The sequence below is a fragment of the Methylobacterium aquaticum genome (assembly GCF_016804325.1).
In the GTDB taxonomy this organism is placed as follows: domain Bacteria; phylum Pseudomonadota; class Alphaproteobacteria; order Rhizobiales; family Beijerinckiaceae; genus Methylobacterium; species Methylobacterium aquaticum_C.
In genome coordinates this window covers 6355001-6580347 of sequence record NZ_CP043627.1, presented here as the reverse complement: position 1 = coordinate 6580347, position 225347 = coordinate 6355001, and the positions used below count along the sequence as shown (strand labels likewise).

At 69.5% G+C, this 225347-nt stretch carries 213 protein-coding genes, 1 tRNA gene, 16 pseudogenes and 1 other annotated feature (2 of these 231 running past the window's edge); of the genes and pseudogenes, 125 read left to right on the top strand and 105 right to left on the bottom strand.

Features of this window, described 5'->3' with window-relative positions:
- Window positions 1-105: pseudogene (locus tag F1D61_RS30410) on the bottom strand (IS3 family transposase); it reaches 1186 nt to the left of the window's first position.
- Between the two features lie 49 nt (window positions 106-154).
- Here F1D61_RS30410 and F1D61_RS30405 point away from each other — a divergent pair.
- Both F1D61_RS30405 and F1D61_RS30400 read left to right on the top strand, forming a co-directional pair.
- Window positions 155-433: pseudogene (locus F1D61_RS30405) on the top strand (acetyl-CoA C-acyltransferase); the annotation flags it as partial.
- A gap of 461 nt (window positions 434-894) precedes the next feature.
- Window positions 895-1992: an NtaA/DmoA family FMN-dependent monooxygenase gene (locus F1D61_RS30400; RefSeq protein ID WP_246775615.1), complete on the top strand. Its 1098-nt coding sequence runs from the start codon at window positions 895-897 to the stop codon at window positions 1990-1992.
- A gap of 337 nt (window positions 1993-2329) precedes the next feature.
- Here F1D61_RS30400 and F1D61_RS30395 read toward each other — a convergent pair whose 3' ends face one another.
- From F1D61_RS30395 to F1D61_RS30380, 4 genes are read right to left on the bottom strand one after another with little or no spacing between them, the layout of a single operon-like run.
- Entirely contained in the window at window positions 2330-2881 is a 552-nt protein-coding gene (locus F1D61_RS30395) for a c-type cytochrome (RefSeq protein ID WP_203155653.1), read from the bottom strand.
- Complete coding sequence (soxC, locus tag F1D61_RS30390) at window positions 2871-4094, bottom strand: sulfite dehydrogenase (protein ID WP_203155652.1); 1224 nt, start codon at window positions 4092-4094, stop codon at window positions 2871-2873. Before soxC ends, F1D61_RS30395 begins: the two co-directional genes overlap by 11 nt.
- Window positions 4095-4107: 13 nt before the next feature.
- Window positions 4108-4569 carry an ABC transporter permease gene (locus F1D61_RS30385; protein ID WP_203155651.1) on the bottom strand — a complete coding sequence of 154 codons (462 nt, stop codon included), beginning with the start codon at window positions 4567-4569 and terminating at the stop codon, window positions 4108-4110.
- Window positions 4566-5354: an alpha/beta fold hydrolase gene (locus F1D61_RS30380; RefSeq protein ID WP_203155650.1), complete on the bottom strand. Its 789-nt coding sequence runs from the start codon at window positions 5352-5354 to the stop codon at window positions 4566-4568. The genes F1D61_RS30385 and F1D61_RS30380 overlap by 4 nt, the downstream gene beginning before the upstream one ends.
- 76 nt (window positions 5355-5430) lie before the next feature.
- On the opposite strand from F1D61_RS30380, the gene F1D61_RS30375 reads away from it, so the two are divergent.
- The 5 genes from F1D61_RS30375 (at window position 5431) to F1D61_RS30355 (ending at window position 9799) form a co-directional block, all read left to right on the top strand.
- Window positions 5431-6036: a TetR/AcrR family transcriptional regulator gene (locus tag F1D61_RS30375; protein WP_203159349.1), complete on the top strand. Its 606-nt coding sequence runs from the start codon at window positions 5431-5433 to the stop codon at window positions 6034-6036.
- A gap of 310 nt (window positions 6037-6346) precedes the next feature.
- Window positions 6347-6895: an OsmC family protein gene (locus F1D61_RS30370; protein WP_203155649.1), complete on the top strand. Its 549-nt coding sequence runs from the start codon at window positions 6347-6349 to the stop codon at window positions 6893-6895.
- Between the two features lie 42 nt (window positions 6896-6937).
- Window positions 6938-8014: an ABC transporter substrate-binding protein gene (locus tag F1D61_RS30365; RefSeq protein ID WP_203155648.1), complete on the top strand. Its 1077-nt coding sequence runs from the start codon at window positions 6938-6940 to the stop codon at window positions 8012-8014.
- Between the two features lie 10 nt (window positions 8015-8024).
- Entirely contained in the window at window positions 8025-9020 is a 996-nt protein-coding gene (locus tag F1D61_RS30360; RefSeq protein WP_203155647.1) for an ABC transporter permease subunit, read from the top strand.
- A complete protein-coding gene (locus F1D61_RS30355; protein ID WP_203155646.1) occupies window positions 9014-9799 on the top strand; it encodes an ABC transporter ATP-binding protein in 786 nt (261 codons plus the stop codon). Before F1D61_RS30360 ends, F1D61_RS30355 begins: the two co-directional genes overlap by 7 nt.
- Window positions 9800-10024: 225 nt before the next feature.
- On the opposite strand, the gene F1D61_RS30350 is transcribed toward F1D61_RS30355, so the two are convergent.
- Complete coding sequence (locus F1D61_RS30350) at window positions 10025-10594, bottom strand: hypothetical protein (RefSeq protein WP_203155645.1); 570 nt, start codon at window positions 10592-10594, stop codon at window positions 10025-10027.
- A gap of 987 nt (window positions 10595-11581) precedes the next feature.
- Between F1D61_RS30350 and F1D61_RS30345 the strand changes: the two genes are divergently transcribed.
- A complete protein-coding gene (locus F1D61_RS30345) occupies window positions 11582-12631 on the top strand; it encodes a hypothetical protein (RefSeq protein WP_203155644.1) in 1050 nt (349 codons plus the stop codon).
- A 4-nt stretch (window positions 12632-12635) separates the two neighbouring features.
- Window positions 12636-13229 carry a metallophosphoesterase gene (locus tag F1D61_RS30340; protein WP_348649406.1) on the top strand — a complete coding sequence of 198 codons (594 nt, stop codon included), beginning with the start codon at window positions 12636-12638 and terminating at the stop codon, window positions 13227-13229.
- A 335-nt stretch (window positions 13230-13564) separates the two neighbouring features.
- On the opposite strand, the gene F1D61_RS30335 is transcribed toward F1D61_RS30340, so the two are convergent.
- The 4 genes from F1D61_RS30335 to F1D61_RS30320 form a co-directional block, all read right to left on the bottom strand.
- Window positions 13565-13888, bottom strand: a complete 324-nt coding sequence (locus tag F1D61_RS30335) for a hypothetical protein (RefSeq protein ID WP_203155643.1) — start codon at window positions 13886-13888, stop codon at window positions 13565-13567.
- Window positions 13889-13931: 43 nt separating this feature from the next.
- Window positions 13932-14393: a hypothetical protein gene (locus F1D61_RS30330; RefSeq protein WP_203155642.1), complete on the bottom strand. Its 462-nt coding sequence runs from the start codon at window positions 14391-14393 to the stop codon at window positions 13932-13934.
- A 470-nt stretch (window positions 14394-14863) separates the two neighbouring features.
- The gene (locus F1D61_RS30325) at window positions 14864-15196 is read right to left on the bottom strand and encodes a hypothetical protein (RefSeq protein ID WP_203155641.1); all 333 of its coding nucleotides are present in this window, start codon (window positions 15194-15196) and stop codon (window positions 14864-14866) included.
- Window positions 15180-15389: a hypothetical protein gene (locus F1D61_RS30320; RefSeq protein ID WP_203155640.1), complete on the bottom strand. Its 210-nt coding sequence runs from the start codon at window positions 15387-15389 to the stop codon at window positions 15180-15182. Before F1D61_RS30320 ends, F1D61_RS30325 begins: the two co-directional genes overlap by 17 nt.
- Window positions 15390-15456: 67 nt before the next feature.
- Between F1D61_RS30320 and F1D61_RS30315 the strand changes: the two are divergent.
- Window positions 15457-16747 (top strand): annotated as a pseudogene (locus F1D61_RS30315) (IS3 family transposase).
- Window positions 15738-15876 (top strand) — a sequence feature (AL1L pseudoknot). Its footprint overlaps the pseudogene before it by 139 nt.
- 36 nt (window positions 16748-16783) lie before the next feature.
- On the opposite strand, the gene F1D61_RS34600 reads toward F1D61_RS30315, so the two are convergent.
- From F1D61_RS34600 to F1D61_RS30290, 5 genes are all read right to left on the bottom strand, one after another.
- On the bottom strand, window positions 16784-17107 hold the full coding sequence (locus F1D61_RS34600; protein ID WP_246775613.1) for a toll/interleukin-1 receptor domain-containing protein: 324 nt from the start codon (window positions 17105-17107) through the stop codon (window positions 16784-16786).
- 375 nt (window positions 17108-17482) lie between these two features.
- Window positions 17483-17884 carry a hypothetical protein gene (locus tag F1D61_RS30305; RefSeq protein ID WP_203155639.1) on the bottom strand — a complete coding sequence of 134 codons (402 nt, stop codon included), beginning with the start codon at window positions 17882-17884 and terminating at the stop codon, window positions 17483-17485.
- A 354-nt stretch (window positions 17885-18238) separates the two neighbouring features.
- On the bottom strand, window positions 18239-19096 hold the full coding sequence (locus F1D61_RS30300) for an outer membrane protein (RefSeq protein ID WP_203155638.1): 858 nt from the start codon (window positions 19094-19096) through the stop codon (window positions 18239-18241).
- 721 nt (window positions 19097-19817) lie between these two features.
- On the bottom strand, window positions 19818-20183 hold the full coding sequence (locus F1D61_RS30295) for a hypothetical protein (protein ID WP_203155637.1): 366 nt from the start codon (window positions 20181-20183) through the stop codon (window positions 19818-19820).
- A 70-nt stretch (window positions 20184-20253) separates the two neighbouring features.
- Entirely contained in the window at window positions 20254-20490 is a 237-nt protein-coding gene (locus F1D61_RS30290; protein WP_203155636.1) for a hypothetical protein, read from the bottom strand.
- Between the two features lie 540 nt (window positions 20491-21030).
- Here F1D61_RS30290 and F1D61_RS30285 point away from each other — a divergent pair.
- From F1D61_RS30285 to F1D61_RS30275, 3 genes and pseudogenes are all read left to right on the top strand, one after another.
- Window positions 21031-22548, top strand: a complete 1518-nt coding sequence (locus tag F1D61_RS30285; protein ID WP_145984650.1) for a hypothetical protein — start codon at window positions 21031-21033, stop codon at window positions 22546-22548.
- A 93-nt stretch (window positions 22549-22641) separates the two neighbouring features.
- Window positions 22642-22812 (top strand): hypothetical protein, encoded by a 171-nt coding sequence (locus tag F1D61_RS30280; protein ID WP_346013392.1) that lies wholly within the window; start codon window positions 22642-22644, stop codon window positions 22810-22812.
- A gap of 34 nt (window positions 22813-22846) precedes the next feature.
- A pseudogene (locus F1D61_RS30275) lies at window positions 22847-23293 on the top strand (substrate binding domain-containing protein); the annotation flags it as partial.
- Here F1D61_RS30275 and F1D61_RS30270 read toward each other — a convergent pair.
- The 3 genes and pseudogenes from F1D61_RS30270 to F1D61_RS30260 form a co-directional block, all read right to left on the bottom strand.
- Window positions 23290-24006 (bottom strand): SDR family oxidoreductase, encoded by a 717-nt coding sequence (locus tag F1D61_RS30270; RefSeq protein WP_060847210.1) that lies wholly within the window; start codon window positions 24004-24006, stop codon window positions 23290-23292. The pseudogene F1D61_RS30275 and the gene F1D61_RS30270 sit on opposite strands and share 4 nt — an antisense overlap.
- Before the next feature lie 55 nt (window positions 24007-24061).
- Window positions 24062-24735, bottom strand: a pseudogene (locus tag F1D61_RS30265) (peroxiredoxin-like family protein).
- Window positions 24736-24816: 81 nt separating this feature from the next.
- A complete protein-coding gene (locus F1D61_RS30260) occupies window positions 24817-25452 on the bottom strand; it encodes a glutathione S-transferase family protein (protein WP_060847208.1) in 636 nt (211 codons plus the stop codon).
- A gap of 122 nt (window positions 25453-25574) precedes the next feature.
- Here F1D61_RS30260 and F1D61_RS30255 point away from each other — a divergent pair, with 122 nt between their 5' ends.
- From F1D61_RS30255 to F1D61_RS34580, 7 genes and pseudogenes are all read left to right on the top strand, one after another.
- Window positions 25575-26480, top strand: a complete 906-nt coding sequence (locus F1D61_RS30255; RefSeq protein WP_060847207.1) for a LysR family transcriptional regulator — start codon at window positions 25575-25577, stop codon at window positions 26478-26480.
- A 95-nt stretch (window positions 26481-26575) separates the two neighbouring features.
- A complete protein-coding gene (locus tag F1D61_RS34595) occupies window positions 26576-26899 on the top strand; it encodes a hypothetical protein (protein WP_246775612.1) in 324 nt (107 codons plus the stop codon).
- Window positions 26863-27345 (top strand): enoyl-CoA hydratase/isomerase family protein, encoded by a 483-nt coding sequence (locus tag F1D61_RS34590; RefSeq protein ID WP_246775611.1) that lies wholly within the window; start codon window positions 26863-26865, stop codon window positions 27343-27345. Before F1D61_RS34595 ends, F1D61_RS34590 begins: the two co-directional genes overlap by 37 nt.
- A gap of 32 nt (window positions 27346-27377) precedes the next feature.
- Window positions 27378-27602 (top strand): annotated as a pseudogene (locus tag F1D61_RS30245) (transcriptional regulator); the annotation flags it as partial.
- 216 nt (window positions 27603-27818) lie between these two features.
- Window positions 27819-29135, top strand: a complete 1317-nt coding sequence (locus tag F1D61_RS30240) for a glycosyltransferase 87 family protein (RefSeq protein WP_246775610.1) — start codon at window positions 27819-27821, stop codon at window positions 29133-29135.
- Window positions 29132-29473, top strand: a pseudogene (locus tag F1D61_RS34585) (glycosyltransferase); the annotation flags it as partial. The gene F1D61_RS30240 and the pseudogene F1D61_RS34585, both read left to right, overlap by 4 nt.
- Before the next feature lie 47 nt (window positions 29474-29520).
- Window positions 29521-29856 (top strand): hypothetical protein, encoded by a 336-nt coding sequence (locus F1D61_RS34580; RefSeq protein ID WP_246776028.1) that lies wholly within the window; start codon window positions 29521-29523, stop codon window positions 29854-29856.
- Window positions 29857-29880: 24 nt separating this feature from the next.
- Here F1D61_RS34580 and F1D61_RS30230 read toward each other — a convergent pair whose 3' ends face one another.
- Window positions 29881-30765 (bottom strand): helix-turn-helix domain-containing protein, encoded by an 885-nt coding sequence (locus F1D61_RS30230; protein WP_060847204.1) that lies wholly within the window; start codon window positions 30763-30765, stop codon window positions 29881-29883.
- Window positions 30766-31099: 334 nt separating this feature from the next.
- Between F1D61_RS30230 and F1D61_RS30225 the strand changes: the two genes are divergently transcribed.
- The 4 genes from F1D61_RS30225 (at window position 31100) to F1D61_RS30210 (ending at window position 34180) form a co-directional block, all read left to right on the top strand.
- Window positions 31100-31354 (top strand): hypothetical protein, encoded by a 255-nt coding sequence (locus F1D61_RS30225; RefSeq protein WP_203155634.1) that lies wholly within the window; start codon window positions 31100-31102, stop codon window positions 31352-31354.
- Window positions 31333-31875, top strand: a complete 543-nt coding sequence (locus tag F1D61_RS30220) for a TIGR04282 family arsenosugar biosynthesis glycosyltransferase (RefSeq protein WP_246776019.1) — start codon at window positions 31333-31335, stop codon at window positions 31873-31875. The genes F1D61_RS30225 and F1D61_RS30220 overlap by 22 nt, the downstream gene beginning before the upstream one ends.
- Window positions 31876-31957: 82 nt before the next feature.
- Window positions 31958-33022 (top strand): radical SAM/SPASM domain-containing protein, encoded by a 1065-nt coding sequence (locus F1D61_RS30215; protein ID WP_060847203.1) that lies wholly within the window; start codon window positions 31958-31960, stop codon window positions 33020-33022.
- A gap of 18 nt (window positions 33023-33040) precedes the next feature.
- On the top strand, window positions 33041-34180 hold the full coding sequence (locus F1D61_RS30210; protein ID WP_060847202.1) for a pyridoxal phosphate-dependent aminotransferase: 1140 nt from the start codon (window positions 33041-33043) through the stop codon (window positions 34178-34180).
- 7 nt (window positions 34181-34187) lie between these two features.
- On the opposite strand, the gene F1D61_RS30205 is transcribed toward F1D61_RS30210, so the two are convergent.
- Window positions 34188-34607 carry a hypothetical protein gene (locus F1D61_RS30205; protein WP_145984647.1) on the bottom strand — a complete coding sequence of 140 codons (420 nt, stop codon included), beginning with the start codon at window positions 34605-34607 and terminating at the stop codon, window positions 34188-34190.
- 121 nt (window positions 34608-34728) lie between these two features.
- Here F1D61_RS30205 and F1D61_RS30200 point away from each other — a divergent pair, with 121 nt between their 5' ends.
- The 3 genes from F1D61_RS30200 (at window position 34729) to F1D61_RS30190 (ending at window position 36762) form a co-directional block, all read left to right on the top strand.
- Window positions 34729-35340 carry a cytochrome b/b6 domain-containing protein gene (locus F1D61_RS30200; protein WP_244533527.1) on the top strand — a complete coding sequence of 204 codons (612 nt, stop codon included), beginning with the start codon at window positions 34729-34731 and terminating at the stop codon, window positions 35338-35340.
- 3 nt (window positions 35341-35343) lie between these two features.
- Window positions 35344-36117, top strand: a complete 774-nt coding sequence (locus tag F1D61_RS30195; RefSeq protein ID WP_060847199.1) for a molybdopterin-dependent oxidoreductase — start codon at window positions 35344-35346, stop codon at window positions 36115-36117.
- Window positions 36118-36180: 63 nt separating this feature from the next.
- Complete coding sequence (locus F1D61_RS30190; protein WP_060847198.1) at window positions 36181-36762, top strand: chlorite dismutase family protein; 582 nt, start codon at window positions 36181-36183, stop codon at window positions 36760-36762.
- 206 nt (window positions 36763-36968) lie between these two features.
- On the opposite strand, the pseudogene F1D61_RS30185 reads toward F1D61_RS30190, so the two are convergent.
- Both F1D61_RS30185 and F1D61_RS30180 read right to left on the bottom strand, forming a co-directional pair.
- A pseudogene (locus F1D61_RS30185) lies at window positions 36969-38128 on the bottom strand (patatin-like phospholipase family protein).
- Between the two features lie 24 nt (window positions 38129-38152).
- A complete protein-coding gene (locus F1D61_RS30180) occupies window positions 38153-38581 on the bottom strand; it encodes a hypothetical protein (protein ID WP_244533526.1) in 429 nt (142 codons plus the stop codon).
- Between the two features lie 279 nt (window positions 38582-38860).
- Between F1D61_RS30180 and F1D61_RS30175 the strand changes: the two genes are divergently transcribed.
- The 3 genes and pseudogenes from F1D61_RS30175 to F1D61_RS30165 all read left to right on the top strand — a co-directional run bounded on the left by F1D61_RS30175 (window position 38861) and on the right by F1D61_RS30165 (window position 42086).
- The gene (locus F1D61_RS30175; protein ID WP_244533524.1) at window positions 38861-39775 is read left to right on the top strand and encodes a LysR family transcriptional regulator; all 915 of its coding nucleotides are present in this window, start codon (window positions 38861-38863) and stop codon (window positions 39773-39775) included.
- Window positions 39776-40143: 368 nt separating this feature from the next.
- Window positions 40144-41258 (top strand): annotated as a pseudogene (locus F1D61_RS30170) (FdhF/YdeP family oxidoreductase); the annotation flags it as partial.
- 111 nt (window positions 41259-41369) lie between these two features.
- Window positions 41370-42086: pseudogene (locus F1D61_RS30165) on the top strand (DUF4396 domain-containing protein).
- Between the two features lie 211 nt (window positions 42087-42297).
- Here the strand turns inward: F1D61_RS30165 and F1D61_RS30160 are convergent.
- Window positions 42298-43116 carry a universal stress protein gene (locus F1D61_RS30160; protein ID WP_060847195.1) on the bottom strand — a complete coding sequence of 273 codons (819 nt, stop codon included), beginning with the start codon at window positions 43114-43116 and terminating at the stop codon, window positions 42298-42300.
- A gap of 293 nt (window positions 43117-43409) precedes the next feature.
- Between F1D61_RS30160 and F1D61_RS30155 the strand changes: the two genes are divergently transcribed.
- The 8 genes from F1D61_RS30155 (at window position 43410) to F1D61_RS30125 (ending at window position 50748) form a co-directional block, all read left to right on the top strand.
- The gene (locus F1D61_RS30155) at window positions 43410-44429 is read left to right on the top strand and encodes an AI-2E family transporter (RefSeq protein ID WP_060847194.1); all 1020 of its coding nucleotides are present in this window, start codon (window positions 43410-43412) and stop codon (window positions 44427-44429) included.
- 967 nt (window positions 44430-45396) lie between these two features.
- A complete protein-coding gene (locus tag F1D61_RS30150; RefSeq protein WP_048446946.1) occupies window positions 45397-45825 on the top strand; it encodes a hypothetical protein in 429 nt (142 codons plus the stop codon).
- Window positions 45826-45959: 134 nt separating this feature from the next.
- Window positions 45960-46478, top strand: a complete 519-nt coding sequence (locus F1D61_RS30145) for a PRC-barrel domain-containing protein (protein WP_060847193.1) — start codon at window positions 45960-45962, stop codon at window positions 46476-46478.
- A gap of 257 nt (window positions 46479-46735) precedes the next feature.
- Window positions 46736-47044 carry a ribosome modulation factor gene (locus F1D61_RS35155; RefSeq protein WP_348273548.1) on the top strand — a complete coding sequence of 103 codons (309 nt, stop codon included), beginning with the start codon at window positions 46736-46738 and terminating at the stop codon, window positions 47042-47044.
- A gap of 200 nt (window positions 47045-47244) precedes the next feature.
- Window positions 47245-47565, top strand: coding sequence for a hypothetical protein (locus F1D61_RS30140; protein ID WP_060847191.1), 321 nt, complete (start codon window positions 47245-47247; stop codon window positions 47563-47565).
- A 133-nt stretch (window positions 47566-47698) separates the two neighbouring features.
- A complete protein-coding gene (locus tag F1D61_RS30135) occupies window positions 47699-49771 on the top strand; it encodes a sensor histidine kinase (RefSeq protein WP_060847190.1) in 2073 nt (690 codons plus the stop codon).
- Window positions 49772-49789: 18 nt separating this feature from the next.
- Entirely contained in the window at window positions 49790-50455 is a 666-nt protein-coding gene (locus tag F1D61_RS30130; protein WP_060847189.1) for a response regulator, read from the top strand.
- Between the two features lie 65 nt (window positions 50456-50520).
- The gene (locus F1D61_RS30125; RefSeq protein ID WP_145984646.1) at window positions 50521-50748 is read left to right on the top strand and encodes a hypothetical protein; all 228 of its coding nucleotides are present in this window, start codon (window positions 50521-50523) and stop codon (window positions 50746-50748) included.
- A gap of 190 nt (window positions 50749-50938) precedes the next feature.
- Here F1D61_RS30125 and F1D61_RS30120 read toward each other — a convergent pair whose 3' ends face one another.
- From F1D61_RS30120 to F1D61_RS30105, 4 genes are all read right to left on the bottom strand, one after another.
- Window positions 50939-52258 (bottom strand): DUF2254 domain-containing protein, encoded by a 1320-nt coding sequence (locus F1D61_RS30120; RefSeq protein ID WP_060847188.1) that lies wholly within the window; start codon window positions 52256-52258, stop codon window positions 50939-50941.
- Entirely contained in the window at window positions 52255-53214 is a 960-nt protein-coding gene (locus F1D61_RS30115) for a mechanosensitive ion channel family protein (RefSeq protein ID WP_060847187.1), read from the bottom strand. The genes F1D61_RS30120 and F1D61_RS30115 overlap by 4 nt, the downstream gene beginning before the upstream one ends.
- 102 nt (window positions 53215-53316) lie before the next feature.
- Window positions 53317-53580, bottom strand: a complete 264-nt coding sequence (locus F1D61_RS30110; protein WP_145984645.1) for a hypothetical protein — start codon at window positions 53578-53580, stop codon at window positions 53317-53319.
- Window positions 53581-53607: 27 nt separating this feature from the next.
- Window positions 53608-53943: a PRC-barrel domain-containing protein gene (locus F1D61_RS30105; RefSeq protein WP_060847186.1), complete on the bottom strand. Its 336-nt coding sequence runs from the start codon at window positions 53941-53943 to the stop codon at window positions 53608-53610.
- 544 nt (window positions 53944-54487) lie between these two features.
- On the opposite strand from F1D61_RS30105, the gene F1D61_RS30100 reads away from it, so the two are divergent.
- Complete coding sequence (locus F1D61_RS30100; RefSeq protein WP_060847185.1) at window positions 54488-55024, top strand: DUF421 domain-containing protein; 537 nt, start codon at window positions 54488-54490, stop codon at window positions 55022-55024.
- 43 nt (window positions 55025-55067) lie between these two features.
- Complete coding sequence (locus tag F1D61_RS30095; RefSeq protein WP_060847184.1) at window positions 55068-56345, top strand: cation:proton antiporter; 1278 nt, start codon at window positions 55068-55070, stop codon at window positions 56343-56345.
- Window positions 56346-56376: 31 nt separating this feature from the next.
- Here F1D61_RS30095 and F1D61_RS30090 read toward each other — a convergent pair whose 3' ends face one another.
- A complete protein-coding gene (locus F1D61_RS30090; RefSeq protein ID WP_060847183.1) occupies window positions 56377-57174 on the bottom strand; it encodes a potassium channel family protein in 798 nt (265 codons plus the stop codon).
- A gap of 27 nt (window positions 57175-57201) precedes the next feature.
- Window positions 57202-58404: a Na+/H+ antiporter NhaA gene (nhaA, locus tag F1D61_RS30085; protein ID WP_060847182.1), complete on the bottom strand. Its 1203-nt coding sequence runs from the start codon at window positions 58402-58404 to the stop codon at window positions 57202-57204.
- A gap of 658 nt (window positions 58405-59062) precedes the next feature.
- On the opposite strand from nhaA, the gene F1D61_RS30080 reads away from it, so the two are divergent.
- The 4 genes from F1D61_RS30080 to F1D61_RS30065 all read left to right on the top strand — a co-directional run bounded on the left by F1D61_RS30080 (window position 59063) and on the right by F1D61_RS30065 (window position 64939).
- Complete coding sequence (locus tag F1D61_RS30080) at window positions 59063-61450, top strand: bifunctional diguanylate cyclase/phosphodiesterase (protein WP_060847181.1); 2388 nt, start codon at window positions 59063-59065, stop codon at window positions 61448-61450.
- A 130-nt stretch (window positions 61451-61580) separates the two neighbouring features.
- Window positions 61581-63635: an ATP-binding protein gene (locus tag F1D61_RS30075; protein ID WP_060849358.1), complete on the top strand. Its 2055-nt coding sequence runs from the start codon at window positions 61581-61583 to the stop codon at window positions 63633-63635.
- A 146-nt stretch (window positions 63636-63781) separates the two neighbouring features.
- A complete protein-coding gene (locus F1D61_RS30070) occupies window positions 63782-64579 on the top strand; it encodes a class I SAM-dependent methyltransferase (protein ID WP_099053399.1) in 798 nt (265 codons plus the stop codon).
- A gap of 24 nt (window positions 64580-64603) precedes the next feature.
- The gene (locus F1D61_RS30065; protein ID WP_060847179.1) at window positions 64604-64939 is read left to right on the top strand and encodes a TfoX/Sxy family protein; all 336 of its coding nucleotides are present in this window, start codon (window positions 64604-64606) and stop codon (window positions 64937-64939) included.
- 68 nt (window positions 64940-65007) lie between these two features.
- Here F1D61_RS30065 and F1D61_RS34575 read toward each other — a convergent pair whose 3' ends face one another.
- From F1D61_RS34575 to F1D61_RS30050, 4 genes are all read right to left on the bottom strand, one after another.
- Window positions 65008-65229, bottom strand: coding sequence for an EAL domain-containing protein (locus tag F1D61_RS34575; RefSeq protein WP_060847178.1), 222 nt, complete (start codon window positions 65227-65229; stop codon window positions 65008-65010).
- Between the two features lie 152 nt (window positions 65230-65381).
- Window positions 65382-65561: a hypothetical protein gene (locus tag F1D61_RS34570; protein ID WP_060847177.1), complete on the bottom strand. Its 180-nt coding sequence runs from the start codon at window positions 65559-65561 to the stop codon at window positions 65382-65384.
- Window positions 65558-65863, bottom strand: a complete 306-nt coding sequence (locus F1D61_RS30055) for a hypothetical protein (RefSeq protein WP_060847176.1) — start codon at window positions 65861-65863, stop codon at window positions 65558-65560. The genes F1D61_RS34570 and F1D61_RS30055 overlap by 4 nt, the downstream gene beginning before the upstream one ends.
- Window positions 65864-66983: 1120 nt before the next feature.
- Entirely contained in the window at window positions 66984-67406 is a 423-nt protein-coding gene (locus F1D61_RS30050; protein WP_060847175.1) for a hypothetical protein, read from the bottom strand.
- Between the two features lie 549 nt (window positions 67407-67955).
- Between F1D61_RS30050 and F1D61_RS30045 the strand changes: the two genes are divergently transcribed.
- Window positions 67956-68390 (top strand): hypothetical protein, encoded by a 435-nt coding sequence (locus F1D61_RS30045; protein ID WP_060847174.1) that lies wholly within the window; start codon window positions 67956-67958, stop codon window positions 68388-68390.
- A 239-nt stretch (window positions 68391-68629) separates the two neighbouring features.
- On the opposite strand, the gene F1D61_RS30040 is transcribed toward F1D61_RS30045, so the two are convergent.
- The 5 genes from F1D61_RS30040 to F1D61_RS30020 all read right to left on the bottom strand — a co-directional run bounded on the left by F1D61_RS30040 (window position 68630) and on the right by F1D61_RS30020 (window position 71620).
- A complete protein-coding gene (locus tag F1D61_RS30040; protein ID WP_203155632.1) occupies window positions 68630-69763 on the bottom strand; it encodes a hypothetical protein in 1134 nt (377 codons plus the stop codon).
- A gap of 405 nt (window positions 69764-70168) precedes the next feature.
- Entirely contained in the window at window positions 70169-70549 is a 381-nt protein-coding gene (locus tag F1D61_RS30035; RefSeq protein WP_203155631.1) for a hypothetical protein, read from the bottom strand.
- Window positions 70546-70845 (bottom strand): hypothetical protein, encoded by a 300-nt coding sequence (locus F1D61_RS30030; protein WP_060847169.1) that lies wholly within the window; start codon window positions 70843-70845, stop codon window positions 70546-70548. The genes F1D61_RS30035 and F1D61_RS30030 overlap by 4 nt, the downstream gene beginning before the upstream one ends.
- A gap of 3 nt (window positions 70846-70848) precedes the next feature.
- A complete protein-coding gene (locus tag F1D61_RS30025; protein WP_060847168.1) occupies window positions 70849-71253 on the bottom strand; it encodes a hypothetical protein in 405 nt (134 codons plus the stop codon).
- Between the two features lie 61 nt (window positions 71254-71314).
- Entirely contained in the window at window positions 71315-71620 is a 306-nt protein-coding gene (locus F1D61_RS30020) for a helix-turn-helix domain-containing protein (protein WP_060847167.1), read from the bottom strand.
- 160 nt (window positions 71621-71780) lie between these two features.
- Here F1D61_RS30020 and F1D61_RS30015 point away from each other — a divergent pair, with 160 nt between their 5' ends.
- The 8 genes from F1D61_RS30015 to F1D61_RS29980 all read left to right on the top strand — a co-directional run bounded on the left by F1D61_RS30015 (window position 71781) and on the right by F1D61_RS29980 (window position 78928).
- Entirely contained in the window at window positions 71781-72308 is a 528-nt protein-coding gene (locus tag F1D61_RS30015) for a hypothetical protein (RefSeq protein WP_145984643.1), read from the top strand.
- Between the two features lie 97 nt (window positions 72309-72405).
- The gene (locus F1D61_RS30010) at window positions 72406-74949 is read left to right on the top strand and encodes an AAA family ATPase (protein WP_060847165.1); all 2544 of its coding nucleotides are present in this window, start codon (window positions 72406-72408) and stop codon (window positions 74947-74949) included.
- A 10-nt stretch (window positions 74950-74959) separates the two neighbouring features.
- Window positions 74960-75220 (top strand): hypothetical protein, encoded by a 261-nt coding sequence (locus F1D61_RS30005; RefSeq protein WP_060847164.1) that lies wholly within the window; start codon window positions 74960-74962, stop codon window positions 75218-75220.
- Entirely contained in the window at window positions 75186-75470 is a 285-nt protein-coding gene (locus F1D61_RS30000; RefSeq protein ID WP_145984642.1) for a hypothetical protein, read from the top strand. The genes F1D61_RS30005 and F1D61_RS30000 overlap by 35 nt, the downstream gene beginning before the upstream one ends.
- A 292-nt stretch (window positions 75471-75762) precedes the next feature.
- Complete coding sequence (locus F1D61_RS29995; RefSeq protein WP_060847162.1) at window positions 75763-76086, top strand: hypothetical protein; 324 nt, start codon at window positions 75763-75765, stop codon at window positions 76084-76086.
- Window positions 76087-76272: 186 nt separating this feature from the next.
- Complete coding sequence (locus F1D61_RS29990) at window positions 76273-77523, top strand: IS701 family transposase (RefSeq protein WP_203155630.1); 1251 nt, start codon at window positions 76273-76275, stop codon at window positions 77521-77523.
- Window positions 77520-78137 (top strand): hypothetical protein, encoded by a 618-nt coding sequence (locus tag F1D61_RS29985; RefSeq protein WP_203155629.1) that lies wholly within the window; start codon window positions 77520-77522, stop codon window positions 78135-78137. The genes F1D61_RS29990 and F1D61_RS29985 overlap by 4 nt, the downstream gene beginning before the upstream one ends.
- Before the next feature lie 350 nt (window positions 78138-78487).
- Window positions 78488-78928, top strand: a complete 441-nt coding sequence (locus F1D61_RS29980; RefSeq protein WP_060847160.1) for a hypothetical protein — start codon at window positions 78488-78490, stop codon at window positions 78926-78928.
- Between the two features lie 341 nt (window positions 78929-79269).
- On the opposite strand, the gene F1D61_RS29975 is transcribed toward F1D61_RS29980, so the two are convergent.
- Genes F1D61_RS29975 through F1D61_RS29960 form a run of 4 tightly spaced genes read right to left on the bottom strand, consistent with a single transcriptional unit; the run spans window position 79270 to window position 80139 of the window.
- On the bottom strand, window positions 79270-79521 hold the full coding sequence (locus tag F1D61_RS29975) for a dATP/dGTP diphosphohydrolase domain-containing protein (RefSeq protein ID WP_060847159.1): 252 nt from the start codon (window positions 79519-79521) through the stop codon (window positions 79270-79272).
- A 17-nt stretch (window positions 79522-79538) separates the two neighbouring features.
- Window positions 79539-79730, bottom strand: coding sequence for a hypothetical protein (locus F1D61_RS29970; RefSeq protein ID WP_060847158.1), 192 nt, complete (start codon window positions 79728-79730; stop codon window positions 79539-79541).
- The gene (locus F1D61_RS29965) at window positions 79730-79945 is read right to left on the bottom strand and encodes a DUF7220 family protein (protein ID WP_060847157.1); all 216 of its coding nucleotides are present in this window, start codon (window positions 79943-79945) and stop codon (window positions 79730-79732) included. The genes F1D61_RS29970 and F1D61_RS29965 overlap by 1 nt, the downstream gene beginning before the upstream one ends.
- Complete coding sequence (locus tag F1D61_RS29960; RefSeq protein ID WP_060847156.1) at window positions 79942-80139, bottom strand: hypothetical protein; 198 nt, start codon at window positions 80137-80139, stop codon at window positions 79942-79944. The genes F1D61_RS29965 and F1D61_RS29960 overlap by 4 nt, the downstream gene beginning before the upstream one ends.
- Before the next feature lie 786 nt (window positions 80140-80925).
- Here F1D61_RS29960 and F1D61_RS29955 point away from each other — a divergent pair.
- Window positions 80926-83094 carry a hypothetical protein gene (locus F1D61_RS29955; RefSeq protein ID WP_060847155.1) on the top strand — a complete coding sequence of 723 codons (2169 nt, stop codon included), beginning with the start codon at window positions 80926-80928 and terminating at the stop codon, window positions 83092-83094.
- 40 nt (window positions 83095-83134) lie between these two features.
- Window positions 83135-83647 (top strand): hypothetical protein, encoded by a 513-nt coding sequence (locus tag F1D61_RS29950; protein WP_145984640.1) that lies wholly within the window; start codon window positions 83135-83137, stop codon window positions 83645-83647.
- Window positions 83648-83756: 109 nt separating this feature from the next.
- On the opposite strand, the gene F1D61_RS29945 is transcribed toward F1D61_RS29950, so the two are convergent.
- Window positions 83757-83945 (bottom strand): hypothetical protein, encoded by a 189-nt coding sequence (locus F1D61_RS29945; protein ID WP_060847153.1) that lies wholly within the window; start codon window positions 83943-83945, stop codon window positions 83757-83759.
- Window positions 83946-84576: 631 nt separating this feature from the next.
- Complete coding sequence (locus F1D61_RS29940) at window positions 84577-84822, bottom strand: hypothetical protein (protein WP_060847152.1); 246 nt, start codon at window positions 84820-84822, stop codon at window positions 84577-84579.
- Between the two features lie 504 nt (window positions 84823-85326).
- Here F1D61_RS29940 and F1D61_RS29935 point away from each other — a divergent pair.
- From F1D61_RS29935 to F1D61_RS29905, 7 genes are all read left to right on the top strand, one after another.
- Complete coding sequence (locus tag F1D61_RS29935) at window positions 85327-88479, top strand: PAS domain S-box protein (protein ID WP_428833410.1); 3153 nt, start codon at window positions 85327-85329, stop codon at window positions 88477-88479.
- A complete protein-coding gene (locus F1D61_RS29930) occupies window positions 88472-90649 on the top strand; it encodes an ATP-binding protein (protein ID WP_082742503.1) in 2178 nt (725 codons plus the stop codon). The genes F1D61_RS29935 and F1D61_RS29930 overlap by 8 nt, the downstream gene beginning before the upstream one ends.
- A gap of 335 nt (window positions 90650-90984) precedes the next feature.
- Window positions 90985-93390 carry a hybrid sensor histidine kinase/response regulator gene (locus F1D61_RS29925; RefSeq protein ID WP_060847150.1) on the top strand — a complete coding sequence of 802 codons (2406 nt, stop codon included), beginning with the start codon at window positions 90985-90987 and terminating at the stop codon, window positions 93388-93390.
- Between the two features lie 88 nt (window positions 93391-93478).
- Window positions 93479-95101 (top strand): sensor histidine kinase, encoded by a 1623-nt coding sequence (locus F1D61_RS29920; protein WP_060847149.1) that lies wholly within the window; start codon window positions 93479-93481, stop codon window positions 95099-95101.
- A 169-nt stretch (window positions 95102-95270) separates the two neighbouring features.
- Complete coding sequence (locus tag F1D61_RS29915; protein WP_428833409.1) at window positions 95271-97373, top strand: ATP-binding protein; 2103 nt, start codon at window positions 95271-95273, stop codon at window positions 97371-97373.
- Between the two features lie 218 nt (window positions 97374-97591).
- Window positions 97592-98581 carry an HWE histidine kinase domain-containing protein gene (locus tag F1D61_RS29910; protein ID WP_244533522.1) on the top strand — a complete coding sequence of 330 codons (990 nt, stop codon included), beginning with the start codon at window positions 97592-97594 and terminating at the stop codon, window positions 98579-98581.
- A 611-nt stretch (window positions 98582-99192) separates the two neighbouring features.
- Window positions 99193-99534, top strand: coding sequence for a hypothetical protein (locus F1D61_RS29905; RefSeq protein ID WP_060847148.1), 342 nt, complete (start codon window positions 99193-99195; stop codon window positions 99532-99534).
- 173 nt (window positions 99535-99707) lie between these two features.
- On the opposite strand, the gene F1D61_RS29900 is transcribed toward F1D61_RS29905, so the two are convergent.
- Together F1D61_RS29900 and F1D61_RS29895 are read right to left on the bottom strand one after the other, a co-directional pair.
- Window positions 99708-100259, bottom strand: coding sequence for a hypothetical protein (locus F1D61_RS29900; RefSeq protein ID WP_203155628.1), 552 nt, complete (start codon window positions 100257-100259; stop codon window positions 99708-99710).
- Between the two features lie 73 nt (window positions 100260-100332).
- A complete protein-coding gene (locus F1D61_RS29895; RefSeq protein ID WP_060847146.1) occupies window positions 100333-100794 on the bottom strand; it encodes a hypothetical protein in 462 nt (153 codons plus the stop codon).
- Window positions 100795-101036: 242 nt separating this feature from the next.
- On the opposite strand from F1D61_RS29895, the gene F1D61_RS29890 reads away from it, so the two are divergent.
- The 14 genes from F1D61_RS29890 (at window position 101037) to F1D61_RS29825 (ending at window position 107956) form a co-directional block, all read left to right on the top strand.
- Window positions 101037-101249, top strand: a complete 213-nt coding sequence (locus tag F1D61_RS29890) for a hypothetical protein (RefSeq protein WP_060847145.1) — start codon at window positions 101037-101039, stop codon at window positions 101247-101249.
- Window positions 101242-101679, top strand: a complete 438-nt coding sequence (locus tag F1D61_RS29885) for a hypothetical protein (protein ID WP_060847144.1) — start codon at window positions 101242-101244, stop codon at window positions 101677-101679. Before F1D61_RS29890 ends, F1D61_RS29885 begins: the two co-directional genes overlap by 8 nt.
- Entirely contained in the window at window positions 101676-101996 is a 321-nt protein-coding gene (locus tag F1D61_RS29880; protein ID WP_060847143.1) for a hypothetical protein, read from the top strand. Before F1D61_RS29885 ends, F1D61_RS29880 begins: the two co-directional genes overlap by 4 nt.
- A complete protein-coding gene (locus tag F1D61_RS29875) occupies window positions 101993-102337 on the top strand; it encodes a hypothetical protein (protein ID WP_060847142.1) in 345 nt (114 codons plus the stop codon). The genes F1D61_RS29880 and F1D61_RS29875 overlap by 4 nt, the downstream gene beginning before the upstream one ends.
- A gap of 40 nt (window positions 102338-102377) precedes the next feature.
- Window positions 102378-103130 carry a hypothetical protein gene (locus F1D61_RS29870; RefSeq protein ID WP_060847141.1) on the top strand — a complete coding sequence of 251 codons (753 nt, stop codon included), beginning with the start codon at window positions 102378-102380 and terminating at the stop codon, window positions 103128-103130.
- A 75-nt stretch (window positions 103131-103205) separates the two neighbouring features.
- Window positions 103206-104414 carry a hypothetical protein gene (locus F1D61_RS29865; protein WP_060847140.1) on the top strand — a complete coding sequence of 403 codons (1209 nt, stop codon included), beginning with the start codon at window positions 103206-103208 and terminating at the stop codon, window positions 104412-104414.
- A gap of 85 nt (window positions 104415-104499) precedes the next feature.
- A complete protein-coding gene (locus F1D61_RS29860) occupies window positions 104500-105255 on the top strand; it encodes a hypothetical protein (RefSeq protein WP_060847139.1) in 756 nt (251 codons plus the stop codon).
- Window positions 105255-105488: a hypothetical protein gene (locus F1D61_RS29855; RefSeq protein ID WP_060847138.1), complete on the top strand. Its 234-nt coding sequence runs from the start codon at window positions 105255-105257 to the stop codon at window positions 105486-105488. The genes F1D61_RS29860 and F1D61_RS29855 overlap by 1 nt, the downstream gene beginning before the upstream one ends.
- Window positions 105481-105888 carry a hypothetical protein gene (locus F1D61_RS29850; RefSeq protein ID WP_060847137.1) on the top strand — a complete coding sequence of 136 codons (408 nt, stop codon included), beginning with the start codon at window positions 105481-105483 and terminating at the stop codon, window positions 105886-105888. Before F1D61_RS29855 ends, F1D61_RS29850 begins: the two co-directional genes overlap by 8 nt.
- The gene (locus F1D61_RS29845) at window positions 105881-106162 is read left to right on the top strand and encodes a hypothetical protein (RefSeq protein ID WP_060847136.1); all 282 of its coding nucleotides are present in this window, start codon (window positions 105881-105883) and stop codon (window positions 106160-106162) included. Before F1D61_RS29850 ends, F1D61_RS29845 begins: the two co-directional genes overlap by 8 nt.
- Window positions 106163-106305: 143 nt before the next feature.
- Complete coding sequence (locus tag F1D61_RS29840) at window positions 106306-106776, top strand: hypothetical protein (RefSeq protein ID WP_060847135.1); 471 nt, start codon at window positions 106306-106308, stop codon at window positions 106774-106776.
- Window positions 106777-106904: 128 nt separating this feature from the next.
- Entirely contained in the window at window positions 106905-107324 is a 420-nt protein-coding gene (locus F1D61_RS29835) for a hypothetical protein (RefSeq protein ID WP_060847134.1), read from the top strand.
- A gap of 12 nt (window positions 107325-107336) precedes the next feature.
- Window positions 107337-107636: a hypothetical protein gene (locus F1D61_RS29830; protein WP_060847133.1), complete on the top strand. Its 300-nt coding sequence runs from the start codon at window positions 107337-107339 to the stop codon at window positions 107634-107636.
- Complete coding sequence (locus tag F1D61_RS29825; RefSeq protein WP_203155627.1) at window positions 107636-107956, top strand: hypothetical protein; 321 nt, start codon at window positions 107636-107638, stop codon at window positions 107954-107956. The genes F1D61_RS29830 and F1D61_RS29825 overlap by 1 nt, the downstream gene beginning before the upstream one ends.
- A 59-nt stretch (window positions 107957-108015) precedes the next feature.
- On the opposite strand, the gene F1D61_RS29820 is transcribed toward F1D61_RS29825, so the two are convergent.
- Window positions 108016-108615 (bottom strand): metallophosphoesterase family protein, encoded by a 600-nt coding sequence (locus F1D61_RS29820; protein ID WP_082742501.1) that lies wholly within the window; start codon window positions 108613-108615, stop codon window positions 108016-108018.
- Window positions 108616-108972: 357 nt separating this feature from the next.
- The gene (locus tag F1D61_RS29815; protein ID WP_060847132.1) at window positions 108973-109224 is read right to left on the bottom strand and encodes a DUF768 domain-containing protein; all 252 of its coding nucleotides are present in this window, start codon (window positions 109222-109224) and stop codon (window positions 108973-108975) included.
- 118 nt (window positions 109225-109342) lie between these two features.
- Here F1D61_RS29815 and F1D61_RS29810 point away from each other — a divergent pair, with 118 nt between their 5' ends.
- On the top strand, window positions 109343-110245 hold the full coding sequence (locus F1D61_RS29810; RefSeq protein ID WP_145984635.1) for a hypothetical protein: 903 nt from the start codon (window positions 109343-109345) through the stop codon (window positions 110243-110245).
- A 174-nt stretch (window positions 110246-110419) separates the two neighbouring features.
- Here the strand turns inward: F1D61_RS29810 and F1D61_RS29805 are convergent, their stop codons facing one another.
- On the bottom strand, window positions 110420-110653 hold the full coding sequence (locus tag F1D61_RS29805; protein WP_082742776.1) for a DUF6471 domain-containing protein: 234 nt from the start codon (window positions 110651-110653) through the stop codon (window positions 110420-110422).
- Between the two features lie 107 nt (window positions 110654-110760).
- On the opposite strand from F1D61_RS29805, the gene F1D61_RS29800 reads away from it, so the two are divergent.
- The 3 genes from F1D61_RS29800 (at window position 110761) to F1D61_RS29790 (ending at window position 112732) form a co-directional block, all read left to right on the top strand.
- Window positions 110761-111741, top strand: coding sequence for an IS1595 family transposase (locus F1D61_RS29800; RefSeq protein WP_060847131.1), 981 nt, complete (start codon window positions 110761-110763; stop codon window positions 111739-111741).
- The gene (locus tag F1D61_RS29795; RefSeq protein ID WP_145984634.1) at window positions 111741-112178 is read left to right on the top strand and encodes a hypothetical protein; all 438 of its coding nucleotides are present in this window, start codon (window positions 111741-111743) and stop codon (window positions 112176-112178) included. Before F1D61_RS29800 ends, F1D61_RS29795 begins: the two co-directional genes overlap by 1 nt.
- A gap of 353 nt (window positions 112179-112531) precedes the next feature.
- Window positions 112532-112732, top strand: a complete 201-nt coding sequence (locus F1D61_RS29790) for a hypothetical protein (protein WP_060847130.1) — start codon at window positions 112532-112534, stop codon at window positions 112730-112732.
- 218 nt (window positions 112733-112950) lie between these two features.
- Here the strand turns inward: F1D61_RS29790 and F1D61_RS29785 are convergent, their stop codons facing one another.
- Window positions 112951-114021, bottom strand: a complete 1071-nt coding sequence (locus F1D61_RS29785; protein ID WP_082742500.1) for an NUDIX domain-containing protein — start codon at window positions 114019-114021, stop codon at window positions 112951-112953.
- A gap of 175 nt (window positions 114022-114196) precedes the next feature.
- Complete coding sequence (locus tag F1D61_RS29780; protein ID WP_060847129.1) at window positions 114197-114475, bottom strand: hypothetical protein; 279 nt, start codon at window positions 114473-114475, stop codon at window positions 114197-114199.
- A gap of 83 nt (window positions 114476-114558) precedes the next feature.
- Between F1D61_RS29780 and F1D61_RS29775 the strand changes: the two genes are divergently transcribed.
- The gene (locus F1D61_RS29775) at window positions 114559-114798 is read left to right on the top strand and encodes a hypothetical protein (protein ID WP_060847128.1); all 240 of its coding nucleotides are present in this window, start codon (window positions 114559-114561) and stop codon (window positions 114796-114798) included.
- A gap of 185 nt (window positions 114799-114983) precedes the next feature.
- Here F1D61_RS29775 and F1D61_RS29770 read toward each other — a convergent pair whose 3' ends face one another.
- From F1D61_RS29770 to F1D61_RS29760, 3 genes are all read right to left on the bottom strand, one after another.
- A complete protein-coding gene (locus F1D61_RS29770) occupies window positions 114984-115373 on the bottom strand; it encodes a hypothetical protein (RefSeq protein ID WP_145984633.1) in 390 nt (129 codons plus the stop codon).
- A gap of 91 nt (window positions 115374-115464) precedes the next feature.
- Window positions 115465-115539 (bottom strand) — tRNA-Gly (locus F1D61_RS29765).
- A 95-nt stretch (window positions 115540-115634) separates the two neighbouring features.
- The gene (locus tag F1D61_RS29760) at window positions 115635-118988 is read right to left on the bottom strand and encodes a DUF3971 domain-containing protein (protein WP_246775609.1); all 3354 of its coding nucleotides are present in this window, start codon (window positions 118986-118988) and stop codon (window positions 115635-115637) included.
- 348 nt (window positions 118989-119336) lie between these two features.
- Between F1D61_RS29760 and F1D61_RS29755 the strand changes: the two genes are divergently transcribed.
- Both F1D61_RS29755 and F1D61_RS34880 read left to right on the top strand, forming a co-directional pair.
- Entirely contained in the window at window positions 119337-119801 is a 465-nt protein-coding gene (locus F1D61_RS29755; RefSeq protein WP_203155626.1) for a peroxiredoxin, read from the top strand.
- Window positions 119802-120188: 387 nt separating this feature from the next.
- Window positions 120189-121454, top strand: coding sequence for a M23 family metallopeptidase (locus tag F1D61_RS34880; protein WP_203155625.1), 1266 nt, complete (start codon window positions 120189-120191; stop codon window positions 121452-121454).
- A gap of 741 nt (window positions 121455-122195) precedes the next feature.
- Here the strand turns inward: F1D61_RS34880 and F1D61_RS29745 are convergent.
- From F1D61_RS29745 to F1D61_RS29730, 4 genes are all read right to left on the bottom strand, one after another.
- Entirely contained in the window at window positions 122196-122405 is a 210-nt protein-coding gene (locus tag F1D61_RS29745; RefSeq protein ID WP_203155624.1) for a DUF2934 domain-containing protein, read from the bottom strand.
- Between the two features lie 155 nt (window positions 122406-122560).
- Window positions 122561-124189, bottom strand: coding sequence for a CTP synthase (locus F1D61_RS29740; RefSeq protein WP_203155623.1), 1629 nt, complete (start codon window positions 124187-124189; stop codon window positions 122561-122563).
- A 142-nt stretch (window positions 124190-124331) separates the two neighbouring features.
- Complete coding sequence (secG, locus tag F1D61_RS29735) at window positions 124332-124730, bottom strand: preprotein translocase subunit SecG (protein WP_203155622.1); 399 nt, start codon at window positions 124728-124730, stop codon at window positions 124332-124334.
- Between the two features lie 204 nt (window positions 124731-124934).
- Window positions 124935-126275, bottom strand: coding sequence for a dihydroorotase (locus F1D61_RS29730; protein ID WP_203155621.1), 1341 nt, complete (start codon window positions 126273-126275; stop codon window positions 124935-124937).
- Window positions 126276-126370: 95 nt separating this feature from the next.
- On the opposite strand from F1D61_RS29730, the gene F1D61_RS29725 reads away from it, so the two are divergent.
- On the top strand, window positions 126371-127192 hold the full coding sequence (locus F1D61_RS29725) for a YgfZ/GcvT domain-containing protein (RefSeq protein WP_203155620.1): 822 nt from the start codon (window positions 126371-126373) through the stop codon (window positions 127190-127192).
- A 367-nt stretch (window positions 127193-127559) separates the two neighbouring features.
- On the top strand, window positions 127560-128051 hold the full coding sequence (locus tag F1D61_RS29720) for a hypothetical protein (protein WP_203155619.1): 492 nt from the start codon (window positions 127560-127562) through the stop codon (window positions 128049-128051).
- Window positions 128052-128053: 2 nt separating this feature from the next.
- On the opposite strand, the gene F1D61_RS29715 is transcribed toward F1D61_RS29720, so the two are convergent.
- The 3 genes from F1D61_RS29715 to fumC all read right to left on the bottom strand — a co-directional run bounded on the left by F1D61_RS29715 (window position 128054) and on the right by fumC (window position 130019).
- On the bottom strand, window positions 128054-128341 hold the full coding sequence (locus tag F1D61_RS29715; protein ID WP_203155618.1) for a ribbon-helix-helix domain-containing protein: 288 nt from the start codon (window positions 128339-128341) through the stop codon (window positions 128054-128056).
- The gene (locus F1D61_RS29710) at window positions 128338-128529 is read right to left on the bottom strand and encodes a DUF4169 family protein (protein WP_203155617.1); all 192 of its coding nucleotides are present in this window, start codon (window positions 128527-128529) and stop codon (window positions 128338-128340) included. Before F1D61_RS29710 ends, F1D61_RS29715 begins: the two co-directional genes overlap by 4 nt.
- 80 nt (window positions 128530-128609) lie before the next feature.
- Window positions 128610-130019, bottom strand: coding sequence for a class II fumarate hydratase (fumC, locus tag F1D61_RS29705; RefSeq protein WP_203155616.1), 1410 nt, complete (start codon window positions 130017-130019; stop codon window positions 128610-128612).
- Window positions 130020-130122: 103 nt separating this feature from the next.
- Here fumC and F1D61_RS29700 point away from each other — a divergent pair, with 103 nt between their 5' ends.
- On the top strand, window positions 130123-131514 hold the full coding sequence (locus tag F1D61_RS29700; protein ID WP_203155615.1) for a cytochrome P450: 1392 nt from the start codon (window positions 130123-130125) through the stop codon (window positions 131512-131514).
- Between the two features lie 398 nt (window positions 131515-131912).
- Window positions 131913-132134 (top strand): hypothetical protein, encoded by a 222-nt coding sequence (locus F1D61_RS29695; RefSeq protein WP_203155614.1) that lies wholly within the window; start codon window positions 131913-131915, stop codon window positions 132132-132134.
- Window positions 132135-132446: 312 nt separating this feature from the next.
- On the opposite strand, the gene F1D61_RS29690 is transcribed toward F1D61_RS29695, so the two are convergent.
- From F1D61_RS29690 to F1D61_RS29665, 6 genes and pseudogenes are all read right to left on the bottom strand, one after another.
- A complete protein-coding gene (locus F1D61_RS29690; protein ID WP_203155613.1) occupies window positions 132447-132881 on the bottom strand; it encodes a GlcG/HbpS family heme-binding protein in 435 nt (144 codons plus the stop codon).
- A gap of 327 nt (window positions 132882-133208) precedes the next feature.
- Entirely contained in the window at window positions 133209-134273 is a 1065-nt protein-coding gene (locus F1D61_RS29685) for a glycosyltransferase (RefSeq protein WP_203155612.1), read from the bottom strand.
- Window positions 134270-135262, bottom strand: coding sequence for a galactosyltransferase-related protein (locus F1D61_RS29680; RefSeq protein WP_203155611.1), 993 nt, complete (start codon window positions 135260-135262; stop codon window positions 134270-134272). The genes F1D61_RS29685 and F1D61_RS29680 overlap by 4 nt, the downstream gene beginning before the upstream one ends.
- Before the next feature lie 44 nt (window positions 135263-135306).
- The gene (locus tag F1D61_RS29675) at window positions 135307-136476 is read right to left on the bottom strand and encodes a glycosyltransferase (protein ID WP_203155610.1); all 1170 of its coding nucleotides are present in this window, start codon (window positions 136474-136476) and stop codon (window positions 135307-135309) included.
- Between the two features lie 247 nt (window positions 136477-136723).
- Window positions 136724-137586, bottom strand: a pseudogene (locus tag F1D61_RS29670) (glycosyltransferase family 2 protein).
- The gene (locus tag F1D61_RS29665) at window positions 137576-139630 is read right to left on the bottom strand and encodes an HAD-IIB family hydrolase (protein WP_203155609.1); all 2055 of its coding nucleotides are present in this window, start codon (window positions 139628-139630) and stop codon (window positions 137576-137578) included. Before F1D61_RS29665 ends, F1D61_RS29670 begins: the two are co-directional and overlap by 11 nt.
- A gap of 170 nt (window positions 139631-139800) precedes the next feature.
- On the opposite strand from F1D61_RS29665, the gene F1D61_RS29660 reads away from it, so the two are divergent.
- On the top strand, window positions 139801-140730 hold the full coding sequence (locus tag F1D61_RS29660; protein ID WP_246775608.1) for a glycosyltransferase family 4 protein: 930 nt from the start codon (window positions 139801-139803) through the stop codon (window positions 140728-140730).
- Window positions 140730-141914, top strand: coding sequence for a glycosyltransferase family 4 protein (locus tag F1D61_RS29655; protein ID WP_203155608.1), 1185 nt, complete (start codon window positions 140730-140732; stop codon window positions 141912-141914). The genes F1D61_RS29660 and F1D61_RS29655 overlap by 1 nt, the downstream gene beginning before the upstream one ends.
- A 255-nt stretch (window positions 141915-142169) precedes the next feature.
- Here F1D61_RS29655 and F1D61_RS29650 read toward each other — a convergent pair whose 3' ends face one another.
- Complete coding sequence (locus tag F1D61_RS29650) at window positions 142170-143168, bottom strand: hypothetical protein (RefSeq protein ID WP_203155607.1); 999 nt, start codon at window positions 143166-143168, stop codon at window positions 142170-142172.
- 96 nt (window positions 143169-143264) lie between these two features.
- Between F1D61_RS29650 and F1D61_RS29645 the strand changes: the two genes are divergently transcribed.
- Both F1D61_RS29645 and F1D61_RS29640 read left to right on the top strand, forming a co-directional pair.
- Window positions 143265-143924 (top strand): hypothetical protein, encoded by a 660-nt coding sequence (locus F1D61_RS29645; protein WP_203155606.1) that lies wholly within the window; start codon window positions 143265-143267, stop codon window positions 143922-143924.
- Between the two features lie 10 nt (window positions 143925-143934).
- A complete protein-coding gene (locus tag F1D61_RS29640; RefSeq protein ID WP_203155605.1) occupies window positions 143935-144579 on the top strand; it encodes a hypothetical protein in 645 nt (214 codons plus the stop codon).
- Between the two features lie 210 nt (window positions 144580-144789).
- Here the strand turns inward: F1D61_RS29640 and F1D61_RS29635 are convergent, their stop codons facing one another.
- The 3 genes and pseudogenes from F1D61_RS29635 to F1D61_RS29625 all read right to left on the bottom strand — a co-directional run bounded on the left by F1D61_RS29635 (window position 144790) and on the right by F1D61_RS29625 (window position 147170).
- The gene (locus F1D61_RS29635; RefSeq protein WP_203155604.1) at window positions 144790-145623 is read right to left on the bottom strand and encodes a shikimate dehydrogenase family protein; all 834 of its coding nucleotides are present in this window, start codon (window positions 145621-145623) and stop codon (window positions 144790-144792) included.
- Window positions 145624-145857: 234 nt separating this feature from the next.
- Window positions 145858-146466, bottom strand: a pseudogene (locus F1D61_RS29630) (sugar phosphate isomerase/epimerase family protein); the annotation flags it as partial.
- A gap of 50 nt (window positions 146467-146516) precedes the next feature.
- Complete coding sequence (locus tag F1D61_RS29625) at window positions 146517-147170, bottom strand: GntR family transcriptional regulator (RefSeq protein WP_246776018.1); 654 nt, start codon at window positions 147168-147170, stop codon at window positions 146517-146519.
- A gap of 509 nt (window positions 147171-147679) precedes the next feature.
- Here F1D61_RS29625 and F1D61_RS29620 point away from each other — a divergent pair.
- From F1D61_RS29620 to F1D61_RS29600, 5 genes are all read left to right on the top strand, one after another.
- The gene (locus tag F1D61_RS29620; protein ID WP_203155603.1) at window positions 147680-148573 is read left to right on the top strand and encodes a dioxygenase; all 894 of its coding nucleotides are present in this window, start codon (window positions 147680-147682) and stop codon (window positions 148571-148573) included.
- Between the two features lie 20 nt (window positions 148574-148593).
- Window positions 148594-149376: a 2-oxo-hept-4-ene-1,7-dioate hydratase gene (gene hpaH / locus F1D61_RS29615; protein ID WP_203155602.1), complete on the top strand. Its 783-nt coding sequence runs from the start codon at window positions 148594-148596 to the stop codon at window positions 149374-149376.
- Window positions 149377-149383: 7 nt separating this feature from the next.
- The gene (gene hpaI, locus F1D61_RS29610; RefSeq protein WP_203155601.1) at window positions 149384-150145 is read left to right on the top strand and encodes a 4-hydroxy-2-oxoheptanedioate aldolase; all 762 of its coding nucleotides are present in this window, start codon (window positions 149384-149386) and stop codon (window positions 150143-150145) included.
- Window positions 150146-150240: 95 nt separating this feature from the next.
- A complete protein-coding gene (locus tag F1D61_RS29605; RefSeq protein WP_203155600.1) occupies window positions 150241-151740 on the top strand; it encodes a CoA-acylating methylmalonate-semialdehyde dehydrogenase in 1500 nt (499 codons plus the stop codon).
- A 103-nt stretch (window positions 151741-151843) separates the two neighbouring features.
- Window positions 151844-152539, top strand: coding sequence for a transporter substrate-binding domain-containing protein (locus F1D61_RS29600; protein ID WP_203155599.1), 696 nt, complete (start codon window positions 151844-151846; stop codon window positions 152537-152539).
- 746 nt (window positions 152540-153285) lie between these two features.
- Here F1D61_RS29600 and repB read toward each other — a convergent pair.
- From repB to F1D61_RS29550, 10 genes and pseudogenes are all read right to left on the bottom strand, one after another.
- Window positions 153286-154296, bottom strand: a complete 1011-nt coding sequence (gene repB, locus F1D61_RS29595; protein ID WP_203155598.1) for a plasmid partitioning protein RepB — start codon at window positions 154294-154296, stop codon at window positions 153286-153288.
- Window positions 154293-155543, bottom strand: coding sequence for a plasmid partitioning protein RepA (gene repA / locus F1D61_RS29590; RefSeq protein ID WP_348649405.1), 1251 nt, complete (start codon window positions 155541-155543; stop codon window positions 154293-154295). Before repA ends, repB begins: the two co-directional genes overlap by 4 nt.
- Window positions 155544-155777: 234 nt before the next feature.
- Window positions 155778-157565 carry an allophanate hydrolase gene (gene atzF, locus F1D61_RS29585; RefSeq protein WP_203155597.1) on the bottom strand — a complete coding sequence of 596 codons (1788 nt, stop codon included), beginning with the start codon at window positions 157563-157565 and terminating at the stop codon, window positions 155778-155780.
- Window positions 157562-157950: pseudogene (gene hpxZ / locus F1D61_RS29580) on the bottom strand (oxalurate catabolism protein HpxZ). Before hpxZ ends, atzF begins: the two are co-directional and overlap by 4 nt.
- 244 nt (window positions 157951-158194) lie before the next feature.
- Window positions 158195-159580, bottom strand: coding sequence for an AtzE family amidohydrolase (locus F1D61_RS29575; protein ID WP_203155596.1), 1386 nt, complete (start codon window positions 159578-159580; stop codon window positions 158195-158197).
- Window positions 159577-159792 (bottom strand): DUF4089 domain-containing protein, encoded by a 216-nt coding sequence (locus tag F1D61_RS29570; RefSeq protein WP_203155595.1) that lies wholly within the window; start codon window positions 159790-159792, stop codon window positions 159577-159579. The genes F1D61_RS29575 and F1D61_RS29570 overlap by 4 nt, the downstream gene beginning before the upstream one ends.
- Window positions 159793-160015: 223 nt before the next feature.
- On the bottom strand, window positions 160016-161680 hold the full coding sequence (locus tag F1D61_RS29565) for a dipeptide ABC transporter ATP-binding protein (protein ID WP_203159344.1): 1665 nt from the start codon (window positions 161678-161680) through the stop codon (window positions 160016-160018).
- Window positions 161677-162573 (bottom strand): ABC transporter permease, encoded by an 897-nt coding sequence (locus F1D61_RS29560; protein WP_203159343.1) that lies wholly within the window; start codon window positions 162571-162573, stop codon window positions 161677-161679. The genes F1D61_RS29565 and F1D61_RS29560 overlap by 4 nt, the downstream gene beginning before the upstream one ends.
- A gap of 7 nt (window positions 162574-162580) precedes the next feature.
- Window positions 162581-163582, bottom strand: a pseudogene (locus tag F1D61_RS29555) (ABC transporter permease); the annotation flags it as partial.
- Window positions 163583-163737: 155 nt separating this feature from the next.
- Complete coding sequence (locus F1D61_RS29550) at window positions 163738-165339, bottom strand: ABC transporter substrate-binding protein (protein ID WP_203155594.1); 1602 nt, start codon at window positions 165337-165339, stop codon at window positions 163738-163740.
- A 226-nt stretch (window positions 165340-165565) separates the two neighbouring features.
- On the opposite strand from F1D61_RS29550, the gene F1D61_RS29545 reads away from it, so the two are divergent.
- Entirely contained in the window at window positions 165566-166276 is a 711-nt protein-coding gene (locus F1D61_RS29545; protein ID WP_203155593.1) for a GntR family transcriptional regulator, read from the top strand.
- 532 nt (window positions 166277-166808) lie between these two features.
- On the opposite strand, the pseudogene F1D61_RS29540 reads toward F1D61_RS29545, so the two are convergent.
- A pseudogene (locus tag F1D61_RS29540) lies at window positions 166809-167876 on the bottom strand (tartrate dehydrogenase); the annotation flags it as partial.
- A 163-nt stretch (window positions 167877-168039) separates the two neighbouring features.
- Window positions 168040-169368: an NAD(P)/FAD-dependent oxidoreductase gene (locus F1D61_RS29535; protein WP_203155592.1), complete on the bottom strand. Its 1329-nt coding sequence runs from the start codon at window positions 169366-169368 to the stop codon at window positions 168040-168042.
- Between the two features lie 639 nt (window positions 169369-170007).
- Between F1D61_RS29535 and hutH the strand changes: the two genes are divergently transcribed.
- Both hutH and F1D61_RS29525 read left to right on the top strand, forming a co-directional pair.
- The gene (hutH, locus tag F1D61_RS29530; RefSeq protein ID WP_203155591.1) at window positions 170008-171546 is read left to right on the top strand and encodes a histidine ammonia-lyase; all 1539 of its coding nucleotides are present in this window, start codon (window positions 170008-170010) and stop codon (window positions 171544-171546) included.
- Between the two features lie 428 nt (window positions 171547-171974).
- Window positions 171975-172547 (top strand): HutD/Ves family protein, encoded by a 573-nt coding sequence (locus F1D61_RS29525; RefSeq protein WP_203155590.1) that lies wholly within the window; start codon window positions 171975-171977, stop codon window positions 172545-172547.
- Here F1D61_RS29525 and F1D61_RS29520 read toward each other — a convergent pair.
- On the bottom strand, window positions 172542-173453 hold the full coding sequence (locus tag F1D61_RS29520; protein ID WP_203155589.1) for a LysR substrate-binding domain-containing protein: 912 nt from the start codon (window positions 173451-173453) through the stop codon (window positions 172542-172544). The two genes, F1D61_RS29525 and F1D61_RS29520, sit on opposite strands and share 6 nt — an antisense overlap.
- 146 nt (window positions 173454-173599) lie before the next feature.
- Between F1D61_RS29520 and F1D61_RS29515 the strand changes: the two genes are divergently transcribed.
- Window positions 173600-174952: an LLM class flavin-dependent oxidoreductase gene (locus F1D61_RS29515; RefSeq protein ID WP_203155588.1), complete on the top strand. Its 1353-nt coding sequence runs from the start codon at window positions 173600-173602 to the stop codon at window positions 174950-174952.
- Window positions 174953-174954: 2 nt separating this feature from the next.
- Window positions 174955-175560 carry a flavin reductase family protein gene (locus tag F1D61_RS29510; RefSeq protein WP_203155587.1) on the top strand — a complete coding sequence of 202 codons (606 nt, stop codon included), beginning with the start codon at window positions 174955-174957 and terminating at the stop codon, window positions 175558-175560.
- A 373-nt stretch (window positions 175561-175933) separates the two neighbouring features.
- Here the strand turns inward: F1D61_RS29510 and F1D61_RS29505 are convergent, their stop codons facing one another.
- The 11 genes from F1D61_RS29505 to F1D61_RS29455 all read right to left on the bottom strand — a co-directional run bounded on the left by F1D61_RS29505 (window position 175934) and on the right by F1D61_RS29455 (window position 188633).
- Window positions 175934-176737: a UTRA domain-containing protein gene (locus tag F1D61_RS29505; RefSeq protein WP_203155586.1), complete on the bottom strand. Its 804-nt coding sequence runs from the start codon at window positions 176735-176737 to the stop codon at window positions 175934-175936.
- A complete protein-coding gene (locus F1D61_RS29500) occupies window positions 176734-177534 on the bottom strand; it encodes an amino acid ABC transporter ATP-binding protein (RefSeq protein WP_203155585.1) in 801 nt (266 codons plus the stop codon). The genes F1D61_RS29505 and F1D61_RS29500 overlap by 4 nt, the downstream gene beginning before the upstream one ends.
- Entirely contained in the window at window positions 177531-178193 is a 663-nt protein-coding gene (locus F1D61_RS29495) for an amino acid ABC transporter permease (RefSeq protein WP_203155584.1), read from the bottom strand. Before F1D61_RS29495 ends, F1D61_RS29500 begins: the two co-directional genes overlap by 4 nt.
- Window positions 178190-178834, bottom strand: coding sequence for an amino acid ABC transporter permease (locus F1D61_RS29490; protein WP_203155583.1), 645 nt, complete (start codon window positions 178832-178834; stop codon window positions 178190-178192). The genes F1D61_RS29495 and F1D61_RS29490 overlap by 4 nt, the downstream gene beginning before the upstream one ends.
- A gap of 26 nt (window positions 178835-178860) precedes the next feature.
- Window positions 178861-179691: a transporter substrate-binding domain-containing protein gene (locus tag F1D61_RS29485; protein WP_203155582.1), complete on the bottom strand. Its 831-nt coding sequence runs from the start codon at window positions 179689-179691 to the stop codon at window positions 178861-178863.
- 329 nt (window positions 179692-180020) lie between these two features.
- Window positions 180021-180377: a cell wall-binding protein gene (locus F1D61_RS29480; protein WP_246775606.1), complete on the bottom strand. Its 357-nt coding sequence runs from the start codon at window positions 180375-180377 to the stop codon at window positions 180021-180023.
- Between the two features lie 139 nt (window positions 180378-180516).
- The gene (locus tag F1D61_RS29475) at window positions 180517-183258 is read right to left on the bottom strand and encodes a PAS domain S-box protein (protein WP_246775605.1); all 2742 of its coding nucleotides are present in this window, start codon (window positions 183256-183258) and stop codon (window positions 180517-180519) included.
- Window positions 183259-183972: 714 nt separating this feature from the next.
- A complete protein-coding gene (locus tag F1D61_RS29470; protein WP_246775604.1) occupies window positions 183973-186045 on the bottom strand; it encodes an ATP-binding protein in 2073 nt (690 codons plus the stop codon).
- A gap of 8 nt (window positions 186046-186053) precedes the next feature.
- Window positions 186054-186959: a PAS domain-containing protein gene (locus F1D61_RS29465; RefSeq protein ID WP_203155581.1), complete on the bottom strand. Its 906-nt coding sequence runs from the start codon at window positions 186957-186959 to the stop codon at window positions 186054-186056.
- Between the two features lie 164 nt (window positions 186960-187123).
- A complete protein-coding gene (gene msrB, locus F1D61_RS29460) occupies window positions 187124-187570 on the bottom strand; it encodes a peptide-methionine (R)-S-oxide reductase MsrB (RefSeq protein WP_203155580.1) in 447 nt (148 codons plus the stop codon).
- A 115-nt stretch (window positions 187571-187685) separates the two neighbouring features.
- Complete coding sequence (locus F1D61_RS29455) at window positions 187686-188633, bottom strand: AEC family transporter (RefSeq protein ID WP_203155579.1); 948 nt, start codon at window positions 188631-188633, stop codon at window positions 187686-187688.
- 268 nt (window positions 188634-188901) lie between these two features.
- Between F1D61_RS29455 and F1D61_RS29450 the strand changes: the two genes are divergently transcribed.
- The gene (locus F1D61_RS29450) at window positions 188902-189219 is read left to right on the top strand and encodes a hypothetical protein (protein WP_203155578.1); all 318 of its coding nucleotides are present in this window, start codon (window positions 188902-188904) and stop codon (window positions 189217-189219) included.
- An 81-nt stretch (window positions 189220-189300) separates the two neighbouring features.
- On the opposite strand, the gene F1D61_RS29445 is transcribed toward F1D61_RS29450, so the two are convergent.
- The 5 genes from F1D61_RS29445 to F1D61_RS29425 form a co-directional block, all read right to left on the bottom strand.
- A complete protein-coding gene (locus tag F1D61_RS29445) occupies window positions 189301-190086 on the bottom strand; it encodes an amino acid ABC transporter ATP-binding protein (protein ID WP_281437026.1) in 786 nt (261 codons plus the stop codon).
- A 35-nt stretch (window positions 190087-190121) separates the two neighbouring features.
- Window positions 190122-190781: an amino acid ABC transporter permease gene (locus F1D61_RS29440; protein WP_203155576.1), complete on the bottom strand. Its 660-nt coding sequence runs from the start codon at window positions 190779-190781 to the stop codon at window positions 190122-190124.
- An 18-nt stretch (window positions 190782-190799) separates the two neighbouring features.
- Entirely contained in the window at window positions 190800-191492 is a 693-nt protein-coding gene (locus tag F1D61_RS29435; protein ID WP_203155575.1) for an aspartate/glutamate racemase family protein, read from the bottom strand.
- Between the two features lie 184 nt (window positions 191493-191676).
- Entirely contained in the window at window positions 191677-192528 is an 852-nt protein-coding gene (locus tag F1D61_RS29430; protein WP_203155574.1) for a transporter substrate-binding domain-containing protein, read from the bottom strand.
- Window positions 192529-192724: 196 nt separating this feature from the next.
- Entirely contained in the window at window positions 192725-194191 is a 1467-nt protein-coding gene (locus F1D61_RS29425) for an FAD-dependent monooxygenase (RefSeq protein WP_203155573.1), read from the bottom strand.
- 399 nt (window positions 194192-194590) lie between these two features.
- Between F1D61_RS29425 and F1D61_RS29420 the strand changes: the two genes are divergently transcribed.
- The 7 genes from F1D61_RS29420 to F1D61_RS29390 all read left to right on the top strand — a co-directional run bounded on the left by F1D61_RS29420 (window position 194591) and on the right by F1D61_RS29390 (window position 200659).
- The gene (locus F1D61_RS29420; RefSeq protein WP_203155572.1) at window positions 194591-195481 is read left to right on the top strand and encodes a PaaX family transcriptional regulator C-terminal domain-containing protein; all 891 of its coding nucleotides are present in this window, start codon (window positions 194591-194593) and stop codon (window positions 195479-195481) included.
- 201 nt (window positions 195482-195682) lie between these two features.
- Entirely contained in the window at window positions 195683-196684 is a 1002-nt protein-coding gene (paaA, locus tag F1D61_RS29415) for a 1,2-phenylacetyl-CoA epoxidase subunit PaaA (protein ID WP_203155571.1), read from the top strand.
- Window positions 196685-196922: 238 nt separating this feature from the next.
- Window positions 196923-197207, top strand: a complete 285-nt coding sequence (paaB, locus tag F1D61_RS29410; protein ID WP_203155570.1) for a 1,2-phenylacetyl-CoA epoxidase subunit PaaB — start codon at window positions 196923-196925, stop codon at window positions 197205-197207.
- A complete protein-coding gene (gene paaC, locus F1D61_RS29405; RefSeq protein WP_203155569.1) occupies window positions 197207-198064 on the top strand; it encodes a 1,2-phenylacetyl-CoA epoxidase subunit PaaC in 858 nt (285 codons plus the stop codon). The genes paaB and paaC overlap by 1 nt, the downstream gene beginning before the upstream one ends.
- A gap of 6 nt (window positions 198065-198070) precedes the next feature.
- Complete coding sequence (gene paaD / locus F1D61_RS29400) at window positions 198071-198595, top strand: 1,2-phenylacetyl-CoA epoxidase subunit PaaD (RefSeq protein WP_203155568.1); 525 nt, start codon at window positions 198071-198073, stop codon at window positions 198593-198595.
- 198 nt (window positions 198596-198793) lie between these two features.
- Complete coding sequence (gene paaE / locus F1D61_RS29395; RefSeq protein WP_203155567.1) at window positions 198794-199870, top strand: 1,2-phenylacetyl-CoA epoxidase subunit PaaE; 1077 nt, start codon at window positions 198794-198796, stop codon at window positions 199868-199870.
- A gap of 33 nt (window positions 199871-199903) precedes the next feature.
- A complete protein-coding gene (locus F1D61_RS29390; protein ID WP_203155566.1) occupies window positions 199904-200659 on the top strand; it encodes a Phenylacetic acid catabolic protein in 756 nt (251 codons plus the stop codon).
- A gap of 521 nt (window positions 200660-201180) precedes the next feature.
- On the opposite strand, the gene F1D61_RS29385 is transcribed toward F1D61_RS29390, so the two are convergent.
- Window positions 201181-201639, bottom strand: coding sequence for an Lrp/AsnC family transcriptional regulator (locus F1D61_RS29385; protein ID WP_203155565.1), 459 nt, complete (start codon window positions 201637-201639; stop codon window positions 201181-201183).
- Between the two features lie 145 nt (window positions 201640-201784).
- On the opposite strand from F1D61_RS29385, the gene F1D61_RS29380 reads away from it, so the two are divergent.
- A complete protein-coding gene (locus tag F1D61_RS29380) occupies window positions 201785-205246 on the top strand; it encodes an indolepyruvate ferredoxin oxidoreductase family protein (protein ID WP_246775603.1) in 3462 nt (1153 codons plus the stop codon).
- A gap of 187 nt (window positions 205247-205433) precedes the next feature.
- Here the strand turns inward: F1D61_RS29380 and F1D61_RS29375 are convergent, their stop codons facing one another.
- On the bottom strand, window positions 205434-206210 hold the full coding sequence (locus F1D61_RS29375; protein ID WP_246775602.1) for a GntR family transcriptional regulator: 777 nt from the start codon (window positions 206208-206210) through the stop codon (window positions 205434-205436).
- Window positions 206211-206388: 178 nt separating this feature from the next.
- On the opposite strand from F1D61_RS29375, the gene F1D61_RS29370 reads away from it, so the two are divergent.
- The 5 genes and pseudogenes from F1D61_RS29370 (at window position 206389) to F1D61_RS29350 (ending at window position 209828) form a co-directional block, all read left to right on the top strand.
- Complete coding sequence (locus F1D61_RS29370; RefSeq protein WP_203159338.1) at window positions 206389-207057, top strand: amino acid ABC transporter permease; 669 nt, start codon at window positions 206389-206391, stop codon at window positions 207055-207057.
- A 10-nt stretch (window positions 207058-207067) separates the two neighbouring features.
- On the top strand, window positions 207068-207709 hold the full coding sequence (locus tag F1D61_RS29365) for an amino acid ABC transporter permease (protein WP_203155564.1): 642 nt from the start codon (window positions 207068-207070) through the stop codon (window positions 207707-207709).
- Window positions 207710-207734: 25 nt separating this feature from the next.
- Window positions 207735-208567 (top strand): annotated as a pseudogene (locus F1D61_RS29360) (transporter substrate-binding domain-containing protein).
- 52 nt (window positions 208568-208619) lie between these two features.
- Window positions 208620-209342, top strand: coding sequence for an amino acid ABC transporter ATP-binding protein (locus F1D61_RS29355; protein ID WP_203159337.1), 723 nt, complete (start codon window positions 208620-208622; stop codon window positions 209340-209342).
- A 33-nt stretch (window positions 209343-209375) separates the two neighbouring features.
- Entirely contained in the window at window positions 209376-209828 is a 453-nt protein-coding gene (locus tag F1D61_RS29350; protein ID WP_203155563.1) for a type II 3-dehydroquinate dehydratase, read from the top strand.
- A 403-nt stretch (window positions 209829-210231) separates the two neighbouring features.
- Here F1D61_RS29350 and F1D61_RS29345 read toward each other — a convergent pair whose 3' ends face one another.
- A complete protein-coding gene (locus F1D61_RS29345; RefSeq protein WP_203155562.1) occupies window positions 210232-212370 on the bottom strand; it encodes a helicase-related protein in 2139 nt (712 codons plus the stop codon).
- A 384-nt stretch (window positions 212371-212754) separates the two neighbouring features.
- Between F1D61_RS29345 and F1D61_RS29340 the strand changes: the two genes are divergently transcribed.
- The 4 genes from F1D61_RS29340 (at window position 212755) to F1D61_RS29325 (ending at window position 217237) form a co-directional block, all read left to right on the top strand.
- Complete coding sequence (locus F1D61_RS29340; RefSeq protein WP_203155561.1) at window positions 212755-213969, top strand: replication initiator protein A; 1215 nt, start codon at window positions 212755-212757, stop codon at window positions 213967-213969.
- Between the two features lie 1017 nt (window positions 213970-214986).
- The gene (locus F1D61_RS29335) at window positions 214987-216273 is read left to right on the top strand and encodes an NAD(P)/FAD-dependent oxidoreductase (protein WP_203155560.1); all 1287 of its coding nucleotides are present in this window, start codon (window positions 214987-214989) and stop codon (window positions 216271-216273) included.
- Window positions 216274-216368: 95 nt separating this feature from the next.
- Window positions 216369-216764 (top strand): group III truncated hemoglobin, encoded by a 396-nt coding sequence (locus tag F1D61_RS29330; RefSeq protein ID WP_203155559.1) that lies wholly within the window; start codon window positions 216369-216371, stop codon window positions 216762-216764.
- Window positions 216752-217237 (top strand): hypothetical protein, encoded by a 486-nt coding sequence (locus F1D61_RS29325; RefSeq protein WP_203155558.1) that lies wholly within the window; start codon window positions 216752-216754, stop codon window positions 217235-217237. The genes F1D61_RS29330 and F1D61_RS29325 overlap by 13 nt, the downstream gene beginning before the upstream one ends.
- Here the strand turns inward: F1D61_RS29325 and F1D61_RS29320 are convergent.
- Window positions 217224-219701, bottom strand: coding sequence for a beta strand repeat-containing protein (locus F1D61_RS29320; RefSeq protein ID WP_203155557.1), 2478 nt, complete (start codon window positions 219699-219701; stop codon window positions 217224-217226). The two genes, F1D61_RS29325 and F1D61_RS29320, sit on opposite strands and share 14 nt — an antisense overlap.
- 511 nt (window positions 219702-220212) lie before the next feature.
- Between F1D61_RS29320 and F1D61_RS29315 the strand changes: the two genes are divergently transcribed.
- On the top strand, window positions 220213-220485 hold the full coding sequence (locus tag F1D61_RS29315; RefSeq protein WP_203155556.1) for a hypothetical protein: 273 nt from the start codon (window positions 220213-220215) through the stop codon (window positions 220483-220485).
- A 118-nt stretch (window positions 220486-220603) separates the two neighbouring features.
- Here F1D61_RS29315 and F1D61_RS29310 read toward each other — a convergent pair whose 3' ends face one another.
- Window positions 220604-221539 carry an acetamidase/formamidase family protein gene (locus tag F1D61_RS29310; protein WP_203155555.1) on the bottom strand — a complete coding sequence of 312 codons (936 nt, stop codon included), beginning with the start codon at window positions 221537-221539 and terminating at the stop codon, window positions 220604-220606.
- 192 nt (window positions 221540-221731) lie between these two features.
- Here F1D61_RS29310 and F1D61_RS29305 point away from each other — a divergent pair, with 192 nt between their 5' ends.
- The 5 genes from F1D61_RS29305 to F1D61_RS29290 form a co-directional block, all read left to right on the top strand.
- Window positions 221732-222001: a hypothetical protein gene (locus F1D61_RS29305; protein ID WP_203155554.1), complete on the top strand. Its 270-nt coding sequence runs from the start codon at window positions 221732-221734 to the stop codon at window positions 221999-222001.
- Window positions 222002-222209: 208 nt separating this feature from the next.
- Complete coding sequence (locus tag F1D61_RS29300) at window positions 222210-223331, top strand: PspA/IM30 family protein (RefSeq protein WP_246775601.1); 1122 nt, start codon at window positions 222210-222212, stop codon at window positions 223329-223331.
- Window positions 223328-223741: a hypothetical protein gene (locus tag F1D61_RS35485; protein WP_432443187.1), complete on the top strand. Its 414-nt coding sequence runs from the start codon at window positions 223328-223330 to the stop codon at window positions 223739-223741. Before F1D61_RS29300 ends, F1D61_RS35485 begins: the two co-directional genes overlap by 4 nt.
- On the top strand, window positions 223708-223989 hold the full coding sequence (locus F1D61_RS35480) for an OB-fold-containig protein (RefSeq protein ID WP_432443186.1): 282 nt from the start codon (window positions 223708-223710) through the stop codon (window positions 223987-223989). The genes F1D61_RS35485 and F1D61_RS35480 overlap by 34 nt, the downstream gene beginning before the upstream one ends.
- A gap of 139 nt (window positions 223990-224128) precedes the next feature.
- On the top strand, window positions 224129-225347 hold the 5' portion of the coding sequence (locus F1D61_RS29290; RefSeq protein WP_203155552.1) for a flotillin family protein. It continues 494 nt past the right edge of the window; the window shows 1219 of its 1713 coding nt (coding positions 1-1219); it begins with the start codon at window positions 224129-224131; its stop codon lies beyond the right edge, outside the window.

The following is a 225347-nucleotide window of genomic DNA, read 5'->3' as shown; positions in this document are numbered from 1 at the left end:
CTGGATCGCCGACCACTGCGAGCCATGCTCGCCCTCGTGCTCGCAGACCATCCGCACGGCGCGCTCACGCACCTCAGGGGAAAACGGCGTTGTTCGCTTCGTCATGGCTCCATCCTCTCAGAAGTTGGAGCCTCCGGGAAACCCGGAGCGGTTCAAGCGCGCCGGATGGTCGCTCGGCGACCTTGAGCGGGTCGAGATCAACGAGGCCCTCGCGGTCGTCCCGCTCGCTGTGGCCAAGGAGATCGGCCTGCCCGAGGACATCGTCAACGTCGAGGGCGGCGCCATCGCTCACGGCCACTCCATCGGCGCGACCGGCGCGGTGCTGACCACCCGCCTGCTCCATTCGATGCGTCGCGACGGCATCCGGCGCGGTCTGGTTACCCTCTGCATCGGCGGGGGACAGGGCATCGCGCTGGCTGTCGAGGCGACGTGACGGGAGCCTGCCCCGGGCTGCCCCTGGCCGTTCCCAACGGACGCAAACCAACCGGGCATTCCGTGAACGAAGAGGTCACGTCACGAGAGGCATCGAGACGGTCCGGACTGCGCTCAGGCCTTCGGCGCGATCGCTGACGATGTCCGGGGCGGCCTTGCCCGTGCCCGCCGTTGACAGCCCAACGGCAGTAAGGCTGCCGAATACCGGTCGCTTCCCGGAGAGCATGACGTCGCTCGCAGACGGCACGCTCGTCGTTAGCAGCATCGCCGATAGAGACCTCCTTGGGATCGAGGGCGAAGGTGCAGTCATGATGCCCTTCTTGAAACCCCGCGAACGTGGGACGCGCTCGACCTTCGGCCTCCTAGATGACGAGCACCTGGGCACTCTATGGGTCACCTCGAACGACGCGACGGCCGTCGGCGCACCCGGACTGACTGCCCCCGACGGCGGATGGATCCGCCATGGCGTCGGTGACGGAGCATCTCGGCTTCGGCGTCACCGCCTCGGTGTCCTACGAGCCGCCCTTCACCCTGGCGCGGCGCTTCTCGACCCTCGACCATCTGACGGACGGGCGCATCGCCTGGAACATCGTCACCGGCTACTCGGCGGCGGCCTCGCGGGCGGTGGGCCGCCCCGGGATCACCGCGCACGATACCCGCTACGACATCGCCGACGAGTTCCTCGACGTGGTCTACCGCCTTTGGGAGGAGAGCTGGGAGGACGGCGCGGTGTTGCGCGACCGGGAGCGCGGCCTGTTCGCCGATCCCTCAAAGATCCACCGCATCGAGCACACGGGCGAGCATTTCCGGATGGAGGGCATCCACCTCGTCGATCCCTCGCCGCAGCGCACGCCGTTCCTGTTCCAGGCCGGCGCGTCGAACCGCGGCCGCGACTTCGCCGCTGCCCATGCCGAGGCGGTGTTCCTGAGCGACCCATCGAAGGCCGCCATCAAGGCGACCGTGGCCGATACCCGCCGCCGCGCCGCAGCCCGCGGGCGCGATCCCGCCGGGATCCTGTTCTTCGCCCTGATGACGGTGATCGTCGGGCGCACCGAGGCGGAGGCGCACGACAAGCACCGCGACTACCTCGCCCACGTCGATCCGGAAGGCGCGCTCGCCCTGTTCTCGGGCTGGACCGGCATCGACCTCGCGCCCTACGACCTCGACGATCCGTTCCCGGTGATCCGCAAGGAGAACGCGATCGCGTCGCTGGTCGAGTCCTTCGCCCGGCCGGAAAAGGCCTGGACGATCCGCGAGATCGTCACCCACAACGCCATCGGCGGGCGTGGGCCCGTGCTGGTCGGCTCGGCCGCGCAGGTCGCCGACGCGCTCGAAGCCTGGATGGACGAGACCGATATCGACGGCTTCAACCTGAGCTACGCGGTGACGCCCGAGGGCTACGGCGACTTCATCGAGCTCGTCGTGCCGGAACTGCAAAGCCGCGGCCGCTACAAGACCGCCTACGCGCCGGGCCCCTTGCGGGAGAAGGTTGTCGGGCCGGGCCAGAGGCTGCTGCCGGCGAGCCATCCGGCGGCACGGTTCCGGCGGGGGAAGCAATGACGAACCCGCCGAACGCCTGCGCGTAACACGCCTCGCTCTTCATCAACACGAGTTCGCATTGACTGCGAGACCGTTTGTTTGCAGCCTACAGAGTTGACATCCTGCTTGTCATTCCGGGGCCGCGCAGCGGAGCCCGGAATCCAGAAACACAGGTCTTCCAGAACGGGGCGGGGAGTACTCCGCTTGATCCTGTACCGTTAGCGCGTCTGGATTCCGGGCTCCGCTGCGCGGCCCCGGAATGACCAGCAGAGTGTCAATTCCGTGGGACGGAACCAAGCAAGCTCTGAGCTGATGACGCGGAGGATGACAGGTGCCGTGGGGATAGGCCGGGCAGGACTCACGGTCCCTTCACGTCCGGCCGGGCATCCGGCACGAAGCCGGCCCGGTTCGGCATCGCCACGGCGGGCAGGCTCCTCGCGTCGAGGACGGCATCCGCCGGCACGATCCCGTTGAGGTGCAGCAGGTAGGCCGAGACCGCGTAGACCTCGTCATCGGTCAGGGATTGCGGCGCGTCGAACGGCATCGCCCGCCGGACGTAGTCGAACAATGTCGTGGCGTAGGGCCAGAAGCTGCCCACCGTGCGCACGGGCTTGGCTGTCGCAAGCGTGCCCTGCCCGCCGACCAACCGGTCGGCCGCTCCGCCCTGGCCGGTCTCGCCGTGGCAGGAGGCGCACCGGGCGGCGAAGACCGCGCGGCCCTCCGCGACGCTGCCGTGGCCGGGCGGCAGCCCGGCGCCGTCGGGGCGCACGTCGATGTTCCAGGCGGCAATGGCGTCCGGCGTCGCGGGCCGGCCAAGGCGGTGAGGGCCGAGGGAATCGGCCGCGGCCGGTCCTGCGAGGATCAAGCAAGCCGCGCCGACGGCGGCTCCCGAAACAATCTCACGCCACATGCCGCACGCTCCCGCCGGCCGCGACCTGCCAGCCGTAGATGCCGTTGAAGTGGTAGATCGAGTTCGTGCCGCGGGCCGCCACCAGCGCCTCGCGGGTCGGCTGGCGGTAGCCGGTCTCGTCGGTGGCGCGGCTCTGGATCAGGGCCGGACCGCCGTCCCAGGACCAGGGCAGGCGGAAGCGGGTGAGGCAGCGCGACAGCACCGGCTCCTGCAAAGTGGCCGGGCGCCAGGAGGCGCCGCCATCGACCGAGACCTCGACACCGGTGATGCGCCCGCGGCCCGACCAGGCGAGACCGGAGATCTCGTAGGCGCCCGGCTCATTGAGCTGATGCCCGCCGGACGGCGTGGTGACGACGGACTTCGCCTCCATGGTGAAGGTGAACTGGCGCGCCGTGCCGTCGGGCATCAGGTCGGTGTATTTCGAGGTCTCCTCCCGGGTCTGGAACGGCCGGTCGCCTAACTTCATCCGGCGCAGCCACTTGATGCTGAGGTTGCCCTCGAGGCCGGGGAGGAACAGCCGCAAGGGATAGCCCTGCTCCGGCCGCAAGGCCTCGCCATTCTGGGCGTAGGCCAGGATCGCGCCGTCGAGGGCCGAGAGCGGCAGGCTGCGTGTCATCGCGGCGGCATCCGCTCCTTCCGCCAGCAGCCAGGCGGCTTCCGGCCTGACGCCGACCTCGTCGAGGAGCGTCGCCAGTTCGACGCCGGTCCACTCGGCGCAGCTGAGGAGCCCATGGGTGTCCTGCACCGTCCAGGCCGGGTTGGTTTTCTGCCAGGCCGGCGTGTTGCCCGAGCATTCGAGAAAGTGCAGCCGCGACACGCTGGGGAAGCGGGCGAGGTCGTCCATGGTGAGGATCAGGGGCCGCGCGACGAGGCCGTGCACCACCAGGCGGTGCTGCTCGGGATCGATCGCCGGGACCCCGCCGTGGTGGCGCTCGAAATGCAGCCCGTTCGGGGTGATCGTGCCGTGGAGGTGCTGGAGTGGCGTGCCGGTCGAGGCGGCGCCCGGGAAGGCCGGGGTCGTGCGGGGCTTGCGGGCGAGGCGCTCGAAGGACGAGGGCACGCCGTAGCCGGGGCTCGCGACGCCCCTGCCCGGCTCGCGGGTCCAGGCTGGCACCTGCAACGGCCCCTCGGCGGCGAGCGCGCCGCCACTGACGCCGAGGGCGCCTGCGAGGAAGCTCCGGCGCCCGAAGAGCGGGACGGAGGATGGTGGCATGGGAAACGATCCTTCAGGCGGTGCGCCAGCGCAGCGCGCGGGCGGCGAGCGAGGCGGCGGTGGCATTGAGCAGGAAGCCGACGAGGCCGAGGATCACGACGCCGAGCATCACCAGATCCATCTGGAAGCGCTCGCGCCCGGCGATGATCAGGCCGCCGATACCGGGGCCGACCGCCATGAAGTATTCGGCCCCGACGGTGGCGAGCCAGGAATAGATCAGCGCCAGCTGGAGGCCGGTGGCGATCGAGGGCAGTGCGGAGGGCAGGAACACCCGCAGCAGCATCTGCCGGTGTGAGAAGCGGAGCGCCCGGCCGACCTCGACGAGCTGTGGCGAGGCACTGGCGACGCCTTCTTTCGTGTTCACCACCACCGGCACGAAGGCGGCGAGCGCGATGAACACCACCTTGGCACTCTCGGCGAAGCCGAACCAGATCGAGATGATCGGGATCCAGGCCAGGACCGCGATCTGCTTCACGGCATGGAACGTCGGACGGGGCCGTCATAGGCCGCGAAGACGGGCTCGAGATCGGGAACCGAGGTCTTCACGAAGCCCTCGTTCGCCGCACGCGCCGTCATGCCATTGACGACGAGCATCTGCTGAAACTCACGGTCGGACGGCAGGCGGTGGAAGCAGGCGGCGAGGAAGTCGGCTGTAGCGGCGGCGCGCGTCGCCAGGTCGTGCGAGGTCGCAGTCCCGCTGAAGTCGCCGGCGAGCGGCGTGAGCAGGTCCGGCGACAGCCTGGTCACGGCGTCGACGAGGTTGATGCCGGCGACACCCGCAGGACCGTGCTTGCGGAGATACGCGCCTGCGACGTAGCCGCCGAGCGACCAGCCGACGACCACGGGACGGCGCAGCCTGGCCGCGGCGATCACGGCCGCGACGTCGTCGGCCCACCGGTCGGGATCGGCATAGGCGGCGAGCGCGTCCGGCTTGTCGGAATCGCCGTGCCCGCGCAGGTCGAAGCGCACGAGTCGGAAGGCTGCCAACGCCGGATCGGCGAACTGCCTGTCCCAGCTCAGCCGGCTCTGTCGCAGGCCGTGGATGAAGAGGATCTCGGGCGCGTCCGGATCGCCCGCGGCCTCGCCCGCCAGTGCCGTTCCGTCGGCCGATCGAGCGGTGAACGCCGCGCGGCCATTCGTCCGGGGCCCATCGCCGGTGTCGGCCCGCGCGGGTGCGCCGGGCCATGCTGTCTGAAGCGGCAGGGCCGCAGCGCCGAGGGCGGCAAGGGTGGCCACGAGGCCGCGGCGGGTATGGTCCATGGCGCATATCCGTTTGTTTAGTGATCGCTATGCTATCGACTTGACCAACCTAGTCAAGCGCCGTTTAGTGATCGCTATGAAACAGGATGCGACAGGGCGCGGCGGCCGGCCGTGGAGCTTCGATCGGGACGCCGCGATCGACACCGCCATGCTGCTGTTCTGGCGTCATGGCTACGAGGGCGTGTCGATCGGGGATCTGACGAAGGCGATCGGGATCGCCCCTCCGAGCCTGTACGCCGCCTTCGGCAGCAAGGCGGGCCTCTATCGGCGGGCAATGGAGCGCTACGAGGAGACCCGAGGCGTCCTCGACGTGGCGGCGATCCGCTCGGCATCGTCGTTGCCGGATGCGGTGCGCGCGCTCCTCACCGGTGCCGTGACCGCCGTGACGCAGCGCCAGCACGAGAGAGGCTGCATGATCTCGAGCGGCCTCGTTGCCTGTCATCCCGATCACGCCGACCTGGCCCGCGACGCGGCGGCGCGGCGGGAGGCCCTGCGCGGGAGGATCGTGCAGGTTCTGTCTCCCTTCGCGCAGGGCGACCGACTGGAGAAGCTGGCCCGGCACTTGGCCGCCGTGATGCAAGGCATCTCGATCCAGGCGCGCGACGGCGTGGCACCGTTGGAACTCTCCGACATCGTCGAGGAGGTCGTTGCCGGCATTGCGGCACGCTTCTCCGAGGATTGAGGGCGATGCGCAGCGGGGAAGCGGTGCGTCCTCCAGCAGGATGGCCCATCTCGGATTGGCCGCAGGCGGTCGCGGCACGGCCTCGATTCAGCGAAGGCCATGGAGCACGAACCTGCCCACGTGGATGGCACAGGCGGCCCCGCGAGAAGAAATTGCCTACCCGCCTGCCGTATCTCGAAGGCTTGTTCCTAGAAATCGAAATATAAAGTAATCCCGTTTCGTTGACGGCCCGCATCGGCAACGACACAATTACCGCCTCACGACAGCTCAAGCGCGAACGGAAAACGCGCGCTGAACGCACGAGGTCGGCATGACGTCGCTCAACGAATACTTGGCGGAGAAGCGCGCGGCCGTGGCGGCCCGGGAGACGCGAATCGAGGCCGGGAGCCTGGGGACGGTGCCGCTCTCCGCAGAGGTCAGCGTTGAGGGCCGCAGCGGCGTGCGCCGGATCCGGATCCGCGACCATCAGGTCGTCACCGATTCCCCGCCGGACTTCGCCGGTTACAACCTCGGCCCCGGCTCGCCGGAGCTGCAGCTCGGCATCCTCGGCAGCTGCCTCGCCCATTCCTACCTGATCCAGGCCGCGCGTCTCGGCGTGCCCCTCGATGCCGTCGACGTCACGGTGAGCGGGCAGCTCGATGCCCGGGCCGGCCGGCCCGGCTTCGAGGCGGTGCCGGTGCACCCGTATGACCTGGCCTACACCGTACGGATCGTCTCGCCGGCCTCCCGCGAGGCGGTGGCCCGCCTTGAGGCCGAGGTCGATCGCGCCTGCCCGATCCTCAACCTCCTGCGCTCGCCGCAGACCGTGCGCGGCACCCTCGACCACCGCGCGCCCGACGCGCCTGCGCAAGCCGCCTGACGCCCTCACCCCCGCCGAAGCCTTCCCGACAGCCCCCGGACGATGACGCTCCCTCCCCTTCCCCACACCCGCCGCCGCTTCCTCGCCCGCGCCGGCACGCTCGGCCTCGCGGCACCGCTCGGCCTCATCGGCTCGCCCTCCTCGGCCGGGCTCCTGCCGGTGCCGGACCTTGCCGGCGCGCCGATATGCCGGGTGGCGGCCGAGGGGCCGTCGCCTGCAGGCGCCCTGCGCCCGATCAAGCTCGCCTGGAACGCCTCGGCGATCTGCACCGCCGCGGCGCCCGTCGCCAAGGAGAGCGGGGTGTTCGCCCGGCACGGGCTCGACGTCGAGTTCGTCAATTTCGGCGGCTCGACCGAGCAGCTGCTGGAGGCGATCGCCACCGGCAAGGCGGATGCCGGCATCGGCATGGCCCTGCGCTGGCTCAAACCCCTGGAGCAGGGCTTCGACGTCAAGGTCACGGCGGGCATCCACGGCGGCTGCATGCGGCTGCTTGGCGCCAAGTCGGCCGGGGCGACCAGCCTGGAGTCGCTGAAGGGCAAGGTGATCGCGGTGAGCGACCAGGCCTCGCCGGCCAAGAACTTCTTCAGCCTGCTGCTCGCCAAGCGCGGGATCGATCCCGAACGCGAGGTCGAGTGGCGGGTCTATCCCCTCGATCTCCTCAACCTCGCGGTCGAGAAGGGCGAGGCCCAGGCGCTCGCTGACGGCGATCCGCGCACCTTCCTGTGGGCCAAGGACACCCGCCTGACCGAGGTCGCCAACAATCTCTCGGCCGAGTACCACGACCGCACCTGCTGCATCCTGGCGCTGCGCGGCTCGCTGGTGCGCGACGAGCGCCCGGTGGCGGCGTCCCTCACCCGGGCGCTGCTCGAGGCCGGTACCCGGGTGGCACACGATCCCGACTACGCCGCCAAGGTCTATGCCGGCTACGGCGGCAAGGGCTCGGTGGACGAACTCGCCGCGATGCTGCGCAGCCACACCCACCATCACCACCCCCTCGGGGCCGAGCTCAAGCAGCAGATCGCGGCTTACGTCGACGAGTTGAAGACCGTGAAGGTGATCCGCGCCCGCACCGACGCGAAGCGATTCGCCGAGCGCGTCTATGCCGACGTCCTGAGCTGAGGCGGCGCCCGTGAGCGACATCGCGCTTCCCCAGGCGGCGGGCACCGTCCGGCGCCCCGCCTTCCTGCCCGCCCCTGCTTCGGTCGCTGCGGCCACCGCCTGGATCGGGCTCTCCGCCCTCGTCGCGCTGCCGCTCGACCTTGGGGATTTCGGTCTCACCCGCGAACTCGCCATCGGGCTTGCCGGGGTCGGGGCGGTGATCCTGGCGGCGGGCTTCCTTACCCCGGGCGAGACCGGCCTCGTCCGGCGGGTCCAGGGCTGGTCGCCCTGGCTGATCGTGCTCGCCGCCCTGCTGGGTCTATGGGAGGTCGCGACCGCCAAGCGTGCCTGGCTGCCGATGCCGTTCTTCCCGCCGCCCCAGGCGATCCTGGAGGTCTTCGTCGAGGATTACGCGCGGCTCGCCGACAGCGTCTGGCATTCCCTGCGGCTGCTGGCCGGCGGCTACGCCCTCGGCGCGCTCGCCGGCTTCACCCTCGGGGTCGCGGTCGGCTGGTCGCAGAGCGTCGGCTACTGGGTGCATCCGGTGCTGCGCTTCGTCGGCCCGCTGCCAGCCACCGCCTGGCTACCGCTCGCCTTCTTCGTCTTCCCGTCGAGCGGCTCGGCCTCGACCTTCCTTGTCGCGCTCGCCACCGGCTTTCCCGTCACGGTGCTGACCTGGTCGGGCATCGCCGGGGTCAACAAGGCCTATTACGACGTCGCCCGAACGCTCGGCGCCCGCGAGGGCTTCCTGATCCTCCGCGTCGCGATCCCGGCGGCCCTGCCGCACGTCTTCGTCGGGCTGTTCATGGGGCTCGGCAGCTCCTTCGCGGTGCTGGTGGTGGCCGAGATGCTGGGCGTGAAGGCCGGCCTCGGTTGGTACCTTCAATGGGCCCAGGGTTGGGCAGCCTATGCCAACATGTACGCGGCGCTCGCCGTGATGGCGCTCGCCTGCTCGGGCCTGATCACCCTGCTGTTCCGGCTGCGCGACCGTCTCCTCTCCTGGCAGAAGGGCCTCGTCCAATGGTAGCTGGCCTGATCGCACGATTCGAGGCGCCCGCCCGCGGCGCCGCCGTCTCGCTTCGCGACGTGCACCACGCCTTCGCGCTGAAGAAGGCGCCGCTCCCGGTGCTCGACGGCGTGTCGTTCGACGTCGCGCCGGGCGAGTTCGTAGCCCTGCTCGGGCCGTCGGGATGCGGGAAGTCGACCCTCCTGCGCCTCGTTGCCGGGCTCGAGCCGCCGAACGAGGGCCGAATCGACGTCGATAGCGCTCCCTTGCGCGGCCCGCACCCGTCCCGTGGCCTCGTGTTCCAGGACCCGACGCTCTATCCCTGGCGCAGCGTCCTCGGCAACGTCGCGATCGGCCCGGAGGCCCGCGGGCGCGGCCGGGCGGAACGCGGCCGGATCGAAGAGACCTTGGCCCTGGTCGGCCTGTCGGGCTTCGCCGACGCCTTCCCGCACCAGCTCTCGGGCGGCATGGCGCAGCGGGTGGCACTAGCCCGCGCTCTCGTCAACGCGCCGCCGCTGCTGCTGCTCGACGAGCCGCTGGGCAAGCTCGATTCACTGACCCGGCTGACGATGCAGGCCGAGCTGGTGCGGCTGTGGCAGGACAAGGGCTTCACCGCGCTTCTGGTGACCCACGACGTGGAGGAAGCCCTGATGCTGGCCCAGCGCATCCTGGTCTTCTCGGAGCGGCCGGCCCGCATCAGGGCCGACATACCTTGCAATCGATCCTATCCGCGCCACCGCGAGGACCCGGGCGTGGTGGCCGACCGGCGCGCGATCCTGGACCTTCTCGGAACCGCCTGAGGAGTTCATGTCAGTCCAACTTGTAGGTTGTTCGTTTTTCGACCGCGCCGCAGGGCCTCCCGGCGGGCAGCGCGATCCAGGCCACGTTTCCCGAGGGTGGCCACCACGGAGTGAACGTGGGCCCTGCAGAGCCCTGAGATCCGTGCTCTTGGCACGGGGTTGGACATCTAATCGGTGGAATCGCGCACAATGGTTTATCCGTGCCAAGGGCACGGTGTAAGTAAGCTACTCCCCCTCGATGTCGAGATCGAGTTGCGCGCTCCCGTTGTCTACAACCGGAATAGGACCGCCCTCCTCGGCCCACCGCGTAAGGGCTGGCCGCGCCGGCACTTCCGGGTCGAGATAGCCCAACCGCCGGAGCGCCCGGAGCCGGGCACACTGCCGCTGCCACTCCACGATGCGTTCCGACCGCTCCTCCTCGTCGAAGGCCTCCTCATCGTCGATGTCGGTGGCCAACGCGAACAGGCGCCCGATACGGTCTCGCGACCCCTCAGTCGGGGTCGCGAGACCGAGGATGTAGTACCATTCGCCCTCGTCAGTCGGGACGTCGATGAGGCGCGCAGACGACATGTATTCCAGCAGGAGGCGCAGGTCCCCATCCTCGACAGGCTCGCCCGGTTCGCCAGGCACGCTGAGGCCCGCGTTTCCCAGGGTGCAATATCCCTCGTCTTCCTCGTCACGCCCGTCTGCGTCACGCGCGAACCGGCGGAGATGGGCGCGCTCCGCCTCGCTCAGGTTAGTCCAGATGAAGTCGCCGACCGGGTACCGTTCCCGGCGCAATCCATGTTCCGACACGTCAAAGCTCCCACGCAGGGGCGACATGCCCCATACAAAGGAGACAAATCCGGCTGTAATCGTCAGTCCATCCTATCCCAGATGCCTTCGCATGTCATGGTAAACATCGGGACATCCACCGGGATGGTTAATAAGTGGTTAACCAGCAAAGGCGGCAGACTCGCCAAAGGGCGCCAGATATTCGTTAGCGTCTCCGTCGCCAGCGACGACATGAGAAGCGCCGAGAGGTGGCTGTGCCGGATCTCCGTCACACGCCTCCGCAGGCTCTCGCGCTCGACGAAATGCCGCTGCCCCCCGGGATCTTCTTGCAAATCCTGTGGTCCATCTGAGGCGTCGACGTGGTGACGATGCCTCGCTCTTCGTCGAAGGGCGCCATGGACAGGAGATGGTGGCGTGCCGGTAGCCCAAGGCGTGGGGCAAGCGGGGGCGAGCCAATACGTCCCCCAGGTGTCGGGCCCGGTACGCTGACCTTGGGAGCCGGCGCCCTCCGGACCGCGACGTGCCCGCCCCGTAAAAACGTCATCCACCCCCGGGGGTGGATGACAATTTCACGGAGCCGCCCCCGGCCCAGGCTTTCCGTTAAGCCGCCCTCGCGAAGATCTCTCTCAAGCGCGGTCGGGACCCCCGGCGCCAGGTTTCGGCCTTCGAGGCGTCGATGGGCCAGACGGCCGACGTGGCTGCGTCCGCCGAGGTCGCCGCGGCGGTGGACGACACCCCGGGGCAGACCGAGGCCGACCGGCGCGCCTACGGGCCCTGGCTCTGGCGCGGACCTCACGGAGGAGTTCCTCGCGGCCAAGGCGCCCGACCTCAAGCCGGGCTATGAACGCAAGTACGAGGCTTACCTGCGCCACCCCGCGTTCGACCGCATCCGGGACCGGCTCGTCTCCGATGTCCGCATCGCCGATCTGGAGGGCGTCCGGAACGCGGTCGTGAAGAGCAACGCGGTCTCTGCGGCGCGCCGGGTCGTCCAGCAGGGCCAAGGAAATGATGTCGTGGGCCTGGCAGTACAACGCCGGCATCAGCGGCCTCGACACCTGCGATTATGAATGGTGGAAGCGCTGGGCGATCCGGTACAAGCCCGGCACGCGCGACCACGTCCCGACCGTCGACGAACTCGCCCGGACGCTGGCCGTCGCCGAGCGGCACAGGTCGCTCGGGCAGACGGAGCATAGAACCGGGACGGGGGCGCTCGCCATGCTGTGGCTCGTCGTCCTTACGGGCCAGCGAACGTTCCCGGTGTCGGTTCTCCGGCGTGACCGCCTGTTCTCGTTGGACGGCATGCCGGGCTGGCTGAGCGCGAACTGGACCGGGGTCGAAATGAAGGGTGGGCGGTCCGGTGGCCGTCCCCATGCCCTTCCGCTGCCCCCGGCCGCGTTGGCGGTGCTGGAGCGAATCTGGGCGGAGCTTGACGAGCGTTCGCCCTGGGCATGCCCCTCCGCCCGCAGCGAGAGCCACGCCGACCAGGGCACGGTCAATAAGGTTCTGGGCCGGCTCCAGGGCCTCGACGCCGACGGGAACCCGAAGCCTGGGCGACAGGACTTCTTCGCACTGCACGGCATCGAGCGCTGGATCCCGCACGACGCCCGGCGCGGCCTCGGCACCTATCTCGGCGACCGCAGGCTGGGCGGCGCGGCGAGCGCCATGCTTGCGCACAAGCCCAGCAAGAACGAGGACGAGCGCGAGCGGACCGAGGCCGTGACGCGGCTGCACTACGACCGCTCGCAACGCATGGCGCTGAAGGCGGAGGGCATGACACTCTGGGTCGACGCCGTCCTGGAGGCCTACGAGCGGGAGCGCGCCGCGCTGGCCCTCATCCCCCTGCCAGAGCCCCCTCCCCGCCCTCCCCGCACGAAGCGCAAGCCCGCCGAGGAGCGGAAACCGACGGAGCCCAGGGATAACTCGCCGGAGGCGGCCGCCCCCGCTTGCCCGCCGAATCTCGAGTTGCGATCCACACAGTCTCGAAACGCCGGCCGACGGAGAGACGCCGTGAAACGCCCGATACGCCCCACCGCAACCAATAGACCATCCGGGGCGTGACCGCGTGGCGGCAGCCCCTGCTACGGAGGCTGCCCTCATGACCATTTTCGTAACCGCCGATACGCACTTCAACCACGTCGGCGTGCTCGCCATGTGCGGTCGCCCGTTCGCCGACGTCGCGGAGCACAACGAGTTCCTGGTGCAAGCCTGGAACTCGGTCGTCGGCCCGCGCGACGAGGTCTGGCACCTCGGCGACTTCGCGCTCGGGGGAACGCCGGAAGAGCTCGCGGCGCTATTTCGGCGCCTGCGCGGCCGCAAGATTCTATGCCGGGGCAACCACGACAAGACAAAGACGACCGGCTTGGGCTGGCACGCCGTCTACGACTTGGCGACGCCGAAGCTTGCCGGCGAAAGGTGGGTCTTTTCCCACTACCCGATGCGCGCCTGGGTCGGCGCATTCCGGGGCTCGCGCCACTGCTTCGGGCACACGCACGGGCTCCTGCCGGACACGGCGCGAAGCTGCGACGTCGGCGTCGACCGGTGGGGTTACCGGCCGGCCTCGCTTGAGGAGATCCGCGAGAGGATGGCGGCGACGCCCGAGGAGCCTGAGGAGCTCCGGCTCGGGCGCGCGATGGAGGCCGAAGGCGGGGACGACTAGCCCCGCCTCTCGGAATGCGGTTCGGTTTCGACCGCGCCGCAGGGCCTCCCGGCGGGCAGCGCGTTCATGGCCACTTTGACCCGTGTGTGGCCGCCACGGAGGTGGGCCTGCAGAGCCCTTTGAGTTATCCGTGCTCAGAGGCACGGGGAGTTCGCGGTAGTGGCCGCGCAAGTGAAGGAGGGGCAATCCGTGCTCGCAATGGCACGGGGTTGGACAACTGACCGGTGGAATCGCGCACGATGGGTAATCCGTGCTCATGTTGGCACGGGGGTTCACGGTGGTGGCCTCGGATGTGAAGGCTGGTTCATCCGTGCCCTTAGGCACGGCCTCTGGTGTTACAGGCAGTGCCCTGCCGCTATAGCTGCCTCAGCCTCCTCATCGGTGGCGCGGACCCAGCCCTCTGCGATGGTGTTCCAGTAGAAGCCGGAGGGACCCTCCGGCTCGTACTTTCCCCGCATGCACCACCGCTCCTCAGGATCGCGCCCCTCCACGTGGCGCACGATGAGGATGGAGCGGCTGCCGTCGAAAAGCTGGACGTCGGCGGCGAATCCGTCGTCCAGCGTCCTAGCCCGGGAGACGTGCGTGACCGGGCGAGGCAGCGACCCGAAGCGCTGGTAGAGGTACCGCTCCAGGCGCTCGATGGCCTCGTCGGTCGCCACCGGGACAGGCCGCGGGGCCAGGCGGGCCTTTCGGCGGGGGCGCTTAGCCATGGGCCGCCCCCTTCGCGCGCTTGGCATCCCGGCGCCGCCGGCGCTCCTCGGCCGCCGTCAGGAACTCCTCGTCGAACGCGCGGAACCGGCTCGTGGGCGGGATGTGCGAAGGCGTCAGCCTCGGGAGGTACCGGCGAGCATCGTCGTCGCCCAGGTCCATGCCGAGAATGATCGCCTCCTCAAACGAGGCTACGAAAAAGGCATCCGCCTTCGTGGCGGGCCCCACCGCGGCGAGCGCCCTATCCCCCTTCGCAGGAAGGAACGTGAACTCGTCAGCGTTGAGCCAGAAAACGAGGTAGACGACGTCATTGTCATCGAACAGGGCGCGAAGGAACGCCTCGCGCTCCGCCTCGCTGCCAAGGGCCAGGTAGGCCGTGGAGCTGGTGACGCCCATCGAGAGGATGGCGTGGCCGGTCTCTGCCAGAAGGCGGCTGCGGGACTTCGTGTCGGCCATGGATTCCTCGTGCGCAGGGCGGGTCGCCCCATGCGCACGAAACAAGGCCATGATGGCCGCGCAGTCGAGTCAAGGTTCGAGGTATGGTTACCGTCGAAACTGACCTTATGGATACCCCGGCAGGCGCCGGCCCGCAAGTCTTGAGCGGTCCGGCGACCGCCCGGTGCTTGAACACGGTTAACAAGTGGTTAACTCGCGAGGGCGACGTGCTCGTCGTAGACGTCGAGGAACTCGGTCGCGCCGCCGTCCCCGCAGACGACGTGGAGGTACGCGCTCAGCAGGCTGTGCCTGCTCTCCCTCACCCGGCCGGTGATGGACTCGCGAAGGACCAGGTGGTGCTCGTCCGGCGCAATCTCGCGGCCCCGCGCGGTCGAGACGCGCGATCATTGAGCGGGCGACTTGCATGGCGGGGCGGCCGCCGGAGGCAGCGACTTCCCCGGCGAGGGCGTGGAGGGCCTTTGTCGTGTCGATCATGGCGAGGTCCTGGGAGTGAGGCGGGGAAGGCGGGCGCCGCGAACCGGCGGCGGGCTCGTTTCCGCGACCGGGGTGTCCGGCGGCGGGCCGCGGTCGCGCTCGTGCATGGCGAGCTCCGTCGCGAGGACCTCGACGGCGCGCTGCGCGGCGTAGAGGAGGTCGGCGTCGACGCGGGCGAGCGCGGCATCGAACTCTTTGTCCCCGCCGGCCTCGATGGAGGCGGCGCGGCAGGCGGCCCGCACCAGGGCGAGGCGCCGCTTCGTCTCCGTAACGTCGAGGCGCCATAGAGCGTCGACAAAGATCCCGCGGGGCTCAGCGGGCGTAGGCATAGAACCCTCCCACATCGGTCTCGCGGTGGAAGGCACGGACCTGGATGTCGCGGGCGGGGATGCGCTCCGGCTTCCTCTTGGGTTTCCGCGCCCAGGCCTTCAGGGCGGCCTCGAACTCCGGCGTCACCGCGACGGCGTAGTCGAAGCGCCCGATCCGGATGCCGCACTTGGCCGCGATGCGCACGACGGTCAATTCGGAGCACCTGAGGATGAACCGCTCCGGGTTTCCCGGAGGCTCCAACTTCTGAGAGGATGGAGCCATGACGAAGCGAACAACGCCGTTTTCCCCTGAGGTGCGTGAGCGCGCCGTGCGGATGGTCTGCGAGCACGAGGGCGAGCATGGCTCGCAGTGGTCGGCGATCCAGTCGATCGCCGCCAAGATTGGCTGCTCGGGCGAGACACTGCGGAACTGGGTGCGCCAGTCCGAACGCGACCAGGGCGTGCGTCCTGGCCGGACGACGGACGAGCGCGAGCGGATCGAGGCGCTCGAACGGGAGAACCGTGAGCTACGCCAGGCCAACGAGATCCTGCGCAAGGCGAGCGCATATTTCGCGATGGCGGAGCTCGACCGCCGGTCTCGGCCATGATCAGCTTCATCGACGATCATCGGGCCGTCTACGGGGTCGTCCTTCGAGAGCCTCAGGATGAGGCCGATCTGCAGGGTGCTGCCGATCGCCCCGTCGACCTACTACCTGCACGCTGCCCGGCGTGCCGATCCCGAGAAGCAGCCGGTTCGCACTCGCAGCGACGCCGCGTTGATGATCGAGATCCAGCGCGTGTTCGAGGCGAACTTCTGTGTCTACGGCGTGCGTAAGATCTGGCGGCAGCTGGCCCGAGAGGGGATCGTGACCGCGCGATGCACGGTGGCGCGGCTGATGCGCAGGATGGGCTTGGCGGGGGTGGTGCGTGGCAGAACCGTTCGCACCACGATCCCTGACCCGGCCGCAGCTTGCCCCCTCGACCGCGTCAACCGTCAGTTCAAGGCGCCCCGGCCGAATGCTCTGTGGGTCAGCGACTTCACCTACGTGGCGACGTGGTCGGGCTTCGTCTATGTGGCCTTCGTCATCGATGTGTTCGCCCGACGCATCCCCCGGGTCCGGCTTCGCCGGCCCGAGGGCAGGCTCCGGCTGGCGAGCCTCGCGCAGTGCTCACGCGAGCTTCGTTCTGGATGCTCTGGAATAGGCGCTGTACGAGCGTCGTCCTGTCCAGGGCAGCGGCCTGGTTCATCATTCGGACCGCGGCTCGCAATACTTGGCTTTGCGCTACACTGAGCGCTTGGCCGGAGCGGGTATCGAGCCGTCCGTCGGCAGCGTCGGCGACTCATACGACAATGCCCTCGCGGAGACGATCAACGGCTTGTTCAAGGCAGAGGTGATCCACCGACGCGGCCCATGGCGCTCCTTCGAGGCGGTCGAGTACGCCACCCTGGAATGGGTCGACTGGTACAACCACCACCGCCTGCTCGCGCCGATCGGCAACATCCCTCCCGCCGAGGCCGAGGCCGAGGCGCACTATTATACCCACGTCAGCGACCAAGCCTTGGCCGCCTGACCCAACACAAACAGCCTCCGAGAAACCCGGAGCGGTTCACTCGGGGCTGAGCAGGGCCACGAGGATGTGGGCCTGCCTCAGGGCCCTGGAGATGCCGGCGTCGAGCGCGTCGCCCGGGTCCATGCGTCCGTCGAACCAGGTGCTGACCCCGTCCCTGATGAGAGGCGCGAGATGGGTTTCGAGCTTCGCCCGGGCGGCCGCGTCGACGTGGGAGTAGGACACGAAGATCCTGACCTCCGGCTTGCCCGTGGGGGTGCGCGCGTTGGCATTGGCCGCGGCCTGGGCATTCGGCGTCCGGGACTTCGCCGCCGCGGAGCCGGGGGGCGCCTTCGCGGTTCGAGTGCGGGTTCGTGCGGCCATGGTCCCTCCGGAGCGTGACTGCCAAGTCCAGGACAGGACTTTCGGGCCTGTTTTGTTCCCTGATTAGTTGTGGATGCTCAACGCGATAGCCGACGCCGACGCGCCTGGCCGCGCCTGGCCACGCCTGCGGGATCGCGCTGTTTGCCGGCTTGGGAACCCGCGTCCGTGGCCGGGTTGACTCAAGGCTTGTGGGCCGACGAATGCACGAGATGCGCGAGTCCCTCGTCAACGGTGGCCGGCCCGAGGGGTCTGCCTCGAAAACAGCGCCTGCCGGCACGCGAGGACTGGTGTACTCGACATGAGGAAACGCCGCGATGCGATGCCGATGTCCGACGGTCGTGACGTTCGCTGGGGGTCCCGCGGAACTTGCATACGTCAGGCCCGCTCGGCCTCGCGAAGGGGAGCGAAATCCATCTCGGCTCCATCGTGGAACATGACCGGGTCTGTCATCACGAGGTCGATCAGGTGCGGCGGGACGGCAGGCTCCGGTATGTCCAGCGTCTTACCGTCGTCGAGAAGGCCGATCACTTCGCCGTGGGTCTCGGCGGGATCTAGTGCCCCCGCCTCACTCTCGACGAGGAGGACGCCGTGGCGGAGGGCCGGGCCGGTCAGGTCTCGGCCACGAACGACCCGTATCGCCGGTGTCTGCCCGTCGTCCGACCAGGCTGCCCATACGACGTCGGCCCGCTCCAAGACTCCGAAGGTCCCCTGCCTCCCCTCGTCGTCGTCGTTGCGGGTAAGGACACCCATCTCGACGACCCGGCGCTTCCAATCCATGGCGAACCTCCAGCGAAACCGTCGGCAGCCTGGACGCACGCGATTTAGAAGGTTGGCGAGCGCCCCGCCTCGGGAGGCCGTCCGCGGCACCTTCCTTCGGGATGGTTTCCAGTTCGCCTCGTCCGGGAACACGCAGTCATGCAGTGGTTCGTCCCGCCCTCCCAAGCCGTGGGCAAAGCTGGTGCAGCGCAAGGGCGGCTGGTTTCCCTGGAGGGTCTCCGAACGTGCGTGGGGCCGCCCCCTTCCGGAGACGGCCCCACGATTCTTCAATCTAGCCCGGAGCGGAACTTAGGGCCCAAAATGAAACATTGGGCCTCTGTTCAGCATTGCCGGTCTTGAGCAGGTATTGAGCGACTAGAACGTACCAAACTTGTAATTCAGGCCTGCACGCACGAGATCGCCATCGTTACGCACTCGAGCGCTGTAATTGCCTGGCCCTCCATTGACACCAGGGATTGCGAAGCGCTCGCCGCCAAGGTTGTAGTGCAGGTACTCGGCCTTCAGCGTCACCGCGCTTGAGCGGAAGAAGTTGAAGAACGAGTCGGTGGGCAGCGCGTACTCGACGCCGCCGCCGTAGGCGTAGCCGGTCTGGATGTCGTTCTGCCGCCCGTCGAAGAACGGGATCGTGCCGTTCGGAGCGAAGAAGGTCACGCGGTTGTTGACGCCGCCATAGGCGAAGCCGCCCGTGCCATAAACCATGAAGGGGTCAAAGGCGTAGCCGACGCGCCCACGGACGGTGCCGAGGAAGTCGAGGCCGCCTTGGTAGGTGTTGACCCGTGTGGTGGCGACTGCGCCGGGCGTGACGAGTGGGCCGAAGTTCGTGGTGTTGCTCAGCGTGCGGGTACGGTCGAGGTCGGTGTAGGCGGCGTCCGCCTCGATACCGATCACGAAGCCCGAGCCCGGCGTGAACTGGTAGTTGTAGCCGATCTGGCCGCCGCCGGTGAACCCGTCGTTGCGCACGCGAGCTGCGGTTGGGCGCAGGCCAACGGCCAGCGCGGCATTGTTGTTGGCGAGGTCGCCGGTCGTGCGATCGAAGCGTGTGTCGCTGTCGAAGACGTAGCCGGCGTTGATGCCGAAGTAGGCGCCGGTCCAGGTGAATACCGGGGCAACCGGGGTAAACACCGGAGGTGCTGCGCGACGGGGCAGGTCAGCAGCCAATGCCGCGCCGGAGGTGGCGATGGTCGCACTGGCCAGAAGAAGCTTCCTCAACATCGGCACCACCTGAGTTCGGGCTGATCCCACCGCCGGTCTGAGCCGTGGCTGTGAGCATAACGCTGAGCTTAAGCACGATGGTCCAATCTTCTGGGCCAAAAACAGGTCGTGCATGACCCTTTGGGGCTTGGTGTGGCTTCCAAGCCGCACTTCGGTTTGGCGAGGCCTAAGCCTGGAAAATGCTAACCGCACGGGTGTCCAGAAAACGACCTGTTCCTGACAGCCAGAAGGACCGCTGGCGCTGACGCGTTTGACGCGAGAGCCGGCGATGCGGCGAATTTCAGGAAACCGTGTCATGAAATCAAATGTCCGGAAAGCTCTCGCGACCGGACATTCCTGACATCGCTCCTGAGGAACCACTTTGGGTCAAAAGCACGGGTCAAAACAGCACGCGGCAAACTCCCGAGCGATGTGGCAAGCTCCCCTCTGGGTTAGGATCGAGAGCCTCTCGGGAGAGCAGCTATCCTTAGATCGGGGTGTACGTGGCGTGGGCGTAAACTGGCATCACCGATGTCCGCCTGAATGTCCGGGGGTTCGCTGGGCAGGACGGAGGGGAATTGTGAGGCCGCTGCTCCGGCCGGTCGTCCCCTTAGCCCGCGGCTCGCCCACGCGTTGCGCCAGGCGCCCCCAGCCAGGAAAGGCTACCCCGCGATGCCGCTGCGGTGAGCGACCGCTACGCCCGGAGGGATGCCGAGCGGCGGGCAGGGAAGGCCCGCGCCGCTTAGGCCGCCTTGGGACGGTCGTCGCCCCACAACTGGGACATGGCTTCCGCCTCCGCCTGCTCCCGGCAGAGAACACGCAGAACGCGAAACTGCTCGACCTCCTTCCCTTCTACAATTTCCTTCAGGAGATTATCTCCTTTCAGGATGGCCCGCTCGATGCCGGTGTCATCCGGCCAGTAGCCGAACGCGAAGTCGGCTTCCTCGAAAGCGGTCTCCATCCAGGTGCTGGGGTTCACGCCGCTGGCGAGGCACTGCTCCTGGAAGCGCCGAGCCTCCTCGAGCTCAGCGCGAAGCTTGTCGGCGCTGATGGCGTTCTTCTTAAAAATTCGCATGATGTATTCCCCGAGTTTCGATGGTGTCACCATGCTTTGGCGCGAATCATATTTATCTGAATCAATTTCTTAAATGCGACGCAATGTTAAAAAAACGCGTTCACTACTTAGAAAGCTTAACGCCGTCTAGCACGGCGGCCTCGACGGCGGCCTCGACGGCGGCGCCGATGCCGTCCGCCTCCGCCCCGTGCGGGCGGACCTCGTGCAGGATGGCGGGCTCGCCGCCGCGGCAGACGACGACGGTGCTCCGATCCGCGCCGACCATGACGCGAGCGGTGACCACCACGATGCACCCGGCGCCGGGGCCGTCGTGGGAGGGGTAGAGGGGCGCCTCGCTCATGCCGGTGCCGTGTCAGCTCGCTCCCTATAGCGAAAGGGCCCGGGTTACCCCGAGCCCTTCGTAGACAGCACAGGAACGGAGAAATCGAACCTCCCGCCGCCTTTGGCCTCCTGCCGGACCATTTCGGACCACCTCGGCCACCAGCATGGTGAACGGTTAGGAATTGAACCCGCTCGGGTAACCACCGGCTTGCACCGCTGTCGAGGTGAGGATCACCCTCGAATCGGCGCGCCGCAAGGCCCGTGGATCTGGTCTGATGGTGGTACGCTGGTGGTACGCTCGGTTTCTGGCGTACCACGGCCCCCGGCTAAGTGCTTATGAGGATTGGAGCGGGCGATCGGGATCGAACCGACGACATTCAGCTTGGGAAGCTGAGAAGAGCGCATTCGCCCTCAGCCTCAGCCGCTTCCTGAACGCAGGAATGCCTTTACCAAACCCCTGCGATGCATGGCCTTTTCCCGCCCTGCGCAGTCGGGCACCCTTGAAAGGTGTCCAGAAAGCCATGCTGGTATCGCCTGGTATCGCATCCAGGAGGGGCTCTTGGCCATCCCCAACACGTGGACCCGAGAGCGCGTCCACCTCAAACAGGGACACCTGAACAAGGCGTCCGAGATGGTGGCCCGGGGAGCGTTTACGGGCCGTGGCCACGAATGGGCGGACACGAAGGTGCCCGGCCTGGTGCTGCGCGTCGGGCGCCAAGGGGGCGCGTGGTACCTGAAGACGGAATCGAAGACCGTCCGCCTCGCCGACATGTCGCTGCCGCTGAAGGCCGCGCGCGAGGCCGCCGAGCGTACGAAGGCCGACCTCAAGTCGGGGCTTGGCGTGCAGAAGATCAACCTTATGACGTGGGAGGCCGCGCACGAGCGCGGGTTCACGCTCGCCAACGCGCGGGACGCGGCGTTCCCCGAGACCGAGGAAGAGCCATCCGACGAGCACCGGCGCGAGTACGGGCCATGGGAGTACCAGGACCTCGTCGACCTCTACCTCGCCGAGAAGCTGCCGACCCTCTCGCCGAAGTGGGCTGCGCAGTTCGAACGGCACCTGCGGCGGACGGTCGATTCCGGCATGCTGAAGCGCAAGCTGGTTCGCGCCATCGAGGCGAAGGACCTGCTCCATGCCCGTGACCGCGTGCGGAAGGCGCACACGCTCAGCGCGGCCGCCGACAGCGTCGAGGCGATGAAGGCCGCGCTCGATTGGGCCCTCGGCGAGTACGCGCACTTGGCGGGGCTGGAGAAGCTCGAATACCCCTGGTGGCGGGTCAAGGTGAAGGTCAAGTACAAGCCAAACACGCGCGATCACACGCCACGCCTCGACGAGTTGGTTCGGACGCTCATCGTGGCGGAGCGGTACCGGGCGCTAGGCGGCACCGCCAAGGAAACGACGGACGCGGTGCTCGGGGCTCTATGGGCGACGGTCCTGACCGGTCAACGCGTCGGCGCCCTGACAGGCACGCGGCGCGCCGCGGTCATCCCCTGGGAGGACGGCCCCGCGGGATGGATGATCTGGACGTGGACTGGCGCCGAGATGAAGAAGGCCGGGGGGTCGCCACGCCCGCATGCCATCCCGATGCCGCCGCAAGCCCTTGCCGCTATCGCCCGGTTTGACGCGGACCCGACATCGCCCTTCCTGTTCCCCTCGACCGTGCCGGGACAGCCGCTCGTCGGGAACGCGTTGACGCAGCTATTCGCCCGTCTGCAGGGCAAGGAGAAGGCCGGCAAGAAGAGCGGGAAGACCGAACAGGCCGGGCTGACCGTCCGCCCCGAAGGCGACCTGTTCGAGCGCTACGGCATCCGGCCTTGGATCCGCCACGACGTCCGGCGGTCGATGCCGACCTATCTCGACATGCACCGGCTCGCCGGCAGCGGCTCCGCCATCCTCGCGCACCGGAAGGCGAAGGGGGGCTCCGATGGTTCGCAGGAGGCCGAGCTCGCCCAGGCCATGACGCTCAAGCACTACCTTCACGGTCAGCGCCTCGAACTAAAGCGACCCGGTATGGAGTGCTGGATCAAGGCGGTCCTGGAGGCCTACGAGGCGGAGAAGGCGCGCCTCGGGGCCTGAGCCCGTCGGTCCCGGCCGAGCGCCCTCGCCAGGTCGGACGGGCGCTCGGCCCGCACGAATCCGGGCCCTCCCCTACCGGACCGGAGGGCCTCGATGTCCTCCGCCATCGCCCGCCGGAGGGCGTACGAGCCGACCAACGTCGTGCACGGACGCCAAGCCATCTCGACGGTTGCCGGCAATCTGCTCGACCAGTTCAGACCGACGTTTCGGTTCACCCCGGTTGGTCGCGCGGTCGGGCACCATGGACTCGGTTCGTTAACCTGACAGGCGGGTCCAGAAGGCGGTCCCGTCGCGGTCCACGGTCCGCAAGCTGTTGGACACCCGCATTCTGACGGTGGCCTCCCCGGCATACCTGGCCGAGCACGGGCGGCCCGGGCATCCCTCGGACCTCCGGGACCATGAGTGCATCGACTACCAAGACCCGGTCACGGGCAGGCCGTTCGCTTGGGAGTTCCGACGCGGCCAAGAGGTCGTCCCGGTCGCCATGCCGTCGCGGCTCATGGTCTCCGACGTCGAAACCATGCTCCGCGCCTGCGTCGCCGGCGTGGGGATTGCGCAGGTGATGGTCCTGGGCAGCGCGGGCCTGAGACGCTCCGGCGAACTCGAAGTGCTCCTACCCGACTGGCCCGACGAACGCTTCCCGCTCCACGCCATCTACCCGACGCGCCGGCACAGGACCGCGAAAGTCCGGGCGTTCACCGACTTCTGCGTGGCGCTGCTCGCCGAGCACGAGGGCCAGGGCTAGACGGCCGCCCTGCCGATGGAGGCACCGCCGTCGACGTAGAGCGTCTGGCCCGTCATGAACGCCGCCCCGTCCGACATCAGGAACGCGATGGCCACGGCGATCTCGTCCGGCCGGCCGAAGCGTCCCATCGGCACCCCGGCGAGGTAGCGCCGCTCGCCCTCGCCGCCCGGCGGGTTGTTGGCGCGGAACAGCTCGGTCTCGGTCGGGCCTGGCGCCACAGCGTTCACGGTGATCCCGGTCGTGGCGAGTTCGAGCGCCCAGGAGCGGGTAAAGCTGACGAGTGCCGCCTTCGCCGCCGCGTAGGCTGTGCGCTCGACGCTGCCGAGCACGGTCAGGCTGGCGATGTTGACGACCCGGCCCCAACCACGCTGTTGCATTCCCGGCAGGATGGCCTGCACGGTCTGGACCGCCGGGTGAAGGTTGACGCGCAGGACCTCGTCCAGCGCGGGGATCTCGACCGCGCCGAGCCGCTGCGGCCGCACCAGGCCGACGTTGTTGACCACGCCGTCGAAGGCAAAGCGCCCGGTCAGGTCCGCGAGGACCGCGGCGGTGGCCTCGCCGTCGCCGAGGTCGACCGGCACGAGCGTGCCGGGGAAGCCGTCGAGGCCGCCGCGTGCGAGTCCGACGACGTGGTGGCCGTTGCCGGCGAGACGGTGGGCCAGCGCCAGTCCGATGCCCTTGCTGGCACCGGTCACGAGAAAGGTACGGGACATCCTGGATCTCCTTCAGACTTCGCGGCCGCCGACGCGGCAAGGGCGCGGTGTCCGGTCAGGCGGGAACGGAGGCGGCACGGCGGAGCGCCGGCAGCATGTCCTCGGGCTCGGGACGGCGGGTGTAGTCGGGGTTCACCTCGGCGTAGAGGATCACGCCGTCCTGCCCGACGACGAAGCGTCCGGGCATCGGCAGGGTCCAACTCGCATCGCCGTTGAACGCCGGCAGGTCGTTCCTCAGGCTCATGTAGAGATCGACCAGGTAGTCGGGCAGCGCGAAGCGCAGGCCGAAGGCGGCCGCGACGTCGTTGTGCGGGTCCGACAGGATCGGGAAGCCGAGGGTGTTATGGCGGACCGACTTCCGGCTGTTGGCCGCCGTCTGCGGCGAGATGGCGACGAGGCTCGCCCCGAGCCCCTCGAAGCTCGGCAGCGCCTCCTGGAGCGCCTGGAGCTCCATGTTGCAGTAGGGGCACCAGACGCCGCGGTAGAAGCTGATCACGAGCGGTCCGCGTGCCAGCAGGTCGGCGGACGAGACGGGCTGGGCGTCCGGGTCCCGCAGCGTGAATGCCGGGGCCCGGTCGCCGGCCCTCAGGGCGCGGGTCGCGGCCCCGGAGGCGATCAGCTCCGCGGTGGCCCGGCGCATCGTCGCGATGACCGAGGGCGGCACGTTGTAGGGGGCTTGCCGGCCTCGAAGTCGGCCTTGAACGCGTCGAGCTTGGATTGCAGGGTCATGGGTCCGCTCCTCGGTGAGTGGGGGTCGGAAAGGCATCGCGGTTGCCCGGCGCGCCTCGACGTCCGGCTCGGGCCGGTTCCTCAGGCTTGGGGTACGAGGGCGTTCACCCGCTCGATGGCGCGCCGGACGGCGGGGCGCGCGGCGACCGCTTCGTACCAGCGGGCGACGTGCGGCGTGGCCTCGAAACTCACGCCAGCGAACTCGCGCCGCCAGAGCCAGCCGAAATGCGCGATGTCGGCCACCGTGAACGCATCGCCGGCGACGTAGGGGCGCTCGGCCAGGACGCCGTCGAGCACGCCCAGCGTCCGGTTCGCCTCAGCCGAGAAGCGCGCGACGGCCAGCGGCTGCAGCTCGGCGGCCTGGCGCTGGAAGAAGCCCGCCTGCCCGAAGGCCGGGCCGAGCCCGGAGGCGTGGAAGAACAGTTGCTCGAACACGCGCGCCCGTCCCTCGCCGTCCGTCGGTAGAAGCCGGCCGCTCGTCTCGGCCAGGTAGACCAGGATCGCGGCCGACTCCGTCAGGACCAGCCGGCCGCCGGCAGCACCGGGGTCGACCAGGACCGGGACCTTCGCGCTGGGGTTCAGTGCCACGAACTCGGGGGCCTTCTGCTCGCCCTGACGCACGTTCACGCCGTGCAGGACGTATGGGAGGCCGAGCTCCTCCAGGGCGATGGGAACCTTGACGCTGTTGGGCGTGGCGAAGGCATAGACCTCGAACATGTCCGCTTTGCTCCAGATGGGCCGCCGCGACTGCGCGGTGGGGATGTCCGGATTGATGCCCCCTCCCTGATGGACAGGGCAGCCGGCCCAGGGCGATAACGCTCATTCCAGGGAGGAATGGCGTGGACCGGTATCAGGCGATGGCGACCTTCGTGAGGGTCGTGGAATCGGGCTCCTTCTCGGGGGCCGCCCGGCTCCTGAACGTGGGCCAGCCCGCCGTCTCCAAGACGGTCGCACAGTTGGAGAACCGGCTGCAGGTCAGCCTGCTCGTCCGCTCGACGCACGGCCTCAGTCCCACGGAGGCGGGCCTTCGCTTCTACGAGCGGGCGCGGGCGGCCATCGCCGAGGCCGACGAGGCCGAACTCGCCGCCCGCGGCGCGGGCGCAGGGCTATCAGGCCGGTTGCGCGTCTCGGCGGCGACCACCTTCGCGCGGCTGCACGTCGTGCCGCTGCTGCCGCGTTTCCTCGCCGAGCACCCGGACCTCGACATCGAGATCGTCCTCGACGACCGGGTGATCGACCTCGTCGGCGAGGGCATCGACCTGTCTCTGCGAATGGGGACTTTGCCGGACTCGGCCGCGGTCGCGCGCAAGCTTGCCACCGGGGCCCGTTCGGTGCTGGCCACGCCCGGCTATCTCGCCCGCGCGGGCGAGCCGCGCAGTCCCGCGGACCTCGCCGGGCACGAGGCGGTGGTCTACAGCCGGCAGGCCGATGCCTGGTCCTTCACCCGGGACGGCGCCGAGGTCTCGGTCGCGGTCCACGGCCGCGTGCGGGTCAGCGCGGCCGAGGGCCTAAGGGCGGCCGTGCTGGCCGACATCGGGCTTACCATCGCGTCGGACTGGATGTTCGCCCCGGAACTGGCGAGCGGCGCGGTGCAGCGGCTGCTGGAGCCCTGGGCGCTGCCCAATATCGACCTTTGGGCGGTCTTCCCCACCGGCCGCATGGCCAGCGCCAAGGCACGGCTCTTCGCCGGCTTCGTCCAGGCCGCCCTGGTCGGGGCCGGCGAACCCCATTCCGCCGCGGCATAAGCCTTATCGCCGCGCACCGTCGTCCGTCGCCGGCCGGAGCCGTCTATCTCGTCCTCATCCCGACGACGCAGTCGGCCAGCACGAGGACAGTACCGATGGCCCGTTTCGACACCTACCGCGACGCCTTCCCCAACGCCCGCCTGACACGCAAGCCGAACGGCGTGCTGGAGGTCATGCTCCACACCGACGGCGGCAAACTCGTCTTCAACGGTCATACCCACGAGCAGTTCGTCGACCTGTTCCACGCCATCGGCGAGGACCGCGACAACCGAGCGGTGATCCTCACCGGGGCGGGCGACGCGTTCATGGACGCGATCAGCCCCGAGGGCTTCGATTTCTTCACGCCCCAAGGCTACGACAAGATCCTCGGGAGGGCCGCAAGGTGCTCGGCAACATCCTCGACATCGAGGTGCCGATGATCACCGCACTGAACGGCCCGGTCCTGCTGCACAGCGAGTACGCGCTCCTCACCGACGTCGTGCTGGCGACGCCCGAGACCGTGTTTCAGGACAAGCCGCACTTTGAATTCGGCATCGTGCCGGGCGACGGTATGCACATCCTGTGGCCGGAGGTGATCGGCTCGATCCGCGGGAGGTACTTCCTGCTGACGCGGCAGGTGCTGGATGCCCAGACGGCCAAGGATTGGGGCGTGGTCAACGAGATCGTGCCGCAGGACCGGCTGCTGGCCAGGGCGCATGAGATCGCGGACGGCATCGCCGCCCTGCCGCCGCTCACCGGCCGCTACACCCGCATAGCGCTCACGCAGCGCCTGCGCCGGCTCGTCGAGGAGGGCGCCGGCTACGGCCTCGCCCTGGAGGGCATCAGCGCCGCCGACGTCGCCCGGAGCATAGCCGCCCAGGCCTGACCGCCTCACCCGATCCCAAGGAGAGTTCCACCGTGGGCTCGCCGGAGGTGTTCGCGATGGGGCACTGGAGAGAGGAGCCGACCTGCCTCGTCGAGCAGGCGGTCAACGCCGCCCTCGCTGACGCCTGCCGGGAGGCCGAGGCCCTGCTGCTCTCACGTCCGGGCGACGTCACGCTGGGCCGTCTCAATGCCGATTTCCACGCGCGCTTGGCCCGGCGCGGACCGTGCGGGCAGGAGGCCCCGTCCGATGACGCATAGCGCGCAGCCTGGATCGACCAACTTCGTGGCCGCCCCCTCGGACCTGACTCCGGCTGCACGATATGCTGACGGACTGCGCCGTTTCGTGCCGGGCTGTATTGTGGACACGCGACCCTGGGTGAGGCAGATCCCCGGGCGGGGTCGCCTCGGAGGTCGGAGCATGGTTGGACAATGGACCAGCGCTGTCGCCGAGGCGCCGCTCCCTTGATCGGCTCCTTGGCCTCTCCGCGAACCAGCCTCGCTCTCCTCGGGGCCGCCCTCACGGCGCTGACACTCGGCGCCCTCACGCTGCACGTGCCAGGCGCCGACACGGTGGGATCGCCGCTGCGGGCCAACCTCTTCGTCGGCGTGCTGGCGGTCTCGGTCGGTGTCTACCTGCTCGCCGTCCGTGTCGCGCTGCGGCACGACCTGCCTGCCTCGGCGACAAGGCTCGTCCTCGCACTGGCGGTGCTCCTGCGCCTCGCGCTCCTGCTCCAGCCGCCGTTCCTGTCGAGCGACATCTACCGCTACGTCTGGGACGGGCAGGTGCAGGCGGCGGGCATCAACCCCTACCTCTATGTCCCGGCCGATCCGGCGCTGGCTCCCTTGCGCGACCCGGACGTCTTTCCGCTCATCAACCGGGCCGACTACGCCCGCACGATCTATCCGCCGGCGGCGCAGGCCTTCTTCGCGATCGTCGGCCGCATAAGCGCGGGCGTGACCGGGATGAAGGCCGCGATGCTCCTGTGCGAGGGCGTCGCGGTGCTCTGCCTGCTCGCGCTCCTTGCGCGCGCCGGGCAGCCGCGGGTGCGGATCCTGATCTACGCCTGGAACCCTCTTGTGCTGTGGTCCTTCGCCCTCGACGGCCACGTCGACGCGCTCGCGGTCGGGCTGCTCGCGCTGGCCCTCCTCGCCCGTGCGCGCCACCGCGACGGGTTGGCTGGCGCGATCCTTGCCGGGGCGGTGCTGGTGAAGTTCCTGCCGGTCGTGGTGGCGCCGGCCTTCATACGGGGCGGGCGGCTGTGGCGCCCGGCGCTCGCGGGCCTTACGGTCATCGTCGCGCTCTACGCGCCCTACCTCTCGGCCGGCGCGGGCGTACTCGGCTTCCTGCCGGCCTACGGGGCGGAAGAAGGGTTCGACACCGGCCAGGGCTTCTGGCTGCTCGCCGGCCTCTCCCACCTCGTGACGCTTCCCGCGGCGGCGGCCCGGATCTACGCGCTCGCCGTCGCCGCAGGGTTCGCGGCCCTGTCCCTGTGGGTCGCGACCCGGAAGGCGTCGAAGGACGAGCCAGGGGAGGTCGTGCTGTGCCGCGACGCGGGGCTGCTGGCGGCGCTCGCCACGGCGGCCGCCAACCCGCACTATGCGTGGTACTATGCGTGGCTGGCGCTGCCCGCCTGCGTCGCCCCGAACCCGGCCGTGATCTGGCTGTCGGCCGCCCCGGTGCTGTTCTACGTCGATCCGTTCAACGAGCGCTTCGTCTGGCCGGGCCTCGTGTTCGGGCCGGCCCTGATCCTGGCGCTGCGCGCCCTCTTGCGACGGAGACGAGCCCTGTGACATCTCCCGATGCCACCCCGGCCTTCGAGCCCGTGAGCGTCGTCATCCCGACCCTGAACGAGGCCGAGACCATCGGCACCGTCCTCGCCGAGATCCCGCGCGCCTTCGCGGGCGATCTCATCGTGGCGGATGGCGGCAGCCGCGACGACACCCGAGAGGTCGCCGCCGCCGCGGGCGCCCGCGTGATCGAGGCGGGGCGCGGCTACGGGCGGGCCTGCGCGGCCGGTGCGGCGGCGGCGCGGCCGGAATGCCGCGTGGTCGTCTTCCTCGACGGCGACGGGGCCGACCGCGCCGACCTCATCGCGGCCGTGGCCGGTCCCGTGCTCGCCGGCGAGAAGAATTTCGTCCTCGCCTCCCGGACGCGGGGGAGCGCGAGCCCGGGTCGATGCTCTGGCACCAGGTGCTCGCCGGGCGCCTCGCGGGCCTCGGCATCGGCGCGCTCACCGGCGTGTCCTATTCCGACATGTGCGCCTTCCGGGCGATCGACCGGGCGGCGCTCGCCCGGCTGGAGTTGCGGGAGATGACATACGGCTGGAACATCGAGATGCAGATGCAGGCCGCCCGCGCACGCCTGCGCATCGCGGAAGTCCCCCTACCGTACAGGCGCCGGGCGGGCGGAACCTCGAAGGTCGCGGGCTCGCTCGGCGGCACATTCCGGGCGGGAAGCCGAATCGTGACAACATTCCTGCGCGTGGCGACGGGCCCGGCGCCGCGGCGGTGAGCCAGGCTGTCGGGGTGCAGGTGCTCAGCCCATCCGCTCCCGGCGCCAGGCTGCGGGCGTCATCCCGGTCGCCTGCCGGAACGCGGTCGTGAAGTGCGACTGGCTCGCGAAGCCGAGCGAGAGGGCGATCTCGGTGAGGGTCTCGCGGCCGAGCAGGCGCTCCTGCGCGTGGGCGCAGCGGCGGCGCAGCACGTAACGGTAGGGCGCCTCCCCGGTCGAGGTCCGAAAGGCGTGGGAGAAGTAGGGGATCGACAGGCCGACGAGATCGGCGAGTTCGCCGACAGACAGGTCTCGGTCGATATTCTCCTCGACATGGGCGCGCACGCGCCCGAGCGCGGCCGGCCGCAATCCGCCGCGCGGCGCCGCCTCCCGCGGCACGGCCTGCCGCAGCAGCCAGCACGCGACGAGCCCGACGGCGTGGTCGATTTCGGCCGCCGAAGCCGCGACCGTGCCGCGGCCGATGGCGGCGAGATGGAGCACGAGGCCCTCGATCAGGGGCTCGTGCCGGGGCTCTCGCGCGAGCGGCATCAGGTCCGGCAGGTCGGGAAGGCCGGCATCGTCCGCCGCGCGGGCGAGCAGCCGGTGAGGGATCACGAGGTTGACGTCGCGGATCAGGTCGCCCCAGGCCCAGTCACCCGGACTGCGCGCGGGCGTGACGCAGACCTCGCCCGGCCGGGCCAACGTGGTGCGGCGCCCGTCGCCGATGTCGCGCGACGCCTCGACCGGCGGGTGGCTCGGTGCGAGCACGTGGATGACCGTCTCGAGCGAGCCCGGGACGGACCCGCTCCACGCCGTCATCTCCGCTTCGACGACGGTCGCGCCCGACCGCCCGAGAGCGAACCGATCCCAGGCACGCCACCTCTGCGCCACGGCCGGGTTCAGGTAGGGGACATAGCCCACCCGGGACATTCGCGGCCTCCTCACCTCTCCTCGCGAGTGCATCGCAGCACAGGAAGCATTCCCCTGGGTTCGCATGCAAGCGTCCATAGGACGGATTCCCCAAGAGGAGCGCCTCCCCCGACTGCGGATCCCCGGTTCACGAAGTAGAGAGCCACCCGCCGGAGGGCGTGCCGGACGCGAGCATTTCGCAAGTGCAGCAGGATTCCGAAAGCGAAGCGCGACCGTGACCGGTAGTTTAGCAGCCATGGCCGGCGCAGGAGCTGCACGAGCGCGACCGTTGCGCCGGCACGAACGAGGGCGGGGACGAGCGGGCCGCACGGCCCGCGACGGGGACGCAGGATCAATGGGTGCACGACAGGCATCATGCGGCGTGGCGGTGATGGCGAAGGCCTCGGCTCCCGGACGGACCAAGACCCGTCTGGTGCCGCCCCTCACCTACGAGGAGGCCGCCGGCCTCAACACGGCGTTTCTGAGGGATGTGGCCGCCAATCTCGCGGCCGCCCGCGCGGCGGGGGCGCCGCTGGCGAGCTACATGGCCTACGGCCCCCCGGCAGCGAGAGCTTCTTTCACCATGCGCTGCCTCCGGGGATCGGGCTGATCGAGACGTGGCTGCCGGGCTTCGGCGCGTGCCTGTTCCACGCCGTGACCGCGCTGTTCGAGCGGGGCCACGAGGCCGCCTGCGTGCTGAACGCCGACAGCCCGACCCTGCCGACGGGCCTGCTGGTGGAGTTGGCGGACCGGCTGGCGCGCCCCGGCGACCGTGCGGTGCTGGGTCCGGCGGAGGATGGCGGGTACTGGGTGCTTGGCCTGAAGGCGCCCCATCGCCGGCTGTTCGAGGCGATCGACTGGTCGACGGAGCGCGTCGCGGCCCAGACCCTCGCGCGCGCCGCCGAGATCGGGCTGCCGGTCGAGATCCTGCCGACCTGGTACGACGTCGACGACCGCGCCAGCCTCCGCCGGCTCGTCGCCGAGGTTCTCCAAGGCTATCGTCCGGGCCCGGAGAGGCCCGCCCTACACCCGGCACCGGCCACCGCCGCCTTCCTGCGCGATACCTTCGCCCGCACCGACCTCGCCGACCGCCTGGACCTCGCCCGGCCGCGGGAACCGGAGGTCGCCTGATGCGACAGCGCCACCCCAGGAAGCCCGCCCCGCGCATGCCGCAGCGCGCGGATACGCCCCCGACCCTTTCCGGACGAGCCCCATGACGCATGCCGTCGCCCTCGCGACCGACCCGCGCCGCTACCACGACGCCGCTCCGGCCCGGGTCGGATCTCGCGCCGAGGCCCCGCCGGTCTGCCTCTACCTGGAGGTGACGAACCGCTGCAACCTGCTCTGCACCACCTGCCCGCGCACCTACGAGGAGCTCGAGCCGCCGGCCGACATGAGCTGGGAGCTGTTCACGCGCATCGTCGATCAGGTGCCGGGCGTGCAGCGCGCGGTCCTGCACGGGGTCGGCGAGCCGATGCTGGTCAAGGACCTGCCGCGCATGGTCCGCCACCTCAAGGAGCGGGGCGCCTACGTCCTGTTCAACACCAACGGCACGGTGCTCACCGAGAAGAGGGGCCGGGCCGTGATGGAGGCGGGCCTCGACGAGCTGCGGGTCTCCCTCGACGCCGCCAGCGCAGCCTCCTACCGGGCGATCCGGGGCAAGGACTATTTCGGCCGCATCCTGCGCAACGTCCGCGCCTTCCGCGAGCTGCAGGTGCGCGAGGGGCGGGAGCGCCCGCGCGTCTCGGCCTGGCTGACGGGGCTCAAGGAGACGATCCACGAGCTGCCCGCCTTCGTGCGGGTCGCGGCGGAGATCGGCGTCGGAGAGGTCCATCTCCAGCGCCTCGTCTTCTTCGAGGACGCGGCGACGGGCCTCGCCCGGCCCGACCAGGCGCTCTACGAGCGCATGACGCGGGAGGACGCGGCGATGCTAGAGGAGGCCGCGGCGCTCGCCGCCTCGCTCGGGCTCATCTTCTCGGCCTCCGGCGCCGCCTCCGAGCCGGGTCTGAGCGTCCGGCGGACGGAGGACAAGGCGTCCTGGTCGCTCTGCCGCCGGCCCTGGACGGTGATGTACGTCACCGCCAACGGCCGGGCCCTGCCCTGCTGCATCGCGCCCTTCTCGCAGCGCGGCTACGAGAACTACACGCTCGGCGACGCGACCCGCGACGAGCTGCGGGCAATCTGGAACGGGCCGGCCTACCGGGACTTCCGGGCGGCGCTGCTCTCCGACGAACCGCCCCGCGCCTGCGCCGGCTGCGGCCTGCGCTGGAGCCTCTGACGTGGCCGGAGGGGCGCCGTGACCGCGACCTTCGCCCTCGCCGCGTTCCTGGCCCGCTGGGCGCCGGGTATCCGCCACGACCTCGCGGCGAGCGAGTGCGAGCCCCTCGCCCTCGCCGACCTGCTCGCCCGCGCCGACCACGAGGACCGAGCGCGCTGGGAGCGCCTGGACCTTGGCTACCCGGACCCGTGGGGGGCGCCCTGGCTGCGGGCGGCTTTGGCGGCGCGCCACGCGACCCTGTCGGGGGACGACCTCGTGTGCTGCAGCGGCGCGCAGGAGGCCTTGTCCTGCACGGTGGCGTCGCTCGTGCAGCCGGGCGACCACGCGGTCGTCGTCCTGCCGATCTACCAGCCCGCCGAGCAGGCCGTGACCTCGCTCTGCGCGACGACCGGCGTGCCGCTTCGGGAGGAGGCCGGAGCTTGGCACCTCGACGCGGACCGGATCGCCGCCGCTCTCAGGCCCGAGACGCGCCTGGTGCTGATGAACCTGCCGAACTCGCCCACCGGGGCGCAGCTCGACTCTGATGGGCTCGAGGCCCTGGTGCGCCTCTGCCGTGCGCGCGGGATCTGGCTCGTCAACGACGAGGTCTACGGCCTGACCGCCACGGCGGGCGCCCCGCCGGTGGTGGCGGACCTCTACGAACGAGGTGTCAGCGTCAACGGCCTATCCAAGGGCTTCGGCCTACCGGGCCTGCGGGTCGGCTGGGCCGCGAGCCGGGACCGCGACCTGCTGGCCCGGATCGTCGTCGCCAAGAGCCGCTCGTCGAGCTGCCTCTCCGCAACGAGCGAGGTGCTCGCCCATGTCGCGCTGAAATCCGAGGCGACGATCCGCGGCCGCAACCGCGCCATCGGCACGCAAAATGCCTCGCGGCTGCAGCAGATCGCCGCCTGCTGCCCAGGCCTCCTGGAGATGGGCCCGGCCCAGAACCTCGCCTTCGCCTTCGTGCGATACCGCGGCGCGAACTCGAGCGAGGCCTTCGCCCGCGAGTTGGCGGGGAAGGCCGGCATCCTCGTGCTGCCCGGCTCGCTCTGGCGCTCGCCGCTGGCGCCGGTGGCGGAAGACGGCCTGCGGATTGGGCTCGGCCGGCGCACGAGCGAGGGCGCGCTTGGCGCGCTCGCCGCCCACCTGTCGCGCCGCGCCGCGGCGCCGGCGGCATGAGGAGGCCTCAATGAAACGGCTTCACCAGTCCGACCCGGATCGTCTCGTCCGGCGGAATCGCCGCGGCGGGGCCGGCCTCCGGCAGGGTTTGCAGCTGCTCGGGCGTCAAGTCGAGGAGCGCCACGTGCTCGCCGAGCAGCCCCACTGCCTCGGTCGGAACCAGCACGGCGCGGCCGGAGAACCAGCCGGTCTCGACGGTGAGGTCGACGCCGCCATCAGCCCGGCGCACCGCACCGCGCACGCGTCCGAGCACGGCCTGCCGCTCCTCCGGCTCGAGCAAGCGCCGGCCGACCAGATCTCCGGCCCGTATCGGTTGCGGGAAACGGCGTGCCGCCTTCGCGGCGAGAGCCGGCAGGTCGACAGGGAGCGCGACCGCCGCGGCCGGCACTGCGAGAGCGAGCAGAATCATCAAGGGGTAGGGTCGCATCCAGTCCTCCTTCGCACGAAGCCAGTCATATATATCAAAATATGAGGTCAGTAAACAAGATTATCTTGCTAATAGAAGGTCAGCCATGGATATTATCGCTATAAATTCTACTACCTCACAAATGCGGCGCCTGCATCCGCTCGCCATCCGGGTCATGCACTGGACCAACGCGGCTGCGATGATCGTGCTGATCGGATCGGGCTGGGGGATCTACAACGATTCCGTGATCTTCCACGGGCTCCACTTTCCGGTAAAGATTGGTTCCTGGGCGGCCGAGAGCCTGCTCTGGCACTTCGCGGCGATGTGGGTGCTGGCCCTCAACGGCACCGCCTACCTCATCTACGGCGTCGCGACCGGGCGCCTGCGCGAGCGCCTGCTGCCGATCCGCCTCGGAGAGGTCGTCGAGACGGTACGCGAGACGCTTAGGTTCAATCTCGCCCACGAAGACCTGACTATGTACAACGCGGTGCAGAAGATCCTCTACATCGTGGTGATCCTCGCTGGCATCGCGCAGGTTGTGTCCGGCCTGGCGATCTGGAAGCCCGTGCAGTTCTCAGGGCTCGTTGCGCTCCTCGGAGGCTTTCAGTCGGCCCGCCTGATCCACTTCCTCGGCATGGCGGTGATCGTCGGCTTCCTCGTCGTCCACGTCGCCCTCTCGCTGCTGGTGCCGCGCACGCTGTGGGCGATGCTGACCGGCGGCCCCGAACTCCCCGCGCGGCGCAAGGAGCCCTAGGCGATGCGGTCCCTCTTTCGTCCCTCCGTGCTGCCCAACCCGGGAATCCTCGACGATCACCGTCCGCTGATCCGATCGCTGGAAAGGCGAGGATTCCTGCGCGGCGGCCTGTCGCTCGGCGCGCTGACGATGCTCACCGGCTGCGACGTCGGCGATTCGACCTCGGTCGGACACGCGCTGCGCGCGATCTCGGCCTTCAACGATGGCGTCCAGGCGGCCTTGTTCGACCCGAACAAGCTCGCGCCCGAATACCCGCCGTCGGCGGTCCTGAAGCCGCCGCGCTTCAACGCCTACTACCCGGTCGAGGAGGTGAAGCCGGTGGACGGGGCTACCTGGAGGCTCGAACTCGCGGGCCTCATCCAGGACCGAAGGCCGTGGACGCGGGAGATGATCGCGGCCCTGCCGCAGCGCGAGACGATCATCCGGCACATCTGCGTCGAGGGCTGGGACTATATCGGGCAGTGGTCCGGCGTGCCGCTCCGGACCTTCCTGGAGCGGGTCGGTGCGGATCTGCGGGCGAAGTACGTCGCCTTCAAGACGGCCGACGACTACCCGAGCAGCATCGACATGGCGACGGCGCTGCATCCCCAGACGCTGCTCGCCACCACTTACGCGGGCGAGACGCTGCCCGACCCGTTCGGCTATCCGCTGCGGCTGCGCATGTCGACGAAGCTCGGGTTCAAGAACCCGAAATGGATCACCGCCATCGAGGTGACAAATACTTACCCGGGCGGGTACTGGGAGGATAAAGGTTTCAACTGGTTTAGCGGGCTCTAAATTGCGGTTTTCTGGTACGATTTTTGCTTATTTAGACAGCGCGGCAAAATTGAGGGACCCGCGATGACAAGTCTTGACTATTTCCGCAGCGGCCCCAGCGGGCCTTGGCGGATCGTAAGCATTGATGGATTTCGAGGCGAGGCGCTCCCTCGCGCCGAGCGCCTCGATATCGCAGCAGAAGCGGCACAACCTGCCGAGGCGCCATGTTGGACACTGAAGGGGGTTGCCGGCCACGCCCGCTACGCGACGCGACGGGAGCTCGATATGCTCGGTGCGACGCAGGCGTCACTTGGTCGCCGCGAAGCAACCTGCGCGGCCCTGATCCCGATCCGCAAGTCGCAGGCCTGGTGGAACCTCGCGCAGGACGAACGCAGGGTCATCTTCGAGGAAACCTCGCATCACACCGCAATCGGAACGGCCTATCTCCCTGCCGTGGCGCGCCGCCTTTACCATTGCCGCGATCTCGGGGAGCCATTCGATTTCCTCACGTGGTTCGAGTTCGCCCCGGAGCATGCCGCCGCTTTCGATGCATTGGTCGCCGCCCTGAGGGCGACGCCGGAATGGGGCTACGTGGAGCGGGAGGTCGATATCCGCCTCGTGTGGGATCCCGCCGCTTCGCATCAAGCAGCCTCACCGAAGAGCTGAGCGCGACTGCTCATGGAAACGGCATGCTTCCCGCGGCATTCGCATCCTCGGCACGCTCCGGCTCGTTAGTCGGAACCGCCTGCAACTGGGTGGACGCCTCCGATCGGCTCAGCGATGCCGCTACGCGAGTCCATGTGGCTGGAGGGGGAACGGACAGCCCTGGTCGTTGGTGGCACGGACGTGGTGAACCGCGCGTCGCTCGCGTTTCACCACGTCACCGCGGCGTGGCCCGCATCGGCCTCGTGCAGCACGAAACCTTCCAGGTCGTCGACGGCACGGGTCCAAGGCGCCTGGGTGAGGACGCCTCGCGCGTGCCGGTAGCCCGCCTCCTCGCGCGCGCGGATCCCAGCCGGGCTGAAATCGATGTCGCGCAGGTGATCCTCCGCCTCGAGGCGGGGTGCAAGGAGGCGCACCACGTGCATCCGGGTCACGCAGCCATAGGCAGCGAGCGCCTTGATCTCCGGATCGGCCGCGATGTCGTCCGGCAGGCGCCCGGCAAGTTCGGCGATCACGTGGCGCAGCCGGTGCATCTGCTTCTGCCGCGTGATCTGGCTGTGGGCGCGGCTGGCGTATTGCAGATCCTTCTGGCGGTTGATGACCTCCCAGAGCGTCTGTGGCTCGGCACCGGACGGGTTCCACATATGGACCGCGAACACGATACCGTCGCGGCGCGGGTTGTCGTCGAACACCGCCTCGACGGGCGTGTTCGACAGGATGCCGCCGTCCCAGTAGAGATCATCCCCGATGCGCACCGGCGGGAAAGCCGGGGCAGCGCCCCGGACGCCATGACGTGGCGCAGGTCGAGAACTTCGTCGCGGCTGTCGAAGTAGCGCATCCGGCCCGTGCGTACGTTGGCCGCGCCCACGGTCAGACGGCAGGTGCCGCCTTGCAGCACCGTGAGGTCAACCAGGTCTCGCAAGGTCTCGCGCAAGGGCGCCGTCGAGTAGTAGCCGACCGCTTCCGGACCGAGCGGCCAATGAGGATTCACGAGCGCGAAGGGATTGGGAGCGAAGAAGCCCGGCACGCCCTGCATCAGCGTCGTCCAATGGGCGGAGATCGCCCCGAGGCCGGGCCAGCCGGAGAGCCGGCCGCGCATTCCGACATGCGCGATCCGCTGCCAGAAGGCGGACAGGCGCTCCAGGCGGCGCTCGGGTGGGTTGCCGGCGATCAGGCTGCCGTTGATCGCCCCGATCGAAGTCCCGATCACCCAGTCGGGTTCGATCCCGGCCTCGTGCAGGGCGCGGTAGACGCCGACCTGGTAGGCGCCGAGGGCGCCGCCGCCCTGGAGCACGAGGACCACCTGACCGAACGCCCGGAGGTTCGGTCGCTCGCCGAGCGGTGCGACCCTCGGGTTCGTCGTGTCCATCATGCTCTCCCTCGGCCCGGCGGTTCAGCGGTTCAGCGTGCCACCCGCGCGCGACCCGGAACCGTAGCGGCGCAGGGCCGGATCCCGCTTCGCGATCGGGGCCGCACCGCCGGGTCCCGTCGAGGAGAGGCGGTTGTTGAGCGTTCCGCCAGCATGGCTTCCGGAGCCGAGCCGCTTCGGGTCGGGCGGGATCACGGGTTTCGGCGTGCCTCCGGTCGTGCTGAGTCGGTCCCGGCCAGGCCCGCCCGACTGCTGTCCGCTGCCGCTGTTCTGGGCAGACGCGGGGCCCGCGAGGCAGAGCGCGAGCCCGGCGACGAAGAGGCGGTTCATGGCGATCTCCGGTGTGCCGCCACCCGGCGACGTTCTCATGAGAGCACCGAGGGCGCTCCACGGGAATTCGCGAATGGTTATGGTTTCAATGCATGCCGCGTCGCGGCCGATGGCGAGCGCCATCACGGCGGGATCCACCCTCTCCTAGAGGAACCGGTTCAGCCTATCGGTCGGCTCCCAGCTGGCGCCGGTTCGGAGAGGGCGGCAGCGCCGACATTCCCTCAGCCGGTCCGATCCGCTCAGTCCTTGGATAGGTTCGCCGTGTGGCACGCGGTGACGTTTTCGGCGGGCAGTCAGCGGCCTGTGACAAGCGGGAGAGTGCAGCCCCCTTCCAGTCTCCGTGTTGATGAAGCCCGGCCGTGATTGGCGTGGATCGAGCCTGTAAAGGGGTTGGATGAATCCATGGAGATGCATCAGGTCCGCTACTTCCTCGCGGTGGCCGAGCACCTGAACTTCACCCGCGCGGCCGAGCGGCTGCACGTGGCGCAGCCGTCGCTGACCCGCGCGATCCAAAAGCTTGAGGACGAGCTCGGCGGTCCGCTCTTTCGCCGCGAGCGCGCCAACACGCATCTGACCGAGCTCGGGCGCCTCATGCGGCCGCATCTGCAGATGACCCTAGGGGCAGCCGAGGCCGCCAAGCGCCAGGCGCAGAGCTTCCGCAAGCGCGAGACGGGACAGCTCACCGTCGGAGCCTGCTCGTCCATCGCGGCGGAGACCGGAGTTCCGCTTCTCGCCCGCATCTCGGCGGAGATCGGCGAACTGGCCGTTCAGGTCGAGATCGGTCCGGCGGACCTCGTCGAGGAGAGGCTTATCGCCGGCGATATCGACGCAGCCCTGCTGGCCCCCGTCGAAGGAGCGGCCGATAACCGTCACCCGCGTTTCGACCTCCGCGCCATCGCGGAGGACATGTTCTGCGTCGCTTTCGCGCCCGGACACCGCTTCGAGGCATCGAGCGAGGTCGTGCTGGAGGATCTCGACGGCGAGCCGCTCATCGTGCGCCTCGGCTGCCGCCACGAGGAAGCGATTGCCGCCGCCATGAAGGCAAGGAGCATCAACCGGGTCACCCGTTATTCCAGCGGCGACGAGCGATGGCTCGCGGGCTTCGTTCAGGCAGGCCTCGGCTGCATCCTATGGCCGGAAACCACCGCCCGCGCCAGAGCACTGCCGTTTCGCCGGCTCGCCGACCTGCCACTTCGATACAGGGTGGTTCTCACGACGATGGCGGGCCGCTGTCGATCGCCGGCGCTTGCCACGCTGGTGCGGCAGGCGAAGGGTGCGGGTCTCGCGCGGCAAGCGGAAGCCGCCGGGGCAGCCTGACCGCGTCGGGCCGTGCCGGCCTCGGCGCAGAGCGACGCGACGATGTCGCCGGGGTCGAGGCGCTGGGTGAAGCCCCGGTCTGCGTGAGCAAGCACGATTGCACTGTTGGGGCGGATTTCTGAGCAGCGGGCTCGGCGAGATGCTGGAGAGCTTCCGGAAGGCCGAGTATGGGGCTGCCTGTGGACCGACTTCGAGCTGGGACCCAAGATCCGGCAAGCTCGAAGCCGTTGATGCGACATTGGAAATCGCCGTCAAGGTGCGGTCCCAATCGGCCCCGACTGGGACCCCGCCCAGGATATGTTTTCAAATTCTAGATCAAAGATTTATGAGAGTTTTGCGATGGGGGGCCACTTGGGTGCTCATACACAGTCCAGGGACAGCGCACGGTCGGCATCTCGGAAAAACCCGAGCTGGTGCCGCTCGACCGCTACGCGGCTCAGTTCGACTTCGACCCGCCGCGCGACAAGGGCATGAATACGGTCGAGGCCTGCGAGCGCATCCTGTCTGGCAAGGTCCAGAGTTTCTTCGGCCTCGGCGGCAACTTCGTGCGCGCCATTCCCGACCGCGACCGCATGGAGAAGGCATGGACGACGATGCGCCTTACCGTGCAGGTCGCCACTAAGCTCAACCGCTCCCACCTCGTGAACGGCGAGATCGCCTACTTGCTGCCCTGCCGCGGCCGCACCGAGGAGGACGTGCAGGCGAGCGGGCCGCAGGCCGTCAGCATGGAGGCACCTTCAGCTGCATCTACGGCTCGCTCGGACGCCGCACGCCCGCCAGCGAGCACCTCAAGTCCGAGGTCGACATCGTGGCGGGCTTCGCCAAGGCGACGCTCGCCCCCAACCCGAAGGTTCGCTGGGACGAGTGGGTCGGCGATCACGGGCTGATCCGCGACCTGATCGCCGAGACCTACCCCGAGCAGTTCCACGGCTTCAACGAGCGGATGTGGACGCCCGGCGGGTTCTACCGGGGCAACTCGGCCCGCGAGCGGATCTGGAAGACGCAGAGCGGCAAGGCCGAGTTCACGACGCCCGAGACGCTGTCGGCGACCGGCTGGCCGGACGCGCCCGGCCGCTACCGGCTGATCACGATGCGCTCGAACGACCAGTTCAACACCACCATCTACGGTTACAGCGACCGCATGCGGGGGATCGAGGGCACGCGCGACGTGCTCCTCATCAACCCCGACGAGATGCGGCGGGCGAACCTGCAGGAGGGTCAGGTCGTCTCGCTCGTCGGCGATGCCGAAGACGGGGTCGAGCGCGCCGTATGTGGCCTCAAGGTGGTGCCGTTCGCCCTGCCTGATGGCTGCCTCGGTGCCTACTACCCCGAGATGAACCCGCTGATGCCGCTCTCGCACCACGACGGGCCGTCGAAGACGCCGGCCGCCAAGTCGGTGCCGGTGCGGATCCGGGCATCGGGCGAGCGGGGGGATGTCACGGAAAGGCGCGAGCCGCCGGGGCACACGACGCATCCGGTGTGACGGGGAGTGGCGCGCCCTGACGTGACGAGCGGCGTCGGATAGGCTTGTCCGCCCTCTCGGAACAAGGCCAGCGCACTTCCGTTGCGCCCCTTTCCAGCGAAGGGGCCCCTCGTGTTTCCTGCCTGGCTCGACGCCCTCTCCCTCGCCGCCCTGCTGGTCGGCGCAGTCTGTGCGTTGATCGTCTCCATCGACGTGATCCGGCGCCCGCAGCACATGACGGTCATGAACGTGGTTTGGCCTGTCACGGCCCTGTTCGGCACTGTGGCGGTCGTCTGGGCGTACTTCCGCTATGGCCGGATGGCGAGCAGGGCGGCGCATCACGCCACGTCGACCCACAGAACCGAGGCACCCTTCCCGGTGATGGTCGGCAAGGGCGCGCTCCATTGTGGAAGCGGCTGCATGCTGGGCGACGTCGCCGCCGAGTGGCTGGCCTTCCTGGTGCCGGCGGTGGCGGTCTGGTTCGGCTGGCAGTTGCTGTTTTCCGAGAAGATGTACGCGGTCTGGATCCTCGACTTCCTGTTCGCCTTCGGGCTCGGCATCGTGTTCCAGTACTTCGCGATCGTGCCGATGCGCGGTCTCCCGCCGGGCGAAGGGATCGTCGCGGCCCTGAAGGCCGACACCGCCTCGCTGGTCGCCTGGCAGGTCGGCATGTACGGCTTCATGGCCTTCGTGCAATTCTACCTCTTCGGGCACCTGATCGGGCACCGCGCCGCGGTAGACACGGCCGAGTTCTGGTTCGCCATGTAGGGCGCCATGATCGCCGGCTTTCTCACGAGCTACCCGGTGAACTGGTGGCTGGTGCGGTCCGGCATCAAGGAACGGATGTAGGGCGACGATGCCGGAAGCAGGATGGAGTGATCATCTCTCCGCGGCGTCGATGGTGTCCTGGACAGGGCCGATGAACGGGCCGAGGCGTCCACTGCCTGAACATCCGGCCCTCCCGGGATGGTCCGCCCTCGGAGCCTGCAATCGGCTGGTCTCAAGGCTCGGCGGCCTCATGGGGAGCGATGACGAGGAGCCCTCGCCATACTCGCCCTCGTCAGTGGCTCATGAGACAGCAGATGGGCGACGCGGCGAGAAGCTCGCGGGTTACGCTCCCGAAAACCCGTTCGTGAAAGCGCGAGTGTCCGTAAGCCCCAGTCACGATCAGGTCCGCCTCGATCTGACGGGCGACGGCGAGAAGGCACGCCGCAACGCTGCGAGAGGCCGCGGATCGCACGATCGTCGTTTCTGCGACGCCACAGTGCGTCAGGTAGGCAGCGACGTCCTCGGCGCCGTCCGGCATCGTCTCCGCGCCGACGGTCGCGATGCAGACGCTATCTGCCCGGAGCAGGAGGGGCAGGCTGTCCCGCACGGCGCGCCGGGCTTCCCGAGAATCCTTCCAGCCGACGACGACGCGTGTCCCGGCGAGCGATGCGACGCCCGACGGTACGAGAAGGACCGGGCAGCCGAGCTGCAGGATCAGTTCGCCGGGCGCGAGTGCGGCACACCAGCCTTGGCCATCGTCGGGATCCGCGCTGCCGAGCACGACGAGGTCCGCCATGCGCGCCTGCTCCGCCAGAACCACCCGCAGGTCGCCCCGCCTGGCACGCCATGCCACGGATGGCAGGTCCTGAGTACGCGCCAGGAAGACCGCTTCGACCTGGGCCAGCTCGGCAGAGGCGCGGGCCGATCCGTGATCGATGATCCGTGCGTTGATGAGAGCGCCCTTGCCATAGAGGTGGGTCGGCAGCGCCTCGCACGCCGATACGCCGACGAGCTGCGCCGAGAGGCGCTCGGCAATCGACCGCGCGATGGTCAGCCGGTCCCACGACGCAGGCGCCAGGTCAAGCGGGACCATGATGTTTGCGATCGACATGGCGATCTCCACTATTCAGCGATGCGCAAGTCTCCGACGTTCGATTGGGGAGGACAGCATAAGCCTGATGACGTTTCAAGCCTTCATGGGTGACAAGGACGCGCATGAAAATCTCAGATCATCAAGATGCGATGATGGTCGCTCTCGAACATACCCCTGTCCGGATGCAAGGCGGGCCTTGCCGAGCACGGGTAGAACCTGATGCGCATGTCTTGGCGGGCACACGCCGCACCCGGTGCCGGACCAGCCTCGACGAGGTACACCGCGCGAACGGCTGACGGGAGATCGGCCCCTTGACCCGGAACGAGACCATCCGCAACCGCCTGCTCGGCATCATCACGGTGATCCTCGCGATAGGTGCTTTGCGAGCCAGCTATCCCGTGACGATGCCGTTGGCGGCGGCCTTCGTGGTGATCGCCGCCATATGGCCGATCAAGCCATGGCTCGACCGGTTTCTGACCCCCGGCCTCAGCTACGTCGCGACCATGCTGGTGCTCGCGGTCGTCGTCACGGGCTTCACCGTTGCGGTTTACTTCTCCGCCGCGCAGGTGGTCTCCGCCTTCGAACGCAGCTGGGACCGCCTTGATGTCCTGTACCGGCATGTGTCGGACTGGACCGCATCCTGGGGCTGGTCCCTCGACGGAGAGGAAGGATACCGGAGGTTGGTCGGTGTCGCGCGGGGGCTCCTGCAGAACATCTACACGATTCTCGGCTATCTCGGCTTCACCGCCCTCCTGGTCGTTTTCGGGCTGCCGGAGGTTCCAGCCTTGCGGCTCAAGCTCCGTGAGACCTTCACGCGCGACGAGCAGCAGGAGGTGCTCGCCTCGATCGAGGCGATCGCCGAGAAGATCCGCCAGTATCTCGGCATCAGCACCTTCACGAGCCTGCTCACGGGAGTGGCGACGGGCCTCTACGCGCTCGCCGTCGGCCTCGATCTGGCGCTCGTCTGGGGCGTTCTCAATTTTCTCCTGAACTACATCCCGGTGGTCGGCAACCTCGTCGGCATCGTGCCGCCGACCCTGTTCGCGTTCGTGCAGTTCCAGACCAAGACGGCCCCCGCTATCGTGTTCCTCGGATTGGCTGCGATCCAGCTCGCGATCAGCAACGTCGTTTACCCGATGCTCCAGGGACGCAGCCTGGCGCTCTCGCCGCTGGCCATCATCGTGGCATTGTCGTTCTGGAGCTGGGTGTGGGGCATCGCCGGAGCTGTGCTCGCCGTTCCGCTGACCGCCGCGATCGTTATCACCTGCGACGGCTTCCAGTCGACGCAGTGGATCGCACGGCTACTCTCGGAGCCGCGACGGCGCGGATGACGGCAGCGTCGTCGCGCACCCCGGGCATCCACGACGAGCAAGGCGACGCGTTAGTGAGACCGGCCACGAGCCACCAGGGCAGAGCGGCGATCAGGCACCGGATCAAGACGCGAGGGTGAGCAAGAGGCCCGACACGATGAGCGTGCCGAGGGCCGCACCGAGACCGAGCACCCAAGCCGATGTGCATCCGCCGTTGTCGTTCGCCGAGCCGGGACGTTCGCGCGGGCATCGCCGCCACTTGCGGCAGCTCGACGGTGCCTCTGCGAAGGAGGCAGCGGGGTCGACGTCAGGCTGACGGCGGCACGACATGGTCCGAGTATCGCGCGACTGCCCCACCTGGAGCAAGTTCGATCGGGCCGTCGTGGTCGGTCGTGTCCGAAGCGTCGAGTCCGCCACCGAACCGCGCCCAATGCTCCACGCAGCGTCCTCCGGTCGAGGAGCGAACCTGGTGTCCGGGCACAGCCGCCTCCCGTAGCGTCGAATGCCCTGTGCGCGGCCCGTGCCAGGCGCGAGCGAGCCCGGCCACACGTCGGAATGCCACCCTCATGCCGTTCTCCTGCATCGTTGCGATCCGGCGCCGCACAACCTCGACGACGGTCGTGCCGGTGGGCCGCAAGCTCGGAGGATCGTGCTTAAGCAATCGTCAATCGACAATCCCGGCGAGGTGACCGCCTGCAGGGCGGGTCTCGGATCTGTCAGGGTTATCCCGACAAGACTACGGTTTCCTCCGACTGCCGGGCCACGCCCCGCGCCACAGATGAGAGGTCGAGCGGGAAGGCGAGCCTCCGGGCTTGAGGCAACCTTCCCCGTTTCAGACGGCGCCGAGGACAACCAGAGCGTCATCGCCCCGAATGGGACGCCGTCACGTCGAGCCGGCCAAGCCGTCTCGCAGGCCGACATCCAGGCCACCGCGAGCGGACCTTGGTGCCTCGCACGACCCGTCCCGGCCATCATGGAGCCGATCGTCATGAAACATCTTGCTCTCGCCCTCGCGGCGGCATCGAGCCTCGTCCTATTCTCGGCACCGAGCGAAGCGCGTCCCTTCGGCAGGGGGCACGGCTTCGCCGGCCATCACGGCGGCTTCCACGGGATGCGCCACGGCTTCAGGGGGTATCGATCTGTCGGTGCTAGGCGCCACTACCGGGGCTTTGGCGGCTACCGCGGCACCGGCCTACGTGCGGCGCGCTTCGGATATGGCCGTCATTACGGCCGATATGGTTATCGGCGCGGCTATCGCGGGCTCGGGCTCGCGGCCGGCTTCGGCCTCGGACTGGCCGCGACCGCCGCCCGGCCCGCCTATTACGGCGGATACTACGGCTACGGGTCCCCATACGCCCCGGTCGGCTACGGCTACGGCTACGGTGCGGGCCGACCCGTCTGCACCTGCGGCTACTGAAGACGAGCCTCGACGCGCGTCGCGGCCGCACTAAGCCGGTGCGAGACGTCGCTCAAGAATAGACAATCCCGCGGGGCATCGGGACATGGACCGTCCCTGTGCCGCACTCTCTCACTCTAGGTTAGGTCTTGCACATGAAGAGCATCATCGTCACCGCCTTGATCGGCAGCGCCGTCCTCGCATCGCCCGCGCTCGCGCAGGACAAGTCCTCCACCCTGGCCCCTGGGGCTCAACCGAACCCGATGACGGCACAGCCCTCCACCACCGCGATGCCGGCAGCGCCGGGACAGGCGAGCCAGAACCATGCGGGCGGCATGACCATGGCCGACACGGCGACGGCCAAGATCAAGTTCGTCACTGCGAAGCCGGCCGAGGTCACCACCTCGAAGCTCGTCGGCAAGAATCTCTACAACAAGCAGAACGAGACGGTCGGCGAGATCGAGGACCTGGTCGTCGAGAACGGCAAGACGATCACCGGCGTCGTCGTCAGCGTCGGCGGCTTCCTCGGCCTGGGCGAACGCTATGTGCTGATCGACCCCTCGACGATCTTCCTGCATCGCACCGACGGGGGGCTCAAGGCGATGGTCGACGCCGACAAGGACGCGCTCAAGAATGCGCCGGAATTCAAGTATAACAAGATGACCCGCACCTAATCGAACCGCACCTCGCGCGTTGCCTGCTGCCCTGTCGGCTGCGGCTAGCGGCGACGGTGGTAAGGACGTTCGTGGCAAACATGAGCGCGAGGGATCGGTGCGGCCGATCCCTCGCCGCCACCGATTGGCTCACATGCGTGCCGCTTCGCGGGACCGGTTCCGGTCCTGTCAAGCTTCTCCGTAGTCGTCCCGTGTCGGGATTGTCCTGACAAGCGTCAGAGAGAACGGCATAGATCGAAAAATTTGCTTGTGATTCGATGTGGATTGCGTGCCAATCTCATGTCTCTGGAAATCTATCCGGAACAAATGAGAGACAAGCACAGATGCTCATGGACGTGATCAGGCAAGGTGCGCGTGCCAGGACGGGCGGCCGGCGGAGAGATGCGTGTCCCTATCCCCTGGACTCGCGCGAGCGCCGGGCCTGGTTCGAGGGGTACGATGGAGGCGCCTGGCACATGGTGCAACGGGCGCCCCACCCGGCCCTCACCCGACAGGCCGCGACACCGGTCGACGTCGCGGGACTCGTTGCGACGCCGTCGATCCCGCCGCTTTCCACGCAGGGCTGAGGGCGGACGCCGGTTCGCGAGTTGCAGCCATGCTCCGGCGTTCCTGCCGGTGAGCGTCGGACGATGCGTCGGCAGCGACGAGGACCGGTCCGGACAGCCGCGAATGGCGGCCCAGGTCAATCCCCGCCCCGGCATGAACCCGACTTCCCGGGGGCATGCCACCCGCGGGTGAGCATCCGGCCCGTCCGGGACGGAGCCGCATGGAGGGAGACGACACCGTGCGACGGACCTCTCTGCAATCTCTCAAGGATCACTCCTACGGACGTCTGGAGCGGGTCGTGACCGTTCTGGTCGAGGCCTACCTGACCGATCCTTCGGCGGCGCCGCCGGACCTCGTCGAGCGGCTGCGACGCCTGGAGCGAACCGTGCGGGAGGCGCGGGGCGACCGGCAGATCATTCAGGTCATCACCTCGGGGCGTCGCCTTCTCGGCGATGCGGGCGCGCTGGCCGAACCCGCACCCGAACCGGTGCCCGAGCTCCTCTATGCGCCCAAGCCTCGCTGCGCGCCGACGCGGAGCTAGCCGCTGCGGCGCTCCGGCCGTAAAATGCAAGGGTTCGCCCATCGCCCGGCGGCGGGCTCGTGCCGACCGCCGACCCGCGATGGACCGAGGTTGCGGGCGGCGCTTAGCCGGAGAGCATCACCGAGCACCTTGCATGAGTGGACGACGTGCGGGCGATGCCCATCAGGCACTCGAACAGCAGCTGAGCCGCGGGAACGGCCGGACCTTCGTCGCCCTGACCTTCGCGGCCGCCATCCCGGTCCTGCTTCTCAGCGGCTGGGTGGCCACCCTGCTGGCGCAGCAACAGCGCGACCTCGGCCGCAGCGCCGCGGAGGCCAGTGCGACCCGCGTCGCCGAGCGCGTCGCCTCCGACATCGCCGCGCAGATCTCCATCCTCGAGACCGAAGCCGCGTCGGCGACGCTCGACCGACCGGACCTGGCCGCGTTCTACGCCGAGGCCGAGCGGCTGCGACAGGCCCATCCGTTGTGGGCGACCGTCGAACTCGCCGGGCCCGACGGCACCCAGGTCGTCAACCTGCTCCGCTCCCTCGACGAGGAACTCGGCCCGACGTCCGACCGCAAGAGCTTCGACGCCGTCGTGCGCACCCATCGTGCCGTGATCGGCGGAATCGGTCCGGTCGGGTCGGTCTCGGGCAAGCGCCTCGTCGCGTTGCGCGTGCCCGTCCTCCGGGACGGGGAACTGCGCTACGTCCTCTCGGTCCGGCTCGCCACCAATGCGGTCAGCTCGATCCTGCGCGACGCCGGGGCGCCGGAAGGCTGGGTCGGCACCATCGTCGACGCAGACGGGAATACGATCGCCCGTACCCGCGCCGAGGCGGAGGAGCTCGGCCAGCCGGGGAACGCCGCCCTGCAGGCCGCGATCCGGCGCGCGCCGCAAGGGTTCTACACAGGTTCGACCCTGGAGGGCTCGAACGTCGAGGTCGTCTACCGCACGCTCAAAGATACGGGCGGCTGGTCAGTGCATTTCGGGATGCCGGTGGCCGCCCTCAACGCCCCGGTCTCGCGCTCCTACCTCGTGCTGGCGGGCGGAAGCGTGCTCAGCATCGGTCTCGCCCTGGCGCTGGTCGGACTGGTGGGCCGCGACATGGCTCAGCGGCGTGCGGGAGAGCGGGCGCGCTTCACCCTCGTCCTCCGGTCGAGCCAGGAGCAGGGCGCCGTGGCCGCGGAAGCCGCGGATCTCGGCACCTTGCGCTGGGACACCGTGCAGGAACGGGTGAGCGGCTCGGCGCGGGCCGCACACCTGCTCGAATGGAAGACGAAGGCTCCGGAGGAGCAGGACATTGAGGCGGAGGTCGACGCGGCCCTATCGGCGGTCCATTCCGACGATCGCGAGCGGCTGACGGGCGCCCTGCGTCGAAGCCTGGCGGACGGCCGACCGCTCGACGTCGAGTTCCGGGTGGTCGGAGACGGTGGTCCGCGATGGGTCCGCTTGACCGGTCGCGCGCCACGGCTGCACGACGAGACGCCGACCGGCCTGTTCTACGGCGTCGTGTCGGACATCGAACCGCGCAAGCGCGCCGAGGCGGAGCGCAAGGAGATGCTGCGTCGCCTCGGCGAGGCGCAGGAGAACGAGCAGCGCCGGATCGCCCGCGAGCTGCACGACCAGGTCGGCCAGACGGTGACCGGCCTGTCGCTCGGCCTGAAGAGCCTGGAACGGCTGATCGGGGAGGCGGCGACGGACGAGGTGGGACGCCACGTGCAGTGGTTGCAGGCGCTGGCCGGCGAGATCGGACGCGACATCCACCGGGCCGCCGTCGATCTCCGGCCGACGGCTCTCGACGACCTCGGGCTCCGGGAGGCGCTGACCGCTCTGCTGCGCGAGTGGAGCCAGCGTCACGGCATCCGCGCCGACTTGGAATTCCTCGGTGAGGCGGTACGGCTGCCGGCGGCGATCGAGACCGCCGTCTACCGGATCGTGCAGGAGGCGCTGACCAACGTCCTCAAGCACGCCCGGGCCTCTACCGTCAGCGTCTCGGTCGAGCACGGCGCCGAGGCGATGCGGGTGATCATCGAGGACGACGGGGTCGGCTTCAACGCCGAGGCCATGCCCGAGCGACTGGCGGAGGGCGGGCGCGGCAAGCCGCGTCTCGGCCTGTCGGGCATCCGCGAGCGCCTGTCGCTCTTGGCCGGCACGCTGACGCTGGAGACCTCGCCGGATATCGGCACCACGCTGTTCGTTACTATCCCGGTGCCGCGGCCGGCTTGAGCTTCGAGGAGATACCGCATGAATCGCATCCGCGTCGCCCTGGCCGACGACCACCCCGTCGTTCTGGCGGGCGTCCGCGCACTCCTGAACGCCGACCCGGAAATCGAGCTCGTCGGCGAGGCGACATGCGGTCGTGACGCCCTGCGGATGATCGAGGAGGCCATGCCCGATGTCGCGGTCGTCGACGTCTCGATGCCCGGGCTCAACGGCCTCGAACTGACGGAGCGCGTCGCCCGCGATTGCCCGACCACCCGGGTGCTCGTGCTCACGGTCCACGAGGACGCGGCCTACGTCCAGCCGCTGCTCAAGTGCGGCGCCCGGGGCTACCTCCTGAAACGCTCGGCGGCGGACGACCTGCTCCGCGCGGTCCGCGCGGTCGCCACGGGCGGCATCTATCTCGATCCGTCCGTCGCGGGCCAGGCCCTGGCGGACAGCTCCGGCGCCGCCGGTGATCCCGACGCCGCCAGGAGCGGCGAGGCGCTGAGCCCGCGGGAGGCCGAGACCCTGCGGTTGATCGCACGAGGCTTGAGCAACAAGGAGATCGCCCGGCGCATCGACGTCAGCGTGAAGTCGATCGAGACCTACAAGGCGCGCGCCGCCGAGAAGCTCGGACTGAAGACGCGCGCCGAGATCATCCGCTACGCCGCGGCCCGCGGCTGGCTCGACGCGCTCACGCTGCGATAGCGGCTGCGCGCCGACGAGAGCGGCCGACTGCCGTCTGCGCGGCGCCGACCACACGGGAGAGACGCATGCAGGAATCCGTTGCTCTGCTCGTTCGTGAAGCCGCGACGCTCGATGCCGTCGCGGATGCCCTTGGCACGGCAGCGTCCGTTCTGATCGACCTGGGAAATCGAGCAGGGGGACGCAGGCTTCGACGCATGGGTCGGGACCAGCGGGTCAAGGCGCTGATGCGCCGGGCGCAGGCGGCGAGCCTTCTCGGACGCGAGCTGTCGGCGGCCGAGGCGACGGGACTGTGACGGACCCGGGGCCCTGCCGCAGGACGGCTTCCCGTCCACCTTTATGCTTGAACACAGTGAGATAGGGGCGGGCCCGTGCCCGGCCTCGTCCGGCAGCGGGGCCTGCGCGATGGCAATCTCGATTGCAGGTTCTGATGACGTGGTCGGTCTTCCGCGACTCTGCCCAAGGCGAATGGACGGGGCTTGGCATTCAAACGCCAAAGTGCCTGTCCTTCCGTGCGGGCCGGCCGTCCTGCGCATGCAGGAAGCAGGCATGGCGTTCCTCGATGTCCGCGAGGTCCTGAGGGTCGTCGATGTTGCGCCGTGCCGCGGCCACGGCCAGATCCGCGTGCCTGCGAAGCTCGGCGACGCGGTCGGTCGAACGCTCGACCTCCGCGACGCGGGAGAGGACATCGAGCAGGCGCCCGAGCACGTGCACCGAGCCGGCGGCGTTCTGGCGAATCATGTGGAACATGGCGTCGCACAGCCCGCCGTAGTCCGTGACCGGGTGAAGGAGCACGATGCAGCCATCCCGGTCGACCGCCCCGGTCGGCAGATAGCGCGGCGCGATGCGGCAGAGCGCATCGCCCAGGTGATCGAGGACGCTCCCCGCCGTCATCGGGTCGTTGATGCCCGGCGAGAGCGCCCGCACGGCGATCTCGACGAGTTGCCGCACCGAGTATTCCAGATCCTGCAGGGCGGCCGGGCGTCGTCCGAAGACGAGTGCGCGCGCCACGGCTTCCGGCGCCTCGTCGACGGGAGCCGAGAGAAACGCGACCGGGAAACCCGTCGGCACGTAGTCCCCCGGTCGCACCCGCAAGGCGACGACGATCCCGCGGTCTCGTGCCCAATCGGCCAGACTGTCCGCATCGACGGCCTGAAGGTATCCGCCCTGCGCCGCCGCCACGGGAGCACCGCCCGGGGTCCCGGACGGAGCCGTCAGGTCCGGCGCCTCGCGGGTCCGTGCCGCCACGGCCTCGCAGAGGTCGTGGTGGACGGCATCGACCACCGTCTCGACGTTGATGCTGGTGGCGATGTGGTGGACGAACCAGACCAGGGTAGCGAGCGAGAGGAGCGCGAGCGCGATGGCTCCGGTGATGGCGAGGTGAGGAACGAAGGGACTCTCCTGCACCGTGCGGACCGTGCGCAGGACCATCAGCGCATAGGCGAAAGTACCGAGGAAGATGCCGAGCACGACCTGATTGCGGGCGTCGCGCACGAAGTTGCGCAGGAGCCGCGGTCCCATCTGGCTCGAGGCGAGCGTCAGGGCGGCGATGGTGATCGAGAAGGTCGTTCCCGCCACCCCGATGGTCGAGGAGGCGACGGCGCTGAGCAGGGCCCGCGCGCCCTCGGCGCCCCCCGAATAGCCCCAGTTCGCGTCGGGCGAGGAAGCATCGTAGCCGGCGATGTGGGCCGTCTCGAGCCAGACCGCGAGCTGCGCCAGCGTCAGGCTGCCGAGGACGATGAGGGCCGGGCGCAGCCAGAACTGATCGCCCAGGGCCTCGATCCAGGCGCGGAGCCGCGACCTCAAACCCGCTCCTCCTCGCGCCGGGCCTCGTCCTCCCGCTGCACCCGCCACCGGGGCCGGGGTGGGCTCGTCCCCTCGGGCCAGCCCTCGCGCTGGCGGGAGCGGTCGCCGTCCGTCTCCTCGGTCTGGTCGTGCAGGAGCACCTGGCTCGTCGGATAGGGAAGGTCGATGCCGGCTTCCGTCAACGCCTCCTTCACGTTGGCGATGGCGTGGTCGAGAGCGTCGACGGCGTCCCGGCGCCGGGGCGGATCGATCCACAGCCGAGCCGTCATGTCGACACCGGCCGCCCCGAGGCCGGTGACCAGCGCCTCCGGCGGCGGGTCGGCGAGCACGCCTTCCGTCGCGCGCAAGGCCTCGACGATGACCCGGCGCGCCTCGCGGATGTCGTCGCCATTGCCGATGGTGAGCGGGAAGGCGAGCCGGCGCTTCTCGTGCGCGGTGATGACGGTGATCTTGTCGACGAACAGAGTGGCGTTCGGGATCAGCACGCGCTGATTGTCGTAGGTGCGCAGCACCGTCGCCCGCACCCATACGTCCTCGACGGTGCCCTCGTGCGAGCCGGCCCGGATCTGGTCGCCGATGACGAAGGGGCGCGTCAGGAGGATCAGGATGCCGGCGAGCAGATTCTGGAGCACGTCGCGGAAGGCGAAGCCGATGGCGACGCCGCCGATGCCGAGCAGGTTGAACAGGTCGGCGGCCGAGACCGATGGGAACGCCACCGAGGCGGCGATCAGGAACGACACCAGGATGGTCACCCCGCCGGCGATGCGCCCGAGCACCGCGGCGGATCCGGGCGAGGCGTCGCGCAGTGCGGCAGCCCGGCGCACGCCGGCCCGGACGCCCCGGGCCACCAGCAGGCCGAGGCCGAACAGGACAAGGGCGACGGCGAGCCCCGGCAGAAGGGCGACGCTCGCACGGCCGAGCTGTTCCAGACGTGCGAGAGCTTCCGAGAATATCATGTCCGCTCTTGATCATGAGGAAGCCGCCGGACGCGTAACTGGCATCCGGCGGCGCTTTAGTCCGCCACGGCGAACGTTGCACTCAATGAAAGTCCCTGACGGTCAGCGACGGGGCCCGCCGGTCGTCTGACCGTATTGCTGGCCTCTCGCTCCGCGCGACGGCATTCCGGCATTGCCGCGGCTCGCGGATCCCTGCCGCATCCGGTGGCGACGCATATGGCGACGCGACATGCGGACCTGGACGAGGTTGGTATCAACACCGCTTTTCATGCCGGCCGGCGCTGCGGGCATGGCCTGCGACGGGACAGCCAGGGAGCAGAAGCCGAGGCCGGCGAGCAATGCGGTGGCGACGATCGTGCGCTTCATGATGGTGTCTCCTGTGTTCGGATGGTCTCAGCTCTTCTTCTTCGAGTACTCAAATTTCGGTGCGTTCTTCAGCGTATCCTTGTCGGTATCGGCATGGACCGCCCATTTGCCGTCCTTGTTGCTGATGGCCAGGGTCGAGGGATCGAGCACGACGTAGCTCTCGCCGAGGCCGAGGAAGCCCCCGACGCTGACGACGACGCCGGTGATCGTCTTGCCGTTCTCGATGACGAGATCCTCGACCTCGCCGACATTCTCATTCTTGTTGTTGTACACGGTGGTGCCGACGAGCTTCGACGACATCACGTCGGCCGGCTTGACGGTCACGTATTTCAGCTTGACCGTCGCCGTGTCGGCCATCTTCATTCCCGTGTCTGGGGATGACGCTGGCGCGGCCGCCGGCGGTGTAGGAGTCTGGGCAAGGACTGGGGCCGCAATGCAGCTGAGCGCGAGCGCAGCCAGCACGGTGTTTTTAGACATCGACGGCCTCCCTTGATCCAGCTTGGTTTGCGAGCCGAGCCCGGTACGCGTCTGCAGTCTTTCCCACGGACACCGGACTCGGTCACAAACGTGCGCGTAGCGAGAATGTTCAGCAGAAATTCAGGATCTCTCGAATTTGGCCGCTGCGGATAGACTGTTCCCGGCGTGCTGACACAGCCGGGATGAAGGCCGGCCTGATCCGCGTGTCGCACTGTCGCGACGCCGATCGACCGTCGGTTCGGCGGCACGGCCGGGAACCACATCGATCGGCAAAGGCTTGCCTGTCGATGTCGGCAGCTTGCGAAAGCGACGGCTCCATCACCGGCATGGACCGCAGGCGAGACCGTTCCTGCGGCCAGGTCGGACATCCACGACAGGCGTGGTCCGCCGACGGCCATGTCCGGGTGAGCGTTTTCGTGAGAGCCCTATCATGTTCTTCGACACCTGGTCCGGCCTGGCGCGGGTGGTGATCGTCGGCCCGCTGGCGTACGTCGCCCTCGTCCTGTTCCTCCGGATCTCTGGCAAGCGGACCCTGACGAAGCTCAACGCCTTCGATTTGGTCGTCACGGTGGCGCTCGGCTCGACCCTGTCTTCCATCGTTCTGACGAAGTCGGTGGCGCTGCTCGAGGGCGTGCTCGCCCTCGCGACGCTGATCGCGTTGCAATACCTGATCACGTGGTCGAGCGTGCGATCATCCTTGATCGAAGGGCTGGTCAAGGCCGAACCGACTTTGCTTGCCAACGACGGAGAACTGCTCACGGGAGCGATGCGCCGGCAGCGCGTCACCCGGGACGACATCCTCTCTGCCTTGCGGTCCGAGGGGTTGGACGACCTCTCGCAGGCAGCGGCCGTCGTGCTCGAAACGGACGGCTCGATCAGCGTGCTCAAGGCGTCGTCGGACCGGACGCCCGGTGTAATGGGCGTTCCGCAGCCGGAGACGCCGTCGCGTCGGCCGGGACGGGCTTGACGGCACTGTCGCGACGCTCGCAGCGCAAGCACAAGGGTGACTCGTGATCTCCATCTTCGATCTCGCTGCGCTGCTCCTCACCCTCTCGGCGTTGTTCGGCTGGTTGAACCATCGCTTTTTGCGGTTGCCCCACACCATCGGTCTGCTCGTGATGGGCCTGGCGGCCTCGCTCGCCCTCATCGCACTCGACCTCGCCTTCCCGGACCAGCACCTCTACGAGGACCTCACGCGGGTGCTCCGGCAGGTCGACTTCACCGACGTGGTGATGAACGGCATGCTGGCCTTCCTGCTCTTTGCCGGGGCCATGAGCCTCGACCTGCGGTCTCTGCGTGACCGGGCCTGGCCGGTGGCGACGCTCGCCCTCCTCGGCACCCTAATCTCGACCGGCCTCGTTGGCGGCGCGTTCTGGGCGGCCTCGCAGGCCATAGATCACCCGATTCCATTGCCGTGGGCCCTGGTGTTCGGCGCCCTCATCAGCCCGACCGATCCGGTGGCGGTGCTCGCCACGCTGAAGAACGTGAAGGTGCCCGAGGCGCTGGAAATCGAGATGCAGGGCGAGGCCCTGTTCAACGACGGCGTTGGCATCGTGCTGTTCACGGTCCTCGTGACCTTCGCGGCCGGGACGGGGGCTGAAGCCACTAGCGTCGGTGGCGTCGCCAAGCTCCTCCTGCACGAGGCCGGAGGCGGCCTCGCTCTCGGGGTGGCGACCGGTTACCTGGCCTATCGCGCCATGCGCGCCATCGACGACTTTCCCGTCGAGGTACTGATCACCCTGGCGCTGGTCGCCGGCACCTACGCGCTCGCCCAGAAGCTCGGGGCCAGCGGTCCTCTGGCGGTTGTCGCCGCGGGATTGCTGGTCGGCGACCGGGCCCCGCGCGACGCGATGAGCGAGCGGACGCAAGGCTACGTCTCCTCGCTCTGGACGCTTATCGACGAGGTGCTGAACTCGGTTCTGTTCCTGCTGATCGGGCTGGAGGTCCTGGTGCTGCGCTTTGCGGCGAGCGGGCTGGTGCTCGCCGCCTGCGCTGTCCCCATCGTGCTCCTCGCCCGACTCGCGGCGGTCTCGATGCCGCTGCTGGTCTTCCGCTGGGGCGGACACCTGTCGGCGCGCAACGTGCCGTTCCTGACCTGGGCGGGGGTGCGCGGCGGCATCTCGGTGGCGCTCGCGCTGTCTGTTCCGGAGAATGCGGCGAAGCCGGCTCTCCTCGCGGCGACCTACGCGGTCGTGCTGTTCACCATCGTGGTGCAGGGCTCGACGCTCGGCATGGTTGCGCGGCGGACGCTTCGCGAGGGCCGGGACGATCGGAGCCGGCCGACCTGATGACGTCGGGACTGGTCAGCCCGCACCTGTCTCAATAATCACCCTCGTCCGGGATGTTCAGCAGGTGGCCGCAGGCCTTGCAGTGCACGGCGTCCGGCTCATGGCGCTGCAGCCCGCAGGCCTCGCAGGGGAAGCGCACCTTGTAGGGGCGGAACACCACCTGGGCGAGGCGGAAGAACAGCGTCACGCCGCAGATCATCACGAACACCGAGAGCAGCCGGCCGGTCGCCCCAGGGAGGGTGATGTCGCCGTACCCGGTCGTCGTCAGCGACGTGACCGTGAAGTACAGGGCGTCGACCGGTGTCTGGATCGCCGGATTGCCGCCGTGTTGCGTGGCATAGACGATGCCCGTCATGACGAAGACGAACACCACGAGGTTGGTCGCGGCCAGGATCGCGTCCTCATTCCGGCGGAACAGGTCGCTGTCCTTCCGCAACCTCTCCAGCAGGTGGTAGGTGCGCAGCAGCCGCAGCGTGCGCAGGATGCGCAGGAAGCCGACGCCCTCGACGAGAACGGGGGCGAGGAACGAGGCTACCGCCACGAGGTCCGTCCAGGTGCTCAGGTGACGGAACTCGCGCAGCGGGGCGCGGCTGACGACGAGGCGGGCGGCGAAGTCGAGCAGGACGCACAGGCCTACCGCCACGTCGCAGGCGACGATCCACGGTGACAGCGGCAGGAACGACGTGGCGACCACGAAGGCGACGGTCGCCACGTCGAACACGAGCAGGGCGTAGCGGAAGCGGTGCGCGCCCGGCGCGTCGCCCTCGTAGAGCTCGCGGAGCTTCGCGACGGGCGTCGCCGTCGAAAGTCGGTGTGCAAGGGGCGACATCGAAATCCCGCGGTGACCGTGTCCGCCTCAGCGTCGGGACGGTCGGGCCGGGGCGAACCGCAGCACCAGGGCCCCGGCGGCCATGCAAGCGAGGGAGCCGATCAGCACGCCGACCTTGGTTTCGGCCTCAAGCTCCGGCGCGTTCGCGAAGGCGAGCAGGCCGATGAACAGGCTCATCGTGAAGCCGACGCCGCAGAGGAGCGAGACGCCGTAAACCTGCGCCCAGGCCGCATGGGCCGGCCGCTGCGCCAGCCCGAGCCTCACCGCGGCGAGCACGAGACCGAACACGCCGACCTGCTTGCCCACGAACAGTCCGAGCGCCACGCCGAGCGTAACCGGATCGAGCAGCATGGCCGGCTTGAACCCAGCCAGGGACACGCCGGCATTGGCGAAGCCGAAGACCGGCAGGATGAGGTAGGCCGACCAAGGATGGACCGCGTGCTCCAGGATGTGCAGCGGCGAGGTCGGGTCGTCCGGCTTGCCGACGCTGAGGCGCAGCGGGATTGTCAACGCGAGCAACACGCCGGCGATGGTCGCGTGGACGCCGGACTTCAGGACGAACACCCACAGTACCACGCCGAGCAACAGGTAGGGCCACAGCCGTGCCACGCCGGCCTTGTTGAGCCCGTAGAGGACGGCGAGCGTGAGGCCTGCGCCACCGAGCATCGGAAGCGACAGGTCGGCGGTGTAGAACGCCGCGATGATGAGTACGGCTCCCAGGTCGTCGATGATGGCCAGCGCCGTCAGGAAGACTTTGAGGGAGACCGGCACCCTGGGGCCGAGCAGCGCCAGCACGCCGAGGGCGAACGCGATGTCGGTGGCGGCTGGGATGGCCCAGCCCCGCAGGGTCTCGGGCGAGTTCCAGTTCACGGCGACGTAGACGAGGGCCGGCGCGGCCATGCCGCCGAGCGCCGCCATCCCCGGCAGCACGCGGTCGGGCCAGGTGCGCAGGCGCCCGTCGAGCACCTCGCGCTTGATCTCCAGCCCGACGAGCAGGAAGAACACCGCCATCAGGGCGTCGTTGATCCAGTGCAGGACCGAGAGCGGGCCGAGATAGGCCTTGAGCGCGGTGAAGTAGGTGTCCGCCAGCGGCGAGTTGGCCACCACCAGCGCGAGCGCCGCGGATGCCATCAGGACGAGGCCGCCGCCGGCCTCGCTGACGAGCATGTCGCGTAGGGCGGACAGGGGACGACGAGGAGGCCGCGAAACGGCGTGGGTGGGCGACGGCACGGGCACGGATCTCCGGCGCTGGCGGCCCGACCAGCGCTCGTCCTGCCGGTCCGACCGACGGACCGCGCACCCTGCCCGGGCTATCGCATCGAAGCCCGGCAGGCACAACCCGCTCCCCGCCGGATCACATGCCGGTGGGGTCCCCGCTGGTTCGTCGCGCCGACTGGCGCCGCCATGCTTGTTCCGCGTTATCCGCCAGGTTTGGCAAGGGAAGCCCCGCGGCATGGGGATACGAAGCTCGATCCGTTCGATGGGAACCGCGGTGTCGAGGGTGGTCGGAGGATGAGCGCGCCGTCACTCAAGCGGGTTTTCGACTTCCGGCCCTCGCTCGCCTTCCTCCTCATGGGCCAGCCATAGTTACCGGACCTGCGGAGGCTGATCCCTGACGCATCCCGACGAGATCGGCATCCGACGAGAACCTCGAAGCCGCGCGACGGAGTGGCTCGTGTCGGCGCTCCAAGTGAAGGAAGGCGCGGCACCCACCGTGTCTTTCGTTCTGTCTTTTGGGTCCGGGTGGGCAGGCCGTGTGGCACCGTCCGTCGCCGGTGCGCGGACGGTGTGACCAACCTGTGGATCCCCTGGGCCCGCCGACCGCCGTTAAACCGCTCTAAGGTGCCACGGCCCATGGTCCGGAATCGAACATACCCGGGTCCGCGCCATGCTCACCGTCGTCGGTTGCCTCGTCGAAGCCCATGACCTCCGTCTGGTCGCACTCGCAGCCGGCATCTGCGCGTTGTCCGCCCTGACGACGGTCTGCATCGTCAGCCACGCCCGCCGGGCGGCCGGATGGGTCCAGTCGGGCTGGCTCACCGTCGCGGCCACCGCCGGCGGCTCCGGCATCTGGGCCACCCACTTCATCGCCATGCTGGCCTTCGCGCCGGGCGTCCCGAGCGGCTACGATCTCGCGCTCACTGGCCTCTCCCTCGTCATCGCGGTTGCCCTCGCCGGCTCGGGCCTCTCGCTCGCGGTGCTCGTCGGCGGCAAGGTCGCGGCATGGGCCGGGGGAGCGGTGCTCGGGTTCGGCATCGCGGCGATGCACTACACCGGCATGGCCGCCTACGACGTCGCCGGCCACAAGGCGTGGGACCCGGCCACCGTCGGCATCTCGCTCGCCCTCGGTGGCCTGCTGGGCGGCGCCGCGCTGGCGGCGCAGCTCGGCGCCCGCGGCCTCGTGCGCCAATTGCCCGCCGCCCTCCTGCTGCTGCTCGCCATCTGCAGCCACCATTTCACCGCCATGGGTGCCGTCACGGTCACGCCCGACCCGGCGCTCGCCGTCTCGCCCTCCGCCGTCCCGAACGCCTGGCTCGCCGTGGCCGTGGCTCTGGCGAGCTTCGCCATCCTGCTCCTCGCCGGGGCCGCCCTGGCGCTGGACGCGCGCGACCGTCGCCACGCCAAGCTGGAGGCCGACCGTCTGCACAGCCTCGCCAACGCCGCCGTCGAGGGCCTCGTCGTCTGCACCGGCGACATCATCGTCAGCGCGAACCGCGCCTTCGCCAAGCTCGTCGGCCTGCCGCAAGCCGCGCTCGCGGGGACGGCCCTGTCGGCGTACCTGCCCGGGGACGCGACGCGGCTCGCCCTGGCCAGCCAGCCCGAGCGACCGGTCGAGGCCGAGCTACGCCAGGCTGACGGGACGCAGGTGCCGGTCGAGGTCATCATGCAGCCGGTCGAACACGCGGGGCGGCCGCACTACGCCGTCGCCGTGCGCGACCTGCAGGCGCGGCGCCAAGCCGAGAGCCAGATCCAGTTCCTCGCCCACCACGACGCGCTCACGGGGCTAGCCAACCGCGCAAGCTTCGGCAGGCGCCTCGACCAGGAGATGCGCGCCGCCGACGCGGGCGGGCGCAAGCTCGCGGTGCTCTGCCTCGACCTCGACCGCTTCAAGGAAGTCAACGACCTGTTCGGCCACGCCGCCGGCGACGCCATGCTGGAGAGCGTCGCCCGCATCGTCTCGGCCGAGCTCGACGACACCCAGATGATGGCCCGGCTCGGCGGCGACGAGTTCGCGGTCCTGATGCCCTGCGCCGGGCCGTCCGAGGCCGGTCGGCTTGCCGAGCGCATCCTGGAGGCGCTGCGCTCCGGCAGGGCCGAGGCGGGTGGTCCGCAGATCGCGACCAGCATCGGCGTCGCCCTCTACCCTGACGACGCGCGGGAGCGCGCGGCCCTCCTGAGCAACGCCGACACCGCCCTCTATCGGGCGAAGTCGGAAGGGCGCGGCACCTACCGCTTCTTCGAGGCGAGGATGGGCGTGGAGGTGCGCGAGCGCCGTATGCTCGAACACGACCTGCGCCACGCCGTGGCCCGCGGGCAGATGCATCTCGTCTACCAGCCGCAGACCGACGTCGGCTCCGGCGAGGTCATCGGCTTCGAGGCGCTGCTGCGCTGGAAGCATCCGGAACGCGGCTTCGTCTCCCCCGCCGTGTTCATCCCCATCGCCGAGGAGAGCGACGCCATCCTGCGGATCGGCGAGTGGGTTCTGCGCGAGGCCTGCCGCGAGGCGGCGACCTGGCCGCGGCCCCTGTCCATCGCGGTCAACGTCTCGGCGGTGCAGATCCACAGCCCACACTTCGTCGGCCTCGTGCACGAGGTGCTGCTCAGGACCGGGCTGGCGCCGCACCGCCTTGAGGTCGAGGTGACCGAGACCGCGCTGATCAGCGATCCGAACCGGGCGCTCCTGACGCTTCGCCAGTTGAAGGCACTCGGCCTGCGCATCGCGATGGACGACTTCGGCACCGGCTACTCGTCGCTCTCGAACCTGCGCTCGTTCCCGTTCGACAAGATCAAGATCGACCAGTCGTTCGTGCGCTCGGTCGACAGCAACGAGCAGACCGCCGCCATCGTGCGCTCGGTGCTGGGCCTTGGCCGCGGCCTCGGGCTGCCGGTCCTGGCCGAGGGGGTCGAGACGGAAGCCGAGCTCGGCTTCCTCGCGGCCGAGCAGTGCCACGCGGCACAAGGCTATCTGATGGGCCGGCCCTCACCCATCGACCGGTTCGCCCAGCACACGCACGGGACCGCGCAGCCTGGTCCCGGCGAGCGGAAGCTCGCGTGAGGTCGGCTCGCCCATAGCAACCCCGCCAGCGGCCGAGGCTGCGGCGACTGCGGAGCTAGATGCGGGAGTACCGTCCGGATAAGCTGGGCGTACCAGATCCGACCGGGATCTGCCGAGAGGGATGCCGCAGGTGCGCCGTCGTCTCGTCCTGCTCGCCCTCGCGGCCTTGCTCCCGCTCGTGGCGCTCTCCGGCGTCTTGTCGTTCCTCCTCCTGCGCCAGCAGCAGGCCGCGATGCGCGCCGAGGCGACGCACGAGGTCGAGCGCATGCTCGGCGCCGTGGACCGGGAGCTCCTCACACAGATCGAACTCCTCAAGGTCCTGGCCGAAACGCCGACGCTCGACGGCGACAAGCCGGACCTCCCTGCCTTCCAAGGCTTCGCCGAGCGCTTCCGGGGCCAACTGCCGCTCTGGCACCGCATCATCCTGGCCGATACCGACGGCCACATGCTGGTACGAACCGGCTCGCCCTTCGGCACCCCGCTCCCGCCGCTCGTGGACGAGAGGAGCTACAGGCGGGTCCTCGACACGGGCGAGCCGACCATCGGCGACCTCGCCGGCCCTGGCCCGTCCGGCAACGGGATGCCGCGGGCAAGCTTCCGCGTGCCCGTACGGCGCGACGGCGCGATCCGCTACGTGCTGACGGGCGTCGTCTCCATCAAGCCCCTGACGGCCCTCCTTGGGAAAACCGGGCTCGACCCGGAATGGCGGCCCTACCTCGTCGACGGCTCGGACCGCATCGCTGCGAGCTTGCGGACACCGGGGAACGTCGGCGCCCGGGCGATGCCGCCGACGGTACTGGCGCGCGAGGCCGGCACCTTCGGCGTCTACGACGGCATCTCGCCGGAGGGCGAGCCCCTGGTGACCGCCTTCCGTAAGTCCAACCGAACGGGATGGTCCGTCCACCTCGCCATCCCTCTCGATGTCTACGGCCGGCCGCTGACGCATGCCGCCTGGGTCCTGGGCGCCGCCGGTATCGCCGCGGCCCTGATGACCGCGGCCTTCGTCCTCCTGCTCCGGCGCGAACTCCGGGCGCAGCGGCAGGATACGCTCGCCCAGGAGCGGGCCGTGCGCATGGAAGCGCTCGGGCGCATGACCGGCGGCGTGGCGCACGACTTCAACAACCTGCTGATGATCATCCTCGGCAACCTGGAGATGCTGGGCCGGCGCAACCACGAGCCGCGGCTGGAGCGTTACGTCTCGGCCATCCGCAAGGCGGCGGAACGCGGCACGCACCTGACCCGCGAGCTGCTCGCATTCTCCCGGGGCCAGGGCGCCAAGTCGGAAGTGGTGGATCTCAACGAACGCCTGCTCGCCACCCTCACGATGATCCGGCAGTCCGTCAGCGGCCATATCGAGGTCTGGACCGACCTCGTCCCGGGCCGGCATGCGGTCCGGCTCGATCCGCTTCAGTTCGACCTGGCGCTACTGAACATCGCCGCCAACGCCCGGGACGCGATGCCGGACGGCGGCACCTTGCGGATCACGACCCGCAGGATCCTCCTGCCGGATCGGACCGGTCGCGAGGGCATCGCGCTGTCGTTGCACGACACCGGGAGCGGCATCCCGGCCGAGGCCCTGCCGCACGTGTTCGAGCCGTTCTTCACGACGAAGGACGTTGGCAAGGGGACCGGGCTCGGACTGAGCCAGGTCTACGGCTTCGCCAAGTCGTCCAACGGTTCGGCCGACATCGAGAGCCGGGCGGGCCACGGCACCACCGTGACGCTCCACCTCCCCTTGGCGCTGGAGGAGGTACCGAAGCAGGCCGCGGGGCCCGCGGATACGGGCACGGTCGGAGCGGCCCAGGCCCTTGTCGTGCTGGTGGACGACAACGACGAGGTCCGGACCGTGACCGCCGCGTTCCTGGAGGACGCGGGCTTCCGGGTCGAACAGGCGAATGCCGCGCAGGCGGGGCTGGACTTGCTTGAGCGAGGTGGCGTCGACATCCTGGTCAGCGACCTCGTCATGCCGGGCGGGATGGACGGCCTTGCCCTCGCCAACGAGGCTCGCCGGCGCTGGCCCGGGCTGCCGGTCATCCTGGTCTCCGGTTACAGCACAACGGCGGCGAAGGCGACGGAGCTCGGCTACACGCTCTACATGAAGCCATACGAGATCGCCGAACTCGTCCGGGGCATCCGGAACCACCTTGCCGGGAACCAGCGGCCGGCGTTGGGGAAACCCGTGTGACCACCCATCCGGTTGGCCTCGGTCGGCGACATGACCGGCCTCACTTTCGCACGTCGTGTCGAGGAACCCCGATCAGGCCGGACGACGCCACGAAGCATCTGGTCTCCGTTGCGCGCTGATCGCCTTCCCGGGCAAGTCGTTTCCTCATGATCGGAGTATCCGAAGTGTCGGAACCGGATTACGGCATCGATGCACCCGGCGTGCGACGCGGCATGCTGATTGCCGGCATCGGTGGCGTTGCGCTTTGCTCGGTCGCCGTCACGGCGGCGGTTCGCGCCACGGGTGCCGTGGCGACCGTATCCGGATGGGCCGCGGCAGGCGCCGCGCTGCTGGCCATCTACGGTCTCGGCATGGCCGCTTACATGACATACGGCAGCAGGGTCGGGAAAAGGCATGACCGCGAGCGCCTGCTCGACCTCGCCGACGTCGTTTCCCCCTTGACGGGTTGCGAGGCCGTCCTCGACGTCGGCGGCGGCCGAGGCCTGATGCTGGTCGGCGCGGCCCGCAGGCTGACGACGGGCGTGGCCGTGGGTATCGACCTCTGGCGAGCCGAGGATCAGGACGCCAACATGCCCGAGGCTCCACTCGACAACGCGAGGCGCGAGGGCGTTGCGGACCGGGTGAGCGTCGCGACCGCCGATGCGCGCGTCCTGCCGTTCGCCGACAGAAGCTTCGACGCCGTAGTCTCGCACTGGGTCGTCCACAACCTGCCCGACGCGGCCGACCGCGCACGTGTCTTGGACGAGATGCTACGTGTGCTCCGGCCCGGGGGCGTCCTCGTCCTGGCCGACATCGCGCACCATGAGGCCTACCGCGCCCATCTGGTCGAGCGTGGGCTGGGTGACCTCCGCATCCTTGACGGCGGCTTGGAAGCCGCCATGGCCGGCGCCCTCAGCGGAGGCACCTTCCGCCCGAAGGCCATCGTCGGCCGTCGAGGCGGCTAGATCGCGCGCCGAACGAGGAAGCCCATGGCAACCAAGCGAAACACGGTCAACTTCATCGTCGAACAGGCGCGCGGTGCCGGCCACGTGTTCGCGCGTAAGATGTTCGGAGAGTATGGGCTCTACTGCGACGGCAAGCTCGCCGCGCTCGTCTGCGACGAGCAGCTGTTCCTGAAGCCGACGGCAGCCGGGCGCGCCCTGCTCGGCGACGGGGCGACGGAGGCATCCCCTTATCCCGGTGCGAAGCCTTGTTTCAGGATACCGAGCGAGGCATGGGACGACCCCGACCGGCTGTCGGACCTGATCAAGGCGACGGCGGAAGCGTTGCCGGTACCTCCTCCGAAGAAGCGTCGACGTTCCTGAGTTCGCACGCATCCAGACTACGAGGGGTCATCAGGCTTGCCTCGCCGTCCAGTATGCCGCCGGCCACGTCAGGGGTGGCCCGACCCGATCCGCAGTTGGTTGACGAGCGCGCGGGCCAAGCCGACGACCGCCCGTACCACCGACGCCGTGCGAGGTTCGTCGGCTCCGGCCACGAACGAGCGGTCGAGCTTGATCCGCTCGAAGGGGAAGCTGCGCAGGTAGCTCAGCGAGGAGTAGCTGGTCCCGAAGTCGTCGAGCGCCAGGTCGACTCCGAGGGACCGGACCTCCAAGCAATCTACCTGATCGGCAACAAGCGACGCGTCCGCTTGAAGCCGAGAAGCTAAGGCCCGCTTCCCATCCGTTACAGACGCAGGTGAGCACAGCGTCAGGGGCTTGCAGCCGTATTTTCGTCGTCGAGCCTCAGCGATCAGACCAAGGTTCCTCAGTCGTCGCTGAGCCAGACCAAGTTGATGTCGTCCGTCAGGAGGAAGTCGCCCTCGGCCAGGGCTGCGCTCATGGCTTCGGAGGCACTGGCGGCCTTGATGACCCGTTCTAGCGTGGCGTGGTCCGTCACGAGGCCGTTCGGCTCGCGCCAGCCGCGATGCAGACGGAACGTCTTCACCGATGATGCCCCTGGCTCCCCAACTCGCGCTCCTTGCGCCTCTCCTTCTTACCGAGCCTCTCGGTCAGCGGGACATCTTCCTCGTCCCCCGCCCGCTCGGTCAGCGCGAAGGCGTGCAGGTGATGGGTCTGCTCTGGATCAGCATCAGCGTCATGGGTCAGCGCGTAGAAGGCGGCGCGCACGATCTCCTTATTCGTGGCATCCGGATGCTCATTACGTACCGCCGCGATCAGGTCCTTCCGCTTTATTCCGGGCTTCGCCAGCTTGCGTAGCGTGGCCGCGAGGACCTGGATATCGGACATGGGACCCTCGGTTATGATGTCACATGAGGGTCATAGGCGCTCGATCCTAACTTGTCATGTGTATCAGCAATGAAGCGGACCCCCACCAGGAGTTCCACCTAAACCATTGATGATAAATCAGAAAAATGGCTTCTGGCGGGGTCCCTATCGGCGCCGATAGGGATCCCGGCACGAGAGAGATTTCTAATTTACCCTCAATAGCTTACTCATGATCCAGTACGGGGTCCCGCTTCGATGTCGATCCACACACGCACGGGCTGCTGCCAGATACGGCGCAAAGCTGCGACGTCGGCGTCGACCGGTGGGGGTACCGACCAGCGTCGCTTGAGGAGATCCGGGTGAGAATGGCGGCGACGCCCGACGTGCCAGAGGAGATCCGGCTCGGGCGCGCGATGGAGGCCGCGGGCGGGGACGACTGAGCCCCGCCTTGGCACCTGCGGTTCGGTATCGAACGCGCCGCAGAGCCTCCCGGCGGGCAGCGCTTTCATGACCACGTTGACCCGTGTGTGGCCGCCACGGAGATGGGCCCTGCAGAGCCCTGAGATATCCGTGCGCCGAGGGCACGGGGAACAGGTGATCGTATTGCCGGTACCGTGTTCAGGTTTATCCGTGCTCGTGGCACGGGGTGGGACAACTAGCCGGTGGAATCGCGCACGATGGGCTATCCGTGCTCATATTGGCACGGGGGTTCACGGTAGTGAACTCAGATGTAAAGGCTGGTTCATCCGTGCCATTTAGGCACGGTCTTTCGTATTACAGGCAGTGCCCTGCCGCAATCGCTGCCTCTGCCTCCTCTTCGCTTGCGCGTACCCATTCCTTACGGATCGGGTTGTAGTAGAAGCCACTGGGGGAATTTGGGCTGTACTTCCCCCGCATGCACCACCGCTCGTCAGTCACATGCCCCTCCACTTGGCGCACAATGAGAATGCAGCGGCCGCCGTCAAAAAGTTGGACGTCGGCGGCAAAGCCGTTGTCCAGCGTTCTGGCCCGAGCGACGTGTGTGACCGGTCCAGGCACCCCCAAGAAGCGCAGGCAGAGAAAGCGCCTCAGGCGGCTGATGACCTCGTCGGTCGGCACCGGGACAGGCCGCGGGGCCAGACCGGGTTTCCGGCGGGAGCGCTTAGCCACGGGCCGCCTCCCTCGCGCGCCGTTCGGCCCTGAGCTTCTCATCGAAAACGTCTTCGTCGCTGATGCCGGTGGCGAGCACGAAGAGGCTCCTCACGCGTGCCGCGGCCCTCTTGTCCTCAGAACTCGCGATGAGAGTCAGGTAATCCCAGTCGACCCGGTCCATCGTCTCGTCGAGGAGCCTGGCCTCCGCCATACACTCCAACTGGAGGCGGATATGCCGGTCTTCGACGGGATGTCCAACTTCGCAGTACGCCCGCGCGACGTTGATGCCGAAATTTCCGAGCTCCATGTAGCCCAAGTCGTCCTGGTCGTCCCCTTTGGCGGCGGCCATGAAACGCCTGACCGTCTCGCGGTCCGCCTCCGGCATGCGCTCGAAGATGTAGTCCCCAATTGGGGACCGTTCGTGTTCCGACATACAAAAAATTCCCACGCGGGGCGGCGTGCCCCATGCGCAGGAGAAAAGGCTTCAGGCATCGGAAAGTCCATGGGGCGCGAGGGCGCCCACCAAGACTCTTGTCGTCCATCATTAACGCCAGATCCGAGCGCCGGCGTCAACCGATGACAAACGAAGTGCGGTTTTTTGGTTAAGAATTAGTTAACCCGCCAGCGCCACGCGCTCGTCGTAGGCCGCCAGATGCTCCGTCGCGCCACCGTCGCCGGTGACGACGTGGAGGAAGGCGCTCATTGGCGGGTGCCACGTCTCGTGCTCGCGCCCCCGCAGGCTCTCCCGCAGGACCAGGTGCCTCTCGCCCGCCGGGTTGGGACGGCGGGTCCAATGGTCGACCTGCGTAGCGGTGGTGGTGACGACGCGGCGCTCGATCTCGACGATGCGCTCGCTGTGTCCCGCTTCCGCCGGTGCTCTGAGCGCGCTTCAAGGCCTAGAAGGAGCGCGCTCGGGCGGCCCAGTCCCCCTACCTGTTCCGCAGTATCGTGCCGCGAAGGCCGGGGGCGGGTAGACGGGCACATGAACCCGGCGGCCATCAACCACCGCCTGCTAGACATGGCGCTACGCGCGAGCCCGCACGACATCCGCAGGTGCCTGACGATCGTCTGCCAGAAGCGGTTCCGGATCGCGCGCAGCGACGTGAAGCTTGTCGTTGACCACGCCGAGGGCATCAGCAGCACGGACGTTCCGGAGAGGCACTACACGGACGACGACAGGTTGGATTTGAAGGCGCCCCTCATGGAGCGCTACGTCGCCTGGGTCGACGAGCAGGCCGCGGCGGCGACGCTCCCTCCCCTTGCGGAGCTTCGGAAGGAGATCGCGCGCCGGCGCTGGGAACGCGAGGCCGAGGGCAAGCTCAGGACTGCAGCCAAGAAGGAGGCGGAGGAGAAGGCCAAGGCGGAAGCCGCGGCGGCCGCCCTCGCCGCTGCCGGGGGCGAGGCGGTGGCGGCGTAGCCCTCATCCGTGCCGCCACCAGAACCACGCCACGGCGACCGCCAGGGCTGTCCCGACGGCGGCGAGCCTCCCCCACGGGTACCGCTCCCGGAGGGGGAGCGCCCTTAGCCGCTCGCGCTCCTCCCGGTCGTATTCGTCAGCCGCCCGCCACCCCATGCCGCCCTCCGTCGCCGCGCCGGCCGAGCAGGTCATAGCGGCCGGGAGGGCGCAAGGGAGGCTAGCCGCCTCCCCCGGCCGGCTTACCGGGTTGCCTTGCGCCGTTTCGACGGCCTGACCGTGGTGTCGCGCATCACCTCGATCAAGTCGGCACCTGGGATTCGATAATGAGGGGACGGACAGAGTTCCAGATGCCCGTTCGACCGACCCTGGTCGTAGAGCCGATAGGGAAGCGAGAGGACAGATACGCCTTGCTTACCGTTATCGGCCAACCAGGAAGCGAACTTGCCAAGGCCTCCCCCGTTGCTCCCGTCGAAGAACGTGTTGACCGCACGCATTCGCACGCGCTCACGCTCTACTTCGCGCAGTAGGTCGGCCAGCATTACAATGTTCTGTCGCAAGGTGCCCGTGCTAACGCCGTCGCGCCGTAGAGTAGCGACTACGCCCGTAAGGCGCTCCTCAATGTCTCGAAGGCGTTCTGCGACCGTAGGTCCAGAGCGGACAAGTTCGGCGCCGCGCAGGTAGCTATCGCCCACTAGCGCGAAGACGGACTGACGGCCGCGCCCGGTTTCCATTGCAGCGTAATTGACGACGCGTCGTTCGACGACGAGACGTCCGTCACCGTCGGCGATGCGGACGAGCTTGGGCCAAAGCTTCTCGCCGACGAACTCGCGCAATCGCCGACGCACCTCCCCGAATTCTGCGACGGACGGATCCGCTCGCATGGCGGCCATCATCCCGAGGATGTCGCGGTCACGGGCCATAACGAGCCGTTGCTGCTCGACGTAATCCCGGCGATCCCTCGCGGCATCGAAGTCGCGGGCCAGGAGATCAAATGTGACGCCGTAATGCTTTCCAGCGCAGTCCCGGCCGACTAGACGTCTAGTTCCGGACTTGTAGCGCATGACAACGCCGTTGAAGTGGTTTGGGTGCTTGCAGAATACGCATCGAACCATACCGCGCTCGCGGCCGGAAACGTTGTACGCCATTTCAACGAGGGCCTCCTCAATTGGAGGCTGATCTTCGGAAAGGTCTTCTAGGCTTTCCGGGTCGTCGGTCGTCAGTTGCGTGGAGAGGAGTTCGTCGTCGGTTTTGGTGCTCCAGTAAGTGCCGGCCGAGGATTTCGAGGGCGGGGGCAGATACTCCAAGTACGCACACTCCAGTTTCAGCGAAGGTGCAACATAGCGTGAACGGCGCGTATTCGCCAGGGCCTCCACGGGGGATTCGTCAGCAATGCACACCATGTCCTGGTGAGGGCGCGTCAGATTTGACGCGATGGCGCACTAGTTACCAGGCAAGAATTGCCTCCGCGCCTCCCCGTTGCATGCCCACTTCAGTAGGCCGTTGCCTACTCCTCCCCTGGGGCCGGCCATGCCCACGTGATCGGTTCGTGGTACACCCGCGCCAGGGCGACCCTCGCCGCGCTGACGCGCCCCCGGTTCCGGCGCCGGGCCCGGCGGGACAAGGGTTTGCCGATTGCCGGACGGGCCGCCTTCTCCGCCTCGACGTCGACCAGCACGTCGACCCATGCGTTCCGGACCGGGCGGAGGAACTGCGCGCACCATTCCCCCATCTCGTGCCTGTGGCGCTCCTGCGCCTACTTCCAGGCCATGAAGGTCGCGTCAGGCATGGAAGCTCCCCGTCGCCGGCAAGTCGGCATCCCGGCCGACCGCGTTCTTCCGCTTCTGGATGACGGCCCGGGCAGCGTGGGCGGCCCGCTTCTCCGCATCCGCGTTCTTGCGCGCCCGGATACGCCGGAGGGCGTCCATGCAGCCGTTGTCGTGCATCGCGGCGTCATGGGGCGAGCACGGCTCCGGGAGATGCCAGCCCCGCGGCCGGTCGGCTCCCCATCGCGACGGCGGCCCGTAGGTCGCCCCGACGCAGGCGGACACCGCTGCGTCGAAAGCGGCCGCGCGGATCTCCTCGAACCTGGCCTGGATGGCCGCCTGCTCCTCGGCGGGCAGCGACGCCAGCAGGTCCTCGAACCGGACGGCCATGGTCAAGCGACCTCCCAGTCGTCGGCGAGGATGTCGGCCGGGTTGAGGTCGCGCGGCTCCGAGGTGCTGAACCCTTCATCGTCGAACGGCCAGCGCACGGTCAGCTTGCCGTCCTCGATGCTCCAGGAGTGGAACCAGCCCGGCCTCTGGACACGCTTGCCGAGGCGCATGCCCCGGAGCGCCTGGTCGAACCGGAAGCCCGCGGACCAGTTGCTGGTGGGTGGACAGGTGTCGTAGTTCGAGCAGGGATGCCGGTCGCTCCAGGTGTCTTCTCCGCAGGTCTCGCAGGTGACGCGGTCCATGGCTCAGGCGCCCTTACTGGACCGAAGGTCCGAGATGCGAGCCGCCAGGATCACCTGCAGAAGGTCGAGGTCGTCCTTGCTACCGGACACGGTTACGGCGTTCTCGCCGTCCCAGGGGAACAGGAACGTGACGGTCGTCTCCGCCGGCTGCCGGACGAACCCGGCGTCGCGGAGCACCTTCAGGGCGACTTCGCTTTCCCATCGCTTCGGGTACTCGACGCTTTCCCTCATGACCTCGTCGATGACGGCGTGGTCGTCCATCGCCCGCAGCGCGGCGATGCGCGCCGCCTTGACCTCGGCCTTGGCCCGGCGGCGTTCGCGGACCGCCTCGTCGAGGCGCCCGGCATCCTCGTCCCCGAGCGCGGCGACCGCGCGCGCGAGCTCGTCCAGTTCCGTATCCTTCAGCACCCGGTCCCCCCGGGATTCTACGGGGATCCCACGATTCGGGGAGGGACGCGCCCGGGCGTGGCTACCAGCGCGGCCAGGGCAGCCCGCGACGCGCGTTCCGGGCGTCCTCCTCGGCCTGCTCGGCCTGGAGGTCGTCGAGCGTGGGGCAGCCGTGGTTGAACGTCGACAGGCGGAAATCGAGCCCCACCGCGTTCAGCATGTGGATGACGGTGTTGATGCTCATGTCGGGCGCATACCCGTTCTCGAAGGCTATGACGCGCGTGCGGGACGAGCCGATCATGACGGCCACCTGGCCCTGCGTCAGACCTGCGGCCTTGCGCGCTTCCTTAATGGTTTGCCCGAGTTCGACAAGGTCGATTTGGCTCATATACGCGACACCCCTTTCCGGCCCGCAGAGCGCGGGGGCAAAACCGGTGACGCGTTTATGCGACCTCGGAATGGCCCCAGGATGCCCCGACCGCTCGAAAGCGACCATTGCCGTTAACCACGGCGGTCGCCGGCCGTGCTATCCCGGCGGCATGGAGATCGTGCTCAAATTCGTGGACCCGGAAGACTGGCCCCGGCCGGCTGGTTGGACCGTCGTCGGGCTCGTCGGGCGCCTCGCGCTCGCCTACGACCCGGAGCGACGCCCGTTCCTCGTCGGCGACGGCGAGCCGGTGCCGCTCGACCCGGCCACAGTCAACGCGGCCCTCTACCCGGCCATCGAGGCTGCCGCATCCAGGCTATGGCCCAGCGGATGGGCGGCACCGCTCAGCGACGTGTTCAAGCTCGACCGGCGCGTCGTGACGCCGAGCCGCATCCTTAAGAAGGGCCTGCCCCCGCGCGTACTTCGCGCCCTCGCCAGCCTGGCCGACGACGACGAAGCCGCCAGCCGGGGCTATCTCCTCGTCGCGCTGGCCCGCTATGTCGACCGGTACTCCTGGCCGCGCCAGGGCCTGGAGGAGAGCCGCGAGGACGTTCGCCGCGACGTCGACGCCTGCATGGACGCGCTGCTCGATGCACGAAAGCGTGGACCGGTCTTCCCGTCCCGACGGACGGAGGCGGACGAGGACTGATTCCTTAACGTTTCAGAAAGGTTTGTCGGTCTAGTCCTTGGGTTGAACGGCTGGTTTTGACCGGCTGACGTTCGATAGGTCCCAGGAGGCCAGATCGATGAAGAAGCCCCCCAGGGCGGCTTTCGCGCCGACGCGCGACCTGTACGCCTGCACTGCATCCGTCATCAACGACAGCGTCGCCCAGGACGGCGCCGCATGGGTCCGCCATGCGCGCGTCACCGGGCCGGAGTTCGACTTCGCCGTCGACACGACGACGGACCGCGTCGTCGACGAGTTCCTCGCCGGCGTCGAGCGGACATTCGGCGATTGCCTGGCCGCCGGCGAGACGCCGAAGGCCAAGGCGCTCCTCGGCATGCGCCTCATCGAGCACATTCACCTCGGCGAGCAGGTCCTCGTCGACAAGGACGGCTTCGACCGCCCCTGCCTGCCGGAGATCCTCGGGCGCCTCGCCTTCTACGCGCTCGCCCTCGGCATGTGCGAGGCGCGCCAATACGCGCACGACTACGCCATCGAGCTCGCGCGGATGTCGCCACCGGGCGACGCACTGCACCAAGTCGCGCACGGGCTCGGGCTGATGACCGACGTCCATCCCTGCTTCGTGCCGGCGTCGTTCTCTAAGGTCGGCCTGTGCCTTGCCATGAGCCATGCGCTCGGGCTCGGACTGGTCCACCTTGCCGGGGACAAGCCGGCCCCGGAGGCGGCGCGCCCGACCGAGCGCGTCAGGATTTTCGGGGACGACGGCCTCCCGGTCGACGACGACGGCGACGCGCCCCCCGCCGCGGAGGGGACATCCCCGGTCGAGCTCACCGCCGCCCGCCAACTCGCCCGCACGCTCGACGCGGTCCCCGGACTGCGGGAGGCGCTCGCGGAACGCGACGTCGTCGTCGTCATCGACGTCCCGGAGGCGCTGCCGCTCCTTGCCTTGGACGGCATGACGGACGCCGCTCTGGGCCTGCCGACGGGGCTGCGGAGGCACGTCGCCAAGGAGGCGCCCAAGGGCACCGACCGTGACCGCCGGTGGCGCGAGTTCCTGGCGCTGCTGCGGCACCCGGGCGCGATCCTGTGCCTGTCGCCGGACGCGTCGTCCCACTTGCCGGCCGCGGCGCTGCTGGCGGCGGAGCACCGCCTGACCCTGGCCCCCGTCGACGCGTCCGACGTCGCCGCCGCGATCCGCGTGACGACCGGCGCCGCCTGTTCCCGCGAGGACCGGCGCGCGCTCGACGGGCTGCGCGTCACCGCGGAGCACCTGGCGGTGTGCATCCGGCCCGGTCGGGCGCCGGCGGACTGCGTCGCGCACCTCGTCCGCCTGGCGGCCCCGCCGGCGCCGACGGGCCGCGGGCGGGACATCACGCTGGACGAGCTCCACGGCTGCCGCGAGGCGGTGGCGTATGGCCGCGAGGTCATCCGCGACCTCCAGGCGTGGAGGGACGGCGCCCCGTGGTCGAGCGTGTCGGACGGCGCGCTCGTCAGCGGCCCCCCGGGCACGGGCAAGACCCTGTTCGCCCAGGCCCTGGCCGCCAGCGCGGGGATTCCCCTCGTCGCCGCGTCGCTCGGGCAGTGGCAGTCCGCCGACCAGGCGCATCTCGGGACGACGCTCCGGGCGATGCGGGCCACGTTCGCCGAGGCCAAGGCGCTGGCGGCCGGACGCCGCGGCTGCCTGCTCCTCACCGACGAGTGCGACGTCTTCGTCGACAGGCGCACCGTGCGGCACGAGCACGCCGATTACGTCCTCCAGGTCACGAACGCGTTCCTCGAATGCCTGGACGGTGTGGCCGGACGGGAGGGCGTCGTCGTCATCGGCACGACGAACGACGCCGACCGCGTCGACCCCGCCATCCGGCGCCCGGGACGGCTCGGCCGGCACATCGAGATCGGGCTGCCGGAAGCCGGGGAGCGCGTCGCGATGCTGCGCGTCCGCCTCGGCGACGACCTGCCCGGCGCCGACCTGCTCCCGGTGGCGTACCGGACCGAGCGCTACACCGGCGCCATGATCGAGGCCCTCGTCGAGGACGCCCGTCGCCGGGCGCGACATGCCGGGCGGCCGCTGGCCCTGGACGACCTGCTCGCGGTGGCGGGCGCCGCCGACGAGGCGACCCCGGCCGCCATCCTCGACCGCATCGCCGTCCACGAGGCCGGGCACGCGCTGATGGCGTACCTGGAGGAGCCCGGACGGGAGATGGTCCTGGCGTTGCAGACGCGTGGCGACGATCGCGGATGGATGGCGGCCAAGGACCCGCACCAGGGCGTCCTGACCCGTGCCGCCGCCGAGGACCGCGTGCGGATCATGCTGGGCGGCCGGGCGGCCGAGGAGATCCTCCTCGACAGCGCGAGTTCCGGGGCACGCCAGGACCTGCTGACGGCGACCCACCTCGTCGTCAGCCTGGTGGGCGAGTGGGGGATGGGTGGCCGCGGCCTCGTCGCCGTCGAGCAGGACCCCGCCATGGCCCTGGCGGCGGACCCACTCCTGCGCCGGGACGTGCAGGATCTCCTCGACCGGCTCTACGGCGAGACCCTGGCCACGGTCAGCCGGCATGCCGGTGCCGTCCGCCGGATCGCCGACGCCCTCGTCGAGCGCCGCCGGCTCGACGGCGACGAGGTGGCCCGCTTGGTCGCCGAGCCCGCCGCGGCACTGGTCCGCTGAGGAGGCCGCCATGTCGACGACCCCCTGCCTGGACCGTGTCCAGGACCGCCTCCGCACGGCTGCGCGCGAGCGCCGCGCTTCCCTCCTCGTGATCTCCGCCGTCGGCATCGAGATCCAGCGCATGCAGGCCGACGTCCGCGCCGGCCGCGCCACCGAGGCATCACTCATCCGCGACGCCGGCCTCCTGCTCGGCGCTGCCCTTTCCACTCCCTACCGCCCCCTCATGGAGAACCGCGATGTCCGCAACAGCCCCCGCCCGTCCTTCCTCTGAGATTTCGCCGCTCCTCACCGAGAAGCACATCATCTGGGGCGCCGCCATGAAGGCCCAGTGGAGGATCTTCAGAGGCCAGGACGCCGGCACGCACTCGCGCTGGCGCGCCACCAAGGCCGTCGCCCGCGTATGGGAGATCTCCAACGCGGTCGACGCAGGCACGCTCGATCCGGCGCAGGCGGCGCTCGAACTGCTCCGCGTCGAGCTCAGGCTGGCGCAGGCGGCCGACAGGAAGCGCCGCAATGGCTGATCCGGTCCCCACGCGAATAGCGCGCCTCCCCCGGCCTTTCCTGGCCGGGGCTCCCGTCCCCCCGCTTCCGGAACGCCCGCCATGACCGAGGTATCCCCCGCCCTCGACGCGGTGCAGATCGGCTAACGCCCGGACGAGCCCAACTTCCGGCGCTGGAAACGGGCGAGGTCGTCACCCGCGCCGCTGTCGTCTGGTTCGAGCCCGATGGTTCGGCCTGGGCCCTCACCCACACATCGTCCCCCGGGGAGGTCAGCTCCTTCCCTCCGCAAAGTACTACCTATGGAGAGTCACGATGTCGTCTCGATCTAACAAGATTGGTCTTCCGCACCGTCAGGAGGTCACCATCCTCCGGGAGATGGCGTGCGGCGCCGCCGAGCGCGTCAGCGAAATGCGGAAGAGTGGCATGTGCTGCCAGGCTGTCTGCGACGCTTCTTCAATGCGCATCTCGCTGATCATCGACCTCAACAGCGTAGGGCAGATGAGCCTGCAAGATGCAGCCTGGGCAGTCATGCGGGCGGAATACGACGCGCTCGTGTCCGATGCACTCGCGGAGTTCAATCCCATGAGCGTCCAGCAGAGCAGCCAGCAGGACGCCGACGACGATATCCCCTTCTAAGCGCATGGCCGCCGTGCCCTTCGAGGCCGCTCGAACAAGGCGGCCCCGTCCCGGGCCAACCCAACTCCTATACTGAAGGATACCACTCATGACCGAGTTCGAGACGCGCGCCCTTCCTGGCACTAGCCCTAACATTACAGTTGCAGGTTTGAGTACCTATCTGACGGCGAGCGATGGGAGGTTTTCATGCCGACTGCCTCGCTTGAAGCGATGCTGGAGATCTGGTCGACGAGCCTGCGTGAGGCCAAGGATCAGATCCGACCGCTGTTTGCCGCGCCGAGCGTCGCCCGCTCGGCCGGTGCCTTCCTGGACGGCCTGCTCGGGGCAGAACGGCGCAAGACGGGTTGGATGCGAGCCGAGGCTGCCGGCGATCCCGGACCCTGGCGTCAGCAGGCGGTGCTCGGGCGTAGCCAGTGGGACGCGGATGCCCTGCGCGATGTCGTGCGCGAGCACGTGGTCGAGACCCTGGCCGAGCCGGACGCTGTGTTGGTCCTCGACGAGACCGGTTTTCTCAAGCAGGGCAAGGCGTCCTGTGGCGTCCATCGTCAGTATACGGGTTCGGCGGGTAAGATCACCAACTGCCAGATCGGCGTGTTCGCAGCCTACGTGTCGACCAAAGGGCATGCTTTCCTCGACCGCGCCCTCTACTTGCCGAAGGCGTGGACCGACGACCCGGGCCGCCGGTCGGCTACGCACGTGCCGGAGACGCTGGCCTTCGCGACCAAGCCGCAACTGGCGCTGACGATGATCGAGCGGGCCATCGCGGCGGACGTGCCGTTTGCCTGGGTGGCGGCCGACAGCGTGTACGGGGTCGGCGAGATTGAGATGGCGCTGCGGCGCAAGGCCAAGGGCTACGTCCTCGGGGTTGCCGCGAGCCACCGCTTCAACTCCTGGATCGACAAGCCCGAGGTGGCCGGCACGGCCGAGGCGATTGCCGACGCGCTCGATCCTGGCGCGTGGCAGCGCCTGTCGGCTGGGCGGGGCACCAAGGGCGAGCGCTTCTACGACTGGGCTTACTGCGAACTCGCCGACCTGGAGGTGGGCAAGAAGACCGACGCCCGTTCAGAGGTGTGGACACGTGGACTGCTGGTCCGCCGCAGCATCAGCGATGGTCAGCGCGCCTACTTCACCACCTGGTGCCCGGCTGGCACGTCGCTCCAGACCCTGGTTCAGGTCGAGGGGCGGCGCTGGGCGATCGAGGAAGCGTTCGAGACCGGCAAGACCGAACTGGGTCTGGACCACAACGAGACCCGCTCCTGGCATGGCTGGCACCGGCACGTCAGCTTGGTGATGCTGGCCTTCGCGGTGCTGGCGCGGGTACGACAGCGGGCCAACGGCCCGCCCCCAAAAACCGAGCGAAGGGCCAAGCTCGCCCTTGCCCTGGTCGCTACAGGAGATCCGGCGCGTCGCGATCCGGCTCGCGCAACGGCGCATTGAACCGGCTCTCGTCATCGCTTGGTCAGCGTGGCGGCGCGCTCACCAAGCCGCTGCCCGCCAAGCTCACCTTAAGAGGCAAATGCAACTGTAATGCTAACACGTGGGTCGATACAACCGAACTGACCCCTCGTCAGCGCATCGCCGCGCTGGAGAAGGTGAGACTCCTTCTCTGCGACCTGTGCGTCGAGGAGATGCACCCCAGAGACGTATCGGCTGTCCTGGCGGTCGTAAACCGGCATATTATTGCCCAGGAATGCGTGAAGCGTGAGGAAAAGGAGGCCACGGAAGCCGCGTCGGTTGCTAAGGCAACCAATAACGAGCTTTCGCCGCCCCCGATGCGGAAGCGCAAGTCCCGCTCTCGCTACGTCAGTCCGGAAAAGTATGTAGATCTCCTGGACAAAATTCCTGTAGCAGCCGACCGCCTGCATGCCGCCTGGCAGGCGGGTGTCGTCCCCGACTTCGTCGGGCGTCGCGGCAGGGAGAACATCCTGCGGCACCGGGATGCGTTGGCTAGGGGCGTCATGAAAAAGGACGAGGTCGCCCGCCTGGAGGCGTGGGTCGTGGCTATCGACAATGCGTACGCCCGCATCCCTAAGCAGCCGTCGTCGTTGTGACGGCAAGGTTAGACTGCCATACCCGGCGGCGGTGCTGACCCGTCGGCATGGGCGACCGGGCCGTCGCCCACGTCGAGGTCGTGGTCCTGTGCAACGTCATCCTCGTCGTCCGGCCGGTCGCCCTAGCCCGCGTCAAGGTCCGCCGGCTCCACGAGGTCTGTGCCCTCGCGCGGGAGTTTCCCACCGACGCGCCCAGACCGCCCGGCGCTCGCCGGCTTCACTTCGATCCCAGATGGCGACGGGCGCCTCCTCGCCGACGGAGTGCCCGTCATCAGTGTGCACATCTCCTGGTTCGAGCCGGACCGCTCGGCCTAGGTGGCATCCCCGACCCCGTTCCTAGAGCACCTGTCGTGATCAGCGCTATTCTCGACCACCCGGTCACCCGCCTCATCGTCGTCCCCCTGTTGACTGCGAGCTACGTCGCTACCAGCCACGCCGATGAGCCCACGTTCCCCCAGCGCGGGGACATCTGGCACTACGGCGTGCAGGCCCCCGGGGGCCGCGGCGTCACGCGCTACGCCACCGTCGAGGCCACGCCGGCGGGCTCGTCGTGGACCGTCACCGTGACGTGCGGCACGCACGAGACCCGCACCGGCCGCATCCTGTCGCGGCACGTCGGCAAGGGCACGAGCGAGCGCGGCCGCGGCCCTGGCCTCGGCGGCACGTACGTCGTTGAGGGCGTCAGGGAGAACTTCATCCTGACCCTGCGGGGCGCCGAGCTCGACCTGCCGTCCCAGTTCACCGACGCGCGGTGCGCCTCAGGCGTCGGCCAGCTATCCACGGGCGACTGAGGCCCCCGCGCCATGGCGCCTTGCCCGGGAACCGCGATCATGCCGGGGACGGAGGACCTGGCGATGGATCGGACGTGCGCGACGACGCTGGCGCTGTGCGCCTGGGGATGGCGGTGGCCGGATGGGCCGCGGCGGGCTCCCCGCGTGTCACCGTGAGCATCTCCGAGCATCACGGTAGCATCCCGCGTGTGCGGGGAGCACGGCACAATGGGGAAATCGACCCTTCGGTCAGCTTTTTCGTGACCCGGGCCGCGGCGCGCTGACGAAGCCACCCCCAACCATTTCACCAACAGGGGTGGGGTGAAGGCGTTGTTGAAATGGCGTCCGCCGTTGGGGGTTCGTCATGCGGCGTCGCGCACGGCCTTGTCGGCGACCCACCCGGCCTTGAGGGCGGCGACCTCGCGCAGCACGTCCTCGAAGCCCGGGACGGCGTAGCGGTCGTCGATGACGATGCCGGCGTGCATGGCGTCGAGGAGGATGATGCACCCGGCCGCGACGTGGGCGAGGTGCGGGACGCCGCTATCCCAGGCCCGGTCGACGCCGATGGCGAACTCGTCGATGTGCCGCTTCATGGCGGACAGGTACGTGTTCACCGGGATCGGCGCGTCCCTCAGTTGAACGGCCCGTACTTGATCGCGCCGTTCTCCAGCGCGGCGTTCAGCCAGAGCAGCGCCACCGGCGAGATGAGGTGCGGCTCTGGCTTGAGCCGGCCGGCGCCCGTCTTCGGGTTCTCAGCCGGCACCGGCGCCCACGTCTCCGTCGAGGCGGCCGGCAGGCGGTAATCGGGTTCGACGATGGCCATCAGGACCTCCCGAGGCGCTCGAACGCCCGGCGCCAGGCGTAGCCGCGGGCGACCGAGACGACGGTGAAGATCGCAGTCAGGGCGAGGGCCTGGCCGGGGTGGACGGCGAACCCGAACAGCGGGTAGACGACGAGGCCGATCAGCCAGGACAGCAGCATCCCGGAGCCGGTGTTGGCGAGCGTCTCGGCCAGCGACATGCGGCGGGACTGGCTCATCGCACCAGCGCCCACACCAGCCAGGCGACGAGCGTACCGACAAGGACGACGGCCGCCCTGAAGCCCGCGGTCAGCAGGCCGCCGAAGTCGTAGGCGCCGCCCTGGGGCCGCGGCATCGGCATCAGGAACGCCCAGCCCAGAAGCGCGAGCGTCGCGAGGATGGGGAAGGCCCAGAGGCCGAGATGGATGGTCACGCCGCCCTCCGAGCGTTGAGATCGCGGTCGGCCTCCATGTCGCTAAGGCACTCGGCGCCGACGCGCTCCGCCAAGGCGAGGTTCGCCCGCTTGTGGCGGGACCCGCTGCCCTTGAGAGGCGGGGGCAAGCTAACGCATTGGGCGGGCGCCGATTCCATTCGCGGATTGAAGGACCGCGCCCCGGATTCGTGAAGGGCCTTCCAGTCGCAACCGGCGGTCGCGGCAAGGAATGCTTCGCGAAAAGGCGCAGCCTGGGATGGACCGAGGGTTTCGTCCTTTCCCGGGGCCATCCCCTCGGCCTTGGGTCAAGGGTAGCTCCGGGATCGGGCCCTCATCCCCGGGGGCGTGACAACCTGAACCGGGGGTTTCCCGAGAGGGATGGGACGGCTCATGCGGATGGGCTGGTATAGAAGTCGGGGGAAAGGCACGGTCGGTCGGGTGACCCGCGGGTCGGGTTCCCATCCCGGGGGGCGGCGCATGGCCTACCGGGACCCGGGCGTGACAACTCGAACCGGGGTTCTCCCGTGGGGAACGGGAGCGGTCATGCGGATGGAGGGGTATAGAAGTCGGGGAAAGGTAGGGTCGGTCGGGTGACCCGCGGGTCGGGGCCTCATCCCCGGGTGCGGTCTAGGCCCGCTGCGGGGGCTTCCGGCAACCGGGCGTGACAACCCCGAGGTCCGGAAATCGTGCGTTTCCGTAGACGAAATGCGCGATTGAGCGTTGCGGTATGCGGATGCGCCCGTATAGTAGTCGTGGGGAATAGGTCCCCGGAGCTACGTCCTCTCCGTGTCAGCGTCGGTCGAGATCTTCGATACGCTCCGCCGCCAGGCCTACGCCTTCGTGGGCCGCGTCCACCGTAAGACCGGCGCCCCTGTCACGGAGGAGGCCATGACGACGTTCCTCGGCGAGGCCGTGAAGCGGCACGTGGCCGGCGGCGGCGTCGGGGAACTCACCGACGCCATCATCGAGGGCACTTGCCAGTCCATCACGCGGTTCTGCGTCGCCATGCCGGTGCGTGTCCAGAGCGCCGCGCGGAAGCGCTTGTTCGACGCCATGAGCCCGAAGGGCAAGGCGTGGGCGAAGGCGGACCTGCAGCGGCAGGCTCAGGCAACGAAGGGCCGGAAGGACCATCGGAACCTCAATGTCGACCGCGTTCGGCTCCGGTCGTATGTCGAGCGCGAGGCCGCAGCCTTCGTCGCCGTTCCCGGGCAGGCGTGCACCGACGAGGAGCGGATCGCCGTCGTCGACGCCGTGACCGAGTACTCGGGGAGGATGAAGCCGGGCCGCCCCGCCATCGTCCGCCCGAACCGGACCCGGTCCGGGATGCAGGAGGCGGACTTCCAGGTCGGGTCGGTGCTGGACTACGAGCAGTCGGTGGCGGAAGATGAGGGGCGCGAGCCCCGCCGCCTCAGCATCGACGTCATCCTGGCCCGGCTGGAGACGGAGCACGTCGTCCTGACGGACGGTCGGACGACGAAGGGGATGCCCGGCGTGACGCGGGCCGTCGTCCGCGGCGCCGTCGAGCGCCTCCAGGGCCAGCCCCGGCGCGCCGCCGCCATCGACCGCCTTCCCCCGACGGCCCGCAACCTCGTCGGCGCCCTCGAAGCCGAGCTCCCGCAGAACCGCATCTCGGTCGTCGAGACGGTCGCCCTCGCCGGGAAACTCTGGGCCCCGGCCCGGACGGCGGCGGGCCATCGCCAGCATGTCCGCCGGCTGCGTGTCGCCGCGGAAGCCATCGCGGCCGCCGACATCGCGCTGCACGTCGCCATCGTCGGTAGCCACGTCGTCGTCGGGCGCGGCCGGAAGCTCCCCAAGGGGGAGAAGCTCCAGTCCATCGTCGACGGCGCCGTCACCCCCAAGCGCGGGCGCCGTCGCGTCACGGTTCTGTCCCGCGGCCTCGTCGCGGCCCGGCAGGGGCTGTGGGGCACCGAGGAAGGCGAGATCGCCAAGGCGGTGTGCCGCGTCGCCGCGTCCCAAGCCGGGCATGACGACGTGTGGGTGACGCTCGCCGCCGCCGGGCAGGACGGGGCGGCGGAAGCGTTCTCGGCGGTCTGGGACGGGGCCGGCGAGCCGGTGCAGGGCGACAGCCTTGTCCTGGCCGGCGCGGTCGAGCAGGCGGCGCAGAGCTACGTCTACGGGCGCCTCTCGCCCCAGGCCTTGGCCGGCGTGGCTCTCGTCCGGACCGTCGTCGAACGCGCTCGGGACGCCGGGCTCGACCAGGCATGGGCCGCTTACGTGGCGAAGGGCACCATCGCCGACCGCCTCCGCCGGGACGCGACCGGCGCCAAGGACCGGGTCCGGCGCATCGGCGCCGCCTTATCGAAGGCGCCGTGCCCGGAGGCATGGGAGGCGGCGGTGTTGCTTGACGCCTATGCCGTCCGCCCCGGCCGCCGCCACTCGCACCCGGTCGTCGTCATGCCCCGCGCCCCCAAGCCTGCCGCAGCCCCGGCGCCCGCGCCCGTCCCGGCGCCAGAGTTCTTCCCGACGCTGGTCAAGGACGCGGTCCTCAGCCTGGACATGATCGACGAGATCAAGGCCCACTGGAGCGTCAACGAAGTGCGGCCCGCGCTGAAGGCGCTTCGGTCGGTCTACATGGGCCTCGACGTCGAGGACACGCGCGAGGAAGACCTCGACGAGTTCGCCAGCCCCGCGACCGTTGACGACGTGGCCGAGGGATTACGGCGCGTCCTGCGGTGGTGGAAGGCGCCGGCGCTCGCGATGGTCGCCCGCCTCGACGAGGAACTCCAGGGCGTCCTGCGCCTGTCGGTGGTCAACGCCGGCGTCGCCCTGCGCGACCACGGCGCCGTCGCGCTTCGCCACGCCGCCGGCGTCGTCGGGTCCATCGCCGCCTACGCTGGGTCGGTCGATGGCGTGCGCAGCCTGCCCCGCCGCCTCCGCCAGGCCGACGAGCGGTTCCAGTGGGAGCTCGGACAGATGGCGGCCCGAGCCGCCTGACGCCCTGGTGGCTTTCTGGCCGGCCCGGCATCCTGGCCTCATGACCGAGCCCCGTCCCTCGACTGACCGCGAGACCACCGCCGCCGCCCGCCGGCGTATCGCCGCCGCCGACCGCGCCCGGGAATGGCGCGAGCGCCAGCGCGAGGCCGAGGTCGCCCGCATCGCCGAGCTCGATGCGTTGCGGGCCGAGAACGCAGCGCTGCGAGCCGAGCGCAAGGCCGTCGAGAACGAAACCGCCACCGTGCGCTCCGAGCTCTACGCCGCCAGGGCCGAGAGCGACCGGCTCCGTGCCCACTTCGACCGGCTCGCCTCGGCCGACACGGTCGACGAGGACGTCATCAGGGCCCTCGTCAGGATGGGCGCGATCCGCCGGTCCCCGGGCGGCGGTCCCCTCGCCATCGGCCGGCCCACGGTCTCCGTCAGCGACGTCCTGAACGTGGCGGGTTTGATCCGGTGCGGCGGCAAGGGGGCGGGACAGGCGGCCTACGACGTGGCCCGCGCCCATGTCCTTGAGCGCCTCAGCGAGTTCGTCCCGCCCCTCTACGATGCGTAGGGACACCGCCTGCGTCGCGCGGAGGCGGGGGAGGGTGTCACCGAGATTAAGGGCCACTTCCGTCCTGTTGGAGCAGGCATAGGCGTTTGGACAGCTTTCCACCGCGGTCTCATTGGGTCGGCTCGCGCAACTCCGACGATGCGGGCCAGCTCCTCGCCAGGCGGGCGAACACGCCAGCATCGGCCCAGGCCGAGCGGGACCCGACCACGTAGAGGTTCTCCTGGGCTCGGGTCGCGGTGACGTTGAGGATGTTGGGCGCGCCTCCCGCCCAGCCGCGGGCACCCCGCTGGGCCGGCATCGGGGCCCCGAGGACGAGGATTACGCTGTCGGCCTCGCGGCCCTGGACGGTATGGACGGTGCCGATCCGCTCGCGCGTCCAGCGGTACGGGTCCTGGGTCCGCTTCGCTCCAGCTGCTACCGCCGGCGCAGGCCGGAGGACGATGCGGCCTGAGGCGAGCTACCGGCGGAACGCCGGTGCCGGTGCCTCGAAGTCGTACCGGCAGGTGGGGACGGGCGAAGGCGCAGATGGGTCCGTCGCGCCCCGCGAGGTCCCGGTCGGCGTCCCGAGCCTCCATGGTACGCCGGTGGCGGTCGTGTTGCGCCTGTTGGTGCCGGGAGTTCCGCCTGCAGCCATGCGTCCCGGAGGGGCCCATCCATCACACGACGGGTCGCTAATTTACCACGACCTGCTGAGGTTCCGGTAGCCGAGATCCTGGCCAAACGCGGGCCCCTGACGCCGACCGAGATCCTGCCGGAGCTCATGGCCGTGACGCTCCGCGGCGCCGCCCTGCACAAGGAGCCCCTGACGCCGGGCACGCTCAGGATATCCGGGTTTCGTTTGGACGCTACTTCGGACCCTACGATGAGGGCCGCTACGCCCGCCGGGCGGGCTGAGGGCAGAAGGCCCGGACGGCCCCGGCGCGCTCGGCTCAGGCCGAGAGACGCCGCGTGTTGTCGGCGACCAGTTCACGGTAGCGCGCGACGACCGCGCCGTGGCTGCCGCCCGTCATCAGCGTGTTGGCGGCCTCCATCGCGGCCACGACCTTCTCGCCGACCATCGAGACCATCTCGGCCTGGGCCTCGGCCCCGCCCCAGGCGATCCGTACCAGCCGCAACTCGATGACCTTCTGCGCCTCGAAGGCGAGCAGGAGAGCGGGGAGGAAAGGGTTCAACATGGAGGCTCCGTACGACGGTGTCGTCGACAACCCCCATGCCCCCGCGAGGTATCCCGCGGCAGGTCGTCATGGTGCGCCCAGGCTCCGGCCCGGCCTTCCCGCGCCGAGGGCGCCGCGCGACCGGTCGTGGGACGCCTGAGAAGCCTCCGTGTCCTCCGTCGGCGAGGTGATGCGGGCAACCCGGCTGCCCGAGGGCCCGCTAACGCCCATCGTTCGGCCGAAATCGAGCGCTAACGGGTCGAACCCGCGCCTGCATCCTCCCGCAAGCCCGTTCCCGGTCGAGCCAGGCTCAGCGGGCACGCACGCAGCCTTGCGGCTGGAGGAGGCGTTGTCCGATCCGGTCCCGTCAGTCACCCGCCCGCATGCTTTCCCGCACCCGCGTCCTCACCTTCTTCGATCCCCAGCCCATGCCTACCCCTCGGCGGATGGCTCCTCTCGTGCGCCTCGGGAAAGCCGCCGCGGCCGCAGATGCGGCTGCGCCCCTGGCCGGGGAGGCCTGACGTCGTGGGCGACGACCTGGCATTCCTCGCCGGCGGCGGCGCGGCCGCGCGCATGATCCGCGAGCGCGACTGGTCCGGCCACCCCCTCGGCTCCCCCGGGACATGGCCGACCGAGCTTCGCACGGCGCTGAGCCTGGTGCTGAACTCACCGGAATCGATGATCCTCGCGTGGGGGCCTGGCCTTCACTTCTTCTTCAACGACGCCTACGCGCCGCTGCTCGGTCCCCGCCTCGCCTGGGCGACGGGCGAGCGCTTCGACGTGGTCTGGGCCGACGCCTGGGAACAGGCCAAGCCCATCATCGACGACGCCTTCGCAGGGCGCAGCCGCCGCTTCGACGACCTGCCGTGGAAGCTCGGCACGGACCGCGGCCCTGCCGACACGTGGTTCTCGTTCTCCTACTCGCGCGTGCTCGACGGCGAGGGCCGCGTCGCCGGCCTCTTCGTCTTCACCAACGAGACCACCGCGCGGGTGCTGGGCGACAAGGCTCTGCGCGAGAGCGAGGAGCACTTCCGCCAGACGGTCGAGCTCAACCCGCAGGTGCCCTGGACCTGCGACCCGGAAGGCAACATCACCTCGTACTCGCATCGCTGGCTCGACCTCACCGGCCAGGCGCCGGGGGAGCCGGACGGCGCCGGTTGGGCCAAGGCACTCCACCCCGACGACCTGGAGCCGACCGCGGCCGTGTTCGCGGTTCGCTTGGCGTCGGGCGAGCCCGTGGACGTCGATTACCGCATCCGCATCGCCGCCACGGGCGAGTACCGCTGGCAGCGGACCCGCGCCTACCCCCGCCGCGACGAGGCCGGCGCGATCATCCGCTGGTATGGCGTGGTCGAGGACGTCCACGACCGCAAACTCGCCGAGGCGGCCCTGCGCGAGAGCGAGGAGGAACTGCGCCTCGTCGTCGAGAGCGCCAGGGACCACGTCATCCTCACCACCGACACCGGCGGGGTCATCACGCGCTGGTCGGCTGGCGCGCAGGCGGTCCTCGGCTGGTTCCCGGAAGAGGCGGTCGGGCAGCACCTTGCCCTCATCTTCACGCCCGAGGACCGCGAGCGGGGCGCCGACCTGCGCGAGATCGCGACCGCGGCGCGCGACGGCTGCGCCGCCGACGGGCGCTGGCACCTGGCGAAGGATGGCCGGCGCGTCTTCCTGAGCGGCTCGGTCCACCCGCTGCCACCGGACGCGCAAGGGCGTCCGCGCGGCTTCCTGAAGGTCGCCCGCGACGAGACCGCCCGCATCCACGCCGAAGAGGCCCGGCGCGCGAGCGAGGCTCAATTGCGCCTCGTCGCCGACGCGCTGCCCCTGCTGGTCTCCTTCGTCGACAGCTCCTTGACCTACCGCTTCGCGAATGCCGCCTACCGCGACTGGTTTGACCGTTCCCCTGAGGAGGTGGTCGGTCGGACCATTCCCGACCTCGTCGACGGGGCGGACTTGCGGACGCGCCTGCCGTATATCGAGCGGGCGCTCGCCGGGACGCCGGTCCGCATGGACCTACCCTGGCCATGGCTGGACGGCCGGCGGCGCATCGCCGATGTCCGCTACGAGCCGCGCCGGGACGCGAGCGGCGCCGTCGACGGCTTCTACGTCTTCGTCCAGGACGTTACCGCCCAGCGCGACGCGGAGGCAGGGCTCGTCGCCGAGCGCGACCGCCTATGGGACCTCAGCGAGGACCTCCTCGTCAACGCCGACTATGAGGGTCGGCTCCTGCGGGTGAGCCCGTCCTGGACCGTCCTCCTCGGTCGCGACGAGGAAACCCTGCTGACCCGGCCCTACGGCGAGATCGTGCACCCCGACGACTTCCCGGTCGTGATGCAGGCGCTCCTCGACATGCGGGCGTCGGGAAAGCCGGTGCGGTTCGAGAACCGGGTCGAGGCTGCCGACGGCACTTGGCGCTGGGTCGCCTGGAAGCTGGCGCCGGAACCGGGCGGCGAGCGTCTGACGGGCGTCGGGCGCGACGTCACCGCCGAGAGGGAGACCGCCGAGGAGCGCGCCCGCCTCGAAGAGCAGTTGCGGCAGGCTCAGAAGATGGAGGCCGTCGGGCAGTTGACCGGGGGCCTCGCACACGATTTCAACAACCTGCTCGCCGGCATCTCGGGCTCGCTGGAACTGATGCAGACCCGGTTGAGCCAGGGGCGGCTGACCGACCTCGACCGCTACATGACCGCGGCGCAGGGGGCCTCGAAGCGCGCCGCGGCGCTCACCCACCGCCTCCTCGCCTTCTCGCGCCGGCAGACGCTCGATCCGAAGCCCACCAACGTGAACGCGCTCGTGAGCGGCATGGAGGAGCTCATCCGCCGTACGGTCGGCCCCGCCATCGCGGTCGAGGTGGTCGGTGCCTCCGGCCTGTGGCCGGCCCTGGTCGATCCGCACCAGCTTGAGAACGCGCTCCTGAACCTGTGCATCAACGCCCGCGACGCCATGCCGGAAGGCGGCCGCATCACGGTCGAGACCGCCAACAAGTGGCTCGACGCGCACGCGGCCCCGAAGCTCGACATCCCGCCGGGGCAGTACCTGTCGCTCTGCGTCACCGATACCGGCACCGGCATGGGCCCGGAGGTCATCGCCAAGGCGTTCGAGCCATTCTTCACCACCAAGCCGCTCGGGCAAGGCACCGGCCTCGGCCTCTCCATGATCTACGGCTTCGCCAAGCAGTCGGGCGGGCAGGTGCGCATCTACTCCGAGGTCGGCGAGGGCACGACCGTCTGCATCTACCTGCCGCGCCACCACGGCGCGGTCGACGGGGACGACCCGCTGGCCGGACTGGGCGAGGTCCGGCGCGCCGAGCAGGGCGAGACGGTTCTGGTGGTCGACGACGAGCCGACCGTGCGGATGCTGGTGACGGAGGTGCTGGAGGATCTTGGCTACATCGCCATCGAGGCGGCCGACAGTGCCTCGGGGCTGAAGGTGCTGCAGTCGGACGTGCGCATCGACCTGCTCGTCACCGACGTGGGCCTGCCCGGCGGCATGAACGGGCGGCAGATGGCCGATGCGGGCCGCGAACGGCGTCCCAGGCTGAAGGTGCTGTTCATCACCGGCTACGCGGAGAACGCGGTCGTCGGCAACGGCCACCTGGATCCCGGCATGGCGGTGCTGACCAAGCCCTTCGTAGTCGAGACCCTCGGCGTGCGCATCCGCGAGATGATCGCCAATGGCTGATGCTGCGGAACCGACGGGCGGCACACGAGGACCCGGGCTGCCCGAGGCGGGAGCCTCCCGACCGTCGAAGGCTGCCGCGCGGGCGCGACGGATCGCGCGGGCGTGCGGCATCCTCGGCACGGTCCTGTCCCTGATCGTGCTGGCGGGATGGTGGTTCGACGTGCCGGCGATGCGGCGGCTCGTACCCGGCCAGCCGCCGATGGTCGTCCTGACGGCGCTCGCCACCCTCCTGCTCGGTACGGGGCTGCTGCTATCCGCCCGGCGGGAGGGTGCGAAGGCGAGCCGCCGTGCCGGCCGGGGCCTTGCCGCCGCCGCTGCGGTCGCCGCGTCGGGCGGGGTCCTGCAATACACCCTGCCGGGACGCTTCCGCCTCGACGATTGGGCGCAAAGGCTGGTGTTCGCGCCGCTGGAGCCCGGCAGCGGCATGGCCCTGGCGACGGCCGTCGGTATCCTCGGTGTCGCGTTCGGCCTGCTCCTCCAGGATGCCCGGAGCCGTCTTCTCCGCCGCCTCGGCACCGTCTCGGCCCTCCTCGCATTCGTCGTCGCGGCGGTGGGCGGCCTCGGCTACGCCTACGGCCTCGGCGCCCTCCATCACGGCGGCCCGTTCTCCCGCATGGCGCTGGTCACCGCGCTGACCCTTGGCACCCTGTCGCTCGGCGCGCTCCTCAGCCGCCCCAACAGGCCTTGGGTCACGACCGCCCTCGGCGGCGGCGAGGCCGGGGCCATGATCCGGCACCTGCTGCCGGCGACGGTGCTCGCGCCCCTGCTCCTCGGCTTGGTGCAAATCCACGCCGTCCGCGCCGGCCTGCTGGAAGCCGAGACCGGGACTGCCCTCCTCGTCATCATCCTGGCGCTCTGGCTGGCCGGCCTGACAACCCGGCTGGCCCGCAACGTCGAGCGGCGCACCGTGGCCGACCGGCAGCTCCGCGACACCCTGCAGGGGATGAACGACGTCCTGGAGCAGCGGGTCGCCGAGCGCACCCGCGAGCTCGCGGAGGCGCAGGACGCGCTCGTCCAGGCCCAGAAGATGGAGGCCATCGGCCAACTCACCGGGGGCGTGGCGCATGATTTCAACAACCTGCTGACAATCATCCGCTCCTCGGTCGACTTCCTGCGCCGGCCGAACCTGCCGGTGGAACGGCGCACCCGCTACATGGACGCGGTCTCCGACACGGTGGATCGGGCGGCGAAGCTGACGGCGCAGCTTCTCGCCTTCGCCCGGCGCCAGGCGCTCCGGCCCGAGGTGTTCGACGCCGGCGAACGCCTCGCGAGCGTGGCGAGCATGCTCGATTCCCTCACGGGCGCGCGCATCCGCATCGTGCAGGAGATGCCCGAGAGCCCGTGCTACGTGCGGGCCGACGCGACCCAGTTCGAGACGGCGCTGGTGAACCTCGCAGTCAACGCGCGCGATGCCATGGCGGGCGAGGGCACGCTGACCATCGCCCTGGGCTGCAACCGGCCGAAGCCGACGATCCGCGGCCATGCCGGCTCGCCCGACCGTTTCGTGACGGTGGCGGTCACGGACACCGGATCGGGGATCGCGAAGGAGCGGCTCGACCGGATCTTCGAGCCGTTCTTCACCACCAAGGAGGTCGGCAAGGGCACCGGATTGGGCTTGAGCCAGGTCATCGGCTTCGCCAAGCAATCGGGCGGCGACGTCGACGTCTCAAGCGTCGTCGGTCGCGGCAGCACCTTCACCCTGTACCTGCCCCAGGCGGAGGCGGAAACGCGCTCGGAGAATGCGGTGCCCGAGCCCGAGGGGCCGGCGCCGGCGAAAGGCGACCAGTGCATCCTGGTTGTCGAGGACAACGTCGAGATCGGCCGGTTCTGCACGCAGATCCTGCACGATCTCGGTTACGGCACGGTGCTGTCGCCGACGGCGGAGGCGGCGCTTGCCGAGATCGAGGCGGTGCCCTTTCGCTTCGACGCGGTCTTTTCGGACGTGGTGATGCCGGGCATGGGCGGGATCGAGTTGGCCAAGCGCCTGCGGGACCTCCACCCGGAGATGCCGGTGGTGCTGACCTCCGGCTACAGCCATGTGCTCGCCGGAGAGGAGGCCCGCGGCTTCGAGTTCGTTCGCAAGCCCTACTCGGCCGAGCAGGTAGGGAAGGTGCTGCGTGCGGCCGTGGCACGCAAGCCGAAGGTTCGCCCGGCCCCGCCAGGTGCATAGACGTCGTGGACGTCCTGCCGGCCGAAGGCTCCTTCAGCCCCGGTTGATCGGGCCAGGGGGCTGGGGCGCCGGAGGCTCGCCGGGTGGGTCGCCCTCGGGCGGTGCCGGGTCCGGCGGCGGGTCGCCGATGGGCGGCAAAGGATCGTCTCCTGGCCGCGGCGTGTCCGATTGCATGTCGTCCCTCCCTTTGGCGCCCTAAGGTCAGGGCTGGCATCAACGCACGACATCATCGAACGTCGCAACCGACGCCATGCCACCGGCGCGCCGTCGCTGCGTTATCGACCCGGACCGTTGCCCCGCGTCGGTGCGGAAGCTACTCACGCCCAGGGGGGGCAATGGACGGAGAGATTGAGAGGCTGCGGCGGCGCGAGCGCGAGCTCGAAGACCGCGTCGCCAGGCTTGAGGCCCAACTGGGCGACGGCCTGCGCCGGCCGGAAAGCGGGCAGCGGACCTCGGCGGCCTCGGCCGACCTCCTGTTCACGGCGGCGGAAAAGACCCGCATGCCGCAGATCATCACCGACCCCAACCTGCCCGACAACCCCATCGTCTTCGCCAACCGGGCCTTCCAGAACCTATGCGGCTACGATGTCGCCGAGGTCATCGGGCGCAACTGTCGGTTCCTGCAGGGCCCCGGTACCGACCCTGCCGATGTCGCCAAGGTCCGTGACGCCGTTGCGGCCCGGCGCGACGTGGTGGTGGAGATCCTGAATTACCACCGCGATGGCACGCCCTTCCGCAATGAGCTCTACGTCAGTCCAGTCTTCGACCCGGACGGGCACCTCCGGTACTTTTTTGCGAGCCAGCTCGACATCACTCGCTTCCGCACCACCGAGGGTGTGCTGGCTGAGAGCGAGGCCCGGTACCGAGCACTGTTCGACGCCGTCGACAGCGGCTTCTGCATCATCGAGATGCGCTTCGACGCCGAGGACCGGGCGGTCGATTACCGCTTCGTCGAGGTGAACCCCGCTTTCGCGGCGCAAACGGGCCTGCGCGACGCTGCCGGACGTTGGGCGAGCGAACTCGTGCCGAACCTCGAACGCTCCTGGTTCGACACCCACGGGGAGGTTGCCCGCACCGGCCAGCCGGTGCGGTTCGAGAGCGGGTCCAGCACGATGGGGCGCTGGTACGACGTTCACGCCCTTCGGGTGGGGCAGCCCGAGCAGCACCGGGTCGCCATCCTGTTCAACGACATCACCGACCGGCGCCGCCTCGAAGACCACCTGGAGGCGACCGCCCAGGAGCGCACCGACGAGCGCGACATGTTATGGCGGGCCAGCCGCGACCTCTTCGTGATCTGCGGGCTCGACGGTCGCTACCGCAAGGCGAACGCCGCCTGGACCGGGACGCTCGGATGGGACGTTGCCGACGTCGTGGGTGCTCGCTTCGACGCCTTTGTCCATCCCGACGACCTCGTGGTCGCTACCCGGGCTTTCGAGCGCGTCGTGGGGGGCGGAGCCCTCGACGACATCGACGTGCGTTTTCGGACCCGAGAGGGTGACTACCGCTGGATCTCCTGGAACGCCATCTCGCGGGGAGACCACTTCTACGCGGCAGGCCGAGACATCACCGAGCGCCGGACGCTTGAGGAGCAACTACGCCAATCGCAGAAGCTGGAAGCCGTCGGCCAGTTGACCGGGGGCGTGGCGCATGACTTCAACAACCTGCTCACGGTCATCAAGTCCTCGACCGACCTGCTGAAGCGCCCCGACCTCGCTGCGGAACGCCGGCTCCGCTACGTCGGCGCCATCTCCGACACAGTCGACCGGGCCGCCAAGCTCACCGGCCAGCTCCTCGCCTTCGCCCGGCGCCAGGCGCTGCGGCCGGAGGCCTTCGCGGCGGACCGTGCCGTCGCGGCGCTGGCCGACATGGTCGGCACCCTCACGGGGGCCCGCATCCGGGTCGAGCTCGACCTGCCCGACGGGGAGCGGCGGGACCTCAACGTCAACGCCGACCCGAGCCAGTTCGACGCGGCGCTGGTGAACCTGGTCGTCAACGCCCGGGACGCGATGGATGGCGAGGGCCACCTGCGCATCGGGCTCCGCCGCGCCGGTCGCATCCCCGCCGTCCGGGCGCACCCGCCGCAGCGCGGTGACTACGTCGCGGTGTCGGTCAGCGACACCGGTGCCGGCATCGCACCGGACAACCTGGAGCGCATCTTCGAGCCGTTCTTCACCACGAAGGTCGTCGGCCAGGGCACGGGGCTAGGCCTGAGCCAAGTGTTCGGCTTCGCCAAGCAGTCTGGCGGCGAGATCATCGTCGAGAGCGAGGTCGGCAAGGGCACGACCTTCACCCTCTACCTCCCGCGCGTTATCGCGGTCGGGGCCGCCGGCCCGGTCGCGGAGCCGGAGGCGCTCGCCGACGGGCATGGCACCTGCGTCCTCGTCGTGGAGGACAACCTTGATGTCGGCGCCTTCGCCCAGCAAGCCCTGAGCGAGCTCGGCTACTCGACGGTCTGGGCGACGGACGCGCAGAAGGCGCTGGCCGAGATCGAGCGCATTCCGTTCCGCTTCGAGGTGGTCTTTTCCGACGTGATGATGCCGGGCATGAACGGCGTGGAGCTTGCCGGCGAGATCCGCCGGCGCCGGCCCGACCTGCCGGTGGTTCTGACCTCCGGCTACAGCGACGTGCTCGCGGCGGAGGGTACCCATGGCTTCGCCCTGCTGCGCAAGCCATACTCCGTGGCCGACCTGTCCCGCGTTCTGCGCCGCGCCGTCCAGGATGCGCGGGTGAGGAGGTCCTGACAAACCGCCGCGCCTCAGCGTTATTCATGACCTGACATTTGTTAAAAGGGGCGATACAACGCGTGGAAAGTGATTTGGTTCCACGGCGATGATCCATACCTCACCGGCAACCATCAGGGCCGATGCCGCCGACCCGAAGCGCCTCGCCGCGCTGGAGGCTCTCGACGTGCTCGACACGGCGCCGGAGGAGGGCTTCGATGATGCCGTCCAGATCGCGCGCCTCATCTGCCGGGCCCTGGTCAGCCTGGTCGCGGCCAACCGGCAATGGTTCAAGGCGCGGGCGGGCTTCCCCCTTTGCGAGACGGCCCTCGATGCGTCCGTCTGCGTCTACGCGCTGAGCGAGCCGGACCTGCTCGTAATCCCGGACCTTGCCGCCGACCCCCGCACCCGCGGGAACCCGCTCGTCACGGGCGAGCCGCACATCCGGTTCTACGCCGGCGCCCCCCTTCGGGACTCGGACGGCCAGGTTCTGGGCAGCCTGTGCGTGATCGACCACCATCCGCGCCCGGGCGGCCTGGCTCCCCACGAGGCCGACGCTCTGAGGCGCCTTGCCCGGCAGGTGATGGTCCTCCTGCGCGAGCGCCGCCAGGTCACCCAGATGCAGGGCGCGCTCGAGCGCCGGAACGCCCTGATCGAACTAGGCGACCGGTTGCGGGATGCCTGCACCGTCCCCGAGATGACCGCAGTGGCCACCGAGGTCGTGGGCCGGACCCTTGCCGCCAAGCGGGCGGCCTACGGCGAGATGGACGGGTCGGGCGATGTTTTGACGGTGCCCGACGACTGGGCCGTCCCGGGCATGGCGAGCCTCTCCGGTCGCCACCGCATCGCCGATTACGGCGAGGTCGGCCCTGTGCTCCGGCGCGGCGACACGCTCGTGGTCGACGACGTGACCGAGGATGCGCGCACCTCGGGCGAAGCCGAGCGGTTCGCGGCCCTCGGCATCCGGAGCCTGCTCAACGTTCCGGTTCGCGAACGTGGTCGCACGGTCGGGGTGTTCCTCGTCCACGACACGGCGCGCCGGCGCTGGACGGCGGAGGAAGCTTCCTTCGCGCGCAACGTCGCCGACCGGGTCCAGGCCGGGATCGCCCGCCTGCGGGCCGAGGAGCGGCAGGCGCTGCTGAACCGGGAGCTCAGTCACCGCCTCAAGAACACCCTCGCGATGGTGCAGGCCATCGCCGCCCAGACCATGCGCAACGCGCCGGACCTCGACGCGGCGCGCGACGCCCTCGCCGACCGCCTCGTCGCCATGGGCAAGGCCCACGACATCCTCCTCGCCGGCACCCGCGAGGGCGCCGGCCTCGAAGAGGTGATCCGGGGCTCGCTGGCCATCCACGACGATGCCGTGGCCGGGCGGTTCCGGCTGTCCGGCCCCCACGTGCGCGTCGGGTCGAGGGCCGCCCTTTCACTGGCCCTGATGGTCCACGAACTCGCAACCAACGCCGCCAAGTACGGGGCGCTTTCGACGCCGCAAGGTTGCGTGCTGATCGAATGGAGCATCGGGCGCGATGGGCACGAGCCGGTGATCCGCCTGCGCTGGCGGGAGGTCGGCGGGCCGCAGGTCACGCCACCAACCCGACGGGGCTTCGGCAGCCGTCTGATCGAGCGCGGGCTGGCCGGGACCATCGGGGGAGAGGTGAACCTGGCCTACCCTGCCGAGGGCGTCACCTGCGACCTGACCGCCAGCCTCGCCGAGATCAAGGCCGACAGCTGAAGGTTGACGTGCAAGGATTGCGGGCATCCCGCCCAGCGGGAGCCGCATTCGCGTGGTTTCCACCGGACCGGACCTCGCGCACATGGCCGCGGCACCCGCGGCGGTTCGAACCGTCACGTCCCGACACCCGACATTGGCAAGAGCCGTCGCCTTCGAGCGTCCGGCAAGGATGGAATTTGTGACAGGGGGCGTCCTGACAACCCTTTCCCGCGAGGAGCTTGAGGCCGAGGTCCTGCGCCTGCGGGCGAGCGAGGAGCGCTTCCGGACGCTTCTGGAGACGGTCGAGGCGGCCTTCGCCATCGTCCAGGTTAAGTTCGATGCCGACGACCGGCCGGTCGATTACCGGTTCCTGGAGGCCAACCCGGCCTTCGAGCGCGAGGCCGGCGTCAACCTGCGCGGTAAGTGGGTCACCGAGTTCGCCCCGAACCTGGAGCGGTTCTGGTTCGAGACCTACGGACGAGTTGCCAAGACCCGGGAGCCGGAGAATTTCGAGAGCTACGCCGAGGCATTCTCACGCTGGTTCGACGTGCGGGCCGTCCCGGTCGGCGACCCGGCCGAGCGTCAGATCGCCATCATCTTCAACGACGTCACCGCCCGACGCGAAGCGGAGGAACGCCTGCGCGCCAGCGAGGCGGTCGCCCGCGCCAACATCGAGCGCGTGCAACTGGCGCTGGCAGCCGGCGCCATCATCGGCACGTGGCATTGGGACCTGCCCACCGACCGGTTCACGGTCGACGAGGCCTTCGCCCGCAGCTTCGGGCTCGACCCGGCGCTTGGACGCGAGGGCATCCCGCTTGCCCAGATCGTCGCGACCGTTCACCCCGACGACCAGGACGGGCTGGCGGCCGCCATCAACGAGGCCGTAGCCCGTGGCGGCGCCTACGCTCACCAGTACCGGGTGCGCCGGGCCGACGGGCGATACTATTGGATCGAGGCCAATGGTCGGGTCGACCACGGGCCGGACGGGACGCCGCTGAGCTTCCCGGGCGTACTCCTCGACGTTGAGGAGCGCCGTACCGTCGAGCAGGAACGCGACCGGGCTATCACCCAGTTGCGCGCCCTGAACGAGACCCTGGAGCAGCGCGTCGGCGAACGCACGGCCGAGCTGATGAACGCCGAGGAGCAACTGCGCCAGTCCCAGAAGATGGAGGCGGTCGGGCAACTGACCGGGGGCCTGGCGCACGACTTCAACAACCTGCTCGCCGGCATTTCCGGCAGCCTTGAGTTGATGGGCACCCGCATCGTGCAAGGGCGTTTCTCCGACGTCGACCGGTACATGGTGACCGCGCAGGGCGCGACGAGGCGGGCGGCCGCGCTGACGCACCGTCTCCTGGCCTTCTCGCGCCGGCAGACCCTTGCGCCGAAGGGCACCGACGTGAACGCCCTCGTCGACGGGATGCTCGATATGGTCCGGCGAACGGTCGGACCGGCCGTGCATGTCGAGACCGTGGGCCTGCCCGACCTGTGGCCCGCGCTGGTCGATCCCTCGCAGCTAGAGAACGCGCTACTCAACCTCTGCATCAACGCCCGGGATGCGATGCCCGACGGCGGGCGCATCGTCATCGAGACCGCCAACCGTCGGATCGACCACCAGGCGGCCCGGCGGCAGGACATGCCCGCGGGCGAGTACCTGTCGCTCTCCGTTTCCGACACCGGCACCGGCATGCCGCCGGAGGTGGTCGCCAAGGTGTTCGAGCCGTTCTTCACCACCAAGCCGCTCGGGCAGGGCACCGGCCTCGGCCTGTCGATGATCTACGGCTTCGCCAAGCAGTCGGGCGGCCAGGTGCGCATCCACTCCGAGGAGGGCCGGGGCACCACCGTCAGCATCTACCTGCCTCGCCACCGGGGACAAGCGGAGCGGGACGAGGCGCCGCCGCAGGTCGGGCTCCTGTCCGTCGCTGAGGCTGGCGAGACGGTGCTGGTCGTGGACGATGAGCCCAGCGTCCGGATGCTCGTGACGGACGTGTTGGGCGACCTCGGTTATACCGCCGTCGAGGCGGCGGACGCGGCCGGCGGTCTCAGGGTCCTGCGATCGGACGCGCGGGTTGACCTGCTCGTGACCGACGTCGGCCTGCCCGGGGGCCTGAACGGTCGCCAGATGGCCGACGCGGCGCGGGTGGGCCGCCCGGACCTGAAGGTCCTGTTCATCACGGGCTTCGCCGAGAACGCCCTTCTCTCCGACGGCCATCTCGAACCGGGCATGGCCGTGCTGACGAAGCCGTTCGCCGTGGAAGCCCTGGCCGCCCGCATCCGCGAATTGATTATGCGCTGAGCGCCGCCGACCCCGGGACGGCGCGTACGGGTCCGCGACGCCCGCGGTCGTCGTACGCGGGGCCGGGTCGAGCGCCGCCTTCGGACATTCGGCCTCAGCAACCCGACCGCTTAACGTAAGTTTGAACCGGTATGGCCGCCGCGGCCCTGGATCGGGTTCGGGAGCGGATGGAAGCTGACGAGCACAGGGGTGGAAGGTTGTCGGGAGGAGACGAGACGGTGACGGCCACGGTCGATCTCAGGCTGCTGCGCGCCGCCGTCGAAGCGTCGGGGGAGGCCGTCCTCATCACGTCGGCCGAGCTAGACGAGCCCGGGCCCCGCATCGAGTATGCAAACCCCGCCTTCGCCCGCATGACCGGGTACGAGGCATCCGAGGTCCTCGGGCGGACGCCCCGATTTCTGCAGGGACCCGATACGGATCGCGCGGTGCTGGGACGAATGCGCGCCGCGCTGACGGCGGGCGAGCAGTTCCAAGGGGAGGCGGTCAACTACCGCAAGGACGGCTCGACGTACACGGTCGAATGGCTGATCACGCCCGTGCGCGCGGATGACGGACGCGTCTCTCACTGGGTCTCGCTGCAGCGCGACGTGACCGGGCGGCGTGCCTTCGAGGACCGTCAGGCGCTGATGGTTCGCGAACTGCACCATCGCGTGAAGAACACCCTCGCCACCGTCCAGGCCGTGGTGAACGCCACCGTTCGTTCCTCGCTCACGATCCCGGAGTTCACGCGGGCCCTGTCGGGGCGGATCACGTCGCTCGCGAGGACGCATGCCCTCATTACCGAGGACGTGGCCCAGGCCGCCGTCTTCGAGGGATTGCTGCGGGCCGAACTCGGTCCCTACGACGAGCGTGGGCGCCTGACTTTGGACGGCCCCAAAGTCGTGCTGCCGTCGGAGCTTGCCGTGCCCATCGGCATGGCCCTGCACGAACTCACCACCAACGCCCTCCTGCATGGTTCGCTGGCCGATCCGGACGGGCGGCTCCAGGTGGCTTGGCGGATCGAGGAGGGGCCGTCAGGCCGCGCCCTCCGCTGGGATTGGGCGGAGCATGACGGGCCCCCGGTCTCGCATCCCACGCGCCATGGCTTCGGGCACAGGCTTCTCAACAAGGTCCTGGCCGCCCAGACCGGGGCCGAGGTGGACGTGGACTTCGCACGGGACGGAATACGGGTCTCCGTCCGGATGCCCTTGCCCGAGGCTCAGGGCTGAGAAGCATCGAGCCGCCGGATGTGGCCCGGGGTCATCACGTATCTGTCCGGTCTCCTCGGATCGGTCGCCGCCATTCAGGCCCTCCGGTCGCTTATCTGCCCCAACATGCCGACAATGTAACCGCCGTACAAAGGTCCGCTTCTTCCTTACAAGCGGACATCCCGGCCAGCAGGTTCGAAGATCTGCAAGTGGTCAGATGTTCGCATATCAATTGCTGTCATGGCCGCCCGGCGGAGCTATAAGCCAGAACCAGAGCGGTGAGCTGTCCTTCCGCGTGTGATCGGTCGGCACTGTATCGGCCGAAGCAACCTATGCTGATTTTGAATGTAAAAGGCTGCGTCATCGGCACCGTCGTCTTCGCGGCGGGCAGGACGGCGCCGCCGCTCACGACGACGTCGGGCAACCCCTGCCTCGTCAACGCCGGCGATGCAGGACACCGCCCTGGCCGATCTCGTCGGCTACGTCGCCCTCCAGTGAGGGGGTGTTCGTACCGTGCCGGTGTAACGGGGGAGCCGAAGGGGTCGTCTGTTCGTATCCCGCGCACGTACCGAGGGCGGCCCGTCAACCAGCTGTCCACAGGCAGCAAGGGTATCGGTAACCACGTTGGCGGGATGGGGCTCGACAAGGGATTCGGGATCCCGATCTCCTATGGGCACGCCGGTGAGATGGAGGCCGCCCTGATGACGAACCAAGCCCACAACGTCGTGCAGGCCTTTGATGCCCCGATGCAGAGCATCGCCCTGGGGCTGGCAGGCGTCCTCGTCCAGCATCGGGCGGCATACGCGGAAGCCCGCGTGATCCGTCAGCAGGCTGCGGTCCTCCGGGCCCGGCGCGTCGCGGCCGCGTTCGCCGCCGAGCGGGCCGAGCAGCACGCCCGGGCCGAGGACGACCGGCTCCGGGACGCCATCATGCGGCGCGCGATCATCGCCAGGGCCAAGCGCGCCCGGGGCTGACACGGCATCCGTGCGGCATCACGGGATGCTGCGGTGATGCCGAGATGTGCGCTGGGCGCAATGGTCAAGCCGGTTTAAGCAAGAAAGAACGTTATCCACAGATTTATTTGCGGGCACGAAAAAGCCCGCCCCGGGCGACCAGGGCGGGCTTCGTCGTTCCGGCGGTGGCGCGATCAGAGGCCTCGTGGCATCGGCTCGGCGAGGAGTTCATCGAGGACCTCGATGAAGTGGCGGCGCTTGGCGTCGTCGCCTACGAGGCGCTGGTGCGCCTCTGCCGCCCCGGCCGCCGCGCGGGTCGCCTCGATGTTGCGGTACTCGCTCGGGCTCATTGGACGCGGCAGGTCCGGCAGGAGGCGCTCGCGCAGGAGATGACGCCCGACCGTGCGGTTGTCGTGCTGCGCCAGGGCGACTTGCTGATCCTCGGAAAGGGCATCGAGATAGGCCCGGGCGGCATCGTCCAGCGCCGCGGAGGCTTCCGGAGCCTCGCCCATGAGATAGTGCAGCGCGGCGCGGCCCCAGGCCTCGGCCGGCGACGGCGGCTTCGGGCCGGCCGGCTGCGCCATCTCGTGCGCGAGCTCGGCCTCAGCTTCGGCGACCGGGGGCCGCGGCGCCAGGACGCCGCGGACGGTCTTCAAGACGAGCTTTCCGCCTTCCCAAACCACCATCACCATGACTAGGCCCATCGCGGCGAGCGCCCGGGCGAATGCGGCCAACATCTTCCTCATCATCCCCTCCTAAGGACCGACACCGCCATCCTGCCGCGGCCCGACGCATACGACACGCGCTGCCCTCGGTACGTCACGCGATCCCAAGCGCGACGGCCTCGGCATACGTGACTGCGCGTAGCCATACGTACCTCTCCCCCGCCTTCGTGCAGGCGGCCACGTACTCCTGCCTGCACCAGTCGTAGATCGTCTCCGGCTCGAACCCGTGGCCGGGCGCCATCCGGAACCGGCGCGGCGTCTCCGTCAGCCCCGAGGCGAGCACCCGGCGCCGCCATGCGCGCCGATTCGCGCCGGCGGGATCGAGCAGGTCCTCGGCCGCCGCGGAGGAGATCTCGGCCACGCCGTCGTCCCGGCCGACGTAGGCCCGGTGCGGCACGCGTCCGGAGCCGGGGGCCACGGCGACGACGGCGCCGTGGGGCACTGCGTAGTGCGCGCGGGGATAGCTGTACTCGTACCGGCCCCTCCGGACACGCTCGTCGGTCCTCTGCACAGGACAAATCCGCGCACCCAGCGCGAGGAAATCCTCGGCGAGCACCGCCCGGTACGCCCTCTCCCAGGCCGGCAGGACAAGGACTGGCGTCCCTGTCCTTGAAGGATTGGTCGCCCCGTCCTTCGTCTCGCCCCAAGAACTCATGATGTAATCCTTCGAAAGTCGAAGCTTTCGCCTCGTGACCCAGATTGCACCCAGCAGTCGCCGCCGGGTTTGCACCCGAGTAGCCCTTGTAATGCGCTCCGACGCATATTACGCTTCTACGCGTCAATAGCTAGGAGAGCGTCGTGACGGTCGATGAGGTCAGGGAGCGCCTGCGGGCGAGCATAGATAAAGCGGGAGGGCAGACCGCCTTCGCGCGCGAGCATCGTGTGTCGACGGTCTATGTCCACGACGCCCTGGCGGGCCGTCGCGACCCGGGCCCCGCGATCCTTCGGGCCCTCGGCCTGACGAAGCACACCTCCGTCGAGTACCGGCCCGTGGAGGCGTCCCATGGATAAGTGGACCAGCGGCCTCGACCGCCTCGGCGCCAGGGAGACCCGCGCGCGGCTCTCCGCGCTGATGTCCGAATGCCGTTTCGCCGCCGACGGCCTGGAGCACTACCAGGGCCAGGGCCTTCGCGAGCAAGTGGCCGAGACCGAACGGGCGTTGCTGAAGGCCGCCAAGGCCGAGATCCAGCGCCTCGCCGGGAAGCTGACGGAATACCGCCAGCCGTTCGAGCCGGCGCCGCCCCCGACGTACTACGACCCTTACGCCGCGGCCCGGGCACGCGCCGAGGCGAAGGCCAAGGAGGCCGCGGAGGCCGCCGCCGCGCCGCAGCCGGAACCCGCGCCGGTGCCGGAGCCCGCCCCGGTGGCGCCACCTCGCCCGGTCCTGCCGCCGCGGCCTGGGATGAAGCTGCCGCCGATGACGCCCCGGAGGTCGGCATGATTCTGACCGAACGCCAAGCCCGCGCCCGGCTCGCCAAGGCCGTCGAGGCAGCCCCCTCGCAGCAAGCCATCGCCCGTCAGCTCCCGCTGACGCGCGGAGCGGCCCAGACGGCCGTCAGCAAAGGCCTCCTCGGTCGGCAGGCGATCCACCCGGCGGTGCTGGCCCACCTCGGCCTGCGCCGCGACCCGAAGACCGGCGTCATCCGCGACGACGCCCCGCCGCCGACCTTCCGGTTCCTCGCCGTCCAGGCCTCCGGCGAGGCCGGCGTTGCCGCGGCGGTCGCCCTCGTCGCCGCCACCCTCGGGAGAGACGCATGACCGATACCATCACGACCGTCGATGACCTGACCGCCCGCCTTTCCGCGGCGCGTACGGCCGGCGACCGGGACATGGAACGCAGCCTCGTCGACCTCGGCGCCCTATGGGCGATGGAGGCCGACCTCGACATCGAGTTCTCGCACGACGGCATCAACTGGGACGCCCCGGACGAGGCCGAGGTCTCCAGGGCCGATGCGCTCGCGGAGAAGGCGATGATGGACCGCGCCCTGCTGCTCATGGACCCGGCCATCGAGGCCGAATACCGCCGCGAACTCCAGGGCCAGCACTACCAGGCCCTGCGCGCCGAACGCCGTCGCCAGCCCTCGCTGGCCGACGACTGATCCACCCTTCCCGCAACCCCGGTTTCCATAGGAGCGCCCGATGAGGCGCCAGACCACCGAGACCCCGTACCAGCCCCATCGCTGGGTCGACGAGCTTCCCGACACCGCCTGGGCCAATTACGCCGTCTGGCGGGACCAAGCCTTCCGTTGCGAGGGCAACGGGCAGAGGCTGGCCTACCGGCTCGACGCGCATGTCTTCGATTGCGACAACCGGGGCGCCCGCATCGCCGAGCTCCGGCCCGCCGACCGCATGTTCGAGGACCTCGCCGCCGGCATCTACCGGCTCGCGACGGAGGACTGCGTCGCCCGCCTGGAGGCCATCGTCGAGATCTTCGGCTCCAAGGCCAAGTGGGACGTCTGGGAGATCGTCGTCGCCTACATGGAGGAGCCGGAGATGCCCGAGCACTTCCGCAACCTCCAGGGCCGCATCATCGACCGGATCGAGAGCGGGCGCTGGAACGACGCCGACCTCGCGTGGATCAAGCTCCGCGCCGCCGAGCAGGTCACCGACGACGACTTCCTGCAGATGATGCCCTTCGACGGCGGCAAGGAAGGCGACGTGCGCGAGCTCGCGCGGAAGGTCGTCCGCGGCCGCAAGGACCACGTCTGCCACGGAACCGGCCTCGTCATCCCGGCCGGCGAGCCGCACCTGCTCCTGCGCGAGCTGATCGACGGCGAGTTCTACGTCACCCGCCATGGCCGCGTCGCCGCTTGGTTCTCGGCTCATGCCGACGCCCCTGAGCTCGCCGAGATGCTGAAGCGCGACGAGCAGCCCCTCGCCGCCGCGGCCTGAGGGCCTCCGTCGACGCGCCAGGCGACGGTGGCGCCCTCCATCCACCCGCAACCTCGGTTTCATCAGGAGCGCCGCGTGCGCCAGAACCAAGCCTCCAAGGCAGCCTTCGACAAAGCCTTCAACGCATGCCTCACGGGGATCGACCTCGACCATCCCGCGGCGGGTGAGGTCATCGCTTCCGACGTGATGGATGCCCTCAACAGGGCGGGCTTCGAGATCGTGCGGAAGCCGCAGACTGCTCAGCAAGTTCAGTTCAGCGTGCGCATCGGCTGGCCCGTCTTCACCTCGCACACGCTTCTGGCTCCGGAGGGCTCCGACGTCGCCACCGTGACCCGGGCCGCGAAGGCGCTCGCCAATGACCGTGAGGGCGGTGGCGACGTTCGCTCGCGCTGGGTCGCCTTCTCGTGGGTCGAGAGCCGGTTCCTGGCCCCCGACGAGCCGGCACCCGACAGGCTGGTCGTCGGCCCCTACGAGGACCTGGTTCGCGAGGTGCGTCCGCCGGAGGCCCCGGAGATGACCGGTTCGGACCGCGAGCGCTACGAGCGCCGCTGGGAGACCGGCCTGCGCAACATCGTGACCATCCTTCACGGTCCCGGCCACTCGTTCGAGATCTGGACCATCGTCGAGGAAGTCCGCGCTCTTGCCGAAGGCGCATCCCGTGCCCCGGTGTCCGGTTCGGCCACCGAAGACCGCATCGAGTTCGCCCGCCGGCTCGGCAACTGGGATTTCGTCAGCCTCAAGGACATCCAGAAGTGGCTCGCGGCCTGCCGGGCGGGGTACATGTCCCGTGACGACGTCATCCGCCAGATGGGCGGCGACCCGGTCGAGGTCGACCGCAAGATCGCCGAGGAGCGGGCGCGTGCCGCCAGCTTCGGCCTGTCCTACCCTCCGGCGTGGAGCGCGACGGAGACCGTGGCGCTGAAGCCGGGTGCCACGTTCGAGCTCCCGCCCGGCACGGAGATCCGGACCGCCAACACCGAGGCGCCGGAGCCCGAGTGGAAGAACCTGGGTCTGCGCTGGCAGGCCGCTGACGACATGGCCGAGCGGTACGGCTGCCGGGTGACGCTCGCCGGCATGGACGACGCCGACACGCCCCTGACGGACGAGCCGGAAATCGGGGACACCCACTACGTCGTCGTCACCGAACGGGCGACCGGTCGCCACGTCGCGCTGGTCGAGGCCTGGGAGACGGAGGACGGCGACCCTCTCGTGCCGAAGAACTGGCTGGAGGTCGTCCTGTCCGCCTGGGACGCCGCGCGCGATCCGGAGCCTAGGGCCGCCTGAGGCATCGCCCTCCGTCGCGCGCCAGGCGGCAGTGGCGCACCCCCGATTCCTTCCCTCTCCACCCCGGTTTCTCAGGGCAGCCACCGTGCGCCAGACCAACGACACCCGAGCCCCGTTCAAGGCCACCCCCGTCGGCAGCGGGGACATCATCCGCGACGCCCTGGCGAACGCCTTCCAGATGGGGGAAGCCAAGGACCGGCGCTTCCATCACGGCAACGAGGCGACCTGCCTGATCATGGCCCTCAACAGGGCGGGCTACGAGATCGTGCGGAAGCCGGAGCCGGAGCCGGACACCGGCCCCGTCACCGAGCGGCTGTTCGTGCCCGTCGAGACGGAGGTGGAGAAGGCGGCGCGTTGGGGCTCGCGGCTCATCGGCGAGATCCTCGACGACGGCTGCGCCCGCCAGGCCGAGGCCGGCGTCGACGTGGCGGCGAAGGAGGCCCTGGCGCGGCTCAAGCGCGACCGCGGCCGGATGGCGTTCGAGGACATCGACAGGAACCCACCCGCCGCCGCCGCCGGCCATGCGGATTACCTCATTGCGACCTGGGTCCGCAGCCTCGGCGACGCGGTCGAATGGTGCGAGGCCAGGCTCCTGCCGCGAAGGCTCGTGCTGACCGTCAGCCTGTGCCGCTTCGGGCCGAGCGACGAGCAGGTCAAGGACCTCGACCGCAGGCTCGACATGATCCGCGAGCTCCGGGGCGTCGTCGGCGTCGACCGCACCGGCTTCGACCGCTTTGAGGATCTGAAGGTCGAGGTCCGCTTCGACCACTACATCACGACGATAGGCTGCGAGTACACGCCGCTCGACCTGCCGGCCCGCCCGGCGAGGACGGCCGCCTGATGCGCGCCGCCCTCGCTCTCATCGCCGGAGGCCCCGAGCGGGTCTCCCTCTCTGCGGCGGCCATCGTCGCCATCCTGTTCGTCCTGGCCGGGCACGGCTGGGACCTCTTCGCCGCGCTGTTCGCCTCCGGCTTCGTCTTCGTCTGGGCCGTCCTGGCGCTGATCGCGCAGGCCGCCGGCGTCGCCGACGGCGAGGCGGCCGCCCCCGCGCCGAAGGAGGCTGATCATGGCTAAGGACAACAGCAACATCGCGCCGGCCCCCTTCGACGGCGCGGCCGTCTGGGCGACGCTCTCGCCCGAGCAGCAGGCACGGATCGGGGCGGTGGCCCTGGAGGCCGCCGTCGCGGGCGCCATCGCCGAGTTTTTCCCAGACCCGGCCGGCCGGGCTGGCGCCGAGGCCCAGCGAGTAGCGCTCAAGGCCCTGGAAACCGCTGCCCTCAACATCGACGGCATCGACCGGACGTGGATCGACGGCGCGGGCGGAAAGCCGCGGTTCCGCATCCCGTCCGTCGTCGGCTCGGTCTGCCGGGCCTGCGGCTGCAGCCAGGAGGACCCGTGCGACGAGGGATGCGGCTGGCACGATGCCGTGACCTGCACCGCCTGCGCCGGTTCCGGGGAGGCGGCCCATGGCTAGCCCCTGGGGCGACGAGGACGACGAGCCCGACACCGGCCCCGACGTGCGCGTGCTCCGGAAGGGGGAGCACGCCGCCCGCCGGGGGAGGTTCTGCACGGACTGCCCCCGGGACGGCGGCATCGCCCCGGGCGAGCGGTACCGCGAGACGGTGCTGCTCGTCGACGGCCAGTTCGTCGTCGACCGCCGGTGCCTCGGAAGCGGCTGCCACGACGTGCCGGCGGCCGCCTCCCGCCCTCCGTCGCCGGCCTGGGGTCCCGACGAAATCCCCTTCTGATCATCCGTTACATAGTATTGATCTCGCTTTACACTCGGAGAATGCGAGATTTGTATTGGTGAATGCTTGACGCCATCCATGACCGCACGTATATGTCGGTCATGGGCAGGGCACATCCTCCCATAAGCAGAAGGAGCATCCTAATGGCCGACGCCACTCTCATCACCGCCATCCGCAATGCGCCGAACAGCGCCGCCCTTATGCGCGCCATCGAGCGCGCCCGTCCCGGCAACGCCATCGGCATTCACCGCCTCGGGACCTCGACCGCCTGGGAGGCCACCGACCGTGGCGGCCCGCTGATCGGGTCCTGCGCCTTCTCCGAACTCAAGTTCAAGCTCGCGAGCCTCCTCGACAACGTCTCGGAGCCGGAGGAAGGGCTCTACGAGGACGCTGCGTGCCTGGAGCCGATCAAGGGCGACCGCACCCTGCCGAGCGTGTTCTTCTGGCGGTCCGGCGGCGCGCTGCACCGCTACTGGTACCAGGGCCGTGAGACCTACGAGGTCCACGAGCGCGGCGAGGACGACTTCGGGCGCACGCAGTGGATCGGGTGCGGCACCACCAACATCAGCGACGACGACACCGCCGACGACTTCATCGAGCAGCGGACCTACTGAGCCGCTACCGCCGGGGCACGCGCCCCGGCCTCTCGCGGGGTCCCTCACGGGGCACCCCGCCAGGGGCCGGACAGTCCTTCCCCTTAGGCCGGCAAGAGCCGCCGCAACCACCGCAGGAGCCATCCTCGATGACCACGAAAGTCCACGTCCTCAAGCGCGCGCTGCAGCGCCGCGAGAGGGACGCCCTCTTTGCCGCGGCCGCGCTGTCCATCGCCGGCGGCAAGGCCATCGTGTTCCACGCCGAGGTCGTCGACGACGACTGGCGTCCGATCCCCGGCGCGGGCCTCGACCTCGTCGTCAAGGCCGCGACGTCGGATGACGCCTACACCGCCTGGGAGCATCACGACGAAGACGTCGGCGCCGTCGGCGCCGTCGGCAAGCACCGCGTCAAGCTCACGTACGTCCGGCCTGCCACGGAGGAGCGGCCCGCCGTCGAGATGGAGAGCCTCAGGACCATCGACCTCGATATGCGGTGCCTGCTCGACGAACTGGGGGACCTTTACGACGAGGAAGACACCCTCGGCACCGTCATCCCCGGCGTATTCTGAGGAGCCCCCGCCATGGTCGTCGCATTTATCCCCGCCCGCTACCGCAACTCGACTTCCGAGGCGGTCCTGAACGCCCTGCGCGACGTCGTCGACGTCGAGGAGGTCAAGAGCCGTCTCGCCCATTTCGACTTGTCCTGCGGGAAGCGGCGGCCCGCCTGGTATCGGGAGGAGCGCCCCGGGGACGCATTCGGCGCCACGCTCATGAGCGGTGCGGTCCTGGCGTGGTCGCGGTTCTCGCCGTTCGAACCGCTGGAGTTGTTCATGTGGCTCGACGCCGACCGGGGCTGCGTCGTCTGGAGGGAGAAGGTCTGATGACGATGACCCCGCGCGAGATGCTGGCCCGCGCCGGCGAGGCCCTGACGGGATCGGACAACTGGGCCAAGGCGATGGCCAGGGCCCTGGGGGCACATCACCCCGACGGCCCCCGGGAGACGATTGATCCAAGGTCAGTTTCGAGGTGGCGCACGGGCGCGATGGAAATCCTGCCGTGGGCCGCCGAGGCCCTGCCGGTCATCCTCCGGGAGCACGCGGAGCGGCTGGAGGCCGAGGCGGATCGCCTGCAGGACGACGCCGACCGCATGACGGAAGCGGCCGAAGAGATCGAGGCCGAGCTCCGGGGACCACGCCCCTGATAGCCAGATAGCTGGATAGCCGAAGGGCCCCCGGTTCGCCGCCGGGGGCCCTTCTCGTTTCAGGCCTGAGCCTTGCGCTTCTCGGCCCGGGCCCGCTCCTCCGGTTCCTCGGGCGTCGCCTCCATCCGGGCGATGACGTCCTCCAGCCTCGCCGGCCGGTAGCCCCAGACGTCGACGCCCACGTCGGCGGACTGGGACGTCCCGGGGAGCGTCCCGTGCGTGTGGCCGTGGACGTGCAGGGCGCCGTGGAAGCTCCCCGGCCAGGCGCGGAGGGGGTAGTGGTCGGCGACGACCTTCCGGCCCGCGGCGTGGATCGTGAGCCGTTCCTGCACGCTCTCCCAGGCGAGCGACGTCACCCTGGGACGGTCGTGGTTTCCGACGACCAAGTGCTTCTTCCCGGGGAGAGCCGCGAAGATCTGCGCGGTCCGCTCCGGGGTGTGACCCCACTCGAAGTCGCCGAGGTGGATGACGGTGTCGGTCGGGCGGACGCACGAGACCCAGGCCTCGATGAGGAGGCGGTCCATCTCGGCGACGTTGCGGAAGGGGCGACCCGAATGGCCAATGCTCCCGGCGTGGCCGAAGTGCGTATCACCGACGAGCCAGACCTGCCCCTTCGAGGGCGTCAGGTTGCGGTGGTGGGTGAGCGGTTGGGTCTTCATCAGGGCAGCCTCCTGTCGGGAAGGGGGCTGCGCGCACGGCGTCACGCCCCCGGGGGATGGGTCTCAGTCGGTTTGGGGCGGCGTATGCGTTTCACGGCGGGCCTCATCAGTGCGTGGGACCAGGGATCGCAGCTCCCGATTCCTGACGTCAAGCGGGGTCGTGCGGCACGGTTAACGGAAAGCCCGGGCGGGGGGGGCGGCCCCGTCAAAATGCCATCGGGTCCCCGGGGGTGGATGACGATTTCACGGGGCGGGCACGTCGCGGTCCGGAGGGCGGCGCGGCCTTATGGAGCAGATGCACCAAAACACCATCGCCAGCGTATATCTACATCATCGCCGGCGATGGCGTTTCCAAGGTCAGTCGTCCTTAGCTGATAGCCGCTGGATCTCCGCGTCATTCGCTCGCTCGATCGCGTCGGCCATGTAGCCAACAAGGTCGCCCACGGACTCCTCAATCTCAGAATGGCTTATGCCCTGGATCTCAGCCATGGCTCGACATTGCTCGGCGCGCATCGCAGCCTCAGAGTTGTCTCCCTCCGGCTGGTAGCCCTCTGCGTGGATATGGGTGTCAATCCAGTCGTCCACAAACTGCTGAGCTTTTTGGGACATCAACGGGCCTCCTATCGAGGCTGCTATATACCCCGGCGGCTCGAAATTTCACCATCCCGCCGTTGTTGACGATCTAGGACTCCATGCTACGAATTGCGTCAGCAACTCGGGAGCGAATATGTCGGCCGACCGCTTCAGTCTCTACCTTGATCTTGAGGAAGGTCAGAGTGCCGATTTAGAAGTTGCTGCCCGCGCCTCTATTGCATTTGCAGAAACAATACGTGAAATCGCTGCGTTTATGGACCCTCTAAGCTCGGTCAGACTAGAGCTTATTGACACATCAGAGGGCAGTATATTTCTCAATCTAAAAGCAAAGCTTTTTGGCTCTGAGGAGCGAAAAGAAAGAACGTCTATTGCGCTATTTATTGCTGCAACGGTATTTATCGGCGGGGATATTGCTCACTTTGGAGTTGAAAAAGCTGTACAAGCTGCATGGGAGAGGCTTGCTGGCGCGGATGAAGCAAGGATATCGGATGAAGATAAAAAGCAAATTGCACAGGAGGCCGCAAGCTTAGTTGTTAAAACTCTCGAAGCAAAAGCTGGAGAGAAACAAGCGCAGCGCGTTTATAGAGAGCTTACGCTTGATCCGGCCGTGAAGGCCGTTGGAATTAGTAAGAGCCCTAAGGAAAAGCCGAAGAATGTTGTAGAGCGTAAAGATTTTCCATCTCGCGGCGGTCTTTCAACTCCAAAGGAGCAGACAGCAAAGAAGCGAACCCGTGTTGATATTCAGAAAGTTGTGCTAATAAGCCCAGTACTAGTCAGTGGAAAAAGGCGCTGGCGGTTCAGATCGAAAGAAGGCGAGTTTGGGGCGCCAATCAAAGACGAAAACTTTGTTGATAGCGTACTTTCAGGCCAGTTGCCAATCGTAATGAAAAGTAATGTTGAAATGACAGTCGAGGTCGAGACTACTGAGGAATTTAAGAATGGCGCTTGGGTCGTGACTCAGAAAGAGATACTTAGAATTATTGGAGTTCCTATTCAATTTCAAGGAGATCAAACCCTACTTCCGTTCAACAATTAACGCCCAACCGGTAATTACCAAAACCGCCACAGCAAGCGTGAGGGCCGCCGGGGCGCTAAAGCGATGCAACAGGACGAGCGCAAGCAGAAGCAGGCCCCCCGCACTCGCGGGTGCCAGCCAAGCTTTTGCGCGGGCAAGCCTGTTGCTCATGCCAAAAATATAGATCCTACCACTCTAGTTTTCAAGTGACAGATTGCGGCATCCGATCGCCCGCAAGCACTGAATTAGAAACACAGCCGTAAATTTGCCCCTGGCAAGCTTATTGCGAATATTTGGCTCTGTCTCTTTAACGCCAATCGCATCCAGCTTATCGACGAGTTGAGCATAGGCTACACCCTTGCGCTTCAGCTCCGCCTTGAGAATGCCCTTCACACGAGCGTCCCATGCTTCTTCGATGCCCTCTGCCATGATGCACTCCATACGCGTGTGAGTGTCATCATACGCGATGCTTTTGCCCTTTGCTACGATGCTAGAATGCCATGAAATGCGATGCATAGGCATCGGAAATGATGGCAATGGCTCAACACTTCCTCCTTTCGGCCCAGGCCCGCACCCTCTCGCTCAAGGCGATCTACAAGGGCGGCGAGGACAAGGCTTGCGCGACCTTCCGGCGCCTTCGCTGGCCCGAGACGGATGGCGAGCCCGTGTGCCCGCGCTGCGGCTGCCTGGACCACTACGACATCCCGACCCGCCGCCGCTTCAAGTGCGCTGGCTGCCGTCACCAGTACTCGGTGACGAGCGCAACGATCTTTGCCTCGCGCAAGCTCTCGTTCATGGACCTCTGCGCCGGCATCGCGATCTTCGTGAGCGCGGTGAAGGGCCTGTCCGCGCTCCAACTCGGCCGTGACCTCTCCGTCTCCTACAAGACGGTGTGGATCCTTGCGCACAAGCTGCGCGAGGCGCTGTCGGCTGAGATGAAGGGCTTCGGCCTTGAGGGCGAAGTCGAGATTGATGGCGCCTACTTCGGTGGCCACGTCCGTCCCGAGAACCGCAAGGAGGATCGCAAGGATCGTCGCCTCAAGGAGAACCAAAGCGAGGAACGCCGGGTCGTCATCGTCATGCGCCAGCGCGCCGGCCGGACCCTGACGTTCGTTGAGCGCAAGGAAGCCGCTGGCGTCGCCCTGGCGGCTCAGCACGTCGCCCCGGGCTCCAAGGTGTTCGCTGACGAGGCGAGCCACTGGGATGCCCTCCACGCCTACTTCCCCGACGCGGGCCGCATCAACCACTCTCAGGCGTATTCGGACGACGGCTGCAACACGAACCAAGCCGAGAGCTTCTTCGCCCGCCTGCGCCGCATGGTGAGCGGGCAGCACCACTTCGTTTCGGCCCGCTACCTCTACCAGTACGCCAACGAGGCGGCTTGGAAGGAGGATCACCGTCGACTCGACAACGGCAAGGCGTTCTCCCGCATCCTGCGGCTCGCCCTCGTGTCGGCGAAGTCGGAGAGCTTCCGCGGCTACTGGCAGCGCCACCGCCTGCCGAAGGGGGCGAAGTAATGGCTCTCCCTCAGGTCGTCACCACCCTTCGCGCCAAGCGGGATGAGATCGAAGCACACATCGCCGAGCTACGGCGCCAACTCGCCACGGCAGAGCAAGATTTGTCGAGCGTGACGGCGGTTCTCGCGCTCTACGATCTCTCGCCAAGCACCCAAACGCGCTTCCCTGCCTATGCTCATCTCAACCGGCTATTCGCCTATGGCGAGATGTTTGGCCTGTGCAAAACGGCACTTGTAGAAGCGGGCAAGCCGCTTACGACTCGCGAACTAGCTTTGGCGGTGATCCGGGCCAAGCGATGGGATGAGCGCGATGGTCAGCTTCGGAAGGCTGTAGCTTACAGGCTGATCCAATCCTTGACCCTTGCGGTACGGCAAGGTCGGATTGGAGATGCCGGGCGGAGGAAGAATGTCAGGGTCTGGCGGCTCCCGAGCGGGTAGACGTTCAATCTTTGTCCACCCGTTTAAACGGCACCAGTTCGGCCTGTGGTGGGCGTATTGTCCAAGGGTTTCCGGGGTCGGAAAGACCTCCAAACGCCCGCTACGGGGCTCCTAGACGCAAAATCGAGGCATTTTAGAAAAGGGGTGTTGACGGCCGCGCAGACTCCGGCAACAATAATGGTGCAACGACTAAAATGCGTTGCTCAATGGAAAAGCCGGGGTGTGGCGCCCCGGCTTCCCGTTGAAATCTGCAGAAGCCCTAGACAGGCTGCAGAGGTCTTCAAGCACCCGCATTCTATGCGGCAGAGGCCGGCTGTCAACCTGTCTGGGGTCCTCATTAAGGACCCTTAACAATGATCAATCCAAACCGCGGATCCTCCCATCGCCTCACGTTCGAGGAGGCGGTCGACGTTCACCGCCGCCTGTGGCGCGGCGAGATGTACAGCCGCATCGCGGCGACCTACGACGTCAATCAGGGTCGTATCGCGGACGTGAAGTTCGGACGCCTCCACCCGACCAGCTACGACGAGGCGGTTCGCCGCTTCGGCCTGTGAGGGTAAGGCCGATGGCAAAGACCACTCCCCGCCCGACCTCTTCGAAGGTCTCTACCCTTGCCTCTGGCGTTCTCGCAGGGCGCGTCAAGCCGACGCCTGCACAGGTGAAGACCCTGGCGGCGACTGCGCTCAGTCAGGACCAGACGAAGGGGCAGAAGCCCAAGCGGTAGCCCTATCAGGCTACGCGAGAGGCGCGCCATCGGCGCGCCTCTTTGCGTTTATACCTGCGACGAGTGATCTTTATACCGCTTTATCAACATTATTGCTTCATCTTTGAGGCCGGGTGGAAATTCATCCTCCGACATGCTCTGAAACTCGTCTAACGGCACCCATTTAACCTGTTCGTGATTAGGCGATGCTGCCGTTCCGTGGGCGTACTTACACAGAAAGCGCAGGCCAGGTATTATTGGCTCCTGTGCCGTGTCTATCGAATATACGACTGGCGGAATTTCTGTCACTACCGCAACATCTATCTGCATTTCATTTTTATAATGCCTAACAACTCCATCATCAAATTTCTCTGAATAACGCAACTGCCCTCCGCAGCCCTCCCACTTATTAGGGAACAGCCTACGCTTCGCATTGCGTTGTGCTACCAATATCTCAAGATTATTCAGAGAGCCCTTTATACATACGCCCGCGACATGAACCTCCGGGGTTTCCCTCTGATGTTCGCGTGTTTGAAATTGCTCGTATATTTCTTTAGAGACCCAGACCGGAACATTCAGGTATGGCTTGTTAAGTAGCTTGACTTGCGGATATAGCAATGTTCTATACGATTTTGGCTCAGACGTGAAGTCTTCTCTGTCTATAACGATCCCTTTGGGTCGAGCTAAATCACAAAGCCTGGCGGCTTTGTTGACATTATGGCCCAAGTAATCCGTCTTGCCATCTTTGATTTGTTTGATCACCATCCCTCTTGTAATCCCCCACCCCAGATCCATGCTGGTTGGGTTACCGTATTCTCTTGCAATATCCTTGGTCAGGCGGTGAAATTCGTTCTCGCATTTGATAGCAAGTTTACAAATTTTATCGATTTCATTTCTGATTGCTGTCTCGGTGTAATTCGGAAACTCTTTGACGAGCATAGTGCCGTCGCCAAGCGGCTTGTCATAGTACGATTTGAAATTATTTTTTATGATAGATTGAAATTTTTCTATGAGTGATAATGTGCTTTCATGCGAGTCTATTTCGCGAGACCACTGAGAGAAGCCACGAATATCAACAAACACGATGATGGCGGAAGGTCGTGGCGTTCCGTCTTGATGCTGTGCAGCCGGAGCACTCATGGCGACATCTCAAGCTTAACCGTATCGTATACAAAAGCCTAAGCGGGTAAATAAAATGCCTACGTAGCAGGTTACCAACCCGTTAAGGCCGAGACGAGGCGGCGGCATAATGGGGCCGGCTGACGCGCGAAGGCACAAAACGCACTTGCGTCGCATCCAATGACAAACGCCATCATCAGTGGTGCATCTGCTCCATAAGGCCGGGGCGGCGCGACCCTAGGTCGGCGTACCTGGCGCGGCACCAGGGCACGTAGGGCGAGGGGCCGCGCTTGTTCCAGGCGTTGGGCCACCGGTACGCCACCAGCGCCAGCAGGACGTCCTCCAGGCTCGCCCCGGGCCCGAGGCGCGCGATCAGCCGCTCGGTGTCGTAGGAGCCCCGCCGCTCCCGGCACCAGGGGCAGACGATGACGACCCGCCGGTACGGGAACGCCCCCAGCGTCCGCGGCGCCTCCATCCGTCCCTCCCCTTCCGACCGGCCGGGGCGTCCGTTGAACGGCGCGGTCCGTTCCCTATCTGTTCTCAAGAGGGAGAGGGTCAATGCTCGGGTACGACGACATTGCGGCCGCGGCCGCCGGCGAGGAGCGGGACGCCCTGTGGCGGTCCCTGGCGGAGGAGATGGAGGCGGCCGCCGCGGCGCGCCGGGATGGGCCCGGGTTCGTCAGGGCCTCGACGCCGGCCGACCTGGCGCGGGCGCTGGGGCGAGACCGGCGGGAGCGGCGGGCCAGGTTATCCACAGGAACCCCGCGGCGGGGCGACCCGGGTCGCCGGCAAGCCTAGCGGGAGGGGGGTGGCGACCCAGAACCGACCCAGTGGGTCGTGGCCCAAATGAAAGAGCCCCGGCGTCCTTGTCCGAGGCTCTGGCCTAAGTCGCTGATTGTATTTGGTCGAACCCTGGTCTGGTTCGTTGGTTTTTGGTAGCGGAGGAGGGATTTGAACCCCAGACACAAGGATTATGATTCCTCTTATCTATGCTCCCCGCCCCAGTTCCGCCCCGGTTCGCGAGGTTGCAGGAAGGCGCCAGCGACGACGTCGCCGACGTAGATCACCACCGCGGCCTCCCCCGTGTAGCGCGTTGCCGGCGCCGGTCCCTCGAAGCGGGCATGGTGGCGGCAGGCCGCGCACCGGCCGGCGGGGTCCTCGCGGCGGAATCCCCGCACATCGTCGGGGACGGCATGCGGCCGCGTACCGGAGAGCGAGGTCAGGGTGAGGTAGGCGTTGGCGGGGATGGCGGCCTCCGAAGGGTGACCACGTATCCTTCGTGCGAGGGTGCCGGAGTTCGACACAGGAAAGTTCGAGGAGCCGCCCCAGGCCGAATCAGGCGAGCCGTGGGCCAGGCCTGAAACTGGTATCATGCTGGTATCAGACCAAAATCTGATACCAGAACGGCCTCGAAAGCGCCTGAGGAAATCCTCGTAACCGCCTGATGGCGAAGCGCAAAAGGATTGGAGCGGGCGATCGGGATCGAACCGACGACATTCAGCTTGGGAAGCTGACGTTCTACCACTGAACTACGCCCGCGGTGGTCATCGTCATACGGGCTCGCCCCCGCGCTGTCCACCCCGAAATGCCGGTCTGAAGGGTCGTCGCCACCGCCTCGCAACCGGCCTTCCGGGTCAGCGCTCCATGCGCTGGGACTGGGGGGCGTTGGGGTCGCCGCCGCCGGCGCCGAAGAGCTTGCGCAGGAAGCCCGGGGCGATCGCCGAGAGCGGGTTGACGCTGATGTTGGGGGCGCTCATCGCGCCAGCGACCCGGAAGTTGATGCCGAACAGGCCCTCGTTGTGGCCGCCGCCCAGCAACGGCCCGAAGATCGGCACGTGGGAGACCACGTTGTTGAGGCCGTAGAGCGGCACGAAGGTGCCGGAGATGTCGGTGCGGTCCTTGGCGGTGTCGATCCAGCCGCCGAGGGTGAAGCCCAGGGCCGGGCCGGAGATCGCGGCCTCCGAGAAGGCGATGCGGGTGCCGGTGCGCTGGAAGGCGGCGCGCAGGCGGTCGAAGCCGACGTCGTTGGCGTCGCTGCGGCGGTCCTCGGTCTCGCCCTGGGCCATGATCCGCCCGAGCGCTGGCTCGTTGCGCAGGGCGAAGGACTTGACCTGCACCAGGCCCGATTGCGGCCCGTCGTTCAGGCCCATCTGCAGCGACAGGAACCCGCCCTGCATGCGCTTGTAGATGTCGAGGAAGCGCAAGGCCGCGCCGGCATCGCTGGTCTCGGCGTTCAGCACCGGCGGGCTGGACCGGTCGGGCTTGGCCACCTCCAGGCTCACCCCGGCCGAGCGCAGGCGGCCCTGGATCCGGGCCTGGCGCACGTCGTCGCCGCGCAACGACAGCTTCAGGCTGGCGTTGGTCATCGCCTCTTCGTTGAAGCCGGTCAGGATCGCGAAGCTGAGGTCGGCCTCGATGTCGCGGGCGGCGGCGTCCTTGCCGCCCTTCTTCGGCGGCGCGGTGAGCGCGCGCAGGAAGGGCCTGGCATCGGCGACGCCGCCCTTGGCGCTGATCCGGTAGCCGGTGCCGGTGCGCTCGACCTGGGCGCGGATGTCGTCGCCGGGCGAGAGCTTGAGGCTGGAGAGGTCGGCCCGCTCGAACCCCCCGTCGGCATTGAGCGAGGCGCTGCCGCGCAGCTGCACCGGGCCGGATTCGAGGGCGATGTCCCGCAGCTCGCTGCCCTGGCCGGTCTCGGTGAGCGAGAGCGTCAGGCGGCCCGGCCGGCCGGCGGCCTTGGTCCAGCCCGGCAGGAGGCCGTCGATGCTCGCCCGGCTCAGGTCGGCCTCGATCCGGATCGGGGTCTTGCCCGGGCGGCCGAACGGCACGACGAAGCGGGCATTCACCGGGCCGGCGAGGTGCGGCGCCGTGGGCAGGCCTTTGCGGGCGCGGGCCGCGTCGTCGAGGGCCATGGTCACCAGGGCCTCGCCCGGCGCCCCGGCCTTCGGCTGGTGCAGGTCGACGGTCAGCGGGGCGCCGGCGAGCCGGCCGTCGCCCTTGAGGCTGAAGCCGCTGCGGTCGTAGGCCAGCGCGAAGCGGCCGTTCTCGAGCTTCTCCTTGCCGACCAGGCGCTCGGCCGCGATGTCGGTCAGCGTCCCGCTCATCACCACCGGCAGGTCGGCGATGTCGGGCACCGCCTCGAGGGAGAGCGGGAAGTCGATGCGCAGGTCGGCCTGGCCGCGCAAGGTCGCCGGATCGAGCTCGGTGCCGGACAGGGAGCGGAACAGCTTGGCCTGCATGAGCGAGGCCAGGGCATCGGCACCGCCGGCGAGGCGGAGCCCGATCTGCGCCGTCACGGCGTTCGGCACCGCGTCCTTGATGACGAAGGAGCCGTCCTGGAGCGCGAGCGCCCGCCCGTCCGGCATCCGGATCTCGGCATTGGCGCCCCGGATGGTGGTGTTGCGCCCGGTGACGAGCCCCGAGACCCGGCCGCGGGAGAGCGGCGGCGCGTCGTTGGAGATGGTGAGCCCGCCCTCGCTGACCCCGAAGGCGATCCGCACCGCGTGGTCGGGCATCGGCTCGCCGCGGGCGGCGGCGGCGAACTCGGCCATGCTCATGTCGACCAGGATGTCGAGGCTGTCGAGCCGACCGGCGCGCAGGTTGTCGACGAGGTAGGTGCGGATCGGCGGCGCGACGTTCTCGGGCCAGAGCCGCAGGGCCGCGCGGCCGTCGGTGCGGTCGGCGGCGATGCGTAAGGTCAGGCCGCCCTCGTCGGCCCGCGTGCCGAGGGTGCCGCTCAGCGTGCCGTGAACGGCGTCGCCCGACAGGGTGAGCGCGTCGACCTGCACGCCGTCGTCGCGGCCGGAGAGGCGGGCCTCGACCTTGCCGATCTTGACGGGCGCGTCGCCGGGCGCGGCACCGCGCAGGGTCGCCTCCGTTCCCGTGAAGGCCGCCGTCCAGCGCGGACCGGCGCCGTCCGGCCCGGCCACCCATTCGCCGGAGAGTCGCACGCGGTTGCCGGCGCCGCGGTAATCGAGGGCATCGACCTTCAGGGCGCGGCGCGCCTCGTCCCAGGTGGCGTCGACCGTCACCGCCTCGATCGTGACCGGGTTGAAGTCCTTCTCCTCGATTAGGAGATTGCCTTCGCTGGTGGCGAGCCGCATCGTCATGCCGTCGAGGCGCGCTCCGTGCATCGCCACCTGGGCACGGCCGGAGAGCTTCAGGTCGGTGGTGAGCGGCAGGCGCGACTGGCCGGAGAGCAGCAGCAGGTCGGAGACCGGCAGGTCGTCGAGGGTGAGCACGCCGTGGCGGCCGCCATCCGCCGCCTCTTCGACGTCGCCGCCGAAGCGCCAGGGCCCGTGCGGGCCGACGATGCGCATCTCGAACACCCGGGCCGGCCGGCCGGCGTCGCGGTTGAACAGCCCGTCGACCCGCGGGAAGACGACGCGCTCGGCGCCCGATTCGTCGAGGAGCGTCAGGCGGGCATTGGTCAGGCGGGCCCGGTCGAGGCTGCCGATCACGCCCGACGGATCGAGCACCAGGCTCAGGATCGACGCCACGGTGGCCGAGACCGGCGAGACGGTGCCGCGGGCGGCCACCACCGCGGGCGGCGTATGGGGCTTGGCGTCGGCCGGGTCGTTCGAGGCCGCGAAGGCGATCGAGCCGTCGTGATGCAGGAGCGCCCGCAATTGCAGGTCGCGGAACTCGACCGAGCGGGCCTGGACCGACAGGCCGAGGAGCGACCACAGGTCGATGGCGACGACCGCGAGCGGCGCGCGCACCACGAGGTCGCCCTCCGGGTTGCGGATGTCGAGGCCGGCGGTGCGAAGCGCCAGCGCCCCGTCCCGGTCGATCTCGATGGCGCTGTCGTGCAGGCTCACGCTCCAGCCGGGGCCGAGCCGCTCGGCGATGCCCGCCGCCACCCGGGGCTCGAGCCAGGAAAAGCTCATCGGGCCGCTCGCGAGGCGCAGATAGGCGAGGCCGAGGCCGATTCCGAGCAGGATGACGGCGGCGAGCTTGAGCAAGAGGACGCCGCGGATACAGGTCCGCAACAGCGAGCGGGGCGCCGCCTTGATGCGCGTGACGCAGGGAACCTCGCGGTCCGGGGGCGGGACGGGGTCTGGTCCTGGTATCGCTCGGCCTGTCGTCACGCGTGCGTCGCCACTCCGGGCGCCCGCTGTCCGAGCGCCGCCATTTGATGAGGCCTCTTGCCTCCCGAGCGCGGGGATCGCGCTCCGAGGCCCGAGGCCGCCGCCGATGATTGCCCGCTCCGGTGACCGGAGGGTAACGTTCTGCCGCTTATCCGTCGGGCGGCGCGCCGGGCCGGCCCCTCGCCCGCGGCCCCAAACCTGCCCGCCTCCCCTAGAGGCACACCATCAATCGGCCGAAAGGAAGGCACGATGGCGCTGAACCCGGGCGATCCCGCCCCCGATTTCTCCCTGCCGGCGACCGGCGGCGAGACCCTGAGCCTCGCCGGCCTGAAAGGACGCAAGACCGTCCTGTATTTCTACCCGAAGGACGATACCAGCGGATGCACCCTGGAGGCGCAGGCCTTCAACGGGCTGCGCGACGCCTTCGCCGAGGCCGGGACCGTGGTGATCGGCGTCTCGCCGGACCCGATGAAGAGCCACGACAAGTTCCGCGAGAAATACGGCCTGGAATTTCCCCTCGCTTCCGACGAGACGAAGGCGATGCTCGAGGCCTACGGCGTCTGGGTCGAGAAGAGCATGTACGGCCGCAAGTACATGGGCGTCGAGCGCACGACGTTCCTGCTCGACCGCGACGGCACGATCGCCAAGGTGTGGCAGAAGGTGAAGGTGCCGGGCCATGCCGACGCGGTGCTGGCGGCGGCGAAGGCGCTGTGAGGCGGGTGATCCGCGTGGGGGCTCGCGTTTGTGAGTAGAGCGATACTCCCCTCTCCAGGCGATGCCGGCTTGCCCGGTATCGCTGCAAGGTGTGGGAGAGGGATCGGGGGTGAGGGTGACACGCTTCAGTGTAGAGCACTGGGCGTGGTGCTGGCAGCGTAACGAACTGAGCTTCACACTGAAGCGCGCCACCCTCACCCCTACCCCTCTCCCACACGGGAGAGGGGATCCCGCGACTGATCAATCACTGGAATCTGATTTTCCGCCCCCGGAGGACGTTGCGCGAACACCGGCGAGACACTGCCGCCGGGCACCGATTCGTCTTCGTCCTTGAAACATCCTTAACCTTAACCCGCGACGGTTCCGGTCAGGTTACGGACCGTCTCGATGCTCCCATCCCGCCTCTCGTCCCTCGTCGCCCCCCTCGCACGGCCGGCAATCCGCCCGGGCCGGGTCTGGGTGGTGCGACGCCGGACCCTGGTGCTCGGTGCCCTCGCCTTCGCGGCGCTGTCCCTGTGGGCGAGCGCGGCGACGTGGTTCATCGTCTTCCGCGACGAGGCGCTGGCGCGGTTCATGGAGCGCCAGGGGGCGATGCAATACGCCTACGAGGAGCGGATCAGCGCCCTGCGGGCCCGGCTCGACCGGGTGGCGACTCAGAAGCTCCTCGAGCAGGACGGGGTCGAGACGCGGCTGGCCGACCTCGCCGGCCGGCAGGTGGCGCTGGAGAGCCGGCAGGCGATGCTGATGGGGCTGGCCGAGCAGGCCGGCGGCGCTGCGGGCGGTATGGGCGAGGACGGCGTCGGAGGGTCGGTCGCCTCCTGGCCGGCCAGGGAAACCCGGGTGATGCCGTACGCCCCACTGCCCGCGCCTCCCCCACTCCCCATGCCGACGCCCGAGGCGCTCGGCCTGCGGACGGAGGCTGACGGTCCTGCGCCGGCGACCGCCCCCTCCCCCGGGGTCTCCCTCCGGATGGCGACCCTGGAACACGCCCTCGACGGGCTGGAGGCGCGCCAGAGCCAGGCGGTCGGCCGGCTCGCCGCGGGCAGCCGCAGCGAGGCGGCGCGCCTGCGGATGGTGGTGGCCGAGACCGGGCTCGATGCGCGGCGCTTCGCCGCGTCCCGTGGCGGCGGCATCGGCGGCCCGCTGGTACCGGCCGGGTCGGGCCCGTTCGAGACCGCGGTTCTGCAGGCCGAGCGCGATCTCGGCGAGCGCAACAGTTTGAGGAAGATCGTCGGCGCGATGCCGCTACGGCGCCCGATGGCGAGCGATGGCGGGCTGTCCAGCACCTTCGGCTACCGGTCCGACCCGTTCACCCGCGGCCTCGCCCTCCATACCGGCATCGACCTGCGCGGCGAGTACGGCGCCCCGGCCCGGGCCACCGCCGCCGGCACGGTGACGCAGGCGGATTACGCGGGCGGCTACGGCAACATGGTCGAGGTCGATCACGGTCACGGCCTCGTCACCCGCTACGCCCATCTGTCGGCGATCACGGTGGCGCCCGGCCAGAGCGTGGCGGCGGGGCAGATGGTCGGCCGGGTCGGCTCCACCGGCCGCTCCACCGGCACCCACCTGCATTACGAGACCCGGATCGACGGCGAGCCGGTCGATCCCCAGCGCTTCCTGCGGGCGGGGGCCCGGCTGGCGTCACGCTGACCGCGAGGTCCGTTTGAGCGGGTTGGCTTATTAGCCGCCGACAGCAAGTGCGAGAATTACCGACCCACCCGCCTCATCCTGAGAGCCATGCCTTTTAAGGTGCCAAATACTTGGATGATCTGCAAAAATTCATTATCGCGCAGCCAAGCTTGATGGTGCGCCCGGGGACCGAAAGTGCTCCCGATACCAGAACGCCGATCGAGAGAAGATGGCGTGTCGACATCGGATAAAATAAAGATCATTCACAATAAAAGCCACCTAAAAGGCCTGATCCTGAGAGCCTGTTTAAGTGTGATTTCTACCCAATATTTGAGGCAGACGAAATCATCCTACCCGCCAACCTCATCCTGAGGTGCGAACGAAGTGAGCCTCGAAGGAGGGCTCCAGGGATCGCCGAGGCTTCTGGAGCCCTCCTTCGAGGTCAGTCGATCTGCGATCGCGTGCGATCTCTGATCGCCAACACCTCAGGATGAGGTGGAAGGGTAGGATATCTCCTGATTTTTCTCAGTTTTCGTCAAATCACGCTGCTCAAACAGGCTCTGAGGTCAGGCGATCAGAGATCGCACGCGATCGAAGATCGACTGACCTCGAAGCAGGGCTCCGGAGGCCTCGGCGATCCCTGGAGCCCTCCTTCGAGGCTCCTTTCAGTCGCACCTCAGGATGAGGTGAAGGATAGGATACGTCGTGCTATCCGCCGCTTTCCCCAGTCGAAATCATAAAAACAGGCTATTCGCGAAAGCCTTAACCGCCGACCGTCTCGACCGGGGCATCGACCGCCGCCGGGACGGACGCGGCGCCGGCCAGATCGGCATCGCGCCGGCTCTCCTGCTCGGCCCGCAATTCGCGCTCGGCGAGGAGCCAGAACTGGATCTCGTAGCCGTCCGGGCGGTGGTTGCGCTCCCAGATGTCGTAGGCGCGGGCCCGGATCGCCGCCAGGGGTATCTCACGCATCACCGATGACCTCTCCCAGGCCGGCCCATCCACTGCCGGGGCCGGCTCGTTGGGGTCCCTATACCGTGGGTCGGTATCGATGTCGCGACGGAACGGCAGCGCTGAGAGCGACTTCGCGCCCCAGCGCTAACCTATGTTGGTCCGGTCGCCGACCGTCAGACCAGCCGGCTCTGCTCGATCGCCGCGGCGACGAAGCTCTGGAACAGCGGGTGGGGCTCGAACGGGCGCGACTTCAGCTCGGGGTGGAACTGCACGCCGATGAACCAGGGATGGCCTACCACCTCGACGGTCTCCGGCAGCAGCCCGTCCGGCGACAGGCCGGCAAAGCGCATCCCCTTGGCCTCCAGCCGCTCGCGATAGGCCATGTTGACCTCGTAGCGGTGGCGGTGGCGCTCGGCGATGCGGGTGCCGCCGTAGATCTTGGCGATCTGCGAATCCGGCTCCAGGGCCGCCGTGTAGGAGCCGAGCCGCATCGTGCCGCCGAGGTCGCCCTCGGCGATGCGGCGTTCCAGCTCGTTGCCGCGCATCCACTCGGTGAGAAGACCCACCACCGGCTCCGACGTCGGGCCGAACTCGGTCGAATTGGCGTCGGCGATGCCGGCGAGCGAGCGGGCCGCCTCGACCACCGCCATCTGCATGCCGAAGCAGATGCCGAGATACGGGATCTTGCGCTCGCGGGCGTAGCGGGCGGCGCGGATCTTTCCTTCCGCCCCGCGCTGGCCGAAGCCGCCGGGCACTAGGATGCCGTTGAGGCCTTCCAGGAACGGGCCCGGATCCTCGCGCTCGAACACCTCGGACTCGATCCACTCCAGGTTGACCTTGACCCGGTTGGCGATGCCGCCGTGGCTCAGCGCCTCGATCAGCGACTTGTAGGCGTCCTTGAGGCCCGTGTACTTGCCGACGATGGCGATCGAGACCTCGCCCTCCGGGCTCTTGATCCGGCCGACGATGTCGTGCCAGCGGTCGAGCTTCGGCTCGGGTCCGGTCTCGAGGCCGAAATGCGCCAGCACCTCGCGGTCCAGGCCCTCTTCCTTGTAGGAGAGCGGCACCTCGTAGATCGTGCCGACGTCCCGGGCCTCGATGACGGCCGATTCGCGCACGTTGCAGAACTGGGCGAGCTTGCGGCGCTCCTCGCGCGGGATCGCGCGGTCGCAGCGGCAGAGCAGGATGTCGGGCTGGATGCCGATCGAGCGGAGTTCGGCCACCGAGTGCTGGGTCGGCTTGGTCTTCAGCTCGCCGGCCGACGGGATGTAGGGCAGGAGTGTCAGGTGGACGTAGGCGCAGGTGCCGCGGGGCAGTTCCTGGCCGAGCTGGCGGATCGCCTCGAAGAACGGCAGGCCCTCGATGTCGCCGACGGTGCCGCCGATCTCGACCAGCACGAAGTCGTAGGCGTCGTTGCCGTCGAGGACGAATTCCTTGATGGCGTTGGTGACGTGCGGGATCACCTGGATGGTGGCGCCGAGATAGTCGCCCCGGCGCTCCTTGGTGATGATGTCGAGGTAGATCCGGCCGGTCGTGATGTTGTCGGCCCGCGTCGCCGGCACGCCGGTGAAGCGCTCGTAATGGCCGAGATCGAGATCGGTCTCGGCGCCGTCGTCGGTGACGAAGACCTCGCCGTGCTGCGTCGGGCTCATCGTGCCCGGATCGACGTTGAGGTAGGGGTCCAGCTTGCGCAGGCGGACCTTGTAGCCGCGGGCCTGGAGCAGGGCCGCGAGGGCGGCGGAAGCGAGGCCTTTGCCGAGCGAGGAGACCACGCCGCCGGTGATGAAAACATACCGCGTCATGGGACTTGCTCCATACACAGGCGTGGCCGGGTTGCCAAACGCCGCCAGCTCAACGGGGTCATGTCCGGGCGGCAGGGCCGGCCGGACTCACAGGATTCTTTTGGGAAGAGGGGCGGCGCCGGAACGCCGCCGAACTTGAGGATCAGCGCGACTGCGGCGCCGCGGGGGCGGCCGGCGCGGCGGGCGCCGCCGGAGCGGGCGTGGCCGGCGCATCACCCTGCTGCTGGCGCAGCTGGTCGAGGACGTTGCCGGAAGGCGCGGTCTGCCCAGCCGGGGCCTTGGTGCCGGCGCCGTCGAAGATCGAGCGCGGGCCGGCACCCCGGTGCGACATGATCGCCAGGACCATGCTGGTGGTGAAGAACAGGGCAGCCAGGATCGCGGTGGCGCGGGTGAGCGCGTTGGCCTGGCCACGGCCGGTCATGAAACCCTGCGTGCCGCCCCCGCCGCCGAGGCCGAGGCCGCCCTCGGAGCGCTGCAGCAGCACCACGCCGATCAGGGCGAGGACGATGATCAGGTGGACGACGATCAGGACGGTCTGCATCGGGCTTCCGGGCCGGCCCGGTCAGGGCCGCCAACGTGGCAACGGCCGGCACGCGGGTGCGTCCGGACCTCCAATTCCGGGCGCTCCTATACGAGAAGTGCGCCGGAGCCAAGGGCGAGAGATGGATTGGAGTGGCAGAAGACTTGGTTCGAGCCCGCGCCCGAACCCTCCCCCGCAGAGGGGGAAGGGCTCAGCCGTGGTGGCTCACCCCCGCGCCGGGAACCCCTCCTCGAACCGCACCGCCTCGCCCCGCGACGGCTCGGTGAGCGCGCCGTCCCACATCACCGCCTGGCCGCGTACCACGGTGCCGACCGGCCAGCCGGTGACCTGACGGCCGTCATGGGGCGTCCAGCCGCATTTCGAGGCGATCCAGGCGTTGGTGATGGTCTCGCGGCGCTTCAGATCCACCACCGTCACGTCGGCGTCGTAGCCCACCGCCAGCCGGCCTTTCCGGGCGATGCCGAAGATGCGCTTCGGGCCGGCGCTGGTGAGGTCGACGAAGCGCTGCAGCGAGAGCCGGCCCGCGGCGACGTGGTCGAGCATGACCGGCACCAGGGTCTGCACGCCGGTCATGCCGGAGGGGGAATCCGGGTAGGCCTTCCGCTTCTCCTCCAGCGTGTGCGGCGCGTGGTCGGAGCCGAGCACGTCGGCCACGCCCTGCGACAGGCCCCACCACAGCCCGTCGCGGTGGTCGGCGCCGCGCACCGGCGGGTTCATCTGCACGAGCGTGCCGAGGCGGGCATAGGCCTCGTCCCCGTCGAGCGTCAGGTGATGCGGCGTCAGCTCGCAGGTGGCGACGTCCTTGTGCTCGGCCAGGTAGCGCATCTCCTCCTTGGTGGAGATGTGCAGGATGTGGATGCGGGCTCCCGTCTCGCGGGCGATGCGCACCAGGCGCTCGGTCGCCTTCAGCGCGGCTTCCGGCGAGCGCCAGACCGGGTGCGAGGACGGATCGCCGGGCACCCGCAGACCCTTGCGGTCGCGCAGCATCGCCTCGTCCTCGGCGTGGAAGGCCGAGCGGCGGCGGGTGCGCTTCAGGATTTCGGTGATGCCGGCATCGTCCTCGACGAGGAGCGAGCCGGTGGAGGAGCCGATGAACACCTTGATCCCGGCCGCCCCCGGCAGGCGCTCCAGCTCGGCCACGTCCTTGGCGTTCTCGTGCGTGCCGCCGACCCAGAAGGCGAAGTCGCAATGCATCCGGTGATGGGCGCGCTTCAGCTTGTCGTCGAGGGCGCCCGGATCGGTCGTCTGCGGCACGGTGTTGGGCATCTCGAACACCGTGGTCACGCCGCCCATCACCGCGGCGCGGGACCCGGTCTCCAGGTCCTCCTTGTGGTCGAGGCCGGGCTCGCGGAAATGGACCTGGCTGTCGATCACGCCGGGCAGGAGGTGGAGGCCGCGGCAATCGAGGGTGCGGCCGGCGTCAGCCCGCGACAGGTCGCCGATGGCGGCGACGCGCCCGGCCGTCACGCCGAGATCGGCCAGACCCTCGCCGTCGTGGTTGACCACGGTGCCGCCGCGCAGGAGGAGGTCGAAGCTCTGGCTCATCGGTCGCATTCCTCGTTCGCCCCTGGACCGCGATTGAGGGCCGGGCGCAGGCGGCTTATGTCAGCCCCGCCCGCGGTTCAAGCAAAGGACCCCCGATGCCGCTTGCTCTCCTGCCGGACCGCGCCGTCGTGGCGGTCACCGGCCCCGATGCGCCGAGCTTCCTCCAGGGTCTCCTGACCTGCAACGTCGAGACGCTGCCGGAGGGCGAAGCCCGGCTCGGTGCGCTCCTCAGCCCGCAGGGCAAGATCCTGTTCGACTTCCTGGTGAGCCGCGCGCCCGACGGCTTCCATCTCGACGTCGCCCGCGAGAAGGCACCCGACCTCCTTAAGCGCCTGACGCTCTACCGCTTGCGGGCGAACGTGACGGTCGCAGCGCTGCCGCTCGCGGTGGCGGCAGGATGGGGCATGGAGGCCCCCTCCCCGTCCTTACGCGACGGGCGCCTCGCCGAACTCGGCTGGCGCCTCCACGCCCCGGAGTTTCCGGCGGCGGATGCCGATGCCGCCGATTATGCCGCGCACCGCATCGGCCTCGGCGTGCCGGAGGGCGGGGGCGACTTCCCCTTCGGCGACGCCTTCCCGCACGAGGCGCTGATGGACCAGCTCGGCGGGGTCGACTTCAAGAAGGGTTGTTACGTCGGCCAGGAGGTGGTGTCGCGGATGCAGCATCGGGGCACCGCCCGCACCCGCATCGTGCCGGTGGTCTATCGCGACGGCGAGGCCGGCCCGGCGGGAGAGCCGGTGACGGCCGGCGAGCGCAGCCTCGGCCAGACCGGCGGCGGGGGCGGGTCGCGCGGACTGGCAATGGTGCGGATCGACCGCCTCGGCGAGGCGCTGGCGGCGGGGGAGACAGTGCTGGCCGGCGGGCGGGCGGTGGCGGTGGAGAAGCCGGGTTTCGCGACGTTTGCGTGGCCGGTGTGAGGAGACCCAGTCAGAGGTGGAAGTGATTCCGAATTTGGAGGAGCAGCGCCCCGGCACCATGTCAGCAGATGTCGCTTGCGGAGCATCCGCGAGCCTGAGACGATGACCATGGCGCCGGGGGTCGATCGATGGACACGAAGAAGGGCTGGGGACAGCGGAGCTCGGGAACCGGCCGTTTCGTGACGATCACGCCGCGCGGGGCGACGGCGCCCATGACAAGGGACGGCGTCAATCGCGTTCACGAAGCCTTGTCCAAGGCCGCCGAGCAGACCGGCGAGTTCAAGTCCTCCTCGAGTGGACATTATGGAGCGAGAAAGCTTCTGCCGAAGTCCAAATAGTCGAAGTCCGAGCAGTCGAAATTCAAGCGATGCCGAGCAACGATCGCGAGGTCTTTGACAAGCTCACGGGCGACGGCGCCACCGCCGGAGCCGAAGACTTCAGCACCTATGCCCTCTTCGCGCATGAACGACGCGAGTGGGTAACACATCACACTGTCACGCATGGCCGGCCGCCGACGGCCAGCGAGGTCGAGACCTGGATTGGGAATATCACCGATTATCAGTTCGACCAGATGCGCATCAGGGCCGCCTCGTTCTTCGACGTCGCCGCCCGGGCCTACATGGCCGAGGAGATCGAGCAAGCCCGGCAGGACACGCTCAAGAGTGCTGTCGTCAGGGAGGTCAAGGCGGCCGGCAACTTCTGGCGGCAGTTGTTCATTGCGACGGTGACGGCCATCATGGCGCCCGTCATCATCGGCCTAATCGTCGTCGCCGCCCTGCGTAGCGAGGCGTTCGTTCCGTCGATTGCAGGGACAAGGGACAGGCTACAATCGCCGCCCCAGAGCAGCGACAGTCGATAGCCTCACCCACTCCCCGGGAACTGCAGGCGATCAGCCCCCTCCCCCGGCCACACCGCCCGTAGCACGAACACCCGGATCGCCGACGACAAATTCTGCCCGCCCCGCTCCGCGTCGATCCGCCCGACCAGGGCCTGGACCGAAAGCCCCCGCGCCACGGCGAGCTGACGCAAAGCCTCCCAGAACGCCGCCTCGAGCGACACGCTGGTGCGGTGGCCGGCGATGACGAGCGAGCGCTTGAGCAAACCGCCCTCGGGCAGGACGCCCGGAGGCGGACCGCTCTCCAGGCTCATGCCTCGCCGTCGGGGGTCTTCAGCCGGTGGCCCTCGTGCCGGGCGGTCTCCAGGCTCTTGCGGGCCTCCTCGCGGGTCTTCGCCGCCTTCGGCCTGCCGAAGACGACGCGGTTCTCCACCGCCTGGGCCTCCTTGGCGGCCCGCTCGCGGGCCTTGCGGACCTGCTTCAGGTTGATGATCTCGGCCATGACCCGATCCTCCGCGCCCCCGCGTCCTGGGAAACGCCCCGCGCGGCGATAAGCTGCGCGGGACGGGTGTCAGATTGCGGTTATTCGGCGCTCGGCGCCAGCATGTCCTCGGGCCGCACCACCGCGTCGAACTGCGCCTCGGTGACGTAGCCGAGGCGCAACGCCTCCTGCTTCAGGGTGGTGCCGTTCTTGTGCGCGGTCTTGGCGATCTCGGCGGCCTTGTCGTAGCCGATCGAGGGCGCGAGCGCGGTGACGAGCATCAGCGAGCGGCTCATCAGGTCGGCGATGCGGTCGTGGTTCGGCTTGATGCCGACGACGCAGTTGTCGGCAAAGCTCACCGCCGCGTCGGCCAGGAGCCGCACCGATTGCAGCACCGCGTTGGCGATCACCGGCTTGTAGACGTTGAGCTCCAGGTGGCCCTGGCTGCCGGCCATCGACACGGTGGTGCCGTTGCCGACCACCTGGCAGCACACCATCGTCAGCGCCTCGGCCTGGGTCGGGTTGACCTTGCCGGGCATGATCGACGAGCCGGGCTCGTTCTCGGGCAGCGAGATCTCGCCGAGACCCGAGCGCGGGCCGGAGCCCATCAGGCGGATGTCGTTGGCGATCTTGAACAAGCCGCTCGCCAGCGCGTTCAGCGCTCCTTGCGTGAACACCAGGGCGTCGTGGGTCGCCAGGGCCTCGAACTTGTTGTCGGCCGAGGTGAAGGGCAGCCCGGTCAGCTCAGCCACCTTGGCGGCGAACTTCTCGGCGAAGTCGGGATGCGCGTTGAGGCCGGTGCCGACAGCCGTGCCGCCTTGAGCCAGCGCCAGCACGCCCGGCAGCGTCGCGCCGACGCGGGCACCACCCAGCGCCACCTGCGCGGCGTAGCCAGAGAATTCCTGGCCGAGCGTGACCGGGGTCGCATCCTGCAGGTGGGTGCGGCCGATCTTGACGATCTCGCCGAATTCCTTGGCCTTCGCGTCGAGGGCGGCATGCAGGTGCTGGAGCGCCGGCATCAGCCGGTCGTTGATCTCGCGGGCCACCGCGATGTGCATCGCGGTCGGGAAGGTGTCGTTCGAGGACTGGCCGCGATTGACGTGGTCGTTGGGATGCACCGGCGACTTGCCGCCGCGCTTGCCCCCCAGGCGCTCGTTGGCGAGGCTGCCGATGACCTCGTTGGCGTTCATGTTCGACTGGGTGCCCGAGCCGGTCTGCCAGACCACCAGCGGGAACTCGTCGTCGTGCCGGCCCTCGACCACCTCGGCGGCGGAAGCCGCGATGGCCTGCGCGAGCTTCGGCTCGAGCACGCCGAGATCCTGGTTCACCAGGGCGGCGGCCTGCTTGACGAGGCCGAGCGCGTGGACGAGGGGTGCGGGCATCCGCTCGGTGCCGATGCGGAAATTCTGGATCGAGCGCTGGGTCTGGGCACCCCAGTAGCGGTGCGCCGGGACTTCGATCGGCCCGAACGTATCGGATTCCGTGCGGGTGGTGGTCTCGGTCGGCGACATCTTGGCCTCTTTGGCGGTGCGAAACGGCGCCTACTTAAGCCATGAGTGGCGATTGCGCGATGCCCCGGCACACGCCGGATCGCCCGCCTTGCAAGGAGCCCGGATGCTTGCGCCCGCGGCGGCCCCGGCCGCCCCCTTCCGCCCCGCCGTGCCCCGGCCGCGCAACCAGCCGATGGGGCTGTTCGCTTTCCTGCGCGCCGCCCGCGCCAACCCGCTGACCACCTGGTACGAGGAGCATTTCGAGCAGCCGATCGTCACCGGCGAGGGCGCGCTCGGCCGCGTCACGGTGGTGAGCGATCCGGCCGCGATCCGCCACGTGCTGGTCGACAACGCCGCCAATTACCGCAAGGACGACCTGCAGCGCCGGGTGCTGGCGCCGGGCCTCGGCAACGGCCTGCTCACCGCCGAGGGCGACGAGTGGCGGTTGCAGCGGCGCACCCTGGCACCGATCTTCTCGCCCCGCCACGTTGCCCGCTTCGAGATGCCGATGGCGGAGGCCGCCGCCCGCCTCGCCCGCCGGATGAAGAAGCGGGACGGGCAGAGCGTCGATGCGGCGCTCGAGATGACCCGCGTCACCCTCGACGTGCTGGAACGCACCATCTTCACCCACGGCCTCTCCCGCGAGCCCGATGCGCTCGGCCGCGCCATCACCCGCTATTTCGAGGCGCTGGGGCCCATCGATCCCCTCGACGTCTTCGGCATGCCCGACTGGCTGCCGCGGATCGGCCGCCTCAAGGCCCGACCGGCGCTCCGCTTCTTCGCCGAGGTGGTGGACGAGCTGATCGAGCGCCGCCGGGCGCTCGTCGCGTCGGGGGAAGAGGCGCCGCACGACCTCCTGACCCTGCTCCTGAAGGCGCAGGACCCGGAGACCGGCCGCGGCCTGTCCGACCTGGAGGTGCGGGCCAACATCGTCACCTTCATCGGCGCCGGCCACGAGACCACCGCCAACGCCCTGACCTGGACCCTCTACTGCCTGTCGCAGGACGAGGCGGCGCGGGCGAGCGTGGAGGCCGAGATCGATGCCGCCTTCGCGAAAAACCCGGCTCCGGGCTCGGACACCCTGCCCCGCACCAAGGCGGCGCTCGAGGAGGCGATGCGGCTGTTTCCGCCGGTGCCGTTCATGAGCCGGCAGGCGCTCGCCGAGGACCGGATCGGCCGGATCAAGATCCCGCGCGGCTCGCTGGTGACGGTGGCTCCCTACGTGCTGCATCGCCACCGCCGGCTGTGGGACGAACCCGATGCGTTCATCCCCGAGCGCTTCCTGCCGGAGAACCGCGGCCGCATCGACCGCTATGCCTACCTGCCCTTCGGCGCCGGCCCGCGCATCTGCATCGGCGCGAGCTTTTCCATCATGGAGGCGACCCTGGTGCTCGCCCACCTGCTCCACGCGGTGCGCCTCGACCGGGCACCGGAGGCAGGGCCCGTGGTGCCGCTGCACCGGGTGACGCTCCGGCCGCGGGACGGCCTGCGGATGAGGGTGACGGCACGGGGGTGACCGGACGCGGCCATGCGCCGAACGAGCCGGTTCGACTGATCATTCAGGCAAGACAGTAGATTGTCGAACGAAATACTTTAGCCCGCGCCGTTCGCGATCCCCGTCTTCACCGAACTGACCGGAATCGAGGGAGACTCTTCGCACCAGGCTTTCCGCGACGCACGGCAGGCATCCGTGCGAGCGGCATCTATCAGGCCTGCCGAATTCGCGATCCTGGGGCGGAGTCGATCGGCGACCCGCCGCCGAGGGTGGCGGATGGCCTCCGCGTCCTCACCCTTCGCCGCCGCCCTAGGCCGTGATCTCGCCGATGCCGAAGGAGCGGGTGCGGGGGAAGTCCCGGCGCGGCCGGCCGGTCGCTGCCGGTCGAGAGCCTGTGCGGCATCCAGACCCCGAAGACGATGGCGGTCGAGCCGCGGGTGATCACCCTGGGGGCAGCCGGCTCGCGGCTCGTCGGCCTCACCACCGGCGAGTTCGTCGCATTCACCATGCCGGAAGGCGAGGTCAGCGGGCCGGTGCTGCGTCTCTCCCGGTACTGGCAGGACTCCCGGCAGTTCCGCCCTTCGGTCGAGCGGCTCGGCGACATCCTCGACACCCCGGCCGAGCCCGGCACCCGGGGCTGAGGATCGTGGTTGAGGAGGGGCTCGACGCTCTGCGAGGCCCCCATGCCACCTGCTGGCGCTCGAGGCCAACCGTCCCGCCACCCACGACGATCTCGTGCGCCTGCGGACGGGATCGGGCCCGCAGAACATGGCGGTGGTGCACCATATGGCCGTCGACCTCGTGCGCTCACCGCACGATCGCCACAGCCTCGAGGCACGCAGAACGCTGAAGCGATTCCCCTGCATCCTCGACTGCGAGGTCGCCCTTGCTCGCGCGAATTGCGACCCGCCTTGCGCATCGACCGAACGAGGGCCGATGCGTTCGACCTGCCCTCAGGTGCGCCAGGGATGTTCCGGCAATTCCGTGTCGCCGATTGCCTGAGCGCCGGCGAGGGCCACCGCATCGTCGTTCTCGACCGACGAGCCGGACACGCCGATCGCCCCCGACATCTCGCCGCTGGCATCGACGATCGGGATGCCGCCCGGGAATGTGATCAGCCCGTCATTCGAGTGCTCGATGCCGTAGAGCGGACCGCCGGGCTGCGACAGGCCGCCGATCGCACCGGTCTTCATGCCGAAGAACACCGCGGTCTTCGCCTTCTTCTGCGCGATGTCGATCGAGCCGACCCAGGCGCCGTCCATCCGGTGAAACGCCTTGAGGTTACCGCCCGAATCGACGACGGCGATGCACATCTGCGTGCCGAGCGCGACCGCCTTGTCCCGGGCGGCACGGATCGCCGTCTCGGCCTGTTCGATCGTCACATGCATGCGCGTGCCTCCTCGGATATTCCGCCCCGACCGTGACGGATTCCACACTCGTTCGACGCAGGCATGCGACGACAGGCCCGGCATTGTCAGCCCGGACCTTCGTCCTCGGGACTGTCACGAGGCTCGCGGACATGATCGAAACCTTCGGCCCATGCCGGCTTCTCGGGAAGCTTCACACCAGCGAGGACGGTTTCTCGCCAGACCTCCGGCCCGGGGGCCGGAAGTTCGAGATCAATCGATAGCCCCGTCGATCGCGGACTTGACCCGCGATGAATCGGTGCATCGGCCTCTCGGCCCGCTGGCGCCGTGCCTCCGACCCCGGCGACCTCACGGATCTGGCGACGCGGAGAGCCGGGCGTAGAGCGCTTCGCAGGCATCGAGCCAGCGGTCGCGGGTGAACAGACGCAGGACCCGCTCGCGCGGGACGCGCCGCGGGATCGCGAGCGCCTCGTGGATGGCGCCGGCCAGGGCCGCCTCGTCGCCGGACGGGACCAGGCACCCGGCCTCGCCGACGATCTCCGCCGCCGCGCCCCGGGCAAAGCCCGCGATCGGCAGGCCGCAGGCCATCGCCTCGATCGCCGCGAGCCCGAACGGCTCGTCCCAGCACGGGGTGAACAGGAAGACCGAGGCGCGGGCGAGTTCAGGAGCGAGCACCGGTCCGGGCAGGTGGCCGCCGTAGCGGATCGGCCCGCCGAGATGCGGGAGGATGTCGGTCTCCCAGTGGTCCGGCTCCTCGATCGGGCCGAACAGGGTCAGGGGCAGGCCGGCGCGCCGCGCGGCGGCGATCGCGTGGTGCGCGCCCTTCACGCGGGCGATCCGCCCGCTCCACACGGCCGAGCCGTCGCCCCGCTCGGCATGGGGCCAGGATGCGGGATCGATGCCGTTGTGCAGGATGCCCGCCTCCGGCGGGGCGCCGTCGGGCCACCACGCCCGCAGATGCGCGGCCGAGGTGGCGGTGAGGCGGTGACCGGGCGCCGGGCTGTCGTGCACGAACCAGCGCAAGCCGTCATAGGGCGGCACGTGCAGCGAGGTAAGCGTCGGGACGGCGTCCGTGCGCCGCCGCTCCAGGGGCAAGCGGCTCAGGGAGTTGTTGTGGACGACGTCGAAGCCGCCAGCCGCGATCCGGTCGCAGGCGGCGGCGTAAGCAGCATCGACATGGGCCTTGAGGCCGGGATCGCCCCGGTGCTCGAGGCCCGGAAAGCTCTTCTCGTGGTGGACCGGGATGACCGGCTCGAGGGTGAAGCGCGGGTCGCTGTCGCCGGAGGAAAACAGCACCACCTCGTGGCCCCGGGCGGTCAGCCCGTCGGCCAGGTGCCAGCAATAGGCCTCCAGGCCGCCCGCGAAGGGCGGCGCGATCGGGTGGCGCAGATGGGCAAGGAGCGCGATCCTCACGCCGGCACCGGGGCCGGCTCCCGAGCTTCGCCCTGCCTCGCTGCGGCTCTCCGCGACTCGATCTCCCTGGTCTCGGTCTCCCTGGTCTCGATTTCCTTGGCTTCGAGGGCGCGGATGACGGAGGCCGAGTTGGTGTAGGGCTGGTGGCCCTGCTGCCCGGTCAGCGCGAGGTCGGCGGCGTCCGGGCGGCGCAGGATGCGGATCGGCCGGTCGGGCGTGTCGTCGATCAGTCCCATGACCCGGAAGGCGTGGAGCCAGTGCCCCATGGTGCGGTAGCCCCACTTGGCCTCGAACAGTTCGGCGTTGCGCACCACGCTGTCGAGGTGGTGGACCGGCGGCATGTGGTGGGGGTGGTACTGGTGGTAGGCGAGCCCGCCCTTCATCCAGGCGATCGGCAGGCCGCGCCGGTCGAGGAGCTTGCCGAAATCGGTGTCCTCGCCGCCATAGCCGGTATAGCGCTCGTCGAAGCCGCCGGTGGCCAGGAAGGTGGCGCGCCGGATCGCGAAGTTGAGCGACCAGAAGCAGCGGTAATCGTGGCAGATCTCGAGGCCGGCGGCCGGCGGGCCGCGGCGGTCGGAATGCTTCTCGGCGACCCGGGCCAGATCCGCGTAGGCCCAGTCGCCCGCGGTCGCGTGCTCGGGCAGGTGCAGCACCTCGCCCATCAGCAGGCCGTCGAGGGTGGCGAGCCCGGCGGCGTAATCGGCGACGAGGTCGGGGGCGGGGATGCAGTCGACGTCGAGGAACACGACCGCGTCCCCGGTGGCGAGGGCGACGCCCCGGTTGCGCGCGGCGGCGAGCGGCAGCGCCTCGCCCGGCACCCGGAACTGGCGCACCGGAAACGAGGCCTCGGGAAGATCGTAGAGGTCGTCCTGCATCACCGCGACGATGAACTCGGCCGGCTTCCGGGTCTGGCGTTCCAGGCCGCGGAGCACGTTGGCGAGGTGTGCGGGACGGCCCTTGGCCAGGGTAACGACGGATACGGAGGACATGCGGACGCGCGCTCTCGGGCAGGCAGAGGGATTCTAAGGGTTCGTCAGCCGGCGGCGACGACGCGCAGCGGGGCAGCGGCTTGCACAGGCTCGGCGGCGCCTTGCAAGGGCTCGGCGGCGCCTTGCCAGAGCGCGTCGGTCAGGCCTTCGAGCCAGCCGGCGGCGCGGGACGCCGCGTCCGGCGCGTAGAGGCCGCGCAGGGCCTTTCCGTCGAGGGCGCGGGCCCGGGCGAGGAGGTCGCGCCAGCCCTGGAGGTCGCCGGGCCAGACCGGGGCCTGGACGGCGGCGCCGAGGCGCACCAGGGCCTCGGCCTTGCGGGTCTGCTCGCCGAAATAGCGCCATTCCGGCATCACGATCAGGCGGCCGCCGACCCGGGCGACCTCGTGCACCGTGTTGTCGCCGGCCGAGGCGACCACGATGTCGGCCGCCGCCAGGTAATCGGTGACCGAGGGCACCCAGCCGAGTTCGCGCAGGTTCGAGAAATCGGTCTCGTGGCCCTCGCGGTGGGTCGGCCCGAGGGTGAGCCACAGGGCGTCGGGCGCGGCGCGGGCCGCGACCGTGAGGGGGGCGTAGGGCGTGCCGCTGCCCCCTCCCCCGGTCACCGCGACGACGATCTCGCGGTCGGGATCGAGGCCGAGCCTGGCCCGCGCCTCGGCCCGGTCCGGCACCCGGTCGATGCTGGTGCACAGGCCGCCGCTGTAGAAGGTCCTGGCGCGAAGATGCGCCGGATAGTCGTCCTGTTCGAGTCTGGCGTCGAAGGGCGCCAGCATCCCGACGCAGGCCTCGTAGGACCCGACATGGCCGATGTCCTGGCGGTCGCCGTGCATGCGGATCTGCACCGCCGGCACGCTGGCGATGCGCGACAACAGCGCGATCTCCGCCGAGACGTCGACGACGAACAGGCCGATGCCGCGCTCGTCGAGATGGTCGAGGATCTGGCGCATCGTCCGGCGCATCTCGGAAAGCCCGAGGGGCACGCAATGCATCACCTGCGGCGTCGGCTCGGCGTAGAGGCGCGGGGTCGGCACCGCGGCGCCGATCATGTTCGGCAGCGCCACGATCTCGATGTCGCGGGAGAACCCGTCGAACAGGTGCGGGCCGGCGGTCAGCACGGAGACCGGACGGTCGCGGGCGAACTCGGCCGCCACCGCCATCGTGCGGTTGGCGTGGCCCCGGCCCTGGTGGTGGACGAAGAACGCGATCGGCTTCTTCATAAGGTCTCTTTCATGAGCTCTCTCAGAGCCTGTTCGTTTGTTCCGGGCCTTCAATCCCACACGTGACCTCATCCTGAGGTGTTAGCCGATTGAAAATCGGCTGACCTCGAAGAAGGGCTCCAGGGATCGCAGAGGCTGCTGGAGCCCTTCTTCGAGGCCTCCGCTTCGCTCCGGCACCTCAGGATGAGGTCGCAAATGGGAAATAAATTTCGATCGCCATGCTGATATCCGAAATTAAACCAGGCTTTCAGGAGAACAGTGCGTTAGGCCGCAAGGAGGCAGCGATCTCGAATTCCGTCGGGGGGCGCAGGAGGCGGATCGCGTCCGCCCCTCGTCCCAGGCGATCAGGCCGGCGTCGCGGAACTGGCCGAGCCAGTAGGTCATGCACCAGCGCCCGTGCCGGGCCCGGAAGCGCGCGGCATTGGCGAGGATCGGTTCGAAATGCTGGAGCGGCGGCACGTGGACCGGGTGATGCTGGTGATAGGCCCGCGCGCCCCCGACCCAGAAGGTCGGAAGACCGCTCGCGCTCAGGCGGGCGGCGAGATCGGTCTCCTCGCCGCCATAGCCGGCAAAGCCCTCGTCCATGCCGCCGACCGCGTGCCAGGCCCGCGCCGGCAGCGCGAAGGACAGGCCCCAGAGCTGGCCGGAATCGGGCTCGGCGTGAAGGCCGGTATCCGGCACCGGGGGGCGGGCCGGATGGGCGCGGCCGAGCCGGTCGAGATCGGCCTCGTCGCAGGCGCCCGGCGGCAGGTAAAGGACCTCGCCGAGGAACAGGCCGTCTCCCTGCGCGGCCGCCTGCGCGTAGGCGGCGACGAGGCCGGGGCCCGGGATGCAGTCGACGTCGAGGAACACGAGGAGGTCGCCTCCGGCGGCCTCCGCCGCCCGGTTGCGGGCGGCGGCGAGCGGCATCGGCTCGCCCGGCACGTGGAGGTGGCGCACGGGGCAGCCGGGATCGGGCAGGTCGGGCGCGGCCTCGTCCTGCATCCAGGCGATCACCAGTTCGCGCGGGCGCGCGCCCTGGCGGCCCAAGCCGCGCATCAGGTTGCGCAGGCGGTCGTCGCGGCCGCGCACCAGGGTGAGCACGCTGGCGACCGAGGCGTCAATGCGCATGCGCCAGCATCCGGCGGAAATGGCCGACGCCCTCGATGATGCCGCGGGCATGCGAGGTCCGGGCGACGTAGGAATGCTGCAGGGCGGCGTGGCCGGCGAGCCCATCGGAGTAGTTCGCCACGATGATCGCCTGCACCCGGGCGCGCAGCATCTCGACGTCGTTGCCGGAATCGCCGGCGACGAACACGGCCCGCTCGGGCAGGCCGTAGAGGGCGCGCACGTGGTCGACGGCGGTGCCCTTCGAGGCCCGCTCGGGCAAAACGTCGAGGTAGCGGCCGTGGCTGTGGATCACCGAGGCGCGCAGGCCCGTCTGGCCCAAGCGGGCGCGGACCTGCGCGGCGGCCGCGTCGTCGCCGAAATAGCTCAGCTTGAACGCGCGCTGCTCCAGCGGGCCCTGGGGCACCAGGTCGGCGAGGCCGGCGAGCGCGGCGCGCAGGCGCTCCCGCTCCCAGCCGGAGAAAATCGCCGCGCGCCAGGCGGCGTCCGCCGTGTAGGTCACGCCGTTCTCGTCGAGGTGGTGGATCTCGGAGCCGACCGAGGTGATCATCACCTGCGGGCGCGGGCTGTCCTGCTGCTCCAGCACCGCCATCGCGCTGTGGAACGAGCGCCCGGTCGCGACCCCGAAGGCCAGGGAATCCTGCCGGCTGCGCCAGCGCCGGAAGATGCCGAGCGCCGCCTCGCAGCCGACGAGGGTGTTGTCGATGTCGCAGATCAGGAGCTGGCGCGGCGCGGCGAGCGGCGGCACCGGCGCCACGAGCGCCCGCAAGAGGGCGTGGTAGCGCGCGGCGTGCCGGTCCCAGTCGTAGGCCGCCGCCGCCCGCGCGCCGCCGGCGACGCAGGCGGCATAGAGGGCGGGATCGTCGAGGAGGCGTGAGGCCGCCGCCGCGATGGCGTCGGGCCGGCGGGGATCGACCAGGATGCCGTTGCCGCAGGTCTCGACGATGTCGTTGGGGCCGCCGCTGTCGGTCGCGACGAGGGGCAGCCCGGCGGCCGAGGCCTCGAGCAGGGTCAGGCCGAAGGGCTCGTTGAGGGCCGGGTTGACGAACAGGCCGCCGCGGACCCGGGCATGGGCGTAGAGCGCCGGCACGTCCTCGGGCCGGTGGGTCTTCGGGTAGGCGACCCGGCCGTAGAGGTCGTAGCGGTCGATGAGGACCAGGAGGTCGCGCATCGTCCCGGCCATCTCGCCGTCGAGGGCGTCGATGTCCTGGCGCGTCCCGGCGATGAGGACGAGGTTCGCCCGCGCCTGGAGGCCGGGGCTCTCGCCGTAGGCCCGCACCAGGGCCGCGAGGTTCTTGCGCGCCACCGGGCGGGCCAGAGCCAGCAGCACCGGCTTGTCGGGATCGTGCAGGAAGCGCGCGATCGTCGCGTCGACCCGCGGGTCGGGACGGCTGTCGGCGAAGCGGGCGAGGTCGCTGCCCGGCGGCAGCACGCGCACCCGGCCGGGATCGCATGATTCGTAGCCGGCATACTGCACCTCCGCCTCGTCGCGCGAGGAGGCGACGACCAGGGTGGCGCGGGACAGCGCCCGCTCCTCGGTGGCGATCCGTCCGGCGAGGTCGGGATGCCCCGCCGCCGCCTCGCCCAGCATCGCCGCCTTGACGCGGCCCAGGGAATGGGCGGTGAACACGAACGGAATCCCGAGCCGGTCCTCGACGATCTCCGCGACGGCGGCGGCATCGGCGTAATGGGCGTGGATCAGGTCGGGGGCCCGCTCCTGCGCGCCGATCCAGGCGATCAGGCTCTCGGCGAAGCTCGCGACCTCCGCGTGCATCTCCTCCTTGGTGCGGTAGCCCGGCGACGCGCTCGACAGCCGCACGAGCGTGACCTTGTCGCAGAGGCGCTCTTCGGGCACGGCGTAGTCGGGGCCGGGCGGGCCCTCGAAAAGGCGCGTCGCCACGACGATCCGGGCGATCCCGGAATCCTGCGCCGAGGCGGCGACGAGATCGAGCAGGTAGCGGATATGGCCGCCGGTATCGGCGGTGATCCCATACACCACGTCCCGGCCGCGCAGGCAGCCCTGCAGGGCGACATGCAGAACGAACATCACGCCGCCGCCGAAGCGGACGAACCCAGAGAACAGGCCGAATCGAGTGAGGTACCTGCCGTGATCCGCGTCGCCCAAATCGCTCCGAACATCTTTCCCGTTCCCCGGAGCATCACGGCGGCACGGAGCGGGTCATCCACGACCTGAGCACGGCGCTGCGAAGCTTGGGGGTGGAGGTAACGCTGTTCGCCCCCTCGGACAGTGCGACACACTTACCCCGTATCGGTAGTTATCCGAGCCTCGCGGCCCTGGAGCGCCGCCACGGCAAAGTCGCGCCCGGGGTCCCGGCGGCCCTCGACGCGCTGCAGCTCGAGGCCCTGCGCCGGCATCTCGACGCGTTCGACATCGTCCATTGTCACGGCGAGTTCGCGCATGCCGCCCTCCTCGGCGAGCGGCGTCGGCACAGCCTGACGACGATCCACTGGCGGGTCGACGAGCTCGACCGGGCGTTGTTCTTCGAGGGCTTTCCCGATCTGCCGGTCGCGGCGATCTCGGCGGCGCAAGGGGCGGGCATCCCGGCCTCGAACCGGGCCGGCGTGGTGCATCACGGCATCGCCCGCGACCGCTACCAGGCCTCGCTCGCGGCGGGAGACCACCTTGCCTTCGTCGGGCGGATGACCGACCAGAAGCGGCCCGACACCGCGATCCGGGTGGCGCGCGCCGCCGGCCTGCCGATCCGGCTCGGCGGCACGATCGATGTCGGCAATCCGGGCTATTTCGACCGCGAGGTCCGCCCCTTGCTCGCCGACGACGCGGTCTATCTCGGCCCGGTCGACGACCGGGCCAAGGGCGCGCTGCTGGCCGGCGCCCGGGCGCTGCTGTTCCCGATCGACTGGCCGGAGCCGTTCGGCCTCGTGATGATCGAGGCGATGGCGTGCGGCACCCCGGTGATCGCCTGGAACCGCGGCTCGGTGCCGGAGATCGTCGAGGACGGGGTGACGGGCTTCGTCGTCGCCTCCGAGGACGAGGCCGTGGCGGCGCTCGCCCGGATCGGCGAGATCGACCGGGCGGGGGTGCGCCGCCGCTTCGAGGAGCGGTTCACCGCCGAGCGCATGGCGCGGGACTACCTCGCCCTCTACCGTCGCCTGCTGGCCGCCTGATGCGCACCGCCCTTCTCGCCTGGGACTACCCGCCGGCCCCGAGCGGCCTCTCGACCGCGGCCCGGGAGATCGCCGAGGGTCTGTCGGAATCCGGCGCCGACGTGACGGTGTTCACCCTCGATCGCGCGGGCACCGAGCGGGTCGGGGGCGTGACGGTCGCGGGCCTCGCCCTGCCCGCGACGGGCGGCCTCGCGCGGTTGCGCCGCTGGGGCTCGGTCGGCCATCTCGCCGCCCCGCTGGCGTTCCGGCGCGCGGTGCTGGCGGCCCATGCCCGCGCCCCCTTCGACGTGATCGAGGCGACGAACTGGTACGCCCCCGCCGTGCTGCTCGCCGGCCGCCGCGACCTGCCGCTGGTGACGCGCTCCTCGACCCCGGCGGCCTTCACCCGCGGGCCGGCGCCGTCCTTGCGCGACCGCCTCGACGGCGGGACCGCCGACGCGCTCGAGCGGCGCCAGGCGCGGGGGAGCGCCGGCCTCATCGCCAACACCGCGGCGCACGGGGCGGTGATCGGGCAGGCCTACCGCCTGCCGGGCCGCCAGCCCGAGGCGGTGATCGGGCTGAGCCTGCCACCGGAGGTCGTGGCCCGCGCCCAGGACGCCGCCTATCCGGAGGCGGACGCGCCCGTGCGCCTGCTCTTCGTCGGGCGGGCGGAACTGCGGAAGGGCTTCGACGCGCTGATGGAGGCCCTCGGGATCCTCGCGGCCGAGGCGGATGAGGGCACCCTGCCGCCGTTCCGGCTCGACCTCGTCGGGGTGCCGCCCGGCGACCTGCCGGCGGACCTCTCCGACGCGGCCCGGGCGCGCCTGTCCGCCCGCGGCCGGATCGACGCCGGGGCTCTGGCCGAGGCCTACGCGGAGGCCCACGCGGTCCTCGCCCCGTCGCGCTACGAGAGCTTCGGCCTCGTCTACCAGGAGGCCCTGGCCTATGGCCGGCCGGTCGTGGCCTGCGCCGAGGATGCCAGCGCCCGCGCCTTCGTCGGCGCGCCCGAGGCCGGCCCGCTCGCGACGGCGGCCACCGGCCCGGCCCTCGCCGACGCCCTGCGCCCGCTCCTGCGCGATCCCGGCCTGCGCCGGGCCTACCGCGCCCGGGCTCTCGCGGCGGCCGGGCGCTTCACACGGGCGAGCCTCGGGCGCGCGACGCTCGATCTGTACGCGCGGGCGATCGCGGCGGCGCGGGCTGGGTGAGCGTCGGGGTCTGTTCGAGCAATATTTTCCACTCGATAATGGCGAACGATTGCGTTCATCCTCCCCTCCCACCTCATCCTGAGGTGCGACCGAAGGGAGCCTCGAAGGAGGGCTCCAGAAAACGCTGCGATTTCTGGAGCCCTCCTTCGAGGTCAGTCGATCGAAGATCGACTAACACCTCAGGATGAGGTGCGAGGGTGGGACATCTCATCCTCGCTCTTAGTCTTCGGCAGACCACTCCGCTCAACCAGCCCCTCACCCCCGATAAGGCCGCAGCAGAGCCTCCTCTTCCTCCAGCCGGCCGCGCCCGGGATCGAGGGCCTCGTAGGCCCGGGAGCGGGCGCGGACGTGGTCGCGGCTCAGGCGGTGCTCGATCGCGCCGTGCAGGGCGATGAAGCTGCGGCGCCAGCCGCCGTCGAGGGCCGGGCGCTCGTGGACGCGGCCGGCATAGCGCACCGCAATCCGGTTCAGCCGGTACTGCACGTCCGGGTAGACGTCCGACAGGATCCCGTCGACGCGGTTGCACCGGGGCAGGCCGACCGAGAGCACGTCGCCGTCCTCGGCCAGGGCCGCGAGGGCGGGCAGCCGGCGGCCGGTCTCGGCACCGAGGGACTCGTCGGCGTCGAGCTGCAGCATCCAGCTGTGGCGGGCCAGGTCCTGGAGGGCGTTGCGCTGCGCGGCGAAGTCGCCCGCGAGGGGGCGGCGCGCCACCCGCACGGCGCACGCCCCGAAGCCTGGAACGGGGACCGCGCGCGGCGGCGCGGCCTCGCCGTCGAGGAGAATGACCACGTCGTCGGTCCAGGCCGCGTGCGGGGCGAGGCCGGCGAGCACCGCGTCGCACTCGGACGGGCGGCAGAGGAGGCCGAGCGAGACGGGCGGCCCGCCGCCGAGATCGTGGAGCGCGGCCCGTGCTGCGAACGAGCCGTGGGGCGCCAGGAGCGCCGCGCGGTCCTCGGGCGTGAGCGGATGCAGGCCGCGGCCGAGGCGGGTCGCGGCACTGCGCAGGGTGTAGAGGTCGAGGCCGTAGGCGGCGTCCGGGTCGGACACGAAGGTCGGCCCGGTCAGGCGCCCGGCGAGGTCGCGCCAGAGTTCGGCCGGGTCCGCATCCCGCTCGGTCAGGACGCCGCAGGACCCGCACGCCACCGGGAAGGCGCGCTCGCGCCCACTCGCGTCGATCAGCCGGCGGGTGCTCGGCGCCAGCATGGCGGCCTCGCAGAGAAAGCAGCGGCGTCCGCGTCCGGTCTCGAGAATCATCGGCGAAGGTCCCGTTCCGGCTGGGGCTGGTCACGGGACCCGAGCGCCATACTTCCCCGGGGCTTCCGTGACGCCCCGCCGAGACCTCTGCCCCGCTTGACCGACGCCGTCGACCCCCTCCCCGCGGCTTGGCCTGGCCCTGCTTGGCCGGGCCTTCCCGGCCTCGCTTCGGTCGCCCTCGTCGGCAACGCGCCCGGAACCGAGGCCGTGGCGGCGGATGCTGCGGCCAGCGTCGTGCGCTTCAACAACGCCCCGGGCTTCGGCGGCCGGGCGGGGTCGCGGGTCACGCACCTGGCTCTCGTCAACCGCGGCGGCCAGATGCGCGAGTGGCTGGCCGATCCGGATTTCCGCGACCGCCCGGTCGTCCGGCAGGCGCAGGCCTTCCTGCTGCCGTTCCCGATGCTGCCGAAGGCGCATAACGTCCCCGAGCCGATCTGCTTCACCCGCGCGGCGCTGGCGATGCTGCGTCCGCTCGGCAAGCCGGTCCACATCCTGCCCGAGGCGCTGCACGACGAGGCCCGTCGCGTGCTCGGCGCCCGCAGCGAGGGCCGGCCGAACCCGAGCACCGGCTTCCTGGTGGCGCTCGCCCTCCTCCTCGGGCGCCCGGCCGGGTCTCCGGCGGTCGAGGCCTACGGGTTCGGCTTCGAAGGCTGGCCCGGCCACCCCTGGGCGGCCGAGCGCGCCTGGTTCGCCGCGGCTCACGCGGCCGGGCGGCTGCGGCTGCATCCCCTCCCCTCTCGTGCGTCCGACGGATGACCCCCGCACCATGGCAACCCTGATCACCGTGCTGAAGGGCGGCGGCCGCTACGACGCGACATGGGTCGCGCGCCTCGCCGCCGGCGTGCGCCGCCACGCGCCGGCTTTCCGACGCATCCTCTGCCTCACCGACCTTCCGCTCGATCTCGACGGGGTCGAGCGGGTGGCGTTGCGCCACGACTGGCCGGCCTGGTGGGCGAAGATGGAGGCGTTCCGCCCCGGCCTCGTCGAGGGGACGGCTTTGCTCTGCGACCTCGACACCGTCCTGACCGGACCGGCCGACGCTCTCGCCGAACCCGGCCCCGCCGCGATGGAGGACTATTTCCACAAAGGCCGCGTCTCCAGCGCGCTGCTGCGCTGGCACGGCGACGAACTGTCCCCCCTCTACGCCGCCTTCGCGGCCGAACCCGGGCGCTGGATGGCGCCGGGATCGTGCGGCCCGGTTCCCAACGCCGTCCATGGCGACCAGGTCGTCATCGATCACTGGCTCGGTCGCGAGAACCGGAAGCCCGCCTTCTTCCAGCACCGCTATCCGGCCCTGCTCGACTTCTACGACCCGCGCCGCGACGCGCATGGCCCGGTCGTGATCTTCATCGGCGAGGCGAAGCCGGACACGGCAAGCGGTTCCGTCCACGAATCCTGGCTCGGAGCCTGATGCTCGCGCACCGGTTTGAAGTCAGGCCACTCCGCATGGAGCTTGTTGATTCACACTTCTCTTCCAATAGCCAACCAACTGTAAATACTTGCACTTTCCCCTCCCCACAAAGGGGAGGGGAGGCGCGCCACCTTTAAAGGGGACATCACTCAAACCGAGATGTGTGAAGGCGATAGCCGCATGGAAACGGAGCGGCGCGTCGTGGAATCGTCAGTACGAGATGCGGGCGACCGCGCGCAGCTCCTCGGCGGTGGTGGTGCCGAATCCGAAGAATTCCAGGTAGGCGGGGATCTGCTCGAACAGCATGTCGGTGCCGACCTGGATCGGGCAGCCCTTCTCCAGGGCGGCGCGCAGGAACGGCGTGTGCTCCTGCTTCATCACCACCTCGCCCACGAAGGTGCCGGGCGCGATGCGGGCGACGTCCATCGGCAGGGGATCGCCGTCCTTCATGCCCAGCGGCGTGGCGTTGACCACGACGTCGTAGCCGGCCGGGTCGTTGCTGCCGGTCGCGATCTCGAGCGCCGGGTAGTGCTCGCGCAGGCGTCCGGCCAGGGCCTCGGCGACGGCTGGGGTGTAGTCGCAGACCCCGATTCCCGCGATGCCGGCCGCCGCCAGCGAGGCGGCGATGGCCGAGCCGACCCCGCCGCTGCCGACGACCAGGACCCGGGCTCCGGCGAGGTCGCGGCCCTTGCGCTGGATCCCGCGCACGAAGCCGGCCCCGTCGAACATGTCGCCGAGCAGCGTGCCGTCCGGGCGCCGCAGCACCGCGTTGCACGAGCCGGCGATCTTGGCCGTGGTGCTGACCTCGTCGAGGAGCCCGATCGTGGTGATCTTGTGCGGCATGGTCACGAGGGCGCCGCGGATGTTGGTCAGCCGGAACAGCGCGCGGAACACCTCCGGGTAATCCTCGGCCTTGACCCCCATCGGCATCACCACGGCATCGATCCCGCGCGATTCGAACCATGGATTGTAGATCATCGGCGCCTTGAACGACTCGGTCGGGTAGCCGAGATGGGCGATCAGCGTCGTGGTGCCTCGGATCATGGCCTTGCCTCTTCGTCCTGCCTCTTGGTGATGCTCAGGCGGCGAGCACGCGGCGGGCCGCCGCCAGGTTCGCCCGCAGATGCGCCTCGGGCGTGGTGGTCCCGGTGATCGGTACCTCGATCGACAGGGAGGTCGTGGGCGGCAGGGCCGCGACCAGCGCGGCGAGAGGCAGCGCCCCCTCCCCGGGGCCAGGCGCCCGGCCCGGGCCTCCTGGATGATCGCCTCCGTCGAGTCCGGCGCCTGCGCGGGCGCATCGCAGAGCTGGGCGTGGCGGATCAGGCCGGGCGGCACGGCGCGCACGTCGTCGGGCGAGCCGCCGGTCCGGGCAAGGTGGAGCGCGTCGACGAGGACGCCGCCATTCGGCCGGCCGGCGGCCTCGACCACCCGGACGGCCTCCGGCAGGCTGGCGACCTGCCGCCAGGCCATGCATTCGAGGTCCACCCCCATGCCGAACCCGGCCGCAAGCTCGCAGAGTTCCGCAAACCGCGCGACGAGGCGGGGACGGTCGGCATCGTCGCCGCACACGCTCAGGCGACGGGCGCCGAGACCCGCGGCGGAGTCGAAGATGCCGGCGAGCGAGGCCGGGGCGAAATCCTCACTGAGCGTGACGAACTCGATGTCGTGGACGCGCATCCCCTCGTCGGCAAGCGCCCGGCGCATCGCCCGGAAGGCGTCGCTCCCGGTCGGCAGCTCGTAGAACGGCGCCCCCGGAAAGGCCGGGTAGAGCCGCAGGCCCACGGCCGCGCAGCCGGCCCGGGCGGCGAGCCGGACGAGGTCGACGGGCGGCACCCCGATGCAGGTGAAGTGCGCGAGGCCGAGCGGCCAGTCGGACGAGGTGTGCATGGGGTTGCTCGGGGGTTGCTCGGGGGTCGCTCGAGAGATCGGGGGGATGCTTAACGAGCGAGCCTGTCGGCGAGGTGCCGCTGCAGGTTGGTGCCCGTCCGGTGGATGTGCTCGCGCAAGGAGTCGCAGGCGAAGTCGGCGTCGCGGGCGACCGCGCCCTGGGCGATCTCGCTGTGCTCGTGGGCGACGTTGCGGTCGCCGCCGGGCGTGCGGCGCAGGAAGGAGCGGCGGTAACGGTCGTTCAGGGTCAGGAGCACGCTGCAGAAATTGAGCAGGAGCGGCATGCGGCAGCCGGCGATCAGCGTGAGGTGGAACTCGCGGTGATAGGCTTCCCATCGCTCCAGCGTGTCGGGCTGCTCCGGGTCGCGCCCGGTCCGGTTCATGCGGTGGAGCGCGCGCATCACGTCGCCCTCCCAGTCCACGGTGCCGATCGCGATCGCCTGGCGCAGGGCCAGGACCTCGAATTCCTCCCGCAGCCGGGTGATCTCCGCGAGGTTCGCGAGCGAGACCGGCGCGACGCGGTAGCCGCGATTGTCCTCGAACACCACGAGGCCGTCGGCGATCAGCCGGGCGAGGGCCTCGCGCAGCGGGCTGAGCGAGACCCCGAAGCTCGCGCGGGCGCGTTCCAGGTTGATCTTGCTGCCCGCCTCGAACTGGCCGGACACGATCGCCTCGCGCAAGCGATCGACGAGCTGGCTCGCCATCGTGTTCTTGCCGTCGTCGACCAGGGCGAGGCCCGGCACGGCCGAAGCGGGTTCGGCCGAGGCGGATCCGGGCCGGATCCCGTCCCGGTCGCCCGCAGCGCGTCGGCTCCTGGCCTCGGTCAAGACGCTCTCCCTCCGCCAGCGCGATGTCGTTCTTCGTCGACGATCGTTAGAAAAAACGATTTTGGTTGTCAATCATGGTGGTGTCCTCCCGGCGGCCGCTTGCCGGCAGAGGATTGGAGGCGATCGGGGTGCGGCGTGAGGCGAGCCCGGCCGCGACGAACCGATACGGCGCAGAAAATCCCTTTTTTATTCAGGGTTTGATCAAATGTGAGGCGATCCGGGCAGTGTCGTTGCTGTCGGTCGCACACGATCGTGGTAGGGGCATGAACGGTCCGATACGCCGCATCCGACGCCGCAAACGACGCCGGACCTCGCCGCCGCACAATCGCTTGTTGACGAATAATCGATGATATGGGACCAGGGCGCCGATTCAGGGAGGCAGGGCCATGCGCATCGAGCGCCAGCAGGACGTGACGCCGGCGGTTCTGGAGGTCATGGCGCGGACGCGCGACCCGCGCCTGCGCGAGATCATGACCTCGCTCATCACCCACCTGCACGGCTTCGTCCGCGACGTCCGCCTCACCGAGGCCGAGTTCCGCGACGCCACCGCGATCCTCAACGAGATCGGCGCGCTGGCCTCCGACAGCCACAACGAGTTCGTGCTGATGGCCGGCTCGCTCGGCGTGTCCTCCCTCGTGTGCCTCCTCAACAACGGCGACCACGGCAACACCGAGACCTCGCAATCGCTGCTCGGGCCGTTCTGGCGCCTCAACGCGCCGCGGGTCGAGAATGGCGGCACGATTCTGCGCTCCGAGACGCCGGGCGATCCGCTCTTCGTCAACGCGCGCGTGATCGACGGCGCGGGCCGTCCGATCGCCGGCGCCGAGGTCGATGTCTGGCACGCCTCGCCCGTCGGCCTCTACGAGAACCAGGATCCCGAGCAGGCCGAGATGAACCTGCGCGGCAAGTTCACCACCGATGACGCCGGCCGGTTCTGGTTCCGCTCGGTGATGATGATCGGCTATCCCATCCCCACCGGCGGGGTCGTCGGCCGGCTGCTGGCGGCTCAAGATCGCCACCCGATGCGACCGGCCCACCTGCACGCCCTGATCGTCAAGCCGGGCTTCAAGGTGCTGATCTCGCAGGTCTACGACGCCAACGACCCGCATATCGAGTCCGACGTGCAGTTCGGCGTGACCAAGGCCCTCCTCGGCGACTTCGTGCGCCATGACGAGCCGCATCCGGACGCCGCGGACGTCTCGGCGCCCTGGTATTCCCTCGACTACACCTACGTCATGGAGCCCGGCGAGGCCGTGCTGCCGCGCCCGCCGATCAAGTAAGCCTACAGGAGCGAACAGCCGTGCTGAGCGACGACGACCACCGCAAGGCCGCCGAGGCCATCCTCAAGGCCGAGCGCGAGCGGGTCCCCTGCCCGCAACTCTCCAAGACCTTTCCCGGCATGGAGATCGCCGACGCCTACCGGGTCCAGGATCTCTGGGCCGAGGCCCGGATCGCCGCCGGCGCGCGGCTTGCCGGCCACAAGATCGGCCTGACCTCCCGCGCCATGCAGATGGCCTCGAAGATGACCGAGCCGGATTACGGCCGCATCCTCGACGACGCCCTGTTCAACGACGGCGCCCAGATCCGCACCGACCTGTTCATCAAGCCGCGGCTCGAGGTGGAACTCGCCTTCATCATGGGCGAGGACCTGTCGGGGCCGGGCTGCCGGATCTACGACGTGATGCGGGCGACCGAATTCGTGGTCCCGGCCCTCGAGATCATCGATTACCGCACCGAGGTGCCGCGGGCGATCGTCGACACCATCGCCGACAACGCCGCCTTCGGGGCGATCGTGGTCGGCGGGCGCACCATCCGTCCCTTCGACGTCGATGTCCGCTGGATCGGCGCGACCCTGTCGCAGAACGGCATCATCGAGGAATCCGGCGTCTCGGCCGCCATCATGGGTCACCCGGCCGCGGGCGTCGCCTGGCTCGTCAACAAGCTCGCGGCGGTCGATTCCGGGCTCAAGAAAGGCCAGATCGTGCTCGGCGGCTCGTTCACCCGCCCCGTCGACATCAAGAAGGGCGACGTGATCCAGGCCGATTACGGCCCGCTCGGCGCCATCGGCGTCTCGTTCGTCTGAGGCGACGATGATCGAGAACCGCTTCAAGCGCGCCTTGCACGAGGGCCGCCAGCAGATCGGCCTGTGGTGCAGCCTGCCGGGCTCCTACGCGGCGGAGGCCGTGGCGGGGTCGGGCTACGACTGGCTGCTCTTCGACACCGAGCACTCGCCGGGCGATCCGCTCACCGTGCTGGCGCAGCTCCAGGCGGTGGCGCCCTACCCCGTCTCGGCGGTGGTGCGGCCCGCCGCCAACGACACGGTGCTGATCAAGCGCTTCCTCGATCTCGGCGCGCAGACCCTGCTGATCCCCTACGTCCAGGATGCCGACGAGGCACGCGCGGCGGTCGCGGCGACGCGCTACCCGCCCGAAGGCGTGCGCGGCGTGTCCGGCCTCACCCGCGCCACCCGGTTCGGGCGGGTCCCGGGCTATGCCAGGCGCGCCGCGGAGGAAATCTGCCTCCTCGTGCAGGTCGAGACGCAGGCCGCCCTCGACCGGCTGGAGGAGATCTGCGCGGTCGAGGGCGTCGACGGCGTCTTCATCGGGCCGGCGGACCTGGCGGCGAGCCTCGGCCATGTCGGCGAGCCGGGCCACCCCGCGGTGGTCGCGGCGGTCGAGGATGCGGTGCGCCGCATCCTGGCTTCGGGCAAGCCCGCCGGCATCCTGACGCCCGACACGGCGTTCGCGAAAACCTGCATCGCGATCGGCACCACCTTCACCGCGGTGGCCATCGACGTCGGCGTCCTCGCCCGCGGTACCGAGGCGATGGCCCGCCAGTTCAAGGCGGGCTGATACGGCGCCTGAGCGAAGCCGGAATCCGCGACGCGATCGACCGGATTGGGCACGACGCCCGCAACCCCCCTCCCCTTCCCACGACAGGACGACCCATGCCGACCGAGATCACCCACTTCATCGACGGCGCCCGCACGCCCGGCCGCAGCGGCCGCACCGCGCCCGCCTTCAACCCCGCAACCGGCGAGGAGAGCGGCCGCGTTGCCCTCGCCAGCCGCGACGAGGTCGATGCCGCCGTGGCGAGCGCGCGGCGCGCCTTCCCGGCCTGGGCCGCGACGCCGCCCCTGCGCCGCGCCCGCATCCTCAACAAGTTCCTTCGCATCCTCGAGGACCGCATCGACGAGCTCGCCGCGGTGATCACCGCCGAGCACGGCAAGGTGCTGTCGGACGCCAAGGGCGAGATCCAGCGCGGCATGGAGGTGGTCGAGTTCGCCACCGGTGCGCCGCAGCTCCTCAAGGGCGAGATCACCGAGAATGTCGGCACGCGGGTGGATTCCCACTCCCTGCGTCAGCCGCTCGGCGTCGTGGCCGGCATCACGCCGTTCAACTTCCCGGCCATGGTGCCGATGTGGATGTTCCCCGTCGCGCTCGCCTGCGGCAACTGCTTCGTGCTCAAGCCCTCCGAGCGCGACCCCTCCGCCGCCCTCGTCATGGCCGAGTGGCTGAAGGAAGCGGGGCTTCCCGACGGCGTGTTCCAGGTGATCCAGGGCGACAAGGAGGCGGTCGACGCCCTCCTGTACAACCCGGACGTCCAGGCCGTGTCCTTCGTCGGCTCGACCCCGATCGCCAAGTACATCTACGAGACCGCGGCGCGGACGGGCAAGCGGGCGCAATGCCTCGGCGGGGCCAAGAACCACATGGTGGTGATGCCCGATGCCGACATGGACCAGGCGGTCGACGCCCTGATGGGCGCGGCCTACGGCTCGGCCGGCGAGCGCTGCATGGCGATCTCGGTCGCGGTGCCGATCGGCGAGGAGACCGCCGACCGGCTGATGGAGAAGCTGATCCCGAAGGTCCGCGCCCTCAAGGTCGGACCCGGCACCGATCCCGAGGCCGAGATGGGCCCGCTCGTCACCGCGCAGCACCGCGACAAGGTGAAGGGCTACATCGACCGCGGCGTCGCCGAGGGCGCCGAGCTGGTGGTCGACGGCCGCCGCCTGACGCTCCAGGGCTACGAGAACGGCTACTTCGTCGGCGGCACGCTGTTCGACCGCGTGACGCCCGAGATGACGATCTACAAGGAGGAGATCTTCGGGCCGGTGCTGGCGGTGGCCCGCGCGCCGGACTACGCGACCGCCGCGCGGATGATCAACGAGCACGAATTCGGCAACGGCACCGCGATCTTCACCCGGGACGGCGACGCGGCGCGGGAATTCGCCCACCAGATCCAGGTCGGGATGGTCGGCATCAACGTGCCGATCCCGGTGCCGATGGCGTTCCACTCCTTCGGCGGCTGGAAGGCCTCGCTGTTCGGCGACCACCACATGCACGGGCCGGAGGGCGTGCGGTTCTACACCCGGCTCAAGACCATCACGACCCGCTGGCCCACCGGCATCCGCGCCGGCGCCGAGTTCGTGATGCCGACCATGAAGTAACCGCGGACGAGGCGGCGACGGGCCGGAGGCCCGTTCGCCGCCTCGCCGATCGCAAGGCCTTCGAGAGCGCGAGGAGCGTCCTCGACGGGGGGAGACACCGACAATGAGTGAATCTGGGCAAGACGGCGCACCGGCCCTCGATCCGGCCGCATCCAGCCCCCTGCGCATCGCGATCAACCTCGCCAACGCCGCCCTCGTGCGGATCGGGGCGGATGACGGCGAACCGCACGGGATCGCCGTGGATCTCGGCCGCGCGCTGGGCGCCTGGCTCGATCGCCCGGTCCGCCTCGTGACCTTTCCGTCGGCCGGCGCCGTCATGGCCTCCGTCGGAACCGACGCCTGGGACGTCGCCTTCCTCGCCATCGACCCGGCGCGCGCCGACCGGGTCGCCTATAGCCGTCCGTACATGCGCATCGAAGGCGTCTTCGCCGTTCATGACGCGAGTGCGCTTCGGCACGGCGAAGACGCCGACCGGCCGCAGATCCGGATCGCATCGGCCGCCGGTGCCGCCTATCACGGCCATCTGACCCACACGCTTCGGCACGCCGAACTGGTGACGGTGCCCGTGCCGGACGACGCCCTGCGCCTGCTCTGCGAAGGCGGGTGTGAGGTCGCGGCGGGCGTGAGGCAGTCGGTCGAGGCGTTCGTGGCGCAGCGGACGGACCTCCGCATCCTGCCGGGCCGCTTCATGGCCATCGAGCAGGCGATCGCCGTGCCGCGTCATGGAGCGCTCGGAGCGGATGAATTGGACGACTTTCTCGCGCACGCGGCAGCGACGGGCCTGATCGATCCCGCGTGACGCGCGCGTCGATCCGGATGCCGTATCGCCCGCGCTTCGGCGACCGTCCGGCGGAGGCGGGACGGAGATCCTGAAGGATACCGACAAGGCCCCCTCCCCGGCTGCCGCGCGCGTCCACGATGGCGAGGCCCTTCCCCTCGGCCTCCCGCCCGGCAGCGCGACCGCGATGCCGTCGCCGATCACCTGACCGGCGAAGACGACGCCATTCCGGGCATGTCGCATGACGACCCGGGACGCGCGCCGGAGCCCGCGCACGGGCTGCGATGGCAGCGGGATCGCGGGCGCCTCGTCACGGGGCCGCCGGTGCCGGCTTCTCCGTACCGGACGCCGGCGCCGGGCAATCGATTGTCTGTAAAATCAATGACTTCACCCCCCTTACCAGGTGGTATCCTCGGTCCCGCAATCGCGGGGCCCGCCACGCGGACCGGCAGGACCGGATCGGCGGGACTGCCGGGATCGGAGGGCCGGCGGAGGCATCGCCACCGCTGGGGGCGATGCCTCCCGGGGGAATTTCGCGACAGCGCCGGGCGGCTCGCCGATCGTCCTGCCGGAGCAGGATCGCCCGCACGAGCCGACGGATCGTCGAGGGCGACGGGAGGGAGGCCGACGGCCTCACCGTGCCGCCCGGTCTCGCCCTCGACACCCGTTCCGGCAGGCTTACTCCGGAACGGGTATGGCGAGCCCGCGGGGCGCCGGAGCGGAGCCGAGTTCCGCGTCGCGACGCGATCGGTCGGACAGCCGACGGATCACGCCTTGCTCGCCCGGTAGGCGGCCAGGATCTCGGGGAGCCGCGCGGCGAGATAGTCGCCGAATCCGGGTTCGTTCGCCTCATCCGTCGTCACGCGCACGCCGGACGTGCTGCGCTCGACGCGCGCGAATTTCAGGCCCTTGGCATCCTTCAGCGTCTCGGCCTTCGCCCGCTTCGCCACCTTGGGTGCCGCGGCGAGCCCCGCCAGCACCACGGCGAACCGCTCGTTCGACGACTTCCCGGACAGGTCCGGCGAGGCGAGGGCGCTGTCGATCCGCTCGGGGGTCGCGGACTTGATCCGGTCGGCCAACGTGAGCCAGTTGGGCCGGCCGATCCTGGGGGCGGGGCCGATGACGGCGAGCACCGACGCGGGAATCGCCTCGGCGACGCTCAGCAGGCTCGACAGATGGGTGGTCTGCAGGCCCATCGCCTTCGCGATGACGTCGCGCGTGACACCGGCCCGCACCATGTTCTGGGCGAAATGGGCCCGCTCGATGTAGCTCAGGTCGGCCCGCGCCAGGTTCTCCGACCCCTGCGCGATGACGAGCTCGGTGTCGCTCAGCGGGCGCACGATGGCGCGCAGCGGACGCCCGAGGATCCGCGCCGCGCGGTGCCGGCGGCGACCATAGGCGATCTCGTAGCGGCCGGGCTCGCCGGGCTTCGGACGGACCAGGGCAGGGCTGCGCTGGCCCTCGTCGCGGATCTGCTCCACGAAGGCATCGAAGGCCGCATCGGTCGTATCGGGAACGCGATCCGCGATCGCCGAGGGATCGCAGAGACCCGGATCGAGCTCGACCACGCTGCCGTCGCGCTCGGCATCGGCGGCCGCGCGTGCCTGCTCCTGCGCCTGCCACGCGGCACCGAACGACCGGGCTGCGCCGGTGCGGCGGGGGGAGGGGGGATTACCAGCTGGTAAGGGGGGTGAAGTCGTTGATTCCGTTGACGATGCACTGCCCACTGCCTGATCCGGAGCGGGTCGGGCCATCAGATGGCGGATGCTCTTGCTCATGCCCGGCCCCACGCCCCATGGATCAGCGCTTCGATCTCCCGGTTGACGTCGTCGAACGCGTCGAGCGCCCTCCGGTAGGTGGCGCGGCTCACCTCGTCGCTGCGGTCACGCCCGAGCGGCGTCTCGTAGATCGTCTGGCCGACGAGCCCCGACGTCGAGACGGCCGGCGTCTGGAGCATCGCCTTCGGCAGCACGTAGCTCCCGAACAGGTCCTGGAGCATGCCGACGACCGAGGTCTGCGGCACGCTCTGCGGGTCGTACCGGGTGATGAGGTAGCGGAACCAGTCCTGGCTCGGTGGCGGAGCGCCCTCCTCCTGCACCGTCTCCATCAGGTCGCTCATCATCGTGAGGAACTGGCGCATGGACGCCAGGTCGATCATCTGCGGATGAACGGTGATCAGGGTCGCGGTGGCGGCGCAGAGTGCCGAGATCGCGAAATAGCCGAGCCGCGGCGGACAATCGATCACCACCACGTCGTAATCCGCGGCGACGCTCTCGATCGCGACGGGGAGACGGGCAAAGAAGGGAGGGCCGCTCGACTTGCGGCGCTCCGGGCTCGACATCAGCGGGGCGTAGAACTCGAACTCCTCCAGCTCGAGATTCGCCGAGGCGAGGTCGAGCCCGGTGAAGTAGGTCTTGCGGATCACCTCCCGCATCGGGCGCTGGCCCTCGCCGTAGCGGACGGCGTCGTAGATCGTCGGTCCGCTCTCGTCGGGACGAACGCCGAGCAGGGTGGACAGGCTTGCCTGCGGGTCGGCATCGATCGCCAGGACGCGGTAACCGTGGAGGGCGAGGTAATGCGCCAGCCCGGCGGTGTGCGTCGTCTTCGCCGAGCCCCCTTGAAGTTCGTTAGGGCGACGACCTGCAGGTGCTCGCCCTTCTCGGTGTCGCGGTGGGGCAGGTAGCCTCGTCCGAGCCGGTCGATCTCGTGGAGGTGCCGGCGGACCGCATGGATCTCGGCGAGGGTGAAATAGCGGCGTCCCGCCGGCCCGATCTCCAGATCCGGCGTGAGCCGGTCGAAGGGTAGCTGACGAAGACGCACCTCGGTGATGCCGAGAAGCCGGGCCGTCTCGCCGGCCGAGAACCGGCGCAGGGTCTTTTGCGCGGTCGGGGGATAGAAGTTGACGGCGAGATCCTGCAGCTTGCCGCCCAGGAGCCGAGCGTGGCTCGCCGCAATCTGGTTCGAGGGCGCATCGGCGCCATCCACGGGGACGTGCTGGTTCATGACCCTTCTCGCTAGCGGTCAATCGACGGATTACGTCATACCACCGCTAGCGGGGAGATGAGACCGCGTCGAGCCGGGGAGTCGAGCCCGCCGCAAGCCCCACGCAAGCTTCCATGCGAAGGAACCGGCGCATCACCTCGCCGCGCAGGCGCCGTCTCCGGGGCACGGCCGTCGACGGTGCCGAGCCGGCGGCCGCGGATGCGGGGCCGCCGGTCTCATCCGGCGGTCGAGGGGGGACGCGCTCCCCGACGGGGGCTCAAGCCCGGCCGGCCGCCAGATAGGCCCGCCATCCGCCATGGCCCGACACGTCCTGCGCGTCCCGCGCTCCTTCCGGCTCGCACAGGAAGCCCTTCGGGGTCGTGCCGTCGGTAAGCCGCAGGGTACCGATTCCGAGGGGGGCGGGGATGCCCGCGACGAACCGGCCGAAGGCGTCGGGCGTGAGCGCCCAGACCTCGGTGGCGATCGAGGTGCCAGTCCCCACCGCCACCCGCACCAGGCCGGGCCGGCGCGGGCCGGCGCCCGGCAGGGCGAAGAGCCGATAATCGGGCGTGGTCGCGGCGGCCCGCAGGAACCGGGCGCCCAAGGTCGTCAACTCGCCGTTGAGGGGGAGGCCCGACAGGTGCGCGCCGACCACCACCAGCTCGATCTCGTCGTCGGTGGCCCGCGCCGGGCCCGGCTCGGGCGCCGGGGGCAGGGGCCGGCCGGTCGCACCCATCGGGATACCGGCGGCGCGGTGGAGGGCATCGCCGAGGGGGACGAGGGCGGCGTCCCGGCCCGCCGGGGCGATCAGCGTGACGCCGGCCGGCCACCCGTCGGCGCGGGGATGGCTCGGCACCGCCAGCGCGCAGAGATCGAGCAGGTTGACGAAGTTGGTGTAGGTGCCGAGTTCGGCATTGGGGCCGATCGGGTCGGCGGCGAGGGCCGCCAGGGTCTGCGGGCGCGGGAAGGTCGGCACGCAGAGCGCGTCGATGCTCTGCCACACCGGCTCGGTCGCCCGGCGCAGCTCCGCCAGCCGGTAGCGGCCCGCGAAGGCGTCGGCGGCTGAGAAGGCGGTGGCGCGTTCCGTGATGGCGCGGGTGACCGGGTGCAAAGCCTCGGGGCGTTCGGTGACGAGGGCGCGGATCGCCTCCCAGCGCTCGGCCACCCACGGCCCGTCATAGAGGAGGGCGGCTGTCGCGAAGAACGGGGTCAGATCGACCGGGACCAGGGTGGCGCCGAGCGCCGCGAGATCGGCGAGGGCCGCATCGTAGGCGGCCTCCGAGAGGGCGTCGCCGGCAAAACGCCGGCTCGGGCCGTCCGGCACACCGATTCTGAGCGGCAGCGGGCCGGGTCGCCCGACGGGCAGGGTCCGGGAGAACGGGTCGGCGGCATCGAACCCGGCGAGCGCCGAGAAGCCCGCGAAGGCGTCCTCGGCGGTGAGCGCGAAGATCGAGACGCAATCGAGGGTGCGGCAGGCCGGCACCACGCCGCGGGTCGAGAGTGCGCCGAGGCTGGGCTTGAGCCCGACGATGGCGTTGAGCCCGGCCGGCACCCGGCCGGAGCCCGCGGTGTCGGTGCCGAGCGCCAGCGGCACCAGCCCGGCCGCCACCGCGACCGCCGAGCCCGACGACGAGCCGCCGGGCACCAGGGCCGGATCGAGGGTGTTGCGCGGCACGCCGTAGGGCGAGCGCACGCCGACGAGGCCGGTGGCGAACTGGTCGAGGTTGGTCTTGCCGATGACGAGCGCCCCGGCCCGGCGCAGGCGCGCCACCAGGGCGGCATCCTCGGTCGCGACGTGGGCGTAGCCGGGGCAGGCGCAGGTGGTGGGCAGACCCGCCACGTCGATGTTGTCCTTCACGGCGACCGGGATGCCGTGGAGCGGGCCCGCCGGCAGGGTCTCGGCCTCCTCGGCCACCTCGGCCTCGGGCCGCAGGGTGATGAAGACCGCCGGATCGGCGAGCGCCGCGATGCGCCGATAGACCTCGCGCACGGCTTGTGCCGGCGTAAGCGATCCCGCGGCATAGGCCTCGCGGTACTGGGCGAGGGTGAGGGGGAAGTCGGTCACGCCGGCACCTCGTCGATCAGGCTGACATGGGCAGCGACGACCCGCCAGCCCTCGGGGAGCCGGGCCCAGGACTGCATCTGGCGCCCGACCTTGCCGGGATGCGCCTCGCGCCAGAACAGCGTCGAGGCGGTGGCGAAGTCGCGCCCGAAGGTGGTGATGACGGTCTCGCCGATGCGCCGCTCGACCCGATCGGCGAGCGCGCCCGGCGAAAGGCCCGGATCGCGTCCATGCCGTAGAGATTTTCACCCGTGCCGTACCGGATGGTGCGAGGATCGTCCCAGAACAGGGCTTCCAGGGTGGGCACGTCGTTGGTGACGAGGGCGGTCTCGTAGGCCGCGAAGGCCGCCTCGACCTCGGCTTTGATCTCGGGGTTGTCGATGTCCATGGGGTCAATCTCTCTCAAAAGGCAGGAAGCGCCTGTCTCAAGTCATCCCACCCACCACCTCATCCTGAGGCGTCGGTCATCGTAGATGGACCGACCTCGAAGGAGGGCTCCAGGGAGCGCAGAGATACCTGGAGCCCTCCTTCGAGGCTGCACGATCTTCGATCGCGCAGCACCTCAGGATGAGGTGAGAGGGTCGGATCGGCGAAGTATGATGGGATGAGCAGCGATCACGTCGGACGAAGCCTCACCCCGCCACCGGCGCCGCCCCGACTCCCGCCGCCTCGATCGCCCCGGCGACCCGCAGCGCCAGATCCTCCCGCCACGGCGCCGTGATCACCTGCACGGCGAGCGGCAGCCCGCCGCCCACCCGCACCGGCACCGCCGCGACCGGCAGGCCGATGAAGGAGATCGGCTGGGTGAACACACCGATATTCGGCCGCGCCGGCACCGTGACGCCGTCGAGCTCCATCGTCGCCTGGCCGATCCGCAGCGCCCGGCAGGGCGTGCAGGGGGCGAGGATCACGTCGATGTCCTCGAACAGCGCCAGCACCCGCGCCCGGTACCAGCTGCGGAAGCGCTGCGCCCGGTGGACCCACGCCGCCGGGATCGTCGTGCCGGCGATCAGCCGGTCGCGCACCGCCGGGTCGTAATCGCCGGGGCGTTCGCGCAGGCGGTCGAGGTGGAGGCCCGCCGCTTCCGCCGCGGTGATGATGAAGGCGGCGGCACGGGCACGCGCCGCTTCCGGGATCTCGATCGTGCGGGCCGCGCCCACCGCCTCGGCGGCGCGCGTGACGGCGGCGAAGCAGTCGGGCTCGCCGCCGCGGGCGAAGTAGCCGCCGGCCACCGCGATCCGCAAGCCCGTCGTGCCCTGCGCGAGCGCCGCCGAGACCGGCTCCACCGGCCGCGGCGTCTGCCAGGGATCGTCGGGATCCGCGCCCTGCATCGCGTCGTAGGCGAGCGCGAGGTCGGCGACCGAGCGGGCCAGCGGTCCGAGATGGTCGAAGCTCGCGACGAACGGGAACGAGCCTGCCCGCGACAGCCGGCCGAAGGTGGGCTTCAACCCGAAGGTGCCGCAGAAGGCGGAGGGCACCCGGATCGAGCCGTTGGTGTCCGAGCCGAGGGTGAGCGGCACGAGCCCAGCCGCGACCGCCGCCCCGGAGCCGCCCGACGAGCCGCCGGTCATCCGCTCGCGGTCGTGCGGGTTGCGCGAGGGGCCGTCATGGGCGTTCTCGCCGGTGAAGTCGTAGGCGTATTCGCCCATGTTGAGGGCGCCGACGAGAACCGCGCCGGCCGCCTCCAGCCGCCGCACCAGGGCGGCGTCGCGGGAGGCCGCCGGATTGTCGCGGTTGATCTTCGAGCCGGCGCGGGTCGGAATGCCCTCGACGTCGAACAGGTTCTTGACCGCGAACGGCACGCCGGCCAGCGGTCCCGGCGCCTGTCGCGCGGCGAGGCCCGCATCGATCGCGGCCGCCCGGGCCCGGGCGCGGGCGGCGGTCACGTCCGTGAAGGCGTTCACGCCGGGGTCGATGGCCGCGATCCGGGCCAGGGCGGCCTCGATCGCGGCCGTGGCGCTGAGCCGGCCCGCCGCCACGGCGGCGGCGATTCCGGCGGCTGTCTCCAGGTTCGTCATGCGCGGAACACCGGCGCCGGCTCGACGGCGTCATCGAGGGGGAAGTCGAGCACGAGGCGTGCGGCAGCCGCCGTCGCCTTGACGCCGGCGATCACCGTCTCGCGCCATTCCGGCGCCATCGGGATGCCGACGAGCGGCATCATCGCGTCGACGATCGCGCCGGCCGTCCCGTCGTCGAGCGGCAGGGGAGGGGAGGGGGGAGGTGTCGTCATGGGCGGGCCTCGGGAAGAGATCGACAGGGTGACGGACGGTGTTGCCGGAACTTGCCGTTCCTTCCCGCGACCTCATCCTGAGGTGCGACCGTAGGGAGCCTCGAAGGAGGGCTCCAGAAATCTCCGAGATCCCTGGAGCCCTCCTTCGAGGTCAGTCGATTTTCAATCGACTGACACCTCAGGATGAGGTTGAGGGTGGGATGAAGGAACATGCGCAGCCACCTCACACCGGCGGCCTCGGGATCGCCGCCAGCAGCGCGCGGGTGTACTCGGCCTGCGGCGCCTCCAGCACCGCTTCGGTCGGGCCCTCCTCGACGATGCGGCCGGAGCGCATCACGATCACCCGGTCGCAGAGCATCCGCACCACCTGGAGGTCGTGGCTGACGAACAGGTAGCTCATGCCGAGCGCCTGCTTGAGGTCGGCGAGCAGGTTGAGCACCAAAGCCTGGACCGACACGTCGAGGGCCGCGGTCGGCTCGTCGAGGATGACGAGGTCGGGGGAGGGGGCGATGGCCCGGGCGATGCCGACCCGCGCCTTCTGGCCGCCGGAGAGCTGGTGCGGGAAGCGGTCGAGGAGATCGACCGGCAGGCCGACGAGGCGGGCGAGTTCCTCGCACCGCGCCCGGATCGCATCCGAGCCGGTCACGGTACGGAACCGCAGGAGCGGATCGGCGATGGCGCGGGATGCGGTCCAGCGCGGGTTGAGGGATTCGGTCGGATCCTGGAACACCATCTGGATCCTCGGCCTTAAGCGGTGCCTGGCGAAGCGCGCCGCCGGCACGCGGCCGATCTCCTCGCCGGCAAATACGATCGAGCCCTCGGTCGGATCGAGGAGCCGCATCACCATCGTCGAGGTGGTGGACTTGCCGCAGCCCGATTCGCCGACGAGGCCGACGCTCTCGCCGCGATCGACCGTGAAGCTTAAGGAATCGACCGCCCGGAACGGCGCCTCCGCCGGCTTGCGCGAGAGCAGCGCCTTCGGCTTCGGATAGGCCTTTACCAGCCCCGAGACCGCGAGCAGCGGCGCGCCCGCGGCCTCGGCTCGCTCCAGGGGCGCGGCCGGCGCGCCCTCGGGCAGGAGGTCGCGAAGAGTGACGCCGGGGCGCGGCGTCGCCTGCATCAGCTTGCGGGTATAGGCGTGCTCGGGCGCCCGGAAGATGGTGGAGGCGGGCGCGGTCTCGACGACCCGGCCCTGCTCCATCACCACGATCCGGTCGCAATAGGTCGCGGCCAGCCCGAGATCGTGGGTGATGAGCACGGTCGCCATGCCGCGCTCCCGGGTGAGCCCGGTGACGAGGTCCATCACCGCCTTCTGGGTCGTCACGTCGAGGCCGGTGGTCGGCTCGTCGGCGATGAGGAGCTGCGGCCGGCAGGCGAGCGCGAGCGCGATCACCACCCGCTGGCACATGCCGCCGGAGAGCTCGAACGGATAGGCGTGGTAGCGATCAGTCGCGCGGGCGATCTTCACCTGTTCGAGCGCCGCGATGGCCTTCGCCTTGGCATCGCCCGAGCCGGCCTCGGCGTGCTGGCGCAGCACGTCCTCGATCTGGTGGCCGACCTTGCGGATCGGGTTCAGCGCCGCGCGGGGATTCTGGAAGATCATCGAGATCTCCCGCCCGCGCAGGTCGCGCATCTGGCGCTCGGTCGCCGCGCGCAGGTCGATCCCGGAGAAATCGACCGCGCCGCCGGCGATGCGGCCGGCCCGGTCGAGGATGCGCATCACCGCGTAGGAGGTGACCGACTTGCCGGAGCCCGATTCGCCGACGATGCCGACGGTCTCGCCCTTGGCGACCGAGACGTCGACCTGGCGCACCGCCTCGACCGGGCCGCGGCGGGTGGCGAACTCGACCGTGAGGTCGCGGATGGCAAGGAGCGGGATCGCGGTCATGTCCGCCTCTGGGGATCGACGATGTCGCGCAGGCCGTCGCCGATGAGGTTGAAGCAGAACACCGCGAGCATCAGCGCCAGGCCCGGGAACAGCGCGATCCACCACTCGCCCGAGACGATGAAGCCGGCGCCCTCCGCCACCATGATTCCCCATTCCGGGGTCGGCGGGCGCACGCCGAGCCCGATGAAGGACAGGCCCGCGGCGTTGAGGATCGCGTAGCCCATGGTCAGCGACATCTGCACCATCATCAGCGGCAGGATGTTCGGCAGGATGCAGGTCAGCACGATGCGCAGGTCGGCGTTGCCGGTGAGCCGGGCCGCCATGACGAAGCCGGCATTGCGGCGCTGCGCGGCCTCGGCCCGGGCCAGCCGCGCGTAGAGCGGGAAGTTGATGATGGCGGTGGCGAGCACGATGTTGCCGACCGTGTTGCCGAGCGCCGCGACGATCCCCATCGCCAGGACGAAGAGCGGGAAGGCCATGATGGTGTCGGCGAGCCGCCCGACGATCCGGTCGGTCCAGCCGCCGAAGAACCCGGCCATGATCCCGGCAAGCCCGCCTGCAACGAAGACGAGCGCCACCGAGAAGACCGCGATGGCGAGGTCGAGCCGGGCGGCCACCACCACCCGCGAGAGGATGTCGCGCCCGAGCTGGTCGGTGCCGAAGGGATGCGCCAGGGACGGGGCCTGGAGCGCGGCGGCCGTATCGGAGGCGAGCGGATCGTAGGGCACCAGCGAGGGCCCGAGCACCGCGCAGGCGACGAGGCCGAGGAGCAGCGCGAAGGCGAAGCCCGTGACCGGGTTGCCGGCGACGACGGTGCCGGCATGGGCCAGCGTCGCCGAGACTCCGCTGCGGGGACGGGCGGGGGTGAGGGCGGGTGAGCCGGTGGCGCTCATGCGGCCCCCGGACCCGCGGGTCGATCAGCCCGTAGGCGAGGTCGATCATCAGGTTCAGCACCGTGTAGAGCAGCGCCATCGCCAGGACGAAGCCCTGGACCGGGGCGAAGTCGGAGGCGATCAGCGCCTCGACCGCGTAGGAGCCGACGCCGGGCCAGGCAAAGACCTTCTCGACCAGGACGTTGGCGCCGAGCAGGAAGGAGAACACCATGCCCAGCGTCGTCACCACCGGCAGCATCGCGTTGCGGAGCGCATAGGTGACGACGACCCGGCGGCGCGACAGGCCGGCGGCCCGGGCGGTGCGGACGAAATCGGCGGCGAGCACCGCCAGCATCGCCGCCCGGGTGATGCGGGCGATGGGGGCGAGCGCGAAGATCGCGAGCGTCAGGCCCGGCAGGACGATCTGGGCCAGCGCCGCCCGGAAGGTCTCGAGGTCGCCGGCCAGGAGGCTGTCGATGAGGAGGAAGCCGGTCAGCGTCGGCGGCGGCGAGGCGAAGGCGTCGAGGCGCCCGAGCGGCGCCGGGGCCCAGCCGAGCACGAAGTAGAACACGTAGACGAGGAGAAGCCCGGTGAAGAAGACCGGCAGCGACACGCCCGCCGTCGCCACCACCCGGCAGGCGTGATCGACGAGCGAGCCTTGCCTGAGTGCTGCCGCGACCCCGAGGGGCACCGCGACGAGGAGCGAGAGGACGAGGCCGAAGAGCGTCAGCTCGGCCGAGGCCGGCAGCCGGGCGCCGAGATCAGCGGTCACCGGCTGGCCGGTGGTCAGCGAGCGGCCGAGATCGCCCCGGGCGAGGTCGGCGACGTAGCGGGCGAATTGCTCCGGCAGCGGCCGGTCGAGGCCGAGCTCGGTGCGGATCTGGGCGATGGCCTGCGGGGTCGCGGCCGGGCCGGCGAAATAGGCCGCGGTGTCGCCGGGCAGCACCCGGGTGAGCAGGAACGACACCACGACGACCCCGGCAAGCGCCGGGAGGGTGGTGGCGAGGCGGTCGAGGAGCGTGCGCAGCATCGTCGTGTGGCCCTCCTGGGTGTGGGTGTCGCGGATCTTGCGGACAAGACGAGGCGCGGGTCTTGAACCCTCCCCCCTCTGCGGGGGAGGGGCTAACCAGCGCCTCTTCTTTCCCCTGACAGTTCAGCGAAAGAGGAAGGGGGCAGCCACGCGCCCTACGACGCCGTCCCCTTGGTCAGATACCGGAAATCCGGCTCCCGGCACGGCTGGAACTGGTAGCCGTTGATCGTGCGCTGCATCGCGACGTCGTGGGTCGGCTGGGCGATCGGCACCATCGGCACCTCGCGCTCGGCGAGCGAGACGAAATCGATCACGCTCTTCCGGTAGACCGCCGGATCGTCGGTGAAGCGGGCGGTGTCGATCAGCGTGTCGAGCGCCGGGTTCTGGTACGAGGCGATGTTGAAGATCGAGTTCGCCCCGTGCAGGGTCCAGAACAGGTAGTAATCCGGGTAGTCGAGCCAGCCGGCGAACCGGTTGAGCACCATCGGGTTGGTCTTCTTGGAGATTTCGCCGCGGAAGTTGGCGCCCGGAATTTTTCCGATCTCGACCGTGATGCCGATCCCGGCGAGCGCCTCCTTGATCAGCACCGCCATCGGCTCGGCGACGGTGGCGTTGCCGGCATCGAACAGCAGCGTGGTCGTGAGCCCGCCCGGTGCGGCCGCCTGGACCAGGGCCTTCGCCTTCGCCGGATCGGTCCGGTAGGGGAAGGGTTGCGGCCAGGCGACAAGCGGCGTCTCCGGCCCGCCCGACATGTCGAGGCCGCGGCCGAACAGCGAGGCCTGGAGGATCTTCTCGTAGGGCAGCACCCAGGCGACCGCCTGGCGCAGGCGCACATCGGTGAACGGCCCGACCGCGGTGTTGAGATAGACCGACCAGACCCCGTTCGGGATCGGCACGCCGACGACCTTGATCTTGCCGGCGTCGATCAGGTCCTTGAAGTCCTTCGGCGGCAGCCCGTACGAGATGTCGGCGTCGCCCTTCTCGATCAGTGCCCGGCGGGTCGAGGGCGAGGCGATGTCGCGGGCGATGACCCGGCGCAGCTGCGGCAGCTTGCCGGACGCCCAGGCATCGTTGCGGGCATAGATCGTCTCGACGCCGGGCTTCCAGCTCTCGACCCGGTATGCGCCCGAGCCCGCGACGTTGTTCTTGAGCCATTCCTTGGCCCACGGATCGCCGCCGCCGTTGGCCTTCGCCAGTTCCGCATCGATCACGAACGGAATCGTCACGGCGAGATTCGACATCGTCATCTTGTCCTTGCGGACGAAGTCGATGCGGAAGGTCTTGTCGTCGAGGGCGACGAACTGCTCGGGCTTCTCCAGCGAGCCGGCATTCATCTGCGTGGTGGCGAAGCCGCCGATCGAGACCGCCCGGTCGAGCGACCACTTCACGTCCCTGGCGGTGACGGGCCTCCCCGAGTGGAACTTGGCGTCCCGGAGCTTGAAGGTGCAGCTCATCCCGTCGGAGGCGACCTGCCAGCTCTCGGCCAACTCCCCTTCCATCTCGCCCATCTTCACGGCGTTGCCGCCGCCGCCCGGAATCGGCACCGGCTTGAAGCGCAGGAGGCGGTCGTAGCAGTTCAGGGCCACGCCGTTCACCGGCTGCGAGGCGCCGATGCCCTGCATGTCGAGGGAGTTCGGCCCGTATTCCTGCACCAGGAGCAGGGTCTCGTTGCGGGTCGGGTTCTGCGCCTTCGCCTGCGATCGCGCCACGAACGGCGCGGCGAGCCCGGCGGCGAGGGCGGTGCGACGGGTGATCATGCGGCACGGGCCTTAGGTCGAGAGGAGGCGGGCGCCCACGATCGCCGGCGTGACGCCACCGCGGGCTCAGGTTCGGATCGGCACCGGAAATTGCATGCAACACGGGAAGAGTGCATGCATTCTGCGGATCTTGCACGCATCTTGTTTGAGCGGGCTCGCCGTAATTTCAGGCATGCCTGCGCGGTGACGATGCGGCAGGGTGCGGGCCGTTGGCGATGGGGCTGAGATGGACGAGGCGGCAGGACGGACGCGGACCGAGCGGCTGGCGGCCGAGATCGCCGAGGCGATCGTCACCGGGGCGCTGGCGCCGGGCCACCGCCTCGACGAGCAGGCGCTGGCGGACCGCTACGGCGTGTCGCGCACGCCGGTGCGCGAGGCCCTGCGCCAGCTCGGCACCTCGGGCCTCGTCGAGGTGCGGCCGCGCCGGGGCGCGGTGGTGGCGCAGGTGACGCCGGCCCAGCTCGCCGAATTGTTCGTCGCCATGGCGGAGATCGAGGCGACCTGCGCCCGGCTCGCCGCCCAGTCGATGAGCCCGCTCGAACGCCGCCGCCTCGACGCGCTCCACGAGGCCATGGCGGAGCTGGTCCGGGCCGACGACCCGGCGGACTATGCGCAGGCCAACACGGCGTTCCACGGCGCGATCTATGCCGGCGCCCACAATGCGGTCCTGTCCGACTTCGCGCGCTCCTTGCGCCGCCGCCTCCAGCCCTACCGCGAGGCGCAGTTCCGCCAGGCCGGGCGGCTCGACCGCTCGCATGCCGAGCACGGAGCGGTCGTCGCCGCGATCCTGGGCGGGCGGGTGGAGGAGGCGCATGCGGCGATGCTGCGGCACGTCACGCTGGTGGAGAGCGCGGTGGAGGGGTTGCTGGTCAGGGGGGCGGGGGAGGAGGCAGGCTCGGAGCAGCCCTCGCCGAAGCGGTTACCGGTTCGACGATGAGAATGATGTAAAAATAATAGTATCAGAAGTATTATTTGTTCAACTCATAATGAAAGCCTGTTTGATTGACTCAAGCACCTACTTCCACACACGACCTCATCCTGAGGTGTCAGTCGATTGAAAATCGACTGACCTCGAAGGAGGGCTCCAGGGATCGCGAGGACTTCTGGAGCCCTCCTTCGAGGCTCCTTTCAGTCGCACCTCAGGATGAGGTCGCGAGAGGGATGGAAAAGGTCGTTGCAGCTGAATTTCGCAAGTCAAACAGGCTCTGAAAGACACGATAGGTTGCTCGATATGGCGGCGACGTCCGCCGCGCGTGAACCCTCCCCCCTCTGCGGGGGAGGGTGCCCCGCGGATGCGGGGCGGGAGAGGGGACGACGCTTCCGCAGAGGTCGCGACCGTGATGACGGGCGCCCCCTGGATCAGCGTCGCGCTGCCCCTCTCCCGGCCCCTGCTGACGCAGGGCCCACCCTCCCCCGCAGAGAGGGGAGGGTTCGTGCTCCCGTCCGTCGCTCCCGCCCCTACTCGTTATCCCCCGGATCGCCGCGATGACCGCATCGGTGACCTGGCGGGTCGTCGCCCGGCCGCCGAGATCGGGGGTGTGCAGGCTCCGATCGGCGGTCACCCGCTCCACCGCGCGCATCAGCCGGTCGGCGGCAGGCCCCTCGCCGAGATGCTCCAGCATCTGGCAGGCGGTCCAGAAAGTCGCGATCGGGTTGGCGATGCCCTTGCCGGCGATGTCGAAGGCCGAGCCGTGGATCGGCTCGAACATCGACGGGAACTTGCGCTCCGGGTTGATGTTCGCGGTCGGCGCGATGCCGAGCGAGCCGGCGAGCGCCGCGGCGAGATCCGACAGGATGTCGGCGTGCAGGTTCGTCGCCACGATGGTGTCGAGGGTCTCGGGCTTGATCACCATCCGCATCGTCATGGCGTCGACCAGCATCTTGTCCCAGGTCACGTCCGGGAACTCTTGCGCCACCTCGGCGGCGATCTCGTCCCACATCACCATGGCGTGGCGCTGCGCGTTCGACTTCGTGACGACGGTGAGCAGCTTGCGCGGGCGGCCCTGGGCGAGCTGGAAGGCGTAGCGGATGATGCGGGTGACGCCGGTGCGCGTCATCATCGAGACGTCGGTGGCGACCTCTTCCGGGTGGCCCTGGTGGACCCGGCCGCCGACGCCGGCATACTCGCCCTCGGAATTCTCGCGCACGATCACCCAGTCGAGCTCCGGCCCCGAGACATGGCGCAGCGGGCTGGTGATGCCGGGCAGGATCCGCGTCGGGCGGACATTGGCGTACTGGTCGAAGGGCTGGCAGATCGCGAGCCGCAGGCCCCACAGGCTGATGTGGTCGGGCACGTCCGGCGCGCCGACCGCCCCGAAGAAGATCGCGTCGTGGTTCCTGATCCGCTCGCGGCCGTCGGCCGGCATCATCACGCCATGGGTCCGGTAATACTCCGAGCCCCAGTCGAAGTGGTCGAACCGGAACCGGAACGTGCCGGTCTTCTCGGCCAGCGCATCCAGAACCTCGATGCCGGCGGCGATGACCTCGATGCCGATGCCGTCGGCCGGGATCGCCGCGATGGTGTAGGTCTTGGTCATGACGGGTTTCCGTGAGGGGCGGAGGACGACCGGGCCGCCGGGGCGGCAGCCGGTCTCCGATCCGGCCGACCGGCCCGTCGAGATGGCCGATCGCGCCGATCGTGGCAATGCCGGCCGCCCCACCCGGACCATCACGCTCCGCCCCCCGCGTGGCGGCGCGCCCTTAAAACTCCGCCACCTTCCCCCAGGCCGAGGCGCCGAAGCGGTCGGGGTGGTAGGGCTTGGGATCGACGATCGGGTCGGCGCCCGAGACGATGTCGGCGATGAGGTGGCCGGCGCCCGGGCCGATGCCGAAGCCGTGGCCGGAAAAGCCCGCCGCCAGGACGAGGCCGGGCACGCCCGTCACCTCGCCGATGCCCGGCACGCCGTCCGGGGTCGAATCGACGTAGCCGGCCCAGGAGGCGGTGACCGAGGTCTCGCGCAGGGCCGGCAGCATCTCGAGGGCGCGGCGGTGGGTCTCGGCGATGAGCGTCGCGTCGGGGCGGGGATCGAGGATGCGCATCCGCTCCATCGGCGTCGGCCGGTCGAGGCGCCACTTCTTCACGCCCTCGTGGCCGCTGCGCCAGGCCTCGGTGCCGCCGGGCGCCAGGACGCGCCAGCGCTTGGCGAACATCGGCACGAATTCGCGGGCGAACAGGATCTGCTGCGGGGTGGGGTCGACCCGGGCCCGCCCGCTGATCGCCAGGTTGTAGCCGCCGCTCTCGCCGCGGCGCGTGAGCGAGATGCCGGCGGTGTAGAGCGCGTCCGGCAGGCCGGAGACGTTGGGGCCGACCGCCATGATCGACTGGCGCACCGCCGCCTGCGGGAAGCGGATGCCGACCTGGCGGACGAAGGACGAGGCCCAGGCGCCGCCCGCCATCACCACCGTGCGGGTGCGGATGGTGCCCTTCTCGGTCACCACGCCGCAGACCCGCCCGCCCTCGAGCTCGAGGCCGCGGGCGGCACAGAACTGGTGCACCGTGCCGCCATACTTCATCACGCCCAGCGCCCCTACCGGCACCGCCCGCGAGGTGTCGGCGATGCCGTCGGTCGGCGAGAACACGCCGCCCTTCCAGGCGCGCCCGGTGGCACGACCGTGCTCGCGCGCTTCCGCCGCGCTCAACACGTGGGTAACCACGCCCTCGCCGGCCGCGAAGTCGCGCCACTTCGCCCAGCGCTCGATCTCGGCCTCGTCGTTGCTGAGATAGAGCAGGCCGCAGCGCCGGAAGCCGACATCCTCGCCGATCTCGGCCTTCAGGCGATCCCACAGGTCGAGGCTCTTCGTCGCCATCGGCAATTCGCGGGCATCGCGGTTCTGCTGCCGGCACCAGCCCCAGTTGCGGCTCGACTGCTCGGCACCGATCCGGCCCTTCTCGACCAGCGCGACGCGGACGCCGCGGCGCGCCAGGTAATAGGCCGTGAAGGTGCCGACCACGCCACCGCCGATCACCACGACGTCGGCCGCGTCCGGCAGGTCCGGCGTCGTGTCGATGTGAAGGAGAGGTGCTGGCATGACGGGCTCCGTTTGACGGACGGCAACCTAGCAGGCCGCTCCCGGGCGATCCCGCTGGAGAGCCCGGGCGCCGCAGCATTTTCCGCCGTGCGCCGGGCCGATCCTGCGCGTTCCTCGCGCGCCGGGCCGGGACGGGCGACCGCGTCGGCGCCGATCGCCGGCGTGCCGGAACGGCCGGCGGCCTGCGCGAGCCGCCGGCTCTCGGCGTGGCGCTTGCACGGAGGTGAAGGCCGGCGGCATCGTCCGCACCGGGCTGCCGGGGAGGTGCGGCGGATGCGAGCCGCCCCGGAGGCTCAGCGGAGGGCACCCCCTCGCCCCGACCTCGGGAATGTATAGACATGGAGATGAGGTCGTCGGGGTCGGTTGCGAACGGGAGGCACCCGGATCACGGCGGCATGGACGAAAATGCCGTGATCCGGCGTCGCGGCGGTGGCGCCGCGCGCTTGCCAAGCCCGCCCAATTGTCTATACATGAAAGCAACACTACAATCGCTCTCCGGCTGGGGCACCGGCCTCGCGCGGGGTTGTCCCTCATGCCGTGCCGGACGGGACGGCCATGGCTCCGTGCCGGCGGGGAGACCGCGCATCCGCCGCCGCACCGGATGTCCTTGGCGCTTTTCCCGCCTACGAGGATCCTGCCATGACCCTGACCTTCCACCCGGGACGCGTGTCGCTCCAGGACCTCGAACGCGTCTATCGCGACGGCGTGGCGGTGCGGCTGGAGCCGGATTGCGACGCGGCCATCGCGCGGGGCGCGGCCCGGATCGCCGCCATCGCCGAGGGCGAGGCGCCGATCTACGGCATCAATACCGGCTTCGGGAAACTGGCCTCGATCCGGATCGCGCCCGGCGACCTCGCCACGCTCCAGCGCAACCTGATCCTGTCGCATTGCTGCGGCCTCGGCGACCTCCTGGAGCCCGAGGTCGTGCGGCTCGTGATGGCCCTGAAGCTCGTCTCGCTCGGCCGGGGCGCCTCCGGCGTGCGCCTCGCGATCGTGCGCCTCATCGAGGCGATGCTCGCCCGCGGCGTCGTCCCGGCCATTCCCGGCCAGGGCTCGGTCGGGGCCAGCGGCGACCTCGCGCCGCTCGCCCATCTGGCCGCCGTGATGATCGGCGAGGGCGAGGCCTTCCTCGACGGCGAGCGCCTGCCCGGCGCCGAGGCCCTGCGGCGCGCCGGGCTGGAGCCGGTGGTGCTCGCCGCCAAGGAAGGGCTGGCGCTCATCAACGGCACCCAGGTCTCGACGGCCCTGGCTTTGGCCGGCCTGTTCCGGGCCTTCCGGGCCCTGCGCACCGCGCTCGTCACCGGCGCCCTGTCGACGGACGCCGCGATGGGCTCCTCCGCCCCGTTCCATCCCGAGATCCATTCGCTGCGCGGCCATCGCGGCCAGATCGATGCCGGCGCGGCCCTGCGGGCGCTCCTCGACGGCTCGGCGATCCGCGAAAGCCACGTCGAGGGTGACGAACGGGTTCAGGATCCCTACTGCATCCGCTGCCAGCCGCAGGTGGTGGGGGCCTGCCTCGACCTCCTGCGGCAGGCCGGACGCACCCTCGAGATCGAAGCCAACGCCGTCACCGACAACCCCCTGGTGCTGTCCGACGGCGAGGTCGTGTCGGGCGGCAACTTCCACGCCGAGCCGGTCGCCTTCGCGGCCGACCAGATCGCGCTCGCGGTCTGCGAGATCGGCTCGATCGCGCAACGGCGGATCGCGCTGCTGGTCGACCCGGCCCTGTCCTTCGGCCTGCCGGCCTTCCTGGCGAAGAAGCCGGGCCTGAATTCCGGGCTGATGATCGCCGAGGTGACCTCGGCGGCGCTGATGAGCGAGAACAAGCAGCGCGCACACCCGGCCTCGGTCGATTCGACGCCGACCTCCGCCAACCAGGAGGACCACGTCTCGATGGCCTGCCACGGCGCCCGCCGCCTGCTGCCGATGACCGAGAACCTGTTCGGCATCCTCGGCATCGAGGCCCTGGCCGGCGCGCAAGGCGTCGAGCTGCGCGGGCCGTTGCGGACGAGCCCGGAACTGGAACGGGCGCTCGGCGCGATCCGTGCGGCGGTCCGCCCCCTGGAGGAGGACCGCTACCTCGCGGACGACCTGCGGGCGGCCGCTGGCTTGGTGGCGGACGGTACGATCGAGGGGAGCCTGTCCGCTGGGATTCTGCCGGGTTTGGCGGTGGGGTGAGTTCGTTCAGGGTCGCTCCGCTTGTGAGCAGCGTTCAACTTTTTTCCCAGGACGCCGCCGTGCATGACCCTCCCCCCCTCTGCGGGGGAGGGTGCCCGGCGGAGCCGGGCGGGAGAGGGGAACCCCGCTTCCGGAAAGGTCGCGACCATGGTGACGGGCGCCCTCTGGATCAGCGTCGCGCTGCCCCTCTCCCGGCTCCTGCTGACGCAGGGGCCACCCTCCCCCGCAGAGGGGGGAGGGTTACGCGCATCAGCGTTGAGCGTGTGTAATTCAAATCAGGGTGTTTTGATTTTAGCCTATTTTTCCAGAAAGAACATGGGCCGGATCTCATCATATAAACAATATTCAAGTCATATCTTAGCGTATTTAGCGAAGACGCGTTCTTCATTGTCCCAGACAGGCCACACCACCGAGAAGGACCACGCCCCATGCGCCTCCTGAAGGCCGAGGATCACCGGCGCATGCCGTGGAAGAACGGCGGCGGCGAGACCGTCGAGATCGTCGTCCATCCCCCGGAGACCGGGCTCGGCGGGTTCGACTGGCGGGTCTCCATGGCGACAGTCGCGGCGGACGGGCCGTTCTCGCCGTTTCCCGGCATCGACCGGACGCTCGCGCTCCTCGACGGCGAGGGAATGGACCTCGCCGTCGAGGGGCACGGATCGCATCGCCTGACGCCGGGTTCCCCGCCGCTGGCCTTTCCCGGCGACGCACCGGCCGCAGCCCGCCTCGTCGCCGGGGCGATCACGGATCTCAACGTCATGACCCGGCGGATCGCCTGCCGGCAGCGGGTGACGCGGCTCCGCGGCACCGTTCCGCCCTTCGCAGCGGGCGGGCGCTGGATCATCCTCGTCGCCGTCGCGCCGTCGGCCGTCATGGTGGATGGCCGGACGGTCTCGCTCGGAGGCCGCGACGCCCTCCTGCTGGAGGGCGGGGCGACGATCGCGGGCGACGGCATCCTCGACCTCGTCGTGATCGAGATCGACCCCGTCGGGCCGTCATAGCGGCGGGGCGGAGACGAGCCCTTGCGCCCGGCCCTCGCCGAGGAGCCAGCGGTGGAAGGCCCGGGCGCCGGTCTTGCGCAAGGAATCCGGGTTCCAGGCCAGGTAATAGGGTTCGGGCAGGGGCAGCCGCAGGTCGAACGGTATGACGAGCTTGCCGGTCTCCAGTTCCGGCCCGATGAAGGCGAGCTGCCCGAGGACGAAGCCCTGGCCGGCGAGCGCCGCATCGATCGCGCTGCCGGACAGGCCGTAGGTCAGGTTGGCGGGCGGCGGCCGGGCGCCGATCAGCCGGCCCCACTCGGCCCAGCCGGGATTCTCGCCGAAGCGCGGATCCCAGGTGATGTGCAGCAGGGGACAGCGCAGGATGTCCTCCGGGCCGGACAGGCGCCGCCCCTCGATCAGGGCGGGCGCGCAGACCGGCACGAGGGAATCGGTGAACAATTCGGCGCGGTGCGGCGGATGCTGCCGGCCGCCGTAATAGATGCGCAGGTCGGCCGCGCCCTGGCCCAGATCCGGCTCCGCATCGCTGCCGACGAGGGAGACCCGGGCCTGGGCGTCGAGCTCGGTCCAGTCCCGCATCCGGCGGCCGATCCACTTGCCGAGCACCGTCGTCAGGCAGGACAGCACGATCACGTCGGCATTCGCGTCCCGCAAGGCGGCGCCGGCCTCGGCGAAGGCCGCGAAACCCTGGCGGATCCGCGCGTGGTAGGTTTTTCCGAGCGGCGTCAGGCGCAAGGCCCGGCCGTCATGCTCCACGAGCCGCGCCGCCAGCGCCGCCTCAAGCTTGCGCAAGTGCTGGCTGACCGCGCCCGGCGTCACCCCGAGATCGGCGGCGGCGAGCGCCAGGCTGCCCGTCCGCCCGAGGGCGTCGAAGGCCTGGAGCGCGTTCAGCGGCGGCAGGGAGGACATGATGCGTGGACCCTCCTGCCCCGGCCAATCCGGGAAGCGGACAGATTTTCTAAAGCATGAAGCAGAATTTCTCCGGTCCCGGCAAGCCCGTCCCCGGGCATACTGCGCCCGCCAGGCCGCGCCGCACGAACGAGGAGATCCCGCGAATGACCCGACCGGACAAGCTCAAGCTCGGCACGTTCGTCTACACGTTCGGCTTCCACCCGGCGGCGTGGCTGCATCCGGACAGCGACGTGCGCGGCGCCAACGACCTCGGCCACCTGACCCGCTGCGCGAAGATTTCCGAGACGGCGAAACTCGATTTCATGTTCTTCGCCGATTCTCCGGCATGCGCGGTCGGCGAGGCGGGCGCGCTTTCCCGCAATCCCACCAAGATGAACCGCTTCGAGCCGATCACCGCGATCACGGCCCTGTCGCAGCACACCGACCGGATCGGGTTCGTGGCCACCGCCTCGACGAGCTACTACGAGCCCTACAACATCGCCCGGCTGTTCGCCTCGGCCGATCACATCTCCCGCGGCCGGATCGCCTGGAACGTCGTCACCTCGGACCACGACGAGACCGGCTACAACTACAACCGCGAGGGGCTGCCCCCCCATGCCGAGCGCTACGAGCGCGGCGAGGAATTCCTCGATACCGTGTTCGGCCTCTGGGACAGCTTCGAGGACGACGCCCTGCTCCTCGACCGGGAGAGCGGCGTCTATCACGACAAGGACAAGCTCCACGCGCTCAACCACAAGGGCAAGCACTTCCAGGTCCGCGGCCCGCTCAACATCGCCCGCACGCCGCAGGGCCGGCCGGTGATCGCCCAGGCCGGCGGCTCCGAGCAAGGCATGGAACTGGCTGCCCGCACCGCCGAGATGGTGTTCTCGCTCGCCTCGAACATCGAGAAGAACCGGGCCTTCTACGCCAACGTGAAGGGGCGGATGGCCCGCTACGGCCGCGACGTGAACGACCTCAAGATCCTGCCCGGCATCGTCATCAATGTCGGCGAGACCCAAGCGGAGGCCGAGGCGAAGGCCGAGGCGCTGGTGAAGCTGATGCACCCCGATGTCGGGCTCCTGATGCTCCAGGAATTCCTGGAGACCGACCTCCACGGCGCCGACCTCGACAAGCCGTTCCCGATGGACCGGATGCCCGCCTCGGCCAAGGGCTCGAAGGCGATGTTCGAGGAGCTGAAGGAATTCGTCACGCAGGGGCACACGATGCGCGAGCTGATCACGCATTACGCCCGGCGCCACACCGGCAACGGGCTGACCGGCACGCCGGCGCAGGTGGCGGATTTCATGCAGGAATGGTTCGAGACGAAGGCCGCGGACGGCTTCATCCTGATGTGCCCGACCCTGCCGTCGAGCCTGGAGGACTTCACCCGCCTCGTCGTCCCCGAATTGCGCCGCCGCGGCCTGTTCCGCGAGGAATACGAGGGGGCGACATTGCGGGACAATCTCGGCTTGTCCACACCCGCAAACCGTTACGCGGCGGCCCGCGGGAGGGTATGAGCATGACGATGGCGATGCGGATGCCCCGGGAGGGGCTGCCTCGGGGCATGGGCGATGGGGGAGCGGCGGCGATGAGCGGAGACGAGGCCGGCCCCGTGCTGCGGCCGGGCGATGCCGAGACCTTCCGCGAGGTCTGGCGGGGCGTCGGCTCGACCGTGGCGCTGGTCGCGACCGAGCACGGCGCCGCCCGTCACGCGATGCTGGCGACGGCGGTCAGCTCGGTCTCGATGGACCCGCCCTCGCTCCTCGTCTGCGTCAACCGCACCGCCTCGGCGCACGGCGCCTTGCGGGCGCGCGGTGCCTTCTCGCTCGGCATCATGGGCTCGCCGCAGCGCGACCTCGCCGCCGCGATCGCCCAGGCGCCCTCCGCGACGCGCTTCGACCACGGCACCTGGCGGCCGCTGCGGACGGGCGGCGAGGCGATCGAGGGGCTGCCCTGGCTGGAGGAGGCGCAGGCGACCCTCTTCTGCGCAATCGACGTGAGTCACGATTACGGCACGCATTCGGTCCTGATCGCCCGGATCGCCGGCGCGATCGGCGCGCGGGGGATCGACCCGCTGCTGTATTGCGACGGGGGGTACGGGCGGTTCGCGGTGGGGGAGGGGTAAGGCAACCTCGACCAAGACGAGAAGAGCGCGGGTTTCCCCTTCCTCCTTTGCAGGCAGGTCTGTCCGGTGAAAGATTGAGGCGCGAGTTTTCCCCTCTCCCCGCGGGCGGGGAGAGGCCTTCACCCCCCTCGTCGGGGGTGAAGGGAGCCCGCAGGGCGAGGGTGAGGGGGTATCTCAGGATGAGGCTCTTCCGGAACCTCACCCTCACCCTCGCTCCGGCTGCGCCTCCGCTCACTTCATCGACGACAAGGTCGATGAAGTCCTCTCCCCGCCCGCGGGGAGAGGGGGATTTCCCGCGCCTCTTCTTTTCCCCGGACAGCCCTGCTTTGCAGGGGAGGGGAAACCCGCGCCACTTTCTGCCGCCGGCCAGACCTCACCCCCGCGACGCCCCGCCCCCCGCATCCGGCCCGAAATTCGCGACCAGCTGATGCTCGCTGCCGGGATAGAGCAGCCTGACCCCCGTCACCCACTCGCCCGCGGCCTGGGTGCGCCGGACGATCTCCAGGCAGGCCTCGCCGACCGCGAGTTCCAGCATCTTGGCCTCGGTCACGGTCGCGTTCACCGCCCGGACGCGGTGGCTCGCCACGCTCCAGGGCACGGCGTCGAGCAGCCAGGCGCCGGGCGCCAGCGCGGAGAAGTCCTGGTCCTTGGCGCCCTCGGCGACGGCGGGGTTGATCAGGCGGGTCTCGAGGCAGAACGGGCGGTCGTCGGCGAGATGCAGGCCCTGCAGCCACAGCACCTCCCCGGTCCCGGGTGCACCGAGGAGCAGCGCGTCCTCCTCCCGGCCCGGCCGCATCCGCCGCGCGATGAGGTGGAAGCGATAGGCGCGGCCCGAGCGGCGGACCTCGTCGCGGATGTCGGCGATCGCCACCACGGCGGATTCGGCCCGCGGCTGCGCGACCTGCGTCCCGCTCTTCTTGCGCCGCACCAGGAAGCCCTCGCGGGCGAGCTGGCCGAGCGCCTTGTTCATGGTCATGCGCGACACGCCGTAGCGCTCGGCCAGATCCGTCTCGACCGGGAGCTGCGACCCCGGCGGCCAGCGCCCGTCGACGATGAGCGAGCGGATGTCCTCGACGATGTGGTCGTGCCGCGTCGCCCCTTTCGCAATGTCGGAGGCCAGCTCGGACGGATCCGCGCCGTGGGCCTTCCCGCGGGTCGTCCGCCCTGTTCCGCTCACGCCGGCTTCAGCAACATGGCCGCCCCGCGATCGAGGTAGGTTTCGAGGAACTGGGTCAGGCGCGGATGGCGCGGGGCGGCGAACAGCTCCGCCGGCGTCCCGTTCAGGAGGACGCGGCCGTGATCCAGGAAGGCGATGCGCTGGCCGACGCTCGCCGCAAAGCCGATCTCGTGGGTGACGACCACCATCGTCATGCCCTCCTGCCCGAGATCGCGCATGACGGTCAGCACCTCGCCGGTCAGTTCGGGATCGAGCGAGGCGGTCGGCTCGTCGAAGAGCAGGATCTCCGGTTCGAGCGCCAGCGCCCGGGCGATCGCAACGCGCTGCTGCTGACCGCCCGACAACTCGGACGGGTAGTGCCGGGCCCGCGCCTCGAGGCCGACGCGGCGCAGCTGCGCCATGCCGCGCGCGTCGGCCTCCTGTCGGGACAGTCCCTTCACGGTGACGAGCGCCTCGGTGACGTTGCCGAGCGCCGTCATGTGCGGCCAGAGGTTGAACTGCTGGAACACCATGCCGATGCCGGAGCGCACCTTGCGGATGCGCGGCGGCGCCAGGCGGAGGCGCGTGCCGTCCGGCCGCTCCTCGAAGCCGAGCGGCTGCCCGTCGATCAGGATCGTGCCGCGCGTCGCCTCCTCCAGGAAGGCGATGCAGCGCAGGAGCGTCGACTTGCCCGAGCCCGACGGGCCGATCAGGCAGGTGGTGGCGCCCCGCGCGATCTCGAGGTCGATCCCGTGCAGGACCTCGGTGTGGCCGTAGCTCTTGCACAAGCCGCGGATGGAGATGGCGGAGGAGGTCATGCGAACCTGAACTTCGAGAGCCGGGTTTCGAGCGCCCGGCCGGCCCAGCCGCAGGCCTCGACCAATCCCCAGTAGATGATCGCGAGCAGGAACAGCGCTTCCACGAAGGCGTATTGCTGCGAGCCGAGCGCGCTGATGACCGCCGTCGCCTCGGGCACTGAGATGATCGACAGAACCGCGGTCTCCTTGACCAGGATCACCGCCATGTTCACGCATTGCGGCAGGACCAGCATGGTCATCTCCGGCACCAGGATGCGCCGCACGATCTGGGCCCGGCTCAAGCCGACGCACTGCGCCGCCTCGACATGGCCCCGCGGCACGGCGGCAAATCCCGCCCGGAAGATCTCGGAGAAATAGGCCGCGGCGTAGACGGTGAGGCCCAGCAGCCCGGCCGGCACCGGATCGAGGCTGATCCCAACGAACGGGCCGCCGAAATAGAGCAGGAAGATCTGGATCAGGAACGGCGTGCCGCGCAGCACCTCGACCGCGAGGCGCAGGCCGAGGCTCAAGGGGCGCGGCCCGAAATGCCGGAGCGCCGCGACGACGAAGCCGAGGCCGGCGCCCAGGACCGTGGCGGCGAGCCAGATGCCGAGCGTGACCTTGAGCCCGGACAGGATGGCCGGCAACGCCGCGACGATGACCGAGACGTCGAAGCTCATGCCAGCCGCCCCCGGCGCAAGGCCCGTTCGGTCAGGCTGCCGCCGGCCGCCACGATCCAGTTGATCGCCAGATACAGGCCGCCGGCGACCGAGTAGAACACGAGCGGCTCGTAGGTCGAGGCGGCGAGGTTCTGCGCCGTGCGCGTCAGCTCGATCACGCCGACCACCGAGACCAGCGAGGACGCCTTCAGGATCAGGATCGCCTCGTTGACGAGAGCCGGCACCGTGAGCCGCAGCGCGATCGGCGCGCGGATGCGGCGGAATTGCTGCCAGGGCGACAGGCCGGCCATGTCGGCGGCTTCCAGCAGGCCGCGCGGCACGCTGGTGAAGCCGCCGCGCAGGTTCTCCGCCTGGTAGGCGGCGGTGCAGAGCGACAGGCCGATCAGCGCCGCCACCACGCTCGGGACGGCAAGGCCGATCGCCGGCAGGAGGTTGTAGATCAGGAGAAGCTGGACGAGGAGCGGGACGCCGCGGAAGAAGCTCACGAACAGGGCCGCGGGCCAGCGCAGCCAGGGACGCGGCGAGAGCTTGGCCGCGCAGACCAGGATGCCGATCAGGAGGCCGATCCCGATCGAGGCGACGCTGATGACGACCGTGTACCCGGCCGCGATCAGCATCAGTTCGAACAGTCGCGCGGACATCGGGCGCTCGCGGTCGCGGGCTTGGCTCAGAAGCTCGGCTCGGGTGCCACGTCCGGCGTGTCGAACGCGGTGCCGAACCACTTCTCCTGCAGCTTCTTCATCCGGCCGTCGGCCTTGATCTTGACGAGCGCGGCCTGAACGGCGTCGAGCAGGGGCTGGTCGTCCGGCTTCTTGGTGCCGATATAGCCGAAATAGCTCTTCTGGCCGAAGGGCGGCTTGACGACCGCGAAGACGGCCGGCTGCTTTGCCGCGACGTAGGCGATGTTCGGCAGCGAGTTCGCCACGGCGGCGATGCGGCCCGCCGCGAGGTCGGCATAGGCCTCGTTGAAGCCCGGATATTCGCGCGTCTCGATCGGCTTCGGCAAGGTGGCGCCATAGGTCTTCGCTTGCGCGAGCTGCGCCGTCGCCTTGCCGGCGCCGACGGTCTTGCCGGCGATGTCCTGGGGCGCCTTGATCGTCTCGTCCTTGGCGCGCCGCAAGATCGCGACGGTCGCCTCGGCGACGGGCGACAGGAAGCGGTACCGCTCCATGCGCGCCTTGGTGATGGTGGCCGGACCCGCCACCATGTTGAACTGCCCCGCCTCGAGGGCCGGCAGCACGCCGTCCCACGGCAGCTCGACCCACTTGATCTTGACGCCGAGCTCCTTGCCGACCTCCGCGAAGGCATCGACGTTGAAGCCGGCATGCTCGCCGGTCGCGTCGATGAAGTCGAAGGGGGCGAAGGCCGTCTCGGTCCCGACCTTCAGGACGCCGTCCGCCTTGACGCGCGCCAGGGAGTCCTGAGCCTGGGCCAGGATCGGCGTGGTCATCATCAGGCCGAGCCCAAGAGTGATCTGTACGAAGATACGCTTGTTCATGCGGGGCTCCCACCGGAACAGTCAGCGCGCCTGAAACGGGCCGGCCGGTATTATGATTAGACATATGGGGACCATTCCTCCCCCGAAGTCAATCGGCCGGCCCGCGTCGCCCTGGGAAAAAATCGGGCACGGCGTGCCGTCGAAAGTGGCGCACGGGCCTGCCCGGGCGGGCCGGCAGGGCGTGGTGCGGTCGGGATCGGAGCTCAAATTTCTTGCAGCGGCGGGCGCGGCCGGTCTGCGCCGTCACGGGGCTGCGCAGACTGCCACGGCGCGGGACGGGCCGATGCCGCCGTCCCGCCCAGCGGTGGCGGGCCGGCGCAGGTGTCGTCCTACGGCTCGTCCGCAATCCCGGCCGGATCGCCGGCTCCGCGCCCCGGCTCGGGATCCAGGCCGACCGGCGGCCCTGGCCGCGTCGCGCCCTCGATGATGGCCTCCCACGACTTGCCCTGCGCCCTCAGGAACGCGATCGTGGGGCCGCCTGCGTTGCCGTAGACCCGGATTGTCCGCTCGTAGATGCGGGTGCGGTAGGGCTCCGGAGTCAGGGCCTTGAAATGGGCCGCCAGGCGCAGGCGCTCGGCATGGACCGTGCGCGCGATGGTTTCGGCCGGCACGCCGTCCCGGCGCAGCGAGGCCACGCGCTCGCGCAGTTCGGTCACGGCGGTCTCGTAGCGGGCGCGGAGGGTCATCGGGGGCCTGCCTTGCGGTCTTTCTGCGGCTGCCCGCCCGGCCAGTCGTGCAGGAACGGCGGCCGGGTCCGCGACGGAAACCTGCGATAGGACGACGATCGGGGCGGACGAGCGGCTGGCAGGCCGGCGCGCCGTCCGCTCAGAGCGCCTCCGCCTTCGCATGCAGGCCGAGCATCTGGTGCAGGATGCGGCCGAGCTGCTCGGCCGAATAGGGCTTGTGCAGCAGCTCGAAGCCGTGGGCATCCGATTGGGCGAGGACGTGGCTGTAGCCGGATGTCAGCACCACGGGCAGGTGCGGATGATGCGTCTGCAGCTCCTGCGCCAGGGCGACGCCGCCCATGCCCGGCATCACCACGTCGGAGAACACCAGGTCGAACCGGCTGCCTCCGCGGGCCAGCTCCTCCAGCGCCTCCTCGGCGTTGGCGGCCCAGACCGGCCGGTAGCCGAGATCCTCCAGGATCTGGGTCGCGAACTGGCCGACGCCGACATTGTCCTCGACCACGAGGATCCGCTGGCCGGTGCCCAGCGGAGCCAGGCCATCCTCCGGCGGACGCTCTCCGGCCGCCCGGTCCTCGCGGACCACTTCCGGCAGGTAGAGCGTGAACGTGGAACCCTGGCCCGGGATACTGCGCACGTCGACGTCGCCGCCCGACTGCTTGGCGAAGCCGAAGACCTGGGACAGGCCGAGGCCCGTGCCCTTACCGATCTCCTTCGTGGTGAAGAACGGCTCGAAGATCCGGCCGATCTGATCGTGCGGAATGCCCGTGCCGGTATCGGTCAGCGTCACGGCGGCGAACGGCTTCTGCGATCCCGCATGGCCGCGGATCGGGGGCAGGGCCGAACCGCAGGACACGTGCAGGGTCAGCGTGCCCTCGCCGTCCATGGCGTCGCGGGCATTGACCGCCATGTTGACCAGAGCCGTCTCGAACTGGCTCAGATCCGCCCGGATCAGGCAGGGTCCGTCCGGCACCTCGGTGACGATGCGCACCCGCGCGCCGGTCAGCGTGTCGAGCATGTCGGCGATTCCCCGCACCTTCTGGCCGACGTCGAAGACCTCCGGCTTGAGGGCCTGGCGCCGGGCGAAGGCCAGCAGCTGGCCGGTGAGCTTGGCGGCCCGCTCGACGGTGTCGGACACGGCATCGAGGTAGCGGCGCTTGCGCACCTCCGGCAGGTCGGGCCGGCGCAGGAAGTCGACCGAGGAGCGGATGATGGTGAGCAGGTTGTTGAAGTCGTGCGCCACACCGCCGGTGAGCTGGCCGACCGCCTCGAGCTTCTGCGACTGGCGCAGAGCCTCCTGGGCCTGGGCGAGCTCGGCCTGGCTCTGCAGCCGGTCGGTCACGTCCATGACGAACTGGTAGCAGCCGGTGCGCGCGCCCGCCGCGTCCCGCAGGGTGCGGAAGCTGATCTGGTAGGCGGCGCGGGCGCGGCCGGGATCGCCGTATTCCTCGACCACGGTGATCTCTTCGCCGGCCAGCCCCCGGCCCCAGCCGGCCCGCACCTGGGCCTGATGCTCGGGCTGGTCGGCCAGCAGGGCCAGCATGTTGTCGCCGACCGCCGGCCGCACGCCGTAGATGCGCTCGAACTCGTCGGCATTGGCCTTGTTGATGGCGAGGATCGTGTAGTCGAGGTCGGCCGCCATCACCATGATGTCGGTCCGCTCAACGATGGTGGCGAGCAGGTTGCGCTCCGCCGTGCGCTCCGAGACCTGCTGCTCCAGGGTCTCGTTGAGCTCCTGCAGGCGGCGCTCGCTCTCGGCCAGGCGATGCTCGGTCTCCTTGCGCCGGCTCAGGTCGACGGTCACGACCAGGAAGCTCTTGAAGCGGCCCTCCGCGTCGTCGAGGCGCCGGATGCTGGTGTTGGCCCAGATCGCGGTGCCGTCCGGGCGCCGGTAGCGCTTGTCGAGGGAGGTGCCGCGTCCCGTCTCGATCGTCTCGGCGACCGCCGCCAGGCTCGGCGACAGGTCGTCCGGATCGGTGACGGCGGTGAAGTCGAGCCCCAGCAGTTCGTCGGCGGATCGTCCGAGGATGCGGCAGAGTTCGGTGTTCACCCGCAGGAAGCGGCCGTCGGCGCCGACTTCGGACAGGCCGACGGCGGCACCGGTGAAGATCGCCGCCAGGCGCTCCTCGCTCTCCTTCAACGCCGTCTCGGCGCGGCCGCGCTCGATCGCCGCCTTGACGCGCTCGCCCACCTCCCGGATCAGGTTCTCCTCAGCCTGGGTCCAGGCGCGCGGGGTCGCGCTCTGCACGGCCCAGAGACCCACCCACAGCTCCTCCCGGAACAGGATGACGTCGACGTAGGCGGCGACCTGGCGCGACGTCAGGCCGGCGCGCGCCTCGACGCTGAACCGCGGATCGGCGGCGATGTCGCCGACCGCGACGACCGCGTTGTCGCGGTAGGCCGCCAGCAGGTCCGGGCCGAAATCCGCCAGCGAGTGCTTCCCGACGAGCGACACGACGCCCTTCGTATAATCCCGCTCGACGGTCATCAGGCTGCCGCCGATCTCGGCGTAGAAGACCCGGCTGGCGCCGACCCGCTCGCCGAGACGGCGGGCCGCGACCTCGGCGATGTCCGTCGGCGCGGTCAGCGGCCGCAGCGCGTCGCTGAGGTCGAGCAGGAAGGATTGCCGCTCCTCGTTGTCGTGGACCTCCGTTCGTGGTCGGCCCGTGACGAGGGGGGAGGGGCCCGGAATCGCCGTGCAGGCGCCGGAGAGACCCTCGACGCGCCCGGCCGCATCGCGGACCGGCGCGTAGTAGAGGGAGAACCGTGCCTCCTCGTGCCGGGGCCACGGTCCAGGCGATGCACGGGCCGGTCGGCATGGACCGGGCGGCCGGACGCGGCGACCTCTACGAGAGGTTCGAGATCGGCCCGGATGTCGGACCACACCTCGAGGTAGTCGCGCCCGAGGGCCGCCGGATGCCTGTCCCCGAGCATGTCGGCATAGAGATCGTTGTAGAGGAGCGTCCGCCCGCTCCCCCAGACGAGGAACATCGGCTGGTGCGAGGCCAGCATCGTGCCGACGAGCGTCGCCAGGGAGCACGGCCAGGTCGCGGGATCGCCGAGCGGCGAGGCGCCCCAATCGTGCCCGCGCATCAGCGTGCCCATCGCGCCACCATCGGCGAGGAACGCCGGGATGACGTAGAGGATGGCATCGGATCTGCCGTGCATGACGTCCCGTCTCCGCTCCGCGCGCGCGTTCGCGGCGCAACTGGCCGACCCGTCGCACGAACAGCCACGTCACCAGAGCACCACCTCTTTGACTTTTCGGTGGTGACACGAGGCGCCGTGGGCAGGGTCCGGTCGAACTCGCCCGTCTTGAGAAGCGGCACGCGCGTGCCGGCTTTTCCGTAGCGTGAGCGGTCTCACAGGCAGGCGCGCCTGTCAAAGCGGACGTTGGGGAAGGGCGATCTTCCGGGCGGCGGCTTTCGGACCCTGCGGCCAAGGCCCCGGGCGCGGCAATGGCGCCCTGCGCAGCGACATCGAGAGCCCGTACGGCTGATCGCGATCCGTCGTCCCGCCTGCCGCCTCATCCCGAAGTTTTGATCGCGGGCGGGATGAAAAATATCCCGCGATTTTTTCTCACAAGGCGAACGAACCCTTACCGCGCGATCAATTCCCGGATGCGGCTCGCCAGGGTGTCGACCGCGAAGGGCTTCGTCAGCACCGCCATGCCGGGTTCGAGCTGGCCGTTGCTGAGGAGCGCGGTCTCGGCATAACCGGTGATGAACAGCACCTTCAGGTCCGGCCGGGTGACGCGGGCGGCATCGGCCATCTGCCGGCCGTTCAGGCCGCCGGGGAGGCCGACATCGGTGATCAGCAGGTCGATCCGCGCATCGGAGCGCAGCACCTCGAGGCCGCCGCCGCCATCCGCCGCCTCGATCGCCGTGTAGCCCAGTTCGGCCAGCACGTCGGTGACCAGCATCCGCACGGTCGGCTCGTCGTCGACGATCAGCACGGTCTCGCCGGTCTCGGCGACCGGCCGCAGGGAGCCTTGCGGCGCCGCCTCCTCGGCTTGAGCCTCGCCGCGGTGGCGGGGCAGGTAGAGGCTGACGCTGGTGCCCTCGCCCTCGACGGAGTGGATGCGCACCTGGCCGCCGGACTGCTTGGCGAAGCCGTAGATCATCGACAGGCCCAGGCCCGTGCCCTGGCCCAGCGGCTTCGTCGTGAAGAACGGATCGAAGGCCTTGGCGACCACCTCCGGCGGCATCCCGATGCCGGTGTCGGAGACGGAGAGCGCCAGGTATTGTCCTTCCGGCAAGTCCTGGCGCAGCGAGGCCGGCCGGTCGATCCAGCGGTTGCCGGTCTCGATCGTGATCCGGCCGCCCTCGGGCATCGCGTCGCGGGCGTTGATGCAGAGGTTCAGGAGGGCGTTCTCGAGCTGGGACGGATCGACGAGCGCCGGCCACAGGTCCGGATGGCAGGCCGTGTCGATCCGGACGCTCGGGCCGACGGTGCGCTGGATCAGGTCGAGCATGCCGCCGACCAGCAGGTTGACGTCGGTCGCCTTCGGATCGAGCGTCTGCCGGCGCGAAAACGCCAGCAGCCGGTGCGTCAGCGCCGCCGCGCGCTTGGCCGCACCCTGCGCGGCGGCCATGTACCGGTCGACGTCCTTGAGGCGGCCTTGGGCGATGCGGGTGCTCATCAGCTCCAGGCTGCCGGAGATGCCGGCGAGCAGGTTGTTGAAGTCGTGGGCCAGCCCGCCGGTGAGCTGGCCCACAGCCTCCATCTTCTGCGACTGGCGCAACTGCTCCTCGGCATCCATCAGCTCGGCGGTCCGCTCGGCGACGCGCTGCTCCAGGGTCTCGGTCAGGCTGCGCAGCTGCGCGATCGCGCGGTCGCGCTCCTGCTCGACGATCCGGCGCTCCTGGACGTCGAGGAGCACGCCGGGAAAGCTCAGCGGCGTTCCGTCGGCGGCGTGGTCGACGCGCCCGTTGGCCTCGATCCAGTAGTAGCGCCCGTCATGGCGGCGCACCCGGTACTGGTGGGCATAGGCGCCGCCCCGCGCCACCACCTCGTCGATGGCTGCCGCCAGCCCCGCCTGGTCGTCGGGATGCACGGTGGCGACGATCCGGGCGAGCGGAATCCCCTCCCGGCCGAGGGCCGGATCGAGCCCGAAGGACCGCGCGAAGCCCTCGTCGACGGTGAAGCGGTCCGAGGGCAGGTCCCAGTGCCAGGTGCCGATGATCGCGCCGGCGGCGAGCGCCAGTTGCACGCGCTCGACGTTCTCCCGCGCCCATGCCTCGCTGGCGCGCAGGCGCTCCTCGGCCTCGCGCCGGGCGGTCACGTCGTTGAAGATGATCGCGATCTGCCGGTCGTCCGGGGCGCCGACCGGGACGGCCCGGACGTCGAACCAACGCTTGAACGCCTCGGCGTAGTTCTCGAAGCTGATCGGCTCCCGGGTCTTTGCCACGCGGCCGTAGGTCTCGAACCAGAATTGCTCCAGGTCGGGTGCGAACTCGGTCACCCACTTGCCGCGCAGGTTGACGCCGGCCTCGCGCTCGAAGGCCGGGTTGGCCTCGATGAAGCGGTAATCCACCGGGCGGTCGTCGCCGTCGAACTTGACCTCGACGATGGCGAAGGCGGCCTCGATCGTGTCGAGGATGGTGCGGAACCGCTCCTCGCTCGCCCGCAAGGCCGTCTCGGCGCGGCGCAGACCGGTCAGGTCGAGCATCGCGCCGATCATCCGCACGGCCCGGCCCCGGCATCGCGGATCACGTGGCCCCGGTCGAGGATCTCGGCATAAGAGCCGTCGGCGCGGCGGAAGCGGTACTCGCCGGTCCAGGCGCTGCCGGTGCCTGCGATGACGGCATGGATCGAGGCGTCGATGCGGGCGCGGTCGTCCGGATGGATCTGACCGATCCACCACGCACCGGTCGGTGCGACCGTCTCGAGCGAATGGCCGTAGGCCCGGGCCATGGCCTCGTTCCACAGCACCTGGTCGGCGGCGAGGTCCCAGTCCCAGACGGCGTCGTTGGTGGCCTTGGCGGCGATCCGGTAGCGCTCCTGGGTCTCCTCGAGCGCGACGCCCGCCAGATGCTCCACGGTGCGGTCGCGCAGGATCTTCACGAAGCCGAGATGCACGCCGTCGCGGTGCAGCGGCATCATCTCGCCCGACGCCCAGAACCGCCCGCCGTCCTTGCGCAGGTGCCAGCGCTCGTCGGGCGCCCGCCCCGCCTCCAGGGCCTGCCGCATCTCGGCGGCGAGGCGCCCGCTCGCCCGGTCCTCGGGCGTGAAGAAGCGTTCGGCGCTCTCCCCGCACATCTCGTCGGCGCTCCAGCCCATCGCGTGCGCGGCGCCGGAATTCCAGTCGGTGACGGTTCCCGCCGGATCGATGACCACCATGGCGAAGTCGATCGCGCTGTCGAAGATCGCGCGCCGGCGCGCCTCGCTGGAGGCCAGCGCGTTCCGGTCGGCCTGGGCCGCCTGCGTCCCGCTGTCGGCGAGGGGGAGGCGGTGCCGGTCCTCGCGCTCGGCGTGACGCATGACGGCGCGCTCCGCCTCGGCACCGGAGGTGCTCACGATCGCCCGCAGGCGAAGGATCTCCGCCTCGAGGTCTTCGCGGGATAGGAATTTCAGCGGCGCCACGGTCCCACGCGTCCGTTCGTTGTCGAACCGCTTTTACCCGCGCGCCGCCACGCGCACAATAAAATGGGGCAAGGCCCATACACCTAGGGCCCGTGCCCGGGTCGCGGTACCGGCGAGGCGGACCGTCCGCGCCTCCCGGCGCGGATGGTGCCCCGAGCGGGATGTCAGCGTTCCCCGACCTGATCGAGATAGGCGCCGTAGCCCTCCTGCTCCATCCGGTCGCGGGGCACGAAGCGCAGGGACGCCGAGTTGATGCAGTAGCGCAGGCCGCCGCTTTCCCGGGGACCGTCCGGGAAGACGTGGCCGAGATGGCTGTCGCCGTGCTTCGAGCGGACCTCGGTGCGGATCATCCCGTGGGTGGTGTCGCGCAGCTCCGCGACGTGGGCCGGCTCGATCGGCTTGGTGAAGCTCGGCCAGCCGCAGCCGGATTCGTACTTGTCGGAGGAGGCGAAGAGCGGCTCGCCCGACACGACGTCGACGTAGATGCCCGGCTCCTTGTTCTCCAGGTACTCGCCGGTCCCGGGGCGCTCGGTGCCGTTCTGCTGGGTGACCCGGTACTGCTCGGGGGTGAGCCGGGCGATGGCGGCGTCGGACTTCTCGTAGGTCGGCATCCGGTGATCTCCGTGGCGTGCTCGTTCCCGCGCTATATGGCGCCTGCGCCCCGCGACGGCGACCGTCCCGCTCGACCGGCGGGATGCCCGGCTCGCGGGCCGGTCGAGCCCGGGTTCAGGACCCGGCCGAGACGATGGCGGTGAGCGTCGCCACGGCGACGACCGTCGCGACCACCACCGTGGCGGCCGAGACCTCCATCATCGCGCCCGACCGGTGGGCGAGGAGGAAGGCGTTCGCACCCGTCGGCAGCGCGGCCGTCACCACCATGACGATCGCGGCGGGCTGCGGGATCCCCGCCACGGTCACGGCGAGGGCCATGCAGAGCGGCATGACCACGAGCTTGATCGCCACCGCGAACAGGACGGGCGGGCCGACATGCCCCCGGTGCAGGACCGGCAGCGAGGCGCCGAGGCTGATCAGCGCGAGGGCCGGCGCCGCCCCGGCGAGGAGTTCCAGCATCCGCCGGGGCGCCTCCGGCACGGGAAGGCCGGTCGCGTTCCAGAGGGTGGCCGCCAGGATCGACGAGATGATCGGGTTCTTCAGGCTGCCGACGACCGTGTCGCGCAACGTGCGCAGGAGACGCCGCTGCGTCCCGCCCCGGTCGATCTCGACGAGGATCGTGGCCGCCGGCAGCAGGAGGAGCGAGTGGGCCGCGATGATCGAGAGCAGGATGGCGAGCCCCGCCCCGCCCCAGACCGCGCCCACGATGGGGATGCCGAGCAGCACGGTGTTGCCGAACGACCCGTTCAGCCCGAACACCGCCGCCTGGGCGATCGTCATGCGCAAGAGCGCGAGGCCGAGGACCACCGACAGGGCGAAGACCGGCAGCGCCACCGAGAAGTAGACGGCGATCACGTCGAGGCGCGGCGCCGTCCGGGCGCCGACGATCGACAGGAACAGCAGGGCCGGCAGCAGGATCCAGAAGATCAGGCCGGTCAGGCCCTTGGTCTCGCCCCGCTCGACGATTCCGACCCGGACGACCAGGCGACCGATCGCGATCAGGCCGAAGACCGGAAGGATGACGGTGACGAGCGTCGATCCGATCGTCGCGAGGTTCGACATGCCTTCGGGGTCCAGTCTGGCGGAGGATGGGCGCGAGGCGGCCGGCGGGCGCAAGGAAGCGGGCTGTCGCATGCCGGCGAGGCGGCCGGCAACGCCCGCGGACGCTCACCCGCCTCGCCGGCACCGGCTCGCAGGACCATCCGAGGCTGCGTCGATGTCGCGGCGCGAGCGTCGCGGCCCTCGTCCGGGGCGGCGATCCCGATCCGGCCGCGCGACCGTTGCCGGGACGCACTACCCGGCCCGGGCCCGGGCCGGGTACATCGCGGGCATGCTCTGCGTCCTCAAGCACGTCCTGATCGAGTACGGCCCCGACCGCGACGCGCATATCGATGCGGCGGTGCGGACCATCCTGGAGACTTTTCCGGAGGCCTCGCTCGACGTGGCCCAGGGCCTGCTCGACGACGATCTCCTGATCGAGGCGCGGATCCCCCTGCGCCGCGTGCAGGAATGGCCGGCCGTGAGCCGCCTTGCCCATGCGGTGCAGTTCGCGGCCCGCCTGGCGTCGGAGCCCGCTTCGTCGATCCCGACCGACATGGAGCCCTCCGGGTCGTTCCACGGCCCCGCAGCGGAGCCGGGAATGCCGTAAGGCACGCCCGGACACCGCGGGCGGGACGGATCTGCCGAGGAACTCCGGCAGGCTCCGGGGTTTCCGGCGATCGGCGCGGCCTCACACCGCCGCCTTGTGAAAATGGCTGAGGAAGGCCTTGGTGGCGGCCTCACGCGGGTCCTCGATCACCTGGCGGGCCGGTCCTTCCTCGACGACGAAGCCGTCGCGCATGAACACGCAGGTATCGGCGACGTCGCGCGCGAACGCGATCTCGTGGGTGACCAGCACCATGGTCATCCCCTCCGAGGCCAGTTGCCGGACGACCTGCAGGACTTCGCCGACGAGCTCGGGATCGAGCGCCGAGGTCGCCTCGTCGAAGAGCATTACCTCCGGCTTCATCGCGAGCGCCCGGGCGATGGCGACCCGCTGCTTCTGTCCGCCGGACAGCCGGTCCGGGGAGACCTCCGCCTTCTCCCGCAAGCCGACCTTGTCCAGGAGCCGGAGCGCGAGTTCCCGCGTCTCGTCCCGGCCCTTGCCAAGCACCGTGACGGGCCCCTCCATGACGTTCCGGATCACCGACATGTGGGGAAACAGGTTGAAGTTCTGGAACACCATGCCGACCGTCGCCCGGAAGGCGGCGAGGTCCTTGTCCCGCGGCATCCGGTGATCCTTGCCCTGGGGATCGCGGCCGAAGCGCATCGCGTGCGTGCCGATCCGGATCGTCCCCTCGTCCGGGATGGTGAGGAGGTTCAGGCAGCGCAGGAGGGTCGACTTGCCCGATCCGCTCGGGCCGATCAGCGACAGCACCCCGCCCTTGGGCACGCTCAAGGAGATGTCCTTGAGCACGGACACGGTCCCGAACGACTTCCTGACGTGCGCGACCTCGATCATCGGTGTCTCCGGCATATCCCGCTCCATCGTCGTCTCCACGAATCCCGTGCTCACCGCGCGAGCCTGTTTTCCAGCCGGTGCGCGAAGGTCGTCAGCGGGAACAGGATCACGAAGTAGATGATCGCGATCATCGTGTAGACTTCGAGCGGCTTGTAGGTGGCCGAGGTGATGAGCTGGCCCTGGTAGAGCAGGTCGGGCACGGCGAGAACGGACAACAGCGAGGTGTTCTTCAGCTGGAGCACGACCTGGTTGACGAGGGGCGGGATCATCCGCTTGAGCGCCTGCGGCAGGACGATGCGCTTGAGCAGCGCCCCGCGGCGCATGCCCAGCGCCCGGCCCGCATCCCACTGGCCGACATCGATCGAGGCGATGCCGCCGCGGATGATCTCGGCGAAGAACGACGCGCCGTAGAGCGTCAGGGCGATGAAGGCGGCGGTGGCCGGCTTCAGCTCGACGCCGATCAGGATCGGGAGCGCGTAGTAGATCCAGACCAGCTGCACCAGCACGGGCGTGCATCGAAAGATCTCGATGAAGGCCATGAGCGGGATGGTCACCGCCTTCACCTGTCCCAAGCGCGCGACGGCGATCAGGCCGCCGACGGCGAAGCCCGAGACGGCGGTGAGGATGGTGAAGCCGATCGTGTACAGGGCGCCGATGGCGATCAGGCCCTTGTATTGCAGCAGGAACGAAAAATCCCACTCGTACGTCATGGTCGTTTCTGGTCCGCTCTACCGGTATCGTGTTTGCAGAAGGCCCGAGTGAAACCAGCGGCCCAGGGTGATGATGTCGAAGACGGGAAGGTCGTAGCGCTCGGCGACGGCCTTCGAGAACGGGGGCAGGTTGGTGCATTCCATCAGGATCGCGCCGATGTCGCCGCGCGCGACCAGGCGCCCGGCGGCCTCTAGCACGTCGCGCGCCAGCGCCGCCGCATCGTAGGGCGCCCCCCGCTCGATCAGGCCGCGCAGAGCCCCGTCCGCGGGCAGGCCCACGACCGGCGTCGCGGGATCGGCGCCCACCTCGACGAAATGCGCGGGGTTGAGCGCGTCGGCGTCGTAGGTGACGACCCCGGCCCGTCTGCCGCCGGGCAGGCAGCGGTCGATCAGGGGGAGCTGCATCAGGCTCGACGTGGCGAGCGGCAGGGTCATCCGGGCGGCGAGGGCGCGCTGCCGTGCGGCCAGGAAGCCGCACGACGTGACGATGCCGATGGCGCCCCGCGCCCGCAGCCGCTCCCCGGCCTGGACGAAGGCGTCGCCCAGCGCGGCGTCCTGCCCTCCGACGACCCGGCGCGCGGTGGCGCCGCGGACGGTCTCGAACAGGACCGGGAAGGGCCAGCTCGCCGGATGCCCGACATCGCCGGGCGGGCGCTCGAACCGGGTGTCGAGCATGATGATGCCCAGGGGCGGGGTGGAATCGGGGGGCATGCGTCGCAACCTGAAGGGCCCGGCCCGGGGATACGTCCCGGGCCGCGGCGAGAGCCTCGTCCGACGGACCGGATACCGGTTCGTCGAGGACAATGCGGAAACATCGAAGACTGGAATCGAAGGCTTGAAATCGAGGACCCGGAGCGGCGGCCGACGACGGCGTGGTCGGGGCCGCCCGCGCGCGTCAGAAGGTGATCTCGGGCGGGATGTCGGCGCCCTTCACGCCCACCAGCTCCAGACTCGACGTGATCCAGCCCTTCATGGCGCCGAGCCCGCGATTGTATTCGAGCCAGTTGTCGACGAAGGTCCGGAACCGCGGATCGGGCTCGGCCCGCACGCCGGCGCAGGTCGGCTGCGCGCTGAGCGGCGTCGGCACGATGATCCGGCCCACCTTCGGGTTCTTCTTCACGGTCACGAGCGAGAGCAGCGCGACCTGGATGACGCAGTCGGCCCGGTTGGACTGCACCGACAGCATGGCGTCGTCCGGGGTCTTCAGGGCGACCAGCGTGGCGTTCGGGATGACGCGCCGGGCGAAGAGGTCGTGGGTCGAGCCGATGTCGACGGCGACGCGGACCTCCGGCTTGTTGAGGTCGGCCCAGGTCTTCGGCTCGAAGCCGGGCTTGGCGATGATGGTGAAGGTGTTCAGCATGATCGGCCGCGTGAACTCCACCGTGAGCGCGCGCGACGGGGTCGGCGACAGGCCGAACATGATGTCGATCTTGTTGGCCTGGAGATCGAGCACCGCGTTGCCCCAGGTGGTCTCGGCGATCTCGACCTCGGCATCCATCGCCTTGGCGAGGTCCTGCGCCATGCTGATGCAGAAGCCGGACCATTCGCCGGTGGCGATGTCCTTCTTGTAGTACGGCTCGGTGCCGACGATGCCGGCGATCCGGAGCTTCTTGGTGCGCCGGATGCGCTGGAAGGTGTTCTCCCCGGCGGGCCCCGTCTGGGCCTGGGCGGTGCCGATGGGGGAGAGGCTCGCCGCGGCGAGCGTGCCGGCGCCGAGAAGAGAGGCGATGTCCCTGCGTGATACCATGATGCCGGCCCTGTCGTTGGTAGCTTGGCCTTCGTCTTAGTCCCTCGGGCCGCGGCGCGGGAGTCCCGTCGATCGACGGCTTTCGCCCTTCGTCCCGCTTCCGTCGCCCGGGCCGCGCGGCGAGACGCGGCATGCGGCCAGTCCCGACCCTCGATTTCATCCCGAGGCGGGTGGGAGGGGCCATGGCCGGCAGGCGTCACGCCGCCGTCGCGAGCGCCCGCAGGTACCGCTCCGCCTCGTCCCAGGCGGCGCCCCCCGCCGACAGGCCGAGATAGCCGTCGGGCCGGACGATGAAGAGGCGGGACGCGTCGGGTGGGACGCGCGGGGCCGGTTCCAGCAGGCCGGGGTAGCGCGCCGCCAGCGCGGCGCCGCGTTCCGGGTCGGCGGCGTAGAGCACGAAACGCGGCGCGTCCCCGGCACCCGGGGGTGGTCCCGCATCGTCGTCCGGCTTCCACCGCGCCCCGGAGCCGGGCCCGGCCGACAGGGGCGAGCCGGCATAGGCGATCGCGATCTCGCTCATCGTCGTCGCCATCCGGTCGCGGACGGCGTGGAGCCCGAGCAGGAAGCGGAGCGCGAGGTTGCGCGCGGCTTGCGCCGCCGGGTGCGACAGCGTCGCCATGTCGGTGAGGCGCCCGGCATTGCGCAGCACGAGGTCGCCGACCGCGCTGCGCTCGGGGCTGTAGCTGTCGAGCAGGGTGGGGGCGGCCTCGCCGCGTTCCACCATTGCCAGCTTCCAGGCGAGGTTCACCGCGTCCTGCATGCCGGTATTCATGCCCTGGCCGCCGGCGGGGCTGTGGATGTGCGCCGCGTCGCCGGCGAGGAAGACGCGTCCGTGCCGGTACTCGGCCACCTTGCGCTCGTTGATGCGGAACTGCGTCAGCCAGACCGGATCGGAGGCGCGAAAGCCGCCGCCGGCCCGCCGGTCGATGAGGGCTTGCACGTCGGCGAGGGTGGGATCGGGGCGCGGATGCGTCGCATCCGTCTTGCCCAGGGTGGCGACGATCCGGGCGCGCCCGCCCGGGATCGGGAAGACCACGAAGGGGCCGTCGCGGTGCAGGTAGGTTGCGATCTCGTCCGGCGGCGGCGCCCCCGGCCCGTCGAGGCGCATATCGGCGAGCAGCCAGTCGTCGCCCTGCGCCGCCCCCGCGAACGCCAGGCCGAGCCCGTGCCGCACCGCGCTGTGGGCCCCGTCGCAGCCGATCAGCCACGGCGTCCTCACCCGCTCCTCGCGACCGTCGGCGTGGCGCAGGCGCGCCTCGACGCCGTCCTCCCTCGGGTCGAAGCCGACCAGTTCCACCTGTCGCTCGACCGCGACGCCGAAGGATCGCAGATGCGCCGCGAGCAGGCGCTCGGTGTCCCGCTGCGGGATCATCAGGGCGAAGTCGTAGGCACTCGCGATACCCTCGAAGCGCGGAGAGCCGAGGAGTGTTTCGCCGCTGCGGATCGAGGCGCCGCGCGCGCGCAGGCCGGCCGCCAGGAAGGCCCCGGTGCAGCCCATGCGATCCATCAGCTCGAGCGTGCGCGACCAGACCACCAGGGCCTTCGAGGTCTCGGTGGCGTGGGGCGCCCGGTCGATCAGGCGCACCCCGATGCCGTAGCGTGCCAGTTCGGCCGCCAGGGTCAGGCCCACGGGCCCGGCGCCGACGATGAGACCGTCCGTCATGGGGCTCCTCTCCTCGGTCTCGACCGATCACGGGCCGGGTCGGCAGCGCGGCCCCGATGGTCCCCGGGGTCGTGTTCGAGTTCGTTGCTGCGGACGATACTTCATCGGCCGCCTGTAAGGCAGGTATTCCGCAAGAACGGCATGCGGGTTCGGAGGGCGAACGAGAGGATTGTTTTGTAGGTCACTTCGAAAGACGGGTCGTCCTGCCGTCTCGCCTGATCCCGACCGCCAAGTCCTGAACGAAGCGCCGGGGGGCCGGCATACCACGCCGGTGCCCCGCCGGTTGTGCCGCCGGTGCTTTCGACGTAAGTCGCTGCGCCCGTTCCGTTTCGGTCGCGGAACGGGCGAGGCGGGGATGACGGTCGGCTTCTGCGCCGCGCCCGGGACGGGGGCCCTTGTGTGAGCGACGCGGGAGAGGTCTCGGGAGAAGCCCTGATCGCGCGCCTCGTCGAGACGCTGCCGCTGCGCTCCGGCGGGTTCATCGTCACCCTCTACGGGGACGTGGTCGAGCCGCGCGGCGGCCGTCTCTGGATGGGCAACATCGTCGAGACCTGCCGGAGGGTCGGGATCAGCGAGACGCTGGTGCGGACCGCGGTGTCCCGGCTCGTCGCGGCCGGGCAGCTTACCGGCGAGCGCCAGGGCCGGCGCAGCTTCTACCGGCTCACCGAGGCGGCGCGGCGCGAGTTCCTGTCCGCCGCCCGGATCCTGTTCGCGCCGCAAGCCGAGCCCGGCTGGCTCTTCGTCTGGCTCGGGCCCGACCAGGCCGGCGAGGCCGGGCCGGCGCTGGAGCGGGCGGGGTTCGTCCGGCTCGGGCCGCAATGGCTGCTCGGACCGGCCCGCCACCGGCCGGAGGATCCCGCCCTCGTGGTCTTCGAGGCCGGCACGGCGGCGGGCCCGAGGCTGCGCGACCTCGTCGCCGCGCACTGGGACCTCGCCGCCGTCGCGGCGGCCTACGACACGTTCCTCGCGGCCTTTGCCGGCGTCGCGGATGCCCTCGACGGCGGAACCCGGCCGACGGACGAGGAGGCGCTGCAGCTCCGGCTGCTGCTCGTCCACGCCTATCGTCACGCGGCGCTCCGGGATGCGCGCCTGCCCGCCGCGACCCTGCCGCCGGACTGGAGCGGGCACCGCGCCCGCCGGCTGTTCGCCGATCTCTACCTGCGTCTCTCCCCCGCCGCCGACCGCCATGTCGGACACCACCTCCTGGCCGGCGACGATGTGCTGCCGGCCCGGACGGCGGAGACGATCGGCCGGACGGAATCCCTCGCCCGGATTCGCGACGACGCCTGACCGCCCTCCGAGCTTGCCCGGGCGCCGTCGGCGCCCGATCGAGACATCACATCAAATCGGCAAATCGGCGTTGCGGTGTGATGCTTTCGATGGTAGATCATCGGGCCAACGCTCCGGATCGTCCGCCGTGGCTGCTGCCCGCCTCCGGGACGGGCGGCGGTGCCCGGGTTCGGTTCCTGCGTCCTGACGGGAGGGTGTCGCATGTATGCGCAGCTGGTGAAGACGGACAGCACCCATGTCCGCGGGCGCGACGAGATGTCGGCCGAGGAGCGCGCGTTCCAGGAGCGGATCGACCGGGGCGAGAAGATCGAGCCGAAGGAGTGGATGCCCGAGGGCTACCGCAAGACCCTGATCCGGCAGATCGGCCAGCACGCCCATTCGGAGATCGTCGGGCAATTGCCGGAGGGCAACTGGATCACCCGCGCGCCCACCCTGGAGCGCAAGGCGATCCTGCTCGCCAAGGTCCAGGACGAGGCCGGCCACGGGCTCTACCTCTACTGCGCCGCCGAGACGCTCGGGGTCAGCCGCGACGAGCTGATGGAGCTGCTCCACGCCGGCAAGATGAAGTATTCGTCGATCTTCAACTATCCGACCCTGACCTGGGCCGACATGGGCGCGGTCGGCTGGCTGGTCGACGGCGCGGCGATCATGAACCAGGTGCCGCTGCAACGGACCTCCTACGGACCCTACAGCCGGGCGATGATCCGGATCTGCAAGGAGGAGAGCTTCCACCAGCGCCAGGGCTACGACCTCATGCGGACGATGGCGCGGGGCACGCCGGCGCAGAAGCACATGGCGCAGGATGCCCTCAACCGGTTCTGGTACCCGGCGCTGATGATGTTCGGCCCCTCCGACAAGGATTCGGTCCACTCCGTCCAGTCGATGGCCTGGAAGATCAAGATGAACACCAACGACGAGCTGCGCCAGAAGTTCGTCGACCAGACCGTGCCGCAGGCCGAGCATCTCGGCCTGACGGTGCCGGACGAGAATCTGCGCTGGAACGACGAGAAGGGCGGCTACGACTTCTCGGAGCCGGACTGGAACGAGTTCTATGAGGTCATCGCCGGCAACGGGCCGTGCAACCGCGAGCGGCTGGGCGCCCGGGTCAAGGCCTGGGAGGACGGCGCCTGGTTCCGCGACGGGCTGAAGGCCCATGCCGACAAGGCGGCGCGGCGCTCCGCCATGGCCGTCGCGGCGGAGTGATACGATCTTCGCGTGTTCTGTTCGGAAACCAATAAAGCGCGGGATCCCCTCTCCCGTGTGGGAGAGGGGTAGGGGTGAGGGTGACACGCTTCCGCAGTGACCTCGGACCATCGAGCTGCCCGCACCACGCTCAACGCTTCACACTGAAGCGTGTCACCCTCACCCCCGGCCCCTCTCCCACACGGGAGAGGGGAGGGCGCCTGACCTCAAGACCAAAACCCCAGCGGGAGGATCGAGAATGTCCAGCGAATGGCCGTTATGGGAGATCTTCATCCGCGGCCAGCACGGCCTGAACCACCGTCACGTCGGGAGCCTGCACGCGCCCGACGCAGGTCTGGCGATCAAGAACGCCCGCGACGTCTATACCCGCCGCAACGAAGGCGTGAGCATCTGGGCGGTGCGGTCGAGCGACATCGTGGCGTCGAGCCCGAGCGACAAGGGCCCGCTGTTCGAGCCGGCCAACAGCAAGGTCTACCGGCACCCGACCTTCTACGACATCCCGGACGAAGTGGGGCATATGTGATGCCGTCCCTGCCCGACGTGATGACGCCGGACGCCGCCGCGCTGGCCGCCGCGGCCGCGTCCCATCCGGCGCCCGAGGCGCCCCACGAGGCCGCCCTCGCGCCGGCCCGCGCCGCCCTGTTCGAGTTCCTGACCCGGATGGGCGACACCACCCTGGTGCTCGGCCACCGCCTGTCGGAATGGTGCGGCCACGGCCCGGTGCTGGAGGAGGATATCGGGGTCGCCAACATCGCCCTCGACCTGATCGGCCAGACCCAGTTCTGGCTCGGGCTCGCCGGCGAGGTCGAGGGGAGGGGGCGTAGCGCCGACGACCTCGCCTTCCTGCGCGACGTCTGGGAGTTCCGCAACGTCCTCCTGGTCGAGTTGCCGAACGGCGATTTCGGCCAGACGATCATGCGCCAGTTCCTGTTCGATGCCTGGCACGTCGCGATGCTGCGGGCGCTCGCCGCATCGTCGGAGCCCCGCGTGGCCGAGATCGCCGTCAAGGCGATCAAGGAGGCCCATTACCACCTCGAGAGGTCGGCCGACCTCGTCGTGCGGCTCGGCGACGGCACCGCGGAGAGCCACCGCCGGATGCAGGCCGCCCTCGACCTGCTCTGGCCCTATGCCGGCGAGTTCTTCCTGAGCGACGCGACCGATGCGGTCCTGGCGGAAGCCGGCATCGCGCCCGATCCGGCGAGCCTGCGGTCGGCCTTCGACGCCACGGTGCGGCCGGTCCTCGACGAGGCCACGCTGGCGGTGCCGGCGAGCCCGTTCGCCCAGAAGGGCGGACGCCGGGGCATCCATACCGAGCATCTCGGGCGGATGCTGGCCGAGATGCAGTTCCTGCAGCGCGCCTATCCCGGCGCGACCTGGTAGGGCGCCATGGAGGCTCACGCCCTGCCGGCCCTCGACGAGATCCGCGGCTGGCTCGCCGCAGTGCCCGACCCCGAGATCCCGGTGATCTCGGTGGTCGATCTCGGCATCGTCCGCGATCTCGCCTGGGACGGCGACACCCTGGTGGTCACGGTGACGCCGACCTATTCGGGGTGCCCGGCGACGGCCGTCATCAACCTGGCGATCGAGGAGGCGTTGCGCGCCCGCGGGATCGAGCGCCTGCGCATCGTGCGCTCGCTGACGCCGCCCTGGACCAGCGACTGGATCGGGGAGGCTGCCCGCGACACGCTGCGGGCCTACGGCATCGCCCCGCCGATCGACGGGACTGCGGCGGATGGCCGGCTGCTCGGGCGGATCGGCCGCCTGACCGGGGCGTCGAACCTCACCGTCGCCTGCCCGCGCTGCGGCTCGAACCGGACCGAGCGGGTCAGCCAGTTCGGCTCGACCCCCTGCAAGGCGAGCTGGCGCTGCACGGACTGCCTCGAGCCGTTCGACTACTTCAAGTGCATCTAGAGCATTTTCCGACGAAGTGGATACCGGTTCGTCGCAGAAAATGCGGCAAAATCAAAAACCTGGAGAGCTTCGCGATTGCAACGCGATCGTGAAGTGCTCTAGGACGGCGCGCGGTCGGGCGCCGTTTCCGGTCTTCGTTCGATTGCACTCTCCGACGACGGAGTCGGGGATTGCGCTAACCTGGGACTGCCTGCAGTCATGGCACGCTTCTATCCCCTCGACGTCGCCGAGGTCCGGCGCGAAACCCGGGACGCGGTCGTCCTCACCCTGAAGCCCCGCGACGGCGATGCCGGGGCCTTCGCCTTCACGCAAGGGCAGTACCTGACCTTCCGCCGCGCCTTCGACGGCGTCGAGCTGCGCCGCTCGTACTCGATCTGCGCCGGCCGGGACGAGGGGGCGTTGCGGGTCGGCATCAAGCGCGTCGATGGCGGCGCGTTCTCGACCTGGGCCAACCAGGAGCTCAAAGCCGGCGACGTGCTGGAGGCGATGCCGCCGATGGGGGCGTTCCACACCCCGATCGAGCCGGAGGCCGCCAGGCACTATCTGGGATTTGCCGGCGGCAGCGGCATCACGCCCCTTTTGTCGATCCTCAAGACGGTGCTCGCCCGCGAGCCGCGCTCGCGCTTCACGCTGATCTACGCCAACCGCCAGATCTCCTCGATCATGTTCCGCGAGGAACTGGACGACCTCAAGAACGCCCATCTCGGCCGGCTGTCGATCGTCCACGTGCTGGAGAGCGAGACGCAGGAGATCGATCTGTTCACCGGGCGCATCGACGCCGACAAATGCGCCGAGTTGTTCCGGCTCTGGGTCGACGTCAAGTCCGTCGACACCGCCTTCATCTGCGGGCCGGAGCCGATGATGCTCGGCATCGCGGCCGCCTTGCGCGAGCACGGCCTGTCGGACGCGCAGATCAAGTTCGAGCTCTTCGCCTCGGGCCAGCCGGGCCGGGCCAAGGCGCGCGCCGCCGCGACGGCGGCCTCGGCCGCGGACGCGACCTGCGAGGCGACGGTGACGTTGGACGGCGCGACGCGCACCTTCCGGATGCAGAAGCAGGGCGAGAGCCTGCTCGACGCGGCGCTCGCCCACAACCTGGACGCGCCCTACGCCTGCAAGGCCGGCGTCTGCTCGACCTGCCGCGCCAAGGTGCTGGAGGGCGAGGCCGAGATGATCACCAACCACGCGCTGGAGGATTACGAGGTGCGCCAGGGCTACGTCCTGACCTGCCAATGCTACCCGACGACGGACAGGCTGGTCGTCAGCTACGATCACTGAGCAGGGCCGGCCGCAGGACGCGGGGAGGGGACGATGTCGGACACGATGGCGATCGAGGATTACCTCCGTCAGGGCGGCGTCCTGACCAACCCGTCCAACGTCCCGCCGCGCTATCGCGGCGAGCTCCTGCGGCTGATGGCGACCTTCGTCGACAGCGAGCTGGCCGGCTCGGCCGGGTTCGCCGACGTGATCAACGACGCCCCCAGCCTCAAGGCGCGGATCGCGGCCTCGCGGATCGTGCTCGAGAAGACCGACCACGCCGGGCGGGTGCTCGACCTGATGGGCACCTTCGGGGCCGACACCGCCCGCTACGCCGTCCACCACCCCTGGGCCGCCCGCCTCGACCGGGACGCCGATCTGGGTGCGGCGCGGCGCGGCTCGGACATGCGGCTCTCGGTGTTCCACTACCCGCTCCGGGGCTGGATCGACGCCGTGGTCATGAACGTGCTCATGGGCCGGGCCGTCGGTATCCAGCTGCAGGAATTCTCGCGCGTGTCCTACGCGCCGCTGGCGGACGTGTTTCGCGAGATCGCCCCGCGCGAGGCCCGTCACGCCGAACTCGGCGAAGAGGGCCTCGCCCGCATCGTCGCCACCGCGGAGGGATGCGAGGCGGCGCGGCGGAGCGTCGCCTTCTGGCGGCCGCGCGTCGCCGCGAGCTTCGGCCGCGAGGATTCGACCCGGTTCGACACCCTCCAGCGCTTCGGCCTGCGCCACCGCACGAACCAGGAGCTTCTGGCGGTTTGGGCGACGGAGATGGAGGCTCGGTTGGAGGGATTCGGGCTGGGTTGAGAGCCTGTTTGAGCAGGATTTTCTACCCAGGACTTGAGGCAATTGGGATCATCCTATCCTCTGATCTCATCCTGAGGTGGAAGGACAGGATATCCCGTCATGCGTCTCAGTTTTTGCAAATCACTCCGCTCAAGCAGGCTCTGAGATCGGTGGGGTTTTCGGGCGTCGATGCTTCCGGCCGTATGCATTCCCGAGGGCCCGTTCTACTTTCTCTGCAGTATCGATACCCTCCTCGTCATTCCGGGGCCGCGGAGCGGAGCCCGGAATCCAGACAATCAGGTGGTGTAGAACGAGGCGGAACGCTTTTCGCTTGATTCTGAACCATCAGCGGTTCTGGATTCCGGGCTCCGCTTTCGCGGCCCCGGAATGACGAGGAGGGTGTCGATACTTTCGATGAGATCGAAAACGCTCCGAGTTCTTCGACCGAACTGAAACCCTCGATGTCATCCTGGGGCTCGCCGAAGGCGAGAGCCCGGGATGACGAGGAGGGTTTCAGTTGCGCTGACGCTATCGAAAACCGCTTAAATCGGAATCTTCGTCGTACATTTGATCTCCCGCAAGACCAGATTGGTCCGGACATGCGCCACGGCGGGAAGCCGAAACAGAAAATCCTCCAGAAAACTATTATAAGCGTCCTTGTCCTCGCACAGCACACGAAGGTGATAATCGGCCTCGCCGGTGGTGGCGAGGAATTCGAGCACTTCCGGCCGGCGCGACACCGCCTCGATGAAGCTATCGACGTCGTCCCGCTCGTGCCGCTTGAGCATCACCTGCACGACCGCGCTGAAGGACAGGCCGGCCCGGACCGGCTCGATCAGGGCGACGAACCCTGAGATCAGGCCCTCCTCCTCGAACGCCTTGATCCGGCGCCAGCACGCCGAGGTCGACATGCCCGACCCATCCGCGAGCTCCTGCGTCGACATCCGCGAATCCGTCTGCAGCAGGCGCAGCAGCCGGCGATCCTTTTCGGTCAGTCTCATCGCGAAAACCGGGTCGGCATTCCAGAAAACCAGTCAGAGCGGAATGCCATGCCGATCCGTGGTAAGACACCGGCAAAAATCGGCAAGACAATTCAACCGGCCCCGATAGTCTGGAACAGGAACGACGAACGACGAGGGGGCGCCCGTGAGACACGAGGATCCGAAGCGGTTCGGCCTGCAGCCCTACGCGCTCGACGACCGCTATACCCGCCCGTCAGGCCGGGTCTTCCTGACCGGCACCCAGGCGATCATCCGCATCCTCCTCGACCAGGCGCGGCGCGACCGGGAGGCGGGCCTCTGCACCGGCGGCTTCGTCTCAGGCTATCGCGGCTCGCCGCTCGGCAGCGTCGACCTGGAGATGTGGCGGGCGCAGAAGCACCTCGACCCGCTCGGTATCCGCTTCCTCCCGGCGGTGAACGAGGATCTCGGCGCCACCGCCGTGCTCGGCTCCCAGCAGGTCGAGGGCAACCCGGACAGGACAGTCCAGGGGGTGTTCGGGCTGTGGTACGGCAAGGGCCCGGGCGTCGACCGCGCCGGCGACGCCCTCAAGCACGGCAACGCCTACGGCGCCTCGCCGCATGGCGGGGTGCTGGTGGTGGCCGGCGACGATCACGGCTGCGTGTCGTCGTCCATGCCGCACCAGTCCGACGTGGCGTTCATGAGCTTCTTCATGCCGGTCCTGAACCCGGCCTCGGTCGGCGAGTACCTGGCCTTCGGCGAGTACGGCTACGCCCTGTCCCGGTTCTCAGGGATGTGGGTCGGGTTCAAGGCGATCTCGGAGACCGTCGAATCGGGAGCCTCGGTCGAGCTGCCCGGCGACCGTGCGTTCCAGGCGCCCGACTTCGTGCCCCCGCCCGGCGGCCTGCATTATCGCTGGCCCGACCTGCCGGGGCCGCAGATCGAGGAGCGGATGGCGGCCAAGAAACGCGCCGTCCTGGCCTTCGCCGATGCCAACCCGATCGATCGCCGGATCTACGACGTGCCGGAGGCGCGCTTCGGCCTCATCACCACCGGCAAGGCCCATCTCGACCTGATGGAGGCCCTGCGGCTGCTCGGGCTCGACGAGGCCGCCTGCCGCCGGCACGGCATCGACATCTACAAGGTCGGCATGGTCTGGCCGCTCGCCCGCCGGGACGCGCTGGCCTTCATCGCCGGCAAGCGCGAGATCCTGGTCGTCGAGGAGAAGCGCGGCATCATCGAGAGTCAGCTGAAGGAATACTTCTACGACGTCCCGGGCTCCAAGCCCGAGGTCATGGTCGGCAAGACCGACGAGGCCGGCGCAAACCTGGTGCCCTGGACCGGGGAACTGTCGCCGCGCCTGATCGCGCTCCTCGTCGCCCGGCGGCTGCACGCCTTCCATCCCGAACTCGACCTTCCGGCCCGCGCCGCCGCCCTCCTGCCGGACGCGGACCGTCTGATCCAGGTGCCGGGCGCGACGCGCACCCCCTATTTCTGCTCGGGCTGCCCCCATAACAGCTCGACCAAGGTGCCCGAGGGCTCCAAGGCGCTCGCCGGCATCGGCTGCCACTTCATGGCGAGCTGGATGGACCGGGAGACCTCGTCCCTGATCCAGATGGGCGGGGAAGGGGTGAACTGGGCCGCCTCGTCGCTGTTCACGGGCCAGGGCCACGTCTTCCAGAACCTGGGGGAGGGGACCTACTACCATTCCGGCTCGCTCGCGATCCGCCAGGCGATCGCCGCAAAGGCGAACATCACCTACAAGATTCTCTACAACGACGCCGTGGCGATGACGGGCGGGCAGCCGGTCGACGGTCCGGTGAGCGTCCAGGCCATCGCGCAGGCGGTGCGGGCCGAGGGCGTGGCGCGCATCGCGCTGGTCTCGGACGCGCCGGAGAAGTTCCGGGCCTCCGACTTTCCCGGCGGCACGACGATCCACCACCGCCGGGACCTCGACGCGGTCCAGCGCGAGCTGCGGGAGATCGCCGGCGTCACGATCCTCATCTACGAGCAGACCTGCGCGACGGAGAAACGGCGGCGGCGCAAGCGCGGGACGCTCGAAGATCCCAAGCGCTTCGCCTTCATCAACGAGCTGGTCTGCGAGGGTTGCGGCGACTGCTCGGTCGAATCGAACTGCCTCAGCGTCGAGCCGAAGGAGACGGTGTTCGGGCGCAAGCGCAAGATCAACCTGTCGAACTGCAACAAGGACTTCTCCTGCCTGAACGGGTTCTGCCCGAGCTTCGTCACCGTGGAGGGCGCGACCCGCCGCCGGCGCGAGGGCGGCGGCGCGGCGCTCGCCGCGCGGGGCAACGCCCTGCCGCTGCCGGCGCTGCCGGAACTCTCCGCCCCGTTCGACATCCTGATCACCGGCGTCGGCGGGACCGGCGTCGTCACGGTCGGGCAGGTCGTGGCCATGGCCGCCCATCTCGAGGGCAAGGGCGCGAGCGTCCTGGACTTCACCGGATTCGCCCAGAAGTTCGGGCCGGTGCTGAGCTACCTGCGCCTCGCCTCGCATCCGGCCGCCCTGCAGCAGGTGCGCACCGATGCGGGCGCCGCCGACGCGCTGATCGGCTGCGATCTCGTGGTGTCCTCCTCGGCGAAAGCCTCGACCACCTACAGGCCGGGGACCCGGGCGGTGGTCAACACCGCCGAGATGCCGACCGGCGACATCGTCCGCCTGCGCGATGCGAGCCTGTCCGTCGAGGCGCGGCTCGCCGCGATCGGGCGGGTGGTCGGCCGGGACAACCTGGGCACCCTCGACGCCAACCGGATGGCCGAGACCCATTGCGGCGATGCGGTCTACGCCAACATGATCATGCTGGGCATGGCCTGGCAGCGGGGGCTCGTGCCGGTGACGCATGAGGCCCTGATGCGGGCGATCGAGCTGAACAAGGTCGAGATCGAGCGCAACAAGGCCGCCTTCGCCATCGGCCGCCTCGCAGGCGCGGAGCCCGCGGCGCTGGCCGTCCCGGGCGACGGGGCGGTGGCGCCGGAGACGATCGACGGGGTCGTCGCCCGCCGCGCCGACTTCCTCACCGCCTACCAGGACGCGGCCTATGCCGGGCGCTACCGCGCCGTGGTCGATAGGGTCCGCGCCGCCGAGGCGCCGTCCGGCTCGACCGCCTTGAGCGAGGCGGTCGCCCGCTCGCTGTTCAAGCTGATGTCCTACAAGGACGAGTACGAGGTCGCGCGGCTGCACACCGAGACCGGGTTCCTCGAGCGCCTGGCCGAGGAATTCGAGGGCGATTACACGGTGCATCACCACCTCGCGCCGCCGCTCCTGCCCACCGGCACGGATCATCGCGGCCGCCCGCGCAAGCGGCGGTTCGGCCCCTGGATCCGGGTACCGTTCCGGGCGCTCGCCCGGCTCAAGCGGCTCCGGGGAACCGCGTTCGATCCGTTCGGCTACACGGCCGAGCGGCGCCAGGAGCGCGACCTGATCCGGTGGTACGAGGATGTCGTCGCCCGCCTGCTCGCGCAGCTGCCGCGGACGGGCGCTGGCCCCCTCGTGCCGATCGCCTCGGCGGCGATGGAGATCCGCGGCTTCGGGCCGGTGAAGGACAAGGCGGTCCACGAGGTCAGGGCCCGCGTCGAGGCGGCTCTGCACGCCCTCGGACATCCGGCGGCGGACCGGAGCATGGCCGCCTGAGCCCTCCCCCGGCCGCCGCCGTCGCCTCGCCGGCCGGGGCGCGAGATCGGGCGGCCTCGCCTCACCCGGAATCGAGGATCTCGCCGACGCCGCACCGGGCGCCGCGACCCGGCCGGTCCCGTACCGGGCGCCCTGGACCACCGTCCCGACCGCGTCGGGACCGGATCGACGACGTCCTCCGGGGCGCTCAGCGGCGTCGCGTCGTCCGGGTGGATGTCGTGCGGGCGGCGACGCGTGCCGAAGGCCCGTGGTCGGGCACGGCAGGACCGGACGCCCAGGCCGGCGGCCCGCCGGCCAGGGCGTGGTCGAGGCAGCCGTCGATATGGACCTTCAGGATCCCGGTCGCCCCCGCGGCGTCGCGGGCCAGCGCGCAGGCGAGCAGGTCGGCATGCTCCTGGATCGAGCGCTCGCCGCGAACGATCGCCGCGAGCGACAGGTAGCGCAGGTAGCGGTCGTGGATCGAGCCGAGGGTCTCGATCAGGACGCGCGAGCCGCAGGCCGAAGCCAGCGCCTGATGGAAGGCGCGGTCGCAGTGCCGCACCAGGGTCGGGTCGGCATCGGCCGCCGCGAGCATGCGCTGCTCGGTGACCGCGAGCTTGTGGTGCGCCGCCACGACCCGCGCCTCCCAGTCGAGGTCGCCCGCCGCGAAGGAGAGGGCGAGCGCGTGTCCTTCGAGGAGCTGGCGCAGGGCCGCGATCTCCCGGAACTCGGCGGCGGATGCCGGCGCGACCTCGAATCCGCGTTGCGCCTCGGCGACGACGAGCCCTTCGGAGACGAGGCGGTTCAGGAGTTCGCGCATCGTGCCGACGCTGACGCCGTAGCGCCGGCTCGCCTCGTCGAGGCGCAGCCGCTCGCCCGGTGCGCGCTGGCCGAACAGGATGTCGGCACGGATCCGCGCATACGCGACGTCGCCGACCGTCTCGCCGCCCGGCATGGTGGCGGCCGCTTCGGAGGGAGCACCCATGGGACCTCTTCGATGAGGCCTGTTTGGCATCGTCGAACGCACGATGCAACGTAAGAGGGATTGTCTGTCGTTGGGTGATCTCGTAATCATCGGATCATGAGAGCACCGGCCGCGATCGGCCAGGATGCTCCGGACAGCGGCGACGCTCATCGGGCGCGCCGCACGGGGGACGCGCCACGTGAACTACACGCTCGATTTCGGGCCGGTCGTCGCTGGCCTGCCCGACCTCCTGAGAGGGTGTGCCGGCACGCTGTTCCTCGCGGTCGCCGGGATGGCGATCGCCCTCGTGATCGGTATCGCCGGCGTCGTGCTGCGCGAGTCGCCCGTCCGCCCGCTGCGCTGGGCCGTGATCGCCTTCGTCGAGCTGATCCGCAACACGCCGTTCCTCGTCCAGATCTACTTCGTGTTCTTCGCCCTGCCGCTGGTCGGCATCCGGCTGGCGCCGACGCCCACCGCCATCATCGCCCTCGGCCTGAACGGCGGCGCCTACGCGATCGAGATCATCCGCGGCGGCGTGCAGTCAATCCACAAGGGCCAGATCGAGGCCGGCTTCGCCCTCGGGCTGCACAAGCGCGACGTGTTTCGCTTCGTCGTCCTGCGCCCGGCGCTCCGGGCCGTCTATCCCTCGCTGACCGGGCAGTTCGTCATGCTGACGCTGACCACCAGCATCGCCTCGGCGATCGCGGCCTACGAGCTGACCTCCGTCGCCAAGCTGATCGAGAACGAGTCGTTTCGCAGCTTCGAGGTCTACGGCACGATCACGGTCCTGTATTTCCTGATGTCCTGGCTGATGATGCGCGCCTTCGGGCTCGTCTCGCGTCGGTACTTCAGCTACCCGGTCAAGTAGGGGCACGACGATGGGCTGGCCCGAATTCCTGTTCCTGCTCGAGGGCATGAAGTGGACGATCGCGCTCTCGGCGATCGGATTCCTCGGCGGCGGCGCGGTGGGCCTCGCCGTCGCGCTCGCCCGCACCTCGGGACAACCGGTGCTGGAGCGCGTGACGGCGGCCTATGTCAGCGTGTTCCAGGGCACGCCGCTCCTGATGCAGCTCTTCGTGGTCTATTTCGGCCTCGCCCTCGTCGGGCTCGATCTCGCGCCCTGGGAGGCGGTCGCGGTGGGGTTCACGCTGCATGCCAGCGCCTTTCTCGGCGACATCTGGCGCGGCGGGATCGAGGCCGTGCCGCGCGGGCAGACGGAGGCGGCCCGGGCGCTGAGCCTCGGCTACGTGTCGCGGATGAAGGACGTGATCCTGCCGCAGGCGCTGCGCGTCTCGCTGCCGGCGACGATCGGCTTCCTGGTGCAGCTCATCAAGGGCACCTCGCTCGCCTCGATCGTCGGATTCACCGAGCTGGCGCGGGCCGGCAACATGGTCTCGAACCAGATCTTCAAGCCGCTGCTCGTCTTCGGCATCGTCGGGGCGATGTACTTCGCGCTCTGCTGGCCGCTGTCGCTCTACGGCTCCTGGATGGAGCGGCGCCTCGCCGCGCCGACGCGCTGACCCGAAACAACCAAGGGGGGACATCATGCAACGCCACACCGTCAGCCGCCGCACGCTCATCGCGGGAGCGGGCGCCGCACTCGCCCTGCCCGCCCTGATGACCGGCCGGGCGCTCGCCGTCACGCCCGAGCAGATCAAGAAGCGGGGCCGCGTCATCATCGGCATCCAGGGCGACAACCCGCCCTGGGGCTTCGTCAACAGCACCGGCAAGCAGGAGGGCATCGACGCGGATATCGGCGAGCTCTTCGCCAAGGAACTCGGCGTGACCGCCCAGTTCATGCCGCTCGAAGTGGCCAACCGCATCCCGGCCCTGACCTCCGGCCGCTGCGACGTGCTGTTCGCCACGATGGCGATGTTCCCCGACCGCGCCAAGGCTGTGCAGTTCTCGAAACCCTACGTCGCCAACCAGATCGTGCTGCTCGCCCCCAAGACCGTCGCGATCAAGTCGAACGCCGACATGGGCAAGATCACCATCGCGGTGCCCCGCGCCGCGGCCCAGGACACCGAGGTGACGCGCAACGCCCCCCCGGCACCAACATCCTGCGGCTCGACGGCGATGCCGCGGCGATCCAGGCCGTGGTCTCCGGCCAGGCGCAGGCGGTCGGCGGCAACATCTTCTACATCCGCCGCCTCGAGGAGGCGAAGCCGGGTGTGTTCGAGCAGAAGCTGACCTTCACGAACATCTATAACGGCGCCTGCACGCGGCTCGGCGAGAAGGAGATGAACGCCTTCATCAACACCTTCATCGATACGATCAAGGCCAACGGCGAACTCAAGAAGATCACCGACAAGTGGATGAAGGCCGAGCAGCCGCCGATGCCCGAGCGCATCGAGGGCGTGCCCTTCACCGTGAGCTGAGAGGGAGAATAATCCGGTGTCACCGAACCAGGCGGACAGCCCCCTCATCGCGATGCACGGCGTGGACAAGTGGTACGGTGACTTCCACGCCCTCAAGGGGGTGAACCTGGAGGTCCGCCGGGGCGAGAAGATCGTCCTGTGCGGGCCTTCGGGCTCGGGCAAGTCGACGCTGATCCGCTGCATCAACCACCTCGAGACGATTCAGACGGGGCGGATCGTGGTCGACGGCATCGCCCTCGACGATTCGGCCCGGGCCGTCGACGCGGTGCGCCGCGAGGTCGGCATGGTGTTCCAGAGCTTCAACCTGTTTCCGCACATGACGGTGCTGGAGAACTGCACGCTGGCGCCGATGCGGGTGCGAGGCACGAAGAAGGCCGAGGCCGAGGCGATCGCGCGCCGCTACCTGGAGCGGGTCCGCATCGGCGAGCAGGCGGGCAAGTACCCGGCGCAGCTCTCGGGCGGCCAGCAGCAGCGCGTCGCGATCGCCCGGGCGCTCTGCATGGAGCCCAAGGTCATGCTGTTCGACGAGCCGACCTCGGCCCTCGACCCGGAGATGGTCAAGGAGGTGCTCGACACCATGATCGGGCTCGCCCGCGACGGCATGACGATGGTGTGCGTCACCCACGAGATGGGCTTCGCCCGCCAGGTCGCCGACCGGGTGATCTTCATGGCCGACGGCGCGATCCTGGAGGAGGCCGCCCCCGAGGCCTTCTTCCGCAGCCCGCAGCATCCGCGGGCGCGCACCTTCCTCGGCGAGATCCTGGCGCATCACTGACCCGCGGGGTTTCTGCGGGGGGAGGGAGTTCTCATGAGCGAGCCGATCGTCTTCGTCCTGAACGGGCCGAACCTCAACCTGCTCGGCGAGCGCGAGCCGGCGATCTACGGCAGCACGACGCTCGCCGAGATCGAGGCGGCCTGCCGCGCGCGGGCCGCGACCCAGGGCCTCGCCATCGACTTCCGCCAGACCAACATTGAGGGCGTGCTCATCGAGAGCGTGCACGAGGCGCGCAAGCGCGCCGCCGGGATCATCATCAACCCGGCCGGCTACAGCTTCACCTCGGTCGCGTTGCTCGATTCGCTCAAGATGTTCGAGGGTCCGAAGATCGAACTGCACATCTCGAACATCCACCGGCGCGAGGAGATCTACCACCGCTCGCTGGTCTCGCGGGCCGCCACGGCCGTCGTCGCCGGCCTCGGCCCGAGCGGCTACGGAATCGCGCTCGACGCGATGCGCCTGCTCCTCGACGAGCGCAGGACCTGAGAGCCTGTTTGAGCAGGACTTCTACCCAAGACTTGAGGCGGGCGGGATCATCCTACCCTCTAACCTCATCCTGAGGTGCGAACGAAGTGAGCCTCGAAGGAGGGCTCCAGGGATCGCCGAGGCTTCTGGAGCCCTCCTTCGAGGTCAGTCGATCTGCAATCGACTAACACCTCAGGATGAGGTGGAAGGGTAGGATATCTCCTGATTTTTCTCAGTTTTTTAAATCGCTCTGCTCAAACAGGTTCTGACGCGACTGCCGGACGAGCCGTCCGGAGGCCGCATCGGCAGGCCCGCGCGGCGAAGCCGGAGGCCTCGTACGCCTGAGCGTGATCGATCGGAGCGCGAAGCGCGACGATGCGATCGGGCGCCTCCCGTAGAGCCGCCGGGTCGTGACCGGCTTTCCTCACCGGGCCGATCGTCGCGTGCGCCGCTCGGCCTTGCGCGTGGCGGTCTCCCGCAGGTGCTGCTCGATGGCGTCGTTGGCCTGGCCGCGCATCGCCCGAATCGCCTCGTCGTCGTCGAACGTCTCGGGAAACCGCCGTGACAGCCACAGATAGGCGCTGGCGAGCTTGACCGTGCGCTCCTGATAATCGAGCTCTCCCCGCAGGTTGGCGCGCAACGCCGGCACGCCCACCCCCGCGGCGCGGGCCTGGGTCCACCGTTCCAGCACCGACATCGCGATCTCGTCGCGCCGGTCCACGGGGCAGACGGAGAAGACGAACTTTTCCTGGATCGGCAAGCGGGCGCGGTCGACCAGCCGGGCGACCTCGAGAATTTCCTCCAGGGCGGAGGGCTGGAACGGCGAGCCGGCATAGAAGGTCGCGCGGGCGAAATGCGCCAGCACCTCGCGCAGGCTCTCGGTCTGCATCTCCTCGGCGACCGAGGTGATCGCGATCAGGTCGGGCCGGACGAAGAAGCGCGTATCGGCCGCCGGCGCCGTCGGCGCGCCGCCGAGCGCGGTCCGCAGGGGCGCGATGCCGGTCTCGTCCGCGGCGGCGACGTAGCCGACCTCCTGATGGCCGAAGCGGCCGGCCCGGCCGGCGATCTGCCGAATCTCCGAGTTGGTCAGCGCCCGCTCCTGGACGCCGTCGAACTTGCGCACCGCCGAGAACACGATGCGTTTCAGCGGACCGAGATTCAGCCCCATGCCGATCGCGTCGGTGGTCACCAGCACGTTCGCCTCGCCGGAGCGGAAGCGGGCGGCCTCCGCCCGTCGCACCTCCGGCGACAGGGCGCCGTAGATCGTCGCCACGCTGTGGCCGGCGGCGACCAGGACCTCGCGGTTCTCGTGGACGGCACGGCGCGAGAAGGCGACGACGGCGTCGCCGGGCTCGACCTTCTCCAGGGGGACGGGCTCGTCCATGAGGACGAGCGGCGTCTTGCGCTCGAAGGGAATGACCTCCAGCGACTCGCCCGCCGCCTCGGCGGCGCGCCGGACATAGGCCAGGGCGTCGTCCGATCCGCACACGATGACGGTCTTGGCCGGCACCCCGAACAGCGCGTTGGTCCAGGCCCAGCCGCGATCCGGATCGGAGAGCATCTGGATCTCGTCGATCACCGCGACGTCGACGGGGCGCGTCAGGTCCGCCGTCTCGATCGTGCGCGCGGTGTGGGTCGGCCTGTCCTCGCCGAGCACCTCCTCGCCCGTGACCATGCCGGCGCGCAAGCCGCGCGCCTGCAGCGCCTCGTAGTTCTCCAGCGCCAGGAGCCGCAGGGGCGCGAGGTAGGTGCCGGTCGCGGCCTCGGTCAGCGCCGTGAGGGCGGCGTAGGTCTTGCCCGAGTTGGTGGGGCCCATGTGGAACCGGATGCGCCGGTTGAGCCGGCGCGCCGCGGTGAATTTTTCGATGTACGCGCCGAATCCGACGCGATCCTGGAGACGCCGGAGACGGGAATCCTGGCGCGCCACCGTCCTGGCGCGTTTGCGCACCGGGGTGAGGGTGTGGAACAGCGAGGAGCCGAGATCGGCGTCGAACGGAAACGGTCGTGAGCGCAGCGAGCGGTCGAGCTGTGCGATGTAGGCGGACGCGTCGGCCCCGACCTCGCGCAGATCGAGCCGGATCTGCTCCCGAAGGCGCTCCACGGGCCGGCGCAGCTCGCCGGTGATCCGGGTGGCGAGCTGGGTCACCGCCGCGCGCAGCTCCTCGACCCGCCATTTCGGGTCGTTGCGGTGCGCCATGCCCCGCAGGATGCCGATGGCGGCCGCGTCCGCAGGCGCATCGACCCTCAGCTCCAGGCGGCCGTCATCGAGGAGCGGGATCGCGACCCGGATGGTCCACGCGATGGCCTGACCCCCCGAGACCGTGGCCCGGAGGGCCGGCACCGCCCGCCGCAGCGCATCGACGCCGGTCTCCGCGAAGGCGCGGTTGGCCTTCATCGCCCGCAGGGCGCGGGCGACCCGGGCCTCGTCGACGTCGCCTCCGAATTCCGGCAGGGCGAGGTGAGCGCGCAAAGCGTCGAGATCGACGGCCCGGGGCGACGGCCCGAGACGCGCGACGATCTCGCTCAGAATCTCGGTCGTGGGTTGGACCCGCTTGCGTGCCACTGATCGGCTCCTCTCATCCTGCGCCGCTGGGAGAACTCTTACCTGGTCCGGCAGGATCGCGAGACCTGTCGTCGACGGCGCGACCGACCCGGCGCGCGATCGTGGCCGCGGAGGCCGACGCGGTGCCCGTCCCCGACGATCACGTCCGGGAAGACCACGTCCGGGCGGATCGTTCCGGCCACGCCGCGCACCATGAGGCATTCGGCGGCGGGCGAGGCCGATCATGGCGCACCCTTTCGACGGGCTGGCGCAAAGATGAGCGGCCGGCTGGCCGCCGGTCACGCGGCGCTCACCATCCAGACCGAACCGGCCGGCACCCGGATTCCGGAGACGAATGCGCAACACAGTCCCGTGCTATGGTAGCGCTTGAGGAACCGGTATCCGATGGCGAAGCTGCATCTCAAGACGCGCGAGGAGTTCGCCCAACTCTCGCTCCACGAGAAGAACGAATACCTGCAGGGCATCGCGCAGCAGGTCGCGCACCTGCGCGGGGACGAGTTCACCCCCCTGTCGAAGGACGGCCTCAGCCGCGTCCGGCGCTTCTACAGCCGGCGCTCCTTCGCGGATCTCAAGCTCGCGGATTTCGGCGAGGAGGAACCGCTCCGGAAATCCCTGACGGTCCTGGCCGAGGCGATCCGCGCCGAGGAAGTCGCCAAGATCGTCGAGCACGAGGTGGTGAGGCCGCCCCGCGCCCTCGTCCGGCCGCCGCCGATCGACGACGCCCAGCTGGCCTTCTTCGTGCCGACCGTCCACGACGCGCCGATCAAGGACGACATGAACCTGATGGACATCGCGCCCTTCGCCCTGTCGAAGACGACGGGGGAGGGGGTGATCCGCTACGAATTGAAGGATTCGGTCATCACCATCGAGGGCGGCGCCGAGGTCGGGCTCGCCACCGCCTACGACTACGACATCGTCATCAACATGATCTCGCACCTGGCGGAGCAGACGCGCCAGTACCGGATCGACGATTCCAAGGGCTTGCGCCCGTCCCTGCCGCCCCGGACCTACCGGCCCGCCGCCTCGGAGATCCTGAAGTTCTGCCGGCGCGAGCTCGGCGGCAAGCAGTACGAGGACCTCGAACGCGCGCTCGACCGCCTGCAGGCGACCCGGATCAAGATCACCAACCTGTCGAGCGACAAGGCCAAGACCCGTCGCCGCGAGACCGAGGCGTTTCCGCTGATCGGCCGCTACAAGGTCATGTCGCGCACCAGCGCCGACCGCATCGACCAGGTCGAGATCGACATTCCGGACTGGGTCTACGAGGGCGTCGTCAAGCCCGACGGCAAGCCGTCGATCCTGACCCTGAATCCGGATTACTTCCTGATCACCCGGCCGATCGCCAAGTTCCTCTACCGGCTCGCCCGCAAGGCGGCCGGGCAGACGGAAGCCCGCTACGGCATGACCGAGCTCCACAAGCGCAGCGGCTCGAAGCTGCCCAAGCACAAGTTCCGTCAGGCGATCAAGGAGATCGTCGATGCGGCGGTGCCGCTGCCCGATTACGACCTCAGCATCATCGAGGGCGAGCGCGAGCCGGTGCTGCGGATGGTCAACCGGTCCAGTGACAAATCCACCGTACATGGGTCCGGCGCGGCGTGACAAAACCGGGCAAGGGGTGGGCTGCCAAAACAACCGTATTTCGGTCCGTCCGGCTTTGCCAAAAAAGCGAATCGGTCGGCCACGGGTTTTGACAGGTGCCGTACATCGGTCCGGCCTGTCGTGACAAAAACGGGTCCTGTGGACGGCTGTGGATAAGCCGAATCCGGGCGTACATCACTCCGCGATGCGCCGTACATCGATCTGTCGGCGGCGTAGATCGATCCGGCAGCGCCGTACTTGGGACTCCGGCCACCAGAAATTTACCTTAACGATCATCGCGTTAGGGTGGGATCGCGCGCCTAAAACCTAGAATCAAAACTATAGAAACAGATTCTTGAAACGCCTTCGGCTGGCAAAAATTTTTCGATTCTGGGAAGACAAGGGACGGGCGTATTTCGGTCCGACAGAGCCCGGATTCGCACGGAACGGGTTTTCGTGCCAGTCGAGGGAGGCAGAGCAGCGACTCACCCTCATCGGCCATCGACCGGTCAGTAAGCTCCGACGATCCAGGCCGATGCACGATCGAGGAGGGCCAAGACTCAATCCAGGAGGCCCAAGACTCGAGGCTCCCCCCATCCGGGACGGCAATACAGTCCGGGCGCCGGTTCGTGCCGTCGGGGAACGCGCCCCGCATCGTGATCGAAGGCAGCGCGCGTCCGACGCTTCCTTGCGATTCGCACCGGCCGCGTCGTCTGGAATCCAGATCGTTTCGAATCCAAATCGTCTCGAATCCACGTCGTCCGGAACCGTGGCCGTCATCGCCGACTTCTCGATTCCGAATCGCAGCCATGCCGTGGAATCGTTGCGATTCGGAATCGAGACGGGCCGAAGGTCTCCCGCCCGGCGGCGATGGGCGACGACGGGAGGGGATGTCACACCGTTGAGGCAAGACGCGAATTCCGGCCCGCACGGGATCGGCCGCGTGGGGGTGATCCGCTCCCGCCGCGCAGGACGGGTGCGTCCCATCGCGGTATCGGTCGCGCCGATTCCAGTCCGACCTATCGTGAGTGACGATCCATGAGAGACGATCCGCGCAGCCACGGCCTCTGGGAGCGCTCGGCTCCCCCGGCCCCGCAGACGCTGCCGCTCGAGGGCCGGATGGCGGTCGACGTGGCGATCGTCGGTGGCGGATTCACGGGCCTGTCCGCCGCGCTCCACCTCGCGGAAGGCGGGGCGCGGGTTGCGATTCTCGAGGGCGTCGAGATCGGATTCGGCGGTTCGGGCCGGAATGTCGGTCTCGTCAATGCCGGGATGTGGGTCATGCCCGACGACCTGCCCGGCGAACTCGGCGCCGTGTACGGCTCACGGCTCCTCGACCTGCTCGGGGCGGCGCCCGCCGCCGTGTTCGACCTCGTCGAGCGGCACGGCATCGCCTGCGAGCCCGAACGCCAGGGAACGCTGCATTGCGCCGTCGGCCAGAAGGGCCTCGCCGAGTTGCGGGAGCGCGCCCGCCAGTGGCAGGCCCGCGGCGCTCCGGTCCGGCTGCTCGACGCGGAGGAGACCGCAGGGAAGGTCGGCACCCGCGCCTATGCCGGCGCGCTCCTCGATGCGCGGGCCGGCACGATCCAGCCCCTCGCCTATGCCCGCGGCCTCGCGGCGGCGGCGATCGCGGCCGGGGCCCGCATCCATACCGGCAGCCCGGTCGTCGCCGTCGCCGATGCGGGGACGCATTGGCGCCTCGATACCCCGCGCGGCGCCGTCGAGGCCGCCCAGGTCATCGTGGCGACCAATGCCTATACCAGCGCGGTCTGGCCGGAGATCCGGGCGGAGCTGGTCCACCTGCCGTACTTCAACATGGCGACCGCGCCCTTGAGCGACAACCTGCGCCGCTCGATCCTGCCCGAGCGCCAGGGCGTCTGGGACACCCGCGAGGTGCTGAGCTCGTTCCGGTTCGACCGGGCCGGCCGTCTCGTCTTCGGCAGCGTCGGCGCCTTGCGCGGGCCGGGCCTTGCGATCCACCGGGCCTGGGGCCGGAGGGCGCTCGCCCGGCTGTTCCCGCAACTCGCGGGCGTCGCCTTCGAGACCGAGTGGTACGGCCAGATCGGCATGACGGCGAACAACCTGCCGCGCGTCCACCGCCTCGGCCGGAACGTCGTCTCGTTCAGCGGCTATAACGGCCGCGGCATCGCCCCGGGTACCGTCTTCGGCCGCTGCCTCGCCGGGCTCGTCGCGGGCACGATCGGCGAGGATGCGCTGCCGCTGCCGGTCACCGATCCGGTCGCGGCGCCGCGGCGGCGGCTGAAGGAGGCCTTCTACGAGGCCGGAGCCCAGCTCGCGCACCTGACCGACGCGCGCTTCCGATGACCCTGCCGCCCCCAGAGCGAGCCGCGGTCGATGGACAGCCGGTGCCGCCTGTTCCACGGGCCTGCGCCGACCGGCATCCGACGGGGACGGCTCGGATGATCCTGGACGAGAGCGGCCTCGCCCCCTTCCTGGCGGCGTTCTACGGGCGCGTCCGCGGCGACCCGCTCCTCGGGCCGGTCTTCGCCGCCGCGATTCCGGAGGCCGACTGGCCGCGGCACATGGCGACGATCGAGGCGTTCTGGTCCTCGGTCCTGTTCAAGACCGGCCGCTACAAGGGCAATCCGTTCGGCCGGCACCAGGCGCTCGGCGCCTTGCGGCCGGAGCATTGTGCGCGGTGGCTCGCCCTGTTCCGCGAGACCGCCGCCTCGTGCTTCGCCCCGGACGAGGCGGAGGCCCTGCACGCGCGGGCCGAGCGGATCGGCGCCAGCCTCCAGGCCGGCCTGTTCTTCCGCCCGGGCGAGGCTGGAGCGCCGACCGCTTGCCCGTCATAGCCCTCGACGCGGTAGGGCATGGTGCGGCGTCCGGTGAGCGCGATCCCGGAGGCGGTCTTCACGCTGAACAGCTTGTCGTCGAGGGGCATCGACACGACGCGCTGCGGGTCGAAGCCGGCCGCCTGCCGGGCAAAATCACGGATCCCGAGGGTGATGAGGCAGGCCGGCAGCCCGGTCTCGCGGCGGATCTCCTCCAGGACGACCAGCATCCCCCGATACGCCGTCAAAAGCGCGTGGACCGCATCGAGATCCGCTGGTCCGGGCAGGAGATGACGGGCGTAGCGACGATGGACGCTTGCAGCGCTGGCGCCAAACCGCTCGGCGGTTCGGCGCCAGGTTGCACCCGTATTGACGGCGCACACGACACGCCGATCTGCGGGCAAGGCGGATCGTTGCTTGCCCCGTCACCCAACCAGCATTCGACGCGACCCGGTCTTCGCTGGCCGATCGCACGGTGCGCTAAAAGAAAGTGAAATTACCAGAGTACAGATCGTTCAATCTCACACCGACCAGAGCGATGTCACCCTGTCCCGCGGCCTTCAGCAAAACACCACCGCCGTAATCGACCGCTGAACCGAGGATATCGTCATTCGTGAATAATCCACGCTCAACTTTGATGATGTCGTCGCGGGCGAAATCGGTGATAACCTGATGACCGAAGCCCTTGTGGAAGCCGAACGTGTCGCTACCGCCGTTACCCGTGAGGATGCCGTCAGGGGTCATGTTGCGCTCGTCACCGGCCAGAATGGTATCGTTGAACTTCGATCCGATCGCGTTCTCGATGCTGGACAGGGTAACGTTGTTCAGGCCGTCCCAGGTGCTCTGATAGGCGAGATCGATAGTCACTGAGCTCTTCGATGTTGCGAAGCTGATCGTGTCGTTTCCAGCGCTGCCGTAGACGGTATCGGCACCGCCACCGCCGTCGATGAGATTGTTGCCATCATCTCCGAAGATAACGTCGCTGTATCGCGAACCGATAGCATTCTCGATGCTGGACAATGTGCTGTTGGACTGTCCGTCCCACGTCAGCTGAGACCCAAGGTCGATCGTTACCGGGCCGGAAGCATGGGTGAAGGCGACCGTATCGTTGCCTGCGCCGCCGAGGATCTGATCGGCGCCGCCATCGCCCTGGATGAGATTGTCGCCGGCATCGCCCCTGATCGTGTCGTTGAAGCGTGACCCGATCACGTTCTCGATGCTCGTCAGCGTATCGTTCGATGCGCCGTCCCAGGTGAGGCGAGCGGCCAGGTCGACGACGACGGCGTTCGCAGCATTCACGAAGCTGATCGTGTCGCTGCCCGTACCGCCGTCGATGGTATCCGCGCCCTCGCCCCCGTCGATGAGATTGTCGCCGGCATCACCGAGGATGATATCGGCGAAGCCGGACCCGATCACGTCCTCGATGCTCGTCAGCATCGCGTTGGACGTCCCATCCCACGTCGTCTGCGTGCGCAGGTCGACGATGACTGGACCTGTCGCACCACCGAAGCCAATCGTGTCGTTCCCTGCTCCGCCGTTGATGAGGTCCGCGCCACCGCCACCCTCGAACAGGTTGTCGCTCGCATCGCCATACATCGTATCGCCGAACCGCGAGCCGATCGCGTTCTCGACGCTGAAGATCCTGTCGTTGTAGCGACCGTCCCACGTCGTTCCGAATCGTAAATCCACAACGACCGCGGTGTCCGAGGACTTGAAGCTGACCGTATCCGTTCCGTCGCCGCCGTAAATCGTATCCGCTCCTGTGCCGCCCTCGATGACATTGTTTCCGGCATTGCCGTAGATGACATCATTGAATTTTGTGCCAACGGCATTCTCGACACTAATCAATTTTGTATTGAAATTACCATCCCACGTTTCGCCTCCAAGATTGATGACAACGCCGTTGATGGAATACGTGAAATCGATTAGGGTGCTGGTCGACTTCGTTGCAAAGCTGACCGTATCGCTGCCACCCCCGCCATAAATCTGATCTGCTCCGCCGTTGCCGTCGAAGACGTTGTTCCGATCGTCACCGAAAAAGATGTCATTGGCGGACGAGCCGATGACGTTCTCGATCCCGACCAGCGTATCGTTGTAAGATCCATCCCAGGAAATTTGCGCCCCGAGATCGACGACGACGCTCCCTGCCGCGGATGCGTAGCTCACGGCGTCTGACTTCGATCGCGACACAATGGTGTCGGGTGTGCCGTACTTCCCGTTCATGGCGGTCAGTGACGCTGGAATATCCGTCGGCGAAGCCAACGCGACCCTGGCGGCTGCCGGCTGGAAGATCGGCGACTGTGGTACCGACGGCTTGGTGTTGAGCGATATCGTCTGTCCGAAGCCATTCGACGACGGAGCGATTGAAAAGTAATACGGCGAGTAATCGCCGGAAAATCGCAGAATTTCTCCGTTCGAAAGTGTCAGAATATCTGTGGTGTAATCGAAAGAGAGTCGAAGGTTGCTTGAATTGACGATCTGGATCGCATTGTTTGACGTGAACGATGCGACGGTCAGGCCGAAATCGGTTTGGCCAACGGCAAGATTGAGAACGGATGTACCGCTCGATGCAAAGTCGAAAACGCCAGAGCTTTGTGCGATCGCATTTATCGTGACTGGGGCTGCGTTGTTGATGTAGGTTGGTATCGGGGAGAATATCGATCCATAGCTCGTTGAGTAGACAATTGATTTTGGATCAATGCTCTGCCATTTTATATATGACTTGTAATAAAGTGTTGGGCTTTTAGGCTGCTTTTCGAAATCAGCGTAATAATTCGAGTCATCAGTTTTATTAGAAGTGATGCGAAATAAAAAATTTACGTTACCTATATTTGTGTTAAGTTTATTATTTGTATAGTCGTATTGAAAATAACTTTTATCAATCGTTATCTTATCATCAGAGTTCTTTTCGTTGGTAGCAACAAAGCTCGGAACGATATAGTAACGAATTTCAGCCATCGGCTCCCCCTGTTTGCCGAGAAAAAATAGATTATAAATTCATGAGTGTCAATCGTCGAATATTTATTCTATTAGTCCCGATAAGATCGTCTCGGAGGATTATATATCCATGTTGAGACTCTTCGGCGGTCGGTCAGTAGTGGTCGCGTGTTGGTGGAGTCCGCGGCGGCCCACCCGTATCCGTCTATCAGCGTGTCGTCTCCGCCGTCATGGTGACAGTGCTGCCGGCGTCAATCGCTGGTATCCGGTCATCTCCGGGGTGGTTACGTCCGGCCCGGGGATGAGACCTCGCACGTCGTCATGGCCTGCGCGTCGCGGATCCTGAAGGCCGTGCGGCGCGCGCAGCACAATCGTGGCGACGGAGGTGCGCGGCGCCCGCTCAAGCAGAGGCCACGACCAGCACCGGCAGCCCGTCGCGCTTCTTGTCCCGTGATCGCTCACCGGCAAAGAACCGGGTTCTCTACGCCGCCAAGCGGGAGCGCCCGGATCGAACGGAAGCCCACCGGGCGCCGTGTGGGGCCGGCTCGACATCGGTTCCGGGCCGACGGGACGGATCGACCTCTCCGAGGCCGCGATCGAGAAGACCGGTGGCGCCGCGATCGCCACCGGGCTGCGCGCGACGATCGGTATGATTCAGCGGCACCAGGCGCCGCCGACGATGTCTCGCTACCAGATCCAGGGCGGCGGTTCGGTAGAGATCGTCAATGCTCTCAAGGATGTCGATTCAGAATTAATAGCCATAAAATATTTATATGGCATAATATTATCAGATAATGCAATATAAATAATAATATTCACATCATTGCGACACCAAGAAAGCCGCGATAGCTAAAAAATTCCCTCTATGCTGAATAAAATTAAAATGATGATACATTGTCGTGAATAATCTTTCGGGGCTCGCCTCACCGGAGCAGATACTCCTTCCTCAGCATGCAATGCACGCCCTTGTGCTGGTTGACAGTCTGCGTCACCCGCAGGTCGGCGGCGATGCTGCACAGCGCGTAGGCCTCGTCGCGGGTGATGCCGGCGCGGGCGACCACGAGGTCGATCATCTCGCGCAGGGCCCGCTCGGCGCAGCGGTCGAGGTCGGGGTCGAGGCCCATGGTGATCACGTGGCTCGGCGTCTCGGCCCGGGGCGCCGTGAGGGGCAGATCCCGGCGCAGCACGAACTCGAACGTGCCCGACAGCGCGGTCTCGATCGCCGTGACGTTGACCTCGCCGTCGCCCTGCGCGCCGTGGCCGTCGCCGCAGGAGAACAGCGCCCCCTCGACGAAGACCGGCAGGAACAGCGTGGTGCCGGCGACGAGCTCCTTGTTGTCGAGGTTGCCGCCGAAGGCGCGCGGAATGATCGAGGTGCAGCGCCCCCAGGCCGGCGGCGGGGCGACCGCCATCACGCCGAAGAACGGCGACAGCGGCAGTTCCAGCCCCCAGGGCATCCGGGCGGTCAGGCGCTCCCGATCGAGGGGGATGTTCATCTGGTGGAAATGGGGGAAATCCTCCGGCAGGGTGCCGGCGAGCGGCCGGTGGCGGTTGAAGCCCCAGTCCTGGCGTAGACGGACGTCGAGGATCCGCACCTCCAGCACGTCGCCGGCCTGCGCGCCCTCGATCGCCACCGGGCCGGTCAGGATGTGGCCCTGGGGGATGCCGGTCTCGGCGGCGTGGATCGCCAGCAGCTCGGGCGGCACGTGGAAGCCTGCCGGCGGCAGGGCGTCGGGCCCGCCCGAGACGGTCTCGATCGTCACCCGCTCGCCGCTGCGGATCGTGAGGACCGGCGGCACGGCCGCGTCGAGGTAACCCCAGCGGCAGGTCTCGGGCGAGGCGGCCAGGCGATGCGTCATGCGGCGGAATCCGGGCTCGGCGGGGGAGGGACGGGTAGGGGAGGCCAGCATCGCCCGGCGCCGGGGCCGCGTCGAGGGCGGCGGCAGCGGAATCGGGCCGCCCGCGTCGTCGCGCGGGCTTGTCCGGGGCCGCGCGCCGGGCCAGATCGACCGGCCCCGTATGGGCCGGGCCTCGTGCCGGATGGGAGAGCGATGGACGAGGCAGCGGCCGGCCCCGCGCACGGGACGCCGGAGATGATCCGGCATTGCGCGGCGGAGTGCCTGGAGCTGGCGGCCACGTTCTTCGCGGCCGCCGCCGAGCGGCTGACCGAGAACGACCTCGCGGGCTATCGCTGCGCCATGCGTTGCGCCGCGGCCGCCGCCAAATCCGCCCGCGAGCTCGCGGCGCTCCTCGGCACCGAGGCGGCGCTCGACCGGGCGCCGGCCGAGGGCGCCGCCGCCTCGCCGCGCCGGCCCGACTGAGCATCGTTCGCCGGAGCGGCCACCGGCTCGGTGGCAGATCTTTGCCAAGGGCAACGAGCCGAGTGGCGCCCTGCTACTTTGCGCATCGCGCCTGGGCGCACGGCAGGAGGTGCAACCTTGCCCGTCGACCGCTCGCGTAAGGCTTGAAAACACCCGCGCGGTGTTTTACGCTCAAACCATGCCTCGCTCGGGATCCTTGCCGTCTCGGTTGACCTACCGGCTCCTGCCCGGGCCGGCGGATCTCGACGCGGTCCACGCGCTTTTGGCGGCGTATCGGCGGATGCTGGTCGTCCTGGAGGAGATCCGCCGCGCGCACGGCCTGCGGGCCAACGTCGTCGCCCTGGTCGCACATGGCTACCAGCGGGCGCGCCACGAGACCGGGCTGCCGGCCCGCCTCGTCACCCTCGGGATCCGCGACTTCGCCCGGCAGGCGGCCGGCTTCGACCCGCAGCGCGTCGTGTCGATGCCCCTCGACGACAAGCTGTTCAGCGTGAAGACCGCCTCCGAGATCGCGCTCACCACGCTCCAGGGACGCCGCACCATGCCCTACCGCGTCGAGGGCTATGACGGCCCGTGGCACGACCTGGCGAGCGCCCGCCTGACGCTCGAGGGCGACGCGCTCACCATCCAGGTCGGCGTCTCCGTCGCTGCCTCGGAGGACATCCGCAAGGAGGAGACCCGCATGCCCGAGACCATCCTGACCCGCGTCGGCCGGATCATCGGCGGCCTGTCCAGCGCCGCCCTCGACGCGGTCGAGGACCGCAATCCCCTGGCGGTCGCCGAGCAGGCCCTGCGCGAGATCGATGCGGTGATTCACGAGGCCCGGCTCGACCTCGGCCGGATCAAGGCGGAGGCCCACCGGCTCACGGCCCGCCGCGGCCAGCTCGACGCTGAACTCGCCGCGCTTCCCGACAAGCTGTCCCTGGCGCTGGCGAACGGGCGCGAGGACCTGGCGCGAGCCGGCATCGCGCGCCAGCTCGACCTGGAGAGCCAGATCGAGGCGATCGAGTCGACCCTCGCCGACGTCGACGAGCGCCAGGCCGCCGCCGCGAAGGCGATGCAGGCAGCGCAAGCCGCCCGGCGCGACGCCGAGCACCGGATCGCCCTGTTGCGCACGCCGCCCGCGAAGGCGGCCGATCCGCTCGACGGCTACGGACGCGAGGAGGCGGCACGCAGCCGCCGGATCGCGCAGTCGCTGCGGGCGATCGACCGGGTGACCGGCACCGCCGCCTCGGTCGCCGATCCCTCGATCGAGGAACTGGACCGCCTCCACCGCGACGACGCCATCGAGCGGCGGCTCGCCGCGCTCAAGCAGGGCAGGTTCTCGTGAGCGGCCTCGTGGGCTCGCTGGCCGGCCCCGCGCTGTTCCCCTTCGCCCTGGCGGCGGCCGTGATGGCCGGCCTCGTCGCGGTCGAGGCGATCTCGCTCCTCCTCGGGCAATCGCTCTCGGGGCTGGTCGACGGCGCCCTCGGCCACGACGGCGGCGGCGATCTGGTGACCGCGGCGGATGCGCAGGGCTCCCTCTCGCCCGCGGCCTTGATGTCGTGGATCAATCTCGGCCGCGTGCCCTTCCTGATCCTCTTGATCCTGGGCCTCGCCGTCTTCGCGCTCGCAGGCTTCGTCCTTCAGGGCCTCGCCGCCGCCCTGCTCGCCCCCTGCCGGTCCTCCCGGCGATCGGCCTCGCCGGTGCTGCGACGCTGCCGGCCTTGCGCGTCTCGACCCGGGCGCTGGCCCGGCTGATCCCGCGGGACGAGAGCTACGTGGTCGGCGCCGACGACCTCGTCGGGGCGACCGCGGAGGTCATCCTCGGCCCCCTCGACGACGGCCTGCCGGGGCAGGTCCGGGCCCTCGACCGCTACGGCAACACCCACTTCCTGCGCACCCGCGCCGCCCCCGGCGCCCCCGCCATGGCGAAAGGCGCCCGCGTCCTGCTGGTGGACCGCGCGGACGCGGTCTACCTCGCCGTACCCGCCACGCCGGACCTGTAGCCCGTCCAGAGCGGGCTCGTGTTGGCAGGCCAACGCCTCGCCCGGTCAGATTCTTGTTTCGCCGCAGATTCCCGGCGCCGAACCGGTATCCGCGTCGTCGGAAAATCCTTTATCCCCGCAGATGAAAGAACGCTTCCCGATGGACATGGTCAGTTCCGGCCTCGTCGGCCTGCTGGTGATCGCCGGCATCATCGTCGTCGCGCTCCTCGGCATCGGCGTCGTGTTCAGCCGGCTCTACCGGCGCACCACCCGCGACACCGCCTTCGTCCGCACGGGCCTGGGCGGGCGCAAGGTCGTGGTCGACGGCGGCGCGGTGCTGCTGCCGGTGTTCCATTCCATCGCGATGGTGAACCTCAATACGCTGCGCCTCGAGGTGAAGCGCTCGGGCAACGAATCGCTCATCACCAAGGACCGGCTGCGGGCCGACATCACGGTGGAGTTCTACGTCCGGGTCGAGCCCCGGGAGGAATCGATCGCGCTCGCCGCCCAGACGCTGGGCGAGCGGACCAACGACGCGATGCTCCTGCGCGAGCTGATCGAGGCGAAGTTCGTCGATGCGCTGCGGGCGGTGGCCGCCGGCATGACCCTGCCCGATCTCCAGGAGAAGCGCGCCGACTTCGTGAAGGGGGTGCAGGAGGCGGTCTCGGGCGACCTGCGCCATAACGGCCTCGAGCTCGAATCGGCGTCGCTCACCCGCCTCGACCAGACCTCGATCGAGCATTTCAACCCCGACAATTCCTTCGACGCCGAAGGCCTCGCCCGGCTGAAGGAGATCACCGAGCAGCGCCGCAAGGAGCGCAACGCCACCGAGCGCGACGCCGAGGTGGCGGTGGCCGAGAAGGACCGCGAGACCGCCCTCAAGCAGCTCGAGATCAGGCGCACCACCCGCGAGGCCCAGCTCGCCCAGGAACGCGACATCGCCAACAAGACCGCCGAGACCCGCGCCGAGACCGCCCAGGCCGAGCAGCGCGCCCAGCAGAGCGAGGAGACCGCCCGGATCGAGCGCGAGCAGGCGGTGCGCCTGCGCGAGGTCGAGGCGCGCCAGACCTCGGAGAGCGCCCGGATCGCCGCCGATCTCGCCATCGGCCAGCGCAACGCGGAGGCCGAGCGCGAGCGCCAGCTCATCCTCCAGGACAACGCGATCAAGATCGCCGAGCGCTCGCAGCGGGAATCTGAGGCGCGCGCCGCCGCCAAGGCGGCCGAGGCCCTGGCGGTCGCGGCCGAGGAGCGCGTCGCGACGGCCAAGGCCAAGGAGATCGCCGAGCGCGAGCGCGAGATCGCCGTCATCGCCGCCCGGCGCGAGGCGGAGCGGGACGCCACCGGCGTCACCGTCACGGCGGAGGCCGAGCGCCGCGCCT

Bases quoted from the DNA above. Each gene is read 5' to 3' on its own strand.
- F1D61_RS30400 (WP_246775615.1), top strand. From the start codon at position 895: ATGGCGTCGGTGACGGAGCATCTCGGCTTCGGCGTCACCGCCTCGGTG.
- F1D61_RS30395 (WP_203155653.1), bottom strand. From the start codon at position 2,881: ATGTGGCGTGAGATTGTTTCGGGAGCCGCCGTCGGCGCGGCTTGCTTG.
- soxC (WP_203155652.1), bottom strand. From the start codon at position 4,094: ATGCCACCATCCTCCGTCCCGCTCTTCGGGCGCCGGAGCTTCCTCGCA.
- F1D61_RS30380 (WP_203155650.1), bottom strand. From the start codon at position 5,354: ATGGACCATACCCGCCGCGGCCTCGTGGCCACCCTTGCCGCCCTCGGC.
- F1D61_RS30375 (WP_203159349.1), top strand. From the start codon at position 5,431: ATGAAACAGGATGCGACAGGGCGCGGCGGCCGGCCGTGGAGCTTCGAT.
- F1D61_RS30370 (WP_203155649.1), top strand. From the start codon at position 6,347: ATGACGTCGCTCAACGAATACTTGGCGGAGAAGCGCGCGGCCGTGGCG.
- F1D61_RS30365 (WP_203155648.1), top strand. From the start codon at position 6,938: ATGACGCTCCCTCCCCTTCCCCACACCCGCCGCCGCTTCCTCGCCCGC.
- F1D61_RS30355 (WP_203155646.1), top strand. From the start codon at position 9,014: ATGGTAGCTGGCCTGATCGCACGATTCGAGGCGCCCGCCCGCGGCGCC.
- F1D61_RS30345 (WP_203155644.1), top strand. From the start codon at position 11,582: ATGTCGTGGGCCTGGCAGTACAACGCCGGCATCAGCGGCCTCGACACC.
- F1D61_RS30330 (WP_203155642.1), bottom strand. From the start codon at position 14,393: ATGGCCGACACGAAGTCCCGCAGCCGCCTTCTGGCAGAGACCGGCCAC.
- F1D61_RS30325 (WP_203155641.1), bottom strand. From the start codon at position 15,196: ATGCCTACGCCCGCTGAGCCCCGCGGGATCTTTGTCGACGCTCTATGG.
- F1D61_RS34600 (WP_246775613.1), bottom strand. From the start codon at position 17,107: ATGGCCGCACGAACCCGCACTCGAACCGCGAAGGCGCCCCCCGGCTCC.
- F1D61_RS30305 (WP_203155639.1), bottom strand. From the start codon at position 17,884: ATGGATTGGAAGCGCCGGGTCGTCGAGATGGGTGTCCTTACCCGCAAC.
- F1D61_RS30300 (WP_203155638.1), bottom strand. From the start codon at position 19,096: ATGTTGAGGAAGCTTCTTCTGGCCAGTGCGACCATCGCCACCTCCGGC.
- F1D61_RS30295 (WP_203155637.1), bottom strand. From the start codon at position 20,183: ATGGTGACACCATCGAAACTCGGGGAATACATCATGCGAATTTTTAAG.
- F1D61_RS30290 (WP_203155636.1), bottom strand. From the start codon at position 20,490: ATGAGCGAGGCGCCCCTCTACCCCTCCCACGACGGCCCCGGCGCCGGG.
- F1D61_RS30280 (WP_346013392.1), top strand. From the start codon at position 22,642: ATGTCCTCCGCCATCGCCCGCCGGAGGGCGTACGAGCCGACCAACGTC.
- F1D61_RS30270 (WP_060847210.1), bottom strand. From the start codon at position 24,006: ATGTCCCGTACCTTTCTCGTGACCGGTGCCAGCAAGGGCATCGGACTG.
- F1D61_RS30260 (WP_060847208.1), bottom strand. From the start codon at position 25,452: ATGTTCGAGGTCTATGCCTTCGCCACGCCCAACAGCGTCAAGGTTCCC.
- F1D61_RS34595 (WP_246775612.1), top strand. From the start codon at position 26,576: ATGGCCCGTTTCGACACCTACCGCGACGCCTTCCCCAACGCCCGCCTG.
- F1D61_RS34580 (WP_246776028.1), top strand. From the start codon at position 29,521: ATGCTCTGGCACCAGGTGCTCGCCGGGCGCCTCGCGGGCCTCGGCATC.
- F1D61_RS30230 (WP_060847204.1), bottom strand. From the start codon at position 30,765: ATGTCCCGGGTGGGCTATGTCCCCTACCTGAACCCGGCCGTGGCGCAG.
- F1D61_RS30225 (WP_203155634.1), top strand. From the start codon at position 31,100: ATGGGTGCACGACAGGCATCATGCGGCGTGGCGGTGATGGCGAAGGCC.
- F1D61_RS30215 (WP_060847203.1), top strand. From the start codon at position 31,958: ATGACGCATGCCGTCGCCCTCGCGACCGACCCGCGCCGCTACCACGAC.
- F1D61_RS30205 (WP_145984647.1), bottom strand. From the start codon at position 34,607: ATGCGACCCTACCCCTTGATGATTCTGCTCGCTCTCGCAGTGCCGGCC.
- F1D61_RS30200 (WP_244533527.1), top strand. From the start codon at position 34,729: ATGCGGCGCCTGCATCCGCTCGCCATCCGGGTCATGCACTGGACCAAC.
- F1D61_RS30195 (WP_060847199.1), top strand. From the start codon at position 35,344: ATGCGGTCCCTCTTTCGTCCCTCCGTGCTGCCCAACCCGGGAATCCTC.
- F1D61_RS30190 (WP_060847198.1), top strand. From the start codon at position 36,181: ATGACAAGTCTTGACTATTTCCGCAGCGGCCCCAGCGGGCCTTGGCGG.
- F1D61_RS30180 (WP_244533526.1), bottom strand. From the start codon at position 38,581: ATGGCGCTCGCCATCGGCCGCGACGCGGCATGCATTGAAACCATAACC.
- F1D61_RS30175 (WP_244533524.1), top strand. From the start codon at position 38,861: ATGGAGATGCATCAGGTCCGCTACTTCCTCGCGGTGGCCGAGCACCTG.
- F1D61_RS30160 (WP_060847195.1), bottom strand. From the start codon at position 43,116: ATGTCGATCGCAAACATCATGGTCCCGCTTGACCTGGCGCCTGCGTCG.
- F1D61_RS30150 (WP_048446946.1), top strand. From the start codon at position 45,397: ATGAAACATCTTGCTCTCGCCCTCGCGGCGGCATCGAGCCTCGTCCTA.
- F1D61_RS30145 (WP_060847193.1), top strand. From the start codon at position 45,960: ATGAAGAGCATCATCGTCACCGCCTTGATCGGCAGCGCCGTCCTCGCA.
- F1D61_RS35155 (WP_348273548.1), top strand. From the start codon at position 46,736: ATGTGGATTGCGTGCCAATCTCATGTCTCTGGAAATCTATCCGGAACA.
- F1D61_RS30140 (WP_060847191.1), top strand. From the start codon at position 47,245: ATGGAGGGAGACGACACCGTGCGACGGACCTCTCTGCAATCTCTCAAG.
- F1D61_RS30135 (WP_060847190.1), top strand. From the start codon at position 47,699: ATGAGTGGACGACGTGCGGGCGATGCCCATCAGGCACTCGAACAGCAG.
- F1D61_RS30130 (WP_060847189.1), top strand. From the start codon at position 49,790: ATGAATCGCATCCGCGTCGCCCTGGCCGACGACCACCCCGTCGTTCTG.
- F1D61_RS30125 (WP_145984646.1), top strand. From the start codon at position 50,521: ATGCAGGAATCCGTTGCTCTGCTCGTTCGTGAAGCCGCGACGCTCGAT.
- F1D61_RS30115 (WP_060847187.1), bottom strand. From the start codon at position 53,214: ATGATATTCTCGGAAGCTCTCGCACGTCTGGAACAGCTCGGCCGTGCG.
- F1D61_RS30110 (WP_145984645.1), bottom strand. From the start codon at position 53,580: ATGAAGCGCACGATCGTCGCCACCGCATTGCTCGCCGGCCTCGGCTTC.
- F1D61_RS30105 (WP_060847186.1), bottom strand. From the start codon at position 53,943: ATGAAGATGGCCGACACGGCGACGGTCAAGCTGAAATACGTGACCGTC.
- F1D61_RS30100 (WP_060847185.1), top strand. From the start codon at position 54,488: ATGTTCTTCGACACCTGGTCCGGCCTGGCGCGGGTGGTGATCGTCGGC.
- F1D61_RS30090 (WP_060847183.1), bottom strand. From the start codon at position 57,174: ATGTCGCCCCTTGCACACCGACTTTCGACGGCGACGCCCGTCGCGAAG.
- F1D61_RS30080 (WP_060847181.1), top strand. From the start codon at position 59,063: ATGCTCACCGTCGTCGGTTGCCTCGTCGAAGCCCATGACCTCCGTCTG.
- F1D61_RS30070 (WP_099053399.1), top strand. From the start codon at position 63,782: ATGATCGGAGTATCCGAAGTGTCGGAACCGGATTACGGCATCGATGCA.
- F1D61_RS30065 (WP_060847179.1), top strand. From the start codon at position 64,604: ATGGCAACCAAGCGAAACACGGTCAACTTCATCGTCGAACAGGCGCGC.
- F1D61_RS30055 (WP_060847176.1), bottom strand. From the start codon at position 65,863: ATGTCCGATATCCAGGTCCTCGCGGCCACGCTACGCAAGCTGGCGAAG.
- F1D61_RS30050 (WP_060847175.1), bottom strand. From the start codon at position 67,406: ATGTCGGAACACGAACGGTCCCCAATTGGGGACTACATCTTCGAGCGC.
- F1D61_RS30045 (WP_060847174.1), top strand. From the start codon at position 67,956: ATGAACCCGGCGGCCATCAACCACCGCCTGCTAGACATGGCGCTACGC.
- F1D61_RS30030 (WP_060847169.1), bottom strand. From the start codon at position 70,845: ATGGACCGCGTCACCTGCGAGACCTGCGGAGAAGACACCTGGAGCGAC.
- F1D61_RS30020 (WP_060847167.1), bottom strand. From the start codon at position 71,620: ATGAGCCAAATCGACCTTGTCGAACTCGGGCAAACCATTAAGGAAGCG.
- F1D61_RS30010 (WP_060847165.1), top strand. From the start codon at position 72,406: ATGAAGAAGCCCCCCAGGGCGGCTTTCGCGCCGACGCGCGACCTGTAC.
- F1D61_RS30005 (WP_060847164.1), top strand. From the start codon at position 74,960: ATGTCGACGACCCCCTGCCTGGACCGTGTCCAGGACCGCCTCCGCACG.
- F1D61_RS30000 (WP_145984642.1), top strand. From the start codon at position 75,186: ATGTCCGCAACAGCCCCCGCCCGTCCTTCCTCTGAGATTTCGCCGCTC.
- F1D61_RS29995 (WP_060847162.1), top strand. From the start codon at position 75,763: ATGTCGTCTCGATCTAACAAGATTGGTCTTCCGCACCGTCAGGAGGTC.
- F1D61_RS29990 (WP_203155630.1), top strand. From the start codon at position 76,273: ATGCCGACTGCCTCGCTTGAAGCGATGCTGGAGATCTGGTCGACGAGC.
- F1D61_RS29970 (WP_060847158.1), bottom strand. From the start codon at position 79,730: ATGGCCATCGTCGAACCCGATTACCGCCTGCCGGCCGCCTCGACGGAG.
- F1D61_RS29965 (WP_060847157.1), bottom strand. From the start codon at position 79,945: ATGAGCCAGTCCCGCCGCATGTCGCTGGCCGAGACGCTCGCCAACACC.
- F1D61_RS29950 (WP_145984640.1), top strand. From the start codon at position 83,135: ATGACCGAGCCCCGTCCCTCGACTGACCGCGAGACCACCGCCGCCGCC.
- F1D61_RS29945 (WP_060847153.1), bottom strand. From the start codon at position 83,945: ATGCCGGCCCAGCGGGGTGCCCGCGGCTGGGCGGGAGGCGCGCCCAAC.
- F1D61_RS29940 (WP_060847152.1), bottom strand. From the start codon at position 84,822: ATGTTGAACCCTTTCCTCCCCGCTCTCCTGCTCGCCTTCGAGGCGCAG.
- F1D61_RS29930 (WP_082742503.1), top strand. From the start codon at position 88,472: ATGGCTGATGCTGCGGAACCGACGGGCGGCACACGAGGACCCGGGCTG.
- F1D61_RS29925 (WP_060847150.1), top strand. From the start codon at position 90,985: ATGGACGGAGAGATTGAGAGGCTGCGGCGGCGCGAGCGCGAGCTCGAA.
- F1D61_RS29920 (WP_060847149.1), top strand. From the start codon at position 93,479: ATGATCCATACCTCACCGGCAACCATCAGGGCCGATGCCGCCGACCCG.
- F1D61_RS29915 (WP_428833409.1), top strand. From the start codon at position 95,271: ATGGAATTTGTGACAGGGGGCGTCCTGACAACCCTTTCCCGCGAGGAG.
- F1D61_RS29905 (WP_060847148.1), top strand. From the start codon at position 99,193: ATGGGGCTCGACAAGGGATTCGGGATCCCGATCTCCTATGGGCACGCC.
- F1D61_RS29900 (WP_203155628.1), bottom strand. From the start codon at position 100,259: ATGAGGAAGATGTTGGCCGCATTCGCCCGGGCGCTCGCCGCGATGGGC.
- F1D61_RS29885 (WP_060847144.1), top strand. From the start codon at position 101,242: ATGGATAAGTGGACCAGCGGCCTCGACCGCCTCGGCGCCAGGGAGACC.
- F1D61_RS29880 (WP_060847143.1), top strand. From the start codon at position 101,676: ATGATTCTGACCGAACGCCAAGCCCGCGCCCGGCTCGCCAAGGCCGTC.
- F1D61_RS29875 (WP_060847142.1), top strand. From the start codon at position 101,993: ATGACCGATACCATCACGACCGTCGATGACCTGACCGCCCGCCTTTCC.
- F1D61_RS29870 (WP_060847141.1), top strand. From the start codon at position 102,378: ATGAGGCGCCAGACCACCGAGACCCCGTACCAGCCCCATCGCTGGGTC.
- F1D61_RS29855 (WP_060847138.1), top strand. From the start codon at position 105,255: ATGCGCGCCGCCCTCGCTCTCATCGCCGGAGGCCCCGAGCGGGTCTCC.
- F1D61_RS29850 (WP_060847137.1), top strand. From the start codon at position 105,481: ATGGCTAAGGACAACAGCAACATCGCGCCGGCCCCCTTCGACGGCGCG.
- F1D61_RS29845 (WP_060847136.1), top strand. From the start codon at position 105,881: ATGGCTAGCCCCTGGGGCGACGAGGACGACGAGCCCGACACCGGCCCC.
- F1D61_RS29840 (WP_060847135.1), top strand. From the start codon at position 106,306: ATGGCCGACGCCACTCTCATCACCGCCATCCGCAATGCGCCGAACAGC.
- F1D61_RS29835 (WP_060847134.1), top strand. From the start codon at position 106,905: ATGACCACGAAAGTCCACGTCCTCAAGCGCGCGCTGCAGCGCCGCGAG.
- F1D61_RS29830 (WP_060847133.1), top strand. From the start codon at position 107,337: ATGGTCGTCGCATTTATCCCCGCCCGCTACCGCAACTCGACTTCCGAG.
- F1D61_RS29825 (WP_203155627.1), top strand. From the start codon at position 107,636: ATGACGATGACCCCGCGCGAGATGCTGGCCCGCGCCGGCGAGGCCCTG.
- F1D61_RS29820 (WP_082742501.1), bottom strand. From the start codon at position 108,615: ATGAAGACCCAACCGCTCACCCACCACCGCAACCTGACGCCCTCGAAG.
- F1D61_RS29815 (WP_060847132.1), bottom strand. From the start codon at position 109,224: ATGTCCCAAAAAGCTCAGCAGTTTGTGGACGACTGGATTGACACCCAT.
- F1D61_RS29810 (WP_145984635.1), top strand. From the start codon at position 109,343: ATGTCGGCCGACCGCTTCAGTCTCTACCTTGATCTTGAGGAAGGTCAG.
- F1D61_RS29805 (WP_082742776.1), bottom strand. From the start codon at position 110,653: ATGGCAGAGGGCATCGAAGAAGCATGGGACGCTCGTGTGAAGGGCATT.
- F1D61_RS29800 (WP_060847131.1), top strand. From the start codon at position 110,761: ATGGCTCAACACTTCCTCCTTTCGGCCCAGGCCCGCACCCTCTCGCTC.
- F1D61_RS29795 (WP_145984634.1), top strand. From the start codon at position 111,741: ATGGCTCTCCCTCAGGTCGTCACCACCCTTCGCGCCAAGCGGGATGAG.
- F1D61_RS29790 (WP_060847130.1), top strand. From the start codon at position 112,532: ATGATCAATCCAAACCGCGGATCCTCCCATCGCCTCACGTTCGAGGAG.
- F1D61_RS29785 (WP_082742500.1), bottom strand. From the start codon at position 114,021: ATGAGTGCTCCGGCTGCACAGCATCAAGACGGAACGCCACGACCTTCC.
- F1D61_RS29780 (WP_060847129.1), bottom strand. From the start codon at position 114,475: ATGGAGGCGCCGCGGACGCTGGGGGCGTTCCCGTACCGGCGGGTCGTC.
- F1D61_RS29775 (WP_060847128.1), top strand. From the start codon at position 114,559: ATGCTCGGGTACGACGACATTGCGGCCGCGGCCGCCGGCGAGGAGCGG.
- F1D61_RS29770 (WP_145984633.1), bottom strand. From the start codon at position 115,373: ATGATACCAGTTTCAGGCCTGGCCCACGGCTCGCCTGATTCGGCCTGG.
- F1D61_RS29755 (WP_203155626.1), top strand. From the start codon at position 119,337: ATGGCGCTGAACCCGGGCGATCCCGCCCCCGATTTCTCCCTGCCGGCG.
- F1D61_RS34880 (WP_203155625.1), top strand. From the start codon at position 120,189: ATGCTCCCATCCCGCCTCTCGTCCCTCGTCGCCCCCCTCGCACGGCCG.
- F1D61_RS29745 (WP_203155624.1), bottom strand. From the start codon at position 122,405: ATGCGTGAGATACCCCTGGCGGCGATCCGGGCCCGCGCCTACGACATC.
- F1D61_RS29740 (WP_203155623.1), bottom strand. From the start codon at position 124,189: ATGACGCGGTATGTTTTCATCACCGGCGGCGTGGTCTCCTCGCTCGGC.
- secG (WP_203155622.1), bottom strand. From the start codon at position 124,730: ATGCAGACCGTCCTGATCGTCGTCCACCTGATCATCGTCCTCGCCCTG.
- F1D61_RS29730 (WP_203155621.1), bottom strand. From the start codon at position 126,275: ATGAGCCAGAGCTTCGACCTCCTCCTGCGCGGCGGCACCGTGGTCAAC.
- F1D61_RS29725 (WP_203155620.1), top strand. From the start codon at position 126,371: ATGCCGCTTGCTCTCCTGCCGGACCGCGCCGTCGTGGCGGTCACCGGC.
- F1D61_RS29720 (WP_203155619.1), top strand. From the start codon at position 127,560: ATGCCGAGCAACGATCGCGAGGTCTTTGACAAGCTCACGGGCGACGGC.
- F1D61_RS29715 (WP_203155618.1), bottom strand. From the start codon at position 128,341: ATGAGCCTGGAGAGCGGTCCGCCTCCGGGCGTCCTGCCCGAGGGCGGT.
- F1D61_RS29710 (WP_203155617.1), bottom strand. From the start codon at position 128,529: ATGGCCGAGATCATCAACCTGAAGCAGGTCCGCAAGGCCCGCGAGCGG.
- fumC (WP_203155616.1), bottom strand. From the start codon at position 130,019: ATGTCGCCGACCGAGACCACCACCCGCACGGAATCCGATACGTTCGGG.
- F1D61_RS29700 (WP_203155615.1), top strand. From the start codon at position 130,123: ATGCTTGCGCCCGCGGCGGCCCCGGCCGCCCCCTTCCGCCCCGCCGTG.
- F1D61_RS29695 (WP_203155614.1), top strand. From the start codon at position 131,913: ATGGCGGTCGAGCCGCGGGTGATCACCCTGGGGGCAGCCGGCTCGCGG.
- F1D61_RS29690 (WP_203155613.1), bottom strand. From the start codon at position 132,881: ATGCATGTGACGATCGAACAGGCCGAGACGGCGATCCGTGCCGCCCGG.
- F1D61_RS29680 (WP_203155611.1), bottom strand. From the start codon at position 135,262: ATGTCCTCCGTATCCGTCGTTACCCTGGCCAAGGGCCGTCCCGCACAC.
- F1D61_RS29675 (WP_203155610.1), bottom strand. From the start codon at position 136,476: ATGAAGAAGCCGATCGCGTTCTTCGTCCACCACCAGGGCCGGGGCCAC.
- F1D61_RS29665 (WP_203155609.1), bottom strand. From the start codon at position 139,630: ATGTTCGTTCTGCATGTCGCCCTGCAGGGCTGCCTGCGCGGCCGGGAC.
- F1D61_RS29655 (WP_203155608.1), top strand. From the start codon at position 140,730: ATGCGCACCGCCCTTCTCGCCTGGGACTACCCGCCGGCCCCGAGCGGC.
- F1D61_RS29650 (WP_203155607.1), bottom strand. From the start codon at position 143,168: ATGATTCTCGAGACCGGACGCGGACGCCGCTGCTTTCTCTGCGAGGCC.
- F1D61_RS29640 (WP_203155605.1), top strand. From the start codon at position 143,935: ATGGCAACCCTGATCACCGTGCTGAAGGGCGGCGGCCGCTACGACGCG.
- F1D61_RS29635 (WP_203155604.1), bottom strand. From the start codon at position 145,623: ATGATCCGAGGCACCACGACGCTGATCGCCCATCTCGGCTACCCGACC.
- F1D61_RS29625 (WP_246776018.1), bottom strand. From the start codon at position 147,170: ATGGCGAGCCAGCTCGTCGATCGCTTGCGCGAGGCGATCGTGTCCGGC.
- F1D61_RS29620 (WP_203155603.1), top strand. From the start codon at position 147,680: ATGCGCATCGAGCGCCAGCAGGACGTGACGCCGGCGGTTCTGGAGGTC.
- hpaI (WP_203155601.1), top strand. From the start codon at position 149,384: ATGATCGAGAACCGCTTCAAGCGCGCCTTGCACGAGGGCCGCCAGCAG.
- F1D61_RS29605 (WP_203155600.1), top strand. From the start codon at position 150,241: ATGCCGACCGAGATCACCCACTTCATCGACGGCGCCCGCACGCCCGGC.
- F1D61_RS29600 (WP_203155599.1), top strand. From the start codon at position 151,844: ATGAGTGAATCTGGGCAAGACGGCGCACCGGCCCTCGATCCGGCCGCA.
- repB (WP_203155598.1), bottom strand. From the start codon at position 154,296: ATGAGCAAGAGCATCCGCCATCTGATGGCCCGACCCGCTCCGGATCAG.
- F1D61_RS29575 (WP_203155596.1), bottom strand. From the start codon at position 159,580: ATGACGAACCTGGAGACAGCCGCCGGAATCGCCGCCGCCGTGGCGGCG.
- F1D61_RS29570 (WP_203155595.1), bottom strand. From the start codon at position 159,792: ATGACGACACCTCCCCCCTCCCCTCCCCTGCCGCTCGACGACGGGACG.
- F1D61_RS29565 (WP_203159344.1), bottom strand. From the start codon at position 161,680: ATGACCGCGATCCCGCTCCTTGCCATCCGCGACCTCACGGTCGAGTTC.
- F1D61_RS29560 (WP_203159343.1), bottom strand. From the start codon at position 162,573: ATGAGCGCCACCGGCTCACCCGCCCTCACCCCCGCCCGTCCCCGCAGC.
- F1D61_RS29550 (WP_203155594.1), bottom strand. From the start codon at position 165,339: ATGATCACCCGTCGCACCGCCCTCGCCGCCGGGCTCGCCGCGCCGTTC.
- F1D61_RS29545 (WP_203155593.1), top strand. From the start codon at position 165,566: ATGGACGAGGCGGCAGGACGGACGCGGACCGAGCGGCTGGCGGCCGAG.
- F1D61_RS29535 (WP_203155592.1), bottom strand. From the start codon at position 169,368: ATGCCAGCACCTCTCCTTCACATCGACACGACGCCGGACCTGCCGGAC.
- hutH (WP_203155591.1), top strand. From the start codon at position 170,008: ATGACCCTGACCTTCCACCCGGGACGCGTGTCGCTCCAGGACCTCGAA.
- F1D61_RS29525 (WP_203155590.1), top strand. From the start codon at position 171,975: ATGCGCCTCCTGAAGGCCGAGGATCACCGGCGCATGCCGTGGAAGAAC.
- F1D61_RS29520 (WP_203155589.1), bottom strand. From the start codon at position 173,453: ATGTCCTCCCTGCCGCCGCTGAACGCGCTCCAGGCCTTCGACGCCCTC.
- F1D61_RS29515 (WP_203155588.1), top strand. From the start codon at position 173,600: ATGACCCGACCGGACAAGCTCAAGCTCGGCACGTTCGTCTACACGTTC.
- F1D61_RS29510 (WP_203155587.1), top strand. From the start codon at position 174,955: ATGACGATGGCGATGCGGATGCCCCGGGAGGGGCTGCCTCGGGGCATG.
- F1D61_RS29500 (WP_203155585.1), bottom strand. From the start codon at position 177,534: ATGACCTCCTCCGCCATCTCCATCCGCGGCTTGTGCAAGAGCTACGGC.
- F1D61_RS29495 (WP_203155584.1), bottom strand. From the start codon at position 178,193: ATGAGCTTCGACGTCTCGGTCATCGTCGCGGCGTTGCCGGCCATCCTG.
- F1D61_RS29490 (WP_203155583.1), bottom strand. From the start codon at position 178,834: ATGTCCGCGCGACTGTTCGAACTGATGCTGATCGCGGCCGGGTACACG.
- F1D61_RS29485 (WP_203155582.1), bottom strand. From the start codon at position 179,691: ATGAACAAGCGTATCTTCGTACAGATCACTCTTGGGCTCGGCCTGATG.
- F1D61_RS29480 (WP_246775606.1), bottom strand. From the start codon at position 180,377: ATGACCCTCCGCGCCCGCTACGAGACCGCCGTGACCGAACTGCGCGAG.
- F1D61_RS29470 (WP_246775604.1), bottom strand. From the start codon at position 186,045: ATGCTCGACCTGACCGGTCTGCGCCGCGCCGAGACGGCCTTGCGGGCG.
- msrB (WP_203155580.1), bottom strand. From the start codon at position 187,570: ATGCCGACCTACGAGAAGTCCGACGCCGCCATCGCCCGGCTCACCCCC.
- F1D61_RS29455 (WP_203155579.1), bottom strand. From the start codon at position 188,633: ATGTCGAACCTCGCGACGATCGGATCGACGCTCGTCACCGTCATCCTT.
- F1D61_RS29450 (WP_203155578.1), top strand. From the start codon at position 188,902: ATGCTCTGCGTCCTCAAGCACGTCCTGATCGAGTACGGCCCCGACCGC.
- F1D61_RS29445 (WP_281437026.1), bottom strand. From the start codon at position 190,086: ATGCCGGAGACACCGATGATCGAGGTCGCGCACGTCAGGAAGTCGTTC.
- F1D61_RS29440 (WP_203155576.1), bottom strand. From the start codon at position 190,781: ATGACGTACGAGTGGGATTTTTCGTTCCTGCTGCAATACAAGGGCCTG.
- F1D61_RS29435 (WP_203155575.1), bottom strand. From the start codon at position 191,492: ATGCCCCCCGATTCCACCCCGCCCCTGGGCATCATCATGCTCGACACC.
- F1D61_RS29430 (WP_203155574.1), bottom strand. From the start codon at position 192,528: ATGGTATCACGCAGGGACATCGCCTCTCTTCTCGGCGCCGGCACGCTC.
- F1D61_RS29425 (WP_203155573.1), bottom strand. From the start codon at position 194,191: ATGACGGACGGTCTCATCGTCGGCGCCGGGCCCGTGGGCCTGACCCTG.
- paaA (WP_203155571.1), top strand. From the start codon at position 195,683: ATGTATGCGCAGCTGGTGAAGACGGACAGCACCCATGTCCGCGGGCGC.
- paaB (WP_203155570.1), top strand. From the start codon at position 196,923: ATGTCCAGCGAATGGCCGTTATGGGAGATCTTCATCCGCGGCCAGCAC.
- paaC (WP_203155569.1), top strand. From the start codon at position 197,207: ATGCCGTCCCTGCCCGACGTGATGACGCCGGACGCCGCCGCGCTGGCC.
- paaD (WP_203155568.1), top strand. From the start codon at position 198,071: ATGGAGGCTCACGCCCTGCCGGCCCTCGACGAGATCCGCGGCTGGCTC.
- paaE (WP_203155567.1), top strand. From the start codon at position 198,794: ATGGCACGCTTCTATCCCCTCGACGTCGCCGAGGTCCGGCGCGAAACC.
- F1D61_RS29390 (WP_203155566.1), top strand. From the start codon at position 199,904: ATGTCGGACACGATGGCGATCGAGGATTACCTCCGTCAGGGCGGCGTC.
- F1D61_RS29385 (WP_203155565.1), bottom strand. From the start codon at position 201,639: ATGAGACTGACCGAAAAGGATCGCCGGCTGCTGCGCCTGCTGCAGACG.
- F1D61_RS29375 (WP_246775602.1), bottom strand. From the start codon at position 206,210: ATGGGTGCTCCCTCCGAAGCGGCCGCCACCATGCCGGGCGGCGAGACG.
- F1D61_RS29365 (WP_203155564.1), top strand. From the start codon at position 207,068: ATGGGCTGGCCCGAATTCCTGTTCCTGCTCGAGGGCATGAAGTGGACG.
- F1D61_RS29355 (WP_203159337.1), top strand. From the start codon at position 208,620: ATGCACGGCGTGGACAAGTGGTACGGTGACTTCCACGCCCTCAAGGGG.
- F1D61_RS29350 (WP_203155563.1), top strand. From the start codon at position 209,376: ATGAGCGAGCCGATCGTCTTCGTCCTGAACGGGCCGAACCTCAACCTG.
- F1D61_RS29340 (WP_203155561.1), top strand. From the start codon at position 212,755: ATGGCGAAGCTGCATCTCAAGACGCGCGAGGAGTTCGCCCAACTCTCG.
- F1D61_RS29335 (WP_203155560.1), top strand. From the start codon at position 214,987: ATGAGAGACGATCCGCGCAGCCACGGCCTCTGGGAGCGCTCGGCTCCC.
- F1D61_RS29330 (WP_203155559.1), top strand. From the start codon at position 216,369: ATGATCCTGGACGAGAGCGGCCTCGCCCCCTTCCTGGCGGCGTTCTAC.
- F1D61_RS29320 (WP_203155557.1), bottom strand. From the start codon at position 219,701: ATGGCTGAAATTCGTTACTATATCGTTCCGAGCTTTGTTGCTACCAAC.
- F1D61_RS29310 (WP_203155555.1), bottom strand. From the start codon at position 221,539: ATGACGCATCGCCTGGCCGCCTCGCCCGAGACCTGCCGCTGGGGTTAC.
- F1D61_RS29305 (WP_203155554.1), top strand. From the start codon at position 221,732: ATGGACGAGGCAGCGGCCGGCCCCGCGCACGGGACGCCGGAGATGATC.